The sequence below is a fragment of the Arthrobacter glacialis genome, assembly GCF_002909445.1.
In the GTDB taxonomy this organism is placed as follows: domain Bacteria; phylum Actinomycetota; class Actinomycetes; order Actinomycetales; family Micrococcaceae; genus Specibacter; species Specibacter glacialis.
This window is the reverse complement of the sequence record NZ_PPXC01000005.1, coordinates 115344-343791: the sequence shown is the minus strand read 5'-3', so window position 1 is coordinate 343791 and position 228448 is coordinate 115344. Positions and strand designations below refer to the sequence as shown.

The following is a 228448-nucleotide window of genomic DNA, read 5'->3' as shown; positions in this document are numbered from 1 at the left end:
CTTGAGCACGCAAACCGTCACCGTTACGGACCCAACCCCCATTCCCCGGGCAGGGGAAATCCTCACCGACGAAGCCCTGAACTTTGTGGCCGCGCTGAACAGCCGCTTCAACCCGACACGGCAGAACTTGCTGGCGGAGCGCAGCGTCAAGCGTGCCAAGGTTGCCGAGACCGGCAAGCTCGATTTCCTGCCGGAAACTCTTGAGGTACGCCAGGGTGACTGGAAAGTAGCCCCCGCCCCGGCAGCACTCACCGACCGCCGCGTTGAGATGACGGGGCCCGCCTCACCGGCAAAAATGGCCATCAACGCCCTGAATTCCGGCGCCAAGGTGTGGCTTGCCGACCTTGAGGACGCCAGCACACCACTGTGGGCGAATGTTGTGGACGCCGTACTCAACCTGCGCGACGCCGCCCTGGGCACCCTGGAATACACCTCCGCCGAAGGCAAGGAATACCGTCTTCGCACGGACGCTCCCTTGTCAGTTGTGGTGACCCGCCCCCGCGGCTGGCACCTGGAGGAACGCCACCTTTTGGTCGACGGCGAACCCACCTCGGGTGCACTGGTGGACTTTGGCCTGCACTTCTTCCACACGGCCAAGGCACTCATCGCCAACGGCCACGGCCCGTACTACTACCTGCCGAAGATGGAAAGCTACCTCGAGGCCCGCCTGTGGAATGACATCTTTGTCTTCGCCCAGGACTACCTCGGCGTTCCCCAGGGAACCATCCGCGCCACTGTGCTGATTGAGACCATTCCGGCCGCTTTTGAGATGGACGAGATCCTCTACGAGCTGCGCGACCACGCTTCGGGCTTGAACGCCGGCCGCTGGGACTACCTCTTCAGCATCATCAAGTACTTCCGCGACGCAGGCAGCGCCTTCACCCTGCCGGACCGCGCCCAGGTGGCCATGACGGCACCGTTCATGCGCGCCTACACGGAGCTGTTGGTCAAGACCTGTCATCACCGTGGCGCCTTCGCCATGGGTGGCATGGCTGCCGTCATCCCGAACCGCCGGGAACCTGAAGTCACGGCTGCCGCCTTTGCCAAGGTCCGCAATGACAAGACCCGCGAAGCCAATGATGGTTTTGACGGTTCATGGGTGGCCCACCCGGACCTGGTACCCATCTGCCAGGAGGTGTTCGACGCCGTTCTGGGCGATCGTCCCAACCAGCTGGACAAGCAGCGCCCCGAGGTTAGCGTCACGGCAGATCAGCTTCTGGATGTTGCCTCGGCTGGCGGGGATGCCACCGAGGCAGGTCTGCGCCTGAACCTCTACGTCGCCGTCGCCTACACGGCTGTTTGGATTTCCGGCAACGGCGCAGTCGCCATCCACAACCTCATGGAAGATGCCGCAACAGCGGAAATCTCCCGCTCGCAGGTTTGGCAGCAAATCCGCAACGAAGTAACACTCTCGGACACCGGCAACACCGTGACCCGCGAACTCGTGGCGCGGATCCTCGGCGAGGAAACGGCCAAGTTGCGCGGCGAAGTTGGCGAAGAAGCGTTTGCAAAATACTACAAGCCGGCCAGCGACCTGATCGCGGACATCTGCCTCTCCGAGGACTACACAGACTTCCTGACCATCCCCGCCTACGAATTGGTGGGCTAGAAATGGCTGTCCACCTTTCACTTTCCGCCGCGGATCTGGCGCACATTGAAGATTCACTGAGCGCCACCGATGCGTTGCTGGACCGCAATTACCCGGGCGACGACGGCAGCCGCCAACCCGTGCACACCGTCTATGTGCCGGCGGACAAGTTCACTCCCACCCTTGCCGCTGATTGGGGACATGAGGCCAGGTCCCTGGCCAGCAACCACGGCGGGCTGGAGCGTCTGGGTTCCCTGTTGGGCCAGGATGACGAACTGGCCGCCGCCGTGGCCCCCCGGGTCGCAACCAAGTTGGCGGCGGAGCCCATTGAGGATCTGCGCCTGGATTTTGAGGACGGGTACGGGAATCGCGGTGATGATGCGGAGGATGCAGCCGCCATCACCGCCGCCCGCGCCGTGAACACGGCAGTTTCTCAGGGCACGGCGCCGCCGTTCATCGGCATCCGCTTCAAGTGCTTTGAAGCCCCCACCCGGGCCCGCGGCATCCGCACCCTTGACCTGTTTGTCTCCACACTGGTGGAGACCGGCGGGCTGCCCGACGGGTTGGTCCTGACGCTGCCCAAGGTCACCACGGTTGACCAGGTCCGGGCCATGGACTTTGCCGTCAGCCGCCTGGAGCAGATCCACGGCCTTGCCGCCGGCCGGCTTCGTTTTGAGGTGCAGGTGGAAACCCCTCAGCTCATCCTCGGCGCGGACGGCACCTCTCCGGTGGCACGATTGGCTCACGAGATTCCTGGCCGAATCAGCGCGCTGCACTACGGCACCTATGACTACAGCGCCTCCTTGGAGGTTTCCGCGGAGTACCAGTCGATGGAACACCCGGTTGCGGATTTCGCCAAGGAAGTCATGCAGTTGGCTGTGGCCGGAACCGGGATCCGGCTTTCCGACGGGTCAACCAATATCATCCCCATGGGCGACGGCGTCGAATCAGCGTGGGCCTTGCACGGCCGCCTGGTGCGCCGTTCCCTGGAGCGCGGCTACTACCAGGGCTGGGACTTGCACGCTGCCCAGTTGCCCAGCCGCTTCAGCGCCACCTACGCGTTTTACCGTCAGGGCCTGCCGGCGTCGGCTGCCCGTTTGCGCAACTACGTTGAACAAACCCCAGGTGCCGTCATGGACGAGCCCGCAACGGCCAAGGCGCTGGCCAATTTCGTCCTGCGCGGAGTAGTCTGCGGCGCCGTTGGTGCCGACGAAGTTGCGGCACTGACAGGACTCGACATTCCCCAGCTGACCGTCTTGGCGCACCCGCGGCTGGCACTATCCACTTCCAAGTAAGGAGTCAACGATGACTGGCAAGTATTACTCCCCACAGGGCGGCCTGCCGCCGCAAACACACCTCACCACGGAACGGGCCATCGTCAAGGAGGCCTACACGGTCATCCCCAAGGGCGTCATGACTGACATCGTGACCAGCACCCTGCCGGGCTTCAACAAGACCCGCGCGTGGATCATCGCCCGCCCCATCTCCGGGTTCTCCACCACCTTCTCCCAGCTGATCGTTGAGATCGGCGCGGGTGGCGGCGCACCCCAGGCCGAATTTGAGCCCGGTGTTGAAGGCGTTGTTTTTGTCACCAAGGGCAAGGTCAACCTGTCCCTTGACGGCGAACTGCACGCGCTGGAGGAAGGCGGCTACGCCTACCTGGCGGCCGGTTCCACCTGGGGTCTGGAAAACATCTCGGACGAGGTGGTCTCCTTCCAGTGGATCCGCAAGGCTTATGAGCGGCTCGAGGGCTACGAGGCCAAGTCCTTCGTGACCAGTGACGCTGAAGTTGAGCCCACTGCCATGCCTGATACCGACGGCGCCTGGAAGACCACTCGTTTTACGGATTCTGCCGATCTGGCCCATGACATGCAGGTGAACATTGTGACGTTCCAGCCGGGCGGGGTCATCCCGTTCCCGGAGACCCACGTCATGGAACACGGACTCTACGTGTTGGAGGGCAAGGCCATGTACCTGCTCAACAACGACTGGGTTGAGGTGGAGGCCGGCGACTTCATGTGGCTGCGCGCCTTCTGCCCGCAGGCTTGCTACGCCGGCGGCCCCGGCCAGTTCCGCTACCTGCTGTACAAGGACATGAACCGGCAGATCCGCCTCACCTAGGAAGTTTTCCGGCCAAACTCTCTCGCCACTACGACCGCGTGGGGCCGGTACGAAAAAGGCGCCCGCTTGCGCTTTTCATACCCCGTTGACGAACGGCGTGTGGAAGGTGCAGGCGGGCGCCTTTTGTCCCCGCAAATGTCTGCAGGAGGCATTGACAGTCCTGTTAGGGTCAGCGTATGGATGAAAAACTGGGGATGTTCATCAAGGATTTTGGCGCGCTGGCCCAGCTGGCGCTGGCCAGTATTGACCGGGTCGAGGGCGGCGATGAGCTGCTGCGAACGCTGTCCAGCCATCTGGGTGTTGCCCCCGTGGACCTTCCCATAGTGGTGGAGCAGGCTCCTCCCCACCGTCAGGCGGATTTGGACATCCTGCTGGAGGCCATCGCCAGCCGCGACCCAAGGGCCCGCCTTGTGGGAATTGGGGGCGGTGAACAGCGCAACCACCTGTCCCTCAGCGACATGGTCCAGCATGCCGCCATGCAGGCAGCCTTCCCGCTTTCCCCGCCGGACTACACCAACCAGCCCGTTGGCCCGGATGAGCACCGTCAAACAGTTGCCTTGGGACTGCGCCTTTTCCACTACGACGGCGTAGCTGCTGCCGTTCTCCAACGCGAGGCAAAGCCCACCTTTGGCCGCCAGTTCGCCACCGCCGAGGTCATGGCCGCGACACCTGAGACCGCAGCGAAATTCCTGGCCGAGGTACGCCGTCGGATGGAACACGAAAGCCTGTTCAAGGGCCAGATCGTTTCCCTCCAAGTCAGTGAATACGGCCCCAGTATGGGCGGAGTGACCTTTATCCGCCGCCCCGAACTGGCCCGCGCGGACGTCATCCTGCCCCTCGGTCTGCTCGCCCGCGTGGAGGACCACACCTTGGGGATAGGTCGCCAGGGACCGGCGTTGGTGGCTCACGGGCAGCATCTCAAGCGAGGCCTGCTCCTCTACGGTCCGCCGGGAACCGGCAAGACGCACACAGTGCGCTACCTGTTGAGCCAAAGTGCCGGTACCACAGTGGTGCTCCTCTCCGGCGGCGCCCTGGCCCGCATTTCGGAGGCCGCCAAATTGGCCCGCGCCCTGGCCCCGTCCATTGTGGTGTTGGAGGATTGCGACCTCATCGCCGAGGACAGGAGTTTTGGCCATGGCCCGCAACCACTGTTGTTTGAGGTCCTCGATGCCATGGATGGCCTAGACAGCGATTCCGATGTTGCCTTTGTGCTGACCACCAACCGTGTTGACATGTTGGAGCGGGCGCTGGCCCAGCGGCCCGGCCGGGTTGATTTGGCGGTGGAGATCCCGTTACCCTCCGAGCACGAACGTTTGGAGCTGTTGCAGCTGTATTCACGCATGCTGAACTTTTCCAGCCCGGCATTGGCGGCCGCTGCCGCGCAGACGGCAGGCACCACCGCCTCCCTGGCGAAGGAACTGATCCGGCGGGCAGTGGTGGCAGCCTCGTTGGCGGGTGAAGATCCCGGCGACTCCCACCTGGCCTGTGCCGTGAAGCAACTCATGGACGACGGCGCAGCGCTCACCCGAAGCTTGCTGGGCAGCGGCCCCATCTCCGGCAGCTAAGCGCCAGCGCACTGCAATCGCGGCGCCCGGTTCCGCTTTTCGCACCCCGTTGACGGGGTGCGAAAAGCGGGACCGGGCGCCTTTTGTGTCCCGCGCCACCCAAACCCTCCAAGCCCTCTTGACTACTGGCCCCACCTTGCCTAAACTTTTCATAAAGCAGAAACTAATTTCCATAGAGTGAAAATGTGGAATGACGCACACAGGGGACATGGACGTTCCTTCGGAAGGATTTACGATGACGTACACAGTGAATTGCTCCATCCTCCTCACGGAGCTGCCCTTGCTGGAGCGCGCGGCCGCAGCCAAGGCTGCCGGCTTTGACGCCGTCGAATTTTGGTGGCCGTTTGCCAGCTCTGTTCCCAGCGATGCAGAAGTCGCCGCGTTTGAGCGCTCCATCACCGAAGCCGGCGTGCAGCTGACGGGCCTGAACTTCAATGCAGGTGACATGCCGGGCGGCGACCGCGGACTGGTCTCCTGGATTGGCCGTGACGCCGAATTCAAGGACAACATCGATGTTGTTGCAGGGATCGGCGGCCGACTTGACTGCAAGGCATTCAACGCCCTGTACGGCAACCGCCAAGACGGCCAGAGCCCCGAAGCCCAGGACGAACTCGCCGTGGCAAACCTAGTGGCAGCAGCCCAGGGCATTGCAAGCATTGGCGGAACCGTCTTGCTGGAACCCGTTTCCGGAACCCCGGCTTACCCGATCAAAACAGCCGCTGATGCCTTGGCCGTCATCGCCAAGACCCAGACAGCCGGCGTCGACAACGTCAAGTTGCTGGCCGATTTCTACCACCTGTCCGTCAACGGCGACGACGTGGCCGCAGTGATTGAAAAGCATGCCAAGGATTTCGGGCACATCCAGATTGCCGACAACCCCGGCCGCGGCGCACCGGGCACGGGCGAGCTGCCCCTCGGCGAGTGGATCAGCCGCAGCCGCGCACTTGGCTACACGGGAGCCATCGGCCTGGAGTACAAGTCACCGCAGGCAGAAGCCTTCGCCTGGGCCATCCGCCAGCCCGCCTAAAACTCCCCTACACACTTACACCACCCAAAGGATTCATCATGACAAACGTTGCAGTGATCGGACTCGGAATCATGGGTCTTCCCATGGCCATCAACCTGGTTGCGGCCGGCCACACGGTCACCGGTTTCAACCGCAGCCAGGGCGCCATTGACAAGCTGGTTGCCGCAGGCGGCTTGGGCGGCGCCAGCATCGCCGACGCCGTCAAGGACGCCGACGCGATCATCACCATGGTCCCGGACTCCCCCGACGTAGAGGCAGTTGTCAGCGGCGCCGACGGCGTCTTCGCCAACGCCCGCAAAGGTGCCCTGTGGATTGACGCCAGCTCCATCCGCCCCGATGTTTCCAAGCGTCTGGCAGCCGACGCCGTCGCCGCGGGCATCCGGCCCTTGGACGCACCGGTTTCCGGTGGCGAACAGGGCGCCATTGACGGCGTACTCTCCATCATGGTCGGAGGCGAGGCAAAGGATTTCGCCGACGCCGGTGAAGTGCTCGGCGCAGTGGGCAAAACCATTGTCCATGTGGGCCCCTCCGGCTCAGGCCAGACAGTCAAGGCAGCGAACCAGCTGATCGTGGCCGTCAACATCCAGGCACTCTCCGAGGCAATCGTTTTCCTCGAGGCCTACGGCGTGGACACCAACGCCGCCCTGAAGGTCCTTGGCGGCGGACTCGCCGGATCCAAGGTCCTCGATCAGAAGGGCCAGAAAATGCTTGACCGCAACTTCGACCCCGGATTCCGACTGGCCCTCCACAACAAGGATCTGGGCATTGTCACAGCAGCCGCCCGCGAAGCCGGCGTCACCGTCCCCCTCGGCGCAGCAGTTGCACAGCTCGTCTCAGCAATGGTGGCCCAGGGCGACGGCGCCCTTGACCATTCCGGCCTCTTCAAGCAGGCCGCCGCACTCTCCGGGCGCAAATAGCCCACTCCCTCAAGCAGCACCGCCCACCAGGGCCCCACCACAGACTTTCAAGGAGTACACAATGACTAAAATGCGCAGCGTTGACGCCGCTATTCTGATCCTGGAAAAGGAAGGCGCCACAGAGGTCTTCGGACTCCCCGGCGCAGCCATCAACCCGTTCTATGCAGCCATGCGCGACCACGGAGGCATCAACCACACCCTGGCCCGCCACGTTGAGGGCGCCTCGCACATGGCTGACGGCTACTCCCGCGCAGCCAAGGACAACATTGGTGTTTGTACCGGAACCTCGGGCCCCGCAGGCACCGACATGATCACCGGTTTGTACGCCGCCTGGGCAGACTCCGTGCCGATCCTGTGCATCACCGGCCAGGCTCCTGTTGCCAAGCTGCACAAGGAAGATTTCCAGGCCGTGGACATTGAGACCATTGCCGCACCATTGACCAAGATGGCCATGACCATCAAGGAGCCCGGCCAGATCCCGGGAGCCTTCCAAAAGGCTTTCTACTTGATGCGCTCCGGCCGTCCGGGCCCGGTCCTGTTGGATCTGCCCATCGACGTTCAAATGGCTGAGATTGAATTCGACATCGACGCCTACGAGCCGATGACCCCCAGCAAGCCGGCCGCCTCGCGCAAGCAGGCCGAGAAGGCTTTGGACATCCTGTTGGCCGGCAAGCACCCGTTGATTGTTGCCGGCGGAGGTGTCATCAGCGCCGAGGCTTCAGGGCGCCTGGTGGAATTGGCTGAACTGCTCTCCATCCCCGTGATCCCCACACTGATGGGCTGGGGTTCCATTCCGGACGATCATCCCCTGATGGCCGGCATGGTTGGCCTGCAGACCTCGCACCGCTATGGCAACGCAACCTTCTTGGAGTCCGACGCCGTCATCGGCATCGGAAACCGCTGGGCCAACCGCCACACAGGTGGTCTGGACACGTACACGAAGGGCCGCAAGTTCGTTCACGTTGACATTGAGCCCACCCAGATCGGCCGCGTGTTCTCCCCGGACCTGGGCATCGTGTCCGACGCCGGCGCAGCCCTGGACGTTTTGCTGGAAGCCGCCCGCGACCGCATGGCGGCGGGTACCGTTCCGGACTACAGCCAGTGGGCCGATGAGTGCGCCACCCGCAAGGGCAGCCTGCAGCGCAAGACTCACTTCGACAACGTGCCCATGAAGCCGCAGCGTGTCTACGAGGAGATGAACACGGCCTTCGGCCAGGACACCACCTACGTTTCCACCATTGGCCTGTCCCAGATTGCCGGTGCACAGATGCTGCACGTCTTCGGCCCCCGCCGCTGGATCAACGCAGGTCAGGCCGGCCCCTTGGGCTGGACCGGACCGGCTGCACTGGGCGTTGTCCGCGGCAAGCCCGGAGCGACAGTTGTGGCCCTCTCGGGTGACTACGACTTCCAATTCATGATTGAGGAATTGGCCGTTGGCGCGCAGTTCAACCTGCCGTACATCCACGTTGTTGTGAACAACTCCTACCTGGGCTTGATCCGCCAGTCGCAGCGCGGTTTCAAGATGGATTACCACGTATCCCTGGCCTTCGAGAACATCAACTCCCCCGAGACCAACGGCTACGGCGTTGACCACATCAAGGTTGCCGAGGGCCTCGGCTGCAAGGCCATCCGCGTTGAGCGCCCCGAGGACATGGCGGCCGCTTTCGCCGAAGCCAAGAAGCTCATGGAAGAGTTCCGGGTTCCGGTTGTTGTTGAGGCCATCCTGGAGAAGGTCACCAACATCTCCATGGGCACCGAGCTGGACAACGTCACCGAGATCGAGGACATTGCCGAGTACGCCACGGATGCGCCCACAGCCATCCTGACCTTGCAGGGCTAGGACGGACTCATGCGAGTCATCCTCGCCCCTGACAAGTTCAAAGGGTCCTTGTCGGCTCCCGAGGTTGCCCAATTCCTGGCAGCTGGCTTGCGGTCCGCCCACCAAGGCTTGGACATTGAGCTGATGCCAGTGGCCGACGGCGGCGAGGGAACCATTGACGCCGTCGTCGCCGCAGGATTTACCCGGGTCAGCGCAACGGTTCAAGGCCCCACGGGCCAGGCTGTGGAAGCAGACTTCGCCATTCGTGGCAATGTTGCAGTGATTGAGATGGCGTCGGCCTCCGGGCTGGCAGTGCTGCCAGCTGGCCGGCTGTCACCGTTGGCCGCCTCCACCTTCGGCACGGGCCAACTGGTCAGTGCCGCCCTGGACCACGGCTGCACAGACATTGTGCTTGGCGTGGGCGGCAGCGCCTCCACCGACGGCGGGGCAGGAATGCTCGCAGCCCTGGGTGTTACGTTCAAGAACGCTGCCGGGCGGCATTTGCTGCCCGGCGGCGGGGCCCTCTCCGCCGTGACAAACATCGATGTCACGGGCTTGGACAAGCGTCTGGGTGGGGTCGCCTTCACCCTCGCCAGCGATGTGGACAACCCACTTCTGGGTCCGGAAGGCGCGGCAGCCATTTTTGGGCCCCAGAAGGGTGCAACCCCGGAACACGTGGTGCAGCTGGAAAACGCCTTGGAACGGTATTTCCGAATCATGGCCAATGCCCTGGGCACCGCCGCCGTGGATGCCATCGACGCCCCGGGCGCCGGCGCGGCCGGTGGCACCGGCTACGCGGCATTGGCCGTTTTGAACGCCAAACGCCGTTCCGGCATTGACGTTGTCCTTGGCCTGACAGGCTTGGCGGACAGGCTCCACGGCGCCGACCTGGTCATCACCGGCGAAGGCAGCCTCGACGAGCAGAGCCTCTTCGGCAAGGCTCCCATGGGTGTGGGATCCGCAGCCCGCGCAGCCGGAGTTCCCGTAGTTGCCGTCTGCGGACGCACCACCTTGGACACTGAGACTCTTCAAAGCGCCGGTTTTGCCCACACACACGCTCTAACCGATATTGAACCCGACACCAGTCTTTGCATGAACAACGCTGGCAGTCTACTTACCCAGATTGGTGCGCTGATTGGCGCAGAACTGGCCCGCACCGGCCACGAACAGGAGAATTCTTATGTCTAGCACCGAAGATAACACCACGCACGGCGCCGTCTATGACCTCGTTTTTCGCGGCCAGCGCGTGCTCACCACGGCCGGCATTGTGCCGCGTGAAGTGGGTGTCCGCGACGGCGTCGTCATCGCCTTGGAGCCCTTCGGCAACAATCTCCAGGGCCTTGAAGTCATTGAACTGGCAGATGATGAAACCCTGATTCCGGGACTTGTTGACAGCCACGTGCACATCAACGAACCCGGCCGCACGGATTGGGAGGGGTTTGCCTCCGCCACCCGTGCCGCTGCCGCCGGTGGCGTGACAACCGTCATCGACATGCCCCTGAACAGCATTCCGGCCACCACCAATGTTGCAGCCCTGGAGTTGAAGCGCAGCGTCGCGCTGGACCAGGCGTTTGTGGACGTTGGATTCTGGGGTGGGGCCATCCCCGGCAACAAGGCGGATCTGCGCCCCCTGCACGACGACGGCGTGTTCGGCTTCAAGTGCTTCCTGCTGCACTCGGGTGTGGACGAGTTCCCGCCCCTCGACGCGGATGAGATGGAAGTGGACATGGCTGAGTTGAAGTCCTTCGACTCCATCATGATTGTTCACGCCGAGGATTCACGGGCCATCGACAGGGCGCCCACCGCCGAAGGCGACCACTATGACAAGTTCTTGGCATCCCGCCCCCGCGGCGCGGAGAACTTGGCCATTGCAGAGGTTATTGAACGGGCCCGCTGGACTGGGGCCCGGGCGCACATCCTGCACCTGAGCTCATCCGACGCCCTGCCCATGATTGCCAGCGCACGCCGTGACGGCGTCAGGCTGACTGTTGAGACTTGCCCGCACTACCTGACCCTCATGGCGGAAGAGATTCCCAACGGCGGCACCGCTTACAAGTGCTGCCCTCCCATCCGTGAGGCTTCCAACCGGGAGCTGCTGTGGGAGGGCCTGCAGGACGGCACCATTGATTGCATCGTCACCGACCACTCCCCCAGCACCTTGGACTTGAAAGACCTGGAAAACGGCGACTTTGCCGTGGCATGGGGCGGCGTGTCCTCGCTGCAACTTGGTTTGTCGCTGATCTGGTCCGAGGCACGCCACCGCGGCATCGCCCTGGAACAGGTCATCAAATGGATGTCCACGGCCCCGGCAGAGTTGGTTGGCCTGCACAAGAAGGGCAAGCTGGCTCCGGGCTACGATGCCGACTTTGCTGTCTTTGCCGCTGACGACGCGTTCGTGGTTGACGTCTCCAAGCTCAAGCACAAGAACCCGATTACCCCTTACGACGGGCGTGCCCTCTCCGGCGTGGTTCGACGCACCTTCCTGCGCGGGCAGGAAGTTGACTTCGTGACACCCACCGGCAAATTGTTGCGCCGCGGCGAGATCACAGTGGAACGGGAGAGCCTTGTCTGAGTCCGTGCTGCTTCCGGCCTTGGGTGAAAGCGTCACCGAAGGCACTGTCATCCGGTGGTTGAAAGCCGTGGGCGAGCGCGTCTCCATCGATGAACCACTGGTAGAGGTGTCCACAGACAAGGTGGACACTGAAATCCCGTCCCCGTTTGCTGGCATCCTTGCCAGCATCCTGGTGCCGGAGGACCACATCGCTGACATTGGCGCGGTTCTGGCGGTCATTGCGGCTGAAACGGCGGCCGTCGAGCCGCCGGCAGACCGGGATTCCCTCGGCGACTTTCCGGCCAATCGGCCGCGGACGGCCTCGGCCAGGGGCCCACTGTCCCGAGGGGCCCAGAACGAGCTTGCGAGTTCTGGGAGGGACAGGGGACTGACGTCGCCTACGGAAACCCCGGCTCCGCCGGTTGTCGAGCCTGTCGAGACCAAGGCACCGCCGGTCGCGACGCAGGTGGCGGGACGTTACTTCACGCCCCTGGTGCGCAAGCTGGCACGCGAGCTCAAGGTCGACTTGGCATCTGTGGCGGGAACTGGCATTGGCGGACGCGTTCGCGGCGACGACGTCAGGGCTGCGGCAGCGCCTGCCGTCATCGCCGCAACAACTGGCTTGCGTGGAACTGTGGTGAAGGCGCCGCGGATCCGTGCCGTGATTGCTTCGCGCATGCGCGAATCCCTGAACACGTCAACGCAGCTCACTCAGGTGCACGAGGTGGACGTGACGGGCATTGTCCGGTTGCGGGAGAAGGCCAAGGCACAATTTGCGGCAGTTCATGGCGTGAAGTTAACGTACCTGCCGTTCATTGCCCAGGCTGTTGCCGAGGCACTGAAGGTGCATCCCATGCTCAACGCAGCCTTCGATGAGGCTGCCGGCACCATCACCTATCACGACGCTGAGCACCTTGCCTTTGCCGTGGACGCGCCGAAGGGCCTGATGGTTCCGGTGGTGCGTGATGCGGGTTCATTGAACCTGGCCGGTCTGGCCGCCGGCATTGCCGATGTGGCTGCCCGCACCCGGGACGGCTCCATCAAGGCCGAGGAACTCAACGGTGGCACGTTCTCGATCACCAACATTGGTTCGGTGGGTGCACTCTTTGACACGCCCATCATCAACCAGCCCCAGGTTGGAATTTTGGGTGTCGGCTCCATCGTCAAACGCCCCATGGTGGTCACCGGCCCGGATGGTGATGACCTGCTGGCCATCCGACACATGATGTATCTCTGCTTGACCTACGACCACCGTTTGGTTGATGGTGCCGACGCGGGTCGGTTCCTGCAAACTGTGACCGGCCGCTTGGCTGCTGCCTCCTTTGAGGCAGATCTAGGCCTCGTGAACGGGCAGTAGTTGTTGATGTTTGAGGCAAACATCAACAACTACTGCCCGTTCACGAGGCGCTCGAGAGGAGGGCGGCGGCCAGCTGCGGTGCCAAGCGTTTCGCCATGATGGCGTATCCGGCGGTGTCAGGGTGAAGGGTGTCGGGAAGCCTGTTCATGGCCTCTTGTTCGGTCAGGACGGTGGCGCCGTCGATGAGGTGCAGTTTACTGTCCCCCTTGTTCCGGAGAGCCTTGACCACCTGGGCTGTGGCCGCCCGGTAGTCGCGCAAGGTCCAGCCAACAGCGTTGGGCTTGTCTTCGCGTGGCAAGGACAGCACGGCTGTGATGACAACTATGGGCACGTGCGGATGCGCGCGGCGAACAGTGCTGAGGAAACCCTGCAAGGTAACTGCGTACGTCCGCTCGGAGTACGTTGCTGCGTTGTAGCTGTTGATGCCCACGCACAGGGAGATCAGGTCAACAGGGGTTTGGGCAATGGTGTTGGCAGCCACCGGGTCCAGCTGGCATTCCCCTGCCAATCCCATATTGACCAGCTGCCAGCCATTCTCACGCGCAACCAGGGCCGGCCAGCTTTGGGTGGGGCCGTCAGCCTGCTGGCAGTGCGTGATGGAACTGCCATAGGTGAGCCAACGTGGACCGGCGTCGCTGGCAGCGGCGACGTTGTCGCCGTCGAACACAGCGTGCGCCAGAGTGAAGTCGCCATAGTGCGGCAGCCACAGCTGGATAAGTGAGTTAGGTTCCAGGCCGTCCAGGACAACAGTGTGGCTATGCGGGCCCACGGCCGGCAAACGGTGGCTGCGCTGGCCGTTGATCAGAATGTCGTACGGGGCGCAGTCCGGCGAGCCCTGGCCAGCAATGTTCAGGGTGCCGCCGCTAGTGCGCCAGCCAGCTCGGACGCCAGCCGCCATGGCAGCACGGTTGGCCAACAAATCCGTAAAGGGTGGCAGGAAACCAGTGGTATCCAGTCGCAGAAATCGTTGCTCACCATCCTCGGAAACCTCGATGCGGAACATTCCCGACCACTGCGCAGCAACTGAAACCATGTCTGAATCCTATCGAAATGTGGGCAATTCCTTGGCCACGGCTATCACAGGGATGGCCGTTACCGGCCATAAAAGAAGCGGGGTTGTTGGCGCCGGTGGCACCAACAACCCCGCTTCCTGTGCTTAAGGGACCGCTACTTGCTAGTGGCGGGCACCTCGGATGGAAATCTTGCGCACGGCCAGCACGCCGCCTAACAGGAGCAGCAGGCCGCCAACCATGCCCAGCGGCAGCAGGCCGAAGCCCGTGTTTGCCAGACCATCAGCCGCTGCGGCAGCAGTGGTTGATGACGCAGTGGTTGGCGAAGCGGAGGCACTGGAGGTCGCGGCGCCATCAACAGCAGCAATGGTCACGGCAATGCTGACTTCGGCAGCCTCGCCACCGGTGCCAGTTCCTGAGATGACCACTGTGTGCGCACCGGCAGGAACATTTGCCGGCAGCTTGGCTGTGAGGGAAACCGTTCCGTCAGCACGCACCACAGCCGTACCCAGAACCACAGGATCCGAATGCAGCGTGAACGTTGCCGTGGAGCCCGGCTTGAATTTCTTTCCATTCACCGTCAACTCACCACCGGCAGAAACCGTGTCATCACTCAATGAACCGGACGGCGCAGTCGTTGCCGGCGCAGTCGTTGCCGGAACGGTCGTAGCAGGCGCAGTCGTAGCAGGCGCAGTCGTAGCAGGCGCCGTCGTAGCAGGCGCAGTCGTAGCAGGCGCAGTCGTAGCAGGCGCAGTCGTAGCAGGCGCCGTCGTAGCAGGCGCAGTCGTAGCAGGCGCAGTCGTAGCAGGCGCAGTCGTAGCAGGCGCCGTCGTAGCAGGCGCAGTCGTAGCAGGCGCAGTCGTAGCAGGCGCAGTCGTAGCAGGCGCCGTCGTAGCAGGCGCAGTCGTAGCAGGCGCAGTCGTAGCAGGCGCAGTCGTAGCAGGCGCCGTCGTAGCAGGCGCAGTCGTAGCAGGCGCAGTCGTAGCAGGCGCAGTCGTAGCAGGCGCCGTCGTAGCAGGCGCCGTCGTAGCAGGCGCAGTCGTAGCAGGCGCAGTCGTAGCCGGGGCTGTGGTGGCCGGAGCAGTCGTAGCAGGCGCCGTCGTAGCGGGAGCAGTCGTGGCAGGAGCGGTCGTCGCCGGAGCGGTCGGTTCCGGAGCCAGCGTCAAAGCAAACGCAACACCCGTTCCCGTCTTGGCAACATCCTTGACACCGTTCTTTGCAACACCAGCCACAGAAACAGCGGCAACCTGCTTGGCAGTCACATCAGCAGCCGTCACAGTGTGCTTGAACGTCCCAACAGTGCTGGCACCAACAGCCAAGGTAGCCGCAGCACCCGTGGCACCAGACAGGGAAACACCCGTCAGGGCAACGTTTCCGTCATTCCTTGCCGTCACAGCAAAGCTCACAACATCACCCACACTGGCAAAACCACTGGCATCCTTGTTCTCAAAAACACCAGGAGCAACAGTCACAGCAACAGACGGCTTGCGGTCGACAAGGTTAACTTCATCGCCCTTGATGGTGTAGTTCTGAGTTGTTGCGCCCGTGCCTGTTACCTGCCATGTAGTCAATGGGACAAAGAATCCATCCGCCAGTTCAGCAGCGGTTACCTTGTGTTTGGGAGTGGAACAGGTGTAACCGGCCCATACATTCACGGCAGAGAATCGGCAGTTGCCGGCTCCATCCGCAGGAATAAAGGGTGTGAAGTTACCTGACACCGGCACTGAAGCAGCTGTGACATTGCTGAGGCTGTTCACCACAAACTGGTAGGGAACCAAGCTGTCAACGGCGTAGGGATTGGTTGCAAGGTTGCGGGCATTGTCAGTTGCTGAACCTTCTATAACAAGGCCCACGATGTTAGTGCTTGCGCCTCCGGTGATGGTGACAGGAACACTGCCCAATGCTGATTCTTCGCCAACCGACACTTTTGCAGTGAGGTTGAAGGTGCCTGCCTTGGCGTAGCTGGGAATGCTCACGGGAACGGTCACCTGAGCCGTCTGGCCAACAGCAACAGCGGGTACGGCAACTGAACCAAACACCCAACCAGCCTGGGGGGCGAACGTAGCCGTGCTGCCCTCAAGGACGGTGTCGCCAATGTTCTTGACGGAAATCTGTGCTTGCACAGTTGTACCGTTGGCACCGCTCATGGCCGGGGCGGTTACCTGCGCACCACAGAACGGGTTGAGCCACTCGGCGTTGAACTTGCCGAAGACGATGTTTTCACTGTCGCCTTCGTAGAGCAAGCCGAAGGTGCCGTCGCTGAGGGCTGTCACGGTGGAATAGGCCATGTAGCCGGACTTGAACTGCTTGCCGGCGCTCCAGGTGGCGCCGTCGTCGCAGGAGTAGCGGATGGTGCCGTTGGAACGGGTACTAGCATTCGCGTTGGAGAACAACAGCACCTTCGCTTGCTGCGAGCCGAGCGGGGCGTTCGGGTACATGCGGGCAATTGAGGCGTTGTTACGCGGATCCTTCAGGGCGGAGTTGTAGGTTACCGGTCCCCAAGTTTCGCCACCGTCCTTGGAGATGGCAACCTTTCGTCCGCCACCGCCAGCGTTGTCACGGGAGTTGAGCATGACATCGCCATTTGAGAGCTCCACCACCTTGTTCTCATCCATGGCACTGCCAACGTCGGCACCCTTTTTCCAGGTCTGGCCGTGGTCATCGGAGTACACACTGTAGGCCTGGATGACTTCAGTGCCTGCAGCGTTGCGAACACGGCCGGCGAACTGCTGAATCAACCGCCCCTTGCGCACGCCATACTTGAGCTGGATGCCCTCACCGGAAGAGGCGAATTGACCCACTACGCCGCCCACGTTGTTGACGGCGCCAACTGTCACACCAACGGGCTTGACCACATCGGTGACCAAGGGGCCGTCAAAGTTCGCGTATTTGGAACCCGGTGCATAGTTCTGCGGCGCGGGAAGCGTGGGAATGTTGCTCGGGTCGGTGGACCAGGTCAGGCCCTTGTCGGTGGACACGGACAGTGCCGTGCCGGTGACGTTGCGGTTACTGTCGTCAGTGCCCAGAACGCTGCCAAAGAACCCCTGATTCTTGGAGTAGACAAAGAAATTAAAGACATTTCCGGTCTCCTTGTCCACAACATAACTGGGGTCGCTGAAGCCGTACTGCAAGTTTGCGCCCGAGCCGATCTGGCCGCGGGCAATGAAAGTGGGGGCACCCCAGGTCTTGCCGCCGTCGGTGCTGCGGCGCTGGATGATGGAGTTTGGTGCCGGCGAATCTCCGCCGTTCGGGCGGCCGTCGTAGGAAGCCAGAACGACGCCGTCACCCAAGTCGGCCAGGGCCGGAATCCGGTAGAAGGGCGCAAGGGATGCACTGATGGCATTGTCGCCCCTCTTTGCCAAAAACTGCTCTGTGTAGCTGGGGGCCTCAGATGTTGCGGTGGCCGGCGCGGCTTCCTGGGCGAAGGCAGGGCCCATCATGGACGTCAGGAGTCCAGCTGCGAGCACTCCTGCCGCAGCAGCCACGTGCCTGCTCTTGGAGCGGCTTTTCCTATCGGTGAACTTCATCGATTCCTCTCGGTGGCCGGCAACGGCCGTCAAATTCGGACAAGCACGCACCCCACGAAAGGCGCCCCACAACCTAGGACATAGGATGACCTACAACACAGTAGCGTGTTATGGATCACTTAAGAAGATATCTTCCAACTGTTACGCCGACTGCGGGCAATCGTGCATTCGGTTACGGGCTGGCGTCGTTGTACTTAAACGTCTTGGGGTGGGCCTCGGAAACGATCTTCCGAAACCCACCCCAAGGTGCTAGGCAGTCTTAGTGATTGGCTGCCCTGCGTCGAGTTGCCCCGAACAGGACCAAGCCACCCAGGACAAGGGCCATGGCAAGCCCGCCCAGCAGGGCGCCATTGGCTCCTGTGTTGGCGAGGGAGTCCGACGGCGCGGAGCTTGCCGAGGTTGTTGCCGCGCCGCTGGCGGTGACATTGCTGCCACCTACCTCTACATCGATGCTGACTTCAACAGCCTGGCCGTTGGTGCCAGTTCCTGAGATGACCACGGTGTGGGCACCGGCAGGAACATTCGCCGGCACCTTGGCAGTCAAGGACACCGTGCCATCAGCACCAACCACCGCCGTTCCCAAAACCACCGGATCCGAATGCAGCGTGAACGTGGCAGTGGTGCCCGGCTTGAAGTTCTTGCCGGTAACCGTCAACGATCCACCAACAGAAACCGTGTCATCACTCAACGAACCGGACGGCGCAACAGTTGCCGGAGCCGTGGTTGCCGGAGTCGACGCAGTCGGCGTGGCCGACGGCGTTGCTGACGGGCTCATTGTCGGTGTTGCCGACGGCGTTGCTGACGGGCTCATTGTCGGTGTTGCCGACGGCGTTGCTGACGGGCTCATTGTCGGTGTTGCCGACGGCGTTGCTGACGGGCTCATTGTCGGTGTTGCCGACGGCGTTGCTGACGGGCTCATTGTCGGTGTTGCCGACGGCGTTGCTGACGGGCTCATTGTCGGTGTTGCCGACGGCGTTGCGGATGGCGTCGCTGACGGTGTGGCGGACGGCGAGGCCGTCGGTGTCGCTGACGGTGTTCCAGACGGGCTGGGAGTGGCCGACGGTGTCGGTTCCGGAGCCAGCGTCAAAGCAAACGCAACACCGGTACCCGTCTTGGCAACATCCTTGACACCATTCTTTGCAGCACCCGCCACAGAAACCGCAGCAATCTGCTTGGCAGTCACATCAGCAGCGGTCACCGTGTGCTTCAGCGTCCCCACAGTGCTGGCACCAACAGCCAAGGTAGCCCCAGCACCCGTGGTGCCAGGCAAGGAAACACCCGTCAAAGCAACGTTTCCGTCATTCCTGGCAGTCACAGCAAAGCTCACAACATCACCCACACTGGCAAAACCACTGGCATCCTTATCCTCAAGAACACCCGCAGCAACACTCACAGCCACAGACGGCTTACGGATCAAAACATCCTCTTCGCCACCGGTGACGGTGTAGTTGACGGTTGCGGCGCCGGTTCCTTCAACGCTCCACTTGGTCACAGGGACAAAGAAGCCCTTGGCAACATCGTCAGCGGTGATGACGCGCTTGGCCGAGGTGCACGTGTAGCCCCCAAGTGCCGGGACGTTGCGGAAGCGGCAGTTGGGCGTCCCGTCGATGTTGAAGCCGGCAAATTCGCCGGCAGTCGGGAAGACGGTGGTGACGGCATTGGAGGTGCTCTTGACAACAAAGTTGTACGGCAATTCCTGGCCGACCATGTACGGGTTGGCCGTCAGGTCGCGCGCTGCATCGTTGCGTGCACCCGTGATGGTGGCTGAAAGCACCGGCGCGGGTGCCGTGACAACCAAAGTCACTGTAGCTGTAACAGCACCGGATGTAGCCGTTACCGTCCGGTTGCCAGCAGGCGTGCCTGCCGGAACCGTGACGGTCTTGGTGGCCTTGCCGGCAGCGTCGGTGGTGACGCTGCCCAAGGAGGCGCCGCCGTCGAGCGTCAACACAACGGCGCTGCTGGCCGGGAAGGCTGTCAGCGAGACCGAGATGTCATTGCCAGCCTCAACCGAGCCGGGTGTAGCGGTGATTGAAGCAGCCGAGGGGATCGCGGGCAGGCCCGCGATGTTGACTTCCGCGCCGCCACCAAAGTCGTTGCTGGCGATTGAGGTCAGGCCAACCAGCTTGACGTAGCGTCCGGCCTTGTTGCCGGCAATGGTGATGCGCTGGCGTTCGAGGGCGGCCGTGAACGCACCGCTGGCGACCTTGGTGCCGAACTCCGTGGGGCTGTCCGAAACAAAGATCTCGTAGTCCTTGATACGGCCGTTGGATCCGTTCTGGCGCTGGGTGTACTCAAAACCGGAGACATGGTGGCTCTTGCCCAGGTCGATGACAACCGAGTGCGGGAATACAGCGGGCGTGCCGGTCCACCTGGTGTGCCAGTACGTTTCGGGACTGCCGTCGATCAGGGCCGCTGCCGGTCCACTGGGGGCGGGTTCACCCGTCAGTTGCTCGGAGGATACGGATTCAATGCGGAGACTGCTCTTGGCGATCTGGTTCACCATGGGAGGCTCGGCACCGCAGAGCTCGTCCCCGCAGGCCTTGACGGCTGCAGAGGACACTGAGGTTGCCGCAATCTTCTGACCGTTCTTGCCACTGACCACAAGGCCCTTGGCCGCAACATTGTTAGCAGTAACATCCGCCGCCGTGACGGTGTAGACGGAGGCGATGGTCTTGCTTTCTGCCACAGCGAGGTCAAAGCTTTCTGCACCTGCCCCTGTGACACCAGAGACCTTAACGTTGCCGTTGTTGGTGACCACCGAGGTGTAACTGACGGTGTCGCCCACGCTTGCAAAGCCGCTTGAATCAACATCCACCAGCGCACCGGCGGTGTGGGTCGCAGTCAGTGACGGCTTGCGGACCAGCAGATCAACTTCCGCACCAGTGATGGTGTAGCTCTTGGTAAGGGCCCCAGCTGTGGCCTTCCACGTGGTCAGAGGAGCAAAGAAGCCGTTTGCCAAATCCTCGGCCGTCACTGCATGCTCGGGGGTAGTGCAGGTGTAACCTTCACCAACCGGAAGAGAACCCCAGCGGCAGTTTCCGGTATTGGTGCTGCCACCCTCAGTGGTGCGGCGCAGTGGATCAAAATTACCGGCTGTGGGGAAAATTTCAGCTGCAATATTGCCGAGATTCCGGATCTGGAAGTTATAGCCAACCCTGTCCCCAACCGCATAAGGGGTGGTGGCCACATCGCGCAGCGGTGCCCTCAGCAAGCCCGTGCCGTCGAGATCGACGACGGTGTCAGTAGCGCCACCGGTAACCGCAACCTTGACAGTTGTTGTCACCTTCACCGATCCTTGGCTTACATTGGCGTTAAAGGTGGCTTCCCGGACTTTAGCGAAACTGGGAATGCCAACAGGAACCTTGACCACCGCGGAAGCCCCGGGAGCCACATCGGGCACAGCAACTGTGCCAAGAGTCCACCCGGCGTTAGTTGCGTATTTGCCACTTGCGCCTGGCGCAGGAACCGTAATGGAAGCAACGGCGCCGGAGAGAGTTTCGGTGCCATTGTTTGTCACTGTCAGTGATGCATCAACGGTAGAACCGTTGGCGCCCGAGGTGTTGGCGGCGGTGAGCGCCGCAGTCATGGTGCCAATGCAATCAACACCCAGCCAATCGGCGTCGAACTTGCCAAAGGTGATGGCGTTGCTGTTGCCCTCGTAGAGCAGGCCGAACTTGCCGTCACTGAGCGCAGTCACGGTGGAGTAGGCCATGTAGCCGTCCTTGAACTGCTTGCCGGCACTCCATGTTGCACCATCGTCGCAGGAGTAGCGGATGGTGCCGTTGGTACGGGAGGTGGCATTGGCGTTGGAGAACAGCAGGATCTTCGCCTCTGCCGAACCCTGAGTCGCATTCGGGTACATGCGCGCAATGGAAGCGTTGTTGACCGGGTCGCGCAAAACGGTGTTGATGGTTACCGGACCGTACGTCTCGCCGCCGTCCTTGGAGATGGCCACCTTGCGGCCGCCGTTGCCGCCACTGCTGGCGCGGGAGTTCAGCATAACGTCGCCGTTGGAGAGTTCAACGGTCTTGTTTTCATCCATGCCGGTACCTACAAAGGCGCCGCGCTTCCACGTCTTGCCGTGGTCATCGGAGTAGACGCTGTATGAACGCATGTCAGTACCGCCGGCAGGCTGCTTAACCTTGCCAGTGAACTGCTGGATCAGGCGGCCCTTGTTGGGGCCGTACTGCAGCTGAATGCCCTCGCCTGAGGCGGCGAACAAGCCAGCCACGCCGCCAATGTTAGTCGCATCTCCGACGGGCTTGGCCACGTCGGTGACCAGGGGGCCGTCGAACTCGGCGTACTTGGAGCCCGCAGCATAGTTTGGAGCCACCGGCAGGGTGGGCATGTTGCCCGGGTCCATGGACCAGGTCAAACCCTTGTCCGTGGAAACGGCAACGGCAGCACTGACCACCTGGCGGTCGGCGTCGTCAGCGCCAAAGGTGCTTCCGTGGAAACCTTGGTCCTTGGAGTATACGAAGAACGCAAAAACGCTGCCGGTGATCTTGTCCACCACATAGCTGGGGTCACTAAAGCCGTAGCGCAGGTTTCCGCCCGTGCCAACCTGGCCGCGGGCAACAAAGGTGGGGGCACCCCAGGTCTGCCCGCCGTCGGTGCTGCGGCGCTGGATGATGGAGTTGGGGGAAGGCGAGTCGCCGCCGTCGGGACGGCCATCGTAGGAGGCCAAAACCACGCCGCCGCCCAAGTCGGCCAGGGCCGGGATGCGGTACCAGGCCTGGTTCGGGACAGTGGCCATGTCGCCGGGCGTGGCCAGGACCTGTTCGGCATAGGAGCCGACTGCTGCAGCAGCTTGCGGGGCCGTAGCCAGCGCGAAAGCCGGGCCCATCATGGATGCAAACAACCCGGCGGCCAACACCCCCGCGGTAGCTGCCTTGTGCCCGCGCGCGAAGCGGAGCACCGTATCGGTGGATTTCATCGATTCCTCTCAAGTGGCCAAGCTGGCCATCAAAAAATTGCATGCACTGCATCAACATCCCTTGACCCCAGGACCTCGGACATAGGATGACCTACCCCACACTAGCGTGTTATCCATAACTAATGGGATATGTGTCACATCAATGCACCACTGTTACCGCCTGAGATTGTGAGGGGAGGCTATTGGCCCCCTGACTGGCTGGTCAGTGGACAGATCACGCCGCTTACCGACTGCAAAGCGTCATTGTCTGTCCAGTCACACGAGGAATGGGACGCAACGGGACGCGCTGCCAGCCAAATTGCCTGCCCAGCCGCGTTAATCAGTTGAGGGGTGCACCCGCCAACGGCGGATCCACCCCTCAACTGCACCTGTTCGCGCCCCTGCGCCGAAGTGGCGCGGGGGCGGGGTCAGGAGCCTCCTACGGCGTTACGTGGAAGTTGCCAAATGACAGGAACACCCCGTTCCGGTCCGAAACCACCAGGGCATCCTTGCCATTCTTGGTTCCCTCCGGAACCGTGAAGGTGACGGCCCCCTGGGCATCAGCCAGGAACCAGCCAATGCGGGCACCGTGCTGGTTCATGTGCACGTAGGCCCACTCATTGGCGGGGACATTCTTGATGGTGACGGTGTCGCCGACAGTGTACTTGCCGGTGTTCATGCCAAGGTCAACGGGAGGCTGGCCCTTCAGCTGCACGCGCTCGGCGGACGGCTCAAAGTCAGGCATCGCCGGGAGCACGGGCAGCTCTACTGCCTGCACGACGACGTCCTGTGCCGCATCCTTGGCGCCGTTGACTGCTGCGAGCGCAACGGTACGCTCCGCCACGGCACCTGCGGCAATTTCCCCCGTCGTCAGTTCACGGGTTTCCGTGAAGGTGGCTGACGCGCCAATGGCCAAGGTGCCGCGTTCGGCGCCGAGCCCGGCAACCCCTGTCAGGGTGACGTTGCCTGAGTTGGTGGCGGTGAGGGTGGTGGTGACGGTGTCGCCGGCGCCGGCCAGGCCGTTGCCGTCGGTGTCGTTCCACACGGCGGCCACGGTGGCCGACAGTTCGGGGTTGCGCAGCAGCAGGTCAACTTCGCTGCCCGTGATGGTGAACGTCTTGCTGTCCAGGCCCGTGCTGGTGACGGACCAGGTGGTCAGGGGAACGAAGAAGCCATGGGCCAGTTCATCGGCTGTCACAGCGTGGCGGGGCGTCCCACAGGTGTAGTTGGCCCACATGGCCAGGTTGTTCCAGCGGCAGTTACCGCCGGCCGGGGGCAGGAACGGGTCAAAGTTGCCCGCAACAGGGGCCACATTGGAGGTGACATTGCTGAGGCTGGTGACGGCGAACTGGTACGGGAGCTTTTCGCCAACCGTGTAGGGCGTGGCGGCAAGGTCGCGGGTCTCGTCCGTGCGCGAGCCGACGACGCCCAGGCCCAGCGTGGGTGCGGCACCGCCGGTGACGGTCACGGGAACCACTGCACTGAATTCGCTGGTGCCATAGCTGGCCTTGGCCGTGACGTTGTAGTTTCCTGCCTTGGCACTGGCCGGGATGGTCACCGGGACGGTGACGGTGACCGAGGATCCCGCGGCGACGTCGGCGAACGCCGAGCTGCCAAAGGTCCAGGCGTTCTGCGCTGCGAAGCTGGCCTTGGCTCCGGTAATGGTCTTCTCGCTGCCGTTCACCAGGGTCAGTTCGGCCTGCACGGTTGCGCCGTTGGCGCCCGTGACGGCCTTGGCGGTGAGCTCGACGCCGCACTCGATGCCGAGCCATTCGGCGTTGAACCTGCCGAACGTCATGGTGTTGTTGTCGCCCTCGTAGAAGACACCAAAGGTGCCGTCGCCCAGTGCTGCGACTGTTGAGTAGCTCATGGCGCCGGCCTTGAACTGCTGGCCTGCGCTCCAGGTGGCGCCGTCGTCGCAGGAGTAGCGGATGGTGCCGTTCTGGCGGCCCGAGGTGCTGTTGGCGTTGGAGAACAACAGCATCTTGGCCTCGTCGGATCCCTGCGCGGCCTGCGGATACATGCGCGAAATGGACGCGTTGTTGACGGGGTCACTCAGGCGGGTGTCCACGGTAACCGGGCCGTATGTTGCGCCACCGTCCTTGGAAATGGCGATCTTTCGCCCGCCGTTTCCGCCGCTGCTGGCGCGGGAGTTCATCATGACGTCGCCGTTGGAGAGCTCGACCGTCTTGTTTTCATCCATGCCGGTGCCCGTGAACGCGCCGCGCTGCCAGGTCTTGCCGTGGTCATCGGAGAAGACACTGTAGGCCTGGTAGGGGGTTGAACCATCGGCCTTTTTGACCTTGCCGGTGAACTGCTGGACCAGGCGGCCCTTGTGGGCACCGTACTTGAGCTGGATGCCCGCTCCTGAGGCGGCAAAGACGCCGGCAACCCCCTCAACGTTGTTCTGCGCACCCACCGTGGTGCCCGCAGGCTTGACCACGTCGGTGATCAGCGGACCGTCAAAGCCGGCAAATGCGGAGCCGGGCGCGTAGTTGGCGGGAGGAAGCACGGGCATGTTGGCCGGGTCCATGGACCAGCTCAGGCCCTTGTCCCTGGAAACAGCGACGGCGGCGCTGGTGATGTTGCGGTCCGCGTCGTTATTCCCATAACCGCCGGCCTGGAAGCTGACATCCTTGGAGTACACGAAGAAATTGAAGACATCCCCGGTTTCCTCATCAACCACAAGGCTGGGGTCGCTGAAGCCGTAGACGAGCTTGCCCGCGCCGGGCATCTGACCGCGGGCCACGTAAGTGGGTGCACCCCACGTCTTGCCATTGTCGGTGCTGCGGCGCTGGATGATGGAGTTCGGCTGGGGCGAGTCGCCGCCATAGGGCCGCCCATCGTAGGAAGCCAGGACGACGCCGTCGCCCAAGTGGGCCAGAGCAGGGATACGGTAGTTGGCGCCGAGCACCGGGTCAATGGCGTTGTCGCCATTTTTTGCCAGAACCTGCTCGGCGTAACTGCCTGGGGCAGTGGGGGGAACTGATTCCCCGGCTGCCACGGCAGGGGTGATCATGCTGGTCAGCAGCGTGGCGGCAAGCGCTCCGGCGGCGATGGCTACCTGGGGCTTCTTCCATCGGCGGTGGGTGTCGGTGGATTTCATGTTGTCCTTTCATAGCGGCCGTCATTGGCCGCATAGCTTTCGCCATGACACGAACGGTCCCCGCCTGAAATGTGACTCATCAGACATGGAACATCCCACAACCCTAGCGTGAGCCCAATCACAGGGCAACCACTAAAAGTCCTCTACACACGGATAGGTTCAGAAACCGCCGAGGCCCAGATGCGACGTGCGCCACGCAAATTCTGGAGTTCGCAAACACTTGCGTAGAATGGAGAGGCAAGCTCGCGGAGCGCTTCGAATCACCGGTTTTCAGGTCTTGACCTCCTGACCCAAAAGACGGCGTAAGACGGCAATCCGTGGCCACCCCTTTTTCACATCAGGAGTCCCCGGATGCCCCGGATCGTTGTCGATGTCATGCTCAAACCCGAAATCCTTGACCCGCAGGGAAAGGCCATTGTTGGCGCTCTTCCCCGCTTGGGCTTCACAGCATTTTCCGCTGTGCGCCAGGGCAAGCGCTTTGAACTTTTTGTTGACGGCGAGGTGACAGAAGAAATCCTGGCGCAGGCCCGTAATGCCGCGGAGACCATGCTTTCCAACCCTGTCATCGAAGACGTGGTCAACGTTGAAGTAGTGGCGGACTAGCCATGACTGAAACCCCCTTGATTGGCGGGGCCACTCTGGCCCCCGTCGATTCCCGTTTGGCAGGGGCACGGATCGGCGTTGTCACGTTCCCCGGAACACTGGATGACCGCGACGCCGCCCGTGCAGTGCGCGCCTCAGGCGCCACCCCCGTGTCCCTGTGGCATGCCGACACCACCCTTGGTGACGTTGATGCTGTGGTCATCCCCGGCGGATTCTCCTACGGCGACTACCTGCGCGCCGGCGCCATCGCCCGTTTTGCGCCGTTGATGGGCCAGATCGTTGATGCCGCCAACTCGTCTGCCAAGCTGCCTGTTTTGGGTATTTGCAACGGTTTCCAGATCCTCACCGAGGCGCACCTTTTGCCCGGCTCGATGATCAAGAACGATCACTTGAAGTTCCTGTGCCGCGACCAGGTCCTGCGCGTGGAGAACAACTCCACCGCATGGACCAACGCCTACGCAGCAGGCGCCGAAATCACCATCCCGTTGAAAAACCAGGATGGCCAGTACATTGCTGATGAGAAGACCCTTGACGCCCTCGAGGCTGAGGGCCGGGTGGCCTTCCGCTACGTTGGCACCAACCCGAACGGTTCGCGCCGCGACATTGCCGGCATCTCCAACGCCGCAGGCAACGTGGTGGGCCTCATGCCGCACCCCGAGCACGCCATCGAAAACGGCTACGGCCCCGGCCACACCGGCACCGACGGATTGGGATTCTTCACCTCTGTCCTGAACACGCTTCTGGGAGGCAAATAAATGTCTGAGACCTCGACTACCGAGTCAGCCAAGAAGTTCAATATCGACACCGTTGCCAACGCAGCCGTGACCCCCGATGTTGAACTGCCCTGGGCCGAGCTGGGCCTGAAGCAAAACGAGTTCGACGACGTCGTGAAGGTTCTGGGCCGCCGCCCCACCGGCGCCGAGCTGGCCATGTACTCCGTCATGTGGAGCGAGCACTGCTCCTACAAGTCCTCCAAGAACCACCTGCGCCAGTTTGGCGAAAAGGTCACCGAGGAAATGAAGAAGGACATGCTGGTGGGCATCGGCGAGAACGCCGGCGTCACCAACTTGGGCGACGGCTGGGCCGTGACGTTCAAGATCGAGTCCCACAATTCGCCGTCGTTCGTTGAGCCCTACCAAGGTGCCGCAACAGGCATCGGCGGCATTGTCCGTGACATCATCTCCATGGGCGCGCGCCCGGTGGCCGTGATGGATCCGCTGCGTTTCGGCGCCATCGACCACCCGGACACCGCCCGGGTCATGCATGGTGCCGTTGCCGGCATTGGCGGCTATGGCAACTCGCTGGGCCTGCCGAACATTGGCGGCGAAATGGTGTTCGACGCCATTTACCAAGGCAACCCGTTGGTTAACGCCCTGGCCGTTGGCGTCATGCGCCACGAGGACATCCGCCTGGCCAACGCGTCCGGCAAGGGCAACAAGGTTGTTCTGTTCGGTGCGCGCACCGGCGGCGACGGCATTGGCGGCGCTTCGGTGCTGGCTTCGGAGTCCTTCGATGACACCAAGCCCTCCAAGCGCCCCGCAGTGCAGGTGGGCGATCCCTTCGCCGAGAAGATCCTGATCGAGTGCTGCCTGGAACTGTTCAAGGGCTCCTTGGTTGAAGGTATCCAGGACCTCGGCGCCGCAGGTATTTCCTGCGCCACGAGCGAGCTGGCCTCCAATGGCGACGGCGGCATGGAAGTTGAACTGACTTCCGTCCTGTTGCGCGACCCCACCCTGACCCCGGGCGAGATCCTCATGTCCGAATCGCAGGAACGCATGATGGCCGTTGTTACGCCTGAGAACATGGCGGCGTTTGAAGCTGTCATGGAAAAGTGGGCCGTGGAGTACTCCTGGCTCGGCGAAGTGACCGGCACCGGCCGCTTGATCATCAAGTGGGAAGGCGAAGTCATTGTTGACGTCGACCCGCGCACCGTGGCACACGACGGCCCAGTTTACGACCGCCCGTACGCCCGCCCGGAATGGCAGGACGCCCTCCAGGCCGACTCCTTCACTGGTTCCGTCCAGGATGCTGGCCGCCCGGCAACCGCCGATGAGTTGCAGGCAGCAGTGCTGGAACTCATTGCGTCCCCGAACATGTGCTCAAAGGACTGGATCACCAACCAGTACGACCGCTACGTGGGTGGCAACACCTCCATGGCGTTCCCGGACGACGCCGGTGTGATCCGCGTGGACGAAGAAACAGGCTTGGGCGTTGCCCTGGCCACCGACGCCAACGGCCGCTACACCTACCTTGACCCGTACAACGGTGCCCAGTTGGCATTGGCTGAGGCCTACAGGAATGTGGCCACCTCCGGCGCCGTGCCCATGGCCGTCAGCGACTGCCTGAACTTCGGCTCCCCCGAGGATCCCGATGTCATGTGGCAGCTGGCCGAAGCCATCCGCGGCCTGTCCGACGCCTGCATGGTGCTGGGCATCCCGGTCACCGGTGGCAACGTCTCGCTGTACAACCAGACGGGCACCACGCCCATCCACCCCTCCCCTGTTGTTGCGGTTTTGGGCAAGTTCGACGACGTGGCACGCCGCACGCCGTCGGGCTGGAAGGAAGATGGCCAGGCCATCTACCTGCTGGGCACCACGGCTGATGAGATGGATGGTTCCGAGTGGGCCAACATGCGCGGCCACCTGGGCGGCCTCCCGCCGAAGGTTGACCTGCAACGCGAGCGTGAATTGGGCGAAATCCTGATCAATGCTTCCCGCGACGGCATGATCGACTCCGCACACGATCTCTCCGAGGGTGGCCTTGCAGCCGGCCTGGTGGAGTCGGCACTGCGCTTCAACACCGGTGCCCGCGTGGCCCTGGATGAGGTTGCCCAGCGCGACGGCGTTGACACCTTCACTCTGCTGTTCTCCGAAACACAGGGCCGGGCCATTGTGTCCGTTCCCCGTAGCGAAGAGGTTCGCTTCAACGACATGTGCACGGCCCGGAACTTCCCGGTTGCCCGCATTGGTGTTGTTGACGCAGCCGGCGGCGCCTTGGATCTGCAGGGCTTGTTCAGCACCCCGCTGGACGAGCTCCGCGAAGCACATGAGGGCACGTTGCCGAAGTACTTCGGCTAGCACCCACATCGAGACGAACCCCGGTCACCTCTTCATTGAGCTGGCCGGGGTTCTTCTCGTTGACATGTTGGGACTCAAGCCTGACGAGGGGCGTGAATCGTACATTAGTATTAGAACGGCCCGCTGTGGGTTCACTCACCACTGCTCAGGAGCCCCATGAGAACCCGTCGCTTGTCGTTGCCCCGATTTTCCGCATTGGCGGTGGCGGGCGCCGTCGTGCTCGCAGCCCTCGTGCCATTGCCGGCCCAGGCTGCGCCGTCAACCTATGAATTAACCAAAACCATCTCTGTCGGATCCGATCCAACGAGTGTGGCGGTGGACGCAACCCGGAACAAGACTTACGTTGCCAACACCACCAGCAACACGGTGTCTGTGATCGACACTGTCACCGGAACGGTGGTTTCTTCTTTTCCCGCGCTCCTGCCTCCCTCGGGTCAACCAGTTGCGATTGCCTTGAACACAGTCACGAACAGCTTGTACCTCGCCAACCCGAATGGCAACACCGTAGTGGAGTTCAATGCGGCAACCGGTCTAGCGACTGGATCCTTCCAGGTCGATTCTTTCCCTTACGCCATGGCAGTGAATGAGACAACGAACAAAACCTATATCGCCAATACCGGCGGTTCGATCTCGGTGATTGACGGTGGAACGCGCACGGTGGCAATCCTCCCCACGGGCCCGGGAACAACACCCAGCGCGGTTGCAGTGAATGAAACCACGAACACCATCTACGCGGTCGACTACAACAGCAGCCGTCTATTTGAAATAAACGGCGTCACGAACGCGATCAAGGCCGGCGTGCCGGTTGGGATGACCCCGTTTGGGGTTGCCGTCAACGAGACCACGAACATGGTTTACACCACCAGCCTCGGACAAGACACGGTTACTGTGTTCGACGGCGCGAACCGCACGGTAGTTGGTTCGATTGCAGTGGGCCTGGACCCGTTCGAAGTCCAGGTGGATGAAGGCAGGAATACCGTCTTCGTCGCGAACTCAACCGGCAATTCCGTGTCGGTGGTCGACGGCGCCACGAACACGGTGGCGAGCACAGTCGCCTTGGGCTCGAACACTCGTTCCATTGCGTTGAACACGGCCACCAACACTGTCTACGCCACCCGCGCCGACAATAAGTTGGCCGTCATAATCGAGATGTCGCCGCCTGTCGTCACCACCACCTCCCTAGCCAGTGCCACAGTAGGTACGGCCTACTCGGCCACGATTGCTGCAACCGGCTCCGGTCCCATCACCTTCGCCGTGACCACAGGCAGCCTGCCCACCGGGCTGACCCTGAACACCACAACAGGCGCCATCACGGGAACACCCTCCACAGCCGGTGACGCAACCTTCACCATCACCGCCACGAATGCGGCGGGCAGCAACGCCAAGGCGTTCACCATCACGACCGTTCAGGCACCGACGATCACCACCGAAGACCTCGTCGGCGCCACGGTTGATGAGGCCTACTCAGCAACGATTGCAGCAACGGGCACCCCACCGCTGACCTTCACTGTCTCCACGGGCGAGCTGCCCGCAGGACTTTCATTGGATGCCGCAACAGGCGCCATCACTGGCACACCCACCGCAGCCGGTTCTGTCGAGTTCACCATCACCGCAACCAACGTGGCAGGCAGCAACGCCAAAGAATTCACGATCACCACCAGCCTGACACCAGCCATCACCACCGAATCGCTCGCTGGCGCAACGGTCGGCACTGCCTACTCAGCAAAGCTTGAGGCAACGGGCACCGCACCGTTGACCTTCACTGTCTCCGCAGGCGAGCTGCCCGCAGGGCTGACCCTGGATGCCGCTACAGGCACCATCGCCGGAACCTCCACGGCGGCTGGTTCGGCTGAGTTCACGATCACCGCAACGAACGTGGCTGGCAGCAACGCCAAGGAGTTCACCCTCGTGACGAGCCCGACACCAGCCATCACCATCCCGACACCAGCCGCCACAGTCAAGCCCTCCCCGGCAGCACCGCTGGCGAAGACCGGAATTGACGCCCTGCCGTGGCTGGCCGGATCAGGCATCGTTTTGTTGGCCGGAGCCATGCTCATCCTGCTGACAACCGCCCGCCGACGCCGCTCAGCATAGCGGAACTGCCGGCCTCCGCACAGCAACAATCCTGAACGGGCAGTAGTTGTTGATGTTTTTCAAAAACATCAACAACTACTGCCCGTTCAGCGGGGAGGACGTTTCTCGATCCTGGGCCCACGCGCCCGAGGAACCCAAAACCCCGGTCATCTCACGAGAGATGACCGGGGTTTCATATTCTGGATAGTCGGTGTGTTGCGCCGATTAGGCGTGGGAAGAGTTCCGGCGTCGGCTGACGACCGACAGGGCACCGGCCAGCAGGACTGCTAGGCCACCGAGCAGAAACGGGGTGGTTCCTGCACCTGTCGTGGCCAGGTTATTGCCAGCCTGGTGGCTGACGCTCTGGTTTCCAGCCATGGTGGTGCTGGCTGTGGATGCGCCAGTTGCCGATGCCGTGCCAACAGCTGCGGCAACCGTCAACTCGGCGCTGGTTTCAGCTGTTTCACCATTCGCATCGGTGCCGGTAATGATCAGCGTATGCACACCGGCGGGAACGGCGGTTGGCAGCTTCGCCGTCAATGTGACGACGCCGTTGGGGGCCACCACCGCGGTTCCCAAGACAACAGGGTCCGAATGCAAGGTAAATGTAGCAGTAGTGCCCGGCTTAAAGTTGCTTCCTGTCATCGTCAACTCACCTCCGGCAACCGCCGAGGTGCCACTCAATGAAACGGTGGGCTCACCGACCACCGGGGCCGAAGGAGCGGAAGTCGGCGCGACCGTCGCTGTGAAAGTGGGAGCCACCGTAGGGCCAACAGTCGGGGTGGCGGTGGGAGCCACAGTCGGCGCGACAGTGGGATCAACAGTGGGATCAACCGTCGGGGCGGCGGTCACGGCAAACGTCACCACCACCGGCGCCTTTGAGACGGCACCTGTTGCAGCCACCGTGACAGTGCCAGCGGGGCAGCTTGCCGCGATGCTGACGTTGGCCGCGAAAACCCCGGCCGCGTTGGCCTTGACGGTGGCCGGAACTGCCACGCAACCACCGGCAAAGCTGATTTCCTCACCGCCGGCAAAACCCGAACCAGTGATCAATGCCGCAGAACCGGCTGCAACTGCAACCGCCGGGCCTGTCGCCGCTGGCGCGAACGCCTGGGTGAATGGCGCAACGTCAACTGCCTTGGCCAGTGCCGCGTACCCGGCAACGCTCAGGTGGATCTTGTCGCCGCTCTCGTAGACGGGAAGGATGCGCTCGGGATCGGCCGGGTCGGCGACCGCCGCGGAGAAGTCCACCACGGCGTCGAACTCTCCGCTGGTCATGATCCAGTTGTTGGTGGTGGTGCGCACCATTTCGCGGGCTGCGGTGAAGGAGGCCACACCCTTGGTGGGTGTCATGGTGGCGCCGTACACCTTCAATCCTGCGGCACGCGCCTGCGCGATGATGTTGCGGTACCCCGCGATCAGGCGATCGCTGTTGGCGCCGTCGGGAATGTCATTGATGCCTTCAAAAAGGAACACGGATGTCACGCCAGGAACGGCGGCCACGTCGTAGGCGAACCGCGTGGTGGCGGCCATGCCTCGGTTCTTGGCACCGCCAGCCTCAAAGGTCACCCGGTTGGAGCTGATGCCTGCATTGACCATGGCGATGGACGAATCACGGGCGTTGATCTTGTCGGCGAGCTGCGCCGGCCAGTTGTTAAATCCGTTGGTGCTGGACCCCCAACCGTCGGTGATGGAGTCCCCCAAGGCAACCGTGGAACCCTTCGCCGTTGCGGAAATGACGTCAATGCCCTTGAGGAAGAAATACTGCGAGGCTCCCTGGGTGAAGCTGGCGTTGGCGGTGTCCGCAGCGTGGTTGCCGTCAGCAATGCCGTTGGAGACGATTCCGAGGTTGTGATAGGTGGATACCGGAATGGTCCCGGAAACAAAAACGCTGACCAACAGGTTGGTGTCGGTCTTCACCGGCACGTTCAACGCGTCGCTGACAACCTCCCCACCGGCGGGGATGGTGACTGTGGTGGCACCGCCAAACTTGAACGCGGACGGGGCTGCCGTGGCTGTGAGCCCGGTGCCCTGATAGCCAACAGTTGCCGAGCCGACCACCAGTGGTGCCGTGCCAAAACGGTTGGACAAAGTGATCCGCTGCGCGTTGCCGGCCAAGTTGGGCCGGACCACCATGCGGATGGTCTTGTCCGTCAGCGACGGGCCACCATCGGTTAAGGCTGTTCCCCATGCCGTGACACGGGTGATGCTGTTCTTTGCCAGCGCCCAGCGTTGAGTGGCGGCAGCTCCTGCCACATTTGAAACCACATCAAGCGCCGCCGCATCGGCAACATCTGCGGCCCGCCCCGAAGCAACATTGACCAGTGTGTAGCCGTCCGCCCCGGCGGTCATCCGCCAGCGCTGACTGGGCATTTCGGCACAGTTTTCCTGTGTCAGTGCGGCTCCGGCAGTTGCTGCATCCTGCAGGCACAATCCGCTGTTGTTGCTGCTGAGCTTGTACACACCGGGGGCAGTCTGCGCCACCCACCACGACTGGCCGGCAGTTCCCCGCGGGGCATCCTCAACAATCTTGGCTCCGGTAGAGATGGAGACGCCGTTGACGTGGAGGTTCTTTACGGTTGAAACGTTGGTCAGGGAATAGGCGCCGGGTGCAACAGCCGTGGGCAAGGCTGCCGCCTGAACCGATTGAGCACCCACAGGAAGAACCACCGCCCCGGCAAGCGCTAGGGCCGAAACGGCCACGGCAATGGTTAGTTTGCGCATCAAATACTCCTCAAGAAGGAAGACGGATCCGCGCGGCCCCAGAACTAGGGCATGTGACTTACCTCACCGAACGGCTAGTCCATGTTATCCATGCCAAACGTGGATGTCCTATGTCCGATGAATTGTTACGCCCCACTAGCCCGCGAGGTGAAGAGCCTCTAGAAGCCGCCCACCAGTCCACGGGCAGCCTGCAGGTAGGATCGGGTGACGCCCGCCTGGGTCAGCTTGGTCACCGGGGAGCCCAAGGCGTAGATGAGTCCAGCCGGCTTGCTGAAGGCCAACAGCCTAAAGTAGACGCCGCCGTCGAAGGTCTTCATGGCAATAAAGGCCTCCTCACCCAGCGCCGGATGCCCCGGCAAGGTGCCGTAGCCAAAGCCGGCCATCTGAATGTCAGACCCATCGGGGCCTTGGACGGTGCACGGTTCCATGGCCCACACCACCTCGCACGGCACCGGGAGGCGAAGGTTTCCCACGCCAAATCCACTCACCACCGTGGCACCCGCCACTGCGCGCGGCGGAGCGCTGACCTGCAGGCCGGACCGGCGCTGGATCTGCCAAGTCATAATCCCCTCGGTCAGCGCCACAAAGGCCTCCTGCCCGGCACCCACGGCGAGGGTCTTGTCCACATGGGCAAACCCTGCTGGCCAGTGCGCGGACTCAGCGGTCTTTTGCGCCACCAAACGAGTCAGCCCCAGATACGGGTAGTCAAGGGTGCCGCGACTAGCTTTTGACGACATATGCGCTCCACTCCAATGCAAGTTGTTGTTTCTTAGGCAGGCCCGCCACCACCAAATCGTAGGAGTCTTCCATCATCTCCAACACCATGACCGCATCTACGGCAGAGGTGTCCACAGTGTTCCAGTGTCGCTTGTTCAGGTGGTAGCCGGCGGTGATTCCCGGGTTGGCGGCGCGCAAGGCCGGCGCCAGCTCGGGGTCACATTTGAAACTGATCAGCAGCGGCGTGGCATCCAAATTGCCCAGCGCAAAAATCTTGGCTGTCCACTGCTCCCCGCCGCTGCTGGGCGCCCTGACCTTGAAGACGCTGATGTCCTCACCGAAGGGAAAGTCTTCAAAGCAGCCGGTCAATGCGAGCGCCGCAGCCCGTAGCTCCGCCGCACGCAGGCTCACTGCCCGGCACCGGCCGCGGAGGAACCGGCCGCGGAGGCACCGGCCGCGGAGGAACCGCCGCCGGACGGCAGAACGTCATAGTGAAGCATGGCGAATGGGCCGTGCTGCGCCGCGCTGCGCAACTTGATCCTGTCGGAGCCAACGGTACGCGGCAGTAGCAACGCGCCGCCGTCCAGTGTGGCGGGGGCCAGGGTGATGACGAGTTCGTCCAAGGCGTTGATGTCCAGAAACTGCCCGGCGAGGTCTCCACCGCCCACAACCCAGACGTCGAGGTCCCCGGAGGCTTCCTTGATCTCCTCAAGCGCTGCCGAAACGGGGCCGTTGACGAAGCGCACGTCAGCCCCCTCGGGCACGGGCAGGGTCCGCGAGGTGAACACGTAGGTGGGCTTGGTGCCGTAGAACTGCCGCCATTTGGCCGGTTCGGCGAGCAGGTTCTCATGCTTGAGCACCCACTCGTAAGTGGACGAGCCTTCCACAAAAACACCCATGGTGTCCATGAACGCGGCGATGTCCGGCCCTTCCTCCCCCTCAACGGCAAACAGCCAGTCAAGGGAGTGGTGCTGGTCCGCCAGATAACCATTGATCGTTGAGGCCGTGTAGTAAACAATGCGCGTCATGGTGTTAACGCTACCTGCTGCCGACTACTTCGTGGCCAGGTAATCTTCCAGCAGCACAACCTTGAGCCCGGCAGCCTTTTGAGCCTTCAAGAATGCGTCAAGGTCCGCCGGGAATTCCGGGCGGAAGTGCATGAGCACAATGTCTCCGGGGCGCAGCCCAGCACCCACCTGATAGTCCATTCCGCCGGAATTTGCCTTGGTTTCCCAATCAACCACGGCTTTCATGCCGCATTCAGCCACAGCCTGGCGGACAGAGTTCGTGTAGGGACCGCCCGGCGGGCGAAAGAACACCGGACGGCGCCCATACTGCTGTTCCGCAAAGTCCGCCATGCCACAAATTTCGGCTTTTTGCTGTTCGTAGCTCAGGTGAATGAAGGCCAGGTTGTGGCTCATGGTGTGATTCTCAATCAGATGCCCGGCCTGAGTGTATTTCTTGTAGAACTGCGGATCCCCGGCAACGAACGTGTTGGCCAGAAAAAGTGAGGCCTTGATGCTGTTTTTCTCCAACAAGGCCAGGTCCGAGTCCCGCTTCACAGCGCCGTCGTCAATGGTCAAGAAAACCACTTTTTGCTCTGTGGGAACCTTTGTCAGCACAGGAACCATGCCGTTTTCAATGGGCGGCAGCACATAGTCCGGGACGAGTCCATCCAAGGTGTCAACGCGCCCGGTTGCCGGATTGATGGTGGGGGCTGTTGTTGGCATGGGCGACGCCGGAGCTGAGGTTGGGCTTGGCGTGGCACTTTTCGCCGAGGTGCTTTGGGCAGTACCCGAAGCGGCAGTAGCTAAAGCGGCCGGATCTGAAGAGGCCGGACCCGCTGGTGTGACACTGGCTTGCCTGGAAGGCATGGTAGTCACCCACCAGACGCCTGTTGCCACGAGGGCAAGCGCCAGTACAAGAATGACAAGCGCAATCAAACGGCCCTGGTGGCGGGAATAGTCAAGGTGGCGAGGCATACAGTTCTTCCTGGGATTCGGGGCTTGCGGCTTAGAGGCCCAGCTTTGCTGACTCGATTTTGGGGCAGGTATCCATGACAACATCTAGCCCGGCAAGCAGGGCGCGCTGCGCTGCTTGCTCATCCACAACTCCCAATTGCAGCCAGACAGCCTTGGCACCAACGGCAATGGCCTCATCAACCACGGCACCAACCCTGCTGGAATTGACGAAGCAATCCACCACGTCAATGGTTCCGGGGACCAGGGAAAGCTTCGTGTAGCCCTTGGCGCCGTGAACGTCGTCGCCCTTCAGGCTCACGGGGATGATCTCCTGGCCAAGATGCTGCTGGAGAAAATGGGAAACACCCAAAGCAGCGCGCAACGGATTGTTGGACAGGCCCACCACCGCCCACCGGCCCGGAGTAGTCAGGAGCCGGCGGATCACGTCTGGGTCGTTAAGCTGAGCCATGCTTTGAGCCTAGTGGCTGCGGGGGCAGATGTGGCTGAAGGTTACGGCGGTTCGCGCACGGGGAACTAAGCGTCGGAGCGGACTTCTTCCACCTCTTCGAAGAAGTCACTGTCGTCGTCTTCTTCGATCTCATCAACATCCACATAGTCATCGCTGGTGAGTTCCTCGGCATACAGGGCCCAGAATTCATTGGGCGCCGCAGCGGGCGGATCCAGCACCTTCAGTTGCTGTTCAAAGGACTTCTTGACGGCTGAAAAGTCCTCGTCATCCTCGGGCCCCACCGTGTCCCTGTCAATGGCGCCCCAGGCAGCCACAATCTTTGGCAGTGTTTCCAGAGACGACGCTATGAGTGATTCGTCGTCCTCGCAGACGTAGCGCACCGATCCGTTGGTACGGTCCACCACCACAAACTGAAAGTCACCATCATTGCAGACAACTGCCCGGCCGGCAGCGTCATCGGCGAACGGTGGCTTGAGCCATTGCCCGTCCAGCGGCACGTCTTCCAACGCCACTGGAAACATGGTTTCCAACACCGCCCAAATCTTGGAGTCGTTCATGATTTCCTCCTGCCCTTAGTCCCGACACTAATCACAGCGATATCTTTCGTCAACGGTGACTTAGCCCGCCGGGACCACCAATGTGCTGCTTTCAAAACGCCGGTTGCGCAAAACGGGCAGGAATTCGCGGACTTCCTCTAGTCGCCGGTGCGTGACATCTGCTGTGGCAATGCCTTCGGGTTCTTCGTTGAGGAAGTCGGCCGGAATGCCCATGGGGTCCAAGATCGCGGAATGGCCGATGCAGTGATCGCTGGAGGTTCCAGCCGCGGCAACCCAGCACGTGTTTTCAATGGCGCGGGCCTTCAGCAGCGTCTCCCAATGATCAACCTTGTGCTCGCCCTTGAACCAGGCCGCCGAAACGCACAACAGCTCCGCCCCGGCCACGGCCAAGGACCTGGCCAGCTCGGGGAATCGGAGGTCATAGCAGGTCATCAGGCCCACCTTGAATCCACCAATGTCCACCACGGTGATGCCGCGGTCACTGGGCTTGATCCTTGACGATTCCTGGTAGGAGAACGCATCGTAAAGGTGCAGCTTGCGGTATGTGCCTAGGATCCCGCCGTCGTCATCCACCGCCACAACGGTGTTGTAGGGGCGCGCTTCCCCACCGGATTCATAGCCGCCGGCAATGACGGCAATGCCGGCGTCGGCGGCCATCATGGATATGCCCTGTACAAAGGTGGTCCAGTGGGCGTCAACGGCCGTGGCAAAGTCCCCGGATACCCGGCCCACGGAGAACATGGCTTCTTCCGGAAACAGGATCAGCTTGCTGCCCTCCTGTGCCGCAGCAACGCAGAGTCGGCGCATGGTGGCGAGGTTCTGTGCAACTTCGCCGCCCGGATTGAACTGCCCAACGCTGACCTTCATGACATCTCCTTCGACCAGCCAACACCATCTGCCATCAAGCCTAGTCGTGTTGGTGCCCGGCAGACCACGGGGAGTGGCAAAGCTGGGCAAAACAAAAGGCGTGTTCGACGCCGGAACTTGGGTTCCGTCCGTCGAACACGCCTTTTTGGCTGTGGCTATTAGTCCTTGATGAGGTCGTAGCGCACGATGGTCTGGTCGCGGGCCGGGCCAACACCAATGGCCGAGAGCCGGGTGCCGGACATGGCTTCAAGCGCCAGCACGTAGTTGCGTGCATTCTCGGGCAGGTCTTCAAGGGTGCGGGCCGTGGTGATGTCCTCGGTCCAGCCTGGGAAGTACTCGAAAATGGGCTTGGCGTGGTGGAACTCGGTCTGCGTCATGGGCATTTCATCGTGGCGGACACCGTCAACGTCGTAAGCGACACAAACGGGGATCTGCTCGATGCCTGTCAGCACGTCAAGCTTGGTGACAAAGTAGTCCGTGAAGCCGTTGACGCGGGAAGCGTGGCGAGCCAAGACGGCGTCGTACCAGCCACAACGACGCGGGCGGCCGGTGTTCACACCAAACTCGCCACCGGTGGTCTGCAAGTACAGGCCCATGTCATCGAAGAGTTCCGTGGGGAACGGGCCGGCACCAACACGCGTGGTGTAAGCCTTGATGATCCCCACGGCGCGGGTGATGCGGGTGGGGCCAATGCCTGAACCAACTGACGCGCCACCGGCGGTCGGGTTGGAGGAGGTCACGAACGGGTAGGTGCCGTGGTCAACGTCCAAGAACGTTGCCTGGCCGCCTTCCATGAGCACTACTTCGCCGCGATCAAGGGCCTCATTGAGCACAAACGTTGCGTCAATAACCATGGGGCGCACGCGCTCGGCGAAGGCCAGGAAGTACTCCACCACCTCGTCAACTTCCACGGCGCGGCGGTTGTAGACCTTCACCAGCAGCTCGTTCTTCTGCTTGAGGGACCCTTCCACCTTTTGGCGCAGGATCGACTCGTCAAAGAGGTCCTGAACCCGGATACCCAGGCGGGCAACCTTGTCCATGTACGCCGGGCCAATGCCGCGGCCCGTGGTGCCAATGGCGCGGCTGCCCAGGAAACGCTCAGTGACTTTGTCCAATACCTGGTGGTACGGGGCCACCAGGTGGGCGTTGGCGGAAATGCGCAGCTTGGACGTGTCCGCGCCGCGGGCCTCAAGGCCCTCGATTTCCTCAAACAACGCCTCGAGATTCACAACACAGCCATTGCCAATAATGGGTGTTGCGTTGGGGCTCAAAATTCCGGCAGGAAGGAGCTTGAGCTCATACTTCTCACCGCCTACGACCACTGTGTGCCCGGCGTTGTTTCCACCATTGGGCTTCACTACATAGTCGACCAAACCACCCAAAAGATCTGTGGCCTTGCCTTTACCTTCGTCACCCCACTGGGCGCCGACGATTACGATTGCTGGCATGGGACCCTCCCCCTTGCTCATAAGTTGAGCCGGGCACTGCAGAGGCCGGTGGTTGTTCCACCGTGCAGTGTCCGGGCACGAAAATGCCCCTTGGAAACCACCGGCCTTCCTCTGCAATTGCTGAAGAAGGCAGTCAGTCAAGGGGGTCTTACCTCCTGAGTTTACCGGAATGCTCTAGCTCACGCACATTGACCGCACTGGGTGGACGACGCCGGAGCCTCCCCGCATTGTTTTCCGCTGCGAGAACGCTATGGCACAGCAGTGCTGTTCTTGCGACACCTTAAGCGATATACTGTCTTCAGGACATTATATCCATGGCCGTTTAAGGAGAAAAGTGCTTTCCAACGACAAGAGCACGCAAGTCACCGCTGACAGTGCCGCGCTCATCGCCTCACTGAGTCGCGTGCTGGCCGAATGGACGGCGCCGGAATTTCTCACGGCAGTGGCCGCACGCGAAGGCGTGGCCCTTGATCCAGGCGCCATCACCATGATCACCATGCTTTCGCACAACGGGCCACTGCGACCTTCCCACCTGGCGACCAGCATGGTGACCGGAGCCTCGAATATCAGCAAAATTGTTGGCCGGCTTTCCAGCGCTGGCCTCGTGGAGCGAGTCGCCGACCCCGCCGATGCCAGGGCGCAACGGGTGCAGTTGAGCGCTGCCGGTCACAAAGTTGCCGCTGCGTTGGTCCGGGCCGGCAATGGTTTGGTTGACCAGCTCCTGGACGGCTGGCCGGAACCGGACCGCGCAGAGTTCACGCGCCTCCTGGCGAAATTCGAGAAATCCACCATCGTGTTGTCCGCACGGCTGGGCAACAAGCCCTAATTTTTATCCAAGCAACAACTCCCAAGGAGTTTTGATATGACAAGCACCACCACTCCCCGCACGTACATTGTCACCGGCGCAGGATCTGGAATCGGCGCCTCAACCGCTGCCCTGCTGCGTGAACGCGGCGAGACAGTTATCGGCGTTGACCTCAAGGGCGCCGAAGTTGAAGCCGACCTCAGCACAGCTGCGGGCCGTAAGTCCGCCGCCGAAAGTGCCATCGACTTGGCCGGGGGCAGCATTGACGCCGTCATCGCCTGTGCCGGTATCGCAGCACCGATCCCCTTGACAGTAAGCGTCAACTACTTCGGCGTCACCGAATTCCTCGAGTATCTGGCCCCCGTCCTGGCCAAAAGCCCGGCGCCGCGTGCCGCCGTCGTCAGCTCTGCTGCGTCCCTGCAGACCAACTCTCCTGAACTCGTCGAGGCTCTGCTGTCAGGAGACGAAGCCAAAGCCTTGGAAATCGGCGCCGCTTTGGCCGCCGAGGGCCCCCGCTCCGGATACTTGAACTACCCCTCCAGCAAGCGCGCCCTGAGCCGCTGGGTGCGCCGCGAATCCATCACCAAGCGGTGGGCCGGGGCTGGTATCCCGCTTAACGCCGTTGCCCCGGGCACAGTCATCTCGCCGATGACCGAGAAGATGCTCGCCACCGAAGAGGGCCGGAAGATGGTTGATGACAGCATGCCCATGCCGTTGAACTACCATTCGGAGGCCATCGTGCTGGCCCGGCTGCTCGCCTGGCTGACAAGCGTAGAAAACACGCACACCACCGGGCAGACCATCTACATCGACGGCGGCGTTGACGCAACACTGCGCGGGGACAACATCTGGGACTAACCACCGTCCCTCACGCGAGCTGCCGCAGTCACCAAACAAAAATGCCACCGATCCCGCAAAATGCCACCGGTATATCGGTGGCATAAAGCGGGATCGGTGGCATTTTTAGATGCCTTGAACCGAAACGCTACAGAGCGGCCTCGATCGCGGCGGTTGCCAGCGGATCGGAGTCGTTCAGGAACGTAGCAATGCGGGCTGCTTCATCGGACTCGCCGATGGCTCCCGCTGCACGACCCAACGCGTACAGCGCACGCAGGAAACCGCGGTTGCCTTCGTGGGCGTACGGCACCGGGCCGGTGCCGCGCCAGCCATTGCGGCGCAGCGAATCCAGGCCGCGGTGGTAACCGGTGCGTGCATACGCGTAGGACTCAATGGTCCGTCCCTCCGCATACGCCTCGTCAGCCAAAATGGCCCACAAAAGCGAGGACGTGGGATTGGCGGCAGCCAAATCCACTGCCTCATCCCCCGCATCCAAACGTGCCTGGACATCTTCTTCGACCGGGAGCAATGTGGGCTCCGGGCCGAGGAGGTTCTTGCGGAAATCGTCAGACATTTACTTGAACGTCTTGCCTGCGGAGCCGAGCTGCGAAGCAGCTTCAACAACGCGTGCTGCCAGGCCCTTTTCGGCCGAGGCTCCCCAGACGCGGGGATCGTAAAGCTTCTTGTTGCCGACTTCGCCATCAACCTTCAGGACGCCTGAGTAGTTGGAGAACATGTGGTCAACCACGGGGCGCGTGTACGCGTACTGGGTGTCCGTGTCGATGTTCATCTTGATGACACCGTAAGCAACAGCGTCAGCAATTTCCTGGTCGGAGGAGCCGGAACCGCCGTGGAAGACCAAGTCGAACGGGCTAGCCTTGCCAACCTTGGCGCCAACAGCTGCCTGGATTTCCTTCAGGATCTCCGGGCGCAGCTTCACGTTGCCGGCCTTGTAAACGCCGTGCACGTTGCCGAAGGTCAAGGCCGTGATGTAACGGCCGTTCTCGCCGGAGCCCAGGGCTTCAACAGTGGCCAGGCCGTCTTCAATGGTGGAGTACAGCTTGTCGTTGATGGCGTTCTCGACGCCGTCTTCCTCGCCGCCAACAGCACCAATCTCAACTTCAAGGATCATCTTGGCTGCGTGGGTGCGGGCCAGCAGTTCGCGGCCAATGCGTAGGTTCTCTTCGAGGGTCTCGGCGGAACCATCCCACATGTGGGAGTTGAAGATGGGGTCGCGGCCGGCGGCTACTTCACGCTCGGAAGCTTCCAGCAGGGGCAGCACAAAGCCATCCAGCTTGTCCTTGGGGCAGTGATCGGTGTGCAGGGCCACGTTGATCGGGTAATTCTTGGCAACTTCGCGTGCGAACGCGGCGAAGGCCAAGGAACCGGCAACCATGTCCTTGACGCTGGCGCCGGACCAGTAGGCTGCTCCACCTGTTGAAACCTGGATGATGCCGTCGGTGCCGGCGTCGGCGAAGCCCTGCAGGGTTGCATTGAGCGTCTGGGATGACGTCACGTTGACCGCCGGGTAGGCGAAGCCGCCAGCCTTGGCGCGGTCGATCATTTCGGCATACTTGTCCGGTGTTGCAATGGGCATTGAGAGCTCCTATGGGCTGAACGGTACTAAGAGGCTGACAACAGGCCAGCCTCCCGCATGGCTTCTCCCATCTTAGCGATTGCGCTCACGGTGTCGAAGAAGATGAAGTTACCGCCCAGCTTGTGGACATTTTTTGCCGTACGACGCCGGCCCGGCCCACCTAGGAGACGGGCTGGTTAAACACGTGTCGGCGCACCCAAGCGTGCATGGCGATGCCAGCCGCGGACGCTGCGTTGATGGAGCGGGTGGAACCAAATTGCTCAATGGACAGCGTGGTTTGGGCCGCCGCGTGAACTTCCTCGCTCAGCCCTGGGCCTTCCTGGCCAAACACCAAAACACAGTTCCGGGGAAGCTCGTAAGTCTCCAGCTTTTCCGAGTCCGGGAAAATATCGATGCCGATGATGGCCAGGCCCTCACCCTGCGCCCAGGCCACAAAGTCCGCAACTGTGGGGTGGTGGCGGACGTGCTGGTACCTGTCGGTGACCATGGCGCCACGCTTGTTCCACCGGCGCTTGCCAATGATGTGCACTTCCTTGGCCAGGAACGCATTGGCCGTGCGCACCACTGTGCCGATGTTCATGTCATGCTGCCAGTTTTCAATGGCCACATGGAAGTCATGGCGCCGGGTGTCCAGCTCGGCAACAATGGCTTCCATGGTCCAGTACCTGTACTGATCCAGCACGTTGCGGCGGTCTCCCCCGGCCAACAGTTCCGGATCCCAATGGTCCCCCTGCGGCAGCTCTCCTTCCCACGGCCCAACACCCACTTCGTGGTGCGGTTCAACATATTCAGGCGCCTCGGTGGACGCTGAGTTCTCGGGCGCGGGGGAAGTGGTGTCGCTGGAATTACTCACCGGTTAACTTTAGCCGCTGCGCCGCCGGCGCATTCCCCAGCCGCTGTTTCCACGGTATACGGGCGAATCTGCAAGACTGGTGCTAGAGAGATCCATCCCCCATCAGGAGGAACTATGAGCAAGGCGCAGAATCGCCAGCCCGCAGACATCGAGTGCTGGCTCACGGACATGGACGGCGTGCTGGTCCATGAAAATAAGGCAGTCCCCGGTGCAGCCGAGCTGATCCAGCGTTGGGTGGACACGTCCAAGCGCTTTTTGGTGCTGACCAACAACTCCATTTTCACCCCTCGGGATCTGGCCGCCCGGTTGAAAGCCTCGGGGCTTGAAGTTCCGGAAGAGAATCTGTGGACGTCGGCCCTGGCTACAGCCCAGTTCTTGAAGTCGCAGATGCCGCACGGGCGCGCCTTCGTCATTGGCGAGGCCGGATTGACCACGGCACTGCACGAGGCCGGCTTCATTCTCACCGACCAGAACCCGGACTATGTGGTGTTGGGTGAGACCCGCAGCTACTCGTTCGAGGCCATCACCCAGGCCATCCGCCTCATTGGCAATGGTGCGCGCTTCATCTGCACCAACCCGGACGCCACCGGCCCGTCCCGCGAGGGTCCGCTGCCCGCCACCGGCGCCGTTGCTGCTTTGATCACTAAGGCAACAGGCCGGGAACCGTACATTGTGGGCAAGCCCAACCCCATGATGTTCCGCTCCGCGATGAATAGGATTGAGGCCCACTCGGAAACCACAGCCATGATCGGTGACCGCATGGATACGGACATCATCGCGGGGATGGAGGCCGGGCTGCACACGGTGCTGGTTTTGACCGGGATCACCCAGCCCGAGCACATTGACGCGTACCCGTTCCGTCCGGACCAGGTCATGAACTCCGTGGCGGATCTCATCTCGGAGATTTAGCCCCTCCCCCACCTTGACGTGGCCGCCCATCCTCACATGGTTGCTGGGCGGCCGCGCACAGACTGATTAGGCTGCTGGCCTCAATGAAGCAATGATGGCCGTCAAGGCCTGCTTGTTGTTGTTCCATTCAGAAGCCAGGGCCTCTACTGTAAGCCTGTGCGAAACACCTGAATTGTCGTAGGCAACAAAGTATTCGCCTTCAATGGCTCCCTTGTAGCTCAGGCACGTATACCCGTAGCTGTAGCCGTACATGCCATCTCGCTCGACGGTGGCAGGTTCCTGGGTGTATGCAAAGTCCCCCACGCAGCCAAAGCCGGAGGTGCCGCGCATGTAGATGAGCTCATCCTGCGAGGCGTCCAGCTGGGCCGCAAAGCCCTGGTCAATTGCCTTGTGAATTTTCTCCTGAGTGACGGCGCCCTCCGGACGGGCTCCTGCCTCATAGACAAAAAGGGCTGATGCATCCTTTTCGGTGTTGATGGCACTGAAACGCTCTGCGGGCTTGCTGCCGTCCTCATTGATTACGGTGACGTTTTGACTGTTTTGAATCCAGCCCTCTGGATACTGGAAGTAGGCGGAAGTGGTGGTGGCCTCCACCACGTTTGCTGATTTACCTCCACTAAACATGCCAGCGATCAACACCACCACAACAATCGTGACGGCCATAACCGCCACCCCACCACCAACAAGAATCCAAGGCAGCACAGACTTCTTCTTGGGCAATGGCGGCATGCCACTAGGGGCTCCGTAGTATGGCTGCGCATAAGGGTTTGCCCCTTGCGGGAACTGGCCCGGCTGCTGCGACTGACCAGGATGGGGTTGGCCCTGCGGGTAGCTTTGACGATTGTCGGGTTGCGGATAGCCACTTTGCGCCGGTTGCCCAAGCTGCGCGTTGTTCTCAGAATTCTCGACGGGCTGGCCCGGCCACGGCGGCTGCATTGACATGGGGGTGATCTCCTTCAGTCGCACGGCCTCGACAGGCCGCGCCATGTCCCGAGCCTATGCGTCAGCGCAAGTCGACGCGATGGGGACAAGTGCCCACGCGGTCTAAGTGAGCAGCTGACTCAAAAGTGCACAAGAAATCCTGGTGGGCGTACAGCAATGTGCACGTCCACCAGGATTTTTTGGCCAACTGAGGATCAGAGCCTGCCGCCGGACGCTTCCAAATAGCACTTTCCGCAGAGTGACTCGTACCAAACGTCGGCACCATCGATGGCTACCTGCTCGCCGTCGAACACCACGTCCTGCCCCACGCGGCGGGTGTTGAAGATGGCCTTGCGGCCGCAGCGGCAGATGGTCTTGAGCTCTTCCAGAGCATGCGCAATTTCAAAAAGGCGTGCCGCTCCCGGGAAAGCACGAGTTTTGAAATCCGTGCGAATGCCATAGGCAATAACCGGCACGCCGTCCTCCACTGCAATCCTGAACAGGTCATCGACCTGCTGTGGGGTGAGGAATTGGGCCTCGTCAATGAGCAGGCACGCCACGGGTGCCACATCCACATGCTGCACGAGCGCCTCGGGGTCATCGCCAGCAGCATGGGCGGCAAATTGGGCGCGGGCGTCGTCTCCGGGCTGGAGCAGGAAGTCCACATCACGTGACATGCCGAGCCGGGACACAATCTCCCCCGCACCCTTGGTGTCAACACCAGGCTTGGCAAGCAGGACCCGTTGTCCCCGCTCCTCATAATTGAACGCCACCTGCAACAAGCCCGTGGACTTGCCCGAGTTCATGGCGCCGTAACGGAAGTAAAGCTTGGCCAACGTGGATCCTTTCAAACTTCATGTTCGATGCCGGTTCGGGTTGCCGGACGGGCTGGGTTCGGTGCCGGACCGCCACCTGCGCTGTTGCCTCACCGAAGCGTGTGGGAAGGCTTAGTCCAGGCCGAGCTCGTCCTTGCCGAAGATGAACAGGTACGGAACCCCGGCTTCGGCTTCAATGCGTTCCTTGGCGCCTGTGTCGCGGTCAACGATCACGGCGACGGCGACGATGTTGCCGCCTGCCTTGCGTACGCCTTCAACGGCTGTCAGGGCGGAGCCGCCCGTGGTGGAGGTGTCCTCGAGGACTACCACGTTGCGCCCGTCAACGCTGGGGCCTTCAACCTGGCGGCCCATGCCGTAGGACTTCTGGGCTTTGCGGACCACGAAGGCGTCAATGGCGCGGCCAGCGTCGCCAGCTGCGTGCATGAGGGCTGTGCCGACGGGGTCGGCGCCCATGGTCAGGCCGCCGGCATTTTCAAACTCGATGCCGGCGTCATCCAGCATCGCCAGCATGACGCGGCCAGCCAAACGGGAAGCCTCGTGGTGGAGGGTGATGCGGCGCAGGTCAATGTAGTAGTCGGCTTCCTTGCCCGACGACAAGATCACTTTGCCGTGAACAACGGCCAGTTCCTTGACGAGTTCGAGCAGGCGGGCACGATCGGCAGCGAGAGTCTGTGTCATGGCAACTATTCTACCGGGGGCTGTTTGGGCAAGCTGTACACGCTGGCACCGAACGCACGCTTGGGCGCAACTGGCAGCCGCCCGAAACGTCAGCCAAAATGCGTTCGCGGGCCTCAGCATTGGACCTAGGCGGATGGTGCAATTTGCCCTGTTTCGGCTATTCCGGAGCCGGATTTGTGGGCGTAAAGTCTGAGTCATGACTACACCAGCTCCCGGCCCTCACGTGCTTCGCGCCGGAGAGGGCGACGTCACCGGCGAACCCGGGTTGCTTGATCGGTACCTCCTGGAAAGTGCCGCGTCGGGCGGGCTTGTCACGATGGTCGAACACGTGCTGGCGCCGCGGGTCCTCGCCGCACCGCTGCATCGGCACAGCCGAGAGGATGAGTACACCTTTGTACTCGACGGCACGCTTGGAGTGATCGAAGACGGGGTGGAGATCACCGCGACCGTCGGCGACCTTGTGTCGAAACCGCGAGGACGCTGGCACACGTTCTGGAACGCCGGCGACGACACCCTCCGCGTGCTCGAGATCATCTCACCGGGCGGACTTGAGAAGCTTTTCCGGCGGCTCGGCGAGCCCGGTGGTGAATACGACCCTGAGACGCTCACCCCGATTGCCGCTGCGTACGGATGCGAGTTGGATTTCGAGGGGACCATGCCGCTCGTGGAGAAGCACGGGTTGGTGTTCTGAGCGGCGTCGGCGTCACTGTAATTGCGCGCACGCAACACCGCCGAAATACGCGCACGCTACGCTAGTCACATGCGCGAACTACAGGCACAGATCATTGGCGAACTTGGCGTCCAGGCGGTCATCGACCCCCAGTCGGAAATCACACGGCGGGTGACGTTCCTGAAGGATTACCTCAAGGCCACGGGCACCAAGGGTTTTGTGTTGGGCATCAGTGGCGGGCTGGATTCCACCTTGGCCGGCCGTTTGGCGCAATTGGCCGTTGAGGAGCTGGCGGCGGAGGGCATCGACGCCAATTTCATTGCCGTGCGGCTGCCGTACGGTGTTCAGCATGATGAAGCTGACGCGCAAAGAGCACTGGAATTCATCAACCCCAAGACGGCGCAGACGTTTAATATTGCCCCGGCTGTGGACGGCTTTGAGGCTGAGTTCGCCAAGACCGCCACAGAGGATGTCTCTGACTTCAATAAGGGCAACATCAAGGCCCGTTCCCGAATGATCGCCCAGTACGCCTTGGCAGGCCACGACAACCTGCTGGTCATTGGCACAGATCATGCTGCTGAATCCGTCACCGGATTTTTCACCAAATTCGGCGACGGCGGGGCGGACATCCTGCCGCTGTTCACCCTGAACAAGCGCCAGAACCGGGCCCTGCTACACGAGTTGGGCGCCCCGGAACAGTTGTACAACAAGGTCCCCACGGCCGATCTGCTGGACGGCCGCCCGGGCCGTACCGACGAAGACGAGCTGGGGATCACTTATGACGAAATCGACGACTACCTCGAGGGAAAAGACATCCCCGAGGCAGCCGCCGAGTCGATCGAGCGCCGTTTCCGCCAGTCCCGCCACAAGCGCACTACGCCTGTGACACTTCTTGACTCCTGGTGGAAATAGCTCGTAGCGCCAGCTGGCCGCTATGCGGTCAGTGAGTCAACGTAGTCTTGGTTCTCGCTGATCCACTTCTGAATGATCGGCGTGTAATCCTTGGTGTCGGTGCCGTTGAACATGGCGTTCTCCAATGAATACAGCGTCTCCGAGTCCATCTTGAAGTTCTTCAACCAACCGTCAAGAACCGGGTAGTCCGTGTCGAAGTCCAGACGGGAGTAACCGTAGATACCTTCAGCCTCCCCCAGTGCGCCCTTGGGGTCCTTCAAATCCTTCACAGGGAAGGCGTCGTAGGCCCAGTGCGGACGCCACAGGGTGACTACAATGTTTTCACCCTTGCTGGTGGCCGTTTTCAGTTCGGAGAGCATGGCCGGAGTGGATGAGGTGATGTACTCCATTTTGTCCAGGCCGTAGCCGGGGATGACTTCCTCGGTGGTGACCTTGGTCAGGCCGGCTGCGGGCTCAATGCCAATGATCTTGTTGCCAAATTTGTCTGCGTTGGCCGCAAGTTCGTCGAGGGAGCTGATGGGTGCGTCTTCGTTGACGGCAATGGTCAGCGATGCTTCGTCATTCCACTGCCCTAGTTCGGTGATCTTCTCGCCGTATTCCTCCAGCAGGTCGGCGTGGGTGACAGGCAGCCAGGTGTCCAGCGTCAGATCGTAGTCGCCGGTGGAGAGGCCAGAGAACACGGGTGCGACGTCGGCGCTTTGCAAGGTGACGTCGTAGCCCTTCTGATCCAAAATCACTTTCCACAGCTCCGAGGCCGCGATGCCTTCATCCCAGCCGTTGAAGACGGCAATGGAGACATCCTTCTTGTCACCGTTCTCCACGGTGGCCGCCTCAGCGCCCGATCCACACGCACTCAGACCTAAGGCCAGTGTTGCCGCGATGGCGGCAAACCCCATAAATTTCTTGTTCATTGTTCATTCCTTTCATTGGCAGCGCTAAACACATTGCTGCCGCGATTGGTTTGTAAAACTCTTGTGGCCGCAGTTAGGCGGCTTTGGTGCTGGAGCGGGTCTTGCTCTTGCCGAAACTGGCTGTGACCCGGTCAAGGAAGATGGCCAGAATCACGACGGCGATGCCGGCTTCGAAGCCCAGTCCCGCATCGATGCGACTCAGGCTGGCAACAACGTCTCCACCCAAGCCGCCGGCACCGACCATGCCGGCAATGACCACCATGGACAGTGAGAGCATGATGACCTGGTTGACGCCAGCCATGATGGTGGGCCGGGCCAAGGGAAGCTGGATTTGGCGCAGGATGCGTCCTGGGCTGGAACCGAAAGCATGCCCTGCTTCAACCACTTCCTTGTCCACGCCACGGATGCCCAGCTCAGTGAGGCGGACACCTGGTGCCATGGAGAAGATGATGGTGGCGACGATGCCCGGCACCACGCCAACCCGGAACATGACCAGTGCCGGGATCAGGTAAACCATGGCGGGCATGGTTTGCATGAAGTCCATAATGGGCCGCACAATCGCCGACACCCGCAGGGAGCTGGCCGCCCAAATGCCCAACGGAACACTGATGGCCACTGCCACCACGGTTGCGATGATGACCAGGGCCAAAGAATCCATAGCATTTGACCATTGGTCCACGCCAACAATCACAGCAAAGCCCACAATGGTGCCCACGCCGAGCTTCCAACCACTGGCCCACCAGGCTATGGCGGCAAAAACAACAATGACTGCCCAGTAGGGCGGTGCGGCAAGCAGCCACTCAAGCCCGTCATAGGCGCCAACCAAAATACTGCGAATTAGGGCGAAGAAGCCCTCCAGCGATGTTGTCAGCCAGTCCAGGCCAACCTCAACCCAGTCGCCCAGGGGAATCCGAAAATCGGGGGTCATTTTGCCACTCCTTCATACTGAGCCAAAGCGGCCGTCACCATTTGTTCCGGGATGGGCGCAACAGCCACCTCAACCACAGGGAATTCGCCCGTTGTTGAGGGCACATTGCCCAACGCCGCCAGCAGCGTTACCCGGGGCAGGGCACCCACCAGGCGGCCGTCGTCGTCCACCACAGGCAGCGGAATGGGACTCTCAACGGCGCGGCCAAACAAATCGTTCAGGGCGGTCTCGGGGCTGACGGGTTCAATGCCGTTGCGCACCACGGCGGCCAAGTCGGTGGCACGCTTTTCCACCTGTGCCATGACATCGCGGTCGCGGACAATCCCCTGATATTTGCGGCGCCGGTCCACCACAAAGGCCGCCGAAACCTGCAGGTCGCGCATGGTTCGCAAGGCGTTGCGGGGGCCGCCGGAAATCGTGACAACAGCCAGCGGCGGTTCCATGACGACACCGGCAGTCAGGACACGGGTCCTGTCCACGTCCTGCACAAATTGGGCCACATAGTCGTTGGCCGGATTGGTCAGGATCTCATCCGGGGTGCCAATCTGGACGATCTCGCCGTCGCGCATGACGGCGATCCGATCGCCCAGGAACATGGCCTCGTTGAGGTCGTGGGTAATGAAAACAATGGTCTTGCCAAGCTCAGCCTGCAATACCACCAGCTGTTCCTGCATTTCGCGCCGGATCAGCGGGTCAAGGGCGGAAAATGCCTCATCCATGAGCAGAATGTCAGTCTCGGCGCACAGGGCGCGGGCCAAACCCACACGCTGCTGCATGCCGCCGGAGAGCTCAGAGGGGTACTTTTCGCCCCATCCACCAAGCCCCACCATGGACAAAACCTTCTCGGCCCGGGCTGTGCGCTCTGCCTTGGCAACGCCCTGAATTTCCAACGCGTAGGCGGCGTTTTCCAGCACTGTGCGGTGCGGGAGCAGGGCAAAATGCTGGAAGACCATGGAGATCTTCTCTTGGCGGACCTTGCGCAGTTCCTTGTCACTGATGGCGGAAATGTCTGTTCCACCAACCACCACGGAACCTTGGGTGGGTGCCCACAGCCCGTTCAGAGTGCGGATCAAGGTGGATTTTCCAGAGCCGGAAAGGCCCATGACCACGAAGATCTCGCCCTTTTTGACGTCAAAACTGGCGTCGATGACGGCGGCTGTGCCCAGCGCCGTGAGTTCGGCACGCTTCTTGCCCGACTTCAGGCGTTTGATGACTTCGGCTGGCCGCTTACCGAACACCTTGTAGACGTTGCGCACGCTCAGGGCGTTTTCTGCCTCGGTGCCGTCCTGTGTTGTTGATTCTTGATGACTTGCGTTGTGTGTTGCTTCGGACACGTAGTACCCATCTACGCAGCGCTCCGCCCCGAACGGCTCAGCTTTCGCTCGTCTTCGGTGGTTTCAGCGCCGCAATTGGTGTTCTCGTGCTGCAGGCGTTGTTACGCGTCAAACTCTTCGCTTCCACGCATGCTCCGGCCGGAGCAGCAAGGAAAGACGGTTCCGCATTCAATGTGCGGAGAACGGGAAGCTATCCCTACCGCCAGTTCGAGCGCCTGAGTCTGGCTGCATCATTTTTCGCAAGTATTTTGCGAAAGTGTGAGCAGTTGCCCGCAGGCTTGTCGGTGTACTGGTTCGTCTTCAACGCTAACAAAGACACTTTCACTATCAGCGCAATAATCGCCGCTTTAGGGCACCGGACGACCCTCCATTGCTACCGTCCGCGCGCCCTGCCGGGACGAGGCAAGCGTTATGGCTTTGTGACCTTAGGCAATCAAACTGGATTGTCAGGGTATAACAAGGGTGTCTTCGCCCACTTTTGAGCACCTTTTCCACCACTTGCCGCGCACCGTGACGCGTGGCAAATGGGCCGGTACGGGCCATTTGGGCGGGTTAACTTGATAGCTTTGGTACGTGAAGATTGCTACCTGGAATGTGAACTCGTTGCGTGCCCGTGCCGACCGTGTGGAGGAGTGGCTGCGCCGCACCGATGCCGATGTGCTGGCCATCCAAGAAACCAAGTGCAAGGACGAGAACTTCCCTTGGGAGCTCTTTGAAAACAACGGCTACGAGGTGGCCCACTTTGGCTTCAGCCAGTGGAACGGCGTGGCCATCGCCTCCCGCGTGGGTTTGGCGGATGTAGAACGCACCTTTGTGAACCAGCCCGCGTTCGGCAAGGGCGGCAAGGATCCCGTCCAGGAGGCGCGGGCCATCGCCGCAACCTGCAACGGCGTTCGCATCTGGAGCCTGTACGTGCCCAATGGGCGCGCTCTGGATGACGAGCACATGCCGTACAAACTTCAGTGGCTCGATGAGCTCAAGAACCAGGCCACGGGCTGGCTCGCCGAGGACCCCAACGCCCAGATTGCGCTCATGGGTGATTGGAACATTGCACCGCAGGACGACGACGTCTGGGACATCGACTTCTTCATCGAGCAGGGCCTGACCCACGTCAGCGCACCCGAGCGGGCAGCGTTCTCAGCGTTTGAAGCGGCAGGTTTTGCCGACGTCGTCCGTCCCTCAAATCCGGGTCCGGGCGTCTACACCTACTGGGACTACACACAGCTGCGCTTCCCCAAGCGCGAGGGCATGCGCATTGACTTTGTGCTGGCCTCCCCTGCACTGGCGGCCCGTGTCACGGCGGCTGAAATTGACCGCGAAGAACGCAAGGGCAAGGGCGCCTCGGACCACGCCCCGGTCATTGTGGAGCTGGACTAAACCATGGCGGCGGGCTTGTACTTGGGCGGGGTGCAGCTCCCCTTTGTCTCCAGCCTGCGCGTTTATTTGCCGCGCGAGGCGTACACCAGCGCCGAGTTCGCCTACCTGCAGGACCATTTGGATGCCGAACAAAACGCTGTCAGCGTTGATGCCGCCGAATTGGCCGATTCCTTGGGCCGGGTCAGCCGGTCCGGTCCCAATCCGCTTCCGACGACGGCCGGGGAGCGGGTGCGCGTCCTGACCTTGGGTGAGGGCGAGCCGTTGCTTTACGCACCCAATCAGGTGGTTGCAAGATCTATTGCGGGCGCCGCAGAGTTGCTCAGTGGCACCATGTCCCAACTGGCTACACTGCTGCTCTCCCAAGATGAGTGGGCGGAAAGGCTCGGTGCTGCCACGGCCGCTCCGCTGCTGGAATTGCCGTTGCAAACCCGCACCTCCACCTGGGGAGTACCTTTTAGTTGGTTCGTGCTGGTCTACGCCAATGACCGCATGGAAGTGGTGGAATCCAACGGGCGGATCCTGACTGTTCGAGCCCAGGTGCCGCTCACGGTAGCCACCGCCCGGGCGCAACGGACTCTGCGGATGCTGGCCGCCATGGCGCCGGATCTGGAGCTTTTCGGCGAGCTCGACGAGCTTAACACCTGGCTGTCCGGTTTCAATGAGGCGGGCATGGTGGAATTGGACTACGGACCTCTGGCCAACCGTCTTCACCCCGACGATTCCCCCGCGGATGTGCACATGGGCCTGCAATGCCTGGCCGACGGCGATTTCACGGCCGCCGCTGCTGCGTACCGCAGACTAAGCAACCGTTGGATGCCCATCAGGCAGCTGGCCCGAGCCAACTAGTCCCCAGCCCCTCCCTAACTTCGCTTCGCTCAGCCAGGGGCCCTCGGGGTTGTGGGCCCACCCAACCCCTCCCTGGCTTCGCTCAGCCAGGGGCCCTCGGCGTTGTGGGCCCCTCCACGTCCTGCCTGGCTGCTGGCGCTGCGCATAAGCCACGGCAGAATCTCAGGCTGGAGGCGCGGTGGAGTCGCGTTGGATCAACTTAAACGGCATGTTTTCCTCATGAATGGCACCGGGCTTTCCGTCCAGCTCAGCCAGCAGCATTTGTGCGGCCAGCAACCCGTGCTGCACGGGTTGCTGTGCCATGGTGGAAAGCCCCGCAGGGGCGGAGAAATCGTGGTCGTCAATGCCAATCACGGAGAGGTCTTCCGGAATGCGGATTCCACGTCGCTTGGCCTCAAACATCAGTCCCAGCGCCATCTCATCGGAGCCGCAAAAAATGGCTGTGGGTCGTTCCCCGGGCAGCTCAAACAATCGCGCGGCCGCAGCGGCACCCTCACCGACGGTGAAGTCCCCGGCAACATTCCATTCGGGGCGGAATTGCAGCCCAGCCCGGCGCAAGGTTGCTTCGAAAGCCTCCGAGCGCAGGGTGGGGACCACGAAATTCTTCTCGTCGTTGATCCCCCCACTTAGGTGCGCTATCTTCCTGTGTCCCAAGTCAATCAAGTGTTGGGTGGCTGCGGAGGCTGCCGCCGCGTCATCTATGTGAACGCCGTGGCAGCCCTCCACCGGACCCCCCACCGAAATCATTGGCACGTGGGTGAGTTTGAGCTCGCCAAGTTCTGCTGATGAAAGCCCCAGGCACAGCACCACCAGGGCGTCGATCTGCTTGCGCACCATCTGCTCTGTGAAGCGGCGCTGCTGGCCGTGCCGGTAGCCGCCCAGGCTGAAAAGCAGCAGGTTGTAGCCATGTTCACGCAGTTCCTGGTCAATTCCCTCCAGTGCATGCGCAAAGTACCACCGGTCGATGAACGGGACCAGCACTCCCACAGTTCTTGTCCGCCCCGTGGCCAATCTCGTGGCCGACGGCGACGGCACGTAACCCATTTCCTGAGCCACGGCCAGGACCCGCGCGCGGGTCGCAGGGTTGACCTTCGGCAGGCCCCTCAGTGCTCGGGAGACTGTGGCGGTGGAGACTTTCGCGCGTGCTGCAACGTCGTCAATGCTGACTCTCATGCCTGGCTCCCTTCACTCATCCCCAGCCGGTGCCGTCGGGCACTCGGCAATAGTGCCCGACGTCGGACATGCGCTACTGCGGTCGTCTGCCCCTCCGTGCAGGCAGCTTCCGGCGAAGCCGGATCATGCCCCACAGTCCCAAACAAACCAGCAACAATCCTAGCGCCCACATGAGTGCCGGCTCCCCCGTGATCTCCAGCCAGACCGTCACAGCAAAGAGCACAACCGCCCAAAACCCGAGAAAGCCGATGATGATGTCAAAGTCTTCGGCACTCTTTTGCTTGCTGGTGGGGATGTGCAGGCCTTCGCGCTTCTCCGGCTGCTTCGACTGCTTGCCTGTGGTGCCTTCCATGGCCTACTTCACCGCCCCTGCGGTCAGTCCTGCCACGATCTTGCGCTGGAATATCAGCACCAGGATCACCAGCGGAATGGTGACCACGGTGCCCGCCGCCATGACTGCCGTATACGGTTCCTGGTGGGGCTCGGCTCCGGCAAAGCGAGCGATGGCAACAGTGACCGTTTGGGTGGCGTCATTGGAGAGGATGCTGGCAATCAAGTACTCGTTCCAGGCCGCAATGAAGGCCAGGATCGCGGTGGTGAACACTGCCGGAGCCGCCAGCGGCATGATGATCCGCCGGAATGCCTGGCCCTGGGTGCATCCGTCGATGCGGGCAGCTTCCTCCAGCTCCCAGGGCATTTCCCGGAAGAAGGACGTCAGCGTGTAGACGGTCAGCGGCAGCACAAACGAGATGTTCGGAATGATCAGAGCCTGGTAGGTGCCGATCCAGCCAATGTTGCCAAACAGCTGGAACAGCGGGGTGACGATCGCAACGCCCGGGAACATGGATGCCCCGAGGATAACGCCCAGCACCAAGTACTTGCCCCGGAAAGTCAGCCGGGCCAGCGCGTACGCGGTGAACACACCAAAGATCAACGCCACAATGGTGGTGACACCGGCAATGAACAGCGAGTTCAACAGCGCCCGGTCCAGGTGGTTGCCCATCTCAGAGGAGAACGCCGTCTTGAAGTTGTCCAAGGTCACGTGCGTAAAGAACGGTGCCGAGTCGTAGGTGTAGCCAACTTCGCGGAAGGCCGTGACAATCATCCAGTAAACAGGCAGCAGACACCAGATGACGATGACGGCGGCACTGATGTACGTGCGGGCGCTTGCCCAGGTTTCCCGGCGTCGGGCCACCGACTTGGCAGCAGCGGTGTGGGACGCCACGGTTGAGGTTGTGGTGCTCATTTCATTTTCCCCTTTGCCCCGCCGCTGGCGGACTCAACAGCGTTGGCTCCGAGGAACCGCACAAAGATGAACGCCACGATGAAGATGATCAAGAAGGTGATGGTGGACAGAGCCGCGGCCGCATTGAAGCCGACACGAATCTGCTGGACCACCAGGATGGACAAGGTGGTGGTGCCATTGGCGCCGTTGGTCATGATGGCTGGCAGGTCGTACATGCGCAGGGCATCCAGGGTGCGGAACAAGATGGCCACCATGAGCGCCGGCTTGACCAGGGGCAAGGTGATGAGCCGGAACCGCTGCCATGCGGAGGCGCCGTCCACCTTGGCCGCCTCATACACCTCGGCGGGAATCATTTGGAGCCCGGCCAGGATGAGCAGCGCCATGAACGGTGTGGTCTTCCAGACATCGGCAATGATGATGGCCGCCTGTGCGGGGCCCTGACTGCCGGTCCACAGGATGTCAGTTTGGAACACGCTGTTGGCAATGCCGTCGAAGGCGAAAATGAAGAACCACAGCTTGGCGGTGACGGCGGTGGGAATGGCCCACGGCACCAGCACCGCTGCCCGCAGCACGGTACGGCCCCGGAAGGCGCGGGCCATGATGACTGCCATCCAAAAACCCAGGACGGTCTCGAAGAAGACTGTGACAACGGTGAAGAAGAAGGTGACACCCGTGGCGCTCCAGAATTGGGCGCCCAATGTTCCGGGCGGGCAGCTGGCAGGGCCCGTGGGCGTCTCACACTGTTGGAACAGCCAGTGAATGTAGTTGGCAAAGCCGGCGAACCCGCCGGCTACAAAACTCCCCGTCACCGGGTCAAGACCCTCGTCCTGCTGGAAGGACATATAGACGGCGTTGAGCACCGGGTACAAGATGACGATGGCTAGCACGATCAGGGTGGGTGCAACCAGCAGCGACGCTGCACGCCCCTGAGTCTTTTCCTTGCGGTCTTGGCCGACTTCCTTGTTCGCACCACCCTTGCGGGCTGTCTTTCGACCGGGGATCGCCCCCGGCTCAAGCTGTGTAGACATGCTACTTTCCTTTCACCACGACTCTGTGTGTGGCATCACGCGAGCGGTGATGCGAAGACTGGCACTGCGGCGTTCCCGGCGTGTTTGACCACTGCCGGGAACGCCGCCCGTGCGCTATTGACGGGTTACTTTGACCCCGCAGCGGCGATGGCCGCCTGCATGTCCGTCATAGCCTGATCAACACTCTTTGTCCCACTGATGGCGGCGAAACTGTTTTGCTGGATTGCCAAGGTCACGGCCGGGTAAAACGGCGTGACGGGCCGCGGCACAGCGTTCTGGATGGAGGTCAGCAGCACCGGCAGGTACGGAAGCTTTGCAACGAGCTCCGCATCGGTGTAAAGACTTTCCATCACCGGCGCCAGGGATCCCTGGGTCGCGTAGAACTTTTGTGTTTCTTCAGTGATCATGAAGGCCGTGAAGTCCTTGGCTGTGGCCTTGTATTTCGAGTCAACACTGATGGCCAGGCTGTGGCCACCCAATGTGGATGCGCCGGGGCCGTCCTTGCCGGGCAGCGGGGCAATCCCGAAGGTGTCCTTAACCGTGGATGATCCCTCCGACTTCGCTAGGTTGTACACGTACGGCCAGTTGCGCAGGAACATCAATTTCCCTTCCTCGAAGGAGATCCTGCCCTGCTCTTCCTGGTACGTCACCGCCTGCTTGGGGATGTTCCCGTCCTTGTACGCCTGCACCAGATTGGTCATCCCGGCCTTTGCCTCGGCGGTGTCCACCGTGGCCTTGCCGTCCTTGTCAACGATGGTGCCACCGGCGGTGTTGATGGCCTCGGCAACATTCACCGTCAGGCCCTCATACTGGGCAAACTGCCCGGCGTAGCAATCGATGCCCTTCTCCTTGGCGATGGGGCACATGGCCAACATTTCCTCCCACGTGGTGGGAGGGGTCGCAACCAGGTCCTTGCGGTAGTAAAGGATGCCGCCGTCGGAAGTCTGCGGCGCGGCGTACAGGGTGTCCTTGTAGGTTGCCGCCTCCACTGTTGCCGGCAAGAAGCCGGTGGTGTCGATCGCCATCTTGTCCTTGAGCGGCTGCAGCCAGCCCTTGGCGGCGAACTCTGCAGTCCACACCACGTCAACGCTGGCAACGTCATAGTCGCCGTTCTTGGCCTGGAAGCGCTGGACCAGGTCATCGTGCTGCTGGTCGGCCTTGTCAGTCTGCTCCTTGAAGGTGACAGTCTCGTTGGGGTGGGCCGCGTTCCACTTATCCACCAGCGGCCGGATCACCTCGGAGTTGTCCTTACCCTGAACGTAGGTGATGGGCCCGCGGGCGTCCAGGTTTTCCGACGCCGCACCGCCACCGCCGCCTTCTGTGCCGCCGCCCGTCCCGCCGCTACAGGCGGACAGGGCCATGGCGAGTGTCGCGGCAACAGCCAGCGGCATGTACATCCTTGAAATCTTGGTTCCCATGCTCATTCTCCTAAAGTGAAAATCCCGAGTTACAGCGCGCTGTTCATGTCGCTGATTGGGGTGGTGTAGCTCACACTAGTAAGATGTGATGCAATAGTGCAAGCGCTTACATCATTTCGTTACCGTTTTGTTTCAGGAGGAAACCATGACATCTTTTCAGCAGACAACGGCCACCCCATGGTGGGCCAGTGCCGTGATTTACCAGATTTACCCGCGCTCATTTGCCGATGGCAACGGTGATGGCATGGGCGATCTTCCAGGTGTTTCCGGCAAATTGGAGTATCTGGCCGAGCTGGGGGTGGACGCAGTTTGGTTGTCACCGTTCTACCTCTCACCCCAGGCCGACGCCGGTTATGACGTGGCAGATTACCGCCAGGTTGACCCCTTGTTTGGCGACCTTTCCGACTTTGACGAAATGCTGGCCAAGGCCCACAAGCTTGGCCTGCGCGTCATCGTGGACTTGGTCCCAAACCACACCTCCGACGAGCATGAGTGGTTCCAGGAAGCCCTGAACTCCCCCGAAGGATCGGCAGCCCGCAACCGTTACATCTTCCGCGATGGCAAGGGCGTTGACGGTAACGAGCCGCCGAATAATTGGCGGTCCATCTTTGGCGGCCCGGCTTGGACCCGTGTAGCGGAGGATGGCGCCCCGGGACACTGGTACCTGCACCTTTTCGACACCAAGCAACCCGATTTGAACTGGGATAACACTCAAGTCCATGCCGAAATGGAGTCCGTGCTCAGGTTCTGGCTGGACCGGGGCGTGGACGGTTTCCGTGTGGATGTGGCGCACGGGATGGTGAAGGCGCCCGGCCTTCCCGACTGGGACGGACTCTCGGCCATGGTCTCCGGCGACGAGGTCACTACAGACACGCCCCAACCCCCGGCCCGCCAGGAAAAGCCTGCCCTGGACCCGCCGTCGCCGTTCTTTGACCAGGACGGTGTCCATGAGATTTACCGGGCTTGGAACCGTGTCCTGAAGGAGTACGACGGCGACCGCATGTTGGTTGCCGAAGCTTGGGTTGAGCAGCCGGAAAGGTTGGCCTTGTACGTCCGCCCGGACGAGATGCAGCAGGCCTTTAACTTTGAGTTTCTGCTGGCTGGGTGGGATGCCGAACGCATCGCCTCGGCCGTGGAGGACTCCTTGGCGGCCAACGCGAGCGTCGGCGCACCGACCACCTGGGTGCTGTCCAACCATGACACTGTCCGCCACCCTTCCCGCTTTGGCCTGAAGGACCCAACAACGTTTCCCAAGGGGATCAGCGCCGCGGACGAACAACCGGATGACGCTCTGGGGCTGGCTCGCGCCCGCGCGGCAACTCTGTTGATGCTTGCTTTGCCGGGCTCCGCTTACCTGTACCAGGGCGAGGAACTTGGCTTGCCCGAGCACACAGCCTTGGATGCCTCTGTGCGCCAGGATCCGTCCTTCTTCCGCACCAACGGGGTTGAACGTGGCCGTGACGGCTGCCGGGTCCCGCTGCCATGGAAGGCAGGCGAACTGGGGTACGGATTTAGTTCCGCCGCCACCTCACAGGAGCCGTCCACGCAGCCCTGGCTGCCGCAGCCAGAGTCCTTTGCCAGCTATGCCGCGGATGTGGAAGCCGGTGTAACCGGGTCCACCCTGGAGATGTACCGCGACGCCTTGAAACTGCGGTCAGAACATCGGCTGGGCCAAGGCACGCACACTTGGGCGCCTGAACACGATCCCGCGTCAGGCATTGTTGCTTTTAGTAACGGCGCAATAACTGCCATGGGCAACGTCAGCGTTGTTCCGGTTGAGCTGCCGGCGGGGGCCCAAGTGGTGATGTCCAGCGGAGTGGAAGCTGTTGCCAACACAATGTTGGCGCCAAACTCGGCCGTGTGGGTGACCCGGTAAAAAATGCGGCGAGCCCGGGGCCATCAGCCCCGAGCTCGCCGCAATTACAAGTAGCTCTGTGCTTACTTGTCGTGCTTAAAGATGCCGGCAATTTTTGCGCCAAGACCCTTGGCGTGCTCCACGGCGTCCCCGGCGAATTCCTTCACATTCTCCGCAGCATCTTCCGTGAATTCCTTCACGTTCTCTACTGTTTCGCCCGCGAATTCCTTAATGTTCTCGCCCGCATCGCCGGCAAATTCCTTCGCCTTTTCGGTGGCGTCCGCGGCAACGTCCTTAACCTTCCCGGCTGCATCGCCAGCAAAATGCTTGGCTGCGTCGACAGCCGAATTCTCGGAATTGTTCTCAGACATGCTTTTCTCCCCTGCAGTTGACGTGCTCCCCCAAGTACTCTTGCACCTGGGGGTGGTGATGAAAGTTACCCTAGCGGACTCTTTCGGCTTTAGTGAACCGTGACCGGGCCGCACTGCCGATGCTCAGCACTACGGGGACCTCGAACCCCAATAACTCATCCAAGGCCACCACGAGCTCCGCTATTTCATGGGCCAGAAGATGCGGGGATACTCCCTGCCGCGGCAGGACACGCACCTTCAGTGCTGTTTGTTGGCGGAAGTCATAACTCGTCACGGAAACACCAAACACATCTGTACGCTCCAACAACGCGCTCTTGAGCGCCTGCTCAGCCACGGCGCAACTGAGCCGGACAGCCCCGGCGGCCCCGTCGTCGTCCGCGGTGCCGGAAATGTCCAGCAGGGTGTTGGCGCGGCCGTTTCCTTGGCTGGAAATCCACGAAATCATGACAATGACTATCACCAGCAACAGCGCGGCCACACCAAACCAAACCCAGCTTTGGGAGGTCAGGATCAGCCGCGAATGCTCCGCGTAGTCACGCAGCCACGCCACCTGGTTGTGCGCATAGTTTTGCCACCACGTGGCAGCTGAGGGAACTGCCACCAGCACGATCAGGCCGGCTCCGGCTGCCAGCAGGATCAGGCCGATGAGGCTCAGCAGAAATCTATTGAGTCCGCGGGGTGTGCCGTTCATACTCCAATCACCCCGCTCGATGCCAATTTCACAGTCACTGCCGGTCGAGGGTCCAGCTCCATGTCAGCCAGCTGGGACTCAACTGCCGCCTGAATCTTTTGCTCCGACAAACGGATCCCCGATGTGGGCCGGACGTTGACCTGCACGAGGCGCGCCGAGACTACCACCATGACTTGTTCGCGGGTAACACCTGCCGCCACGCGGGCACACTTGGCCAGGGCGGAGGCTATGACCTCGTCATCGACCACAATGGCCACCCGCGGGTTGTCAATGACGTGCCGTGGCCGCCGTCCCGGAAGCAGCCCGTTGCCCAAGAAAATCAAGCCCACCAAGGCCATCAGGAATCCTGCTGCGCCGAGCAGGATCTGCGGGTAGGGCCCCGGCAGATCGGCAATCCAGGTGAGGGCGTCGAGGGGATGCACCAGCCAGGCTGGCTGACCCAGCGCAGCCAAAACAGACTCCAACAAGGCGTAAATGGCCGCCAATGCGACCAGAATTGCTGCCACCACGGACCAACCCGAGCGCGGCGAGTGGGTTTCCCTGCGAAGCACCCGCGTCATGAAATCGCTCATGAAACCCTCCCGTCATCGCGCGTCAAGAGGGCGGAGATGCGTACGTCCACCCGGCTCACCTGGGATCCGGTCAGATACTCGACTTGGGCCAGGATGCGCGCCTTGGCAGCCGTGGCCCGGGCCAAGACGCTGCCACCGCTCCTAGCCACCCGGTCGGGGTTGCGCAACACCTCGTGAAGAGCCGGGGCACCCATGGGTGCGGAAATGGCGAGAGCCAGCGCCCCGGCGTCGTCGGAGAAACTCACCCGCACCTGCGCGGGCGGCACGGCAAGGGCTTCAGCAGCAGCAACCTTGGCCACTGATGTCAGGGCCTGGGTGCTGACGCGATTGTGCCCGGCCAGCCCAGCCGTCCCCGGGGCCTCGGCAGGGCGCTGCGCATTTTCACTCACGACGACGAACGGCGGCCGGTGAGGGCATCGAGGACACCGCGCCAATCAAGTTTTCCGCCGGCCGCGCGGCCCACAATGGCGCCAATGGCTATGAACAGTGCCGCGACCACGAACCCCCAAAACCCGAAGGCGAAAGCCATGAACGCCAAAAATGCACCAAATGCCGCGCACACTATGCTCAGACTCATGCCGATTCTCCTGCTTCTTTTGAAAGATGTACGCCAGGTTCCGTGGCCTCAGTGCTTGAGGGTTTAACGGCAGCGCCCAGGCGTTCGGTAAGCCGGGTGCGTGCGGCTGGCTTTTCCGCCTCAGCCGTGGGGATGTAAACATCTGTGATTTCAATGTTCACCTCGATGACGCTGCGTCCCACCAAGTCCTCCACCGCTGCATAAACGGCGCTGCGGACTGAATTGGCCAGGCTTTGCAGGGGGTAGCCGTACTCGGCCATCAAGATGATGTCCACTGCCACCTGGGATTCGCCCACCTCTACCCGCACGCCTTGAGTCAGGTCCGTGGCGCCCACCACCTCGCGAATGGCACCGATGGACCGTGAAGTCCCCGAGCCAAGGGCATGGACTCCCGCAACACCGCGAGCAGCAATACCAACGACTTTGGCCACAGCTGTTTCGGCAATGACAGTGCGCCCCTGGGTTTCCTCGGCGCTGGTGGTGGTTGGAATCTGTGACGACTGGTTGTGCAAGTCCATGAACGGGCCCTTTCTGTTTCCTTTACGGTAAGCCTATGCACCGAAAAGTTGAGGGGCAACGCCGCGAAGGATCGCAAACATCTACAAAAGAGATCTGTTTCCCGGGCAATCTTTTATTTATGGAGCAATGAATGGGGCCGGGCGTCTTCTTCAAAAGCTGACACCAATATGGCTCTGTGATCACAATCATGCGTTCAGAGGTGCTCGGCCGGGTTCCTTGTTAAACTAGAAAGACCCCGATTTCTCGGGGTCTTACTGGTGGCTCCGACCGGCGTCGATCCGGTGACCTTTCGATTTTCAGTCGAACGCTCTACCAACTGAGCTACAGAGCCTTGGTGATCTGAAAATCCTCGTCACCAGATTCCCTTGAACTAGCCAAGACAACCTAAGCGACCCTGACGGGACTCGAACCCGCGACCTCCGCCGTGACAGGGCGGCGCGCTAACCAACTGCGCTACAGGGCCATACTCGATACTGCTTTTTGTTTCCTTCACCCTCTCGAGTGATTTTCACGAGTTATAGCGTACCAGCTTTTTTCTCAGCCGATTACCACTCACTCGCAAGTACCCCCAACGGGATTCGAACCCGTGCCGCCGCCGTGAAAGGGCGGTGTCCTAGGCCGCTAGACGATGGGGGCCTAAGTCTGCTTCTTTTCCGCTGCGTTGTTTCCAGCGCTTCGGTCCGAAGTGGACTCCAAAAACTATAGGGGCATTTTGCCCAGAACGCAAAACGAGCGTCTGGGGCCCCTTTTCAAGGCCAAGCTCACTAGGCTGAAAGCATGCATGAGAATCCCCTGGCCGGCATCCCCCACTTTGGCTCCTTTGCCATGACTGAGACGGAATTTGATGCCGCGGTTCAGGCCGCCATCGTCCGGATCCCGGCAGCGCTGCGGGCCCAGATGGACAACGTGGTGATTTTCATTTCCGAGGACTATACCCCCGGACTTGGTGAGCATCCGGACACCGTGCTGCTGGGGCTCTATGAGGGCGTACCGCTGACAGAACGTGGCGACGGGCTGGAATCGGGTTCGCTGCCGGATCGGATCACCATCTTCCGCCAGCCCATCCTGGAGATTTGCACGAGTGCCGAGGACGTCATCCACGAGGTCATGGTGACTGTTACCCATGAAATCGCCCATCACTTCGGCATCGGTGACGAGCGCTTGCATGAACTTGGCTGGGGCTAAATCACAACCTTGTAGTTCTTGATGCTGGTGTTACTGGTGTTGCCAAAGCGTTTAGAGTGGCCGTAGTGTCAGATCTGTTGTGCCAATCCACCCGCGAAATTCCGCGAAAACTGGCCCAGCTCGGTGAGCTTTTCAATAGCCCCCACTTTCCGCTCCACAGTAAGGCAACTGGATGAGAATGCGCTTTCTAATTCGTGGCACCACGGCCTTGAGCTGCGCCGCCCTGGCTTCCACGGCCTTCATCGCCCCGTCATTTGCCTCCCCCGCCGCCATCTCAGCCAACACCATCTCAGCCAGCACGGCGGCGCTCCTTGGCACGGCATTGCAACCCTTCAGTCCTGCCATTCCCAGCCCGGACGACATAGCAAAAGCCAAGGAATCCGAGGCTGCCACGGCCACTGCATCGGCCAAGCTGGAGGCAATTCTCAGCTCCGCCAATGACCGCCTGCAGGCATCCACACTGGTAGCCATGGGCGCCAACAACACCTATACGGATGCCCTGGTGATCCTTGAAGAGCGCACAGCTGATGCCGAAACGGCCACGGCAAAGGCCGCCGAAGCCACCAGCGCTCACAAGAACGCCAAGGCCCAACTGGCACAGCTCGCCGGCAGCCTCTACAAGAGCGGCGGATTGGATTTGGGAGTTCAGACCATCCTGGCCAGCTCAGATGCCGATGACACCCTGTACCAGGCCTCAACCCTCCTGGCCCTGAGCGCCAATCGCGCGCACACTTTTGCTGCAGCCCAGGCCGCAGCAGCCACCTCCACGGCCTTGAACGCCCAAGCCGAGGCAGCTAGCAAGGCAGCGCAGGACGCCACGGCAGCCGCTGAATCCTCCCGCACGCAGGCGCAGGGAGCTGCTGACGCCCAGGCCGCCGTCGTGGCTGAGAATCAAAGCCAACGCGAGGTCTTGTTGCAAAGGCTGGCGACGCTGCACAACACCACCTCGGCACTTGAAGGCGCCCGCGTGGACGCGCTGGCCCGCAAGGCGCAGGAGGAGGCGCTGAAGGCCCAAATTGATGCCTCCACCAACGCCCCCGCTCCTGAGCGGCCGCCAGCTGTGGCGCCCAAGCCGTCAGTACCCAATCCATCAGTGCCCAACCCGCCTGCACCTCAGCCACCCGCACCAAACCCGCCTGCACCGAAACCTCCGGCACCCACCACTCCCCCGCCCGTGGCGCCGCCGGTCAAGCCACCGGTGGTTCCACCCGTGGAGACGCCGAAGCCAACCCCGCCGCCGTCGGGCTCCTACACCCAGGTCATGGTGAATTACGCCATGTCCAAGGTTGGCGGGCCGTACCAGTGGGGTGGCAACGGTCCCACCGCGTTTGACTGCTCCGGACTGGTTCAGCAGGCGTTTGCTTCCGCCGGAATCTCAGTGCCGCGTCAAGGCACCGACCAGTTCTGGGCTGCCCCGCAGCGCGTGCCGCTTTCACAAATGCGGTACGGGGACCTGCTGGTTTTCAATGACAATGGGGCAGGCCAGTTCACCCACATCGCCATCTACATTGGCAACAACCAGGTGGTCCAGGCACTGAACCCCAATCAACCTATCCAGGTCACCCCCTTGTCGTGGATGTCAACCATGAGCCTCTTCCCCTACGCAGCCAGGTACTAAATCTGCTTTGAAACACGAAGGGCCCCGGCGCAGTCAATGCGCTGGGGCCCTTGTTGTGATGGTCGCTGAGCTAGGCCTGCAGGAGTGGGCCAAACGCCGAGCGGTCGTCCTGGCGCGGATCTTCACGGTCCCGGACCACCATGATGGGCCCCTTGGCGTGGTGGCGGACGCCGTCGGTGGTGGAGCCGAGCATCATGCCGGCAAAGCCACCGCGGCCCCTGGTGCCCAAGACCACCAATTCCGAGGTCTCCGAGGCCTTCACCAGCTCCTCCACGGCCGACCCTTCAATGAGCGCAACCTCAATGGGCAGCTTGGGGAAATGGCTGCGGATCCACTTCTCACCGGCGTCGAGCTGCTGCTGAATCTCGGTAAACAGCGCTTCACGGTCCACCGGCGCTGGCATCCAGGCGAGTGAGCCCGTGTATGGCTTGACGGCGCAAATGATGCGCAGTGTGGCGCCGGAGCGTTCGGCTTGTTCGGCAGCGAGCAGAACGGCGTAGCGTGCATGCGCGGACCCGTCCACGCCCACAGTGACAACGTTTTCAATCACGGGGGCGGGCTTGTCGCTCGGGGCACCTTCGCCCAAGCGACGTGCACAGCTTAGGGGCACGGTGACTGTGGGGCACTTCGCGTGGGCCGGCAGTGCGGAGCTGACGCTGCCAAGGAGACGGCCAATGAAGCCACCGCGGCCCCGTGAGCCAAACACCAGCAATTGCGCCGATTCGCTCAACTCCAGCAGAACCCCTGCAGCGTCACCGTTTTCAACCCGGGCATCCATGGCCACGTCCAAGTGCGCCACTTTCGCGGCAGCCTCGCGAAGGACAGCCTCCGCGCCTTGGCGGATGACGTCGTCGTCCACGGTGGCGTAACCGCCATCTAGCCCCGAGGCGGCGAATATGGGGACTGTGTAGGCGGTAACAAGGTGCAGCGGGAGGTTGCGGAGCTTGGCTTGGCGGGCGGCCCAAATCAACGCGCAATTGCTTTGATCCGAACCGTCGATTCCCACCACGATCCCTGTGGGGGCCGGGATGGATTCAGGTGTTGCGTCCTGCGGTGATTGCTCTGGGGTGCTCATGCTGCGCCTCCTTGTTCAGCTTGCTGCAAGGGGTGAGAACGCCATGACGCCTCCCCTTCGCGGCCTGTACCTGTGACTATTGCTGTTTAGGCCTAGCGCGTCAAGTTATCCCCGCCGGGCCGCGTGACATGGCGCGTAATCTGCGGCCATACCCCGGGACTGCCCACTTGTGGAAGAGTGAGAGCAATATCACCTTTTGAGAGTGGGCATCCATGCTGCAGCTTCTTGGGACGGCCGTGACACGCGGGCAAAACGGCAACCTTGCCGCCCCACCAGGGAACTGGGCCAACGCCAGTACCGCCTGCGCCGGCCTTCCGGCTCCGCTGGCGGTACTGGATGTTCAGGCACTTTCCTTCAATGCCGGTTCCCTGCTGCGCCGGGCTGCGGGCAAGCCCATCCGCGTTGCCAGCAAATCCATCCGCTCCAAGGAAGTGCTGCGTGCGGTGCTCGCACAGGATGGCTTTTCCGGCATTCTGGGATTCACACTGCCCGAGGCCTTGTGGCTGGCAGCGGACCCCTCAGATGTTTTTGACGATGTGGTGGTTGCTTACCCCACAGCGGATGGGCAAGCCTTGCGTGCTCTGGCTGTGGACCCGGTGGCCTGCGAGCGCATCACCTTGATGGTTGATTCCACCGAGCACCTTGCGTGGATGGCGGCCACGCTGGCCGATGTCACCCCGGCAGCTCCCATCCGGCTCTGCCTGGACCTTGACGTGTCGTGGCGGCCCAGCGTGCAAGGACGGTCATTGGGGCATATTGGTGTGCGCCGATCGCCGGTGCGCACCGGCGCGGAGGCCATTGCTCTGACCCTGCACATCAACTCGCATCAGCGCGGCGGCGTCAAGCTCTTCACGCTGGTGGGCCTCATGGGCTATGAAGCCCAGATTGCGGGTCTGCAGGACACTGCGCACACTGGCAACAAGGCCGCAGATCTGGCCAAGTCGCAGATTTTGCGGCAGATTCAGCGGTCCTCGATGGCAGAAATCATCCACCGCCGCGGCAACATTGTGGCGGCCGTGCGCAATGTGACCGATCTTGAGTTCGTCAACGGCGGCGGCACCGGCAGCTTGGAGCTGACAACTGCGGATTCTTCGGTAACGGAACTGGCGGCAGGTTCGGGCTTGTTTGGGCCCACACTTTTTGATGGCTACTCCCGCTTTGAGCCTGCCCATGCCGTGGGGTTTGCGGCTCCCGTGGTCAGGCGTCCGGCCCCCGACATGGTCACGGTTCTGGGCGGTGGTTGGATTGCTTCCGGCCCGCCCGGGGCTGACAGATCACCCGTTCCCGTCCACCCGCCGGGCCTGTCCCTGCTGGGCGCCGAGGGGGCCGGCGAGGTGCAGACTCCCTTGCGGGGTGCTGCCGCCGCCCAACTGCGCCTTGGCGACAACGTTTGGTTCCGCCATGCCAAGTCCGGCGAGGTCTGCGAGCACGTGGATGCGTTGGAGATGCTCGACGGCGGCAACAGGGTGGGCACGGCGCTCACCTACCGTGGTGAAGGAAAGGCTTTTGTATGAGTGAGTGGCGCAATTGGGCGCGGGACCAGCGCTGCACGCCCAGCTCTGTTGAGCGGCCCAGCACTGTTGCCGACGTTTCGGCATTGGTGATGGCAGCCGCAGAGTCCGGCACCACCATCAAGGCGGTGGGCGCAGGGCACAGTTTTACCGACATTGCCCTGAGCAGCGGGGTGCAACTGCGTCTGGACGGCATCAGCGGGCTGCTCAGGGTGGACAGGGCCGCCAAATTGGCCACTGTGGCGGGAGGTACTCGCCTGCATGAAATTCCGTCCCTCCTGAAGCCCTACGGCCTGGCCATGGAGAATCTTGGCGACATTGACAGGCAGTCCATTGCCGGCGCCATCTCCACGGGCACTCATGGCACGGGGTTGAGGTTTGGCGGCATTGCCACCCAGGTGCGCGCGCTGACCCTGGTGAGTGGATCCGGCGAGGTGTTGCATTGTTCTGAATCTGAGAATGCCGAAATATTTTCGGTGGCCCGGGTGGGCCTGGGCGCCCTGGGCATCATCACCTCGGTGACGCTGCAATGCGTGGATGCCTTCATGCTGCACGCGGTGGAGCGGCCTGAACCGCTTGCGGGTGTTTTGGAATCCTTGTCCGAACGCCAGCTCACGTCCGATCATTTTGAGTTTTATTGGTTCCCGCACACGCAGATGGCGTTGACCAAGACCAATACCCGGCACCCGCCAGGTGCCCTGCCCCAGGGCGCGGCACCCTTGTCCGCCAGGGCCCGCCTGGTGGATGACATCCTGGTCTCCAACACATTGTTCTCCGCCCTGTGCAATGTCACCGGCAAGGTGCCCTCGACCATCCCGAAAGTCAATGGCATGGCCTCGAAGTTGACGGGTAACAGGGAGTTTGGCGGCGCCTCCCACTCGGTGTTCGCCACGCAGAGAACCGTGCGGTTTAGGGAAATGGAGTACGCATTTGCGCTGGAGACCATTCCCGCCGTGCTGGGCGAACTCGATGCCATGATTGCGCGCAAGGGCCTGAACATTTCTTTTCCCGTGGAGGTGCGCAGCGCAGCCGCTGACAACATTGCCCTCTCCACGGCTTACGACCGGGCAAGCGGGTACGTTGCCATCCACCAGCACATCAAAACGGCACCCTATGAGTACTTCAAGGCGGCGGAAGAAATCTTCACAGCACACGGCGGGAGGCCCCATTGGGGCAAGTGGCATTTTCTCCAATCGAAAGACTTGGACAGGCTCTATCCAGACCTTGAAAAGTTCTGTAGGGTTCGAGATGTTCTCGATCACAAGCGGGTGTTCAGTAACGCCTATTTAGACCGGGTTCTGCTCTAATTCCCATCGCAACACCAACACGGCCGTGGCTCTTGGCCGTGCCCTGTAAGTTCTCCTACCGTTCGAGGAGGCATTTGCTATGAAGGCTGCGTCTTTTGCTGCCACACCGCACTTCACCAGTGCTGCGCTTGATCTTGCTGACGCCCCCGTGCACGGCTCTGCCGAAAACACCTCCACCATTGTGATTGGATCCGGGTTCTCAGCCCTGGCGGTGGCAGCCGAACTCAACAGGCAGGGTGTCAAGGCCATTGTGGTGGAAACCTTCTCCCCGCTGAAACAGCACTCACCGCCGGCGACCACAACGGGCGGCATCAGCTTGGCCGCGTTGAATGAGCGCAGCGAAATCTTGCGGCTCCTGGAGAACTACGCCCGCCGCCACGAGCTGGACATCCGCCCTTCAACCCAGGCCCTGTCCCTGACCCGCAACCACGGATCCGTTCGGGCTAACCCGCACTGGACAGTCCACACGGCCACGGGAACGTTGAGCGCCCACAACATCGTCTTTACCCGCGGCGCCTTGAACCAGCTGCGGCGCGTCCTGCACGGCCTGGGTGTCACAAAAGCAACCGAGCTGCGCACCGGGATGCATGCCCTGGGGTTGTATTTAGTGGGTGTGGGCGATCTGGTCATCCCCTCCACACAGGAGATCCTGCACCAAGCCAAGCGCGCCGGCGCATCCATCTCGTCCCGGGTGGCTGTCCGGGAGACGGGCCTGGCACTGGCCTAGTGCGGCGGCCCGCAGGGGCGGGTCCCCACCCAGCACCCCAGCGGCCCCGCAGCGGCTACTCTTCGCTGGACAAACGGCGTCGTGCAACAACCACCATGGCCACCACCACAACGATCAAGGCACCAATCAAGGCAAAGACACTCCACGGCACGGAGGAATTGTCCTGAACCGGCGCAGGGGCGGCTTCGGTAGGAGCTTGGACGGACTGGAGCGGTCCGGCACCCACGGCCTGGCCAGCTGTTGCGGCGGTGGCGGCGAAGCTGAATTCGCCCTCAATGGGATGCGAATCCGAGGAGACCAGACGCCACTTGACGGTGTACTTTCCGGCCGGGGCCCCGGGGCGGACAGCCTGAGTGGCCACCGTGTCCAGCACCGCAACATCACCCTCTGCCCAGTTGCGGCCGGTCTCGTCAAGAAGCAAAACCTGGGAACCAATGACGGCAGGGCTGTTGTTCATGGTGATTTGGATTTTGTCAGGAACGCTCGCCACCGTGGACCCGTCGGCAGGGTTCGTCCCCGTGACGGCGTCGTGCGCCAAAGCAGCTGTGGATGACCCCAATACGATCAACAATGCAGCCAGGACGGCCGCGAAAGTGCGTCTCAACCGAGTTTGGGGTGTCATATTCGTCTCAATCGGCCGAAGACGTACGGGACTCTTCACAGCGTGGGTTCCTTTGTTCGATGGAGCGCTCGATCCTCACGGTATCCCAAAAACATGAGAGTTTCCTGCGGAAGTCAGGCGTTTGCTGCCGCCGCACAGGGAATAGGGTGATCACGCCGTGCGGGGAAATGCTGGAAAAGCCCACCCTGCTCCACTATGCTGCGCCCGCTCGTTACCAGCTAGTATTTCCTCGAATAACTTAATTTCATTTCACTTCGCCCGGAGGGCTCTTACATGGCTAGCAAAACGGACGTCCGGCTGTCCGCTGTTGACAAATATTTCATGATCACGGCCCGTGGCTCCAACTACTCGCGAGAGATCCGCGGCGGTTTCGCCACGTTCTTCGCGATGAGCTACATTGTGGTGCTCAACCCGCTGATCCTGGGCGGCGCTGATTCCACTGGCGGCGAGCTGGGCCTGGAACGCGTTGCAGCTGTCACGGCATTTGTGGCCGGTATTTTGACCATCATCATGGGCGCCTGGGCAAAGCACCCCTTCGCCCTTGCTGCCGGCCTTGGCGTCAACGCGTTTGTTGCCGTCACCGTGGCAACCCACCCCGGACTGACTTGGCCGGACATGATGGGCTTGGTGGTCCTCTCCGGCATCACCATGTTTATTCTGGTGCTCACAGGGTTCCGAACTGCCGTGTTCAAGGCGGTCCCCGAGGGGCTCAAAACTGCCATTGTGGTGGGCATTGGCATGTTCATTGCCCTCATTGGTTTGGTCAATGCAGGCTTTGTCCGCCGCATCCCGGACGTTGCGGGCACCACCGTTCCCGTTGGTCTCGGTTTTGACGGCAAGCTCATGGGCTGGCCCACGCTGGTGTTTGTTGTTGGCTTGGTGCTGACTATCGGCTTGGTGGTCCGCAAGGTCAAGGGCGCCATCTTGATTGGCATCGTAGTTTCCACGATCTTGGCCAACATCCTGGAAATGACGCTTCATATTGGTCCCTCCTTTGACGGCACCACGTCCAACCCGCAGGGCTGGTCCCTGGTTTCGCCGCAGCTCTCCCAGTGGTCAATGCCTGATTTGTCCCTGCTGGGCCAGGTGAACCTCTTTGGTGCGTTCAGCAAGTTGGGCGCCCTGGCTGCTGTTCTGCTGGCGTTTGTGATCCTGCTCAGCATCTTCTTCGATGCCATGGGCACCATGGTGGGCCTTGCTGCCGAGGCCGGCTCCGTGGACAAGGACGGCAACATCCCCAACGTTGACCGCGTGCTGTTGGTCGACGCTTTTGGCGCCATTGCCGGTGGCGGCGCATCAGCGTCCTCCAACCAGATCTACGTGGAATCCGGCGCCGGCATTGGTGAAGGCGCCCGAACAGGGCTGGCCTCGGTGGTGACTGGTTTGCTGCTGATCATGGCCATGTTTGTCACCCCGCTGATCAAGCTGGTTCCCTTTGAGGCTGTTGCCCCCGCACTAGTTGTGGTTGGTTTCATGATGGTCTCCCAGGTGGGCAAGATCGACTGGTCCGACTGGGGCATTGGCATTCCCGCCTTCCTGACGTTCACCCTGATGCCGTTCACCTACTCCATCGCCAACGGCCTGGGCGCCGGTTTCATCGCGTTCGTGCTGATCCGTTTGTTCCAGGGCCGCGCCAAGGAAATCCACCCCTTGATGTGGGCCGTTGCCGGAGCCTTCCTGCTGTTCTTCGGCATCGGCACAGTGGAAGCACTGTTCGGGATCAAGTAGCCCCCTTCTCCAACTGACCCGCAGAAAACGCCGAAAATTCACGATTTTGATGAGTTTTACGGCGTTTTCTGCGGGTCAGTTCTGTTTTCTGTGGGGCCGAATCTGCCATGCCAGACGCCGCGGGCCCCGCTGGACTGGCGCCGGGCGCGCCCGTGCTGTTCGCTGGGAGCATGGACTTTTCTGCTCTCACCATTGACACGCCAGCAACCCCTTGGACGGGAAGGAACGACGGCGATTCCCCCGCCCACCGCCGCTGGTGGCAAGCGGTGGGAACCACAGGCCGGTCTTCTCTGGACGCCACACTTCCCGGGCCGGCTGCCTTGCTGGGCTTTTGTTCCGATGCCGGCGTGCTGCGCAACCACGGCCGCACTGGTGCCGCCACGGGCCCTGCCTCCATCCGCGCTGCGCTGGGTTCCCTGGCGTTCCACGGCACCCGCAGCGTCAGCGATGTGGGCGACGTGGTGGTTTCCGGCGACGCCCTCGAGCAGGGCCAATCCAAGGTCGGTTCAGCTCTCACTCGCCTGCTCGACGCCGGATACCTCACCCTGGTGCTGGGCGGCGGCCACGAAACAGCCTATGCCAGCTATTTGGGGGTGGCCGGTACTGCGGCCGTGGCCAATGGCGCCCGTTTGGGCGTGCTGAACCTTGACGCCCACTTTGATCTACGCCAAGCGCCGGCTCCCAGTTCGGGCACGCCGTTCCTGCAGATGGCCCACGCCGAGGCCGCCGCCGGGCGGGAACTCAATTACGCCGTCGTGGGCATCAGCGAACCCAACAACACGCGCACCCTTTTTGATACGGCCCACAGCCTGGACGTGAAGTACCTGCTGGATGAGGATTGCTCCGGCGAGCGCACGGCAGCCTTTGTGTCCTCGTTCCTGGAGACCGTGGACATTGTGTACCTGACCATCGATCTGGACGTACTGCCGGCAGCCGTGGCTCCCGGCGTGAGCGCCCCGGCAGCCTACGGCGTGCCGCTACCGGTGATCGCAGCCGTGTGCCGTCAGGTGGCCGCCAGCGGGAAACTGTTCCACTGTGATGTGGCGGAGCTGAACCCGGAGTTCGACATCGACAACCGGACAGCCAAAGTGGCTGCCCGGCTGATCGACACCCTGCTGCGCTAAAGCCCCAAACAAACTGACCCGCAGTAGTGCCCACCCGCTCTCCGGTCTCGTGCCTCGCCCGGGCCCGTCGCGTGCGTGGGGCCGCAGAAAACGCCGAAAATCGCGGGTTCTACTGGTCGTTGGTGGGCCGCTTCGCCGCGCCAGGGGCACCTGAAAATTCTGCCGTGGCTTATGCGCAGCCGTGGAAAGGAGTGTGGCGCATATACCCCATTCTGGGCACACCAGCTTTGGCTATGCGTCGAGCCAGAAGCCAGTGCGGCGCAGCTGTGACACTGACGCAATGCCCGGTATCAGTAGTGCGCATGCCCAAAGTGGCCCTGGCTCTCAGGCTGGCGCATAAGCTGCCTACACCACACAGATGGCCGCCAGCAGACTCTTAAAGTGCTAAGGGCAGCTCGGATACGAGGTCACCCGCACCCAAGCTGCCCAACTCACCCTGTTTACCTATTAGTTGTTCAAGTCAGTGGACCTCGGCCGCCACTTCGTCGGTTTCGTGGCCGCCCTGGAACTGCGTCTTGTAGAGCTCGTAGTACGCACCCTTGCGGGCCAGCAGTTCGGCGTGGTTGCCGTGTTCCACAATGTCGCCGTTCTCCATGACGAGGATGGTGTGGGCATCCCTGATGGTGGAGAGCCGGTGCGCAATGACAAACGATGTCCTGTCCGTGCGCAACGCCGCCATGGCGTGCTGAACCAGCAGCTCGGTGCGGGTGTCCACGGACGAGGTGGCCTCATCCAGGATGAGCAGCGACGGCTGGGCAATGAACGCCCTGGCAATGGTGATCAGCTGCCGCTCACCAGCGGAGACGGTGCCGCCGTCAGCATCAACAACCGTGTCATAGCCTTGGGGCAGCTGACGCACAAACCTGTCCACCATGGTGGCCTCGGCTGCGGCGATGATCTCCTCATCAGTGGCGTCCAGGCGGCCGTAGCGGATGTTCTCCTTGATGGTTCCTTCAAAGAGCCACGCATCCTGGAGCACCATACCCACCTGGGAGCGCACCTGCTCGCGGGACAGCTCGCGGGTGTCCACGCCGTCGATCATGATTCGCCCACCCGTGAGCTCGTAGAAGCGCATGACCAGATTGACCAGCGTTGTCTTGCCGGCGCCCGTGGGCCCCACAATGGCAACTGTCTGTCCCGGCTCCACGGTGAAGGAAACATCGCGGATCAGGGGTGTCTCCGGGGAGTAGCTGAAGGAGACGTTCTCAAAACGCACATGCCCGTCAGTTTGCTCCGGCAACAGATCAGAGTCCTGTTCGGCGTCCTGCTCGTCGGCGTCGAGGATTTCAAAGGTGCGCTCTGCGGAGGCCACACCGGACTGGATCATGTTGGCAATGCCGGCAATCTCACCGATGGGCTGGGAGAACTCGCGTGAGTACTGGATGAACGCCGTGGCATCACCTAAGGTCATCTGCCCCGTGGCGACCCGCACGCCGCCAACGACGGCGACCAGCACGTAGGAGATGTAGGCGACAAACTGCATGGCCGGCATGATCATGCCGGAGACGAACTGTGCACCAAAGGACGCCTTGAAGAGGCGTTCGTTGCGTTCGTCGAACTCTGCCAGCATCTCCTCGTCACGGCCGTAGGCCCTGACCAGTTCAAGGCCGGAGAAGGTCTCCTCAACATGGCCGTTAACCGCGCCGGTTTGCTTCCACTGAGCGGCGAAGAGTTTCTGCGACTTGGAGCCAATCACGCCGGCAATGACAGCCGAGAGAGGGAGCGCGATGAGGGCAATCAGGCCCAGCTGCCAGGAAACAATGAACATCATGACACCGATGCCAACCACCGTCAGAACCGACTGCACCAGCTGTGAGAACGCCTGCTGCAACGCCGATTGAATGTTGTCCACATCATTTGTCACCCGGGACATCAGGTCCCCGCGCTGGCGGGTGTCAAAGTACCCCAGCGGCAGCTTGTTGAGCTTGCCTTGAATATCCTCGCGGAGCTTGTAGACAACGCGCATGACCAGCGCATTGAGCAGGAAACCCTGCAACCACATGAAGACCGAGGCCACCGAGTACAGGGCCAGCACTATGACTATGAGCCGGCTCAGCTCCACGAAATCAATGCCGGCGCCGGGCACAACGTTGGCCTTGGCCAGCATGTCCGCAAATTGGCCGTTGCCGGCAGCGCGCTGGGCTTCCACCAGGGTTTCCAGTGGAACACCAGCGGGAAGCTGCGAGCCGATCACGCCGTTGAAAATGACGTCCATGGCCGCGCCAAGGATCTTCGGGGCGATGACAGTGAGAACCACCGACGCGGCAACAAACACCAGGACCACGGCGAACATGGTCCGTTCGGGGCGCAACAGGCCAACAAGCCTTTTGGCCGCCGGCCAAAAGTTCTCTGCCTTCTTGGCGGGAGTCCCACCGAACATGTCCCCGTCAGATTCAGAAGGCTTGTACTCGGGGTAAAGCTCCTCTTCCTCGACTGTGTCTGGCGCAGCAGTCTCCACAGGCACCTGGTTCTTGTCTTTGCGCGCCATTATGCAACACCTTCAATGCTCAGCTGGGACTCAACAATCTCGCGGTAGGTCTCATTGCGTTCCAGGAGTTCGTCGTGGCTGCCAGCACCCACCACCTCACCGTTGTCCAGCACAATGATGTGATCGGCCTCCCTGATGGTGGAGACTCGTTGGGCCACGATAATGACGGTGGCTCCACTGGTGGCCTGGTGCAGGGACTCTCGCAAACGCTGGTCAGTGGCGACATCCAGTGCCGAGAACGAATCGTCAAACAAGAAGATTCGCGGCTGTGCCGCCAAGGCTCGCGCAATGCACAGGCGCTGGCGCTGGCCGCCGGAAACGTTGGTGCCGCCTTGGGCAATCGGTGCACTCAGTTGTTTGGGCTTCTCTTCGACAAAATCCTTCGCCTGGGCAACCCGCAGGGCTTCCCACAGCTCGGTATCGTTGGCGTCGGGCCGGCCAAACTTCAGGTTGGAGGCAATCGTGCCGGAGAACAGGTACGGCTTCTGCGGCACCAACCCCACCAGCTGGGCCATCTGGGGCCGGGTGAAATCGCTGACACTCACCCCGCCAATGCTCACGCTCCCGCTCTGCGGCTCGAACAGGCGCGGTATCAGATTCAACAGCGTCGACTTGCCCGACCCTGTGGAGCCCACAATCGCCGTCGTCTGTCCCTGCCTTGCCGTGAAGCTCACGTTGTTCAGCACGGGACGCTCGGCCCCCGGGTAGCCAAATGAGACGCCGGAAAATTCGACGCCGTGACTTGCAGGCGCCGGGGCACCCTTGGGAACTCTCATGCTGGGTTCTGCGGAGAGGACCTCGTCCAGGCGTTCGGCCGAGATGGCGGCGCGCGGAATCATCATCACCATGAACACGCCCATCATGACAGCCACCAGGATTTGCAGCAGGTATTGCAAAAACGCCGTGAGGGAGCCAATTTGCATCTGGCCCGAGTCCACGCGCTGCCCACCGAACCACAGCACAGCGGCGGTGGCCAGGTGCAGGATCATCATGATCACGGGAAACATGAGCACAAAGAGGTTTCCCACCTTGACCGAAACACGGGTCAGGGACAGGTTGGCGTCACGGTAGCGCTGGGCTTCAAACTTTTCCCGTACGAACGCCCGGATCACCCGAATGCCGACGATCTGTTCGCGCAGGACTCCATTGACAGTGTCGATCCTGTCCTGCATTTCCCGGAACAATGGCAGCAGTTTCACCACGAGAAAGCCAACCACCAGGAACAACAACGGAACTGAAACCCACACGAGCCAGGACAGTCCAACATCTTCACGCAGCGCCATGATGATGCCGCCAATGCTCATGATGGGCGTGGAGACCATGAAGTTCAGGGTCATCAGGATCAGCATTTGCACTTGCTGGACATCATTGGTGTTGCGGGTGATCAGCGTTGCGGTGCCGAAACGGCTCACATCCAGCGCGCCCAGGGCGTTGACCCGGTGGTAAACCTCCCGGCGCAGATCGCGGCCAATGGCCATGGCCGTGCGGGCGCCGAAGTAGATGCCGCCAATCGCGGTAATGACCTGAACAAAGCAGACCACCACCATGGTGACGCCTGTGGACCAGATGAAATCGGTGTCGCCCTTGGCCACGCCCTGGTCTATGATCTGGGCGTTGAGACTGGGCAAGTACAGCGCCGCTATGGTGGAAATCAGTTGCAGTACAAGCACGGCAGCTATCCACGCCCAATAGGGTTTGGCGTGGCGCAGGGACAGTTGGAGCAGTTTCACGAGAAGCATCCCATTCGAATATACGTTTGAATAGTGGGGTACCCAACATTAAACACGCCCCACCCAGCTATGGCAAGAGTGAAAAACTGTTCCCCAACGCTACGTCCGGAGCCGTGTTTTCAAAGGTGTTTTCGCGCCGCAGAGCACCTTACACGGCGTAGTCGTACTGCCGCATGAAGCGGCCCCGGGCACCGAGAACGGTTGCTGCGTTGTTGGCCCATGAGGCATCGCGCAGCAGAGCCCGGCCAATGAAGACGGCATCCGCGGAGCCGTTGCTCAGCAGCTCGCTGGCCGTGGCGGGATCAGTAATGCGTCCGACGGCGGCCACCAACGTTCCGCTCGCGGCCTTCAGCAACGCCGCATTGCGGGTTTGGTAGTCCTCCCGGTGCGGAATGCTGGCCGGCACCAGGGCTCCCGAGGACGCGTCGATCAGGTCGGCACCATGGTCGGTGGCCCAGCGCGAAAGAACTATGGAATCCTCCACGGTCCAGGCAGCCCTGCCGTCTTCCGGATCCTCGGCCACCCAGTCGGTGGTGGAGATGCGCAAGAAAATCGGCTTGTCGGCGGGCCAGACGGCCCGCACGGCGTCGAGCACCTCAAGGACAATGCGGGCGCGGTTTTCCAGGCTGCCGCCGTAGTTGTCGGTGCGGGTGTTACTCAACGGGGAGAGGAAGGAATGGAGCAAGTAGCCGTGGGCTGCGTGGATTTCCACCACTTCGTAGCCAGCCTCCAGCGCCCGCTGCGCCGAGTCCGCCCAGGCAGCAACAACAGTTGCAATGTCCGCCACGGTCATGGCAGCAGGTTCCGGATATCCCGGGAATGCAATGCCGCTGGGGCCAACCACGGGCCAGCCGCCCTCAGCAGCGGGGACGGGACCGCCGCCGAGCCAGGGGCGCTCCATCGAGGCCTTGCGTCCGGCGTGGGCCAGCTGAATCCCGGGCACTGCTCCGGCGTCGGCGATGGCTGCGGCCAGGCGGCGGTGGGCGGGGATCTGGGCGTCGTCCCACAGTCCCAGATCGTAAGGGGAAATGCGGCCTTCAGGTAGCACGCCTGTCGCTTCCACCACTGCCAAGCCCACACCTCCGGCGGCACGTGCAGCGTAGTGAGCCAGGTGGAAATCATTCGGAGCACCGACGCCAGAGCCGTCCGAAAGTGCGGAGTACGTGCACATTGGGGACATCCAGACGCGGTTTGGGATGGTGGTTCCACGGACGGTCAGGGGCTCGAACAATTCAGTCATGCGGGGATCTCCCAAAGTTGGCGCATCATTTTCTTAGTACGAGCCTCATCGTAGTATGATGAATCTCGTACAAGCAAACGGCTCGCAAAGGAGCGCAATACAGCATGGGTCCAGCACGCAGCCTTGAGCACCCAACCCCGGAGCAGATGAGCTTGGATTCGATCCTCTCCGCCCTGGCCGATCCTGTCCGACGCACGATTGTGGCGCAATTGGCCGGTGGCCACGACGACCAGGCGTGCATCGCCTTCGCGCTGCCCGTGAGCAAATCGACGTCCACCCACCACTTCCGCGTACTGCGCGAAGCCGGCATCATTTCCCAGCAATATCGCGGAACATCCATTTTGAACGGCCTGCGCACCGAAGAACTGAACCTGCGCTTCCCGGGATTGCTCGACGCCGTGCTCGCGGCAAACTAGTCCCCGCCACCCGAACGGGGAGTAGTTGTTGATGTCAGCGTCCAACATCAACAACTACTGCCCGTTCGCGAGGCACGAGCGGTGGGAGCAGGTGGGGACTAGTTCAGCGGGCCGGTTGCCGTTTCGGCGGCCGCACGGATGGCGCCGGAGCCCACCAGGCGGTCGGCTTCCTCCAACTCCGGGGACAGGAAGCGGTCGCTGCCCGGGCCCGGCACGGTTGCCCGAAGCACCTCAAGGACAGCCGCACCGGCCGGACCGGGGACAAGTTCGCCGTCGGACAGGGAAGTACGCATGTCAATGGCGCGGGTGGCCGTGACGAGCTCAATGGCAAGCACACGACGCAGATTCTCCACGGAACGGCGGAGCTTCCTGGCGGCATGCCACCCCATGGAAACATGGTCCTCCTGCATGGCGGAGCTGGGGATGGAGTCCACTGACGCGGGAACGGCCAGCCGCTTGGAGTCCGAGACCAGCCCGGCCTGGGTGTACTGGGCGATCATGAGGCCCGAGTCGACGCCGGGATCGCCGGCCAGGAAGGCGGGCAGGCCGTGGGACCGGGCAGGGTCAAGCATCCTGTCGGTGCGGCGCTCGGCAATGGAGGCGACGTCGGCGGAGACGATGGCGAGGAAGTCCAGGACGTACGCCACCGGGGCCCCGTGGAAGTTGCCGTTGGAGGACACGCGGCCGTCGGGCAGCACCACCGGGTTATCGATCGAGGCGGCAAGTTCGCGGGTGGCGACCATCAGCGCGTGGTCAACGGTGTCGCGCGCAGCACCGGCCACCTGGGGTGCGCAGCGCAGCGAGTAAGCGTCCTGCACTCGGGTGTCGCCCTCACGGTGCGAGGCCACAATGGGTGAATTGGCCAGCACGCGCAGCATGTTCTCTGCACTGGCGGCCTGGCCGGGATGCGGGCGCAATTCCATGTGCAGCTCGGGCACGAATACCTGATCGGTGCCCAGCAGGCCTTCGACGCTGAGCGCGGCGGTGATGTCCGCCGTCGTCAGTAGAAGGCGCAGATCGGCGATGGCCATGAGCAGCATGCCCAGCATGCCGTCGGTGCCGTTGACCAGGGCCAGGCCCTCCTTTTCGGCAAGTTCAATGGGCGTGATGCCGGCGTCGGCGAACAAGTCCGGCACGGGGCGGACTACACCGTCCGGGCCGGCAGCCTCGCCCTCGCCCATGAGCACCAGCGCGCAATGGGACAGCGGGGCAAGATCGCCCGAGCAACCGAGCGAGCCAAATTCGCGAACTACCGGCGTGATGCCAGCGTTGAGCACGTCCACCATGGTCTGCACGACGACGGGGCGCACACCTGTGCGGCCGCTGGCCAAAGTCTTGGCACGCAGGAACATCAGCGCGCGCACCACCTCACGCTCCACGGCCGGCCCCATCCCGGCGGAGTGGCTGCGGATGAGTGATTTTTGCAGCTGGGTGCGCATGTCGGCGGGGATGTGGCGGTTGGCCAGGGCACCAAAGCCGGTGGAGATGCCGTAGGCGGGGGTTTCGGAATTGGCCAGCTTGTCGATGTGGGCCCTGACCTGTGCGACGCCGGCCAGCGCCTCCGCACTGATGGTCACCTTGGCGTTGTGACGGGCCACGGCGATGACGTCCTCGGGGGTGACCCCGGAGGAGGAAAGAACTACATTTTCGGGGAGAACAGCATTGTTCATGGTGGATCCTTTGCGCGACGGGAATGAGCTTAGTTGCCACTATTCCCTGTTATGGCGCGGAAGTCTGCCCCTTCTTGCGTGCACTGTCCGGCATTCCAGACGCGCCAATTTCCCGGGCATTCCCGGCATGACTCCTCACACCTGTGGGCTCGCAATGGACCACTGAAGCCTCCGTGACGCAGTAACGGTCATCCGCTGTTGATATATCAGCAGCGGATGACCGTTTCGGCGTCATTTGCTCCGGCAGGCGAATCGCACAACCATTCTTGCGGCCCCGTGCCGGATTTACCGCTCGTTGCGCCCATAAATCCTAGTGGATAGCTCCGCAGCCACCCTGGAGACCCGCTCAGCGAGTGCCGGCCACTGCGCGGCGGGCACTTTTTCCTCGAGGAATGTCACGGCAACGGCCGCCACGGGCCAGCCTGTGTGGTCCGTTACGGCCGCGGCCACGGAGGCGAAACCATCGGTAACTTCGCCGCTCTCCGTTGAGTAGCCGCGCAGCCGCACCTGATCGAGGTGCGCCGAGAGAGTTGAGTACTTGCCGATGGGGTCCGGCACCTCGGTGCGGGAGCTGAACGCGGCCGCATTGGGGTACAGGGCCCGGACCTGGGATTTGGGCAGGGCGGCCAGAATGGCGCGGCCACTGGCTGTCAGGTGGCTGGGCAGCCGCACGCCAACATCCGTCACCAGGGAGGGCCGGTGTTTGGCACGCTCTTCGACAATGTAGAGAACATCGCGTCCATGCAGCACTGCAAGGTGGGCGCTTTCACCAATCTTGTCCACCAGCGACGCCAGCAAGGGCCGGCCCAAACGTGACAGGGGTTCCTGGCGTGAGTAGGCGCTGCTGAGCTCAAAAGCCGCAACTCCCAGTCCGTAGCGCTGTTCCTCGTGCAGGTGCATGACAAAGCCGCTCTGCTCCATGACGCCCAGCAGGTGATAAACACTTGAGCGCGGCAAATCGAGGGTGGTTGCAATGGTGGATGCTGCCAACGGCCCTCGCTTGGAGGACAGCAATTTCAGGATGCGCAGGGTGTTCTCTGCGGCAGGTACTTTGGATGGCGTCCGTGCAGTGGTTGTCATGGCTTCCTAGTTGTACACCGAAATCGCCAGCAGTCTTTTCTCAATATAGAATATTGCAGTCTGAAATCCCAGATTCTTGGGCAAATTTGGGCACTTTCAGCATAAAACCACCCCATAAAGTGACGCCAGCCACCACTGCCCACCCCTTTAGTGGCGCAGGACTCCCCTGCTACGGCTGCCCACTGTGTTAGAAAGCTCACGCATGAACACCAATGGTTCCGTCCTCAAACGTGGCTTGAACGCCCGCCACATCCGTTTCATGGCGTTGGGTTCGGCCATCGGCACGGGCTTGTTCTACGGGTCCTCCAGTGCCATTCAAAAGGCCGGTCCCGCAGTTCTTTTGGCGTATATCATTGCCGGCGCGGCCGTCTTCATGGTGATGCGCGCCCTCGGGGAATTGGCCGTTCGCCATCCCGTTTCCGGTTCCTTCGGCCAATACGCCAGCCGGTACTTGGGCCCGTTGGCCGGGTTCATCACGGGCTGGACGTACGTTTTTGAGATGGCCATTGTGGCCATTGCCGACGTGACAGCGTTCAGTATCTACATGGGCTTCTGGTTCAACGACGTCCCGCGCTGGATCTGGGTCCTGGCCATCATCTTCTTCCTGGCAGCCATCAATCTGCTCAGTGTGAAGGTCTTCGGCGAACTGGAGTTTTGGTTCTCCCTCATCAAGGTCTCGGCAATTATTGCCATGATCGCAGGAGGTGTAGCCATCATCGTGTTTGGCTTCCACATGGAGGGCGCCCAAACTGTTGCTGGTTTGAATAACCTTGTGGACCACGGCGGATTTATGCCCAACGGCTGGGTGGGCCTGTTGGCAGCGTTCGCCGTGGTGATGTTTGCCTTTGGCGGCATCGAAACCATTGGCGTGACGGCCGGCGAGGCTGCAGACCCGGCCAAATCCATACCGGCAGCCGTCAACACTGTGCCTGTGCGCATTTTGCTGTTCTACGTACTGACGCTGGGCGTGCTCATGATGCTGATCCCGTGGGATGAAATCACCGGGGACACCAGCCCCTTCGTGCAAATCTTTGACTCGCTGGGCATTCCCCTGGCGGCACATATCCTCAACGCTGTTGTCATCACGGCAGCCCTTTCCGCCATCAACAGCGACATTTTTGGCTCCGGCCGGGTCCTTTACGGCCTGTCCCAGCAAGGCCACGCACCCGCCGTCTTCGGTAAGATCTCCCGGTCCGGCGTCCCTTGGATGACAGTGGTCCTCATGACGTGCGTATTGCTGGTGGGTGTGGTTCTCAACGCCACCATCCCCGAGGACGTCTTCTTGCTCATCGCCTCAATTGCCACCTTCGCCACGGTGTGGGTGTGGCTCATGATCCTGGCCTCACACGTGGCCATGAAACGCGAAATTGCCCGCAAGGACTTGGCGCCGTCCAACTTCCCTGTCCCCCTCTGGCCGCTGGCTTCGATGGTCACTGGTGCGTTCATGGTGGGTGTGATTGTGCTTTTGGGCATCTACCCGGACACCCGCGTTGCCCTCTACGTTGGCGGCATCTGGCTGGTTCTGCTGGCCATCGCCAACAAACTGTGGGTGCGCGGGCCGGGCCGCGAACGTGCGGTGCTGGTTGACGAATCGTCCCCCGTGGAGCGGACGACGGCGGCACCCGCCCGCCGCTGACACCCTCCCCAACCGTCTACTCGTCGGTCAGGACCACTGCGCTGCGGCCGAACTGGCGCACCTTGGCGTCGTCCCACAGCTGTGCCGGCATGGCCCCGCCCAGCAGGACCCGGGCCAGCCCGGCGCCGTCGCCCAGGGGCGCGTCGCTTCCGGCAATGATGATGTTTCCTGAACGGCGGCCCTTGAGCATGGGCGGATCGGCAATGATCGCTGTGTAGGTGAAGGCCGCGGCGATGGTGGCAGCCTCGCGGCGGGCAGTCACCAGGGCAGGGGAGTCGCCACAATTGACAACATATACGCCACCGGGAATAAGCACCTTACGGGCGGTTGCGGTGAACTCCGCCGTGGTCAGGGCATGCGGTGTCTTGGCACCGGAAAACACGTCTCGAATGATCAAATCGCGACTGGCTTCGGCGAGTGTTTCCGTGACCTCACGGGCCTCGCCCACCCGGATTTTAAGCAGAGGGGCACGCGGCAGCTCAAACCAGTCGCGGACATAGTTGGCCAATTTGCCATCAATTTCCACCACCACGTTGCGGGATTGCGGGTAGGCGGCCACCAAGAAGCGCGGCATGGAACACGCGGCGCCACCAAGGTTCAGGGTCTTCAGCTTCTCCCCCGCCGCCCACCTGTCCTGCACCAGGGCCATGATCCAGCGCATGTACTCAAAATCCAGGCGGAGCGGATCTGCCAGGTCCACATGCGAGCTTTGCACCCCGTTGAGCATGAGCAACCAGCCGTTGGGGTTGTCGCCGTCGGGGATCAGCTCTGCAGTGCCGGTATCGGTGGCGAAGGTTCCGGCCACGGGCCCCAAGACGCCCGCTTCCGGCTCAACCGGGACATTCTTGGGCGTGCGCTGGCGCCCCATCAGTGGGCCATCATGTGGTGGACGGCGGAAGCAGGCAGCGAGATAGTCACGCCTTCCAGAGTAGTCCAGCCCTAGCGCACCACCGCGATCGCTAACCCATCCCAGCCCTTGGAGCCTGCTGTTTGAATGGCAGTGGCGTCGAGCAAATCGCTGGAACCCATGAATTCCAGTGACGCCCGGATGGCCGCAGCATCGGGGTCACCCCCGGGTTCAAGGATGGCACCCTCCCAGGTCACGTTGTCCAGGACGATCACGGCGCCGGGGCGGGTCAGCTTGAGCGCCCATTTCAGGTATGCCACGTTGTTGCCCTTGTCCGCATCGATGAACACAAAGTCGTAGGGTTTCCCACCCAGCAACGTGGGCAGCGTGTCCAGCGCGGCACCTACCCGAATGTCAACCATGGCACCAAACCCTGCACGGTCGATGTTCTTTTGCGCCACCAACGCGTGCTCGGGGAGGTATTCACAGGTGGTGAGGTGGCCATCGCTGGGCAGGGCACGTGCCAGCCAAATGGTGCTAAACCCGGCCAGCGTGCCAATTTCCCGCACCCGTTTGGCCCCTAGAATGCGGGCCAGCAGCATCAACAGCTTCCCGGCATTGGGCGCCACCTCGATCCGCGGCATCCCGGCCGCGTCGATACTGCCAATGACAGCGTCCAGCTCCGGCCCGCCGTGCACCAGCGTGGCAGACAAATACTCTTCTACCTTGATCCAGCCCGGGCTGCTGCGATGCTCAACCATGCCCCCAGCGTAGAACTCTTTTTCCAGCGGCAACAGGGGGCGAAGGCTACAGCGGCCGGCGGGCTCAACCCTCCAGTGCGTCCAGAAGCAGCGCGTTGCCGGCGTCGGCGTCGAGCGCCACAGCCCGGCCAAGCTCCACCGCGGCTGCCGCATAGGCGGGTGAGCCAAGAACCGTGGAGACCGCCGAGGCGATCCGCCCGGGCGATGCACGGCGCGGCACAGCGATGCCAGCCCCGCGGGCCGTCACCCGAACGGCGTTGTCCGCCTGATCGCGGCCATGGTGCAGCACCACGAGCGGCAGCCCGGCAGCGAGCGCCTTGATGACCGTGCCGTGGCCGCCGTGGGTGACCACCACGTTGGCGTGTCGCATGACTTCGGCGTGGGGTGCTGCGGCAAGCACCGAAACGTTGGCGGGCGCCCTGAGGTCTTCCACCTTGATGGCAGGCCCCGTGGTCACCACGCCCCGCACGGGAAGGGTGCCCAGCGCGTCAATGATCCGCTGCAGGCACGCCTGGTGGTTTTGGAAGGTGGAGGACATGGCAACTAGCACCAGCGGGCCTTCTCCAGGTGGTTCGGTCCAGCTCACGTCGGCAGCCCAGGCCGGGTCATCCAGAACCGGCCCCACATAGCGGGCGTTTTCCGGCAGTTCGCCCGGAAAGTCAAACGCCGGGGAGGTCAGAATAAGCTGGAGGTTGGCATGCTGTACTTGGTTCAACGTGGTCGCGATCGGGTCGAGCCGGTATTGGGTGCGGAGAGCGTTGACTGGCGCGAGTGCGTACCTGTCGAAGAGCCAGTTGACGCCGCTGCGCGCCACCTGATCACGCAGCCGGCCGAGCGGTCCATGCGCCGGCGCCAGTCCGGCACCGCCCGGCGGCATCCCCTTCGCCGGCAACCCGTAGGTGTTGGGGAGCAGCACATTGAAGGGGACCCGCTTCGCTTCAGCGGCAATCATGGCGCCGAAGGCGAAGAATGAGGTTAGCACCAGGCCGGGCTGAATCCGCTCGATGGCCGCCCCCACCTCACGTGCCTGGTCCGGCGCCGGCCCCGTGATCATGTGCTCCACAGTGTTCCGGGCAAGGCTCATGGGGGATTGCCGTTCCCAGTCGCGCAGCTCACCCGTGGGCGCCACTGACCACGGCAGGAAGGCCGCACCGGTGCCCCTCGTCTGCCCTCCCATGGATTCATCGGCGAGGACAGTGACGTGGTGGCCCCGGTCCACGAGCCTCCGCGCAACGCCAAGTTCCGGTGGAACAGTGCCGCCGCCGTCGGTCAGCGCAAACAGGTACTTGCGCGTTGTGATGGCCCGGGCGCCACCTTGGATGCTGTGGTTCGGCTCCAGGCCAGTCATGGTGCAATGCTACGCCCGGCCATGACCCCCGTCATGTGCCATTTCAGGGTGCCTTTGAAGCACGACGCCGGTTACTCACCCATGGTGTCCAGCGCGCCTTCCAGCCGGGCAACTTTTCCGCTGAGCTCACCGGTGTGGCCAGGGCGGATGTCCGCCTTCAGCACCAGGGAAACACGTGAACCGTACTGGCCCACTGCCTCGGTTGCGCGTTTCACCACATCCATGACTTCATCCCATTCACCCTCTATTTCGGTGAACATGGAGCTGGTGTGGTTGGGCAGCCCCGATTCCCGGACAACCTTCACAGCTGCCGCCACTGCCGTGTGGACTGAGGCGTCGCCGCCGGTTCCTGCGGGGGCGTCTGTGGGTGTGCCGCTGGGCGCCACTGAAAATGCAACGATCATGGGAATCTCCTGTTTAGCCTTTTTGCGTGCTTGTTCCGCTTCCATTATGGGCACTCCTGCCCATTGGCTGCTGCCGCTGTGTGCGGATAAGGTTTCCGGTATGCTTTCCTCTCTCCTTGCCCTTCCGCTGGCACCAGCCCCGGACCCATACGACTACTCCTACAACAGCGACCCCACCATGGATTCAGCTGCAACCCTGGGGATTTTTGCCTTGTTCATGGGCATCTATGCCGTCATTTTCTTAGTCATCTGGTTGGCCAGCGGCTTCGCCTGGGCAGGCTTGTTCGGCAAGGCAGGGCAGCCAAAATGGGCCGCCTTTGTGCCCTTTTACAACACCTGGATCATGGTCAAGATTGCGGGGCGGCCGGAATCAAACTTTTGGTTGCAGTTCATTCCCTACGCTGGCATCTACTGGACCGTTCTCACGCTCAATGACCTGGCCAAGTCCTTCGGCAAGGATGTGGCCTACACGGTTGGCTTGATCTTTGTCCCAGTGGTCTTTGCCGCCATCCTCTCCTACGGGGACGCGAAATACCTGGGCCCGGCTTACCGGACGCCCGAGCAGAAGTACTATGAGCAGCAGTACGGCCAGCAACAGTACGCCCCCACACAGTACGGAGGCGCCACCTTCGGACAGCATTACGGCCAGCCGGATCCCGCCGCACAGCAGTACCCCGGTGCGCAGCAGTACCCCGCACAGCCCCCGTACGGCTCAGGGCCAACCCAACAGTCGTAGCAGGGCAGCGGCGGCGGCGCCAGCAATGACGACCACCAAAAAGGGCGCCTTGAGCCAGAGCACAACGGCTGCCGCCACCAAGGCGCCCACCCGGGCGTCAAGAACCACATTTGTGCCGCTGGCAGCCACATTGACCACCGTCAGAGAGGCCAACAGCCCAATGGTCAAGGTTCCTGCAATGTGCGACATCCTCGGACTGTCCAGCACCTTCGCCGGAACCAGGTAACCCACAAGTTTTGTGGCGTACGCCAGCACCACTGAAACCAGCAGCCAAAACCACAAGCTCATGATTTTTCCCCGTCCCCGGCATCGTCCGCGTGACTGGCGTTGCCTGTGTGTCCCGTGTGGCTGGCGTTGCCCCTGTGGCCCGAGTGGAGCGCGTAGGGGTCAATGTCCGGTTCCATCCCATCACTGTCATGGCCGGGATCGGGGGCGGGCCGGAACCAACCGATGAGGCCGGCCGTCACAGCTGCCACCAAAATGGGCACGCCGGCTGGAACAAAGGGAATGGCCAGCAGTGTCGCCAGGGCGCACACGATGGCAATGGCTGCTGGCTGGAACGCCTTGATGCGCGGCCAAAGGAGGGCCAGGAACGCTGCCACGGCAGCGCCGTCGAGCCCCCATTGTTTAGGGTCGCCCAGTGCGCCGCCAATGTAGGCACCCACAGCCGTCATGATGTTCCACAGCACAAAAATCCCCACGCCGGCCACCCAGAAGCCGCGTTTTTGCTCCTCCGGGTCCGTCTGGCCTGTTGCTGTAGCGGTGGATTCGTCAATCGTGACGTGGGCTGCCGCAAAACGCCGCCACCCCGCGGGGCGCAACAGGGAATTGATCTGCATACCGTAGATGCCATTGCGAATGCCCAGCAGCGCAGAAGCGCTCATGGCAGCCACGCCGGAGCCGCCACCAGCCACCACGCCGATGAAGGCGAATTGGGAGCCGCCACTGAACAGCAGCAGGCTCAGCACCACCGTTTGCCAGAAGGACAGCCCTGAAGCCACCGAAAGCGCCCCGAAAGACACCCCGTAGAGTCCCGTGGCGATGGCTATCGAGGCGCCAATCTTGGCCGCCGGTGAATCAAAAAGCCTCATGCGCGGCGCACGCTCCACGCCCAGGCGATGAGTGGCAGCTGCAGCGGCAGGCGCACGGAATGGATGCGGCGGGCCTCGCTGCTCCCGTCCGGGCCAAAGGCCCGGCGCAGCGCCGAAACGTGGCCCGCGGTGAACCCGGCAAACATGAGCGCTGTTGCGGTGGCGGATGCCTTGCGGGTTGCGGGCAGCAGGAGACCCACAGCGGCCAGGGCCTCCGGGGCTGCCGAGACCAGCACCCACTGGTGGCGCGTCATGATGCCCAGTTCACCGGCCTTGTCCGTGCAGAGAACGGGCGGAACTACGGGGTAGTAGAACTTGGGATTGCGGACGTGGTTCACCGCACTGGCACCCAAGAGGGCGGCCAAGGCCCATGCGCTGACGTTACTTGCCTTCATTGGCCCATGGTTTCACGCTGTATGGCCAAGTCCGGGTTTGCGTCCACACGGCGGACAATGGGAATGGCATTCGTGGCCAGGCTCAGCTGCTCCGTGCCGTGCAGGGCATCGGCTGCGCGCACCAGGGTCAGGTGGGAGAACGCCTGCGGGAAGTTCCCGGCCATCCTGTCCTGCCCAAGATCGTATTCCTCGCTGAGCAGCCCCAGCTCATTGGCCAGACCCACCAGGGTATCCATCAACTCCACGGCCTCGCGGCGGCGCCCCGAATGGGCGTATTGCTCCACCAACCAGAACGAACAAGCCAGGAACGGGTGCTCCCCCGGCTCCAGCCCATCCACTCCGGAGTCGGTTCGGTAACGCAGAATCAGCCCCTTCTCCCCCACCAGTTCCTCCTCCATGGCGGCCACTGTGCCGAGCATTTCCGGGGAATCGTAGGCCACGAACCCCACTTGCGGAATAACCAGCAAGGACGCATCAGTTGTGGTCCCGCCATACGTCTGGGTGAAGGTATTGAGCTCCTTGTTGAAGCCGTAGGCCAAGATCTCGGCACGCAGCAATTCCCGCGTGGCCTCCCAGCTTTCCACCGACCCCGACAACCCGTGGTCGCGAACAGCACGAACGGCGCAGTCAAAAGCCGCCCACATCATGACGCGCGAATGGGTGAAATGCATCAAATCCCCCCGCATTTCCCAAATGCCGTGGTCCTTGTCAGCCAAGTGATTCTCAATGAAGCCCAGCATGGCTTGTTGCAGCGGCCAAGAGAAGTGATCCTCATGCCCGCCAGCGAGCCGCAGCTTTTCCAACGCCACCAGCACCTCACCAACAACATCGGCCTGGTATTGGCCCACGGCGCCGTTGCCAATCCGGACAGGCAGGGCCCCCTCGTAACCCGGCAGGTGGCTCAGCTCGCCTTCGGCCAGGTCCCGCTCCCCGGAGAGCCCGTACATGATTTGCAGGTCTTCCGGGTTGCCTGCCACGGCGCGCAACAGCCAGTCACGCCACTTGAGCGCCTCATCGGCGTAGCCGTGCGTCAGCATCGCCTCCAGCGTCAACGCCGCATCGCGCAGCCAGCAGAACCTGTAGTCCCAGTTCCGTGCGCCGCCAAAGTCCTCCGGCAAAGATGTGGTGGGAGCGGCAACAATCCCACCGGTGTCCTCATGCGTCAGCGCCCGCAGCACCAGCAGGGAACGCTCCACAATGGCGGCGTACTTGCCGTCCTGGTTGTAACGGGACGCCCAGTCTTCCCAATAGGCGCATGTCTGATTTAGTGCATGATCTGTGTCGATCGCCTTCGGGATAGGCCGATGCGAGGGATACCAGTGCAGTTCCTGCTCCACCCGCTCCCCCGCCCGCACAGTGAAAAGCCCGCTGTGTTGATGGCCGACGGCGTGGGGCAGCTCATCCCCGCGCATCACCAGGGCGTCCGGCCCGGCCACGGCAACAATGACTTCCCTGCCGTCGTCCTCGGTCACGCGTCGCACCCAGGGCAGCACCTGGCCGTAGCCCGGACGAACCGTGATTTCCTCGTTGAACTGGACTTCGCCGCTCAAACCATCAACGCGGCGCACAATGGAGGCCCTGCGGTCACCCACGGGCATGAAATCGGTGACGCGCGCGGTGCCCGTGGGGGTACGCCACAGCGTCTCAAGGACAAACGTCCGCCCCAGGTAGGACCTGTATTCCACAGCCGCTTCGGGGTGCGCGGGCGCCAAATGCCACCGGCCATGGTCCGCGGTTCCCAGCAACGCGGTAAAAACAGCCGGAGAGTCAAAGCGCGGGAAACAGAGCCAATCGATGCTCCCATCCCGGCCAATGAGGGCGCCTGTGTGTAGATCGGACAGCAGTGCATAGTCTTCAATTCGCGATGCCATGACTCCATGCAATCACATTGCGTCAAGATCCAGCTGTGTATTTTGCCTCGCGGGGTAATTCTCCAACAGCGCTCGAATTTCTGCTGGCCTGTTGCTTGTCACCTGGGCCACGTGCGCGTCAAGGCACAGTTGCAGGTCCTCGGCGCTGTCCACTGTCCACACGCGCAAGGTGCGCCCGGCGGCAAGCCACCTCGCGGCGTTTTCCGGATTGGCACGCAGGTACTCGACGCCGGGTCCGGCGAGCTGGGCAACGCCGTCGTCAACCAGCTTTTCCGCCTCAGCCATGGTCCGGCGTATGAAAAAAGCCATGGTGTGGCCAACTATGGGGCCTACCTCCAGTTCCTCACGGACGTCTTCAACGTCCACCTCTTCCAGGAGCTGGCACAGCTGCCCGGCACTGACTTGCCGGGCCAAATACGTCATCGCATCGGGGTGAAAACTCATGAACGAGACGTTGATGAATCCGGCATTGGAGGACTTCTGGTCCCACCCGTGTAGTCGCAGCGCCTGAAGTGTGGCGTCAATCAATTCTGGATTAAAGGTGGCGCCGTACTTGAATTCGAGGGCCAATCCCACGGGCCGCCCCGCCCCGGCAAGGATCGTAAGGAGTTCGGGCAGAGTCAGCAATTGTGTGGCCACAGTGCCAAAGGCTGACGGGATCTCTGCCCCGTGCCAGCTGCTGAAATCAAGAGCCCGCAGCTGCGCCAGCGTCAGCTCCGCGACCTTGCCCGTCCCGTTGGAGGTCCGGTCCACGTCCTCGTCATGCAACAACACCAAGGCACCGTCGGCACTGAGGCGAAGGTCGCACTCAACCCCGTCGGCGCCGTCGGCCAGTGCCTGTAAATAGGCGGCACGCGTGTGCTCGGCGTAGTGGGAACTAGAGCCGCGGTGGGCGTAGATCTGAACCGTCATGGCACCACGCTACGCTTACTGCATGGCGCAAACACAACAGCTGGGTACAGCAACTTCTGCCACTGCACGCAATCGCGACGCGGAAAAGGCCGCTGCCCTGCGGCGCATGAAGCGCATCGCCCTGGGGTTGTTGCTGTTCATGGCGGTTGTTTTTTTCTTCGCCTTTGCCTTCCAACACCAATATCCGTGGCTGACTTACGTTCGCGCGGCCGCCGAGGGTGGCATGGTGGGCGCGCTGGCCGACTGGTTTGCCGTCACCGCACTGTTCAAGTACCCCATGGGGATCAAAATCCCGCACACCGCCATCATCCCCAACCGCAAGGACGAGATTGGCGCATCCCTGGGCGACTTTGTGGAAACCAATTTCCTCTCCGAAGCTGTCGTCTCGGAGAAATTGGCCAACACCGAGATCGCGCAAAAGGTGGGAACCTGGCTGGCTAAGCCGGAAAGCGCCCAACGCGTGGCCACCGAAGGTTCGGCCGCCATCCGCGGCGCCATGGCAGTTCTCAAGGACGACGACGTCCAGGACATCATCGAGGCGATGGTGCGCAAGCACGTGCTTGAGCCGCCGTGGGGCCCGCCCATTGGCAAACTGGCCGAGCGGATCTTTGCCGACGGCCACCATCATGCCCTGGTGGATCTCCTGGTTGACCGTTCCACCACGTGGATCCGGGCCAATCACACCACCATCAGTGGGCTGGTTGCCGAAAGGTCCCCCAGCTGGGTCCCACAGTTTGTGGACGGACTGGTGGGGGACAAAATCTACACCGAAATCTACAAGTTCGCCCGCGCAGTGCAGGACGACCCCCGGCACGAGGTACGCCTGAAACTGGATGAATACCTCAAGGAACTGGCCCAGGAATTGCAGCATGACCCGGCCATGATTGCCAAGGCCGAGTCCCTGAAGAACCAGGTTTTGGGCGACCCGGAGGTCCGGGAATTGGCAGGGCGCACCTGGGCCACCATCAAGTCGGCGCTGACCGACGCAGTGGAAGACCCCAACTCCGAGTTGCGCCTCAAATTCACCGCGGCGGTGCAGGACTTTGGCAGCAAACTGGTTAACGATCCCGAGCTGGCTGCAAAGGCCAACAAGTGGATAGCCGACGCTGCCGCCTACCTGGTGGGCACCTACAAGCACGAGATCACCTCCCTGATCACCGACACCGTTGGGCGTTGGGATGCAGTGGAGACGAGCGAGAAGATCGAACTGCAAGTGGGCAAGGACCTGCAGTTCATCCGCATCAACGGCACTGTGGTGGGGTCCCTGGCCGGCCTGGCGATCTTCACCGTGGCAACCCTGGTGTTCGGCTAGCGGCAGCACGAGCAAGCGCCGGCCTGGAGCAAAGATGGGGCTGGCGGCGCGGTGCGGGCACCAGCCCCATCTTTGCTCCAGGCTGCTCTAGCTCTTGAACTCCTTTGGCGGCTTCGGGCCCTTGATTTTCAGTGCCTTCGGGGGTTTGGGCGGCTTGCGGGCGGCATCAAGTTCGGCCAAGAGTTCCGGCGGAATCATCATGGGCGGCGGGCCAAAGGCGCGCTGGGCGGAGGCAATCACGGCCCGACCCATCATGTAGTTGCCCACTCCACCAACTACTGCGCCAACACCAAACGGCAGCGCCTTGCCCACCACGGACGCGCTGCCCTTGACAGCCATCTTCCGCAGGAACCGCTTCTGCATCGGCCCGATGATGCTCTTCACTGCCGCCAGGGGCACGCTCTTCGTGACCGTTTTACCCCACGTTTGCATGGGCGTCCTCCCGTTGCCCAGTGCGTGGCCGGTCAACCCCTGGAGCATGGCAATGCCTTCATCGCCCAAAATAATGGCCATGACGGTGACTTGTGCGGCTTCCGGGTCCTGCAGCCGAACCCCATGAAGCTCCGCGACAGACTGGGCGTACAAGGCCGTCGCCTCAAGAAAGACCACGGTGGCGGCGGCAGAGATGGACAGGGCCGCAACTGTGCCTACCCCCGGGATGATGGCCGTGGCGCCAATGGCCGCGCCACCGGTTCCCACGCCGGAGAGAAAATCGCGCTCCAGCCGTTGGCTCAGCTCGAAGGCAGTGGCGTATGGATGACGCTTGCGAAGCCGGCGCAAGTTCGCCAGAACCAGCGGGCGCTGCACCTCCACCGCTTTGAGCAGCATGCTGTGAACTGCCGGTTTGGGGCGGCCCCGCTCATCAAAAGCCGCACCCGCCGCGATTTCCAACGCCGGGTTGTGCCGTTCTGCCGACTGGGCAAAGCCCGGTCCGGGCATCAAACCACCGTGATTGCTGTCTTTACGTGCCATCGAATCCCCTGCCGTGTGTTTGCCTCAAGGGTAGTCGCCCAAACTGGCAATGGCCCAGACGTTCACTCTGGGGAAACTAGATGCCCGCCGTGAACACTCGACCCTGCTGGGACGTTAGGCTGTGAGCGCTGCGGGAGTTCCGGCGTCGTGCTGGGCATTGGCCCCAAACAGCCTGGTCCGCAGGGCCAGGAACAGCAGCACCATGCCGGTGCTCAGGAAGATGTGGCCCAATCCGGCGATCCCGGGGATTGCGGCGGAGACCTCGGTGACGCCGTCCACCTGAAGGATGCCGTGGACCACCATGATGCTGGCGGTCAGGACCAGACCCGCGTTGTACGTCCAAAAGAACCAGTTAAAGAGCATTGAATCGGACAGGGTGAACAGCTTTTCCAGGATCAGCACAATCAACAGGACAATGAATCCCAAGGTCAGCAGGTGGGTGTGGACAATGGAGAGCTGGGTGGTTCCCGCAAAATCCTTGCCCTTGGTGAATTCACGGTAAAACAGCCCCGAGAGCACGCCAATGACCATGTAACCGAATGCCGAATAGAAGAGCTTCTTCATGCTGTACCCCTTTTGTTGGTGGGCCCACTGCGGGCCTTTACTCCAGCCTAGGAAGGCACACGGCAACTGCCATCAACCATTTGGTTGAATGTTGCTCAGCGCCGGGGCACTATGTGTGCGGCACGAACGAGCCGGGCACATGGCCGGTGAGAAAAGCTGAGACATCGCTCATCTCCACAGCACTGATGGTGTGTCCCAGACCGCGGTAGGCGGAGTCGCTGAGATCCGTGTTTGCCGCGAGCCAGCCAGCCGTGAAGGCCGTGGCGTCCCGGTTGATGACCAGGTCAGCGCGGTCGTGGGCCCAGTAGAAGGGGATCCGGGTGGTCAGCGGTTCCATGGCGGCGAGCAGTTCATTCTTCAACACAAACCCGGACAGGCCCACACCTGCGGTAAACATCTTCGGGCGCAGCCGCATCAAGGTGGTGGCCATGGCCATGCCCTGCGAGAAGCCCAGGACTGATACGGAACTGAATTTGTGCTTGGCCATCATCGTGTCCAGCCAGCTCAAGACGGCAGTGGCGGCACCCACCACCTCCGCGAAGTCATTGCTCAGAAAGTAGTCAAGGAGGAACCAGCCGTAGTCGCCGGAAACGTCCAGCGGAGCCCGGGGTGCTGCACACGTAAAACTGCGTGGCAGCTGGCTAAACAACTCGCCCATGCGAGTCTCGTCGGAGCCATAGCCGTGCAGCATCAGCAACAGCGGCGTGCCGGCCCGCTCATGCACCGGGCGGGACCACAAAACCGTATCCATGGCCTAAGACTACTGATCGCCGCGGCGCTGCCACTGCATGATGTCCGCATGACTGCGCTTTGGCGGCTTGGCGGCGGGTTGCGAACCGCCATCAAGCCGCCAAAGCGCAGTCGAGCCGGAAAAGCGTGGAGTCGAGCCGACCAGCCACACCGCCAAACACCCGAATTTCTGTGTTTATGTGGGAAACATGTTGACAATCAAAGATAAACGCAGATAAAGTCATGTGAAACAACACCGTGACGCTCGTCACGCGCACTAAGAAGAGCTATGAAAGGAATCGCATGTTTGCGGAGGAACGGCACCAGAAAATCGCCGAACTCGTCAGCGCCCAGGGCCGGGTTGGTGTCAATGAGCTGGCTGAACTGTTCGCCATCACGCAGGAAACAGTGCGCCGCGACCTGGCTGCGCTTGAGGAATCAGAGTTGCTGCGCCGCGTTCATGGCGGCGCCGTGGCCTTGGACCGCCTCACCCGAACGGAGCTGAGCCTGACTGAACGGCAAAGCCAGCGCCTGGACGAAAAGCAGCGCATAGCCACCGCCGCCATGGCCCTGATCCCCCATGCACCCACGGCCTCGGTTCTGTTGGACTCCGGCACCACCACCGCTGCCCTCGCCGAGCGGCTGAGTGCCTGGGCGCCCGCCAAGGCAGGGGATGAACTGCTTGTCATCACCAACTCCCTGCCCACCGCCGCCTCCTTGAGCACCAACACCCACCTCCTGCTGGACATTGTGGGCGGACGCGTCAGGGGCCTGACCAGCGCAGTTGTCGGTGCCCGTGCCACAGAGCAGCTGGGTGCACTGCGCCCCGACATCGCCTTCATCGGCGCCAACGGCATCCACGCCGACTTTGGCCTGAGCACCCCCGATCCCGTTGAGGCGGCCACCAAAACGGCCATGGTCAGGGCGGCCCGCCAAGTGGTGGTCCTGGCCGACGCCTCCAAGCTCGGCACCGAAACCCTTGTTCGCTTCGCAACCCTTGAGGAGATCGACACCTTGATCACCACCTCCGAACCGTGCCCGGAACTGGCCTCAGCCCTCGCCTCAGCCGGCGTTGATGTGGTGATCGCATGATCCTCACCCTGACGCCCAACCCGAGCCTTGACCGCACCATTGAGCTGGCTGCCCCACTGGAACGAGGGGAGGTTCAACGCGCACACTCCGCCTCGCAGCACCCGGGCGGCAAGGGCGTGAACATTGTCCGGGCCCTGTCTGCGTCCGGCATCGAGGCACTGGCCCTGCTGCCGGGAGATCCGGACGACGCCGTTGTCCGCGCCTTGTCCGTGGAAGCCATCGGGCACCTCACCTTGCCCATCGGCGCGGCACTGCGCAGCAATGTGGCCATCACCGAGCCTGACGGCACCACCACCAAAGTCAACGAGCCCGGCCCCACACTTACACCGGAGCATGTTGCGGCGTTGCTGGAACTCACTGTTGAAAAGTCCGACGGCGCCTCCTGGCTTGTGCTTGCCGGCTCGCTCCCGCCGGGGGTGCCCAGCGATTTTTACGCCACCGTCATTGACGCGGTGCGTGCGGCGCACGGAACCACCGCCCCAAGGATTGCCGTTGACTCCTCAGGTGCACCTTTGCGCGAATGCCTGCGCAGCTCCCCGGACTTGATCAAACCCAATGGTGAGGAACTGGCCGAGCTGGCAGGCACCGGCAATGGACCCGAGCTGGAATCCGATCCTGCACTGGCAGCGGACACAGCATCCTCACTTATCAGTCAGGGAGTTGGCGCAGTCCTGGCCACCCTTGGCTCCAAGGGTGCCGTTTTGGTCACTAAAGAAGGCAGCTGGCATGGGCGCGGCCCCGCCATCGAAGCAAAAAGTACAGTCGGCGCAGGCGATAGTGCCCTGGCCGGATATCTGCTGAGCACCTTGCGCGGAGACTCCGCCCAAGCCTGCCTGCAGCAAGCAGTGGCCCATGGGGCGGCCGCAGCTTCTCTCCCCGGAACCATGGTTCCGGCCCTTGCACAAACCAACCCCGCCGCCGTCACCGTGACGGCTCTGGCCTCAGCCGAAGAGATCTGACATGACAACTCTCATCACTACCGATTTGGTGCTCCTTGACGCCAATCTGGGCACGGACACCACCGACGTTATCCGCCACCTCGCCGAACTCATTGCTACTTCTGGCCGGGCCTCCGGCGTTGAAGGTTTGTTCGCCGACGCCCTGGCCCGCGAACAAAAAACTGCCACGGGTGTTCCCGGCGGCATAGCCATCCCGCATTGCCGATCCGAGGCAGTCCTGGAACCCACCCTCGCCATGGCACGCCTGAACCCCGCAGTCGACTTCGGCGCCAAAGACGGCCCGGCCGACATCATCTTCTTTATTGCAGCTCCCGCAGGTGCAGACAACGAGCACCTGAAACTGCTCTCCAAGCTGGCCCGCTCACTCATCAAAAAGGACTTCACAGCAGCCCTGCGTGCAGCGGAAACCCCGGCCGAAATCGTAGCCCTCGTCGCGGAAGCGCTGGCCGACAAGCCAAAGGCAGCGGCAACAACCGCACCGGCGGCAGGCGCGACTGCGGCTGCCGCCCCCGGCGAAACCGGCAATGAGGACCCGGGAGCGGCTTCGGGCGTCCGCGAAGCGGGCGGGGTTTCCATTGCCGGTGAAGCCGGGGCGGCCCCGCAGGCTGCACCGCGCCCGTTGCGGCTCGTTGCCGTGACGGCGTGCCCCACAGGCATTGCCCACACGTACATGGCAGCCGATTCCTTGGTGTTGGCCGCCCAGGAGGCCGGCGTTGACCTGCAGGTTGAAACGCAGGGCTCGGGCGCGGTGACCCCGTTGGATCCGGCGATCATTGCCGCAGCGGATGCCGTGATCTTTGCCGTGGATGTGGATGTTCGCGGCAAGGAGCGCTTTGCCGGCAAACCAGTGATCAACGCTCCTGTGAAGCGCGGCATTGATGAACCGGCCAAGATGATTCAGGAGGCACTTGCGGCCGCCACGAATCCAAACGCGCACAAGGTGCCGCACTTTGGCGCCGAGGAATCAGCCGAACAAAAGGCTGGCGCCGCCAATGAGCACCTTGGCACCAAGATCAAGAAGGTCTTGCTCACGGGTGTCAGCTACATGATCCCGTTTGTGGCCGGTGGCGGTCTGCTGATCGCTCTGGGCTTCCTCTTGGGCGGCTACGACATCACAGATGTTGCCCAGGACGTTGTCCTGCAGAACAGCCTGTTCAACCTGCCCGACGGCGGACTGCTCACGTACCTGGGTGCTGTCGCCTTCATAATCGGAAAGCTTTCCATGAGCTTCCTGGTCCCCGCATTGGCCGGCTACATTGCCTTCGGCATTGCCGACAGGCCCGGCATTGCGCCCGGCTTCACGGCAGGTGCGATTGCCGTGTTCATGGACGCAGGCTTCCTCGGTGGTCTGGTGGGCGGCATCCTGGCCGGTCTTGCCGCGTACTGGATCGGCAGTTGGAGCGTTCCGCGCTGGCTGCGCGGCCTCATGCCGGTCGTCATCATCCCGCTGCTCGGCTCCATCATCGCCTCCGGCGCCATGCTCCTGTTCCTCGGCGCACCCATTGCTGCGCTCACTGTGGCACTGAACAGCTGGCTGACCGGCATGACCGGGGCGTCCGCTGTGGTTTTGGGCATCATCTTGGGACTCATGATGTGTTTCGATTTGGGCGGCCCCGTCAACAAGGTTGCATACTCCTTTGCCGTGGCCGGTTTGGGCGCGGGCACCCTTGCCAGCCAGGCCCCGTGGGAAATCATGGCAACAGTCATGGCTGCCGGAATGGTTCCCCCACTGGCCATGGCACTGGCCACCACCATCGACAAAAAGCGTTTCTCCCTGGCCGAGCGTGAAAATGGCAAGGCCGCATGGCTGCTGGGCGCATCGTTCATCTCCGAAGGCGCCATCCCGTTCGCAGCGGCCGATCCCCTGCGCGTCATCCCTGCAGCAATGCTCGGCGGCGCCGTCACAGGTGCCATGACCATGGCATTCCATGTGACCTCGCAGGCGCCCCACGGCGGATTCTTCGTGTTCTTCGCGATCGGCAACTTGGGCATGTTTGCCTTGTCCATCGCGGTGGGAACTGTGATCTCGGCATTGGCAGTGGTCGCGCTCAAACGCTGGGCCGTCCGCAAGCCCGTTGATAGTGTTGCCACAACGCAACTCGTCGGCCAGTCCAGCTAGGAGCCGGCATTGACTTTCAAAGGAAGCCTTATGCAAAGCTATGTTGGCGTCGGCGTCACCCCGGGGCGCGTGGTAGGCCCGGTACGGATCATGCCCCCTGCCTTGAGCGCACCTCCCGCCGGCGAGAAGTTGGATAGTTCGACGTCGGCCGAGGCTGCCGCTGCCAAGCTCAAGGAGGCGGGTGCAAGCGTCAAGGCGACCTTGCTGGAGCGGGCCGGCCGGGCCACCGGCGACAGCAAGGCAGTGCTGGACGCCACGGCTTTGATGGCCACGGATCCCATGCTGATCAAGGCGGCCATCAAGCTCATCAACACGGGGCTTTCCGCCGAACGCGCCATCTGGGATGCCGGGGACACTGTTGCGGCCATGCTGATCAGCCTGGGCGGTTACATGGCGGAGCGGTCCCACGACGTCCTCGATGTCCGCTCCCGCATTGTTGCCGCCTTGCGCGGGGTGCCTGCCCCGGAAATCCCGGATTCGCCGGTTCCCTTCATCCTGGTTGCACACGATCTGGCCCCGGCAGACACGGCAACACTTGACCCCGCAAAGGTCATCGCCTTGGTCACAGCCGGTGGTGGGCCGCAGTCGCACACAGCCATCATCGCCCGCAGCCTGGGCCTGCCGGCCGTGGTTGCCGCCCGTGGCGTCACGGAGCTGACGGACGGCGAGTTTGTCTTTGTGGACGGCGCAGCCGGGAGCATCTCAACCCATCCCGGGCAGAACGATGTCGCGGCAGCCCAAAAGTGGACAGAGCAGGCCACCTTGCTGAGCGTCTTTGACGGTTCGGGCCAGCTGGCCGACGGCACCGCGCTGGCGTTGCTGGCCAATGTGGGCGGCGCCAAGGACGCGCAAGCTGCAGCCGCCGCCAATGCCCAGGGCGTGGGTCTTTTGCGCACGGAGTTCTGCTTCCTGGGCCACGACACCGAACCCGGCCATGACGAACAAGTTGCCGCCTACAAGGGTGTTTTCGACGCGTTCCCCGGCGCGAAGGTTGTGGTCCGAACCCTCGATGCCGGGGCTGACAAGCCCCTGCCGTTCCTCACCGATTCCACCGAGCCCAACCCGGCTCTGGGTGTTCGCGGTTACCGGACGGACAGCACCACCCCCGGTGTTCTGGCCCGCCAGTTGGCGGCCATTGCCGACGCCGCAAAGCAATCCGCGGCAGTGGTGTGGGTTATGGCCCCCATGATCTCCACGCCCGCCGAAGCCGCCGACTTTGCGGCCATGTGCGCCACGGCCGGGCTGCAAACACCCGGCGTCATGGTGGAGGTCCCGTCGGCTGCGCTCACCGCACGCCATCTGCTGGACCGGGTTGAATTTGCCAGCCTTGGCACCAACGACCTCACCCAGTACGCCATGGCCGCCGACAGGCAGCTGGGTCCGCTGGCAGCCCTGAATGACCCGTGGCAGCCAGCAGTCCTTGCGTTGGTGCAGGCAACTGTCAACGGCGCCATCGCCCAAGCCAAGCACTCGGCGGCGTTGGCTACCGAGGATTCCGCACCCAAGCCCGTGGGAGTGTGTGGTGAGGCAGCAGCTGACCCGGCACTCGCCGTCGTACTGGCAGGGCTGGGCGTCAGCAGCCTGTCCATGACGGCACGCGCCATCCCGGCTGTCAGCGCAGTCCTGCGCACCGTCACCCTGGCGCAGGCACGCCAACTGGCGGAGCAGGCCGTGGCCGCGGCATCCGCGGCCGAGGCTCGCGAACTGGTCAGGGCCGCACTTCCCGCCCTGGCCGAGCTGGGCCTCTAAGCCCCCACATTTCACACACGTATTGGAGATAGAAATGATTGAACGAACAGCCACCATTGCGAGCACCGTGGGATTGCATGCCCGCCCGGCCTCGATCTTCGCCGAAGCCGCCGGCGATCTGGGTTTTGAGGTGACCATTTCCCGTGCCGGTGAGGCTGCCGAGGACGCTGTGGATGCAGACAGCATGCTGGCACTGATGAGCCTGGGCGTGGAGCACGGGGAAGTTGTTGTGCTGCGTACCGAGAACGATTCCGCCGGCGATTCATTGGAGACGCTGGTGCGCATTTTGGAGACCAACCACGACGCCTAAAACCCTGCACCAAAACCCCGTGTCGAGGCCCGCTAACAGTCTTGGACACGGGGTTTTTACGTGGTTGACAGGAACCCTTCCAAGGGCGCAAAATGCCCCATCTGCTAGAATTTAAGGTCTGCCCGTAGCGATGCAGCAGAAAGTCGCAAGCAAACAGCCTCCTTAAGGGGATCAGCAAATGCCCATAGACCGAAGCATGATTCAACCGGAAAAAGGTGTTAAGGACACCGCAGATCGATCGCAAGCTCGGCTCAAGAAGCCCCGCCTGCCAAAACTTAAGAAACGCCGCCTGGCCGTTGCTGATGTAAATATCGTCAACAAGCCCATGCTCAAAAAAGCCCTCGGCGGCACCGTCGTCGGAAACACCATGGAATGGTACGACGTAGGTGTCTTCGGATACCTGATCGGCACCATGGGACCGGTATTTTTGCCGGAATCAGACCCGGATGTCCGGACCTTGTTCCTCTTGGGCACCTTTGCCGCCACCTTCCTGGCCCGCCCCCTCGGCGGTGTGGTCTTTGGCTGGCTCGGTGACAAGATTGGTCGGCAGAAGGTACTCGCCACCACACTGATAGTCATGGCCGCCTCGACGTTCGCCGTCGGGCTACTGCCCGGATACGCACAAATCGGCATGTGGGCCGCCGCGCTGCTGGTCCTCCTGAAACTGGTCCAAGGCTTTTCTACCGGCGGCGAGTACGCAGGCGCCACCACCTTTGTCAGCGAGTACGCCCCAGACAAGCGACGCGGCTACTTTGCCAGCATTTTGGACCTCGGCAGCTACATGGGATTCGCCATGGGTGCCGCGCTGGTCTCGGTGCTTCAGCTGACCCTTGGCCAGGAAGCCATGGAACAGTGGGGCTGGCGACTGCCATTCCTGATTGCCGGTCCACTGGGTCTCATTGCCGTGTACTTCCGCCTGAAAATCGAGGAATCCCCGCAGTTCCAGGCAACCTTGGACGCCAATGAGGAGCAGTCAAAATCCGCCGCGGCCAGCGACGAAGCCACCTCAAGTGGACCTGTCCACCTGGTCAAGGTTTACTGGCGCCAAGTCCTGCTGGCCATGATCCTGGTGGCAGCAGCCAACACCGCGGGCTACGCCCTCACGTCCTACATGCCAACGTATTTGACTGATTCCATGGGTTATGACGAGTTGCACGGGACCATACTCACCATCCCCATCTTGGTCGCCATGGCCTTGTGCATACCGCTGACAGGTCGCCTCTCCGATAAAATCGGTCGGCGTCCGGTCTTGTGGGTCGGCGCCATCAGTACAGTGGTGCTGGCCACCCCGGCCTTCATCCTGATCAGCCTTGGCCCGATCTGGTCCACCATGCTCGGGCTGGCGCTAATCGCCTTCCCCGTCACCTTCTACGTCTCCAACCTGGCCTCGGCACTGCCGGCGTTGTTCCCGACCTCGAGCCGCTACGGCGGCATGGGGATCTCTTACAACTTTGCTGTGGCGATCTTTGGCGGGACCGCACCCTTCATCATGAAGGGACTAATCACCCTCACCGGCAACACCATGATGCCCGCGTACTACCTGATGTTAACCTCCGCCATTGGCGCGGTGGGCATTTACTTCCTGCGGGAATCTGCCCAGAAGCCGCTGCCCGGTTCCATGCCGAGCGTGGCCACAGTGGAGGAGGCACAGGAGCTGGTGGCTACTCAGGATGACAACCCGTTGCTGGACATGGACCACATGCCTTTTGACGACTCCTATGAGCCGGCGACGCCCGGTGCAGGCATCCCCGTCACGGTGGGCAGGCCGGAGTAGGCAAGTGTCATTGCGCTGGCAGCCGTGGCGGTCGTTTGACCGCTGAGCCGGCCGGCATCGGCCGCCGCGGGAATCTCCACAAAAATGGTGACTTTCCCGTGGCGGTTGTGGCCGCGCGCACCGCGGGCAGGCACCCGCACGGGCCTGTACAGGTGCCCAAACGGATCTTGCACCCGGGCCCGCTCCACCAGGCTCTTGCTGGTCAGGCGCCCGTCGATGTCTTGCAGAGACACAGGGTGGGTTTCCTGCCCATCCAGCACGCAGTTCCATTGAACCGGTTCCATGGCATGTTCCAGGTACAGGGTTTCAAACATGCACGCCAGCAGAGTTTCCCTGCCCGCCGGGTAGAACCGGCGCAGCGGGTACTCACCAGGATTGTGCCGCTGGGCCTTTAGCCAGGCCTGGCGCAGCCAGGAGAAGTCCACCGGCCCCAATGCCGTTGTTAGGGAAAGCTGCCTGTCTGCGTCCTGCAGGAGCCGGAACCCGGAGCCGTCGCGGCCCACAATGCAAATTGCTTGGCCCACATACTCGAAGTCATTCAACAGTGCAGCGGACGTCGGGTACAGCGTGAATTCCCCAGCATCGTCAACGGCAACATAGCCCCGGTGCTGCCCCGCCTGCGGCAAGCCCCCAGAGCCCTCCGGCACCAACTTTTCGCCAACTTCCATGCTGCGCTCACTTCCCTCAAGAATCGGCGGCAGTCTTTCTGACCACCCTGCCCCTTCTTCAATGAGATCACCGCAAGCGCACGCTGAAGCAGTTCTTGACGCGATCCATACGGCGCACAGGCCCTTCTTAACGCGATGTTGACCCAGGGCCGCTTCCCAGCAAGTGACCCGCAGTAGTGGTCGAAAAACACCGCAAAAACTTGTTTTTTCGACCACTACTGCGGGTCAGTTCAGGGGGCGGGCGCAGGGATCAGCGCCCGCGATTGCCGGCCGCTGCTGCGAGCCTGTCTGGCACCAGGCGGCTCAACGCCACCAGCGTGGCGTACCGCTTGGACGGGATGGACACGCTCTTGCCTGCGGCGTTGTCGGCCAGCCCTTCGCGGACCACCCGCTCGGGGTCGAGCCACAGCCATGACGGCACCGCGTCCATGCTGGCGCCCATGCGTTGGTGAAATTCGGTGTGCACAAAGCCTGGGCACAGGGCTGTCACCGCCACCCCTTTGGGCCCGTAACGCAGATTGGCAAAGCGGCTGAAACTCGTCAGCCACGCCTTGGCAGCACCGTAGGTGCCGCGCGGAATGAACGCCGAAACGCTTGAGACATTGATGATGCGGCCGTGGCCGCGCGCCAACATGCCCGGCAATGCTGCATGGGTCAGCTGCATGGGGGTTCGGGCTAGAAGACGCAGGTGGGCCGTTTCTTCCTCGACACTGTTGTTTTCAAAGGCCTTGACCAGGCTGAACCCAGCGTTGTTAACCAGCACCGAAACGCCTCGGGCAGGGTCCGCGAGCCGGGCGCTGACGGAGGCAACGCCGTCGTCAGTGAGCAGGTCCGCCGGCAGGACCTCAACGTGAACGCCAAAGTCGGCCCGCAATCGCACGGCCTTGGCTTCAAGTCGGGTGACATCGCGCGCAACCAACACCAGATCATGCTGGGTGCGGCCCAGTTGTTGGGCAAACTCGGCACCCAGCCCCGAGGTGGCTCCCGTAATCAGGGCAGTGGGGCGTTCCACCTAGGCGTCCTGCGCGAGGTCAATGTACTGCGTGTACGGTTCCGGATGCTTGTCCAAAAACCGCAGTACATAGGGGCAATGCGGAATGATGCGCTTGCCGGATGCCACCACGTCGTCGAGGGCGTATCTGGCAAGGATCTTTGCCAGGCCGCGGCCCTCAAAGCCAGGCTGCGCCACTGTGTGGATGAGGTCTATATGACCGGGCAAATCCTTAAAGGAAAGAATCACTGCCAGTTCATCGGCTGCGAACAGTTCGTAACGGTGCCGGGAATCATTGCGCGTCATCCGCACAGTGGCGTCAAAGGGATCGGACTCTTGGGCTGCGAACTCACTCATAAAGTGAGCTTGGCACACTGAGCAGAAGCTGGCAACAGTGTGCCGGGCAGGCTTTTAGGCGCCTGCGCCGCCCTGCCACAAAGCGGTGAACGGCGCGCCGGATGTGACGCGGTTTTTGATGCCCTCGGTAACAAACACCTTGGCGGTGCGGGCTGCCTCCAACGGTGTGGCCCCCTTGGCCAGTTCAGCCGTCACGGCCGCTGCCAGCGAGCAGCCAGCCCCTGATACGGCAACCTCGCCCACCTTCGGGGCGCTGAGCACCTCAAGGGTTTCACCGTCAAAGAAAACGTCGACGGCGTCTGCTCCCTCAAGGCGCACGCCGCCCTTGGCGAGCACTGCTGCCCCGCTGATCTGGTGGATCTTGCGCGCTGCCGCCTTCAAGTCCTCCAAGTTCTTGATCTGCAGGCCGGAGAGTGACTCCGCCTCGAAGTGGTTGGGGGTGACAAAGGTGGCCAGCGGCAGGATCTGGGACTTCAAAGCCTGGTCGGTGTCCAGGGCGTGGCCGGGCTCCTGCCCCTTGCAGATCAGTACCGGGTCAAGGACAACGTGCTTGAACGCCGCCGCCTTCAGGGCTGTCTCAACGGTGGTGATGGTGGCGGGGCTGCCCAGCATGCCAATTTTGACTGTTTCCAACACGGTGGGTGCGCCGGAGGCGGAACCATAGGCCGCCGTCGTGGCTTCCAATTGATCGGCAATCACCTGCTGGTCAACGGGCACGAAACGGTGGTTCCAGTTGTCCTTGGGGTCAAAGGACACAATGCAGGTCAGGTTGACGATGCCGAAGACGCCCAGCTCCTGGAACGTTTTCAGGTCAGCTTGGGCGCCGGCACCGCCTGTCGCTTCGGATCCGGCGATGGTCAGGGCAAGTGCGGGGGCAGTTGTTGTCATGTAACTATCTTGCCATCTTGGCAGGCACTGTTCATGTGCGTCCGCTCGCTGTAGATTCAGCCACGTCAAGTGATATTTCCCCTCACGCAGCAGGAGTTTTTCTTGGATGCCGATTCAACTGCAGTAGTTTTTATTGAATTCCAAAATGACTTCACCTCTGAAGGCGGTGTTTTGCACGGAGCCGTCATGGACTCCATGCACGCCAACGGCACCTTGGACAACGCCGAGAAAGTTCTGGCAGCAGCCCGCGCGGCCGGGGCGACTGTTATTCACTCCCCCATCAGCTTCACCCCCGGGTACAACGAGATTGCCAAACACCCCTATGGGATTCTCAAGGGCGTGGTGGATGCCACCGCATTCGTCAAGGGTGCGTGGGGCGCAGAAATCACGGACAGGTTTGCCCCCGTGGAATCTGACATTGTCATTGAGGGCAAGCGCGGTTTGGATGCGTTTGGAAGCACCAATCTTGACTTCATTTTGCGGGCCAAGGGCATCAAGACTGTGGCGCTGGCAGGATTCCTGACCAATTGCTGCGTTGAATCCACCATGCTCACAGCCTATGAGCGCGGCTACAACGTGGTGACATTGACAGATGCTGTGGCCGCCACAAGCGTTGAAGAGGGGGAATCTGCTGTCAAGTTTGACTACCCCATGTTCTCGACGCCCACCACCTCAGCGGAGTTCATTGCCGCCCTGGAGTCTGCGCGGGGGCTGGAGGAGTCCTCGCGAGGCTACACAGGCGTCTCCTGAGGCCGGACGGGGCGGCACAACAAAAATGCCGCCGTTTGACGGATTTGCCATAGTTCAAACTGTGGCAAATCCGGTAAACGGCGGCATTCTCACTAAAGATCGGTGGGCCCTGCGGGGCTCGAACCCGCGACCCACGGATTAAAAGTCCGATGCTCTACCAACTGAGCTAAAGGCCCGACCTAAAGGCAACCACCCAAAGATGAATCCATCCATGGAGAAGTTGTCCGCACAATAGACTACCGCACAGCACACGTCAGAATGCAATTGAAGGCCGAATCCCGGTGTCCGCGTCGCTGCACCCGTACCTCCCACCAGCCGATTCCACAGATTTGGCGCCCGCGGGCCGGTTCTCTCGACCACACCGGGCAGCGGGAGTAGTGTTCGTGTCATGAATGATCGACCAGCCAACAACACGCCCCGCCCGCACAAGCCGGTACCATTTTCCCCTGCCGACTTTGAGCAGTTCGCTGGGGGCATCGATCCGGCACGCGTGTCTGAAGCCGCGCATCTTGCCGCCAGGGCCTTGGTGCACAGCGGACGGGCCAGCAATGACCCGGAAGTCACCAAGCGGCTTGTAAAGCTCGCGGACAAACAAGGCCTTGAAGCCATTGCCGAGATGTGGGCTGCGAGTCCTGCCCGTTCCCTCCCCGGTGCCCTGTGGCGCCTGTACGCCCTCCGCGCCGCCACATTGCAAGACCCCGAGGGCATCAGCGTGTTCTTCCGGGCCGGCCAGCAAAAGGCCCAGGTGGCCAACGCCGTGGCCGGTGTGGCCGAGCCGCCCGGCGCCGAGGAAATCACCACCATGGCCAATGCGATTCTGTCAGGTGCGTTCGACGGCGACTTTGACGTTGCGCTGGAGCGTTCAGCCGCCTTTTGCCGGGTGGTTGCGTTGGGCCAGGCCACCATGGCCGTTGAACGTGAGGCTGCCCACGGGGAACATGCTGCGGCTCTCACCAGGAAGGCACACCAATTGGTACGCACGGCTGAGGATTTGGAGGGTGCCGCCAAGTCCTGGCGCAAGGGCGAACTGGACTAGAAAAAGGCCCCTCAGTTGACACTTTGGGCTGGACGTAGAAGACTGAAAGCGGTGTCGAACCGTGGAACCCCCGGGCTCCATTTTATAGCCGCCTAGAGCGGCCCAGTGCCGAGAGGCGCTCCCGGTTCGACACCACTTTTATGCCCTAAATATTCGGGTTTCCAGGAATCCGCTTTCGACAAAGGCCTCATAGTGAAGTTTCGACTTTTTCCCCAGGAGACCGCAGGGCTGCAAGCGCTGGTGAGCATGTCAGAACACATTCTGAGCGCCACCCACACCCTGGCGGAACTACTCGGAGCTGACCGGGCGGACTTCCCAGCCCTCACAGAATCGCTTCGGCAGGAGGAGTCCGCCTCCACTGCCAACTTCGCCACCTTGCTCACCGCCATGCGGACCAGTTTCATCAATCCGCTGCCCCGCGAAGATTTGTATTCCTTGGGCCAGGTGCTCAATGAGACCAGCGAAATCCTCACGGGTGCTGCCGAAGTTATCGAGCTGTACGTCCTGGACCGGATTCCGGCCCGAGTCAGCGACCAGCTTGAGATCCTCTCCCAGCAGGCGGAACTCACGGCCACCGCCATGCGCTCCCTGAACGATCTGGACGGCTTGGAGGACTACTGGCTGGAGGTCCTCCGGCTGGCCAAACGGGCAGACCACACCCACCGGGTGCTGGTGTCCGAGCTGCTGAAGGACCATAGCCCCACCACCTTTGCCAAGTACAAAACCCTCGCCGACCAGTTCGCGTCCGCGAGCCGGCAGATGCGCGCAGTTGCCACTCAAGTGGGCAGCATTATCGTCAAGGAATCGTGACCTTGATAGCGTTCCTGCTCGGTGCCGTCATTGTCACTGCGGCGCTTTTCGCGTTCCTGAACGGTTTCCGCGATGCCTCATCCGCCGTCGCCCTGTCCGTGCGGACCCGGGCCCTGACGCCATCCGTCGCCCTGTTTCTTGCGAGCTTTTTCAACTGCGTGGGCGCGTTGCTCAGCGTGATGCTCACGGCTGCCTTCGCCGACAGGCTGTTCACAGTGCCGCCGGGCCGGGTCGGGTTGCTTTTGCTGCTGGCGGCGCTCATTGGCGCCTGCCTGTGGGGCCTGTACTTGTGGTGGCGAGGCTTCCCGTCCTCCTCCACACATGCCCTCATCAGCGCACTGGTGGGAGCGTCGCTGGGGTCCGCCATCACCGGCCACGCCCCGCTCGACGGCATCAACACCACCATGCTGACCCTGGTGCTCCTGCCGCTGCTCATCTCCCCCGTGGTGGCGTTCGTGCTGGGTTTTGCCGCCGTCTACCCAACATCGTGGGCTGCCAAGAACACCGCACCCAACCGGGTCAACCGACGCACACGCCAGCTCCAGTCAGTGGCCGGTGCCGCGGTGGCCTTTGGCCATGGCCTCCAGGACGGCCAGCGCACGACGACGGTCCTGCTGTTTGCGTTGGTTGCCGCCGGTTCCATTGGGGTCGGGGAGGTGCCCCTGTGGGTTCCCATCTTCACTGCTGTCCTGCTGGCTGCTGGGACGCTGTGCGGCGGCTGGCGGATTTCCTACACACTGGGACACCGGCTGGTCCGAATCGATCCCATGCGAGGCTTTGTGGCCCAAATGATTGGTGCGGGACTGTTGTTTGTGGGTGCCATTGGCCTGCACATGCCACTGTCCACTACCCACACAGTCACGGGAGCCATTGCAGGCGCCGGGGCCAACCAGCGCTTTGCAACCACCAATAAACAGGTGCTGCGCAAGATCATCCGTGCCTGGCTGGCCACACCCATTGCATGCTTGGCGTTGGGTGCGTTGTTCTTCCTGGCACTCTCCCCCCTGGCCTAGTTCAGGGGCCGGGAACGTGCTGCAGACGGTGAAGGTTTGCTGCAAAGCCCGCCAAGCAGCTTTAATTGTTTTCTCCTGGTAAACAAATCGCCGTTTTTTGCTCGGCTTCAGTGCATTTGCCCATACTTCGACCAGACATTCTGGGACTATGGACAACGGACACAGGAAAAACCGGACTTAGGCTGAGTCGTCCCCGTGATGCCACTCACGAAAACCCGCGTCAGCGTCGCCGCCAACGGGTACCCCAAAAGGAAGTTTTGCCAATGCAAGCCGAGCAGCAGTTATCAAAGACCCTCAAACCCCGCCACCTATCCATGATTGCCATAGCCGGCGTCATCGGCGCCGGGCTATTTGTAGGATCAGGCGCCGCCATCCAGCAGGCAGGACCTGGGATTCTGGTGGCCTACGCGGCGGCCGGCCTTGTAGTCATTCTGGTCATGCGGATGCTGGGGGAAATGGCCGCTGCCCATCCCGAAACCGGTTCCTTTTCCACCTATGCTGACAAGGCTCTGGGGCGATGGGCCGGATTCAGCATCGGCTGGCTGTACGCCTGGTTCTGGATCATTGTGCTCGGTGTGGAAGCCACCGCCGGTGCCGCCATCATGCACCGTTGGGTGCCCGGCGTTGACCAGTGGCAGTGGGCGCTGGTCCTGATGGTGCTCCTGACGCTGACCAACGTGGCCTCCGTGAAGTCCTACGGGGAATTTGAATTCTGGTTTGCCTCCGTCAAGGTTGCCGCCATCATCGTCTTCCTCTTGCTGGGCGTCACTGCCATCCTGGGATTCCTGCCCGGCGTTGACGCGCCAGGCCTGGCGAACCTCACCGGCAACGGCGGCTTCTTCCCGAATGGTCCAGGTGCCGTGCTGGCGGGCGTCCTGGTGGTGGTGTTTTCCTTCTTTGGTGCTGAAATTGCCACGATTGCCGCCGGAGAGTCCGAGAACCCCGTGGATGCTGTGAAGAAGGCCGTGAAGTCCACTGTGTGGCGCATCCTGGTCTTCTACATTGGTTCCGTTGCCATTGTTGTGACGCTGCTGCCGTGGAATGATGCGTCGGTTGCCAAGAGCCCCTACGTTGCAGTCATTGAACTGTTTGGAATCCCCGGCGCCGGCACCATCATGGACGTGGTGGTTCTGACCTCCGTGCTGTCCTGCCTGAACTCGGGCCTGTACACGGCCAGCCGGATGCTTTTCTCGCTGTCGACGCGCGGCGATGCTCCCAAGTCCTGGCGCAAGATCTCCAAGCGCGGAGTCCCTGTCAGTGCCGTTCTGGCCTCCACCGTGGTGGGCTTCGTGACCGTGGGCCTGAACTACCTGTCCCCGGATAAGGTGTTCCTATTCATGGTCAACACCTCCGGCGCCATCGCCTTGTTCGTGTGGCTCGTGATAGCCACGTCCCAGTTGATTTTGCGACGCCGGATGGGCGCCGCGGCCAGGGAGCTCGAGTTGAAGATGTGGTTCTTCCCCTACCTGACCTGGCTTTCCATCGCTGCCATCATGGCCTTGATCGTTGGCATGATCATAGTTCCGCAAACACGGGAGGCGTTGCTGTTATCTGTCGCCCTAGCAGCCTTGGTGGTGGCCATCGGCGTCTTCCGCTACCGCAAGGGCGGTGTCAAGCGGCCCGGCGCTGAGGTGCTCGAGGCCGAGCCCGGCGACAAAGTTTCATCCCGCCCCTAGCAGTTGGCCCGCATCTTCCCCTCGAGTGTGCAGGTAACGCGCCCAAAATCAATTTTGAGAGCATTATGTGCGCACTCACGAACGATTCAGGGTGGCTTACCCGAAGCGGCCGGAAACGTAGTCTTCGGTTGACTTCTCGCCCGGGTTGTTGAAGATGGTGGCGGTGTCCGCGTATTCGATCAGCTTTCCGGGCTTGCCGGTGCCGGCAATGTTGAAGAAGGCCGTTTTGTCGGAGACGCGGGCAGCCTGCTGCATATTGTGTGTCACGATGACCACCGTGTACTCATCCTTGAGCTCGTTGATGAGGTCCTCAATGGCCAGTGTGGAGATGGGGTCAAGGGCGGAGCAGGGCTCATCCATCAGAATTACATCCGGTGACACGGCAATGGCGCGGGCGATGCACAGGCGCTGCTGCTGGCCGCCTGAGAGGCCGGAGCCGGGCTTGTCCAGGCGGTCCTTGACCTCATTCCACAGGTTGGCACCCTGCAGGGACTTCTCCACGAGGGAATCGGCGTCGGACTTGGAAATGCGGCGGCTGTTCAGCTTTACACCGGCCAGGACGTTGTCGCGGATGCTCATGGTGGGGAACGGGTTGGGCCGCTGGAACACCATGCCGATCTGGCTGCGCACGGTCACGGGGTCAACGCCGTCGCCGTAGAGGTTGTCGCCGTCCAGGAGCACCTTGCCCTCAACGCGAGCGCCGGGGATGACCTCGTGCATGCGGTTCAGGGTGCGCAGGAACGTGGACTTGCCACAACCGGACGGACCAATGAACGCTGTGACGGACTTGGCTTCAATGGTGATGCTGACATCTTCCACGGCCCGGAAATCACCGTAGTAAACATTCAAATCACTGACATCAATACGCTTAGACATAGCTAGGGTTCCTTCTAAGAAAAAGTTAGCGGCCGGTTTTCGGCGCAAAGAGGCGGGCCACCAGGCGGGCTCCGAGGTTCAGCAGCATGACAAGAATGATCAACAGCAGCGCCGCAGCCCAGGCACGCTGAGTGGACGGGTCCGCGTTGGACGGCGAGGTGGGTGTCATGATCTGCGTGTAAATGAACGTGGGCAGCGAGGCCATCCACCCGGAGAACACATTCATGTTGATGGTGGTGGCAAATCCTGCCGTCACCAGAAGCGGGGCGGTTTCGCCAATGACACGGGCAATGGCCAAGGTGACACCTGAAGCGATACCCGAGATCGCCGTCGGAATGACCACCTTGAGGATGGTGCGCCACTTGCGCACACCCAGCGCGTAGGCGGCCTCGCGCAGCTCGTTCGGCACAATCTTGAGCATTTCCTCGCTGGAGCGCACCACCACCGGGATCATGAGTACCGAAAGTGCCACGGCGGCCACGAATCCGGTCTTGGTGCCCGGCCCCAGGATCATGGCAAAGAACGCTGCTGCGAACAGGCCCGCCACAATCGAGGGGATGCCTGTCATGACATCCACCAGGAAGGTGATGACCTTGGAGAACGTGTTGCCTGCGCTGTATTCAACCAGGTAGATGGCTGTCAGCAGGCCCACGGGAACGGAGATCAGGGTTGCCCACAAGGTGATCATGACCGAGCCCATGAGTGCGTGGTAGACACCGCCCACCACGGGTGTGCCGTCCTTCACGGAGGCGTTGTCCACGGCGCCCGTCACGCCGTTCATGGAAGTGCTCAGGAAACCGGGGGTTAGCAGTCCGGGCACACCGTTGACAAGAACAGTCCAAATGACTGAGATCAGCGGCAGGAGCGCAACCAGGAAAGCGCCGTAGACCAAAGAGGTGGCGAACTTGTCGGTGGCTTTGCGGCGGCCTTCGACGACGCCGGCGGCCGTCACGTTGCCAATAACGAACAACACGGCGGAGAGAACGGCCCAACCAAAGACGTGGAAGCCAATCAGCGACATCAAGGCAGCAGCAATGACCACTGCGCTGAGGGCGATGACGTAGGGGGTGTACTTGGGGAGGCGGCCGCGGGTCAGGGCGGAGCGCTTACGTTCAGTCATGAGCGTGGCCATTAGTTAGCTCCCGAGAATTCTTTGTGGCGGTTGATGATCCAGCGGGCCACCATGTTTACTGCCAGGGTGATGAGGAAGAGCACCAGGCCTGCTGCGATGAGTTCGTGCATGCGCAGGCCGAAGGCTTCGGGAAAGTCCAGTGCGATCTCGGCGGCAATGGTTTGGTTGCCGGAGCGGATCAGGGAGGCGATCAGGGGTCCTGAGGAAAGGACAAGGGCTACAGCCATGGTTTCACCCAGAGCACGGCCAAGGCCCAGCATGACGGCGCTGATTATGCCGCCGCGGGCAAAGGGTAGAACAGCCATGCGGATCATTTCCCACCGGGTGGCGCCCAACGCCAACGCCGCTTCTTGGTGCAGCATGGGTGCCTGCAGGAAAATCTCCCGGGTAAGTGAGGCAATGATGGGCAGGACCATGACGGCGAGGACAATGCCGGCCGTCAAAATGGTCTTGCCAGTGCTTGAAGCAGGTCCTGCAAAAAGGGGAATCCAGCCCATGTTCTCAGCGAGCCACTGGTACGGCACCTTCAGCTGTGAAGCGAGGAAGCTTGCACCCCAGGCGCCGTAGACAACTGAGGGGATGGCAGCTAGCAGGTCCACCACATATCCCAGGCCACGGGCCAGCTTGCGCGGGGCGTAGTGGGAGATGAACAGGGCCACGGCAATGCCAATGGGTGTGGCAATGAGCAGGGCAATGGTGGCGGCGATGAGCGTGCCGATGACGATGGGGAAGATGTAGGTGAAGAAGCCTTCCCCGCCCGTGATGTCGGCAGCGGGTGCGCTGAAGGTTGGCAACGCCTGGACAACCAGGAACAGGGCCACAGCGAAGAGGACAGCCACAATCAGGGCACCGGCACCCAGTGCCGCACCGGAGAAGACTTTATCTCCGGTGCGGCCTGTTCCGGCTCGACGTGCGAGCTTGGTGGTGGACAATCTAATACCTTTTTGTTTGAGCTTTACTTGGCGACGCTGATGGAGTCGACCGAAGCCTTCGCCTTGGTGGCGAGCGCGGCTGAGAGCGGTGCGCTCTTGGCTGCGTCGGCTGCCTGCTTCTGGCCCTCATCGCTGAGCACGAAGGTGCCGAAGGACTTGACCAGGTCAACGGTTGCGGCGTCCGGGTAGTGCGCGCAGAACACACCGTAGGAGACCAGAACTGCCGGGTAGGCGCCAGCCACAGTGGTGGTGCGGTCCAGCTTCAAGGAAAGATCGTTGGCGGAGCGGCCTTCGACCACCGTTGCGGCGTCAACGGCAATGGCTGCTGCCTCGGCGGTGACGGGGACAAACGTGTCGCCAACCTTCAGCTCAACCTTGCCCAGGGCGTCGGTGACTGCTGAGTCATCGGCGTAGGTGATGGCGCCGGCGGTTTCGGTGGTTGTCTTGACGACGCCGGAGGTGCCCTTGGCATTTTCGCCCGGCAGTGCGGTGGGCCAGTCGCCTGACTTCGCGTCTGTCCAGACAGTCTTGGCGGCTGCGGCCAGGTAATCCGTGAAGTTTTCCGTGGTGCCGGAGTTGTCCGAGCGGTGCACGGGGGTGATGGCCAGGTCCGGCAGCGTAGCGTCCGGGTTGGCTGCCTTGATGGCTGCGTCGTTCCAGTTCTTGATGTCGCCGCGGAAGATCTTGGCGATGGTGTCGGCGTCGAGCTTCAAAGCCTTGACACCCTCAACGTTGAACGCAACGGTGATCGGTGAGATGTACCAGGGGACGTTGATGGCGCCGTCGGGCCCGCACTTTTCCTGGGCGGAGACCAGCTCTTCGTCCTTGAGGTACGCATCCGAGCCGGCGAACTGTACGGCGCCTGCAATGAGGGCCTTGCGTCCCGCGCCGGAGCCTTCGGGAGAGTACTGGACCTTGGCGCCGGAGTTGGCGGATTCGAAGCCGGCCTTCCACGCGTCCATGGCTGCTGAGATGGAGCTGGCGCCGGTGCCGGTCAGTGTGCCGGTGACGGTGGGTCCCGCGCTTGCTCCAGTGGTTGCGCCGTTGCCGGTTTCCACCACGTTGTCAGTTCCGCAGGCTGTCAGTGCCAATGCACCGACGGTGAGTACTGCTGCCACGCGGCCAATGTGAAGTGCCTTCACGCGATCTACCTCTTCGTTGGGTTGCTTTCGATTTCTTACTCTTTGACGTTAAGCAACCGAGGTAACGCAACACCCCCACCTAGGTGAACGGAAGGTTAACGCTGCGGGGATTCTTGGTTTTGCTGTACGACGCCGGTCACATCAGTAACCGTTGTTCGTTGGGCGTTGCGCTGTCGCCGGGCGCAAAAGCCGTGGGCCAGCGCAAGCCCATCGGGTGTTTGGCCCGGTGAAGCATAGACTTGGCACCATGCCCGAGTCAGCCCCGGCAAAGCACACAAAGCCGGCAGCAACAGTACGTTTCCTGAAACGTCGCGCCCGTTTAGGGTTGCGCCGCAGCTACGGTTCAGTGGTCCAGGCCCTGATGATGACCGTCTGCGCAGTGGGCGCCTACTACTTCTCCGAACTGGTTTTGGGGCACCAAGGCCCCTTGTTTGCTGCCACCAGCGCCATTATTGCCCTTGGCTTTACCAGGGATCCGCGTCTTCGCCGGGTACTGGAGGTGGGAATGGGCTGCACCCTTGGCATTGCGGTGGGTGACGTCCTGGTGCATTGGCTGGGTCCTGGCATTTGGCAGGCGGCACTGGTGCTTTTTCTGTCCATCCTGCTGGCACGGTTCTTGGACACTGGCGCCATCTTCACCACCCAACTGGCGCTCCAGTCCCTGCTGGTAGTTTTGCTGCCCATGCCGGCAGGTGGGCCATTCACCCGCAGCATTGACGCCATCGTGGGTGGTTGTTTCGCCCTGGCGGCAACGTTCCTGCTGCCCCGGGATCCGCGGCGGGAGCCCAAGGAGGACCTCAAGGAAGTCCTCGGCGAGTTGTCGCTTGTGTTGCGTGAATGCGCTTCCGCCCTTTCCTACAACGATTCCACCACGGCCTGGCACGCCCTGGTGAGGGCCCGCAGCCAACAACCACGCATCGATGCCATGCGCCAAGGCTTGCGCGGCTCTGTGGAAATTGCCAGATTGTCGCCCATGTACAGGCGCCATTTCCAGGAAGTGGAGGGGATGGCCAAGTTGATGGTCCGGGTTGACTATGCCATGCGTTCCAGTCGGGTCTTTGCCCGTCGGCTGGCCAGCACCATCAACAATGCGGCACTGTCCGAGGCCGGCAGCGTTCACCTTGGAGAAATCATGAGCGAATGCGCATCAGCCGTGGATGAGCTCGCTGCAGCGGTTTCTGACACTACGTCCCGGGCCACCCTCAGTCATGCCCGCGATTCGCTCGCCGACATTGCCATGAGGCTGCACCCGAACAAGCTGGAAATCTCACGGATGGAGGGCGAAGCCCTTGTGCTGCTCTTGCGTCCACTGGTGGTGGATCTTCTGGAGGCGGCCCAGATGGATCCTTCCGAAGCCCGGGATTTGCTGCCCGAACTTTAGTTTTCTGCGCGAACTTATCCACAGCGCCTTGGGCACCAGCAGCATCATGTCAGTGCCCGGCGCTAGGGTTGAGTCATGGCAACAAAGAGCGCAAAGACCAACTCAGGGCAAAACTTCCGTTGCGGCGAATGTGGCTGGACGGCCGTCAAATGGGTGGGCCGCTGCGGCGAATGCCAGGCTTGGGGCACGCTGGAGGAAATCGGCATGGTCGTCATCAGGACCACCGCCGCCACCACAGTTGTCCGGCCTGCCCAGCTGATCTCCGAGGTGGATGCCTCCAAGGCAGCCCACAATCTCACGGGTGTGCCGGAGCTGGACCGCGTCCTGGGCGGCGGCATGGTGCCAGGTGCCGTGATCCTGCTGGCGGGGGAACCCGGCGTCGGAAAATCAACGCTGCTGCTGGATGTTGCGGCAAAGTTTGCCCGCAATGAGCATGGCCGCGAACCCAAAAAGGTCCTGTACCTGACGGGTGAGGAATCTGCCGCCCAGGTGAAATTGCGGGCCGAACGCATTGGCGCCGTGGCGGATACCTTGTATTTGGGTGCCGAAACCGATCTTGGCACGGCGCTTGGCCAGGTGGAGGCCGTGCAGCCCGCCCTGTTGATTGTGGATTCGGTACAGACTTTCAGCAGCGCCATGGTTGACGGCAGTGCCGGCGGGGTGTCGCAGGTGCGCGAGGTTGCGGCGTCGCTCATTGCAGCAGCCAAACGCCTGAACATGACAACTCTGCTGGTGGGCCACGTGACCAAGGACGGCTCCATTGCCGGGCCCCGCCTGCTGGAGCACCTGGTGGATGTTGTGTGCCAGTTCGACGGCGAACGCCACTCCCGTCTGCGTCTGCTGCGTGCGGTCAAGAACCGTTACGGCCAAACCGATGAGGTGGGCTGTTTTGACCTCACCGACAACGGCATTGAAGGCCTGGCCGATCCCAGCGGCTTGTTTACCTCCCGCACCTCCCAGCCCGTTTCCGGCACCTGCATCACGGTGACCATGGAGGGCCGCCGGCCGTTGCTGGCTGAGGTGCAGGCACTACTGACCCCGGCACTGGGTTCCTCGCCCCGCCGCACGGTTTCCGGCCTGGATTCGACCCGCATTGGCATGTTGCTTGCCGTGCTGCAGCAAAGGGCCGGACTGCGCTTGGATGCTGACGACAGCTACGTGGCAACAGTGGGCGGCGCCAAGCTCTCCGAACCGGCCATGGATCTGGCCGTGGCCTTGTCCATTGTGTCCGCTAAAACCAACAAGCCGGTCCACGGCAAGATGGTGGCGTTTGGCGAGGTGGGTCTGGCCGGGGAGGTCCGCCCCGTGCCGGGCATCAATCAGCGCATCCAGGAGGCCAGCCGGTTGGGTTACACCCACGCCCTGGTCCCGTTGAGCTCAACGGGACCCGGCCCCATTCCGCCGGACTTCACAGTGAAGGAAATCGAGCACATCGCAGAGGCGACGGAACTGTTGCTCCACGGCTAAAGCGAGCTCCGCCGACGCCGTCTGTTGTCCCGAAATTGCGCGAAAACGGCACATTTCCACGACTGGCTGGCTAAAAGGCCAATCCAGCCGGAAAACACGGCTACTTCCCACTATTATGGGCATTGTGACTTGCGCGGATTCCCGTGCTCGAAAAGAAGGAACCGCCCATGCTCCGCAGCCCCGAAGAGGCTTTGAAAGCCACTCTTGCCCGTGTCGCGCCGGGAACGCCGTTGCGTGATGGACTGGAACGAATTCTTCGAGGCCGCACGGGCGCACTGATTGTGCTCGGCTCGGACAAAACCATTGACAGCCTGTGCTCCGGCGGCTTTGAGATCGGCATTGACTTTGCCCCCACAAGTCTGCGTGAACTGGCCAAAATGGACGGCGCTATTGTGTGCGACAAGGACGTCACCAAAATTATTCGGGCAGCCGTCCAGCTGGTGCCGGACCCGAGCATTGAAACCCAGGAATCTGGAACCCGCCACCGAACCGCGGAGCGGGTGGCCATTCAAACCGGTGTACCTGTTGTTTCGGTCAGCCAGTCCATGCAGATCATTGCCTTGTACGTGGACGGGCTGCGCTACGTTTTGGAGGGTTCAGAAAAGGTCCTGGCCCGCGCCAACCAGGCCCTGGCCACCCTGGAACGCTACCGCGCGCGCCTGGACCAGGTGACAAGTTCACTCTCCGCCCTGGAGATCGAGGCCATGGTCACTGTCCGCGATGTTGCCGTCACCTTGCAGCGCCATGAGATGGTGCGCCGAATCTCGGAAGAAATCGCCCAATACGTGCTGGAACTCGGCGTGGACGGGCGCCTGCTCTCCTTGCAACTGGAGGAACTCTCCACCACCCGCGGCTCCGGAGCTGACATGGTGATTCGCGACTACACGGTCCCGGAGACAACGGATGTGGATGCTGCTGTAGCGGCGCTTCAAGAGATCGATCAAGCGGATTTGATCAACCTGAACCTCATTGCCAACATTGTTGGCCTGACCACCGGGGGCAACGATTCCCTGGACATCATGATCCAGCCGCGCGGATACCGCTTGGTGTCGGGCTTGAAGGCCGTGCCCGGTGCAGTGGCCGGGCGCCTGGTTGACCACTTTGGCGGGCTGCAGAACTTGATGGCAGCCACCATTGATGAGCTCATGGTTGTGGATGGCATCGGTGAACTGCGTGCACGCAACGTGCGCGAGGGCCTGTCGCGTATTGCCGAAGCCAGCCTGCTGGACCGTTTCCTGTAACCCCGCGTCCCCGGCCACCAAGGCAGCCGCCCCTATTGCAGCGTGAACGTCACCGGTTCACTGGACCATTTGCCAAGTTTTGCCACAAACGCATAGGTGCCGCCTGAGCGCCCCGGTTCAACGGCAACCTTGGCGCAGCCGGGGGCGCTGCGCTTCACCTTCCAGACAAAATTGGCGGTCTCGGAAGCTCCCGGTGCCAAATTTTTCACCAAGTCAGTTGCGCCCAGCTGGCAGTGCATCGAATTAAAGATGACGTCTTCGCCACTGGTGATCTGGAATTCCATCTGGCTGGTGCCCACGTTGATGTCGCACGGGGACTTTCCTGAGTTGGTCACACGCAGCGTCAGGACGGGGAATTCCTCGGGACCGTAAGCCGGCTTGTCCACAGTGGCGGTTACCTTGATCCCGGCTTCATCACACACGGCTGCCGGCGGCGTGCCCGGTTTCACTGCCGGTTTGGCTTTCGCTGAGCTGGTGCTGGCCGGTTCGGCATTGCTGGTTGGCGCAGAGCCGCTACTCAATAGTCCTGAGATGAAAATTCCGCCGGCTATCAGCCCCGCGATGATCAACAGGATCAGCACACCCGCCACTTGGCGGCGCCTGCGGTACACCTTGTCCGAAACTGGCTGCCTGCTGGCAGGCACGGGTGCGGGGCCCCTGCCGCCTGTTGAATTCCCTTGCTCACCCACCTATCCAGAGTATCGAAGGGCCGGCCGCCTTGGCGCCAACCACGCCGCCAGCCAGCATGTGAACCACGCCGCGTGACTTAGAGTTGAACTGCCGCTTTGGGCGAAGCCAGCTGCGCAGCGAAGGGAGATGTGGTGCATCAGGAAATCACGCGATGGTTCGGGCAACAGGCCAGGGATCTGCCGTGGCGCAGGGGCTGCTCGGCGTGGGGCATCCTGGTCAGCGAAATCATGCTCCAACAAACGCCGGTGGTCCGTGTGCAGCCCGTCTGGGAGGAGTGGATGGAGCGCTGGCCCACCCCTGCGGATTTTGCCGCCGCTCCGGCCGCCGATGTCCTGCGGGCTTGGGGGCGGCTGGGATACCCCCGCCGGGCCTTGCGCCTGCATGCCGCCGCTGCGCGGATTCTTGAGGAGCACGACGGCGCAGTCCCGGACACTTACCCGGAACTTCTGGCTCTTCCCGGCGTGGGGACGTACACAGCGGCGGCCGTTGCCGCTTTTGCGTTTGGCCGGCGCACAACAGTTGTGGACACCAACATTCGCCGTGTTCATGCCCGGCTGGTCATTGGCCAGGCGCTCCCCGCCCCGGCCCTCACAGCCGCTGAAACAGCCCTGGCCACGGACCTGCTACCGGAAGATGCTGACGAATCGGTGCTGTGGAATGCGGCCGTGATGGAACTTGGTGCTGTCATCTGCACGGCACGCAGCCCAAAGTGCGATCTGTGCCCCGTACTGGATAAGTGCGCATGGATTGCAGCCGGCCAGCCGGAGCCCACATACATTCCCAAGGGCCAGCCGTGGGCCGGGACCGACAGGCAGGTGCGCGGTGCGGTCATGGCCGTGTTGCGTGCCGCCAGCTCCCCCGTTCACGCCGATCTGTTCTGGGACTCCGTGGCCGCACAAGTCCACGCCGAAACGGCCCCCGCGCTGCGCAAGCTGCACGACCTCAACACCCACGCCCCGCAGCTTGAGCGCGCCCTGGCTGGCCTGCTCTCCGACGGACTGGCCCAACTCTCCGAAACCGGCTACCACCTCCCCCACTGATCGAGCCTGTCGAGATCAAGGTCTCGACAGGCTCGACCACCGAACCGACAAGCTTGACCACCGGCAGCGGCGGGACCGGTGTTTCCGGAGGCGACGTCAGGGAGGCCGGAGGCCGCCCGCGGCCGAGGGCCGGAAAGTCGCCGAGGAAATGCCGGTTCCGCCGCCGAAGCGTAGCCGGGGACTTAGATCTCGCCGAAGCCGGCCTCGACTTCCCGGCGCACCAGGTCCACGGCGCGCTTGGCGTCGGGCCCGGTGGCGGAGATGTTCAGCTCGGCGCCTTGGCCCGCGCCCAGAGTCATCAGCATCATGACGGATTGTCCGTCCACACCGTTGATCTCTATCTCCACGTCCATGGCACCGAGTTCCCCGGCCAACACGGCAGCTGGGCGGGCGTGCAGGCCCATCGGGTTGATCAACGTGACAACTGCCGTCACGGCGCCGGCTTCCCCGGCGTCAGCCGTCGATGGGAGCGCGGTAGCGGTGCCGCCAGCAGGGGATGCTGCCACGGGATTAAGCGCCGTCTCGGCTGCCTTGCACACAACATCCAGGGCTGCCCCTGACTGCGCCGCAACGGCTGCAGCGATGGAGCCCTCCACCAGTGGCGCGTTGGCCAACAGAACAGTATCCGGGTTGCCCATGAACTCTAGGGCGGACTCTGCGGTCATGACGGCCGAACCCAAGTCGGTGAGAACCACAGCACCGGCGCCCGTGTCAGCCAGACCCAAGGCTGTCATGACCTTGTCCAGGGACGTCCCAATGCCGCCGTCGTCCATTCCGCCGGCGGGGATCAACACCACATCGGGGGCCATTTGAGCGGCCAGCTCCACCACCCCGGCCGCCAGTTGGACGCTGTGGGAGACGATCACCAGGCCGACGCTCATGCGCCAGCCCCCGCAGCATTGGCTGCAGCGCGCAGGATCAGCGCGGAGGAGGCCGCACCCGGATCGCGGTGGCCCATGGCACGCTCCCCCAAGTAGCTGGCCCGGCCCTTGCGCGCAATCAAGGGATCGGTGCTCACGGCTCCAGACTCGGCGGCGGTTGCTGCAGCATCCAGCACAGCGGCCGGTCCAGCCCCTGCCGCGGCTGCGGCCACCGCGGCATCGACTGCCGGAGTCCAGGCGTCGATCATGGTTTTGTCGCCTACCTCGGCTTTGCCACGGGCCACCACGCCGTCTCGGGCTGCGCCCAGGGCGGCACCGAGCATGGCCGCATCCAGTTCCGCAGCATCGCCAACGGTTGTGGCCGCACGCAAGAACGCCGTGCCGTATAGGGGCCCGGCGGCGCCGCCCACCTTGGACATCAAGGTCATGGCAGCCAGCTTGAAGGCTGCTCCCGGAGTTGCTGGCGCCTGCGCATCCAAGGCCTCGAGGACGGCGCTGAAGCCGCGGTCAAGGTTCTCCCCGTGATCGCCGTCGCCAATGACCCTGTCCAGCTCAATCAGGGCCATGCGGTTTTCCGCGACAACGGCTGCGCTGCGGCGCAACCAGTCAATGGCCCAGTCAACAGTGAGAAAAGTTGAGTCCGCCATTTACATCCCCCAGCGAAGAGCAGGTGTGTTGACGGGAGCGTCCCACAGGGCAGTCATTTCATCATCCAGGCGCAGAACTGAAATGGAGCAGCCCTGCATTTCCAGTGCCGTGATGTAGTTGCCCACCAGCGAACGTTCCACCACCAGCCCGGCATCTGCGAGAACCTTGGCGGCGCGCCTGTAAACGATGTACAGCTCGCTGGCGGGTGTGCCTCCCATGCCGTTGACAAACAAAAGCACCTTGTCCCCCGCCACCGGTGCCAGGTCGGTCAGAATGGGTTGGAGCAGCCTGTCGGTGATGCCATCGGCGTTCTCCATGGGAATCTTGTGGCGGCCAGGCTCGCCGTGGATGCCAATACCAATCTCAATCTCGTCCTCGGCCAGCGCAAAGCTGGGCACGCCCGCGTGCGGGACAGTGCAGGCAGAGAGGGCCACGCCCATGCTGCGCACGTTGTCGTTGACGCGCTGGCCAATCGCGGCAACTGAATCCAGGTCATCACCGCGTTCGGCGGCGGCGCCGGCAATCTTTTCCACCAGCACGGTGCCGCCCACGCCGCGGCGCCCGGCCGTGTACAGCGAATCTTCCACGGCAACGTCGTCGTTCACCAACACGGTGCGGACTTCAACGCCTTCAGCCTGGGCCATTTCGGCCGCCGTTTCGAAGTTGAGGACATCGCCCGTGTAGTTCTTTACGATGTGGACTACACCGGCACCTGAGTCCGCTGCCAGGGTGGCGGGAATGATGGCATCCGGTGTGGGGGAGGTAAACATGGCCCCGGGCACTGCCGCATCCAGCATTCCGTAGCCAACATATCCTGCGTGCAAGGGCTCATGGCCGCTGCCGCCGCCGGATATCAAGCCGACCTTGCCAGCTTTGGCTGCCTGTTTACGCGTGACAAACAAGGGGTCGGGGTGCACAGTGACGTGGGCAGCGTGCGCCAGCCCAAATCCTTCCACCGATTCGTTGACTACAGTCTTGGGATCATTGATGAGCTTTTTCACGGCCAAACCCTCCGAAATCACGCAGCGAATATTGCAGACGCGCGGATAATTCGCATGCCTTGCCTTGAACCCTACCCGGGGAGATTGCCTGTTGCTAGGGGCTGCACCGGGCACGGAAACTGTTTCGGCCAGGCAGCCGCGGGCTCCTAGAGGTGGCGGATCATCCGCGTGTTGCCCAACGTGTTGGGTTTGACCCTGGCCAGGTCAAGGAATTCGGCAACACCCTCATCGGCGGAGCGCAGCAGCTCTGAGTAAACTGCCGGATCTATCGCACCCTGATCGGCCATGACTTCAAAGCCGTGCCGGATGAAGAAATCAACTTCAAAGGTTAGGCAGAATACTCGGCTGACCCCCAGAGCCCGGGCCCGCTCCAGGAGCTGCTCCACCAGCGTGCGGCCAATCCCTTTGCCGCGCCAGGCGTCGGCGCTGGCGAGCGTCCGGATTTCGGCGAGGTCTTCCCACATGACGTGCAGGGCACCGCAGCCAACCGTCTCGCCGTCGATCTCCGCTATGAGGAATTCCTGGATGCCTTCAAAGTAGGTGACGGACTCCTTGGAGATCAAGATTCGCTTCTCGGCCAGCGGCGCCACCAGGTCCTTGATGGCGTGGACGTCTGAGGTGCGTGCGGGGCGAATAGTTAGAGCTGAAGTCACTGGATTAGTCTATGACCCTTGGCGGCGCTCCTGTGACGGGCACCCTTGAGCCCCACTCGGCCCGCCGTGCAAAAAATAAAGGGCGCACAAGCTGTGCAGCTTGTGCGCCCTTTATTGTGTTTCGCTATGCGGAGGCTGTGATGGCGTCCGGGATGTGCGGCTTGGCCGTGCCCACAAACGTGAACTTGGCGTCGTCGCCCTCGCCCTCAACTCCAACGGTGACAATGTCCCCGTCCTTGAGTTCGCCGAAGAGGATCTTCTCCGAGAGGTGGTCCTCGATCTCGCGCTGGATGGTGCGGCGCAGCGGCCGTGCACCCATGGCGGGGTCGTAGCCCTTGGTGGCGAGCAGGATCTTGGCTGCGGGTGTGAGCACAATGCCCATGCCCTTGTCAGCCAGACGGGCCTCCAGGCGTGCCACCATCAGGTCAACGATCTCGATGATCTCGTCCTGGGTGAGCTGCGGGAACACCACAACGTCATCCACACGGTTCAAGAACTCGGGGCGGAAGTGCTGCTTGAGCTCTTGGGTGACCCGTGCCCGCATCCGGTTGTAGCCGGTCTGCGTGTCCGAACCCTGCTGGAAGCCAGTGGCGATCGACTTGGAAATATCGCGCGTCCCCAAGTTGGTGGTCATGATGATGATGGTGTTCTTGAAGTCCACCACACGGCCCTGACTGTCGGTGAGACGGCCATCTTCCAGGATCTGCAACAAGGAGTTGAACAGGTCGGCGTGCGCCTTTTCAACCTCATCGAAGAGCACCACGGAGAACGGGCGACGGCGGACCTTCTCGGTCAGCTGCCCACCTTCCTCGTAGCCAACATAGCCAGGAGGTGCACCGAACAAACGGGAAACGGTGTGCTTTTCCGAGTACTCGGACATGTCCAAGGTGATGAGTGCGTCTTCGTCACCGAAGAGGAACTCGGCAAGAGCCTTGGCCAGCTCAGTCTTACCAACACCCGTGGGGCCGGCAAAGATGAATGAGCCGCCGGGGCGCTTGGGATCCTTCAACCCTGATCGGGTGCGTCGGATGGCCTGCGAGATGGACTTGATGGCCTCATTCTGACCAACCACACGCTTGTGCAGCTCGTCTTCCATCTTGAGCAGACGCGTGGACTCGGCCTCGGTCAGCTTGAAGACGGGGATGCCTGTGGAGTTGGCAAGCACCTCGGCGATGAGTTCTTCATCCACCTCGGAGATTTCATCCAAGCCACCGGTCTTCCAGAGGCGCTCCTTGTCAGCGCGGGCAACAATGAGCTTCTGCTCGTCGTCGCGCAGCGCAGCGGCACCCTCAAAGTCCTGGGCGTCAATGGCGTCTTCCTTGCGCTTCTTGACCACGGCAATTTCAACATCCATGGCCTTGAGCTCGGGCGGCGCCGTCATGCGGCGAATGCGCAGACGCGCACCTGCCTCATCGATCAAGTCAATGGCCTTGTCAGGCAGGAACCTGTCACTGATGTACCGGTCCGCCAATGTGGCAGCAGCGCTCAGGGCACCATCGGTGATGGAGACACGGTGGTGCGCCTCGTAGCGGTCACGCAGGCCCTTGAGGATCTCAATGGTCAGCGGAACTGTGGGTTCCTGCACCTGGATGGGCTGGAAACGTCGTTCCAGGGCCGCATCCTTTTCAATGTGCTTGCGGTACTCATCGAGCGTTGTGGCACCAATGGTCTGCAGTTCCCCGCGAGCCAGCATGGGCTTGAGGATGGATGCAGCATCAATGGCACCTTCGGCCGCACCGGCACCAACAAGTGTGTGGATCTCATCGATGAACAAGATGATGTCACCACGGGTGCGGATTTCCTTGAGGACCTTCTTCAGGCGCTCCTCAAAGTCACCGCGGTAGCGTGAACCGGCAACCAGCGAACCAAGGTCAAGGGTGTACAGCTGCTTGTCCTTGATGGTCTCGGGCACGTCGCCGCGCACAATGGCCTGCGCCAGACCTTCCACAACAGCTGTCTTGCCCACGCCCGGCTCACCAATGAGCACAGGGTTGTTCTTGGTGCGGCGGGAGAGGATCTGCATGACGCGTTCCATCTCATGCTCGCGCCCAATAACAGGGTCGAGTTTGTTTTCCCGGGCTGCCTGGGTCAGGTTGCGGCCAAACTGGTCCAGAACCACGGAGCCGGCGGGCTGACCTTCAGGCTGGCCGCCACCGCTGGCTGCAGGCTCTTTACCCTGGTAGCCGGAGAGCAGCTGGATGACCTGCTGGCGCACACGGGCCAGGTCGGCACCGAGCTTGACCAGCACCTGCGCTGCGACGCCTTCACCTTCACGGATTAGCCCCAGCAGGATGTGCTCGGTGCCAATGTAGTTGTGGCCCAATTGCAGGGCCTCACGCAGCGAAAGTTCCAGGACTTTCTTGGCGCGCGGGGTGAAGGGAATGTGCCCGCTGGGAGCTTGCTGCCCCTGGCCAATAATCTCTTGGACCTGTTCCCGGACACCATCAAGGGAGATGTTCAAGGACTCTAAGGCCTTTGCGGCAACACCTTCACCCTCGTGGATGAGGCCGAGCAGAATATGCTCCGTGCCGATGTAATTGTGGTTGAGCATGCGGGCCTCTTCTTGGGCCAGCACAACAACACGTCGGGCTCGATCAGTAAATCGCTCAAACATTTCGCCACACTCCTTTTACTGCGTACTTTGATGCTACGCAGTACCCGGCCACTATGGGGCCGTGTTCGCCACAGGGGAAATAGCAAGTTGGTGTACTTTGCTTCGATTGTGTGTTTAAAGTGCGACGGCGAGATCACCGTGTGTGGTGATCTCGCCGTCGTTCATGGCTGGGTGGGGCTAGCTGCGGGTGCGCCGGCGGCTATATTGCATGAATAGCAATCCGCCCGCCAACAGCAGCGCTCCGCCCAAGGCGAACACCATGGAGGTGGCGCCGGTGCTGGCCAGAGGCTTGCCCAGCTTCACCGTTACGGTGTTTGACGCCACCGGCGGCAGTGGATTGGCAGTCTTGGCCAAAAGCGCCGTGGTGGTTGCCGTGTTGACCACCTTGCCGGCCTTCACATCAGCTTCGGTAGTGACATATTTGGCACTCACCGTTGCGGACTGACCCGGCGCCAGAACCCCAACGCCCAGTTTGTCCACACCGATGCGGGCGTCCGTAACAGTGGCGTTTGTCAGCGTCACGTTACCGGTGTTGCTCACAAGGAAACTGAACTCCAGGGTCTGTCCTGCCTTCTCGAAGGTCTTCTGCTTGGCCGACTTGAGAACTGTCATGGCCGGTTTTTGCACAGCAGGAGTGGTGAGCGTGTTGGAAGGAACTGCCACGATCGGCTCCGTGCCTCGCGGCGGCGTGCCTGTGGTGGAAGCAGTGTTCACAATGGCGCCGGAATCAAGGTCATCCTGCGTCACCGTGTACTTGGCCTGTGCCGTCCCACTCTGGCCCGGGGCAAGACTGGAAGGCGTCACCTCAAGGTTTTCCGCGCCAATGCGGGGATCGGCCACGGTAACCCCTGACATGGTGACGTTGCCAGTGTTGGTGACAGTGAAGCTGTACTCCAGCGCCTGTCCCACCTCGGCAAAGTCGCTCGCATTTGCACTCTTTTGAACGGTCAGCGCCGGCTCGGCGGTGCCCGGCAAATTGACGGTGTCAGGCGTGGACTCCACCGGCGGATTGCCCAGCGGCGGGACGCCCGTGGCCGTGGCAGTGTTGACCACGTCCCCGGCATCAACATCTGCCTGGGTCACCTTGTGGGTGGCCTGGAAGATTGCCTGCTCCGTGGGAGCCAGCGTAATGCCCGACGGCGCCGCAACAGCCTTCCCGCCAAAGGTGAGGGTCCCGGCGTCGACCTTTTCATCGGCAACCGTGACATTGGCAATCGTTGTGTTGCCCGTGTTCGTGACAACAAACTGGTAGGTGATGTTCTCGCCAACCTTGGGCAGCGCGGTGACAGTTGCGGACTTCTTGATGTTCAGGGCTGATGCCTGCACGGCGGGAAGGGCCACCTCGTTGGAGGGAACCTTCAACGGCTCGCCTCCGGCTGGGGCAGATCCGGCCACCGTGGCGATGTTCTTGACGACACCGGCATCCACATCAGCTTGTGTCACCACATACTCCACAGTGGCTGTCCCGGAGGCCCCCGGAGCCAGGCTTGCCGGAGTGACGGCGATGCTCGGTACGCCGACGCGGGGGTCGGTGACAGTCAGCTGGGACAAGGTCACATTTCCGGTGTTGGTGACCCTGAAGGTGTAGTTGATCTTCTCGCCGGCTGCAGCGAACTTCTCCTTGTCAGCGCTCTTGACGAACGTCATTGCAGGATTGGCCGGAGCCGTTACCACAATCTCGTTGGAGGGCATGGGAGCAATCGGAAGCTCTGCGCCGGGCTGCTTTCCCACCACGGAGGCAATGTTGCTGATCCGGCCGGCGTCTACATCGGCCTGCTTGACCGTGTAGTTGGCAGTAGCCGTTCCGGTCTGGCCCGGTGCCAGCGTGGCCGGGGTTACCGCCACGGAGCCCACACCAATGCGGGCATCCGCCACTGCCACATCGTTCATGGTGACGTTGCCGTTGTTGGTGACGGTGAAGGTGTAGTCAAGGACGTCGCCGGCTGCAGCAAACGCGCTCTGCTTGAGCGACTTGACCACCTGCAAGGAGGGATTCTGATCCGCAGGAATGGTGACGGTGTTGGAGGAGACAGGACCAACGGCCTGGCCCTTGGGTCCGGTTCCTGAGCCGGTTGCCGTGTTGACGATCTTGCCTGCATCCAGGTCTGCCTGGGTGACGGTGTGGCTGATGCTCAGCTGTCCGGTCCCGCCGGGCTGCAGTGTTGCCGGGTTCAGGGCCACGTTCGCGGCACCGATGCGGGGGTCGTTGAGGACAATCTCCGAAACATCCACATTTCCGTTATTGCGCACATCCAGCACGTAGCTGATCCGCTGCCCAACGGTGGCGTACTCTGTGGTGACACTGGATTTGCCCAGCGTCAGGGATGGCGTCTGGACGGCTGGAACCGTGACCACGTTGGAGGAGATGGTCGGCAGTGCCGGACTGCCGACGGGCGGGGTGCCCGACACGGTGGCGGTGTTGATCACTGCGCCGTTGTTAAGGTCCGCCTGGGTGACGGTGTAGACAGCCGTTGCCGTGCCCACCTGGCCCGGGGCAAGGGTCGACGGCGTGACCGCCAGGGTTGTGGCGCCGATTCGAGGATCGGACACCGAAACCCCGGTGAGTGGCACGTTTCCGCTGTTAGTCACGGTGAAGGTGTAGTTGAGTGTGTCACCGACAGCATCAAAATCGCCTTCGGCCGCAGCCTTAACAAGTGTCAACGCGGGATTCTGGCGGGGAATGACCACTTCATTGGAGGAAACAGGCTGGATCGGCGTTGCAGTGGCCGGCGGGGTGGCCGTGGCCGTGGCAACATTGCTGATCGAGCCCGCGAGAACGTCCGCCTGCGTCACCGTATAGTCCACGAAGGCGGTCCCACTTTGCCCGGGTGCCAGCGAGACGGGGACCACGGCAAGAGCCGTAGCGCCTGCGCGCGGATCGCTAACGGTGGCACTTGTCAGTGTGGTGTTTCCGGTGTTCCGCACGGTGAAGGTGTAGCGAATCACCTCACCCAGACTGCCGAACATGGTCCTGTCTGCGCTCTTGGCGACGGTCAGGGCCGAAGTACGGGCCGGGGTTGTCACATTTTTAGTGGATGGGGTTGAGCTCACGGCAGCGCCGGTGGGCGGGGTGCCCGCAGCCGTGGCCGTGTTGGACAGGAGGCCCGCATCAATGTCGGCCTGGGTGACTTGGTAGCTGGCCGTGGCCGTGCCGGTGGCACCTGCGGCAAGGATTGCCGGTGTGACGGGCAGCGGCGTTGCCGAGACTTTGGCATCGTTGACAACAACGTTGCTCAACGCCACGTCACCGGTGTTGGTGACGGAGAAGCTGTAGCTGACGGTTTCCCCAACGGCGGCAACACTGTTCGTGTTGGCCGATTTCACCACACTGATGGAAGGGCAGTCCGCGACGGGAATGAGGTAGTCCTCAACTTCACCGTCCAGGGCTGAGCCTGTGGGGTCCGCAATGTCACTTGGCGCCGTGGCGATCCTGAACCGCGCCCCCACACCGGCAGTCGTGCCGGAAATGGGCGCGTGTGCCCAGCTGAAGGTCACCTGCTCATTGGCAACCATGGCCGCGGCAGACTTCTCGCCGGCCTCGAATGCGCCGTTGTTGTTCCAGTCCATCCAGGCCGAAGCCGGCATGCCATTGGCATTTTTCGCGATGGCCGTGACACTGTAGGTATTTTCGCAGCGTTTCAAGGCCGGGAAACCACTGCCGGCAAGGCCTGTGAGCTGGGTTCCGCCCTCATCACCGGCGCCGGCCGGAGTCTTTTCATCCGTCACCCAGTTGACCCACGCGGCGTCGCGTGTTGCGGCTTCCCCGTCCGGGGCAACACTGCCCAGGTAGGGTGTGGCGCCGCCATTGAACAGCACACCCGGGGCGCCCGCTTGCCCGGTGGCAATGCGTGCCTGGTTGATGCTTCCCTGTGGGGTCCAGGAAAGCAGGTGGGAGGCATCGCCGAAGCTTGTTGGTGCGTCACCGCGTTCCACCGGGAGCATGAGGCCCAACATGACGTTCTGAAGTCCGGAGGAGTTGATGGCGACAGTCACCTCGGTGGGTGCACTGGGCTGACCGTTACCCAGGCGCGGCCCCATGGAAACACCGATGGGAGCCACACCTGCAGCGCTGCCGATGTCTGTGATCCAGTTGCCCATGGTCTGCGTGCCAAAACCACCATTGACACCCAAACCGAAGTTGTTTTGGCGCCACATGACGGCACCTGCGCGCGTCGTGTTGTCAATGTTCTGCCACGGCGCACCATTGGTAGTGAACCGGATTTGTTCGCTCGGCCCGGCGCTTTCGCCGTCGGCTGCAATGACATCAACAGGAACGGGCCGGCCGTTGAATACGGCCGACATGGTGACTTTAAAGGTGGCCTGGGAATTTGCCGCGTTTGGCGTCAGAACCGACCACTGATTGCCCGTGTTGTACCCGTTTCGCCGGATCTCCGAATAAGTTCCGTCCTGCGGGGTTGCCCGGACGCTCCGGCTGGCCGAGGCAGTGACTTCTGAGAGCGTTGCCGTGACGGTGTAGCCAGGCAGCGGATTCACGGTGAGCGTGGTTCCATTGTTGACCTGCTGGCCATTCGTCAGGCCCGTGGCGCTGGTCCAGTCAAACCAGTAGATGGATCCTGCGTACCGGCCCACGCCGCTGGCGTAGTCGGCCTGCGCGGGGGTGCTTGTGGCGAGCTGCACGCCAGCGGTAATTCCTGCGACGGCCAGCACAAACGCCAACATCATGGCAATTCCCTGGCGGAGCGTGCGACGGGTTCTCCTTCCCGGATACTCATACGTTGACCGGGAGAAAACAGGTGTCATCACGGAAAGGAACCTAACTGCCGCTGCGAAGGGGGATCTCCGGAATTGCCGGGGAACAATTAGGAATTTGTAGCACTACGAACGCACAGAAAAGCCCCAATAGTACAAAAAGTACCAACTTGGAGAGCGTTTTTCAAATCCTCCCGGTCCAGACAATCGCCACATTTGCTGGCGCCGAAAGCTTAAACGACGACGGCGAGCTCACCACAGGTGGTGAGCTCGCCGTCGTACAGGGGTCCCCAGCGCCCCAAGAAACTACTGTGGGCCCACGCCCGCGAGGGCCCCGCACCGAGCTTGCGAGGTGTGGGAGCGGGTGGGGATCATGCCTTTGCCGCGTTGTAGGCGTCACGAATTTCGGCCTGAATGCGGCCGCGCTCGTGAACGTCATAGCCGTTTTCACGTGCCCAGGCGCGGATCTCAGCTACGTCACTGCCCCCCTTGGGGGCAGCGGCGGCCGGTCCGCGGCCGCGAACTGCCCGGCCACCGGCGCGGCGGCCGGCACCAATGTATTTGCTCAGCGCATCGCGCAAAGCCTGGGCGTTATCGGCGGACAGATCAATCTCATAATTGATCCCATCCAGTCCGAAGATGACATTCTCATCTGCCGGGCTCTGATCGATATCGTCTACAAGCGTGATATGAATTTTCTGTGCCATGGGGAGTAATCGCCTCACATAGTTTGATGAATACTTCATTATCAATTATGGTGCGAAAATTAACTCGAGTCAAAGAATTAGTTAAAAATGCTTGATTTAAGCCCCGGGCTCGCGTTTGGAATCGGCATCCCGTTCAGCCTGCGCCAACGCGTCACGCTCGGAGCGATCCGCGTTGAATATTGCCTTCATGGCGAAGTAAAAAAGAGCTCCAACGCCTAAAGAAGGCAGGATAACCGCAACATATTCCATAACCGGCCGGCTCCTACTCTGGTTTCATCAAGGGGAAAAGAATGGCTTCACGGATTCCCACACCCGTGAAGAGCATAACGAGGCGGTCCACACCTAAACCGAGGCCACCCATGGGTGGTGCGCCGTATTCAAGTGCGCGCAGAAAGTCTTCATCCAATTGCATTGCCTCGGGATCTCCCGCTGCTGCGGCCAGCGACTGGGCGGCCAGGCGCTCACGCTGAATGACAGGGTCAACAAGTTCCGAAAACGCCGTTCCTGTTTCCTTGCCGTCAATGACCAGGTCCCACGCCTCAATCAAATTGGGCTTGTCGCGGTGCTGGCGCGCCAACGGCTGGGCCGACGGCGGGTAGTCGCAAACAAAGGTGGGCTGAATAAGCGTTGGCTCAACAATTTCACCAAACAGCTCGGTAACGAGCTTCTGCGCATCCCAGGCCGCATCAATCTTTATCTCACGATCAGCGGCAATGGCACGCAATTGATCGGCGGTTGTGTCAGGGGTAATTTCCTGGCCCACGGCAGTGGAAAGGCCCTCGTAAACGGGGAGCCAGGGCCATTCGCCGTCGAGGTTAATCTCACCGCGCGCACTTTGGATCACGCGTGTTCCCGTGGCATCTGCCGCAGCCAGAATAATGCGCTGCATGGTCTTGGCCATGGTGAATTGATCACCGTAAGCTTCGTAGGCCTCCAGCATGGTGAATTCCGGGCTGTGCGTTGAATCAACGCCTTCATTGCGGAAAATACGCCCCACTTCAAATACCTTGTCCATGCCGCCCACCACTGCACGCTTGAGGTACAACTCAATAGCAATACGCAATGTCATGGGCTGGTCAAAGGCATTCAAATGCGTATGGAAAGGACGCGCCGAGGCGCCACCATGAATCAACTGCAAAATGGGTGTTTCAAGTTCGATGTAATCTTCGCCATGAAGAGTGTCCCGGATTGCTTTGACAATCGCTGAGCGCATCTTGACCTGCTGGCGGGCCGTGTCGCGAACAATCAAATCAACGTAGCGTTGACGGACGCGCATTTCCTCGGACAATTCCGCGTGCAATACCGGAAGGGGGCGCAGGGCCTTGGAGGCCATCTGCCATTCTTCGGCCATGATGGAAAGTTCGCCGCGGCGGGAGCTGATGACTTCACCCTTGACAAACACATGGTCGCCCAAGTCAACCAGCGCTTTCCAGTCAGCCAGTGACATCTCGCCAACATTGGCCAGGGAAAGCATGACCTGCAGGCGGGTGCCGGCGCCGGACTGCAAGGTGGCGAAGCAAAGTTTTCCTGTGTTGCGCACAAACACCACGCGGCCCGTGACACCCACAATGTCACCGGTGCTGGAGTCGGCTTCCAGCTCGGGGTACTTCTCGCGGATTTCCTCCAACGTATGGGTCCGTGCCACCCCTACCGGGTATGCCTCTTCGCCTCGTTCAAGCAATTTGGCACGCTTGTCCAAACGAACGAGCATTTGCTCAGAGACGTCACTGGGTTCAGGGGAAGGGTTATTTTCTGCGCTCACGAGATACCAGTTTAGTGGTTGATTCTGGGTGAATCCTCCGTGCCATATGAATGACGGCCGGATTGCACCCAAGATCACCCCCGGGCGCTGGCATCCGTGGAGCCGCGGACCACCAGAGTGCCGTTGAGCGTGAGCTGTGCAACGGCTACTTCTTCACCCTCCATGAGTCGGCGCAATTGCTTCCCGGCCATCCGCCCCATCTCCATCGCGGGCAAGTGAACAGTCGTCAGCCCCGGATTGGATGTTGCCGAATAAGGCAGGTCATCAAAGCCCGTAACCGCCAGCTCAGCCGGCACGCGAATCCCCACAACACGGGCTTCCTGCAAGACCCCGTAGGCGTGGGTGTCAGTGGCACAGACCACGGCAGTCACACCCTTGGCGGCCCACTCGGGCCAGTCTTGCGCAAAGGCAAGCGCTGCAGCACCAACGTCGATGGTGCTGGTGGCCGTTGCCACAACATCAACGCCGAGCCCCGAGGCGTGCCGGCAAAAGGCTTCGCGCCGGACGCGGAACGTTTCCGTTCCAGTGGCGCTGTCCAGATAGGCAACGTTGCGGTGCCCTTGTTCGCCAAGATGGTCGGCCAGCATGCGGGATCCGCTGGCCACGTCAAAATTAACCGACGGCGCCGCGCTTTCAATCCCCGCCGTATCCAGAAGCACCATGGGACCTGTCGAGCGAAGCTCCGCAAGGAACCGTGCACTGGGCGCCTCAACCAGAAGCCCCGCGGGGCGCAATGCCAGCAGGTTTTTGACGTCCTCCGGCTCCGGCGTCTGCCCGGCCTCTGTTACGGAGAGCAGCAGCTGGTATTCGTCCCCGACGGCATCACGAATGCCAGCAATGACCTTGGCGTAGAAGGGATTGGACACATCCGGGGCAACCAGGATGACAATGTTGCTGCGCCCCTTGGCCAAGGAACTGCCCAGGCCGTCCACAACATAGCCCAGCTCATCAACGGCAGCGGCAACCTTGGCAATGTTTTCCTTAGACACCCGACCGGCCGTCTTGCCGCTGGTCACGAGCGATACCGTGGCGGCTGAGACGCCGGCCCGGGTGGCGACCATGGCTGCCGTGACTCGGGTGGAGGCAGCGCTGCGGGATGGGGGTGTCGTTGCCGGTTGCATGGAATGATCGTATAGCCGCCAAACGCACTTTGCCGTAAGCGCAACGCGTTAAGCGCTTGACGTGAATCACGTTAAGCGCTTGACGTTGATCTGATTTGAATGTCACACTTACTCTTGCGCACAGCTCCGGGCTTTTCCGGAACGGTCCCCAACGACGTGGAGAAAAAGTGAACACGGAAGTACAAACCGCCCTGTCAGCCACAGAGCCCCGCAAGATCATCTTGGACTGCGATCCCGGCCATGATGACGCCGTCGCCCTGCTGCTTGCTCACGGCAATCCCAACATTGAGCTGCTGGCCGTGACCACAGTGGTGGGCAACCAGACCCTGGAAAAGGTCACCCGCAACGCCTTGAGCGTTGGCACCATTGCAGGCATTACGGGCGTCCCGTTCGCCGCAGGATGCGACCGCCCCCTGGTGCGGACCATCGAAACCGCGCCGGACATTCACGGCGAGAGCGGCATGGACGGCCCCGCCCAGCCCGAGTCCACGATCGAACTTGACCCCCGCCACGCCGTCGACCTCATCATTGAGCTCATCATGGCCCACGAGCCCGGCACCATCACCCTGGTCCCCACGGCCGGGTTGACCAACATCGCCATGGCCGCCCGCAAGGAGCCGCGCATTGTGGAACGTGTGAAGGAAGTTGTCCTCATGGGCGGCGGCTACCACGTGGGCAACTGGAGCCCCGTGGCCGAATTCAACATCATCATCGACCCCGAGGCCGCCCACATCGTGTTCAATGCGGGCTGGCCCGTGGTCATGGTGGGCCTTGATTTGACCCACCAGGCACTGGCAACCCCGGAAGTATGCGCGGCCATTGAGGCTGTTGGCACCAAGCCGGCCAAGTTCGTCATGGAACTCATGGAGTTCTTCACGAAGACGTACAAGGACGCCCAGGGCTTCGACTACCCGCCCGTCCACGACCCGTGCGCCGTCGCCTACGTCATTGACCCCACTGTCATGACCACCCAAAAGGTGCCCGTGGACATTGAGCTCACCGGCACACTGACGCTCGGCATGACGGTGGCCGACTTCCGCGCTCCCGCCCCGGCGGACTGCAAGACCTCCGTTGCCGTGACGCTGGACCACGAGAAGTTCTGGAACATGGTCACCGACGCACTCGTTCGCATTGGCGAGGTTGACGTATGAGCACCGCGGCAACAAAGGTCCTGAGCAAGCCCGGCAACATCACCGCCTTGATGGTTGCACTGCTGACGGCCTGTGTGGCGTTCCAGCTCAACGCCTCCATGCTCAGCCCCGCACTGGTCACCATGGGCGAGGAACTGAACGCCAGCCAGGCAGCCATTGGCCTGTCCCAAACCTGGTTCTTCACCGCGGCGGCCGTCTTTTCACTGTTCCTGCCGCGCCTGAGTGACATCATCGGGCGCAAGAAGGTCCTCATCGGCATGATGGTCATGATGGGCGTCGGTTCCATCATTTCCGCCATGGCCCCGGACATCACCTGGCTTTTCATTGGCCGCATCATCCAGGGCGTCAGCGGCCCCACCGTTCCGTTGTGCCTGATCATGCTGCGCTCCGCAGTCAAGGACCCGAAGAAGTATGGCGCCCTCATGGGCCTCGTGACGGCCGTCAACGGCGGCATCGCCGGCATTGACTCCTTTGTGGGCGGCTACTTTGCCGAGCACTTTGGCTTCCGCAGCATCTTCTGGCTCATGGTTGTCATCGCCGCGATTGCCGTGGTCTTGATTGCTCTCCTGGCCGGCGAATCCAAGCCCGGCGAGGGCACCAAGATGGACTGGCTGGGCGTGTTCTTCATTGTGGTGGCCGTTGGCGCCCTGTTGACTGCCCTGAATGAGGCAAGCAAGCTCATTGGCGGGGTAACCACGCTCCCGCTCGTCACCTCGTTGGCACTGGCCGTGGTCTCCGTACTGTCGTTCATGGCCTTCTGGAAAGTTGAAAAGGTGTCCACACACCCCATGGTTGAGACGGTGCACCTGCGCCAGCGCTCCACCTGGGCCCCGCTGCTGACAACCACCCTGACAATGACTGGCATCTTTGCCGTCATCAACGGCATTGTTCCGGCGTTTGTGCAGGCCGCAGACCCCGGCTTCGGCATTGGCGCAACACAGATGAGCCTGCTCATCTTGACCCCGTACGCCCTGTTGGGCTGGCTTTTTGGTCCCATCACGGGACGCCTGGCGCCGGTCATTGGCTACACCAAGATGCTGCGGATCGGGCTGCTGGGCAGCATTGTGGCCTTGGCCATTATCGGCTTCCTTGGCTTGAACAGCCTGCCGATGATGATCGTTGGCACAGTCTTGCTCGGCATCATGTACGCCGGTACCGTAAACATCATGCTCAACGGCCTTGGTGTGGTGCTCTCCCCCGAAGGAAACCCCGGATTCCTGCCCGGCATGAACGCCGGCGCCTTCAACTTGGGTGCGGGCCTCAGCTTCCTGATCCTGCCGGCCGTTCTGGTGGCGACAACCTCACTGGGCGGCCACGGCTCCTACCTGACAGTGGTCATTGTTTCCCTGGCCATCACGGCCGCAGCATTTGCCGCGTCGCTGCTGGTGCCCAAGCCCGTTGATGCCGAGGTTGCCGCATGACCTCGGCGCGAATTGTTGTGGCCGGTTCACTGAACGCCGACCTGACCATCTACTGCGAAAGGCTCCCCTCCCCCGGGGAGACCCTGCACGGCAGCGGCTTTGCCGTGAACCCCGGCGGCAAGAGCGCCAACCAGGCTGTCTCCGCGGCCAAGCTGGGCGGCAACGTCACCCTGCTGGGCGCTGTGGGTGAGGACCCAAATGGCGACATGCTGGTGGCTTCCACGGCGGGTGCCGGTGTTGACGTCAGCCATGTTCGACGCGTTGCGGAGCCCACGGGTGTTGCCGTCATCTCCGTGGAGGACAGCGGCGAGAACTCCATCATCATTAACGCGGGCGCCAACGGCACCCTTTCCCCCGCCGACATGTCCCCGGCCGTGTTTGTGGGGGCTGGCGTAGTCTGCCTGTGCCTGGAGGTCTCCCTGGACACCGTCCAGGCCGCGGCGCAGGCCGGGCACGACGCCGGAGCAACAGTCCTGCTGAACCTCTCCCCCTACGCTCCGGTCACCGAGGGGCTGGCGCGGCTGACAGACGTCCTGCTCGTCAACGCCCATGAGGCCTCGCAGTTCCTGGACGGCTTCCACCTGCCGGCCCCGGACGCCCCGGTCGGTGCGTGGGCTGGAGCAGTGGAGAAGTTCGCCAGCCGCGGGCTGAACAAGGTGCTGGTGACTTTGGGTGCAGCGGGCTCGGTGGTGTTGGATTCCACCAATGCGGCCCAGCCGGTGGCCCGCATTGCGCCAACACGCGTTGACGCCGTCGACACCACTGGTGCCGGCGACGCCTTCACCGGCGGTGTTGCTGCCCGCTTGGCCGCTGGCGACACCTTGGTTGATGCGGCGCACTACGCGTCCGTGGCTGCAGCCCTGGCCGCCACCAAGAAGGGTACGCAAACCGCGTACCCCACAGTGGCTGAAGTGGCCGCCCGCCTCTAGTCCCCACGCCAGAAACGCCTGCCGAACGTACAGTAGTTGTTGATGTTTAACGGAAACATCAACAACTACTGTACGTTCGGCAGGCGACAGCTGCAGTTAACCGAGGGGCATGTTGTCGATGAGCCGGACCGGGCCCACCTTGGCCGCGATGAGCGCCAACGCCTGGCCCGTGAACGGGGTGTCCTGGCAGTTCTCCGCACGCACGGCCAACGTCACCGGGTCCACCACTTCCAGGTAGTCCAGTTCCACACCCGGGGCGCTATTCACCAAGTCCTGGACGGAGGCGATGTCCAGCGGCTCGCGGGCGTCGGCACGCCGTTGCAGCAGCCGCAGCGCACGGGAGAGGACCAGCGCGGATTCGCGTTCCTGCGTGGACAGGAAACGGTTCCGGCTGGACAGTGCCAGCCCGTCGGCGTCGCGCACGGTGGGCACGCCCACGATGTCCACGGGGAAGTTCAAATCGGCGACCATCTTGCGCACCAGGGCCAGCTGCTGGGCATCCTTCTGGCCAAAATACGCCCTGTAGGCACTACGTCCGTCGGCTGCCGGTGCCGCCAAACCCGTTTCCGGCCGGCCCAGGTGCAGCAATTTCGCCACAACCGTCAAGGCGCCGTCAAAATGGCCGGGCCGGGAGGCACCCTCATACAGCTCGCCCATGGTTCCGGCGGTCACCCGAATAAGGGGCTCCCCGTGGGGGTACATCTCCTCCACCGGTGGCGCAAACATGAAGTCCACAGCTGCCTGATCCAGCAATTCAAGATCAGCCTGTGTGGTTCGCGGATATCTGGCCAAGTCCGTGGCGTCGCCAAATTGCAGCGGATTCACAAACACGGTGGCAATCACCACGTCGTTTTCGGCCGCCGCAGTTGTGGCCAGTTCCGCGTGGCCGGAGTGCAGCGCGCCCATGGTGGGAACCAGGCCGAGTGTGCCGCCTTTGCCAGCCGTGCGCTGGGCCAAAAGTGCCGCCGCGGCTGCCTTGAGCTCGGCAATGGAAGTACAAAGTGTGGTGCTCATGAAAATCGCTTTCGAAATCGAGGGGGTCAGCTGAGGACGCCGGGTTCGCCGTCGTCGGAATTCAACGCGGCCTGAACACCAAGATACTCCTCTGCCGAGAGCAGCCTGCGCTTGGCAGCCCGGGCAGCCGTGGCGGAGGACATGGCCAGGTAGGCGTCCAGGACATCAGTGGATGCCGTGTCCAGGGCGTGCTCGCGAAGGGCCGCCGAATGCGCGGCAACGGTGCCAACGTCGCCGCGGGCAACGGGACCCGTCAGCGCCGACTCACCGCTGGTCAACGCGTTTTCCAGGGCCGCACGCAGCAGCGGGCCCAGCACCTGGTTGGGGGCCTCCACGCCAATGTCAGCCAAAATTTGGGCGGCCTGGGCCACCAGGGTGACCATGTGGTTTGCCGAATGCGCCAACGCCGCGTGGTACAGGACCCTGTCCGCCTCCGCAATGACCACCGGCTCGGCCCCCATCTCCACCACCAAGGCCTGGGCAATGGGGAGCATGGCGGGATCCGCCGTGACACCGAAACAGCAATCGCCCAGGCGCGCCAAATCCAGGGTCATGCCCGTGAAAGTCATGGCCGGATGCAGTGCCAGCGCAATGCCGCCGGCGTCCTTGACAGGCGCCAGGACACCCGTGCCAAAGCGGCCGGAGGTATGTGCCACCAGCTGGCCCACCTGCCAGGCGCCCATGGCGCCGAGCCCGCTGACAAGCTCCGGCAAGGCATCATCCGGGACCGCCAGCAGCACCAGTTCGGCCCGCTCCACAATGTCTTGGATCTCCAGCACGGGCACGCCCGGAAGCAACAGCTCGGCACGCTCCTTGGAGGCCTCGGAGACTGCCGAAACCCCAATCACGGCGTGCCCGGCAGCGCGGAGGGCATGCCCCAGGACGGCCCCAACTTTGCCGGCGCCAATGATTCCGATGCCTAGCCGGCCGGGCTTAATCGCCACGTTGTTGCTCCTTCGAAAGATCCAGTTGAGATGATGCCGCAGTGTCCGACGGCGCCAGCCACCGTTCGCTGTTGTGGATGCGCCGGGCAGTGGCTGCGCGGGCAGCTTGTTCATCGAACAGCGCCCGGCCTGCCGCCAAGGCCATATGGTGCACCACGGGCCGGATGGGGCCAACCGTGGAGTGCAATTCAAAGTTCACCAAACCAAGCGCAGCCATGAGCGGCCCCTGCGCAAGGACCAGGGACTGTGTGCGCTCGTGCGGGACCACTTGGAGCCTGCGGAAGAATCTCCCATGCCGGCACAGCAGGGCTGTGTCGGTGGCCCGGAACGCGTTGTACCGCCAGGCGAGGGGGTCGATCCACCGCGCCGACCGCGGCGAGTGCACAAAGCCTTGGGCGTTGCCCGGGCCCTGCAGGCCTGCGGCAAACACCTCGAAGGGGTTCTCGACACCGGGGTTGGGGAACACCAAACCCAGGACAGCCATGACCTCATCAAGCGTTCCTACCGGCAGCATGACGGTGCGGGAGCCGCCCTCGCTGACGTCGGAACCGTAACCGGCAACGTTGACGTGCACCCGGTACCAGCCGAAGGGGCGCCAGATGGGGCCTTGACTGATTCCCACCGCCTGCACCCGGCCGGGCGGGATGGTTTGCGCACGGGTTTCCAGCATGCCGTAGTGCAGCCGCACCCCGTCAGGGGAAACCGCCACCCGGAAGTTGAAATCGCCGGTGATGGTTTTCCAATACTGGGCGCCAATGCCAATGAAGATGGGGATGGCGGCCACCAGAATGCCGGGATGGCCGGTCCATTCGAGCGCAACGATGCTTGCGACCACCACGATGAGGGCAAAAACTGTTGTGCTGGAGAAAATTGCCGCCCCAAAGATCCGGGCGGGCTTCAGGGCCAGGATGTGGGTTTCCGGCGCTTCCTGTATGTGCTGCGGCGCTTGCGGGTCAATGACCACGCCCGCCGCCCTGGCAAGAATGGCCGCCCGCAACCGCTTGGCCTCGGCAAGCTTGAGGAAGGAGAGCTTCATGGCAGACTTGCCGCCGTCGGCCACTTCAAACTTCAGCTCAGCCAGCCCAAAGGCCCGCGCCACCAGCGGCTGCACCACATCGATGGCCTGGACCCGGTCAATCCGGGCACGCCGTTGCTGGCGGAAGATCACCCCGGAATTGATATGAACGTGCTCATCGGTCACTTGGTAGCGGGTGAAGCGCCATTGCAGGAAAAAGCTCACACCGAAAATGACGACGGCGGCGCCCACCACCGCCAGCACAAGCACTGCCGGCGCTCCCCCAGGCCCCGGTCCGGAATTGCCCAGGCTGCTGGAAAACAAGGTCTCCAGCGAGTTGCGCCCGAAGATAAAAAGCACTGCCACCACGGCTACCCAGCCGCGCACCAGGGGCGAGACGGGGTGTACACGGTGCCAGGATTCGGGGGCATCGGTGGTGAAGGGTTGCTCGCTCACAAGTTGATTGCTCACAAGCCGGCCAGTTTCGCCTCACCGCGGGCCGAGAGCTGTTCCCGCAGCCGTGCAGCCTCGCCCGCCGGCAGGCCGTTGATCAAGGCGTTGGTGCCCGGTGAGGCGGTATGGAGGTGGATGGTGCTCAGGCCAAGCATTCGTTCCAACGGCCCCATGGTGACATCCACGTATTGCATGCGCCCGTACGGGACCACCATGACGCGGTGGAACATGATGCCGCTGCGGATCAGCAGGTCATCATTGCGCTCGGCGTAGCCAATGGCCCGCACCTGGCGCGGTATCAGGATCATTTCCCAGACGATGGAAATTGCAATTACTGCTGGCAGGCCCCACCCCAACCATGCCGGGTACCCACCCCACACGTCTGTGAGGCGCAGGATCAGCGGCACGGAGGTGAGGGCTAGGAGGATCAGCCCAACAATTCCCCGCTCAATGAATCGTGCTGTAACAAGTTTTTCGGATACTCGCAGGAATTTCACGTCGGCCGGGTCAATGGCGCTGCTGTGTTGCTCAGGCAAACTCTTCCTCCCCGCGCCCCTCACGCTTGGTACGCGGCTTCACAGGTGGCTCGGTGTCTTCCGGGGGAAGCTTGCAAAAACGCTCCACAATAACGCCAACGACAACCATCACCAGGGCCCCGGCCATGAGAGCAACCATTTGCCAAATCACACCAAGGTCAATGCGCATGGAGATGGTGGGCAGCTGGTCCATCAAAATGCCCGTGTGCCAGCCGAACAGTACGGCACCGGCATAGGCGCAGGCCTGTGCCAGCACCACTGTCCGGGCCGCCATGAGCGGGTCAAGGGCTTTCTCCCTGTTCCCATCACGCCAGCGGCGCACCTTCAGGCCAAGGATCAGGCACACAACCACTATCAGGCCCATGGTGATCATTGAGCTCAGTGGCAGCACGGGCAGCGGCAGGCTGGCACGGGAGGTGAGTTCCGTGGCCACGAAACCAAGAACTGCCAGAACAATACTGATGGCCACTAGCCATGCAGGCCTGATGGTCCGCATTGTGCTTCTCATGGTTGCCTCACCGATTCGCTTTGGAACTTATCATTTAACCGTACTGGCTTTTTGTCCGTTTGGACTTCTTGCGCACGCCAATTCTTGGCCGTGCCACTGGCGCTTCCTAGGAACCCTGTTCCATGGGTGCGTTGAGAACATGGGCAATGCCTGCCATGTCCGGGGCGTCCGCGGCCAGCTGCGCCACCAACTGCCCCACCAGCGTTGCGCCCGGATCCATGAGCGACCACGGATAAAGCACAAACGCCCGCCCGGCTGCGCGCGGATGCGGAAGGGTCAATACTGGGTCATCGCTTGTTTGATCGCCGTACAAAATGATGTCCACATCGAGGGTGCGGGCGCCCCAGCGCACTTCACGGGTCCTGTGGTGGGCCAGCTCCACGGCTTGGCAGTGAGCCAGCAGCTCGTAGGGCCCCAAAGTGGTGTCAACGGCTATGACCATGTTCAGGAAATCCGGTTGCCCGCCGGGTCCACCCACGGCCTTGGTGGTGACAATCGGAGATACGTTGTGCAGGCGCATTTCTGGGCGGTCCACCAGATCTCCGACGGCGCTCTGAAGTGTTCCTGCACGCTCACCCAGGTTGCTCCCCAGCGCCAAAATGGCGCGGGTTAGCGGGCGGGCATGGCTCATCACCGGCTCCCGTGGGCGTCTTGGAGCTGCTCACGGGTGCGGAAAACTGTAATGCTGACATCACCAAAAGGAACCTGGATGGGTGCCTTGGGCTTGTGAATGGTCACTTCCACGGCGTCGACCAGTGCAAAGTCGGCCAGAATCTTTTCAGCGGTTCGAACGCTCAGCGTTTCAATCAAGTCAAAGGCTTCGCCGGTAACCATGGCAACGATTGTCTCCGCCACGGCGCCGTAGTCAGCTGTCTTCGCCAAATCGTCCGTCTCGGCCGCGGCCGAGACGTCCAGGTGCAGAACAACGTCAGTAATGAACGGCTGCCCGTCACGTTTTTCATGCTCAAACACGCCGTGGTAGCCAATGGCCGTCACACTTGTCAAGGTGATGGTGTCGGAACGGTTCACTGCGAACCCGCGTCCGTGAGCTGGGTAGCTTCCAGCCGCGCTGCACGGCTGCGCTTGCCAGCCAGGAGCCTTGCGGCGACCTTGGCAGCGTCTAGGCTCGCGCCGACGTCGTGCACCCGGACACCCCAAATGCCCTGCGCAGCCGCCAGCGCGGTGGTGGCGGAGGTGGCGTCGTCGCGCTCCTTGGGCGCCGCAGCCTTGCCGGCACTCGTCAGCAGTGAGCCCAGGAAGCGCTTCCGGGACGTGCCCAGCAAAACTTTGTTGCCCATGGCGGTAACAACGTCCAGATTGGCCAGCAGTTCCCAGTTCTGTTCGGCGTTCTTGGAGAAGCCGATTCCCGGGTCAAGAATGATGTTTTCCGGCGTGACACCTGCCGCATAGAACTTTTCGCGAACCGCGCTCAATTCCTGCACAACCTCGGCAACAACATCTGCGTACTGGGTCAACGAGTCCATGGAGCGCGAATCACCGCGGCTGTGCATCAACACATACGGCACTTGGCGTTGGGCAATCAAGGCGATCATGTCCGGGTGGACGCGGGCGCCGGAGACGTCGTTGATCAGCCCGGCACCGGCATCCAATGCCAAGGCAGCCGTGGTGGCGTGGCGGGTGTCAACGCTCACCAAGGCACCGGCCTTGGCCAGTGTTGAGATAACCGGCAGGATTCGGCGCTGTTCCTCAAGCTCGTCGACCTCCTGTGCGCCCGGGCGCGTGGACTCGCCACCGACGTCGATGATGTCGGCGCCGCCGTAGAACATGCGCAGGCCGTGGGCAATGGCAGTCTCGGTGGAGTTGTACTCACCGCCGTCGCTGAAGGAGTCCGGGGTGCAGTTCAAGATCCCCATGACCACCGCGCGGTGCTTGGGCAAGGCGGCAAAGCTCGCGACTGATTTACGTGCCCGAAGAACGGGCAGGGGGGATGTGGCAGGGCCCGTTCCGGGCCCTGCTGCGAGGGAATCCATGGTGTGTGAGGCTACCTTCCGAGAATCAGGCTCATGGCTTCGGCCCGGGTTGCGGGCTCGTGAAGCGAACCGCGAACAGCACTGGTGACTGTCTTGGCTCCTGGTTTACGCACGCCACGCATGGACATGCACATGTGTTCACATTCAATGACCACTATGGCGCCGCGTGGTTTGAGGTGTTCAACCAGCGCGTCGGCAATTTGGGTGGTGAGACGTTCTTGAACTTGCGGCCGTTTGGCGTAAATATCCACCAGCCGGGCCAGCTTGCTCAGGCCTGTCACGCGGCCGTCATCTCCGGGGATGTAGCCCACGTGGGCGCTGCCGTGGAACGGCACCAGGTGATGTTCACAGGTGGAATAGAACGGGATGTCCTTCACCAGCACCATTTCCTGGTGGGCAATGTCAAAGGTGGTGCCCAGGATCTCGGCAGCATCGCTATGGAGCCCGGAGAACACTTCCGCATACGCCTTGGCCACACGCTTGGGGGTGTCGATCAGACCGCTGCGCTCCGGGTCTTCGCCAATGGCCAGCAGGATTTCCCGGACAGCAGCCTCAATGCGCGGCAAATCCACTGGATTATTAATCCCCGCCAGGGCGGCGCCAGCGGCGCCGCCCTGGGTGGAATCTACGTCGTCGTCGTAATCAGTCACGGATGTGATCCTATCGCCGATTACGGCTGCTCCGGCAGCGAGGGTGTCTCACCCTTGCCCAAATCGATGCCCGGGGTTGAATTCGGGGCGTCGATTGCACCGTCAAGGTGGGCGCTGGCGAGCTGGTCCTGCGGGGATATGCTCTCCGGAGCCGGTGCACCTGCGGCCAGGGCCTCGCGGCGCTCCTTGTCGGTGGTGACGGGAGGCAGCGTGGAGACCGGACGGGTTTCCTTGGACAGCCAGACCTGGCGCGGGGCGGGCTTGCGCAGATCGATAAAGATCTCCGCAATTTCGGCCTGGTTCAGGGTCTCGCGCTCCAGCAGCTCAAGGGCCAGCCGGTCCAGGATGTCCCGGTTGGCAATCAGGGCCTCATAGGCATCGTCATGAGCCTGGTCGATGAGCTTGCGAATTTCCTCGTCAACCATTGAGGCAACAGCTTCGGAGTAGTCCCGGTCGTGCCCGGCGCTGGCGCCAAGGAACGGCTCGCCCCCGGCGGCACCGAGCTTGACGGCGCCGATGCGCTCGCTCATGCCGTACTGGGTCACCATGGCCCGGGCTGTGCCGGTGGCCTTTTCAATGTCATTCGAGGCGCCTGTGGACGGATCGTGGAACACGATTTCCTCAGCAACGCGGCCACCCATGGCGTAGGCCATCTGGTCCAGCAGTTCGTTGCGGGTGATCGAGTACTTGTCATCCTCGGGCACAACCATGGTGTAACCCAGGGCGCGGCCGCGGGGCAGGATGGTGATCTTGGTGACTGGTGCCGTGTTGTGCATGGCTGCCGCCACCAGTGCGTGTCCGCCCTCGTGGTACGCGGTGATTTTGCGTTCCAGTTCCTTCATGACACGGGTACGCTTTTGCGGGCCCGCCATGACACGGTCGATGGACTCATCCAAGGCACGGTCATCAATGAGCTGAGCGTTGGAGCGGGCAGTCAACAAGGCTGCCTCGTTGAGGACGTTGGCAAGGTCTGCGCCGGTGTAACCGGGCGTCTTCTTGGCGACAGCGTTCAGGTCAACCCCGGGCGCCATCGGCTTGCCCTTGGCGTGAACCTTCAAGATCTGTTCACGGCCCAAACGGTCCGGGGCATCAACGGGAATCTGGCGGTCAAAACGGCCCGGTCGCAGCAATGCGGGGTCCAGGACGTCGGGACGGTTGGTGGCGGCAATCAGGATGACGTTGGTTTTGACGTCAAAGCCGTCCATTTCCACGAGCAACTGGTTGAGGGTTTGCTCGCGCTCGTCGTTGCCGCCGCCAATGCCGGCACCACGGTGACGGCCAACGGCGTCGATCTCGTCAACAAAAATGATGGCCGGGGAGTTGGCCTTGGCCTGCTCGAAGAGGTCACGGACACGGGAAGCACCCACACCCACAAACATTTCTACGAAGTCAGAACCGGAGATGGAGTAGAACGGCACGCCAGCCTCGCCGGCAACGGCGCGGGCCAGCAGCGTCTTGCCCGTTCCGGGAGGGCCGTACAGCAGCACGCCCTTGGGGATCTTGGCACCAACGGCCGTGAACTTGGCGGGGTTCTGCAGGAAGTCCTTGATTTCGTGGAGTTCTTCCACGGCCTCGTCCGCACCGGCAACGTCGCTGAACGTGACCTGCGGGTGGTCCTTGGTGAGCAGCTTGGCCTTGGACTTGCCAAATTGCATGACCTTGGAGCCGCCGCCTTGCATGCGGGAGAACAAGAACCAGAAGATCAACCCAATGAGGATGAAGGGGATCAGCAGGGACAGCATGCTTGACCAGAAGTTGTTCGACGCCGGCTGGTCATCAAACTTGCCCAGCTTGGCGTCGTCAATGGCATCCACCATGGTGGTCGCCCGGTAGCTGCCGTAGTAGAACTGGACGTTCTTGCCGGCCTTTTGACCGTCAGCCGTTGTGTAGTCATCCTTGAGGATCATGTCCACACGGCCCTCGGACCCAAAGACCTTGGCCGAGGCAACTTTGTCAGTTGAGAGCAGGTCCAGGCCCTCGGAAGTGCCGATGCGGCTGGTTCCCGTACCGGTCAACGTGAGAAGGCCTGCTCCGATGAGCACGACCACCACAACGATCCAGACAAATGGACCTTTGAAGAGTTTCTTGACTTTCATGTGTTCGAGGCTACGCCTCGTCCCTCCCGCTCAACCAATTCGTACCTATACGGGGTGCGCCGACACATCCCCAAGTAATAGCTTTACACCGTTCGCATTGCTACACGCACGGGAATGGCATTTAGTTCCCTGAGGGCATAACGATTTCGGCCAAAATGACGAAACCGGCGCCCGGTGCGCCCGTCCCCCACTTTCGCACCCGTCCCCGCAGCGTCCCATGCACCCGGCGCGCCCGTCCCCGCTTTTCGCGCCCGTTCGGACGGGCGCGAAAAGCGGGGACGGGCGCGGCGGAGGTGGTACGGATGAAAAATGCCGCCGTTCCCGCTTTTTGCCACCGGTATATCGGCGGCAAAAAGCGGGAACGGCGGCAGAAATCAGTGACGGGCGATTTACTCGTAAACGTGCGGCGCCAGGGTGCCGATGAAGTCCAGGTTGCGGTACCGCTCGGCGAAGTCCAGGCCGTAGCCCACAACGAATTCGTTGGGGATCTCGTAGCCAACGTACTTGACGTCGATTTCAACCTTGGCGGCTGCGGGCTTGCGCAGCAGGGTGCAGATTTCTACCGAGGCGGGGCCGCGGGACATCAGGTTGGCGCGCAGCCAAGACAGGGTCAGGCCCGAGTCGATGATGTCCTCGACGATCAGGACGTGCTTGCCCATGAGGTCGGTTTCGAGGTCCTTGAGGATCCGCACAACGCCCGAGGACTGGGTGCCGGAGCCGTAGGAGGAAACTGCCATCCAGTCCATGGTGACGTGGCTGTGAAGCGCACGGGAAAGGTCAGCCATGATCATGACTGCACCCTTGAGCACACCGACAAGGAGGACGTCGCGGCCCTGGTAGTCAGCATCAATCTGCGCGGCCAGTTCGGCTACACGCGTTTGGATTTGTTCCTTGGTATAAAGAACATGCTTAAGATCGGCTTGGACGTCTTGTGAATCCACCCAGGGCTCCTGATTGTGAAGGTCGTGGTACTGGTTTAGGTACTGTTTGGCGCCTACGTGCTGCGTCTAAGAACAAGCTTCCCATAGCCGGGGCCGTCGTGGGGAACACTCTGATTGCGCGAGATCCGCCAAGCACTGACTTTTCCGGCCAGCTGCACCGGACCTGCCGAGCCTTTTCTGGCCAGCAGGTATTCGGCGGCACCTAGGCGTTCAAGGCTTGGTTGGACTCCGCCAAGTTCGACGACGGCCAGCGCCAACACTCGCATCCTCAGGGCCGGGGCCAGTCCCCTGAGCGCGTCCTCGGCCAGCTCAATCTCTGCTGCGGGGCTGCTTTCGCCGCCGTTTGGCGCCGTGTTTGCTGCCCGGCGGAGCACCAATTTGTTGTATTCGGCTGCTGCGAGATCATCGAGGAAGTCGGCGTCGTGGCCCAGGATGCTTGCCGAGCGTGCCAGTGATTCGGCAATGCCCGGGCCAAGCTCTGCGCTGAGATACGGAATGACGTTTCGTCTGACGCGCACCCGCAAATAAGCAGGATCGTGGTTTGCGGGGTCGTGCCATGGAGTGAGTTCCAAGGCGTCACATATGGCCAAAATCTCATCCCGCCGCAGTCCCAGGAAGGGGCGCAGATACCTGCCACGGCGTTCACGCATGCCGGCTAGGGATCGTGTTCCCGAGCCCCTGGCGAGGCCGAGCAGCACGGACTCTGCCTGGTCATCCAGGGTGTGGCCCAACAGGACATTCTGGGCTCCCAGTTCTTGGGCCGTCGCCTCAAGCGCCTCAAAGCGGGCCGCGCGGGCTGCAGCTTCTGGACCCACGCCGTCGTGGTTGAGGTCAACGGTCCGCACCACAACCGGGTCCAGGCCCAGGGCCCGCAACTGGCCCGCGGTGGTCTGGGCAACCTGTGCGCTGCCTTCTTGCATCTGATGGTCAACCACCACGGCGCCCACACGTACCTCACCCCGTTTGGCGAAGAAGGCGCATACGGCGGCCAGGGCAAGGGAGTCGGGCCCGCCACTGCAGCCCACAAGGATCAGCGGCGGGTTTTCCACCACAAGGTTCTTGCCTGTGGTTTTAAGGCCCAAAAGCTCGCCCACCGCGGCACGCGCCTTGCCCACTGTGGGGTCGAGACGGCGGCGGGCCTTGACGTGTGGCTGTTCGGGTACTGCTGACATTTAGAGGCCCATCCGTTCAACCCAAAGGCGTGCATTGTGAATTTCCGCTTCAGTGGGCAGGTTTTTCTCCTGCGACCAGACATTGTTGAATCCGTCCATGCCCACCACGGCGACCACGTCGCGAACAAACTTTGCACCGTCACTGTATTGGCGCATTTTGGCGTCCAGGCCCAGGAGGTTCCGAATGAACTTTTCAATGACCCCACGGTCCTTGCCCCGGCTGTTGAAGCGTTGGCGGATGGTGCGCACAGTGGGAACAATGCGCTGGTCCACGCCGTCCATGACCACATTTGCGTGGCCTTCAAGCAGGCTCATGACAGCCGTCAAGTGGGACAAGGCTGCTTTTTGATCCGGGTTTTGGAGTAGGTCGAGCATGCCGCCGCGGCTCGGGCCCTGTCCTGCTGCGTCTTTGGCGATTTTCTCGGCTTGGCCAGGCTTGTTGCCCATTTGCTTGGCTGCCTGCAGAAGGCGCTCGCCAAAGTTATCCGAATCGCCCACCAACAGGGTGCCCAGCTTTTCAATTTCCCCCATCATGTGGTGGCGCAACCACGGTGCTGCAGCGAATTGCACGCGGTGGGTTTGTTCATGCAGGCAGACCCAGAGTCGGAAATCGGCAGGATCCACCTTCAGTTCACGCTCAACCGTGATGATGTTGGGGGCAACCAGCAGCAAGCGCCCGCCGGCGGCCTGCTGGTGCCCGTTGTTTGACGCTGCCAGAGCTGCAAAGGGATCGTACTGGCCCAAAACCTTGCTGGAGAGAAATGCGAGCGCCCCGCCCAGCTGGGCCCCCGTAACGGTGGCGCCGAATGTGGCAGAAGAGCTCCCCTGAACCGGGCGACCACCGGACTCCTTTGCGGCAAGGGCTTGTTTGGCTGCCAGGGCGCGCAGAACGGGGTCCATCATGACGGCAAAACTCTGGGTGTTTGCCTTGGCCCAGGATGCCCTGTCCACCACCAAGACCTCTGAATCGCGCAGGTCTCTGGCCGCTTCCAGGCGGCTGATCTCATGGACGTGGGGTACCGAGCGCTCGGCCATGAGGCGCAAATTCTCCACGGCTGCGGAGATTTCCGAGCCCCTAAGCGCCGGCCCGGCAGGAGCCAAATTTGCTGCCGTCTTGGCGGCAAGCTCCCAATTGACCATGCTGGGGGACGTGGAAGGGGTGGCTGCGGCATTGCTCTGCTGGCTCATGCATACCATCAGATCACAGAACGCTGACAGCTTGCCGCTGGCTCACAGCTGCGGCACAGGATAGGACTAGAAACAGCTTAGAATTTTCCACCACACTTGAAATTGGGGATTGCTTCCCACAGCCTTTAGGTGACTGGCATTTACTGTAGGAACCACCAACCGCGGGCCGATTGCAAGCCTGCCTTCACGAGAGACATGCATCCATGACTGAGACGCCGCGGAACACCTTCACAGATCTTCCGCCCCTGACTCTCCCTGACGGCAGCCCCATTCGCGCCCTGGTGGTTGATGACGAGGCCAGCCTGACGGAGCTGATCAGCATGGGATTGCGCATGACCGGTTAGGAGGTGGCTACGGCCAGCGATGGCGCCGAGGCTGTGCGAGTTGCCAGGACTTTCCGCCCCGACGTGCTGGTGCTCGATGTCATGATGCCCGGAATGGACGGCATTGAGGCGTCGGGTAAGATCCGGGAATTTTCCCCCAAAATCCCCGCCTTGTTCCGCCCCTCGGACACCTTCAAGAAGTTCTACGACTCTGCCTATCGGGAGCTCTACACCCAGGTGTACACGGAGGGAACCGCCTCGTCGCTTTTGGCAACCATTACCGAGTCCATTCCGGCAAGTGAGGACTTAACTGAGGAGGAGATTGCGGAGAAATCCAAGACTCTGAGGACATTCCTAAACCAGCGTGCCGAGGCCCTGGAGAAGGCCCTCGCCAACTAGGACGGGCTACCTAGCTGCGTGCCAGCACTGCCGCGGCGGCATCGACCACGGGCCTGGCGGCTGCGGCTCCGTCGGTGAAGCCATTGCCGATGATGCAGAACGCCAGCAGTCGCCCCTGGGAGTTGATGACGTAGCCAGTCAACGCTGTGACCACATTCAAGGAACCTGTTTTGGCCCGCACCAACCCGGCACCGTCGAGCTGGGGCCCCGCCACAAACCGGTGGGCCAGGGAACCGCTGAGTCCTGCAATGGGAAGGCCGGGCAGTGCCTGGCCAATGTCCGATGCCGGGTCGGCAAGCATCAAAGCCAGCAATTGAGTCAGCTTTGCGGAACTGATCAGGTTGCCTGTGGCCAGGCCGGAGTTATCTGTTGTGACAACGCCGTCCATGGGCAGGCCCAGCTCGGCAACCGCTTGGCGAACAGCAGCCACGGCGCCCGTATTGCTGGCTTCCTGACCAAGTTTCACGGCCACCATGCGGCCCACAACTTCGGCAACATAGTTGTCCGACTCAGCCAGCATGTACTGGGTCTGCTGGGCCACGGTGGCCGATTCCACCGCGGCAAGGACTGTACCGGGTGCCCCTGCGGGTGCTCCATTGGCCGCTGCTGGCGCCTTGCTTCTGGAAAGTGTCCCCGTGGTGGCAATACCGGCACCTTCCAGGGCCGCCGCAAATGCTTCCGCCACAGCCACAGCGGAATCCTGGGGGCGCGGTCCGCTCAAAACTTCAGGGGCAAGGCGGCCCGCATTCAATGCCATGGGAAAAATGGGTGCGATTTCCCCGGCATCAACGTCGCCGTCGGCCCATTTGGAGTTCAGCGCGGGGCCCGTGAACAAGGTGTCGTCAATACTGAGGGTGATCGGGCCGTTGACCCCTGCAGCTGCGAGCGCCGCGGCTGTTTTCTTAGCCAAGGTGGCAATCCCGGCATGGCCCATCACGGCGTCCGTTGCGCTGTCACCGGCACCGAGCATGGCGTCCCCGCCGGCCAGCAAAACCAGCTCATTGGCGGCGGACCCAGCCACAACCTGGGTGCTGAAGCGCGTCTCGGTGCCCAGGGTTCTCAGCGCGGCTCCGGCAGTGAGCAGCTTCAGGTTCGAGGCCGGCACCCTGGCCGTCTCGCCGTCCTGGGAAAACAGCTCTTTGCCCGTGGCGGTGTCGGTGACGAACATGGCGAAGGTGCCATCGCCGTCGAACGTCAACGCCTGGGTCAAATCCGCGGAAAGTTTGGCAGCATCCGGCAAGGGGGCCTCAGCATTTAGCGGGGCCACGGCTGAGATTCCGCTGATCACAGTGGGCGGCAATTGGGCGCCCGGCACAACGGCCACGGCAGCCGGATCCTTGGGCAGAAACGCGGGGGCCAGATGCAAGCCAACGGGGACGCTGACGGCAGCCAATGCACAGATGAGCAAGCCGCTCGTCACAACTTTTGACGTGCGTCCCATAGAGCAGGTAGTTCCTTCGAAGCTGGTGGTCCCGGCGCGCAAATGGGCGGGTCAAGTGAGCGATCCGACCCTGTTGGTCCTGGGTGGGTTTTTAGCGCAACAAATGCGCCTATATCCTCATACTAGACGGAAATTCTCCGCGCGGCCTTGTCAGGCCTCGCACACCCCCATCATGAGGAGCATAACGATGAAGCACGATGTCACCATCGAGATCCCCCGCGGATCACGCGTCAAGTACGAAGTTGACCACGAGACTGGCCGCGTCCGCTTGGACCGTGTGCTGTTCACCTCGATGCAGTACCCCACCCACTACGGGTTCTTCGACAACACCCTGGGCGAAGACGGCGATCCCCTGGACGCGCTCGTCATGCTGCAGGACTTTGACCTGCACCCGGGCGTTGTGGTGGATGCCCGCCCCATCGCCGTATTCAACATGACCGACGACGGCGGCGGCGACGCCAAGGTTCTGTGTGTTGTTGACGACAAGCGCTTCGACCACATCCAGGAACTCTCCGATGTTGACGAATTCCTGGTCAAGGAGATCGAGCACTTCTTCATGCGTTACAAGGATCTGGAGCCGGGCAAGTGGGTCAAGGCTGAGGGCTGGGCCGACCGCGCAGCCGCCGAGGCTGAATTGGAAGCTTCCATCAAGCGCTTTGCGGACACCAAGCACTAGTCCCCAGCTCCTCCCTCCACTCGCACGCTCGCGAGGGAACCCTCGGATCTGTGGGCCCACCCAGCACCACCCTCCGTCTGATTCGGCGAGGGCGCGGTGAGAGGTTGAAGGCGGCGTTCCCTTTTCGGGGAGCGCCGCTTTTTTTGGTGCAGGCACTTCGGCTCGCCCGCACTGCATAGCTGCGGGTAGTTGTGCCCATCGCCGCCAAGGACCAGCTCTGTCTAAACTGGTCATGGCCACCCAATGGCCGCCCGCACACGCCGCACTGATCCCACAATGTTCGGCCCTACACTTCTAAGGATGGTCATGGACGGTTTTATCGGCGCCGACATCGCGGACCTCCGGGACTTTGCCAAGGCCATGGACAAGGCCTCATATGTACTGACGCAGCAGGCCCAAGCTCTGTCCTCAGTTGTCAACCAAAACCGCGGCTGGCAGGGCCCCGATGCTGAGCGGTTCCGCCAAACCTGGAATTCATCCCACCGCCCCACACTGGCTTCCAACGCCCGGAACTTGCAGCAGGTCTCAGACCAGCTGCGCAAGAACGCCGACGAGCAGGAAACCGCCAGCTCCGTGGCCAGCATTGCCGGTGGCACAGGCGGCGATGGCCCGGCGTTGTCCGTCCTGAAGGATGTGTACGACGTCGGTATGGGCGGCAAGGGAGCCATCACACCCCTGCTGAACGCTTGGAAGCTCCACAAGCTCGGCGCTGAGGACTGGGCCAAGACCAAAGAACTGCTGACCAATTGGGATGATTCCGGCCGGTGGCTCAAGGGCGGCCTCGACCAACTAAAAAATGGCGGCAAGCTCAGCGACGTCCTGAGCGACCTCAAGGCGGGAATCCCCTATAGCCAGGCCTTTGACGACGCCAGCAAATTCTCCAAGGGCTTGCGCATAGCTGGCGGACTGACGGGGCCGCTCAGCATTGCCGGCGGCATCCACGACATGATTTCCCCCGAGCATGACGGCTGGCGAGGGGGAGGCGACCGGGTTGCGGGCGGCCTCTCCGTGGTGGGCGGCGTGGGCAGCATTATGTTGATGACGGCCGGGGGCGCTGCCCTGTTGGGCCCCATCGGCGCACCCATAGTGGTCGCCGCCGGCGTGATTGCAGGGGCTTGGGCCTTGGGCAACCTGGTGGTGGACAACTGGGACAGCATCACCAACTTCGCCAAGAACCCCGGCCAATACATCAGTGACGGCGCCAAAGAGGTCACAAACTTTGCCAAGGACGTAGGCAGTAAAGTGGTGAACGGCGTAGGTGACGCAGCCAAATCGACTGGCAAATTCTTGAAGGGAATTTTCGGATGAGCACAAATACTATCCAGTGGACTGAACGCGATGTGGAGTCCGCAGCCCAAGTGCTTGCCATGGCCAGTGCCGAAGGCACGCCGCTGCCCACGCTGACCGATGAGGAAGTGGTGGCGCTGGACGGTGTGCAGCGCGAGCAGGCTGTGCCCACGCCGTGGCTCTCCGCCCAAACCGCTGATCGAAACGCCCTGTGCGGCGTTGCCCTGAGGGGCTTGCTGGCCAAGGAACTGGCCTACCCCGTGATTTTTGAAGGCGAGACCGAACCGACACGCCTTCACACCACACCCGAGATCACGGGCACGCTGGCCCTGCGCCGCACCTCGCGCCAGGTTGCTTCGCTGGAGCGAACAGTGTCCACCGGCAAGCGTTGGCTTTTTGCCTACACCCACGACGGCGGCACCCTCCTGGAGGAAGTGGACGAGAGCGGCCTCCACGGGTTCACGGTAGTCACCGTGGATCAGATCCCCGCCCGCCTCGCCGCCTTTGCCGACCCTCAGGGCGCGGCAGCCAAGGATTCCCAAGCCACGAACTACACGGAAGCAGAGTTTGAAACCGCCGGTTCGCAGCAGCTGTCCCAAACACTGGCGGCCAGCAACTTGGCGGTCTTTGAAACCAATGCTGACGCGTTGCGAACACTCACCATCTACACGGGCCCCGAGTCTGTGCACATCCTCACCCCGCATGCCGTGAACGGCTCGTTGACGTTGACATTGCAGGAAGTCTCTGCACCCTCCCTCACCAACGTTCTGGCGGGCATGCTGTCACCCAAATAGCCACCCACTGTGGCGGTGTGCACCGTCAGGTGCCCCCCACGCCGTTCTTCCTACGAGGTATTCATGGCCACGAAACCCAAATTTGACGGGCCCACCCGCCTGATCGATCCCCTCACCGGACGCCCAGTGCGGCAGTTCACCATGACTGGGAACTACTACGTCCGCGCCACTGCCACCAGGCATTTCTGGGGCAGGGTCCTGGACGGGGCAGTGTTCCTGGCCGCGTTCGGAATCCTGTCGTTGCTGGTGATCCCGGTGCGAAAAGCCATGGAAAACAGTCCGTCGCTGTGGGAGCTGGCGTACAGCAACGGCTTCTTCATCGGGCTAATCGCACTGTTCTGGTTCCCCGCGCTTTATGTGTACGGCATGATTTGGGGCAAATGGGGCCTCTTTGGCGACCGTGCGGCCCGCATGCGCAGTGTGCGGATCACCGACGGGTCCCTGTCCGGGCCGTGGCTCGGCGGCTGGCGAGTCATCCTGTGGTCGTTCCTGCCGCTGTACGCGGTTTTCATGATTGCCAGCTTGTTCGACGGCGGCGTGGAACACACCCCCGGATACGTCCCGCTGGACTTGGACTCCGGTGTGGCGAAAGGTCATGCCCCGGTTCCCGACCCCGCGATTGTTGCGAAGGAGCAAGCCGAAGCCCAGGCCGAGGCTCAGACACGCGCCCAGATGCCGCACCTGTACGGAAAGGCCCCGGATGCACGGTCGTAGTTTTTGGGTCCGTCGGGCCGAGCAGCGGCTGGGACCCGAGCTGGGCCAGTTGCGCCATGTGGCCGCATCGAGGCGGATCCACTGGGCCTGGCTGGTGCCATGCATTGCCATTGGCTTTGTTTACGGAGTCATCGGGCAGTTCATCAGCAGCCCGCGCTCCACGGACCGGACCCCCGACAGGTTTGAGGACATTCCGCTGTTCATGGTGGTGTCCCTGCTGACGGGACTGGTGCTCTGGTCCCTGACGCTCGCCTTCTCCTTCCGGACACTTCTGGTGTTCGACGCCGGAATTGTCACCTCATTTGCCCAAAAGGCCACGACGCGGATCTTTTACTGGAATCAGGTCAACCCGGAATCCATCAAGGCTGTGACAAGCCAGGATGGTTCCGGCCCCACCCACTTGCTGGTGGCCAAGAAGCTGACAAAACTCAGTGTTCGCGGAAAATACGCCGTTGTCTTTCAGGCCGTGCCCGCCAAAGTGGAGCCGGCCACAAACAGCAGCACAGAACCCCCGCAGGCCGGTTTCTGGACGTTTGAAACGACAGACGAGCCAAGCCCACTTGTTCTGGCCCTCCAGCAGGCCATGGTGGAAGCACGAATTCCGGGCGCTGAGCGGATCGCAGTGCAGGCGTTGCCGCCCGTTGTGCTTGCGGGCAGGACCATACTGGACTGACCCCGCGGTCAGTGTGCAGATAATGCCCTCAAAATCGATTTTAAGCGCAATATCTGCACACTCGAGGTGTCAGACCAGGCTGCGCAGGACGGCGGCAGCACCGTCGTCGTAAACGGATGCGGTGATCTCATCGGCGGCAGCCTTCACCTCATCGTCCGCCTGGCCCATGGCCACGCCCCGGTTGGCCCAGCGCAGCATTTCAATGTCATTGGAGCCATCGCCCACGGCCACCGTCAGGGCGTTCTCTATGCCCAGGGAAGCCCTGACAGCCTCCAATGCTGATGCCTTGTTGACGCCGTCTGCAGCAATGTCCAGCCACGCGCTCCAGCCAATGGCGTAGGTGACCCCGTGCAGGCCGGCAGCCGCAATGGCGTCGGCGAACTCCGCAGTGGAGGCCTCGGCGCTGTTGACAACCACCCGCACCGCCTTGGCCTCCAGCAGGTGGTGGAAATCCACGCCGCGCGCCTCAATGCCGAAGCTGTTGTCCTGAAAACGGGATGTGGACAGGAAGTTCCCTTCAGCGTCCTCGAGGGCGAACTTGGCGCCGGGGATGCTGTCGCGCAGGGCAGTCAGCGCGGGGGCAGGATCGAACGTCACGCGGTCAATGATCTCGTAGCCGTCAACCAGGGACGGATCCAGCCGGATGGTCACACCGCCGTTGGAGCACACTCCGTAACCGTGGCGGAGCCCGATGGCCTCCACAATGGGAAGCAGCGCGCCCAGGGAACGGCCCGTGGCGATGATGACGTGGTGCCCGGCGTCAACCACTGCCGCGGCTGCGGTGCGGACGCCCTCGGTCATGATGCCATCGTGGTCCACCAGGGTGCCGTCAACATCCAGGGCTATCAGGTACTTTGTTGTTTCATTTGTCCGGTCATCGATGCCGGGAATTACATTATTTACTGTCATAGTCATGTCTCCAGTCAAGCAGATTGGGCTGGTACTGCCACATATTTTGGCTGTTAAAACCATGAACGCCGGGCAAATACTCACAGCTGTGTGCACAGTGTGAGTATTTACCCGGCGTTCACGAAACGCCTAGGGAATTACAGGACGGGAAAGACTTCCAGGCCGCCCATGTACTTGCGCAGGGCAACCGGGACGTTGACTGAACCGTCGGCATTCTGGTGGTGCTCCAGGATGGCCACAATCCAGCGGGTCGTGGCCAGGGTGCCGTTCAGGGTGGCAACTGCGCGGGTGCCACCCTTGCCGCCGTCGTCAGCCACCAGGCGCTCACGGATGTTCAGGCGGCGGGCCTGGTAGGTGGTGCAGTTGGAGGTGGAGGTCAGCTCACGGTAGGCATCCTGGGTGGGCACCCAGGCCTCGCAGTCGAACTTGCGGGCGGCGGAACCGCCAAGGTCGCCAGCTGCCGTGTCGATCACACGGTAAGGCAGCTCAACCTTGGCCAGCATTTCCTCTTCCCAGGCCAGCAGGCGCTGGTGCTCCTCAGCGGCCTTTTCAACCGTGGTGTAAACAAACATTTCCACCTTGTTGAACTGGTGCACGCGGATGATGCCGCGGGTGTCCTTGCCGTGCGAACCGGCCTCGCGGCGGTAGCAGGAGGACCAGCCGGCGTAGCGGACGGGTTCGTCAACGTTGATGATTTCGTTGCCGTGGTAGCCGGCCAGCGCGACCTCTGAGGTGCCCACTAGGTACAGGTTATCCTCGGCCAGACGGTAAATTTCGGCGTCGTGCTCCACGTCAAAACCGGTGCCGGCCATGGTCTCGGGCAGCACAAGCGTGGGGGTGATCATGGGTGTGAAGCCGGCTTCGATGGCCTGGTCCATGGCCAACTGCAGCAGCGCCATTTCCAAGCGGGCACCAACACCCCTGAGGAAGTAGAAACGTGAACCGGACACCTTGGCGCCGCGCTCCATGTCGATGGCGCCAATGAGTTCACCAATTTCCAGGTGGTCGCGTGGCTTGAAGTCGGGGAATTCCCGGGGTGTGCCAACGGTCTTGACCACCACGTAGTCGTCCTCGCCGCCTTCCGGGACACCCTCGGAGACCAGGTTGGCCATGCTGCGCACCAGGGCGTCCTGTTCAGCACTGGCTGCATCGGCTGCTGCCGAGGCCGCCTTGACGGCTGCGGCGAGTTCCTTCACCTCTGCCAGCAGGGCCTGCTTTTCCTCACCCTTGGCTTGGGCCACCTTTTTGCCGAAGGCATTTTGTTCGGCGCGCAAAGCCTCAAAAGAGGTGATCGCAGACTTTCGTGCAGCGTCGGCGGCTATGACGGAGTCCACCACAGACGGTTCGGCACCGCGCGCACGCTGGCTGGCACGGTATTTTTCGGGATTTTCGCTGAGGTCTCGTACATCGATCACACCCTAAGCCTATCCAATCAATGCAACTTGACGGGCTATGGTTAGAGAATCATGCCAACTGAACTTCTTGCAGTCATTATTGTGGTCATTACTGTGCTCGCCGTTGCCATCAGCTGGCTGGGTGTGCGCAAGCTCGCCCAGAAGCACACGCGCAGCGCCGTGGCTGATTCACCGCACAAAATTCACTTGGCAAAGCAGCAAGTAGTTTTCATTTACAACCCCACCAAAAACGGGACCGACGACGCAAAAACGCTCATCACCCGTTCCGTGTCCAAAGCTGGCTGGCCAGCCCCCCTCTTCTTTGAAACCAGTGCTGCGGACCCGGGCTTCACCATGGCCGCGGCCGCGCTGGAGGCGAAGGCCGATGTGGTTATTGTGGGCGGCGGCGACGGGACTGTGCGGGCTGTGGCACAAACGCTGCGGCACACCGAAGTTCCTTTGGCCATCATCCCCCTGGGCACCGGAAATTTGCTGGCCCGCAATCTGAGTCTGGATGTCACAGACATTGCCAGCAGCGTCCAGACCGCCTTGTTTGGGCACCAGCGCCACATTGATGCCGGGCTGATGGAGATTGAGGACAATGTCACCGGCGCGGTTGGCAAGCATTCCTTCATGGTCATTGCCGGCCTTGGCATGGACGCCGACGTCATGAATGACACCAATTCCAAGTTGAAGGAACATGTTGGCTGGCTGGCCTACAGCGAGGCAGGATTGCGGCACATGGCGGGTCCGCGCAAGAAGGTAAGCATCGAATTGGATGATGAACCCGCCCAGCAGCGCAAAATCCGTTCAGTACTGTTTGCCAATTGCGGGCTGCTCCCGGGTGGCATCGATTTTGTGCCCGGCGCCCTGATTGACGACGGCGTACTGGACGTTGTGGTGATCAGCCCCCGGAGCGCTTTGGGCTGGCTGGCCATGGCCGGAAAAGTGGTGTTCCGACACAAGAACAACCTGCCCGTCATTGACTTTTACCGCTCACAGAACCTGACCATCCGCACTGTCATGCCGGTGGAGACCCAGATCGACGGCGACCCGTCAGGCCCCGCAACATGCGTCCAGGTCAGCGTGGAGCCCAAGGCTGTGCTGGTGCGTGTGCCAGCACCCAACAACCCCGCCTAAGAGCTGTCGGCGCCACAGCTCCATGTGGAAGAGGCTTCGTGCGGAAGAGCCAGTGACACCGCAGCGGCACGGAGTCAGTCAGTTTCCGGGCGCTGCGACTGTTCCTTGATGAGGCGTTGCTCTTCGTCAAAGCGCAACTCGTTGGCGTCGTCACTTTCGTCCCCGACCGATGTGTCACGGCCTTCCTTGGCACCAGGATTGACAATGGTGCCTTCTTGGCTGCTGCTCCTGCCTACATGCGGATCCATGGTGACTCGCCTCTTCCCTGCTGGCATCAACTTTCCCTCTTCAGACAAATGGTCATGAAGATACCCCAAAGCATAGGCTTGCCGATGCCGCAGCGAAAGAGATGTGTGCGCGCCAATATCGGCAAGCTCATGGCCGCAGGAGGGCTGCGGCCCCGGCTACCGTCCCCTACACCAGGAGCGATTCAACCCACGTGGAAGCCTCGGCAAAGGCAACATCGGAATTGTAGGCCCGGATCAGCGGCGGCTGCCCGTCCGCCCGCGGATATGAGCCCAGGAAGCGCATGTCCGGGCTGACCCGGTGCAGGCCGCGCAGAGCTTCAGCCACGCGGGCGTCACGGATGTGCCCCTCCATGTCAACACTGAAAATGTAGTGACCCAGGTACTGCCCCGTGGGCCTTGATTCAATGCGGCTCAGGTTCACCCCACGGCTGGCAAACTGTTCCAGGATGGCCATCAAGGCGCCGGGGTGGTCTTCCGGCAAAGGAATTGCCAGCGTTGTCTTGTCAGCCCCCGTGGGAACAGGCAGTGAGCCCGGCTTGGCCACCAGCACAAAGCGCGTAACAGCCCCAGCGTTATCCTCAATGCCTGCGGCCAGAATGTTCAGGCCAGTTTGTTCCGCCACCAGCGGTGCACAGACGGCGGCCTGGAAGGCGGATGTGCCTGCCACCAGCTCGTGGGCGGCGGCCGCCGTCGAATTCGCCGGAACATGGGTGGCCAGTGGAAGCTTTGCGGCAAACCATTCCCTGGTCTGCGCCCACGCGTGCGGGTGTGTGCCCACGGCTGTGACATCCGCCAGCGTGACTCCAGTCCGTGCCACCAGCACAAAACTCACGGGCACCACCACCTCATGGATGATCCGCAGCTCAACACCGTTGGCGATGGCATCCAACGTTGCCGGAACGCCACCTTCAATGGAGTTCTCAATGGGCAGCATTGCGGCAAAAGCCTCGCCGTTGCGCACTTTGTTCAGGGCCGCGGCAGCCGTGTTGGAGGGAATCCGCGCCAAAGCGGCCGCACCGGGAACCTTGAGCAGGGCCGACTCGGTGAAAGTCCCTTCGGGCCCAAGGAACGTCAGGGGCAGCACGGAATCAGTGGGCACGGAAGTCATGGGGCACCTGTTCGTTGAAGCGGAAGTAATTTAGAGGACGCGGGGAGTTTCACCGTTGGAGGAAATCATGGGCTTGTCCGATTCAAACCAGGCACCCATGCCACCCATCACGTTAAACGCACTGTAGCCGTTTTCGGTCAGCCAGTTGGTGGCCCGGAACGAACGGCCGCCCGTGCGGCAGATGACGAACAGATCCGTGTCCGGGTCAAGCTCGTCCAAACGGGCCGGCAACTGCTCCAGCGGAATGTGCAGCGCGCCCTCAACGTGGCCCGCTTCCCACTCGTAATCTTCACGGACATCCAAAATCACTGCGCCCGCAGCCAACTCGGCCACCGTGACGCTCATGATGTCTGACATGTATTTTCTCCTTGCAAGTAAAGACAAATCCGGCTTAAGCCTACTGCCCGTGGGGCCACGCGCGAGCGAAGCGAGGGATGGGGAGGGCGGGAGGCGCTAACGCCCGAGGGGCCAACCAGCCGTATACGCTGCAGCCCTCCAGAAGCCTAAAATGTGACGTTCAGCAAGACTAGTGTCAAAATTGGACTTGTGAGTTCACAAAACAGCCCCGCCGATCCGGCACTGGCACCCCAAAAACCCCGCGATACATCCTTCTTCGGACAGCCAAAAATGCTGCTGAACCTCTTCAGTGTGGAGCTGTGGGAGAGGTTCTCCTTCTACGGCATGCAAGGCATCCTGGCGTACTACATGTACTACTCCGTGACCCAAGGTGGGCTCGGTATTGACGAAGGCACCGCCCTGGGCATTGTTGGCACCTACGGCGGTGGCGTGTACCTCTCCACCATTCTTGGCGCCTGGGTTGCCGACCGCCTCATGGGCTCTGAGAAGGTGCTCTTCTACAGCGCCATCATGATCATGGCCGGGCACTTGTCCCTAGCCCTGCTGCCGGGAGCTGTTGGCCTGACCGTTGGTCTGATCCTGATTGGGGTGGGCTCCGGTGGATTGAAAGCCAACGCCACCTCACTGGTTGGCACCTTGTACGCCAAGGACGACGACCGTCGCGACGCCGGTTTCTCCATCTTCTACATGGGCATCAACATTGGTGGGCTTATTGGCCCGCTCGTCACCGGCTGGTTGCAGGTCACCTGGGGCTTCCATGTGGGCTTCGCCGCAGCAGCAGTTGGTATGGCCTTTGGTCTGCTCCAGTACGGCCTGACCCGTAAGAACCTTCCCCAGTCGGCGCACGAAGTCCCCAACCCGCTGCCGAAGTCGCAATACGGCAAGTTCATCGCCCTGGCCGCTGCAGCCATCATTATCATTGTTGTGGCCGTGGCCTTGAAGCTCATTACCGCCGAGAACCTCAAGTGGATCATCGTGGCAGTTGTCATCGTGGCGACTATCGCCTACTTTGCACTCATTTTGGCCAACAAGACCGTAACGGCTGTGGAACGCAGCCGCGTTTACTCGTTCATGCCGTTGTTCCTGGCCAGCGCCGTCTTCTGGTCATTGTTCCAGCAGCAGTTCACAGTGATTGCCCTCTACTCTGACAAGCGCCTTGACCGCAACATTCTGGGTTGGGAGGTGCCCGCCAGCTGGGTCGCCTCCATCAACCCGGTGTTCATCATCATTCTGGCCGGCGTGTTTGCAGCCGTCTGGACCAAGTGGGGCCCGCGTCAGCCCGGCACACCCGTGAAGTTCTCTGTCGCGTTGGTCGTGATGGGTTTGGCCTATCTGTCATTCATCCCGTTCGCCGGCATGGCCGCTGTTCCCATGATGGCCATTGTTTTCATCCTGCTGCTCTTCACAGTTGCTGAACTCATGCTCTCGCCCGTGGGCCTCTCACTGGCCACGAAGCTTGCCCCTGCCGCCTTCCAGACACAGATGGTTGCCTTGTTCTTCCTGTCCATCTCGCTCGGAACCGCCATGTCAGGTGTGCTCGCCCAGTGGTACGACCCCGCCAACGAGACCCCGTACTTCATGGTCATCGGCTTGGTCTCCATTGGATTTGGTGTCCTGTTGTTCCTGGTCAAGAAGCCCATCAAGAAGCTGATGGCTGGCGTCATGTAGGTCTTTTCTTAAAGTACGACGGCGGCACCTTTCCCATCGCAGTTGTGTTGGGAAAGGTGCCGCCGTCAGTTAAGGACCCTAGTGAGTTGTTGCCAACCAGGTGTAGCCCTCAGCTGCTGGGCTGTAGGAGTCAAAACCCATCATGGCCAGGCCGAAGAGAACAAAGCCGTAGAGCGCACCATAGATCAGTAGCGCCAAGTAGTTGGTAATCAGCCCGGTGATGGAAAATGACCTGCCTTGAGGGCTTTCCTTCTTGAGACCAATGTGGCCCAAAACGATGCCAACTATCTGCGGGACCATAAAAAACCCGAATCCTGCCACGAGCGAGACCAAGCCAATGATCATGCTGGCCAGGCTCATGCCGCGCGGGCCACTGGTCTTGTCCGCATAGCCCGGACCGCCCTGATAATACGTTGGGCCACCATAGTGCTGGGCGTAGGGCTGCTGCCCATACGGTTGCTGGGCGTAAGGCTGCTGGGCGTAGGGCTGCTGCCCATACGGTTGCTGGGCGTAAGGCTGCTGGGCAAAGGGTGCCTGCTGCCCATACTGCCCGCCTGCCGGTGGTCCATACTGGGGCGCCGGCGGGTTTTGGAACTGCTGGTTCTGGCCCAAGAAACTATCCGGCACGGCAGGCGCCGCGTAGGGCGGCGTGGGGCTGCCGGGCTGGCCAGGCTTTGGCTGCGGCTGCTCTGGCTGGTTCGACATTGCTGACTCCTACTGGAATTGCTGTCCCGTGAAGGCACGCAAGGGGGAAAGTTAAAGTTGACTCCCATAATAGTCCGGTCTCCTGAGACAGCCGGGTGAGTCTTCGCTCAGATAGTTCATACTCTGGGCAGCACGTGCCAATCCGGCGCCGGCTCTGTCATGCTGTGAATATGGCTAGCCGCGCGGGCACTACTGCCCTTCCCCAGGACCTTGTTGATCTTTCTGCTTTGCTGGATGCATATTACGATCTGACTCCAGATCTTAGCGATCCGGCGCAACGGGTGGCTTTTGGCACCTCGGGGCACCGCGGCACCTCATTGAAGGCTTCCTTCAACGAGGGCCACATTGCCGCCATCACCCAAGCCATTGTGGAGTACCGCAACGGTCAGGGAATCACCGGCCCGTTGTTCATGGGCAAGGACACGCATGCCCTGAGCGATCCGGCACAAAACACGGCCTTGGAAGTTCTGGCGGGCAACGGCGTCGAGGTTCTCATTGACGCCCGCCATGGTTACACGCCCACCCCGGCCGTTTCGCATGCCATCCTGAGCTACAACTCGGGCCGCACAGAGGGACTGGCGGACGGAATTGTGGTGACTCCTTCCCACAACCCGCCCGGCGACGGCGGTTTCAAATACAACCCTCCCCACGGCGGGCCCGCCGATTCCGATGCCACCGGCTGGATTGCCAACCGGGCCAACGAACTGCTGGAAAACGGCTTGCGAGGCGTGAAGCGGGTCGTGCTTTCAGACGCCATGGCGGCCTCCACCACCGGCAAGTTCGACTTCCTCTCCAGCTACGTTGACGACCTGCCCTCCGTCCTTGACATTGACGCGATCCGGGCCGCAGGCGTGCGCATTGGGGCGGACCCCATGGGTGGGGCTTCGGTGGATTACTGGGGCGAGATCGGCGAACGCCACAATCTGGACCTCACAGTTGTCAACCCCACCGTGGACCCCCAGTGGGCCTTCATGTCACTGGACTGGGATGAGAAGATCCGCATGGATTGCTCCTCCCCCTCAGCCATGGCGTCGCTCATTAACAAGCTGGCCGCTGGAGCCCCCTTTGACATTGCCACCGGGAACGACGCCGACGCCGACCGCCACGGCATCGTCACCCCGGATGCCGGGCTGATGAACCCCAACCACTACTTGGCTGTGGCCATCCAGTACCTCTACACGCACCGTTCACAGTGGCCCGCAACAGCCAGCGTGGGAAAGACCTTGGTCTCCTCCTCCATCATTGACAGGGTCGCCGCCGATCTTGGCCGCCAGCTCGTTGAAGTTCCCGTGGGTTTCAAATGGTTTGTGCCGGGCCTGCTCTCCGGCGAGGGCGTGTTTGGCGGGGAGGAATCCGCAGGCGCCTCCTTCGTCAAGAAGGACGGTTCCGTCTGGACCACCGACAAGGACGGCATCCTGTTGGCACTGCTGGCCTCGGAAATCACGGCCGTCACCGGAAAATCACCCTCGCAGCACTATGGTGAGCTAACAGCCCGCTTTGGGGCGCCGTCGTACGCCCGCATTGACGCCGCAGCCACCCGTGAACAGAAGGCGGCACTGGGCAAGCTCTCTGCCGCCGACGTCTCCGCCACCATGCTGGCCGGGGAGCCAATCACGGCCAAACTGACGGAAGCCCCCGGCAACGGCGCCGCCATTGGCGGCTTGAAGGTCACCACCGAGAACGCCTGGTTCGCGGCACGCCCCTCCGGCACGGAAGACGTGTACAAGATTTACGCCGAATCCTTCAAGGGCGCAGACCACCTGGCCCAAGTCCAAGCCGAGGCCAAGGCCCTGGTCGACGGCGTCATCTCCTAACGCGGCGGCAGCTGGGCCACTTCCGCCATCCCTCGCGAGCAGTAAGATTTTCCGCCCGCTCCGGGGCCTCCGGCTTCAGTGTCGGCTGCGAATTTGGGCTATGCGCTGTGTTGCCGACTTCGCGATCGCATAGCCCAAGTCCACTTTGGGCATGCGCAAGTTTGGACCCCGCGCCTAGCGCAGCTGTCAGAGAGGCGCCATGCTGGCCTTGACAGCTGCGCATAAACAAAGTCGCATGGGTTTATGCGCAGACACAGGTATTCGCGCAGCGCATATGCAAATTGAGGGCCGGGCGGCGGAGCCGGTGTTTCCGTAGGCGACGTAAAGGAGACGCCAAAGGCCGCCCGCGGCCGACGCGTCGGATAGTCGCCGAGGGAATTCCGGTCCGCAGCACGCACCGGCGCACGCACCCGGTTAGTGGTGGGCGCCTAGTTCGTGTTCGGCGTGGGTGACGGGTTCCAGCTGGAAGGTGGAGTGCTCAATGCTGACGTCAAAGTGGCTGGCCACGCAGCTTTGCAGGGCGTCGAGCATGAGCGGGACGTGGCCGTCGTGGAAACATTCCTCGTCCACCACCACATGGGCGGAGAGGATGGGCAGGCCAGTGGCGATTTGGCTGGCGTGGAGGTCGTGGACGCCGCGAACATGATCGAGCGCCAGTATGTGCGCGCGGACCTCATCCAGGTCAAGTCCTGAAGGAGTCGATTCCAGCAGCACACCAATGGTTTCCAGCAGCAGCCTCACGGTGCGCGGCAGGATCATGGCGCCAATGAGCATGGCCACCACGGCGTCGGCCTGCATCCAGCCGGTCAGCGAGATGACGATGGCTGCCACAATGACTGCCACCGAGCCCAGGGCGTCGTTGACAACCTCCAGAAACGCTGCCCGCATGTTGAAGTTCTTGCCGCGCCCGCCCATCAGGACAAACATCGAGATGATGTTTCCCAGCAGGCCTATTGCGCCGAAGATGATCATCTCATTGGAGGCAATCTCGGTGGGGTTGAAGAGGCGCTGGACGCCTTCCACCAAAACAATGAGGCCGACGGCGAGAAGCACCGCTGCCTGCGCTGTTGCCGCGAGTACTTCCGCCCGCGCAAAACCCCACGTCCGCTTGCTGGTTGCCGGGCGGGTCATCAAGCGGGCGGCCAGCAAGGCCATGGCAAGCCCGCCGGCATCCGTGAGGACATGCGCGGAATCAAACAGCAACGCCAGGGATCCGGTGAGCAGGGAGCCGATGACCTGAAAGACAAACACGGCCAGCGTGATTGCCAAGGCAACGGCAATGCGTCCTTGGTGGCTCTCGCCCGGGGCCCCGGCGTGGGAATGGGAGTGATCGTGACCAGACATAACTCAATAGTACATCGATGGCTGAATTCATCAACTAATGTATGATATTGAGAATGAAGCCCATTAGCAACGCAGCAGTGCTGGCCAGGTTTGGCTACGCCCTCTCCGACCCCACCCGGGCCGAAATCTTGATGAATCTAGCCAAGACACCCCAGTATCCGGCCGACCTGGCCACCGAACTGGGCGTTTCACGCCAAAGCATCTCCAACCACCTTTCCTGCCTGCGAGACTGCGGACTGGCCGTTGCCATCGCCGAGGGGCGCCGGGCCAGGTATGAACTGGCCCACCCGGACCTGGCCCACGCACTTAACGACCTTCTCGGCGTCGTACTCCTGACCAGCGAAGGCCACGTCCCCCACCCCTAGTTCGTCCGGCCGGTGGGCACAGGCGCCCCGAACCACCCGTAAATCTCCGTGTGCCGATATTCTTATCGGCAGGCTGTGCACTGGCACGGCATTGACTGGAGGCACGTTGATGAATTTGTTGGGCACTAAGTGGCGCGTTCACGGGGACGGCAAAACTATTGCACCGGGGCAGGTTGTCGGCCCCGACGAGCGGCTGAGCTGGCCCCGGACCATTGGTATTGGCCTGCAGCACGTGGTGGCCATGTTTGGTGCCACGTTCCTAGTGCCCCTGATCACCGGCATGCCACCGGCCACAACCCTGTTCTTCTCCGGTATTGGCACCTTGTTCTTCCTGGTCCTCACGCGGGGACGGGTCCCCAGCTATTTGGGTTCCAGCTTCGCCTTCATCGCGCCCATCATGGCCTCACAGCAGCAATTTGGTGTCTCTGGTGCACTGGGCGGCGTGGTGGTTGCCGGTGTGACACTCGCAGTTCTGGGCTTGATCGTGCAAAAGTTTGGCGCGTCCTGGATCAACAGGCTCATGCCGGCACCCGTCACGGGCACCATCGTGGCGTTGATCGGCCTGAACCTGGCACCTTCCGCGCGCGGCAACTTTGAAAAGGCCCCCATCACGGCCCTTGTCACTCTGCTGGTCATCATCTTGGTCAGCGTGCTGTTCCGAGGAATTCTGGGCCGCCTTGCCATCCTGGTGGGCGTGGTGGTTGGCTACTTGGTGGCGGTGCTGCGCAACGAGGTGGACTTCTCCAAAATCGATGCGGCCGGCTGGATCGGATTGCCGCACTTCCAGACCCCCACCTTCCACTTTGCCGTTCTGGGCCTCTTCATCCCCGTGGTGCTGGTCCTGGTGGCGGAAAATATTGGCCACGTGAAGTCGGTGGCGCTGATGACTGGGGAGGATCTTGACCCCTACGCGGGCCGGGCCATCATTGCCGACGGCGTGGCCACCACCTTGGCAGGGTTTGGCGGCGGTTCCGGCACCACCACTTACGCCGAAAACATTGGCGTCATGGCTGCCACGAAGGTTTACTCAACGGCTGCCTACTGGGTGGCAGGCGTTGCGGCCTTGCTGCTGAGTTTCTCCCCCAAGTTTGGCGAGCTCATTGCCACCGTCCCGGCGGGTGTTCTTGGCGGTGCAGCAACCCTGCTCTACGGCATGATTGGCGTGCTGGGTGTGCGCATCTGGGTGCAGAACAAGGTTAACTTCGCCAACAACATCAACCTCACCACGGCAGCAGTCGCGCTCATCATTGGCGTTGCCAACTTCACCTGGAATGCCGGAAGCCTGACGTTCGAGGGCATCGCCCTGGGCACCGCGGCGGCACTCATTGTCTACCACGGCATGAGTGCGCTGGCGAAGTGGCGCGGCACTGCCACGGACCCTCTCGCCGCCGAGCTGGAGCCGGCAGCCCCGAAGCCGGACAAGGGTCACTAGCCCGGCAGCCCTTCCCAGCGCAGTGACTGTAGATTATGCGTAAGACTCTCCATGAGTCTTACGCATAATCTTTGTGATGCGGCATTGCCGGGCGTAAAACGTGCTCAGATGCCGTTGAGCGCCTCGGAGGTGGCCCTCGTGGTGAAAAGTGCGGCGTCGGCCAGGGCAGCCTCCGGGGAACCCGCCACATCCGTCGCACTGACGGCTGAGACCACCCCGTGTTCGGCCAGCTGCTGGGGTGTCACGGTGATTCGTCCGGCAACTACGACGACGGGAATCCCCCGTGCGTGCGCGGCGTCGGCAACTCCCAGCGGACCCTTGCCGGAGAGGGACTGCACATCAAGTGAGCCTTCGCCGGTGATGACCAAGTCAGCGTCAGCCAGGGCCGCGTCAAGATTGATCATGGTGGCCACCAGGTCAAAGCCGCGCTCGATGGTGGCGCTGGCGTAGGCCACAAACATGGAGGGGAAGCCGCCGGCAGCGCCCGCCCCCGCCACATCTATGTCAATCCCGGTGTCCGCCGCCACCACGGCGGCCAGCTTGCGCAGCCCGGCATCGAGGTGGTCCACTGCCTGCGCGTCGGCGCCCTTTTGCTGCGCAAATACATGAGCCGCACCGTTGGGGCCGTACAACGGGTTGTCCACATCCACTGCCATTCGCAGTTTCACGCTGGCCAGCCTCGGGTCGAGTTCCGAGGCATCCACGGCAACAACATCACCCAAGGATCCGCCGCCCAAAGGCACCAAATTGCCATTGGCATCGGATAGTTTCAGGCCCAGCGCACGCAAGGCGCCCGTTCCGGCGTCGGTCATGGCGGACCCGCCCAGGCCAATAATAATTTCGGTGGCACCGGCCTCCAGCGCCGCGGAGATCAGTTGCCCGCACCCGTAGGAATGGGCGCGCAGGGAGTTCTCCACCGTGGGTTCGCTGAGCAGGTAGCCGCTGGCCTGTGCCGTTTCAATGACGGCCACCGACGTGCCGGGATGGAATGCCCAGGCCGCACCAACCGGCTTCAGGATGGGACCCACCACAGCATTGAGTCGCTCGGCATAGCCTGCAGCCACCGCGGCATCCACCGTGCCTTCACCGCCGTCGGCAATGGGAAGTGTGGTCACCACCGCGTCGGGGTAAACCCGCAGCGCCCCTTCAGCCATGGCCGATGCGGCTTCGGGAGCCGTGAGGGTCCCCTTGAACTTGTCCGGGGCAATGAGAATACGCATGTCTCCATCCTGCCACCGGTCACTGACAAGGCTGAATAGTTACGCCCAGTAACCTCGCTGGCGCATCACCTCGGCCAGCAAATCAGCCCTGTCGGTCATGATGCCGTCCACGCCGAGGTCAAAAAGCTGGTGCATCTCAAGAGGTTCGTCAATGGTCCAGACGTGCACCTTGAGCCCCAGTCCGTGGGCCCGACGAACCGACGCCGCCGTGACCAGATCATGTCGCCCGAGCCTGCGGGGTATCTGCAGGACATCCACCTGACGCATCAGCAAGCGCACCAAGGGAGCGGGCAGCCACGGACTCAGGCAGAAATAGGCCACCAGGTGCCATTTGCCCGGGGAGCTCGCCACGGGGCGGCTCAGCCGGGACAACACGGCACGACGGCGTTTTCCGGAGAAAGAAGCTACACACACCCGGTCGTGCAGGCCCCGTTCCTCGATGAGCTCCGCCAGCGGCACCACCGAGCCCTGGTCCTTGACGTCAATATTGAACCGTGCCGTTGGCAGTGCCGCAAAAAACTCGGCCAGGGTGGCGATGGGTTCCCGGCCGCCAATGCGCGCCTTGCTCACCACCGAGTACGGAAGTTGGGAAATGACGCCGTGCTGGTCCGTGACCCGGTCCAGGGTTGAATCGTGGAACACCACGGTGACGCCGTCGGCCGTGGTGTTGATGTCCGTCTCAACATAGCTGTACCCCAGATCCAGGGCTGCCCTAAAAGCCGTGAGGGTGTTCTCCAAACCACCCTGGGAGAACCCCCTGTGCGCAATGGCCACAGGGTGTGCGGCGTCCAGATAGGGTTTTGCAGCTGTGGTACGTGACACGACGGCGCTCTACGCCAGGCGCAGGGCGGCGAGCCGGGACTCGATGACTTGGGCAACGCCGTCGTCCTCGAAGCGGGGAGCCACCAGCGCAGTGGCTGCGAGCGCCTGCGGGTGCCCACTGGCCATGGCGTAGCCGGCGCCTGCCCAGCCAAGCATTTCAATGTCATTGGGCATGTCACCGAAAGCCACCACATCGGCGGCGTCAATGCCCAGGGACGCAGCGTAGTGGGCCAGCGTCACAGCCTTGTTGACACCTACGGGGCCCATTTCCAACAGCGCCAGCTCCGGCGCCGAGTGGGTGACCTCAATGAGGGCTCCCATGCCGGGCGCTACCAGCTCCAGGAATTCGTCGGCGTTGCCGGTGTGCAGTACGGCCAGCATCTTCACGATGCCGCCGTCGGCAATGTCCGCGGTCAGCACGGCGGGGACAACGTTCAGGCTGCCGGCCGGGATCCGGTTGCCCAGAAAACCGTCCTCGACGTGCAGCCCGGTGAGGGACTCCAGCGCAAAGCGCGCATCGGGAGCCAGTGCTGTAACAATGTCCCTGACCTGTGCCACCGTGTCCCAGCTGATCACATGGGAGTTGAGCACTCTTTCAGTGCCGAGGTGGTAGGTCACTGCCCCGTTGGAGCAGATGACGGTTCCCGTGTGGCCAATTTGTTCGCGGATGGGGTCCAACCAGCGCGGCGGCCGTCCTGTCACAAAAACAATCTCAATGCCCGCCTCGGCGGCAGCCGCGAAGGCTTCCACCGTGCGGGTGCTGATGGTGCCGTCGTGGCCAAGAATGGTTCCGTCAATGTCACTGGCAATTAAACGCATACCCAAGGCTATCCAACTTCGGCCCCGGCGGTGCCCGGGCGGCGCCGAAACGCTCGTATTAAGCCCTGCCGCCCTGCTGCGCCCGCCCAACTGAGCACCACGGCGCCACCTCTTCTGGCTTGGGTCACTTCTGCAATTCGTCGCGACTGGGCGGATTGGCGCCGGCCCGGGAGACGGTGATGGCGGCCGCACGGGCAGCATAGCCGATCATCTCGGCCAGGGTGGCCGTGCTGATCCCCCTCAGGTCGCCGCGACGCTGGGCACCGTCCAATTCCCTGTCCACCAGCGTGGACAGCAAGGCGGCCATGAACGAATCTCCGGCACCCACGGTGTCAACCACCTGCACATCGGGCACGGGGCAGGCAGCCTCGCCCGCAGCACACACCGCCCACGGGCCATCTCCACCCTGGGTGAGGACTACGATGGCAGGGCCTTGCGTGCCACCGATGGCCAGCCACGCTCGGGCTGATTCCTTGGGGTCAACACCTGGGTAGAGCCAGGCAAGGTCCTCATCCGAGGCTTTGACCACATCGGCCATGCGGACGAACTTTTCTGCCTGCACGCGCGCATAGTCCACGTCAGTGATGATGCTGGGCCGGCAATTGGGGTCGAAGGCAATAGTGGCCAGCGGGTGCAGGGCAGTGACGGCGGCCAGAACTTGCTTGGCACCCGGGGACAACATGGTGGCAATGGAGCCCGTGTGCAGCAAGGTGGTGGCACCAAGCATGAAATTCGGGGCACCGTCAGTGCTGGTCAATTCCGGCAGGGACCAGTCCAACGCGAACTCGTAGCTGGCAGCCCCTGCATCATCAAGAACTGCCCGGGCCACGGAGGTGGGCTGGGCATCGGGAGCCAAGGGAACCATCACGGAGTTGGTGCGTAAATACCCACCCACCATGTCCCCATAGGCGTCGTGACCATACCGGCCAAGAAACTGCACCGGATGCCCCAGTCGCGCCAACCCCACAGCAACATTCATGGGGCTGCCCCCCACATGTGGCACCGGATCCTTGCCGGGGCGTACAACTTCATCAATCAGAGCTTCACCAATAACAGTCAACATGGCACTAGCCTAGGCGCCACTTCGCTGCGGCCGAAGCGTGAACATGGCCCCTGCCCCTCCCCACACCTGGCTGCGTCATATTCACAACAACCCTACTCAGATGTGACATGGGACTCCTATACTTCAAATAGTGATCGATAACATCGCGTGGGAAGCCTGATTTCAAGCGCTTACCCTCGCCATACAGCAGGCCCATCGACCAGTCATGAGATCCATAACTCCAAGCAACCAGGCACCTCTGTCCAGGGCTCCCCACAGGCAGAAGTCAACCGCACGTCATGTGCGAGCAAAGCACACGAGAGGTAGCACCTGCATGAAAAGTACTTGGCGCACGATAGCGATGGTGGCGGCAATAGGCATGCCGCTAGCCGGCATCTCAGCAATGTCCCCGGCCACGGCAGCCCCTGAGGAGCCAGCCATTAACCCGGCACCCGTGGTTGTCCCGTCCTTGCACGAGTGGACCGGCGGCAAGGGCACGGTGGAGATTACCTCGTCCAGCCGCATTGTTGTCCCGTCAACACTGAATCAAGTAGCTGAGGAGTTCTCTGATGATCTGGCCGAAATGACAGGGCTGGACCTGGCCGTCGTCACAGGGGCCAGCAAGCCCGGTGACATCTCCCTGGTCCTGGATGTGGCGGATAAGTACGCAGCCGGTGGCGAACGGTATGACGCCGAAGGTTATAAGCTCGACGTCACCGCCGCGGGCGTGAAGGTCACAGCCCCGACCGAGACGGGCGCCTATTACGGTACACGCAGCATTTTGCAGGTCATGACCCAGTCCGATGGCCGCAACAAGTTGCCTGTGGGCTCCTCTGTTGACTGGCCCGACTATGAAGCCCGCGGTTTCATCTTGGATGTTGGCCGCCGCTTCTTCACAGCGGATTTTGTCAATGACTACATCAAGATGATGAGCTACTACAAGCTCAACCGCTTCCAGATTCACCTCAACGACAATGAGATCTTTGCCGGGGCTGACAAGGACTGGCGCAACCTCCAACAGGGCTTCCGGCTCAAGTCGGAAAACCCGCTGTACGCAGGCTTGGCCTCCGCGGACGGCTCCTATGACCGCGCCGACTGGGACGGCTTCGAGGCCACGGCGGGCAGTCGCGGCGTGCAGATCATCCCTGAAATCGATGTTCCCGCCCACGCGGCCGCCATTATTAAATGGCGCCCGGACATCGGCCTGAACAACGGCAAGTCAGACCACCTTGACCTGAGCAAGCCGGAAACCACGGCTGCTGTCAAGGGGATCTTTGACGAGTTCATGCCCTGGTTCCAGGGCGCTGAGGTGAACTTCGGTGCGGATGAGTACCCGGGCAACAAGCTTCAGTACCGGGACTTCTACAACGCCATGGCGGCGCACATCCGGGCCAAGGGCAAGCAGCCCGGAGCCTGGGGCAGCTTCACCGAAATGAGCAAGGGGACCGGATTCTCCGGCGTGGAGGGTTTCGACAAAGACGTCATCATCAATTCCTGGAACAACGGCTGGTACGGACTGGATGCCGCTGCCTCGGACGGCATGAAGTTCATCAACACCAATGACGGCACCTTGTACGTGGTTCCCTTTGCCGACTACTACCACGGCAGTGGTTTGAACAATCAATGGCTGTACACCAATTGGCTGCCCAACACTGCAGGCAACGAAACAGTGGAACCTGAGCAGGTCATGGGTGCCATGTTCGCGGTGTGGAACGACCTTGTCAACGAGGACTACAGCCAGCAGGACGTCCATGGTCTGATCGAGCGCTCCTTCCCCGTTGTTGCCCAGAAGACCTGGACGGCTAAGACCCCCGCATTGCCCTACGCAAGCTTCAATAGTGCCCTCGACAAGATTGGCATGGGCCCTTCCCTTGGCACAGTGAAGGACACCACCCCGGCTGCCGGGGCCAGCAACCTCGCGTCCGGCAAGCCCGTGGCGGCTTCCTCCACCAAGGCCGGATACCCGGCGTCGAACGTCACTGACGGCGAGCAAAATACCCGCTGGGAGTCTGCCGATGACGCCAACACGTCACTGACCATTGACTTGGGCAGTGTGCAGAAGGTTGGTGGCGTCAACGCTGAATGGGCCGCCAACGCCCCTGCCGGCTACGCCGTGGAAACGTCCAAGGACGGTTTGTTCTGGGACCGCGTCACCACCCATGAGGTGGCGGGGGCGGGCAATGACCGCGTCCTCTTCCCCACCACCGAGGCTCGTTTTGTTCGCTTGGCTGGCCTAACTCCTGCAGGTGACAAGGCGGCCCGCGCAGCATCCGGGACCGTGGGCGCGTGGAGCGTGGGAGTTGAGGGAATCACCAACGTTGCCATCGGCGCCAAAGCCACCGCATCTGGCAATGAAGCCCCCACCCTGCCTGCAGACCAGGCCTTCGACGGCAACCTTGCCACCCGCTGGTCAGCCAACTACAACGGCGTGCGGTGGATCGCCGGCGACCTGGGCAAGGTGCAGCCCATCAACGAGGTCACCATCGCCTGGGAAGGCGCCTCCGCGAAGGACTACACAGTCTCGACCTCCTTGGACGGTGTCACCTGGACCGTAGCTGCCACGAAGACGGCCATGCCCGCGAGCAAGCGCACGGACGTAGTGCCGTTTGACACTGTCAACGCCCGTCACGTCAAGGTGGAGATCCAGTCCTCAACCCTGGGCATCTACCTCTCCGCCTACGAGATCGAGGTTCGCAACACGCAGGTCACCGCCCTGGGTGTTGCCGGTTCCTTGGCCGGCACACCCAATGCTGAGGGTACGTTCGACGCCGAACCCACAGTAACGCTGGCGGCTACCGGCGCCGGCGCCCAAGGCGCTTCGCTGGAGTACCGGATTGGCCAGGGCCCCTGGACCTTTTACAGCGCACCATTCAAAGTGGCCGGCTACCAGCTGACAACTGTTGAGTACCGTGCCAACAGCGGCGCGGAAACTTTTGCCGGCTACGTTGCCCTGGACCTGGATACACCCGGCGCTTCACCGTCACCCACCCCGGGGCCCACGGAAACCACGGCTCCTGCCACCACTGGCGCCACAACACCGGCCACAACGGCTCCGGCAACGTCGGGGCCGGGCACGGCAGCAACCAGCACGGCCGCGCCCACCATGCCAGCAACAGCCCCGGCCGCAGCGGACGGCGAGCTGGCCAGCACAGGTGCCAGCATCACGGCAGTTGTCTTCGCCGGGATGCTGCTGATGGGGGCCGGCGCACTGACCCTGGCGCGCCGTCGCTCATCACGCGGGCGCTACCAAGGCTAGGCGACTAGACCAGCATCAGAAGGCAGCTGTGGCGGTTGGGAGGAAGGTTCCCAACCGCCACAGCTTTTGTGCAGTGGCTCAGCCCGGAAATATACGCGGCGGCGAACCGTTCAAGCTATGCTCAGGGATGGTATTTGACGTGCAATAAACAAGAATGGGATCGGCAGACAGGTATGAGCATTTCGGCGTCGAGACCGCACAGTATTCGCGATGTGGCTTCAATTGCCGGCGTGTCACCCCAGACCGTGTCCCGGGTACTCAACAGCCACCACAGCGTGAAGCCCGCCACCCGGGAGCGTGTCCAGGAAGCCATCGATCAGCTCGGCTACCATCGCAACTACGCTGCACGCAGCCTCTCCACCGGCCGGACCCAAATCATTGGCCTTGTCATGTTCAACACCGATTCATACGCCCGCTCGATTGTGGTCAGCAGTATTGAACTGGCAGCCGCAGCGCTGGACCACTCGGTGATCACCTCCCCCATCAGCGCCATGGATGACCAAACCATTGAGGCGGCCGTGCAGAGCTTGGTGGACCGCGGCGCCGACGGCATCATTCTGGCCGTCCCCATGATCGACTCAAGCCCGGTAGTGTCCAAGATTGGCAACACCACCCCCATCGTCACCTTGGATGGGTCGCGCACCGAATCCAGCGAGCTGCTGGTTATAGACCAGGCACTGGTTGCCGAACTCGCAACACAGCATTTGCTGGACCTAGGGCACCAGACGGTGTGGCATTTGGCTGGCCCGCAAAACTGGATTGAAGCCATCGACCGCAGCCAGGGTTGGCGCTCCACCCTGGAGCGGGCCGGCAAGAGCGTCCCGCCTGAACTTAAGGGCGACTGGTCACCGGAGTCGGGCTATGCCAATGGGCTCATTGCGGCCCAAACCCCCGGCCTGACGGCCATTTTTGTCTCCAGCGACGAGATGGCCTTCGGTGTGATCCGCGCCATGCACGAGAGCGGCCGCCGCATCCCGGAGGATGTATCAATTGTCAGCGTGGACAATATTCCACTGGCAGAGTTCAGCTCCCCGTCGCTGACCACTGTGGCGCAGCCCTTCAAGAAGATTGGCCAGCTGGCTGTCCAACGGTTGCGGCACCGCCTGGCGAACTCCCAAGAACCCTTCCCGCCTTTTGCGTTGCTCCCGGAGCTGATCATTCGCAGCAGCACGGCCGCGCCACCGTCCAAGTAGCCGCACGCGGGCACTGGTGTCCACCAGCCCTTAAACCAATTTTTGCTTCATCTGCGGTGCTGCGACTGGCCTTGTCACCGCCGGGGCGTTTAGGCTCGAGACCATGGGTAGTAATTGGGATCGACTCGATGAATCGCTGCGGCCGGCCGTCAGCGCATCGGTGGCCGACTATGAGCGGACGCGGCCGGCATTGGAAAAGGTCACGGCTGAGATGGAAAGGCTTGTCCGTGACGTTTTAGCGGAGGCCGAAGACAAGCCGCTGTTTGTCACGAGCCGGACCAAATCCGTGGAATCGTTCCGCGAAAAGGCGTCCCGCATGGTGGCGGAGCCAGACACCGCCCCCACCTTGCAGTTCCCCGATCCGCTGCGGAACCTCACGGACATGATCGGCGTTCGCGTCATCACCACGCTTCCCGGGGAGAACGCCCAGGCGGCCAACCTGATCAAACGGCGCCGGAACATCTTTGACTGCCGCGGAGATACCGAGAAGGACATTGGCTCCATTGAGTCGGGCACTTACGGCTACTCCAGCCGGCACTTGATCCTGCGCACCATCCAAAATGATGTGGTGCGGGCCTACCAGGAGCTCCTTGACCCGGAAAACAAGCCCAATGGCAGCTACTTCTTCGAATGCCAGATCCGCACCATCTTTGCCCACGCGTGGAGCGAAATTGAACATGACATTCGCTTCAAGTCCCAGGACCCCCGCGCCTGGAGCCCGTACTTTGACAGGCAGTTCACCGCAACAGCTGCCATGTTGGAGACTGTTGAGTCAGCCTTTTCCGAACTCCATGACAGGTACGAAACCGTCACCAGCTACTGGGACGTTGACGGCGAGGGTAAGGTTTCGCTGACGCCCAACCGAATCAAGGCCGTCTGGCAGACCCTGTTGCCCCATGTTGACAGGAAGGCCGACGACGACTGGGGCTGGGCTGCCGAGCTGGTGGCCGCCCACGGCCTAAGCAAAACAGTGGACCTGGCTGCCCTGTTGCAGCCGCAGATCATCTCCAACGTCCGCAAGGCCCTGGACCACCGGTACTCGCCCGGCCCCGACAGGCTGCTCGATGATTTGCTCCTGTGGCAGTTTGGTGAAAGCCACATTGATCTAACCGCCGAGGAGTCTGGCACCGACCAGACCCCGCGCCGCGACAGCCTGGTACGCCGCCATCAACAAATGCAGCGCTACCGCAAGGCGCAAGGCTTCTAGGCGGGTTCCAGTGCGGTCCGCTTAAAAAAGTTCTGCGCTGGGCAACTTCCGTTGTCCAGCGCAGAACTTTTGTGAACTTGGCTTTAGGAGCCAGTTAGCACATGCGAAACCCGAATACGTTACACGGGATGAACCACATGCCATAGGTTGTGGCTACGTTTTCCGTCTGCACTGAGCTGACGGGGGCGGTGTCATTGGAGGTAGCCGTGTCTGCCTGGGCAGGGGACAACCCGGGAGCCAAGATAAGGCCTGCAGCGAGTACTGCGGCGACACCCACTGATGCAAAGGGAGATTTCATGAAAGAGCCTTTCAACTGAGTGTTATCGATCACCATTACATGGCTACTTTCCAGCATAGATGCCCCGGAAGGACAGGTATACACTCGGGACGGCCACAAACCCCTGTCCTTTTGGACAGTCTTTTTGCGTGCTCTCCGAAAGGTGCTGTCAGCTTTGCTACGCAACAACGCCTGTGCGAAGCGCCGTGATGACAAGCTGCAGACGGTCGCGGGCTTGGAACTTTCGACCCAAACGGACCAAGTGATACTTGACCGTGGACTCAGAAAGAAAGAGCGAGGCTGCAATTTCGCTGTTGCTGCGGCCTTCACAGAGCAACTTCAGCACGTCCTCTTCACGGTCTGAGAGCTCAACAAGCGACTCCGTGCGCGTGGCGGGCCGGCTCCTTCGAACATCTGCAACCAAGAGGTGGGTGACGGCAGGGTCAATGGGGCAGTCCCCCGCGTGAACCTCCCGGACGGCTGCCACAATGCGTTCCGGCTCGGCGTCCTTCACCACATAGCCGCTTGCCCCTGCGATGAGGGCCGCCTTGAGGTACACATCGGAAATATGACCGGTGACGACCAGTATCCGGATTTCGGGAATTTCCGCCACGATTTGGCGAATGGCCGCAATACCGTCCATGACGGGCATCTGGATATCGATGAGCATCACGTCCGGATGAAATTCGTGCGCCAGACGGACGGCATCAGCGCCGTTCTCGCCTTCTTCCAGGACCACCAAATCTGGAGCCTGGGATAGGTACGTCCGCAGCGCACCCCGGACAAATTTTTCGTCATCGACGATGACCACATTAATGGCCTCGGATGCTTCAACAATCACACTCATGCTGTCAGTCTACGTAACTTGGCTCATGCCGCAGGGCATCCAGTGCACTCTTGGCTTGACAAGACCGGGAGGTCGCCGGTCTTGGGCGATATTCCCAAGGATCAGCGGGTGAGCGATGGGAATGAGCCGGAAGGCCAGATGCCTCCGGACTTGGATCGCCCGTGTTGTGACGTGGCTACTGCTCCAAGCATGTTCAATGTGTTCATGACATTCTCCTAAAAATAAGGCGGGGCGTGTGCAACGCCTTCTAAAGGTGCCCGGAATTTATTGTTGTCTCCCGAACTCTTTCGACGTTACGCAAGGCGCACTTTAACTTTCAATGCCTCAAGGTCGGGTCTGCCCGAACGGACAGCCGAAAATGGGCTGTTCCGGCAAGGACTAGCCATTTGGCTTACTGTATGAAGGTTCCAGCGGCGTGCTGCTAGTGAAGCAGCTGCCGGCCCTTGATGGGGAGAACGGTGCGAACGCTCCACCACCCGTTTACCGGGCCAGCGTCGAGGGTTCCGCCGAGCCGTGAGGCGCGCTCCCGCAAGCCAATGAGACCCGTCCCCGAGATGGGCAGGCGCGGCTTGCCCGGCGTCATGCGGTTGCGAACAAGCAACTCAATGACGTCATCCTGCACGTCCACGGAAATATCGCATTCGCTGCTGCCGCCGGTGTGCTTGACCACGTTGGTGGCGCTTTCCTGCAGTATTCGCAGCACAGTGGATCGCAGCCCATTGGGTATCCGATCCAACTCCCCGGATGTCGTAACCCGGGTGGGGAAACCTAGGCTGTTGAGCTGTTTTTGGGATTCGGCGACGCTCTTCGCCAGGTCGATCGTGGCCGAACTGAGTGAGACGCTGGTTTCCGCCCCTGCCATCGCGGGAGCATCGTCGGCGCGCATGGTTTGTAGGAGCCGGCGAAGATCATCCAGGGAGCTTCTGGCCATGACACCAATCTCAGTCAGTGCATGATGCTGGGAGTCAGAGTCACTAGAGATCTTGCCAAGATTGGCTTGCACGGCAATCATTGTCAGCCCGTGGGTGACAACGTCATGAAGTTCCCTGGCCAGTTCCGTACGCTGCTCCAGGGCAGCTTTTGCGGCCGTTTCCTTCGCAGCCCTTTGGGCCTGCTCAGTTTGGATGGATTTTTCCCTCAACAACTTTACCGCCAGCCCCGGCGCTACGAGCAGCAAGGTGGCGGGGAGGTAGGCCCACAGGTTTGCCGGACCCAGCAGCGAAACGCCAAGTGTCCAAGCAAATTGCCACACGATGAAGCCACCAACAATGATTGCCAAGCCGCGGACGGAAACTCGATACGCGGCAACGGCGAGCGCTCCGAAGGCCAAGAGCAGTGCACCCCCGGGCTGGACTTGCGGGTACATGCTTGCCAGCAGCGCCAAAAAGGCGAAGGGGGTCAGCTGGGGCCTAAAGGCCAGCGAAATCCACAGCACCCAATACGCAACCGTGCCGGCAAGCCCCAACAAAGGAAAGTCCCCGGGGCTGTCAGACAGGAAAAAGAGCCGCAGGTCATCGAAAGCTGACACCGTGACAAAAAGAGCCAGGAGAAAACTGGCCCAGAATGGCAGGGGTGAAATGCCGATCTTGAAGAGGCCGCCATGGACAATGCCCTGCCACGCCCTACCCGTCCGCACACGCATCTTAGAACTGCCGTCTGGACGGTATCACGGCTGCTGCGTCCGGCTGCGGGGCGGGGTCAACGTACATGTCGCCATAGTATCCGCTGGGAACCCAAATGCGGCGCAACGGGCACTGGGCAAGGAAGTGCAGAGCGCCGCGGCTGCACCCCATCAGCGCAGCAGGAACCCCATGCCCAGCTCGTCGTCGGCGTCGAGGGTGAATTTGCCCTCCCCCACGGGGAACGCCCGCCCGCTGACCTCCACCACCAGGCCACCGCGTGGCCCAGCAACCCTGTCCACCACGCGGGCGGCAAAGCGCGAATCAATAATGGAGTAGTGCTCCAGCAATTCACCATCGGGCAATTGGCCCGCGTCGCTGAGCAATGCCACCCGGGCTGCCGTGCCAGACCCACTGGGTGATCTATCCACCTGGCCGTCGGCAAAAACGTTGACATTGCGCTGCCGCAGCCCGGCCCCGGAATGCGCCATGGGCTCATGGAAAATGGTGCCAAACACTCCCTCAATGCGTGAATCTGCCTGCTCGTCGAGGATGGCATGGTTGGCCAGCCCCGCGCGTACTTGGTGACCGGCAGCAACCACCTTGGCCAGGTTCGACGGCGTAACCTCAAGGCCCGCTGCGGCGGCAGGCAGGGAGGCGTACAGGGCGCCGCTCCAGGCGAGGTCCACACGCAGGTGCCCAAAGTCAGGTGTTTTGATCTCAACGTCCCGAGCCACCACGTAGGAGGGGACGTTGTGGAATGCTACCTGGGCCACTTTGCCGCCAACCATGCTCACACGAGCCGTGACGCGCCCCGAGGGGACGTCAATGACAACGTCCGTCTCGCCGTCGTCCGGGGCCCTGACAAGGCCACTGCGGACGGCCCAGGCGCCCAACGCCATGGTTCCGTGGCCGCAGGCGGTTGAGAATCCTTCGCGGTGCCAGAACAAGGCACCGAAATGGGCGCCTGCGTCATTGGGCGGCACCACAAATCCGCCGTACATTTCGGCATGTCCTCGGGGTTCGTTGACAAGTAATTGGCGGAGTTTGTTGGCATCGCCCGCCATGGCATTTTCGCGCCGTTCCGCGGCAGTGTTACCCGGGATGAGGAAGGGCAGCGTGGGCACAATCCTGAAGGGCTCCCCGGCCGCGTGATAGTCAAAGGTTTCTATTTCCCACAATGCCGCTTTCACGTCTTGGATCTCCTTTGAGCTGGCAACCCTTGGCTTTGGCCGGTTTTAGGCTTCTGCCGTCAATATGGCACGGCACATTTGGGCTGTCAATGATTGGTTGTCCACGCGGTGTTGCCGATGCGCCGGCTGGCAGGCGAGCATGGGCAGCCCTGCATGGGTAGCTCGCCCCATCGACGGCGTTGAGCGGGGTGGGATAGATTCGTGGTAATCGCTCAACCGGAACTTCCCGGCCACAGTGAAACAACTGCGGCACCGCCGCAAATTTCTAGCAAAGGATGTGCATCATGGCCGGAATGATTGGTAATGACCCCCAGGATATGGCGGAACTGGTTTCCAAGCTGTCAACTGCCGTTGATCAGATCACCCAGGCAATGTCCACCTTGGACGGCAAGGCCCAGTCGGTTCGCTGGGAAGGCCCCGACGCCACCCGTTTCAAGGGCACCCAGTGGCCCGCCTCCAAGAAGCAGCTGGCCCGGGTTATCGCCGAGCTGAACGACGTCAAGTCAATTGTGGCCAAGCAGAAGCAGCAGCAGCTCGACGCTTCCAAGTAGGTCTTGTTCCCGCCCTGTGGCTGGACAGCAACTAGCCCGCAGTAGTGGCTGAAAAACACCGCAAAAACGTGTTTATTCGACCACTACTGCGGGCTAGTTGTTTAAAGGCTATGAGCGGCGGCCCCGCTTTTGGGAAATGGCTGGGGAATGCATACAAAAACCCTAAAAGTTCATTTATGACATGGCTTGGGCGTGGGCTTCCTGTTCAAGGCGTCGTCAATATTAGGATTCTTGCTATTGGGTACGACTGGCGCACAAGGCCCCATTCGCTTCTGAATTGTTGGACTGCGTGGTCCGTCACCTCCAGAGATCTCAATCAAGAAAAGCATATCGGGGGGCAGTTCGGCGTGGGTCGGAAATTATTTGGGGAAATTTCACCGTTGACATATGCAATCGCTGTCAACCGGCAGATCATATTGCGCAAGATTCAAAACTTCCAAGCCGGGACCAAGTTCGCCACCAAGAAGGAGTACGGGGACCTGCCCGTCAGTGTTTACAAACACAACTCGCTGATTCGCCGCAAACTCGGCACAGTCGATTTGGCACTGCAGGAAAACAAGGCCATCAGTTTGGGCCTCGCAGCTCCGCATATTGACGGAGTGCTGATTGCTCCCGGCGAGACGTTCTCATTTTGGCAGCTGGTGGGGCGTTGCTCAGCCAAAAAGGGCTACCGTGTTGGTCTGACCATCAACCACAGCGGACCGGATTCCGGCATAGGTGGTGGTTTGTGCCAGTTCACAAACTTGCTGCATTGGATGGTGCTGCACAGCCCCTTGGACATTGTGGAACACCACCACCACGGTGAAATTGACTTGTTCCCTGACTTCAATCGGCAGATTCCCTTTGGTACGGGAACATCCATTGTGTACAACTACTTGGATTACCGGGTCAAGAATAATACCGACAATACTTTTCAGCTCCGCATTTGCGTGACTGAGGAGCATCTGCGCGGCGAATTGCGTGCAGCGCAGTCACTGCCGGTGAAATATCATGTCAAAGAGCAGGACGCCTATTTCCAAGAGGAAGCCGACGGCGAGGTGTACCGGCGCAACAAAGTGTACCGAAGCACCCGAGACAAGCGGACCGGCAATGAAACCGCGTACGAGCTTGTGGTTGAAAACAATGCCAAAGTCCTCTACGACCGCACGCTCATCAACACCCCGATTCGCGCGCTCGACGAAACCGAATCTGTCAGCACATAGTGAGTTTGCCTGGAAGCAACTAGCGGCGGCCCCGCTTTTGGGCCCTGGCCTTGCCGCCTGCCCGGCCCCCGCCGCGCAGGTTGGGGGCCGACTTGCTCTTGGCGACGTTGGTGCGCGCAGGAGTTTTGGTTGTTTTTGCGCCCTTTTTGGGCGCGGCATCCTGTTTTGCCTGAACCGATGGTTGGCGGGAGCTGTTGGCGCTGCGGCCGCGCACCACGCCAATGAATTCCTGGATGACTGCTTCGTCTTCTTCCGGCAGAGGGTGGAACGAATCGATCCAGGCCAGCCCAACGCTGGTCTCTTCAACGCCATGGACCAGCCTTGAGCGCAGGTTTTTGCGGCTGAAGTGGCGGGCTACGGACATCGGCAGGATCAGGATTCCCAACCCGGCCTCAACCAGGTCAAGGGCCTCTTCTAGGGAGGCTATCGGCGGCAGCGGCTTGCGCGTGCCGGCTGCAATTTCGCTGGAAATATCGCGCCACTGCGGGAAATCGTCCGGGTCCGCGAGTAGGTACTCATCAGCCAGGTCGGCAACGTCCAATTCCTCAAACGCGGAAATGGCATGGTCCTTGGGCGCCACCACAACATTGAGCTCGCTGTAGAGCGGAATGACATGGAGCCCGGTCTTGTCCACGGGCAGGCGCACGAACGCCATATCCACTTCGCCGGCGCGCACGGCGTCGAGTTGGTGGGTTTCTTGAACCGGCTGCGCTACCAGGGGCACGTCGGGCATGCGCTCCTGCCAGCGGTGGATCCACTTTCCAGGAGTCACACCCGGGACAAAGGTCACTGTAAGTTCGCGGGATTCAGACACCTATTTACCCTAGCGCACCGCGCACCCACCGGTACCCTTAGAGGTATGAGCATTAAACCTTCCCCCCAAGCCATGAAATCCGCCACGGCGGCCAAGAAGCTGGGCATCCACCTGCCCGCCGCCCCTGCGGAATTCCAAGAGAACGCGCTGAGCCGGGAGGAATTCAAGGTTTTGCAGGAGAACCCCCCGGAATGGTTGGCCGAACTGCGCCGCAATGGTCCGCACCCGCGTGCCGTCATGGCCCAGAAACTGAACATTTCCATTGGCGGCCTGAGCCGTTCCAGCATCACCGATGCCCTCACGACGGCGGAGATCACTGCCCTGCTGCAGGCTCCCCCTGCGTGGCTGGTTGAGGAACGTGCCGTGCATGCCAAGGCGCGCGCCGAGGCCCAGTTGGCGAAAGAGCGCGAAGCCGCCCGCCGCCCCCAGAGCTAGGCCCGCCTTTACAACTGACCCGCAGAAAACGGCGAAAAACACGGTAAAACCGTGAATTTTCGCCGTTTTCTGCGGGTCAGTTGTTTAAGGGTTGTAGGTCTGGCTGGCCCGGCTGAGGACCTGGCCCTTGAAGAAGGCCGGGTTGCGCAGGTACATGAAGAACATCAGCACAGCACCCAACAGGATCACGCCGGCGCCAAGGATGAAGACCAGACCCAGTCCGGCAATGTTTGAGCCGGAACCGTAGTCAGGGTCCATGGAGTCGTAGGCCGTCTTGAAGAACATGACCAGCAGGATGACTCCACCCACCAAGGGTGCCAGGAACTTGAAGAAGAAGTTCCGCGCCCCACGGAAGGCCTCTGCCCGGAAGTACCAAACACACGCCAAGGCGGTAATGCCGTAGTAGAAGCAGATCATCATGCCCAAGGCGGTGATGGTGTCCCACAGTGCATTCTCTGAAAGTGTGCGGGTAATCACGTAGAACGCCGCGGCAGCAATGGCAGCCGCGATGGTGGCATAGCTGGGTGACTTGTGCGTGGGGCTGATCTTGCTGAAACTCTTGGGCAGTGCCTGGTAGTGGCCCATGGAGAGCAGAGTCCGCGCCGGTGACACGAACGTTGACTGCAAGGACGCCGCCGAGGAACTCAGGATGGCCAGCGACATCAAAATCGCGAACGGACCCATGACAGGCCCTGCCAGTACCGCAAAGATACTGCCCTGGTTGTCAGGGTTTCCGGCACCCAAACCCTCGGTCCCAATGCCGGCAAACGCCAGTGTGGCGAGGGAAACTGTCATGTAGATGACCATGATGACAATGACTGTTGCCGTAGCTGCCCGGCCCGGTGTCTTTTTCGGGTTCTTGGTTTCCTCGTTCATGGTCAGGGTGACATCCCAGCCCCAGAAAATGAAGATGGACAGCGACACACCGGCAGCAAATTGTGAGAACGACTCCACTGCGAAGGGGTTGAACCAGTCGGCCGTAATGGCAGTGGCATCAAAAGCCGTGCCGTTGGCCACGTGGGCGAAGGCGGCTATGGCGAACCAGCCCAGTACGAGCAGCTGGAACGCGACCAAAACGTATTGGAACGTCTTGGTGGTCTCCATCCCGCGGTAGGAAATCCAGCAGGCACCGGCAATGAACACCAAGGTGGTGACGATGTTCAACGGCAGCACGGTTGTCAGGTCGGCCAGCGAATCATTGGAAAAGATCTGCGCCAGCATCAAGTAGAAGAAGTCCACCGCGACGGCCGCCAGGTTGGAAAGCACAATGATGGTGGCGGCGATCAAGCCCCAACCACCCATCCAGCCTATCCACGGACCAAACGCTCGCGATGCCCAGGTGAAGGAGGTGCCGGCGTCGGGCATGGCATTGTTCAGTTCCCTGTAGCCCAGGGCTACCAGCAGCATGGGGATGAAGCCCACCAGGAAAATGGCCGGCAGGTGTACGCCCACCTCGGACACCGTGGGGCCCAGCGCCGCTGTGAGCGTATACGCCGGGGCGATGCAGGAAATGCCGATGACGACGGCGCCAATCAGGCCCACCGACCCAGCCTTCAGGCCCTTTTCGCTCAATCCGTGATCGCCGGGGGCGTTTCTGACAGTTTCTTTGGCACTCATGCCGTCACCTCATCGCTTGTGAATTCAAAGTCGCGCGGGACCACAATCATGGGCACCGGCAAGGCGCGCAAAATCCGGTTGGCCGTGGCGCCGAGAAAGATGGATTTTGTCTGGGCCAGGCGGCTGGAACCGATCATCAGCAGTTCCCCGTCCTGCCAGTCCAGACGGTCGACGGCGTCCTCAATGGTTCGCCCACTGCCAACCACGACGTCGATCTCGACTTTGTCTAAGGCGCTGACGTCGAGTGCCTGGCTGGCTTCGGCAACGCCGCGCAGGTGCTCCATGGCGTCCTCGACGGTGGTGCCGGCGTCGTCGTTGCCGAGAGCCACCAGCGAGACCAGGCGCAGTGGCAGGCAGCGTCGCCTGGCCATGGCGATGCTGGCAGCCAACACCTGGCCGGCGCCTTCCCGGGTGCCCAGTGCACAAGTCAGCCGCGTAATGGGCTCCGTGCGGCTGTATCCCGACGGCGCAAGGACCACCGGAACCGTTGAGGCGTGCAGCAGTGCACCTGCCACCGAGCCGACGCTGAAGCGCTTGAACAACCCGGTGGCGCTGGCACCAATCACCAAAAGTGACGCCCCCAGGTCGTCGGCTGCAGCAATCAACGCCTCGGCCTCCGACTCGCCGCGCCGGATGTGGGCGCTTGAGGGGACGTCCGCGGGGATCAGGGCCAGGCCCTCGTCGATCCACTGCGACACCTGCGCAGCCAGGATGCTCTCAAATCCTGCCACCGGCGGATACACCCCGTTGTAGGGCGAATCCTCCGGCATGACCATCACCAGATCCAGGGAAGCACCCTGCCGGCGAGCCAAGGCCACAGCCAAGTTAACGGCATCGCCGCCACGTGCATTGGCCGTATATCCAACTACGTACCGCATAGGGTCCTCCTAAAGGACGTTAGTGTCATGAACTGCTCAAGTGAATCCGCCAAAAGCTGTGGGCAGCCCCGGCTAATCCGTGGGCCGTCGGCCAGACCGCGGAGCCGACATTTTTTGTAGGCGACGTGAAGGAGACGCCAAAGGCCGCCCGCGGCCGACGCGTCGGATAGTCCCCAGGCGCTCCCACTGCTCGCAAGCTCGCAGCGGGGCCCTCGCGCCCGTGGGCCCCGCCGGAAAATGCCGGGCCGGGGGGGGGGGGGGGGCTGGCACGGCAGGGCTGGTGGCTATTCCAGGTCTGCGATCAGCTTTTTGGCGGTGAACTGGCCCATGCGGACTGCGCCGTCTACGTGCTGGTAGCCTTCGGCGGCGAGGTCGGAGCAGGACCAGTGGATGGGACCAACGGGGGTGAGCTGGTCCGGGCCATAGCGGTGCAGTCCGCCCAGGTCGTAGCTGGAGGCGTAGGCGCCTCGCGTCCACTCCTCGGAGCCCCAGTCGGATTCGTAGTAGACAACGGGCTCGGCGGCTGCGTCGCCGAGGAATTCGGCCAGGGATGCCGTGATTTCTTTTTTGCGCTGTTCGGCGGTGAGGGTGAACGCGTAGTCGGCCTTTTCATCGGAGACAAAACCGACCAGTGTGCCGCGGGGGTCCTCGTGGTTGGTGTTGTCGTACACCTCTTGGACCAGTGAGGAGGCGCTGAAGCCGGTGCCTGAGAGGCCGTCTTCACGCCAGAACGGGGTGTCGTAGACGGCGTGGACCTTGATGACCAGACCCAGAGACTGGTGCTGGTGCATCTGGTGCTGGCGGCGCGGCAGTGGGGGGTCAAAGGAGACGCGGCTGTAAAGGTTCGGCGGAACGGCCATGACCACACGCTTAGCGGTGACGGTGGCGCCGTCGGAAACAACAGTGACGCGGTACTCGCCGTCAACCTCGCTCCAGCGCACGGTACGGGCGGCGGAATTGAGGATGACGTCCGCCCCCAGACCGGCCGCCATTTTCAGCGAAACTCCCTGCATGCCACCCACCACGCGCTTGTCGAGGATGAAGTTGTCGTCCACCAGGTTGGAGAAGGAGCCTGCCGAGGCGGCCATGAACACTGCCTGCAGTGCGGAGAAGGCATGTGCGGGCTTGGTGAGCATGCCGCCGGCGATGAACAGGCCGATGTTGTTGCAGGCTTCCTCGTCGCTGGATTGGGTGCGCAGCCAGTGGTGGAAGGAGATGGTGTCCAGTGCACGGGCCTGCGGGTGGTCCCACGGCTTTTCCGGGTCCATGAGTGCGGACAGGGAGTCGAGGGTGTCGATGAGCTGATTCATGGCCGCTTCGGTTTCGGCCGATACGGGGAACATCTCGCCGGTGTAGCGGGTGCGGGTGCCGTCGGGGGCCACGTAGACGCTGTCGCCGTCGCGGTAGCGCGAGTACGTGTCCAGGCCCAGTTCATTGAGCAGGCCAATCAGCGCCGTCTGGTCGGGCGAGACCCACTGGCCGCCAATTTCCAGCCACGCGCCGTCAATGGTGTTGGACCAGGTGCGGCCACCCACCCTGTCACGGGCCTCGAGAACGGCGACACTCAGGCCGGCCTTCCTCAGCTCATGGGCCGCCGTCAATCCTGACGGTCCGGCACCAATGATGACCACATCGCGCTCAATAGTCACTGGGTTTACTTCCGCTGCCATGTTTCCCTCTCCTGCGAAGCCGTCGGTGATGCGCTTCACTAAATGAATGATGTTCATTTAGAATAGACTGTAACGGACGTCACCACCTGAGGTAAAGGGCTGGGCTGAAAAATTTAGGCCCCGGTGGCGCCAAGGAGGAGAGTGGGGCAAATGGAGCCAGCGCAACGAGCAGTTCAGGAACGACGCCGGGCAGGTCGCCCATCGCAGGCAGTGCTCAGTTCCGCACGGATCACCAAGGCGGCGCTCAAGCTGGTTAGCCACTCCGGCTACAAGGGCCTGACCATGGCCGCCCTGGCTAAGTCTCTCAATGTGGCACCGTCGGCCCTGTACAACCATGTGCACTCCAAGCAGGATGTGCTGCTGCTGGTGGAGGACCACTTGATGGGCCGGGTGGACGTTTCCGCCTTCACGGACCGGCCATGGGTGGAGGCCGTAAGTATTTGGGCGCACTCCTACCGGAATGTTTTTGCCGCGCACCTGCCCCTGATCCCCGTTATTGCGCTGCTGCCGGTGACCAACGCACCCAAAACCATCACCATGTACGAGGCTGTCACCAACGGCTTCTTGGCGGCCGGCTGGCCTCCCTCAGCCATCATCGACGCCATCGTGGCCCTTGAATCCTTCATCTACGGCTCGGCCTATGACGCCAACGCGCCGGGAAATATTTTCGACACCGGGACCATGGCACCGGCGGTACCCAACTTCAGCGCCGCCGTCGCCCGCCGGGGACTGAAGTCCGCAGAAACTGCCGGCGCAACTGCTCGCAATGACGCCGATGCCGCTTTTGAACTGGGGCTTGCGGCAATGGTTGCGGGTCTTGCAGCAACCTTGACGTAACGGCCAAGCTCGTAACGGACAAGCTCTTAACGGACAAGGGCCCGGCCCGCCGCATCAGCGGCAGACCGGACCCTTGCCCAGTGTTCGTGGTGCAGTTCGGTTCAGTGCAGTTCGGTACTACTTAGCGAACCAGCCCGCTGCCCCAGTACTCGAAGCTGTCCTTGGAGATCTCGGGGCGTGCGGCCCTTCTGCTGCCATCTTCGAAGAACCCGGACTTGCTGGTGGCCAGGGTCATCACGGCATGCGCCGCGGCGTCACCGAGCTCGTTCAGCGCCGCCGTGCTCAGATTGTTCACATCGTCACAGGCTTGGTGATAGCACGCGTCATAGGGAGCGCCGGCAGTTCCGCCATAGATGGTGGCCTCCTCGGCTGTCTTGAGGTCTTCGGCCCCACTAAAGAGTCCACCGGCAGGAATTCCTGCGGCAATGAACGGTCCATAGTCGGATCGGCCGTCAAAAGTCGTCGGGGCACTTGCCAGGCCCTGCGTTGCGAAGTAGTCGTTGAAGACTGATTCGATCTGGGCTGACCCGGGAGGGCCTGCCACGCCATCGGTGGAACCATCGCCGTCATAGACGAATCGCACGTAGTTGGTTGAACCGAGCATGTCGAAATTCAGATTCGCGTAAATGGTTGACAACTGCTCGTCAGTGAGGCTGTCCACGTAGTGTGTGGAACCCAGCAAGCCGGACTCCTCAGCACCCCAGAAGGCGAAACGGACTTGCTGGCGTGGCTTGATTTTCAAGTTCTGCATCTGGATGGCAGTCTCGAGAATCACGCTCGTGCCGCTGCCGTTGTCGTTGATTCCGGCACCCTCGAGCACTGAATCCAGATGAGCGCCCACCACCACTGTTTTGGCGGGGTCGCCCTTGGGGGAATCGGCGATGATGTTGGTGGTGGTGCGGGTTTCATTGATAATCTCGGTGCTGACAGCAACGCTTGTTGCCCCCGCCACGGTGGCGTTGTACAGCGCCACTCCGTCCGCGTAGCTGATGCCAACCACGGGTATGGCTGCCGGGTCTCCAAGTGTGCCGGTCAGAAGGTCCGTCCGGCCGGGGTTGCCCTCGTTGAAGAGCACTGCCGCGTCGTATCCGGCAGCAACCGCGTTGGCCACCTTGACGGCGAAGGTGCAGGTGCCGCGCTGGATGAGCGCCACCTGGGGCACGGTTGCAGAAGCGGGGACAAAGTCCGCCACGGCACACCCGGAGGCTGAACTGGGTTCCGGGGTTGCCGGAACCACCACGTTGAGGGTGACAACCAGCGTGCCGGTCACTGCTCCACTGCCCGAGTACTGCATGGATTCCGTCTCGTAGGGGATCGACGACGGCGAGACCTGGCTAAGGGTGGTCGGGGTGACTTCCTGATAGAAAGGAAACTCAAAAGCCTGCTCGGTGACCTTGTAGCCGGCCTTCTTCAACTCCTTCTTGACGTAGTCGGCCGAAGCAGCATAGCCGGCCGTCCCCGAGGCTCGCGTTCCGCCATTGTTGTTGGCAATTCGCTGCAACACGCGTTCGTGTGCCAGGATTCCGCTCACCGTTACCGACTTGCGCAATTTGTTGGTGTTGACGTCATCCACGGCAGACGCGGCCGTTACTGGAACCAACATGGCCGCAACGACCACCCCGGCTACCAGCAGTGCTCTTGTTCTCATGACTTCTCCTTTGATTTGCTCCCAAAATAGGAGCCATTCCACCCTGATGAGGTTTCCTCATGCCGCACGATCCCGGAAGTGCCGTTATCAATTCGTGACCTTAAAGGTCTGAGAATCGCCGCAAAACTGTCCAAATGGCTAAGTCTGCACCGTGCAGGACTTCGGTGATGCCCTGTCGTCCGACGCCGGGCACTAGCCACGGCCGGAATGGAACCCTAGGCTGAATCCCAGAGAAGCCACTTGAGTTCACAGGAGAAAATTATGGGAATCAGCATCAGCAACCTCGCCCTTCGGATAGTCTCCGGGGCATTCATTCTCAATACCGGGATTGGCAAGCTCAACCTCACCCCGGAGCAGGCAGCCGGCTTGAAAAGTTCGGCACAACGGGTCATCCCCCAGGTGGGGTCCTTGGAAGCTGAAAAATTCGGGCACTACTTAAGCTTCTATGAAATCGCTCTGGGTGCATTTGTATTGACACCCCTAGTTCCGAGCCGGCTGGCAGGCTTGGCTCTGGGCGCATTTTCGGCGGGCCTGGTGGCGACGTATTTGAAGACTCCGGGCCTGACCGAGCCGGACAGCATCCGCCCAACCCCGGCCGGAACCGCCATGGCCAAGGATTTTTGGCTGGCTGGCATTGCCGTTGCCCTGATTTTTCACCGCAAACGTCCCGCACGGATCGGCTAAGCGCAAGGGCACCGGAAACGCGGGCAGGGCTGAGCGGCTCGGCGCTGGCGACACGCCCCTGTGCTGGAAAACCGGCCGCCCTGGCCCAACACTTTGACCCGGTGCTGTGTCCCGTTTGGGCCACGTTCGGGCGCTGTAAGCTCACTGCAGGGCCAACATCAGCTGCCTGCCCGACCGCCCTGCTACGGAGGACACTGCCATGCCCCGCACACCCGGCGCCCATGCTTCGGCACCCTTGACTCCACGCATGGCAGCCATTGCGGAACGGGCCGACGTGGTGCCCCACCGTGGACGGCTGGCATTGCTCAACAGCGCTGACGCCACGGACGCCCTCACGCCGCGCGAAGCCATGGTGAGCGACCTGCTGGCCGTGCGGAACGTTTTGGATACATACGCCATCGAGTATTTGCTGGTGCGCGGCAACGATCAGCGACCGGTGCTGGCCATCGACGCATCCATGCGGGACGCCTTGGCGCGGGCCTTGGCCGCATCCTTCGCCAACGAGCCTTTCTACGCCCGCAGCGTTGACACCAGCAAGTCCACCCTCCTGCTCGCTGAGGGAGCTCTGGGACGCTCCGCAAAAACACGGATCTTTAGACTTTTTAGGCCGCGGCTCGAACCGCGCGGCGGGTTGTACTATGGCGCAGCGTGGGGAGTCCAGATAGAACTGTGGGCGTTCTCCCCCACCCGCATAGAACTGCCCCAGGAGAACTCGATATCCCGGCGTAGCCTTGATCCGCGCGAGGCCCGGCGCAGCACCGTGGAACTTTATGGGCAGAGCTGGCCAACCATTGAGAACATGTTCATTGACCACGTTTTTGACGTCCGCTTTGAGATAGACATGGTGTTTTCCTGGGTCGATGGCAGCGACCCCGCCTATCAGTCCGCCCGCCGCGCGTTGGAAGCAACAGCTCTCCTGGGTGAAGGCGATGACCACGAATCCAGGTTCCGCCATGTTGACGAGCTCAAATACGCCTTGCGTTCTGTGCATATGTTTGCCCCATGGATCAGGCGCATCTTCATTGCCACCGACTCCCCCGCCCCGGAGTGGCTGGCCGCCCATCCCAAAGTGACACTTGTCCGCAGCCAGGAGCACTTTGCCGATCCTACGGTGCTGCCAACGCACAATTCCATGGCAGTGGAATCCCAGCTCCACCATATAGACGGGCTGAGCGAACACTTCTTATATTCCAATGACGACATGTTCTTTGGCCGCCCCCTGTCACCCGAGCTGTTCTTCACGGCAGGCGGGATTACCCGCTTCATGCTCTCCCCCAACCGCATCGGGCTTGGCGAAAGCGACGCCGAAAGGAGCGGTTTCGAGAACTCCGCCCGGGTGAATCGCCGCCTTCTGTGGGACCGCTTTGGCACCTTCACCACCCACCATCTTGAGCACAGTGCGGCACCATTGCGCCGCTCGGTGCTTGCTGAGCTGGAGCAGGAGTTTGCTGGGGAGTTTGCCGCCACCGCCGCGAGCACCTTCCGAGCAGCAGAAAATATTTCGGTCACAAATTCCCTGTACCACTATTACGCCCTGCTGACAGGTCGCGCCGTCATGCAGTCCGACGGCGAGGGCATCTACGTTGACACCGCCAGCAAGGCAGGCTTGTTCTCACTTGGCCACGTCTTGGCGAGGCGCCGGGCCGATTTCCTCTGTCTCAACGACGGCAGCTCCGGTGATGCAACGCCAGCCGAACGCCGCGAACTGGTCACCGACTTTTTGGACAAGTACTTTCCTTTTAAGGCCCCTTGGGAAAAGTAGTGCAAAAACTGGACAGTTGCCAGGCTAGGACCCAGCGAGCCCCAATGCCGCCAGAATCAGTTGCTCGGAGGTCTCCGCGGCGGGGCCTGTTGATTCTTTAACCGCTGCCAGATTGCTGGCCGAGACAGCATCCACCACCTCGCTTCTGTGGATGCTGACTTCTCGTGGCGCGTCAATGCCTATGCGCACCCCTTCGCCGCGGCCGCCGTCGAGTATTGTCAGAGTTATATTTCCGCCGATGACGATCTTCTCGCCAATCTTGCGTGTCAATACCAGCATGCAGTTCCTTCCATGGATGTGCAGATGGGGTAATTACTAAAGTTCACTTGATGTTGCCGGGCGTCCATCTACCCAACCAACCGGCACCTTGAGTGCGTTGACGCTCTCAGGGGTCGCCGTGTCAGTTGCCCCAAGAACTGCCAACGCATCAGGGACCGAATACCGGCACGCCCGCCGAACCCAGGACTGGGTATCGTCGGGCTTGTGGGCCGCATCCACCACCAACCAAAGCTGCTTGGGCCGCAACGACGCCAGCATTGATAGGTTGGAGGATCCGCGCTGTCCAAAGCTAAATGCTATCAACAGTGGCTTCCCGTCCCCCAAAGCCATGGCCTGCGCCTTCTTCACCTCAATACTGTCAAGGAAGACGTGGCTGAGACCGTTGGACCGGTAATCGCCGGCGGTCAGCAGTTCTGCCCCGTTCTGAAGATGACTGAGCATGCTCCACGCAGTATTCAGTGGCTGGTCGCGCAACCCCACCAGCACAATCAAGTCCCCGGGCATGGTTGAGGGCCGTGGAATGGCCATTTCCCCGTGGCCAGGAGCCACCCCCTGAGAGTCTGTGTCTGGTCCGTGCGCCTCGTCCGCGGCAATTTTTCGCAGGACCACGTCAAAATCTGGTTTGATCTCCATGACCCCGTCGGACCCGGATGGCCGGGCGTCGTCGGCCCTGTCAGCCTCGGCCAACAAATCGCTCAGGCTGCGCCTCGGGATGGCACCACGGCGGGTGGGTGCAGCGCTGCGGAGTCCTCTCTTTTCACCGGACGCTGTGTGTGATGCAGGGTCCGTGTCCACCTCGACCACCACTTCAAAGGAAGTCGTGGCACCGATGCCGAACAGCCCTCCCGTCTGGATCCGTTCGGCACGAACGATGCGGGCAGCCGCCCCATATTTTTCAAAGAGCTGCCAGCGCAGACTCTCCAGGCTGTGGCCCCTAAGCTGAAATTGAGTGGGCACTGCGTACTACTCCTACTGTTTCGATGATGGGGTTCCCGGCTGTCGCCTCCGTATAGGAAAGCACCGGCAGTCCCTTGACGCGCCCGGATACGAGCCGCCAAATGGCTGGGCGCAGCGCAGGGGCACAAACTAGAACGGGGCTGCGTCCTGACGCTTCAGCGTCCGCGAACAAGTCCGTGACGGAGGTCAGGAACCCTTCCACGCGGCTTGGGTCAACCACAATTTGGGTGCCTAGTTCGGAGGGGCGAAGACCTTCCAAGAGTGATTGCTCCAGTGTCGGATCGATCATCAACACCGTCAAAGCACCGTTTTCAAGGTACTTGTCCGCCACCACGGGGCCAAGCGCTGTCCGGCCAGCCTCGACAAGGCCTTCGGCATCAGTGCTCTTCTTGGCCTGCAGTGACAAGGACTCGTAAATTCTGGGGAGATCGTTGATCGGCACCTGCTCCGAGAGCAGCCCCTGCAGCACGCTTTGCACCTCGCCCAGGGACATGAGCCCGGGGATCAGCTCCTCAACAGTGGACGGTGAGGTCTCCTTGACTCCCTCCGTCAGCACCCGGACATCCTCGCGGCTCAGCAGCCTGGCGGCATTCGCCGTGACCACCGAGGACAGGTGCGTGACCAGCACCGAAACCCTGTCCACCACTGTGGCTCCGGCCATTTCCGCGCTGTGCCGCATCTCCGCCGGCACCCATTTTCCGGCCAGCCCAAAGACCGGCTCCACAGTGGGTGTGCCCGGCAAAGAGGACAGGTTCTCCCCCAATGCCAGGACCCGTCCGGCAGGCGCCGTGCCACGCCCCGCCTCCACACCGGCGATGCGGATGACATAGGTGGACAGCGGCAGTTCAACGTGGTCCCTGGTGCGAACCGGCGGAACCACGATGCCCAGCTCCATGGCCACCTTGTGCCGGAGTGCACGAATGCGTGCCAGCAGGTCATCGGCGGAGCCGTTGACCAGGTCCACCAAGTCGGTGGCGAGCTGGATTTCCAGGGGCTGGACACGCATTTGTTCAATGATGTCCTCGGTGGTTTCGGCCCGCTGGGCTGATGGCATGGCATCCAGGGCGGCCGTCTTGGCCGCGGCTGTTTCGGCGGCCTTGACCCGCTGCCCCATAAACAGCAGCAGGGCGCCAACACCCAGGAACAAGAACACGGGCATGCCGGGAATGACTGCCATGATGATGGCCGCGATGCCAGCCACCATCAGGGCCGGGCGCGACTGGGTCAGCTGCACGGCCGCCGTCGTGCCCAAATCGGAGGAGGCATTGGAGCGGGTGACAATCATGCCTGTTGCAACGGCCATGAGCAGTGCCGGAATTTGCGAGACCAGCCCGTCGCCCATGGACAGCAGCGAGTAGGTGTGGACGGCGTCGGCAAGGTCCATGCCGCGCTGAATCATGCCGATGGCAATGCCGCCAATGAGGTTGATGATAATGATGATGATGCCCACAATGGCGTCGCCCTTGACGAACTTGGAGGCACCGTCCATGGCGCCGTAGAAGTCGGCCTCGGCGGACACCTCCACACGGCGTTCCTTCGCCTCGGCGTCGGTGATGAGCCCCGAGTTCAAATCGGCGTCAATGGCCATCTGCTTGCCTGGCATGGCGTCAAGGGTGAAGCGGGCCCCAACCTCTGCAACCCGCTCGGCACCCTTGGTGACCACCACAAACTGGATGACAACAAGGATCAGGAAGATCACGGCACCGATGATCAGGTTTCCCCCCACAGTCACCTCACCGAAAGCCTGAATGACTTGACCGGCATGCGCCTGGCCCAGCACCAAACGGGTGGAGGCCACGTTCAGCCCCAGCCGGAACAACGTGGCCACCAGCAGCAGTGACGGGAACACGGAGAAGTCCAGCGGCTTCTTCACAAACATGGTGTTCATGAGCACCAACAGAGCAAACACGATGTTGATGATGATCAGGATGTCCAGCAACAGTGTTGGGATGGGCACTACAAGGAGCAGCACAATGCCGACCACGCCCATGGGGATGGCCAATGCGGACACATTGCGGTTCACGGAGAATTCCTTAGCTTGACGAGGTGTTGGAGTTGATGGGGTGCTGGCATTCAGGCGGGGCCAGACCGGCCGGGATGCTCGACCCGGCCGGCAGGATCTGGTGTGTCCCGGAAGCACTGCCGCGTTTCTTCAGTGCCATGACAAAGGCAAGGACCGCGGCAACCTGGTTGTAGAGCTCCACGGGAATTTCAGCCCCCAAGTCACAGGAACCGTGCAGGGCTCTGGTCAGCGGAATGTCTCTAACCATGGGCACCTTTTTCGCCTCGGCCTCGGCACGGATGCGCTGGGCCACCCTGTCCGCCCCCTTCGCCACCACCCGGGGAGCCGATTTCCCAGGTTCGTAGCGCAGAGCCACTGCCACGTGGGTTGGGTTGACGAGTACCACGTCAGCTGTTGCCACGGCGCTCATCATCCGGCTGCGTGCCATAGACAGTTGCCGTTGGCGTCTGGCCGACTTCACGAGCGGGTCGCCGTCGGTGCTTTTGTGCTCATCCTTGACCTCTTTTTTGGTCATCCGGGTCCTTTTCCGGTTGCGCTTGGAGACCACAAAGACGTCAGCCACGGCCAGCAGCATCCCGGCTGCCACGGCATATTGGATCAGTTGCACCAGCCCCTGCCCGGCTGTGGCCAGCAGTTCGGAAATCGGCAGCGACCCGGCTCCCAGCAGGGTGGCGCTCAGGCCCTGGACAACAATATACAAAACCAGGCCGACAACGGCAGTCTTCAGCAGCGACTTGGCACCATTCCAGAGCGCCTGGGTGCCCAAAACTGTCTTGAGGCCTTTGAGCAGGTTGAACTGTTCGTATTTGGGTTTGAACTGCTTGAAGCGCACCCCGCCCTGCAACACGGCTGCCGCCAGCACGGCCACCACAACCACAGCGAACAGGAGCCCCAGAATGCCTGCCAGTGAGAAAAGGCCGTCTTCCATGGCCTGGAGCGCAGCCGGCACCTCGGGATTGGCCGCGACTGCCGTGACAGTGAACATCTGGTCTGCCAGGGCGTCCGTGGCACGAGTTATGACGTTGGGGATCATGATGACTGCTGCCCCGACACCCACCCAGGCAGTGAGGTCCTGGGAACGGGAGAGTTGGCCTTTCTGGCGTACTTCCCGCATGCGTTTGTCGGTAGCTTGCTCGGTTCTTTCACCGGTGGGCTCATCCGCCACGGCTGATCACCCCCGTCAACGCGGTCATCGCTGTGGTCACCAGGGACGCCACAACAGGCCCCAACGCGAGCAGGAGCATCCCGCCCAGCGACAGGGTGAGCATGATCTTCAGCGGGAAGCCCAACGCGAAGGCGTTCAGTGCCGGAGCCACACGCGTCAGGAGCCCCAGTCCGGCATCGGCAAGGAACAAGATGACCAGCAGAGGCCCGGCTATTTGCACGGCCGCCACAAACATTTGGGTCACGGCGCCCGCCATGGCTTCCACCGGATGGGTCAGGTCAAGGCCGCCGCCCAGTGGGATGGCATCAAAGGACCTGGCCAGCCCGCCAATGATGAGCTGGTACCCGTCGGAGGCGAAGAGCAGTGCCAGGGTTGTCATCTGGAACAGCCGGGTGAACTGGGCGCCGTTGACCATGGACTGGGGGTCGAACGCCTGGGCCATGGAAAAGCCGCCAAACAAGTCAATGAGCGAACCTGCCGACTGGACGGCGGCAAACACTAAGAAGACCAGGAACCCCAGGGCGGCACCCGTCACGACTTCCAGCATGACGGAGCCAATGAACGCCCCAGTCTCACTGACCTGGCGGTCAATACTGATGCGGCTGGTCATGGCCAGTCCCAAACCCAGCGCCAGCATGCCCTTGATGCGCAACGGGATGGCGTTGTAGGAAAAGGGCGGCGCAATGACAATGAAGGCGGTAACCCGCACCACCGCCAACAGGGCTGCCTCCAGCCATCCAAGGTCCAAGGGGATGTTCATTGTTTGGCTGTCTACCCGGCCAGCAATGCGGGGATCTTGTCAAAAAGCTGGTGCGTAAATGTGACAATTTCGGTGATCATCCAGTGCCCGCAAATGACAAGGGCTATCATCACGGCCACGGCTTTGGGCACAAAGGACAGGGTTGCTTCCTGGATCTGGGTGATGGATTGCAGCAAGGACACGGCAAAGCCCACCACGAGTGCTGTAAGCAGGATCGGGGCACACAATTTTGCCGCCACCCAGAGGGCCTGGACGGCAATGTTCAAGACTTCTGCGGAATTCACGGACCACCTGAATAACTTTGAATGAGGGAGGTAATGATGAGTCCCCAACCGTCCACCAGGATGAACAACAGGATCTTGAACGGTAGCGAGATCATGACGGGCGGGAGCATCATCATGCCCATCGACATCAGTGCCGAGGACACCACCAGGTCAATGATCAGGAAGGGGATGAAGATGACAAAGCCGATGATGAAGGCTGCGCGCAGCTCCGAAATCATAAAGGCGGGGATCAGCGTCAGCATGGGCACGGCGTCGGGCGATTCCGGGTTTTCCCTGTTCGCGGCCCGGGTCATCAGGGCAATGTCCGCCTCACGCGTGTGCGGCAGCATGAACTCGCGCAGCGGCGCCCCGGCCAGCTCAAACGCCTTGTTGACGTCCACAGTGCCGTTCAAAAATGGCTGGACGGCGGTGGAGTTGATGTCGATGAGGGTGGGGGACATGATGAACAGGGACAGGAACAGGGCCAAACCAGCCAGCACTTGGTTCGGCGGTATGGTGGGCAGGCCTATCGCGTTGCGAGTCATGGCCAGCACCACAAAGATCTTGGTGAACGAGGTCATCATCAGCAACAGTGCCGGAGCCACCGACAGCAAGGTGACAGCGAGCAAAGTGACAATGGAGGAGCTCGGCGTGCCACCTAGGCCGTTGACGCTCAGGTTCACTCCGCCGGCACCCGTGCCCGGGCTGCTCGGATCTGTGGGCGGTGTTGGTTCCAGCGGGTCGGTGGGGGCCATCACCGCGATGGCGTGCGCAGGCGCAGCGTTGAGCATGATGAGCAGGTACAGCACGGCCAGCAGCAGGACGCCCACGACGGCGGCCTGCACCCAACTGCGCGGGTGCACGAACGCCCTGCTCACAGATTCAAGCCTTTTCTTACCGCGGCGCCCGCCTGTGTCCACGTACTGCGGGCAAAGATTGTCCCGTGCAAGGGGCCAGCTTCCGGAGCCGATAGGCGCAGCCGGCGTGCGGCAACGTCGCGGCGCAGTGCGGGCTCACCGGCGGCCTTGAGCACTTCCTCAAAGGCGGGGTCACCCACAAGGTCTAGGTCGACACGGTCGGCTTCGGGGTCGGGCATGGGAGCATCGGAGGTGTGCAGGACGTTGATGGCGTGTTCGGTGACGCCGAGCAGAAAGCGCTGCCCGGCAGATTCAATAACAACCACCGAGGCTTTCTGGCCCACATTGCGCCGGCCAACCACCTCAACCACTGCCTGCCCGCCTTGACGTCCGCCCCGGGAGAAACGCTTTTGCGCCATCCACAAGAGGACCATGACTACTGTGAGGGCAAGTCCCACCCGTAGTACCAGGAGGAACGCGTCCACCTAACCAACCGTCTCTGCCGTGTCAAGGATCTTAGTGATGCGCACGGCATAGTCCTGGTCCACCACAACAACTTCTCCATGGGCAATGAGGCGGCCATTGAGCAGCACGTCGGCGGGCGAACCTGCCGAACGGTCCAGGTCCACAACATTGCCCGGCTCGAGTCCAAGGACGTTGGCCACGCTCATGCGGGTGCGTCCAATGACCACCGACAATGCCATTTCAACGTCATGGATGCGCCCCAGTTTTGCGGCGCTCAACTCGCCCCCGCCGTTGCCGGCTGAATTGCGGATCTTGATGGCCAACCAGGCAAACGGGTCTTGGCCTGCGCCGCCGTCGAGCACCTGGAAAACGGCCGCACCGGAGTCCGCAAAGAGGGCTGCCGAATCATGCTCCGAGACCTCGCCCAGAACGCCCGAACCAAGTTCGGCAGTGGCCGCCTCAAAGGCCGGGCGCAAGACGTCGGCCAGCGAGAACGGGCCCGCACCTCCGGCCACACGCAAGGAGTCCGCGGCACGGGATGACAGCACCAGGGCAAGCTCGGCCGACTGCGGACCCACATAATCCACTGCCACACCCATAGTTCCGGCAGGCACCGCACCGGCGGGCTGCAGGCTTGCCGACAGAGGCGACGGGGAGGGCAGCAACGTGACCAGAGCGGAGGCCGCGGCCTGTGTTGCCAAGGTGGTACTCATGAATTTGTCTCCTCAGTTGTAACAATTTGCCCAGCCTTGCGGGACCCATGGGTCACGCCCAGGGCGCTGGCAATCGGCTTGCCCCCCACTGTCAGGTCAAACGGCCTGGTGGTGGGGTGGGGAAGCGTCAAGACATCTCCCACTGCCAAATTCAGGATGGTTTGGGGGGTGACGGGCACCGGGGCCAAGGCCAGGGCCACCTCAACCGGTACTTCCCCCATTTGGGCGCGGAGCTGGGCCGGCGCCGCAGCTGCATCACTGAGCGGGTTGCTGTTGCCCAGCTGCTGCACCAGAACCTCGGCCGGGAGCGCAATGGTGGCACGCCAGCTGTGCTCCCCCACCCGGACGGTGAACCCGGCAACAACCATCAAGGTGTTGGTGGCGGCCGCCTGGGCGAACTGGGAATTAAAGTGAATGCCGTGGACGGCGGGCGCCTGCACCAGCAGCGATCCGAAGGAGTACCGCAGGTCCTCGAGCGCGTCCTCCATGAGGCGTTTCACCAAGGCATGCTCAATTTGGGTGAACTTGCGATCGGGGATCGTTGCCGTGGAGGCCCCACCGAGCATGCGTGTGACCCAGAAGAGCGCCGCCTCGGACGGGAATTGGATGACACCGCGGGACTCTTGGCCGTCCAATGCAAACAACACCATGGCCGTCGATGCGGGCAGGGAGGCTGCGTACTCGTCATACGTTGCCATTGTCACCTGCTCGGTGACGACGGCGGAACCGGCCCTGATTTTGGTGGTGAGTTGCGTCCCCCACTGCCTGGCGAACGTTTCAAAGGCCAACTCCAGGACGCGGCTGTGCTCGCGGGCCAATGTTGTGGGGCGCCGAAAATCGTATGCCTCAACCACCTTGTTGGCCCGGGAAGCGGGCAGCTGTGAAACAGGTGAGAGTGCGGGCATATCTGTCACTATCGGCAGGTGCGGTGCGTTCGTTAGGAAGAAGCCGCCCTGGCTTTTAATACCTCGGGAATCAGGGCCCGTACCTGCTCGGGCTGGTTGGAGAGCACCACAATGTCCACACGGCGGTTCAGTTCGCGCAGGGGTTCGGTGGAATTGTCATTGACGGAGCGGGAGGAACCGTAGCCGATGGCCCCAATCCTGTCCCCGGCAAGCCCTTGGTTCTCGACCAGGTGCCTGACCACTCCCACTGCCCGCTCGGCTGACAGCTCCCAGACGGAGGGATAGTTGGTGATGGCATTGGCTGCATGCCCTTCCACGGAAACCTCCAACCCGGAGGCCTTCAACACGGGAGCAATTGTGTCAAGCACGTCCGCCGCCCTGGCTGACAATTGGGGGCTGTCCGGCTGGAAGAACGACTGCGATCCAACAAGTTTCACGCTCAGGCCGCGCTGGTCAATCTGAAACTGGACATTCTCGGACAGCCCTTTGTTCCCCAGCCGCAGACTCATGGCCTCTTTCAGCGCACTGAGCTTATCCACCTCCGTCTTGGCAAGGTCCAGGGGAGTCTTCGCCAAGGTTCCCTCCTTGCCAACATCCGCAGGCGGGACCACAATCCCGGAGGCGGTGTCGACCTTTCCGACGGACACCTGGCCAAAGCCCGTGGCCAGGGAGTCCCGAAGTTTTACGTATTTGTCCTCGTCAACGGTGGACATGGCATACAAGACGATGAACATGCACATCAGCACCGTGACCATGTCCATATAGGAAGCCATCCAGCGCTCGTCCGGGTGGCTCTCCTCAGGTTTTCCGCGACGCTTGCGCCCGGACTTCCCACGCCGACTCATGCCGCTTTTTTGGCTTGCGCGTCAGTGCGGCCTGCCTTCTTGTCGCGTTGCTGGCGGTACGCGGGCACCATGGCGCTCAAACGTTCACGCAGCAGTGTGGGCTGGGAGCCAGCCTGCACGGCCAGGACACCTTCCATGACCAGCGTCATGCGGTCCACCTCAAGTTCGGAGAGGCGCCCCAGGCGCGTGCCAATGGGCAGCCAGATGAAGTTCGCGGACAACAAGCCCCACAGCGTGGCCACAAAAGCGGCCGCAATCATGTGTCCGAGCTCCTCGGGCTGGGAGAGGTTTTCCAGTACATGGGTCAAGGACACAACTGTGCCGATGATCCCCACGGTGGGGGCGTATCCGCCCAAGGTCATGAAGAATTTCGACGCTGTGTGGTCGCTCTTGATTTTGGCCTCGACGGCGTCGTCGAGCAGTTCGCGCAGATCCTCACCGTCAGTGCCGTCTGCAATGTTTTGCAGGGCATTGCGCAGGAACGGATCTTTTGTTTCGGCGGCGGCCGCTTCAAGGGACAAGAGTCCCTCGCGGCGGGCCTTGTCGGCCAGGGCCACAACCTCGTCAATGCTCTCCCCCGGATTGGGGGGCTTTCCAAGAAACGCCCGCGGCAGGGACTTCACGGCGTGCACAACGTCTTTCATCGTTGAACCGGCAACACCAACGGCAACCGTTCCGACCAGGACAAGCAGCATGGGGGCTGGCAGCGTGATGCTCGAAACGCTAGCGCCTTCGAGGGTGATCATACCGAACAGCGCACCGAAGGCTATGAGCAGGCCTGCAATTGTTGCGGGATCCATCGCTTTACTATCCTTAACTGGAGGGGTTTTCCGAAGGGTGGATAACGCTCAGCTTGGGCGGAGAGTGCTGCTGTTCAACGTCGTCGGAGTAGTCGTAGGCCATCGAGATGATGCGGGCCCGGAACCGGGCAATCTTTTCAATAATGTCTGACATGGATTCAGTGACAATGTAATTTGCCCCGTCAGCCATGACCACAGTCGTGTCGGGTGATTCAAAGATGCGCTCAATAAGATCCGGATTCAACGCAAATTGCCTGCCATCCAGACGCGTGACAACTATCAAATGCTCATCCTTTGAGTTGCGAAGACGCCAGCCGCCCCCCTTTGGTACTGTCGGCTGTCCCGCCGCATTGGTTAGCTGCGGGACAGCTTTGGTGTTGACCCCGTGCCGCTATTAGCGTTTGAGCTGGGTCAATTCCTGCAGCACTTCATCGGAGGTGGTGATGATTCGGGCGTTGGACTGGAATCCTCGCTGAGCCACAATCAAATTGGTGAACTCCTGGGACAGATCCACATTTGACATCTCCACATACCCGCTGGTCAGGGCACCCAAACCGTTGGTGCCTGCCGCGCCAACGGTGGCTGCGCCCGAGGAGGCCGTTTCCCGGTAGCTGGATGATCCTGCCTTTTCCAGGCCACCGGCATTGGTGAAGTTGGCTAGGGCAATGCGCCCGATCACCACGTTTTCGCCGTTGCTGAAGGTTCCTGTCAGAGTGCCATCGGCGCCCATACTGAAGGAATCCAAGGTGCCGGCCGCGTTGCCGTTTGCCTCCGTGACGGCCACGGTGGACAATCCCGCAAAGCCGGTGACCCCGGACAAGTCCACAGAAATGCCGCCAACGGTCAGGGCACTGCCGGGGGCGGCGGCACCGTTGGCGAACGTCAAGGCTGTTGCCCCCGCGGCACCATTGGCGTCGGCTCCCGTAACATCCCAGCCGGTTCCCGTGCGGGTGAAGGTCAGCGTCACGTTGCGGGGCGTGCCGTTGGCGTCGAAGACCTTCATGTCACGGGTCAGTTCGGTGTTGAGCGCTGCGTCCTCGGGAAGGTTGCCGCCCATGGTTGCGCCGGTGGTGGCTTCGGCAGGGGCAACCATCGCCTTGGAGATGACAATGTTGTTCAACCCGGCACCGGCGTTGACCTGCCCGTTGACGGCCGACCAGCCCTGCAGCAGGGCACCGTCGGGTGATACCAGGCGGCCTTGGGAATCAAAGTCGAATGCCCCGGCCCGAGCGTACAGCTGCTCCCCGCCCTTGGAGGTGATGAAGAAGCCGTCACCGGAGATCATCATGTCCGAAGACCTGCCGGTGGCTTGGGCCGAGCCCTGAGAGAAGTTCGTGGAAACACCTGCCACCTGAACACCCAAACCCACTTGGGCGGGGTTGGTTCCGCCTGCACCGGCCTGGGCTGCCGCACCGGCGCGGGCCACCTGTGAAAGCGTGTCCTGAAACTGGACTGTGGAGGACTTGAACCCGGCCGTGTTGACGTTGGCAATGTTGTTGCCGGTGACGTCAAGCATGGTCTGGTGGGCGCGAAGCCCGGAAATGCCTGAATACAGGGAACGAAGCATGCTTATGATGCCTTTCTGTGCTGGTTGGGTGGGGGCTAGTTGACGCTGGTGTCCGGCCCGGGCTCGGGCGGTGGTTTGGTTTCCGGGGGCGCATCATTGGCGGCAGGAACTGTGGTGACACCGGAGATCACATCCAGGGGAACAGACTTGTCCCCCACGGTGACTTGCGGGACGCCGCCGGCAAAGGAAACGGAGGTGGCAACGCCGCTGTGCTTGGTACCGTCGGCGTCCTCCCAGGAAACCTGCTGGCCAATGAGGGCAGCCGCGGAAGTGCGCATTTGCAACGCGAAGTTCTCCGTCGCTGTCGAGTCCATGTTGGTCAGTTTCTCCATGGTGGCCAGCTGGGTGGTCTGGCTGATCATTTGGTTGGTGTCCATGGGGGAAGAGGGGTCCTGGTGGCGTAGTTGGGCCACCAGCAAATTCATGAACACTTCTGAGTCCATGACCTGCTTGGGCGCGCGATTGCCTGCGATGCCGTTAATTCCGTTGACGGATGCCGGCGGCGGGGAACCGGCGGTGGAGTTCACCGCGGCGATGGAGTCCTTGCTCATGGTGGGTGCCTTTCTAAACCGTGATGTCCAGTGAATTGTTTGCAGCGGATGGAATATCCGACGGCGCCAGCCTGCGCTGCGCTGGCGGGTCCTGATCGCCGGGCCGCGCCACGGCGCTCCAGGGGTTCCCTGGCCCTTGGGGGCTCCGCTGGCCGGCGCCGTGGTCGGGACTGCCATTGCCGTTGCCTGACCCCATGCTCAGGGAGGCCGTCATGCCGCCAGCGGCCAGGTCGCGCCGGAGATCCGCCAGAATGTTGCGCAGCCCTTCGCGCCCGGCGTCGCTTGGGCTCATCATCTCGATGCGGATCCCGTCGGCGGCCAGATGTGCGCGCACTGTGACTGGACCCAGCGCATCGGGGACCACATTGATGGTCATGACGTGTTCACCCAGGGGTGCTGCGGCCAAGGCAAACAGCGGGCGGGCCAGTTGTTCGCTCAATAGAGGAGTGCCTGCTGGCACAAGCTGCTGCGTGCCGCCGGGTGCCATGGACGCCGGCACTGGCGGTTGGGCTGGCAGCGGGATCGCCGGGGGAACTATTGCGGATGTTGCAGAAGATGCCGGAGCGGACGGCGCGGGCGCAACTGCCCCGTCAACCAGCTGCCGACCTGGCTCCGTTGTTGCCACCGGGGACCGGCCTTCAAGGTGTGGTGCGGCAATGGCACTGTTGAACCTTGCCGGCAGGCTGTCCGCCGACGACTTTGGTGCAACTGCCGCCATAGGCTGGGGCGTTGCACCGGGCGCCCTGACGCCACCGGGAACAGCCGCGGACTCTGCGTCCGCGTTTCCAGGTTGTCCGCCAACGGCTGCGGCGGGGGTGCCACCGCTTTGGGGCACGGCCGCACCCGGCTCGGTTTGCGATGGACCCGCAACCGACGCTGCACCGCTGACAGGGCGCTTGACGGCTAGCGTTCCGGTGCCGGCCGCAGCTACCGGAACCAGTACCAAACCGTCGGCCGCAGCGGTCAGGGACACCCCGTCGGATGCCGCGGGCGCGGGCGACTGGGGAGCGGCCACGAGGGCCGCCTCGAGCTGCTGTTGGGTCGCGGGGATCTGGGCGGCCGCCCAGAATTGGGTCATTGCGGCGTCCAGCAGGGGTGTGCGCTCCGGGCCGGCTTGTGCAAGGGGGCCGGCAGGGTCCGGCAGGGCGGCATCGGCGGCTTCCGCCGGCTCGGCGGTGGCGCTGGGGTCTTCGGGTTCTTCCGTCGACAGCCCGTCGACGGGGCTGGCCGCCGCCTCGCCCAAAGCCGCACCCAACGCCGTACCGAAAGCAGTGCCCGGGCGCGTGCCGAACGTCAACGCTGTTGCCGCCGGCGCCATTGCTGCGCGCGTCGTCGGGCTGGCCGAAAGGGACGAGAACAGGGTTGCTGGCATCTTCATGCGTTCTCCAACCTAGCGTCAGCCGTGGCACCAAGCTTGGGTGTGCCGTGTTCCTGTGTGCGGGATGACGCCAGTTCGTCGAGGAAGAGTTGTTCCTCGCGAAGGATGAGGTGATGCTGCTCAACCCGGTGCCGCTCGGCCAGGTTCTCCAAGGAAGCCGCGGATTTTTTGGCAGCGAGCAGCTCCGCCTGAGCCTGCGCGGCAAGCTGCGTCGTGGAGTCAGTCAAGGCGTGCAGTTCCAACAGCATGCTGCGCGCGGACGACCGGGCCGCGGCACTGGCCCGCAGGGCAGCTGCCGATCCGGGATCCGACGGGGTGTCCGCCAGTATGCCACGTACCCGGCCCACTCGGCCCTCGTGTTCCTTGCGTCGGGAATTGGCCCGTGCCAACGCCGCCGCGGCTTGTTCTTCCTGGGCCTGGCGGAATCGCAAGAGCCCGGCCAGGCGGAATGACTTGCCCATCTATGCTCCCAAAATGTTGTTGGTCAAGGCGTTGAGTTCCGCCCACGACTGCCGTGCAGGAACTTGCTGGTCCATGCCTTGTTGCAGAAAGTTGTTGATCGCCGGCCCGTGCCGCACTGCCGCGTCGACCAGGGGGTTGCTGCCGGACTGGTACGCGCCCACGTCTATCAAGTCCTGGGCCGCGGCCCTGGCCGCCAACACCTTGCGCAAGGTCCCGGCGTCGCGCTTCTGCTCCCGGGTGCACACCTTGGAGGCCAACCGGGAGATGGATCCCAGCACGTCGATGGCTGGGAAATGTCCCGCCACGGCCAGTTTTCGCTCCAGCACCACATGCCCGTCGAGGATGGATCGGACGGCGTCGGCGATGGGTTCGTTGTGATCGTCCCCGTCCACCAGCACCGTGTACAGCCCGGTAACTGAACCAATCTTGTCGGTGCCCGCCCGTTCCAGCAGCCGGGCCAGAATTGAAAAGGTCGACGGCGGGTACCCGCGGGTGGCTGGCGGCTCACCCACCGACAAGCCAATTTCACGCTGCGCCATGGCAACGCGCGTCAGTGAATCCATCATGAGCATGGCGTCCACGCCACGTTCCCGGAACGACTCGGCGATCCGGGTGGCGGTGAATGCGGCACGAAGGCGCAGCAGGGCCGGTTCGTCGCTCGTGGCCACAACAACTATTGAACGGGCCAGGCCCGCCGGCCCCAGATCGTCCTCCAGGAATTCGCGCACCTCACGCCCGCGCTCCCCCACCAGGGCAATGACAGAGACGTCCGCCTCGGTGCCGCGGGCAATCATTGACAAGAGGGATGACTTGCCAACGCCGGAACCAGCAAAAAGGCCCAGCCGCTGCCCGCGGCCAAGGGTGGTCAGGGTGTCCAGAACCCGCACGCCCGTCTGCAGCGGTGTCGCTATCCGGGCCCGGTCCATGGAATTTGGCGACTTGTTCTCCAGCGGAACCCCGCGCACGCCTCTCAGCGGCCCCAAGCCGTCAATGGGGCGTCCCAGCCCGTCAATGACCCTGCCCAGCAGGCCGTCGCCGGTGGGAACCAGCAGGGGTTCCAGCTTGGCACGGACGGGGTCGCCCTCCCCCAGCCCGGCCATGGGCCCGAGGGGCATGATTTTGATGCTGCCGGCGCTGACCGCCACCACCTCGGCATCGATGGGCGTGCGCCCGCCGATCGTCACCATGTCACCCACGGCGCAGCGCAGGCCTTGCACCTGGACGGCCAAGCCAACGACGCCCGTTACTACTCCTACACGTTCCGGGGCCGCCGCGCGGGTGGCCAGGGAAAGTTTCCGAGCCCCGGGCATGAGGGTGCCTTTCATGAGGCATCCAGCACAGCGTGTATCGGCAGGGCTTGTTCCGGCAGGGAACCGCCGGCCAGGACCGCCCTGACCCGGTCAACGGCGGTGCCGAGACGGGCGTCAACAAAACCGTGCGGATACTCCGCCACGGCGTCGCCGCGGTTGAGGGCGGGATCCCCCACCAGTGTCAGGGTTTCCGGGAGCATCCCGCTGTCACCGCCCAGGACTGCCAGATCTGCCGGATTCATGCGAATGGCCACGGGAACGTCAGCTTCGCCAGTCCCTTGCGCCCGCGCCAACGCTGCCCGGGCGGAGGTTTCCCCGTCACGAAGTTCATGTCCCAGTAAGGCTTCGGCCAGCTCCAGGGCGCAGCTGAACAAGGCTTGCTCGGAGTCGGCCAGGACAGGAACAGTGCGCTCCACAAGGGCAGCACCGGCCACCCTCACGGCCGCCACCTCGGCGGCATGCCGGGCTTCGAGTGCACTCACTCGCCCGGCGTGTTCAGCGTCGTGGCGGGCGCGGGCGGCAGCCGTTTCCTGGCCCGCCAACTGCAACCCCGCGGCATACCCTGCCGCATGGCCCTGCGTGAATCCGCGGGTCTTCGCATCCGCGTGGGCCTGGGACTGTGTGGGGGTGGCGACCACAGGGAATACTGCCGGGCGCGCCGCGGAGTTCGCAGGCGCGCTGTTCCTAATAGACAATGTCATCGTCGTCCCCGCGGCGGATGGTTATCTCGCCGACGGCTTCCAGCTCGCGGATGATCCGCACAATGTCGGCCCGCGCCTGTTCCACCTCGGAGGTGCGCACAGGCCCCAGTGCCTCCAGCTCAAATTCAAGGAGTTCACGGTTGCGTTCGGAGATGTTGGCCCGGATGGTGTCCAGGACGGGTGTGGGTGCACCCTTCATGGCCAGGGCCAGGGTGTTGGCGTCGAGGCCACGCAGCACCAGCTGCACGTCCTGGTTGTCCAGCTTCACCAGGTCCGCGAACGTCAGCATGCGTGAACGCACTTCTTCCGCCAGTTCCGGATCGCGCAGCGCCAGCTCTTCCAAGAGGGCCCGTTCCGTGGCGACGTCTGAGCGGTTGATGATGTCCACCAGCGGCTGGACGCCGCCTATCACTGCCATCTGTTCACGGGGAGCCACCACGGCCAGTGCACGCTGCCTCATGGTTGCGGCAACAATTCCAACAGCTTCAGGCGTTGCAGCCCCCATGGTGCCGATGGCTTGTGCCACGTCGGCACGCAGGTCCCCCGGCAAGCCGGCTAGGGTCGCGGATGCCTTGTCCGGGCGCAGGTGGGCCATGACCAGCGCAATGGTTGCCGGCAGTTCGTCTTCCAACAGGGACAACAGTTGTCCGGGCTCGGCGTCATCGAGAAACTCGAAAGGCCGCCCGGCCATGGTGGAGGCCAGCCTGTCCATGACGCCTGCAGCCTTTTCGCTGCCGAAGGAGGCAGCCAGCAGGCCTGCCGCGAAATCCCGGCCACCCTGGGCCGCATGCCTGCCCCGCACCGCCATGCCATGGAACTCATCAATAACGGCGTCGGCAATATCGGGCTGGACCCGGCGCATTTTTACAATTTCCGCGGCAATCGATTCAGCTTCTGCATCACTGAGGTGCGACATGACGGCAGCCGCCGCAGCTTGGGAAAACTGCATGAGCAGGGCCGCAGCCTTTTGCGTCCCTGTCAGGGCTGTCCCGGCCATCAGGAGCCCGCCCGCTCATCCATGAGCGAGCGAAGCAGGCTTGCGGTTTTCTTGGGATCCGCCCCGGCCATGGCTTCAAGGGAGGCACGTTTGGTGTCCGTGTCTGTGCTTTCGGCAACCGGCAGGGCAGCCCGGGCCGGGATGACGGCCATGGCAGTGGTGTCCGGCGCGGGCTCGGCCGTCACCTTACTCATGGTGAGCATGGGTGGAGCCTGCTCCCCGAGATCCACCAGTTCACGCACCTGTCGGCGGTTCTTGCGTGCGTACAGCACGGCAGCAACCAACACCGCCAGCAGCAGCAATGCACCCATCATGATGTTGCGCCAGTTTTGCGCTGTGGCAGCCGACCCGGCCTCAGCCTTGGCCGCGTCAATGGCCGCTTTGGCGGCGTCGGCTTGGGCGGTCGAAAACGGCACCACGCGCATACTGACAGTATCCCCGCGTCCGGGAACGATGCCCGCTGCTACAGAAACCATCTCGGTCAGTGTTGCCGCATCAATTTTGGCCGCTGCTGCCGTGTCAACGGCTACGGCCAATGACTGGCGTTGCAGCGCACCAGCCGGAATGAGCGTGTTTTCGGTGACCTTGTCAACGGCGTTGTTCTTGGTGGTCTTCTCGGATTCGGACGAGCTTCCCGTGGTGCCGGCACCATTGGGGACGGCGATGTTGTCCGGCCCCAAGACGCCGGTGCCGGTTGATGTTCCACCAGTGGTTTTCTCCGTCGTGGATGATTCATTCAGGGCCGGGGCCCCGTCAGGGGCGGTAAAGGCTTCCTTCACCCTGTCGGTTGAGGCCTTGTCCATGGTGGCCGTCAGGGAGACAGTGGCATTGCCCGCACCCACAACCTTGTCCAGCATGGACTGGACTGCTGACGTGACGCGTTGTTCATAAGCCTGGGTTTGTTTGTCGCCGCTGCCGGTGGTGCCCGTGCCCGCAGCAGAAAGGACGGCGCCGCTGGAGTCAACCACTGAAACGTTGACGGGCTTCAGCCCCTCAACGGCGGAGGACGTCAGGTGCACAATGGCGTTGACCTGTTCATCGGAGAGGCTGACCCCGGGGGTTGTCTCAACGAAAACTGACGCCGTGGGGTCTTCCTTCGTTGAGGTAAACACTGTTTTTTCCGGCACGGCCAGCTTGACGGAGGCCGTTGTTACCCCGTTCATGGCCATGATGGTTTGGGCCAGTTCACCCTCCATGGCACGTTTGTATGTGACATTTTGCTGGAACTCGGAGGAGGTGACGCCCATGCTGTCCAGCAGGGAGTACCCAGCCGCGGTTGTCGCAGGCAGCCCCGCCGAGGCAGCCTTGAGCCGTTCATCGTAAACGTTGGCGTCCGGCACCAAAATGGTGGAGCCGCCGTTGACCAACTGGTAGGGGATGTTGTCCGTTTTCAGCTGCGTGACGATGGCATTCGCGTCTGCCGGGGCCAAGGCGGAGAACAGCGGGGAGTAGCTCGGCTTGGACAGCCATGCGGCAAGTGCCACGCCGCCCAGAACCAGCACCGCAATGCCGATGATGACCAGCGTCTTTTGGGCCATGGTGAAACCCCTGGCGACTCCTGAAAAGCGACCAGCCAAGGAAGATACGAATGGCGGCATCAGGCCTGCATCCTCATGATCTCGTTGAACGCATCAACGCCCTTAATGCGCAGCGTTGAGACCAGCTCCAGGGTGACAGCGGACCGGGTGGAGGCGATGGTTGCCTGGTGGATGTCATCAAGGCTGCCTGTTGCTGCCTTGACAGCCAGGGCGCCCGAAGTGGACTGCAGCCCCTGCAGATTAACCAGCGCGTCGCCCAGTGAAGCGCCAAATGCGCCCCCGCCGCTGCCTTCGGCGATGGCTGGCAGATAGCTGGTGCCGGCGCTTGCCTGTACACCTTCGATTCCCGAAATACTCATGGGCTACTTTCCAATCTGCAATCCGGATTCGTACATGGCCTTGGCCCTGTCCACCACTGCAGCATTGGACTGATAGCCGCGCTGGGCCATGATGAGCTGGCCCATTTGGGAGGCAAGGTCAATGTCGGGGTATCTGACATAGCCGGCCTCGTCGGCCAGGGGATGGTCGGGCTCGTGCACCATGCGCCCTTCGGCGTCGCCGTAGGCGGCTCCAGCAACGTACACACCGGAGTCCCCTTCACCGGCCTGGGCGATGACGTAGCGGGCACGGAACGCATCGTCGCCGGTGGCTGTGACGGTGTTGACGTTTGCCAAATTGTCCGAGACAGCATCAAGCCATTTGCGGTGCAGTGTCAGGCCCGTGGAGGCGATGCCGATTGCGTCGCTCACTATTGGGACTTCAGCGCTGTGCGCATGCCGTTGAATTCACTGTTGACCGCCTGCGCGGCAAACTGGTACCGCAGCACCGTCTCAATATTTGAGAGCGTTTCGGTGTCAAGGTTGACGTTGTTGCCGTTGAGCTGGGTGGGTTCCAGGGAGCGTTCGGTGGTGGCACGCACGTCACCGTCCCGGCGGCTCACGGATTCTGCCAGCGCTTCTTCAAATTTCACCCGCTGGGCTGTGTAGCCGGGGGTGTTGACGTTGGCAATATTGTCGGCGATGGCGCGTTGGCGCAGGGACAAGCCGTTCAGGGCGCTTGTGAGCGCCACTGTGACCACAGAATCAAGCACTGTGCTCTTCCTTGACGAGATCCGGCGGCCGTTCCATGGCCAAATGGTCGAGCGATCCATGCTCAACACTGACTATCGGACACCGTGACCGTGCGGTAAGAGAGTTTCACAACAATTTTCTGCCCCTGCGCCCGGTAGCTGCTGCTAGCCCATGACATCCAGATAGACGGCCTGCGTCGTTTGGCGGACGGGAGCCAGGGTGGCCAGTTCGGCCGAAGCCGCTGCAAGCGACTCGCGCAGCTTGGTGATGGTCAGGTTCTGGGCGCGGGCCAACGTGGCGGCCCGCGCCCGCAGGGATTCGGGCATGGGGGCCAGATCATAGGGCGGGTTCCAGTTTGGTGCTGCGGGATCCTCCAGCAGGAGCTGCGTTTCGAGCTCGTCCAATACACGAGTCCACAGGTCCGTGAGCTCTGTAAGTTCCTTCAACTCCGCGAGCTCTGCGAGTTCGGCAGCCGTTGACTCTTCGACGTAAACGTCAGACTCATCGGCGGTCTCGAGCATGGGCCAGATCATGAGCTGTAGCCGCCGCCCTGGGCCGCCGGAATGGCGCCTGTGGGGAGGGCAGCCGCCTCATGCCAGGCGAGCCGGAGCGGCTCAAGCAGGGCAATGCATTCCTGGGTGAGCAGGCGGTCACGCTGAATGTTGGCCTGCAGCAGCGTGGACCCGGCATAGTTGTAAACACCCAGCAGCTGGTCGGCGCCGTCCCACAGTTCCGGCTTCAGGGAACCCGAGAGCTCGCTGATGATGTCCTGGGCGTGGAGCAGGTTTTCACTGGCCGTTTCCCAGTCCTCGGCATTTTGCGCGGTTTCGGCCCGGGCAAGGTCCAGCAGGAGCCTGTCGAAGAGCATGGTCAGGAGCCGGGCCGGCGGCGCCGAGAGGATGGCATCACGCTGGTAGGCGTTGAGCGCCTTGGTGCGGTTGGGTGTTGTCATCATTTCTTGCTGTTCGCTGCGTCCATGGAACCGATTTGGGCTGTCAACCAACTTTGTTGCGACTGCATTTTGCTCATTTGCACCTCGAGGGATGTATAGACGGCTTGCAGGGATGAGCGGCGGTTGGCCAGCCGTAGATCCCAGTCAACAATTTGGGCATTGAGGTCATTGATGATGCTTTCCTGCCCCTTGACCCGTTGCGTGAGGGCGCCGTCGATCGGGTCGGAGATTGCCTTGGCCGTATCAGCAACACGCGAAGCAATGGTTTGGAGCATCTTCTCTGTGGCAACGGGGTCTTTGGCGTAGGCGGCAGCAAAGACGTCCGCGTCAAAGGCCAGGTCACCGTTCTTGGTGGTGTTGATGCCAATGGTTGCCGGGGACAGGCCGTCCACCGGCGCGGTGGCGGCAGTAAACAGCTTTGTCTTGGCATCGGACACTGTCCGCTCCCCGGTAAACAGGCCGCCCTTGGCGCTGGCCGTGCCACCCGTCCCCGCCCCGGCGGTGACCGTCGACTGGGTGAAGATGGAGCCGAGAATGACGTTGACGGCGCTGGCCAGCTCCTTCGCCGCTGCCGTGACCTTGCCGGCATCGCGGGCGACGGTGACGGCAACCGGGTCCGCGGAAAGCTTGTTGACGGTGATGTCAATGCCGGGGGCAATGGCTGCAAAGGTGTTGCTGGCCGAGGTGATGGACTGCTCGGCGGCTGTGCCGGCCCAGAGTGTCACTTGGGCGTCTTGGCCGGTGCGCAGGGTGGCCGAGCCGGCAACCCCTGCCAGGTTCACTGCAGTTCCGGCCCCAACCTCGGCGATGGTTCCCTGGTGGGCGGTAAAGGCATTTGCGGCGCCCGTGTCCTTGGCCGTCAGCTGGAGCCTGAATTGGGGGTCACCGTTGGCGTCCACGCCGGAGGCGACCTTCACGGCGGAGATTCCGGCGGCGGAGTGGTTGATGGCGTAGGCCATCTCGTCGAGAGAGCCGGTTTCGGCGGTGACCTCGGTTTTTGTGCCGTCGGCCTTGACGAAGGTCATGACGGCCGGCGTTGTGGGCCATTCCTTCATGGGGGCACTCACCATTGAGTGCGCCTGGGCCAGCTTGTTCACGGTCAGATCCAGGCTCGTGGCCTGGGCTCCGGATCCAAGTTTCGCAGTGATGGCGTCAGAGGACGATGTGGCCTGGTACATGTCCAGGCCACCAGCCTTGGCCAGGGCGGCTGCCTGCGTGGTCAGGGCAGCGAATTTGGTATTCAGCGCCTGCATGGCCGTCACCAGGGCGGTGTCGGTGACAACCTTGCCCTTCATGAGTGTCTGCGGGCGAGCCTCGGCAGCAATCAGCGCATTGATGATGTCCGTGGTTTTCAGCCCGGACGTCAGTCCGTCGATTCCCATGCCCATGAGGCGGTTCCTTTTCGCTGTGCAAAAGTGGTGCGTGCGTGATACTCGGGTTTTCGGCAATGGCCGCGGGAGCGAAATTCGCTCCCGCGGCCACCGAAGGGGTGCCGGCTGTCAAGCCAGCGGGCTACTCGATTTAGCCGAGGAGCTTCAGGACGCCCTGGTTGGCCTGGTTGGCTTGGGCCAACATGGCCGTTCCTGCCTGGGACAGGATGTTGGAGCGCGTGAAGCTGACCATTTCCGAAGCCATGTCCACATCGGTGATGCGTGACGCGGCGGCGGTCAGGTTTTCCTTGCCAACGTTGAGGTTGTTGACAGCCGACTCCAGGCGGTTCTGCACGGCACCGAGGTCGGCGCGGGCTTCGGAAACCGTCTTGATCTGCTCGTCGATCTTGTTCAGGGATGCCTGGGCCAGGGTGGAAGTAGAGAAGTCCAAGCCACCTGTCACGGTGGCACCCGAGGCACCGCCAGCCAGACCGGTTCCGGGGGTGCCGTTCGTGCCGTTCGTGAGTGTGCCACCGTCCTTGGCGGTAACCACGATGCCGGTTCCGGCACCGTTGGCGTTCTTCTCCACGCTCACCGTGAAGTTGGCCGAGAAAGCGGCGTCCTTGCCAAGTGCCGTGGCATAGTCCTCAACACTGGTGAACGTACCAGCAACGCCAAGGTCGGCGGTCGTGACTGTGGTTGCGACCCCACCCTTGGTCGTGGTGAAGGACGCTGCGCCAGCCACCAGGGTAACGTCGGCAATCGCGAACTTCGTGCCGGTGGTCGACAGGTCGCCGCCGTTGAGTGCGTTCGCAATGGCCTTGACGTTCGCGTTGGCGAGGTTGACGGTAATCTGGTCGTTCGCTGTGCCATCCGCCCCAACCTGGAACTTCAAGGCCGACTCCGTGCCATTCAGCAGTGACTTGCCGTTGAACTTTGTGGCCTCGGACATGCGGGTCAGTTCGTCAGTAAGCTGATCCGTTTCCTTCTTGATGGCGTCGCGTGAGTCCGAGTTGTTGGAATCGCTACTGCCCTGGACAGCCAGATCACGCATGCGCTGCAACATGGAGTGCACCTGGGTCAGGGCGCCTTCGGCTGTCTGGACAACGGAGATGCCGTCCTGGGCGTTGCGGGCGGCAACCGTGTAACCGTTGACCTGTGACTTCAGGCCCTCGGAGATGGCCATGCCGGCTGCGTCATCTGACGCACGGTTGATGCGCAGGCCGCTGGAGAGCTTCTCCATCGACTTGCCCAGTGCATTCTGGGTGGTGCTGAGGTTGCGGTAAGCGTTGTTAGCCGCGATGTTTGTGTTGACTTGCATGCCCATGAGTAAATCCTCCGTGAGTTTTGGGTTCTGTCGAAGCCGCCCATCCATGGGCAGCTAACCCACACTGTCGGCAGTTCGTGGCACGCCGTAAGCAACATCACCGCCGCCGTTTCACTCCTCAGTGTCGCTACCCTGTCTCACTACCGACGGCCGGGACCCCCGGCCTGTGGGGCATGTCGGCCATCGCCAGCCGTGCGCGCGTAGCGCCGCCGTAGCTGCGTGTGCCCAACTCGGCTAGGTAGTCCTCGCGGCGGGAGGCAGCGATCCGGGAGTGGGCGGGGGAGTCCGCCGTCGCGGTTGCCAAGTAGTGCCGTTCCAGCCCGTCCCGCAGCAGCCGCATCCCTTCGGTGCGCTGCTGGGACACGGCGGAATGGCTTGAGCCCAGCTCGGCGGCCAGTTCCTTGACGCTGCGATCCTGGTAGTAAACCTGTTCCACCACGTAGCGCATCTTGGCAGGCAGCGCGGAGACTGCGTGAGTCAGGAATTCCTCGTGCTCGGCCTGCACTAGCGCATCCTCGGGGCTTTGAGAGGTGTCGGCCACCATCTCGGAAATGATGTCCGTCAACGGCGTGATGGTGCGAGTGGCATCCAGGCGCGAAGCCTCCACCACGGCCCGCTCCACGCCCATGGCAGCGGCCAATTCATCCACCGTAGGCACACGGTTGAGCGCATTGGTCAGCGTCTCCTTGACGGCCGCCAGTTCACCCATTCTGGTGCGGGCACCCCGGGTGGCCCAATCATCGCGCCGGAGTTCGTCCGCAAAGGCACCCTTGATGCGGCGCCGGGCGTAGGCGCCAAAAGGGACACCGAGCCCTTCGTCGAAGGATTCGGCGCAGTGGATGAGAGCAGTGGCCCCCACTTGAGTCAGGTCTTCCCGGCTCAGGTGGTCTGCGCGCATGCAGATCTCCGCCACCAGGTACCCAACCAGTGGCAAATTTTGCACGACCAAGTCGTCGCGCTCAACGCGATTCAATTGTTTGCCCCCCTAGGCAATTCATAAGAGTGCAGCGACGGCACACCCCCAGAAATCAGCGGCCGTCGACAGCGCACATATGCAAGTAACTGTACGACACGATCAGCCCCCGAAATCGGCCCCACTGGGCCTGAAGGTGGATTTCAGGTTAAAACTGTCTAACCAGACAGGCTTAATTGCCGATAGTCTCGTATTGAAACCAAAACTGGGCCGATGAAAGGACTTATTCCATGGGTCCCGAGGAACTAACAACTTTATTGTGGCGTGAACGGGAACTGCTCGAACTCCTAGTTTTCAAGCTGGAGGAAGAGCACCTGATCCTCACGTCGGGCAAGACCCGGTGGCTGGACAACGCCACCCGCGAAGTCAGCCATGTTGTGAACCGGCTTCGCGCCGCCACGCTGGAGCGCACGGCCGTTGCCGCGGAGGTGGCCCTGAAGTGGGGCTTGACGGACGACGCCGGTTTGCTGGATCTGGCCGACGGCGCCCCTGCCGGGCCGTGGCAGGAAATCCTGAGCGACCACCACAGCGCCATGATGACAACTGTGGAGCAAATCCGTGGCTTGCGGGACACCAATCTGCAATTCTTGCGTGCCGGGTTGCGGTCAGCCCAGGACACAGCAGCCAACCTGACCACCGAGGCTGGTACATACGACCACCGTGGACACACCAGCCAGGACGCCGTTGCGCGGATCCTGGACCAAAGTGTCTAGATCCTAGTTGAGGAATACGTGAGTACTTTTAGTGGATTGAACACGGCCTTGTCCGGGCTCAATGCGGCAAGGACAGGTTTGAACACCACCGGCCAGAACCTGACCAACGTCAATACGGCAGGCTACACACGCCAGCGCGCTGAATTCGCGGCGCTGGGCACACCCGCCCGCGGCGCCCTCAACGATCTGGGCATCAAGGTGGGCCAGGGAGTCGGCGTCAGCGGCATCTCCCGCTTGGGCGATGCCTTCCTGGACGCGCGCGTACGCACCAGTTTCTCGGTCGCCGGCTACACCGGGGCCCGGGCCGATGCGTTAAACAGCATCGAGAAGACGCTCAACGAGCCGGGCCCCAACGGCATCTCCAGCCAGTTGCAGGGATTTTGGACCTCATGGCAGGGCGTCGCCAACACTCCCGGCGATGCCGCCTCCTCGGCCGTGCTGCTGGAGAAATCCGCAACTCTTCTCCAGAGCATCGCCTCCGGATACAAGGCCCTTGACGGCCAATGGTCCCAGACCAGATCCAACGCAAACACAGTTGTCCAGGACATCAATGGCACTGCCGCCCAACTCGCGTCGCTGAACAAGTCCATCCGTACGGCCGCAGCCTCGGGCACGCCCAGCAATGAACTCATTGACCAGCGCGATGCACTCACGGCCAAGATCGCCAATCTGACAGGCGGCACGGTGCGGGATCTGCCCGACGGTACGAATGAAATCCTGTTGGGCGGGAACGTGTTGTTGTCCGGCAGCACCGCCAACGAGTTGAAGCTTTCAGGCGCCACCAAGATGGCCGACGGCGGTACCGTCCAGCTGGAGTGGGCGCACCGCCCGGGTTCCGCCGTGGACCTCGACGGCGGCAAGCTGGCTGGCCTGTTGTCCGTCCTCAAGCCCGCTGAGGCGGCCGGCAGCGGGGGCATGATCGCCCAGACGGCGGCGTCCTACAACACCATGGCCGCGAAGCTGGCCAGTACAGTCAACCCGATTTATCAGGGCGGGGTGGCGCCCGACAAGACCACGGGGAAAGACTTCTTCGAGTTCAAGGCAGGGGTTCCGGCGGCACTGGGTCTCACGGTGGTGCCCAAGGATGCCGGCAGCATTCAAGTCGGCGCTCCCGGCGCTGGCGGCAAAGACGGCTCAATTGCCGCGGACATCTCGCAGCTGGGCACCGGCAAGGATTCCCCCGATGCAGTGTGGTCGGACACAGTGGTGCGCCTCGGCGTCGAGATCCAGACAGGGCTCCAGCAGGCGGTCCTGGCGGATGTTTCACTGACGAACGCCGTAGCCAGCCAGCAGTCCAACGCATCCGTGGACATTGACGAGGAAAATGTGAACTTGCTGGCGTACCAGCATGCCTATCAGGCCGCGGCACGAGTCATGACAGCCATCGACGAGGCACTTGATGTGCTCATCAACCAGACCGGAAGGGTGGGCCGCTAGCATGTTGGGCAGAGTCACCATGCAAACCACATCCACCGCGGCACAGCGCGGGATGCAGGCCAACGCGGCACGGCTGGCGGAGGCACAGCTGCGGGCCAATACGCTTCAAAAGAATGTCCGTCTCTCCGATGATCCCGCCGCGGCAGCCGACTCCCTTGCTGTGCGCGCAGCGCAGGCCCAGTCGGCCCAGCACGGCCGCAACATTGACAATGGCAACGGCTGGCTCACCACGGCCAACTCGGCCCTGGACACCTCTGTGGCGTTGCTGCAGCGTGTGCAGCAGCTCACCCTCCAGGGCGCCAATGGAGCCGCGTCCCCACAGGCCAAGGAGGCGATCGCCGTGGAGCTTGATTCCATCCGGGCCGACCTGCTAGTCCAGGCGAACACGAAGTACCTGGGCCGGACCATTTTTGCCGGGAACTCCGATGCGGGAAGCGCCTTCGTTGACGGCACCCCGCCCACATTTACCGGAGCGCCCGGCAGCACCGTCCAGCGGCGCATCAGTGGCGAGGCAAGCATTCGGGTCGATGCCGACGGTGCCGCCATCTTTGGTACCGCCGCAAATTCGGTGTTCGAGCTGATCTCCAAAGTTTCCGCCGATCTGCGCTCAGGAGCTGACGTCTCCGCGTCCATAGGCCCCGTCAACGTAGCCCTCGAGAAGGTGATTGGACAGCGCTCCGAGGTAGGCGCCAGGCATGCCGAACTGCTCCGGGCCAAGGACATCAACGTCAGCTCTCAGGTTGACTTGGAATCCCAGCGTGCCAGCGTTGAAGACCTTGATTTGGGCAAGGCAATCCTTGACCTGAAGACGCAGGAGCTGGCCTACCAGGCATCCCTGAGTGTCACGGCGAAGGTGCTGTCAACCACCCTGATGGACTTCCTGCGATGAGCCCGGCCGTCACGAACCTGGAACAGCTGCGTTTCCTGAGCCCGCCGCCGGGCCTGGAACCGAGCACCGATTTCACGCTGACCCAAATTGCCGACACGCCGGGCCTGTTTTCCCTGACCTCCCTACACGGTGCTGCGAGGCTTTTTGTGCTGGATCCGGCCGTGTATATTTCGGCATACACACCGCGGCTGCCGGCGGCGGAGCTCGCCGCCATCGGCGCGAGCCAGGAGTCATCCTTGGTCCTGGTGGTAGTCAATCCAGGAGTCACGAGCACTGTGAACCTGTCAGCACCCATTGTGGTCAACCCCGACAATGGCGTTTGTGCTCAAATCATTTTGGAAGGCACCGACTGGCCGCTGCGCCACCCCCTGTCTCCGGCCTAAAGAATTTGTGTGGCAGATATTGGAGCAAATCGACCCAAATTCGGGCTAATCGGTCCAATATCTGCCACACAGGTGGGATGGGCGAAACTGCAGGTCCGGCTAGTTCAGGTAGCCGTTCGGGTTGAGGACGTACTTCGTGGCAGCACCGGCGTCGAACTCGGCGTAGCCGCGCGGTGCATCCATGAGGGGAATCGCCTTGGCGTTGACGTTCTTGGCAATGGAGACCTTGTCATGCAGGATCGCCATCATCAGGCCGCGGTTGTACTTCATAACCGGGCACTGCCCCGTTGTGAAGGACAGTGATTTGGCCCAGCCGGTGCCAAGGCTCAGGCTCAGCGCCCCCTTTTGTGCCGCGGCGTCAATGCCGCCGGGATCGCCTGTGACGTACAGGCCGGGAATACCCATTGAGCCACCGGCTGCCGTGATGTCCATGAGCGAGTTCAGCACGGTTGCTGGCGCCTCACCGGCCCCATGTCCATGACCTTTCGCTTCGAAGCCCACAGCATCGACTGCGCAGTCCACCTCGGGAACGCCTAGCAGCTGCTCAATCTGGCTGCCTGGATCTCCCTGCGAAAGATCAATGGTTTCACAACCAAAGGTCCGTGCCTGCGCCAGCCGGCTGGCGTTCATGTCACCGACAATCACCACAGCTGCCCCCAACAAATGCGCGCTGGTGGCAGCTGCCAAACCAACGGGGCCGGCACCGGCAATGTAAACAGTGGAGCCCACTGTGACACCGGCAGTGACGGCACCATGGAAACCTGTGGGGAAGATGTCCGAGAGCATTGTCAGATCCAGCATCTTTTCCAACGCCTGGTCCCGGTCCGGGAACTTCAACAAATTCCAGTCGGCATAAGGGACCAGAACATACTCAGCCTGGCCACCAACCCAACCACCCATGTCAACATAGCCGTAGGCGCTGCCTGGCCTGTCGGGGTTCACATTCAGGCAAATGCCGGTCTTGCGTTCCTTGCAATTGCGGCAGCGGCCGCAGGAAATGTTGAAGGGAACCGAGCAGATGTCCCCCACCTTGATAAATTCAACATCCGGCCCCACCTCAATCACTTCACCAGTGATTTCATGGCCCAACACCAGATCCGAGGGAGCAGTGGTGCGTCCGCGCACCATGTGCTGGTCGGATCCACAAATATTGGTGGCTACTGTGCGCAGGATGACGCCATGGGGCACTTTGCGCCCCACATTGGCCGGGTTGACGCCCGGCCCGTCCTTGAGTTCAAACGTTGGATAGGCGACGTCAATGACCTCAACCACTCCCGGTCCCTTGTAGGCAACGGCTTTGTTTCCTGACATGGATATGTTTCCTTCCTAGTTAGTTCAGAAGGTCCCTAGTGAAACCTTCTAGTGCAACAAGAAAACAACCCCATGTAGCCACCAGCGCAGACGCCAGGCACAAAAAGTGCCGGTGCTTGAGGGCGGACTATGGGGTTCCAGTCAGTCTATGGGCGGATCACCAAATATGTAAGGGTCGTTTCTCAAGGGCAGCATCCCGCGGCGGCTGCCTTAGATGGCTCGCGGCAAGCCCTTGACGTAGGCTGCCTGGCCGCCGTGCTGCACGCAGTCGTCAGCAATGCTGATGAGGCGCACACCCAGCGTGACGGGCGGGTTCCACCGACTATCCACCACCCTGTCAAGGTCGGCATCCTCCAAGGTGCCAATAAAGTCCAGACTCTGCGCAAGCACTGCCTGGTGATATTGACGCAGGAGGTCCGTGGAGTCGAGGTGCACGGCATCGACCTGCTGTGTTGAATGGCCATACCCGGTGCTGTCGTGTTCCAAGTCAAAGGCGAATCGCTGGGCATAGGCGCCGCGGTGCCAGACTGATTCCACACCTGCCACCTGCGCCATTTGTTCATCCTGGCTGCGGCACAGGTGCCAAATGAGCCAGGCGATGGAATTCCCGCTCCCGGCCGGGCGCCAGTTCGCTTTGTCCACCTCCAGCCCGGTGAGGACACCGGAAACAATGGTGTCGATGCGGCTGTAGGCGTCTGCCAGTAACTCCGAGGATCTCATGCTGGCCATGCTTCCACCGCAGGCGCCGCTTGGGAACCCCATCGGGCCCAAAATTCCCCGCATCACTGAGCCCACAACAACTCAACTAGCCCGCGGAAAACGCCGAAAATACGCGATTTCGTGCCATTTTTCGGCGTTGGGCCCGGGCGCCCGAGGGTTCCCTGGCCGAGGAACGAGGCTGGGGAGGGCGTGGGGAGGGTCAGGTCAGAATGCTACGTCAGGATCATCACGTCCAGGGTGCGCGGGCCATGGACGCCCTCAACGCGTTCAAGTTCAATGTCGCTCGTGGCGCTAGGCCCGCTGATCCAGGTCTGCGGGCGGCTTGCCTCCAGGCGTGCAATGGCCTCGGGCAGCACCTCCACAATGTCCGCGGCATGGAGCAGGCAGATGTGCCTGTCCGGGACCAGCGAGATGATCCGCCGGCCCTGATCGTCGCTGCCGTCCAGCATGATGGTGCCGGTCTCCGAAACTGCCGTCGCAGCACCCGTGACCACAGCGTCAACTGCGTCCAACTCGGCCACGGTGAGGCGGCGCTCCGGCGAGTCAACATGCACAGCCGGCGCCCCGGCGTCGTCCTTCAGTGCCGAAAGCCACTCCTGGGGCAGCCCGTGCGGAACCACAATGGAGGAGGTGCCAGCCAGCAGTTCGGCCAGCTTGGCGGGCACGTCTGCTGCCGGGGTGAGAAAAACGTTGGCCTTGTAGTCCACCAGCCTGTCCACCAGCTGTTCCAGCCGTTGCGCGTCGCTCATGGTGGAGCTGCGGCGGTACGCCCGGGGCACCACAGGGGTCTCCGGGGCGTCACGCAGCGCCGATTTGATCCGGTTCATGATGTCCTCGCGGGCGCTCATGCCTGCTCCCCTTCGTTTATTGTGGTGCCGGGCACGACGGCGGCACCGGGCTTGTGCTCCTTGTCCCACCATTGGCGGAACGATTGGCTGGGCGGGGCTGGAATGTTCCTGCTTTGGGTCCAGCCGCCGGCGATGCCGGGCAGTTTTTTGATGACCTTGTCCCGGCCCGCCACCAGCTTGCCCAGAGGCAGGCCCTTTTCCAGCAGATTCAGGTGCGATCCGCTGGAGAACGCCCACTGCGCCCCCTTCATCATGAGGTCCATCTGGGTGGGGACCTTGAGCTTGGCGCGTTTGGAATCCACGTCCTCGCCGCGCAGGTGGACAAGAATTTCGGGGATGTTGATCTTCACGGGGCAGGCATCGAAACATGCACC

Annotated in this window: 213 protein-coding genes, 4 tRNA genes and 1 pseudogene (2 of these 218 only partly in view); 77 read left to right on the top strand and 141 right to left on the bottom strand. The window is 62.1% G+C overall.

Annotated elements, in window-relative coordinates:
• From CVS27_RS08945 to CVS27_RS08895, 11 genes are all read left to right on the top strand, one after another.
• Positions 1-5 carry the end of an NAD-dependent malic enzyme gene (locus tag CVS27_RS08945; protein ID WP_103465373.1) on the top strand. The gene continues 1402 nt to the left of window position 1, outside the view, so 5 of the gene's 1407 nt are visible here — the last part of the coding sequence; the start codon falls outside the window, past its left edge; it ends in the stop codon at positions 3-5.
• Positions 2-1609: a malate synthase A gene (aceB, locus tag CVS27_RS08940; protein ID WP_103465372.1), complete on the top strand. Its 1608-nt coding sequence runs from the start codon at positions 2-4 to the stop codon at positions 1607-1609. Before CVS27_RS08945 ends, aceB begins: the two co-directional genes overlap by 4 nt.
• A gap of 2 nt (positions 1610-1611) precedes the next feature.
• A complete protein-coding gene (locus tag CVS27_RS08935) occupies positions 1612-2883 on the top strand; it encodes a DUF6986 family protein (RefSeq protein ID WP_103465371.1) in 1272 nt (423 codons plus the stop codon).
• Between the two features lie 10 nt (positions 2884-2893).
• Positions 2894-3709 carry a bifunctional allantoicase/(S)-ureidoglycine aminohydrolase gene (locus CVS27_RS08930; protein ID WP_103465370.1) on the top strand — a complete coding sequence of 272 codons (816 nt, stop codon included), beginning with the start codon at positions 2894-2896 and terminating at the stop codon, positions 3707-3709.
• A gap of 176 nt (positions 3710-3885) precedes the next feature.
• Complete coding sequence (locus CVS27_RS08925; protein ID WP_103465369.1) at positions 3886-5274, top strand: ATP-binding protein; 1389 nt, start codon at positions 3886-3888, stop codon at positions 5272-5274.
• A gap of 235 nt (positions 5275-5509) precedes the next feature.
• Complete coding sequence (locus CVS27_RS08920; protein ID WP_103465368.1) at positions 5510-6301, top strand: hydroxypyruvate isomerase family protein; 792 nt, start codon at positions 5510-5512, stop codon at positions 6299-6301.
• 38 nt (positions 6302-6339) lie between these two features.
• Positions 6340-7218: a 2-hydroxy-3-oxopropionate reductase gene (locus tag CVS27_RS08915; RefSeq protein WP_103465367.1), complete on the top strand. Its 879-nt coding sequence runs from the start codon at positions 6340-6342 to the stop codon at positions 7216-7218.
• A 61-nt stretch (positions 7219-7279) separates the two neighbouring features.
• Complete coding sequence (gcl, locus tag CVS27_RS08910; RefSeq protein WP_103465366.1) at positions 7280-9058, top strand: glyoxylate carboligase; 1779 nt, start codon at positions 7280-7282, stop codon at positions 9056-9058.
• Positions 9059-9067: 9 nt separating this feature from the next.
• Positions 9068-10225, top strand: a complete 1158-nt coding sequence (locus CVS27_RS08905) for a glycerate kinase (protein ID WP_103465365.1) — start codon at positions 9068-9070, stop codon at positions 10223-10225.
• Entirely contained in the window at positions 10218-11609 is a 1392-nt protein-coding gene (gene allB / locus CVS27_RS08900; RefSeq protein WP_103465364.1) for an allantoinase AllB, read from the top strand. Before CVS27_RS08905 ends, allB begins: the two co-directional genes overlap by 8 nt.
• Positions 11602-12945: a 2-oxo acid dehydrogenase subunit E2 gene (locus CVS27_RS08895; protein WP_103465363.1), complete on the top strand. Its 1344-nt coding sequence runs from the start codon at positions 11602-11604 to the stop codon at positions 12943-12945. The genes allB and CVS27_RS08895 overlap by 8 nt, the downstream gene beginning before the upstream one ends.
• A 40-nt stretch (positions 12946-12985) precedes the next feature.
• Here the strand turns inward: CVS27_RS08895 and CVS27_RS08890 are convergent, their stop codons facing one another.
• The 4 genes from CVS27_RS08890 to CVS27_RS08875 all read right to left on the bottom strand — a co-directional run bounded on the left by CVS27_RS08890 (position 12986) and on the right by CVS27_RS08875 (position 25503).
• A complete protein-coding gene (locus CVS27_RS08890) occupies positions 12986-13978 on the bottom strand; it encodes a GDSL-type esterase/lipase family protein (protein WP_103465362.1) in 993 nt (330 codons plus the stop codon).
• Positions 13979-14119: 141 nt separating this feature from the next.
• A complete protein-coding gene (locus tag CVS27_RS08885) occupies positions 14120-17482 on the bottom strand; it encodes a sialidase family protein (RefSeq protein WP_103465361.1) in 3363 nt (1120 codons plus the stop codon).
• Between the two features lie 259 nt (positions 17483-17741).
• Complete coding sequence (locus tag CVS27_RS08880) at positions 17742-22418, bottom strand: discoidin domain-containing protein (protein WP_103465360.1); 4677 nt, start codon at positions 22416-22418, stop codon at positions 17742-17744.
• A 418-nt stretch (positions 22419-22836) separates the two neighbouring features.
• Entirely contained in the window at positions 22837-25503 is a 2667-nt protein-coding gene (locus tag CVS27_RS08875) for an exo-alpha-sialidase (RefSeq protein WP_103465359.1), read from the bottom strand.
• Positions 25504-25854: 351 nt separating this feature from the next.
• On the opposite strand from CVS27_RS08875, the gene purS reads away from it, so the two are divergent.
• The 4 genes from purS to CVS27_RS08855 all read left to right on the top strand — a co-directional run bounded on the left by purS (position 25855) and on the right by CVS27_RS08855 (position 31277).
• Entirely contained in the window at positions 25855-26106 is a 252-nt protein-coding gene (gene purS / locus CVS27_RS08870) for a phosphoribosylformylglycinamidine synthase subunit PurS (RefSeq protein ID WP_103465358.1), read from the top strand.
• Positions 26107-26108: 2 nt separating this feature from the next.
• Entirely contained in the window at positions 26109-26861 is a 753-nt protein-coding gene (gene purQ, locus CVS27_RS08865) for a phosphoribosylformylglycinamidine synthase subunit PurQ (RefSeq protein ID WP_103465357.1), read from the top strand.
• Positions 26862-29183 carry a phosphoribosylformylglycinamidine synthase subunit PurL gene (gene purL / locus CVS27_RS08860; protein WP_103465356.1) on the top strand — a complete coding sequence of 774 codons (2322 nt, stop codon included), beginning with the start codon at positions 26862-26864 and terminating at the stop codon, positions 29181-29183.
• Positions 29184-29339: 156 nt separating this feature from the next.
• Positions 29340-31277: a YncE family protein gene (locus tag CVS27_RS08855; protein WP_103465355.1), complete on the top strand. Its 1938-nt coding sequence runs from the start codon at positions 29340-29342 to the stop codon at positions 31275-31277.
• A gap of 204 nt (positions 31278-31481) precedes the next feature.
• Here CVS27_RS08855 and CVS27_RS08850 read toward each other — a convergent pair whose 3' ends face one another.
• The 9 genes from CVS27_RS08850 to CVS27_RS08810 form a co-directional block, all read right to left on the bottom strand.
• A complete protein-coding gene (locus CVS27_RS08850) occupies positions 31482-33980 on the bottom strand; it encodes a GDSL-type esterase/lipase family protein (protein ID WP_103465354.1) in 2499 nt (832 codons plus the stop codon).
• 158 nt (positions 33981-34138) lie between these two features.
• A complete protein-coding gene (locus CVS27_RS08845) occupies positions 34139-34717 on the bottom strand; it encodes a DUF1990 domain-containing protein (protein ID WP_103465353.1) in 579 nt (192 codons plus the stop codon).
• Positions 34701-35108 carry an MmcQ/YjbR family DNA-binding protein gene (locus CVS27_RS08840; protein ID WP_306418486.1) on the bottom strand — a complete coding sequence of 136 codons (408 nt, stop codon included), beginning with the start codon at positions 35106-35108 and terminating at the stop codon, positions 34701-34703. The genes CVS27_RS08845 and CVS27_RS08840 overlap by 17 nt, the downstream gene beginning before the upstream one ends.
• Entirely contained in the window at positions 35105-35725 is a 621-nt protein-coding gene (locus CVS27_RS08835; protein WP_103465352.1) for a dihydrofolate reductase family protein, read from the bottom strand. The genes CVS27_RS08840 and CVS27_RS08835 overlap by 4 nt, the downstream gene beginning before the upstream one ends.
• Positions 35726-35749: 24 nt before the next feature.
• On the bottom strand, positions 35750-36427 hold the full coding sequence (locus CVS27_RS08830; RefSeq protein ID WP_243400103.1) for a polysaccharide deacetylase family protein: 678 nt from the start codon (positions 36425-36427) through the stop codon (positions 35750-35752).
• Between the two features lie 283 nt (positions 36428-36710).
• Complete coding sequence (locus CVS27_RS08825) at positions 36711-37127, bottom strand: CoA-binding protein (RefSeq protein WP_103465350.1); 417 nt, start codon at positions 37125-37127, stop codon at positions 36711-36713.
• A gap of 65 nt (positions 37128-37192) precedes the next feature.
• Complete coding sequence (locus tag CVS27_RS08820) at positions 37193-37684, bottom strand: SUKH-4 family immunity protein (RefSeq protein WP_103465349.1); 492 nt, start codon at positions 37682-37684, stop codon at positions 37193-37195.
• 60 nt (positions 37685-37744) lie between these two features.
• Positions 37745-38551, bottom strand: a complete 807-nt coding sequence (locus CVS27_RS08815; RefSeq protein WP_103465348.1) for a carbon-nitrogen hydrolase family protein — start codon at positions 38549-38551, stop codon at positions 37745-37747.
• 158 nt (positions 38552-38709) lie between these two features.
• Positions 38710-39999: an adenylosuccinate synthase gene (locus CVS27_RS08810; RefSeq protein WP_103465347.1), complete on the bottom strand. Its 1290-nt coding sequence runs from the start codon at positions 39997-39999 to the stop codon at positions 38710-38712.
• A gap of 334 nt (positions 40000-40333) precedes the next feature.
• Here CVS27_RS08810 and CVS27_RS08805 point away from each other — a divergent pair, with 334 nt between their 5' ends.
• Positions 40334-40825 carry a MarR family winged helix-turn-helix transcriptional regulator gene (locus tag CVS27_RS08805; protein WP_165788096.1) on the top strand — a complete coding sequence of 164 codons (492 nt, stop codon included), beginning with the start codon at positions 40334-40336 and terminating at the stop codon, positions 40823-40825.
• A 36-nt stretch (positions 40826-40861) separates the two neighbouring features.
• Positions 40862-41662: an SDR family oxidoreductase gene (locus CVS27_RS08800; RefSeq protein WP_103465345.1), complete on the top strand. Its 801-nt coding sequence runs from the start codon at positions 40862-40864 to the stop codon at positions 41660-41662.
• Positions 41663-41789: 127 nt separating this feature from the next.
• Here CVS27_RS08800 and CVS27_RS08795 read toward each other — a convergent pair whose 3' ends face one another.
• The 3 genes from CVS27_RS08795 to CVS27_RS08785 form a co-directional block, all read right to left on the bottom strand.
• Positions 41790-42215, bottom strand: coding sequence for a DUF3151 domain-containing protein (locus CVS27_RS08795; RefSeq protein ID WP_103465344.1), 426 nt, complete (start codon positions 42213-42215; stop codon positions 41790-41792).
• The gene (gene fbaA / locus CVS27_RS08790) at positions 42216-43238 is read right to left on the bottom strand and encodes a class II fructose-bisphosphate aldolase (RefSeq protein WP_103465343.1); all 1023 of its coding nucleotides are present in this window, start codon (positions 43236-43238) and stop codon (positions 42216-42218) included.
• Between the two features lie 160 nt (positions 43239-43398).
• A complete protein-coding gene (locus CVS27_RS08785; protein ID WP_207767488.1) occupies positions 43399-44004 on the bottom strand; it encodes a TrmH family RNA methyltransferase in 606 nt (201 codons plus the stop codon).
• Positions 44005-44205: 201 nt separating this feature from the next.
• On the opposite strand from CVS27_RS08785, the gene CVS27_RS08780 reads away from it, so the two are divergent.
• On the top strand, positions 44206-45000 hold the full coding sequence (locus CVS27_RS08780; protein WP_103465341.1) for an HAD-IIA family hydrolase: 795 nt from the start codon (positions 44206-44208) through the stop codon (positions 44998-45000).
• Between the two features lie 66 nt (positions 45001-45066).
• Here the strand turns inward: CVS27_RS08780 and CVS27_RS08775 are convergent, their stop codons facing one another.
• From CVS27_RS08775 to pyrE, 3 genes are all read right to left on the bottom strand, one after another.
• Positions 45067-45987, bottom strand: a complete 921-nt coding sequence (locus CVS27_RS08775; RefSeq protein WP_133162904.1) for a polyadenylate binding domain-containing protein — start codon at positions 45985-45987, stop codon at positions 45067-45069.
• Between the two features lie 149 nt (positions 45988-46136).
• Positions 46137-46757 (bottom strand): thymidine kinase, encoded by a 621-nt coding sequence (locus CVS27_RS08770; protein WP_103465405.1) that lies wholly within the window; start codon positions 46755-46757, stop codon positions 46137-46139.
• A gap of 111 nt (positions 46758-46868) precedes the next feature.
• Positions 46869-47435 carry an orotate phosphoribosyltransferase gene (pyrE, locus tag CVS27_RS08765; protein ID WP_103465339.1) on the bottom strand — a complete coding sequence of 189 codons (567 nt, stop codon included), beginning with the start codon at positions 47433-47435 and terminating at the stop codon, positions 46869-46871.
• Between the two features lie 196 nt (positions 47436-47631).
• Between pyrE and CVS27_RS08760 the strand changes: the two genes are divergently transcribed.
• Together CVS27_RS08760 and nadE are read left to right on the top strand one after the other, a co-directional pair.
• Positions 47632-48126, top strand: a complete 495-nt coding sequence (locus CVS27_RS08760) for a cupin domain-containing protein (protein ID WP_207767481.1) — start codon at positions 47632-47634, stop codon at positions 48124-48126.
• Positions 48127-48195: 69 nt separating this feature from the next.
• On the top strand, positions 48196-49017 hold the full coding sequence (gene nadE, locus CVS27_RS08755; protein ID WP_103465338.1) for an NAD(+) synthase: 822 nt from the start codon (positions 48196-48198) through the stop codon (positions 49015-49017).
• 20 nt (positions 49018-49037) lie between these two features.
• Here the strand turns inward: nadE and CVS27_RS08750 are convergent, their stop codons facing one another.
• The 3 genes from CVS27_RS08750 to CVS27_RS08740 form a co-directional block, all read right to left on the bottom strand.
• Positions 49038-49928: a glycine betaine ABC transporter substrate-binding protein gene (locus tag CVS27_RS08750; RefSeq protein ID WP_103465337.1), complete on the bottom strand. Its 891-nt coding sequence runs from the start codon at positions 49926-49928 to the stop codon at positions 49038-49040.
• A 73-nt stretch (positions 49929-50001) separates the two neighbouring features.
• The gene (locus CVS27_RS08745) at positions 50002-50856 is read right to left on the bottom strand and encodes an ABC transporter permease (RefSeq protein WP_103465336.1); all 855 of its coding nucleotides are present in this window, start codon (positions 50854-50856) and stop codon (positions 50002-50004) included.
• Positions 50853-52118: a quaternary amine ABC transporter ATP-binding protein gene (locus CVS27_RS08740; protein ID WP_243400107.1), complete on the bottom strand. Its 1266-nt coding sequence runs from the start codon at positions 52116-52118 to the stop codon at positions 50853-50855. Before CVS27_RS08740 ends, CVS27_RS08745 begins: the two co-directional genes overlap by 4 nt.
• Positions 52119-52276: 158 nt before the next feature.
• On the opposite strand from CVS27_RS08740, the gene CVS27_RS20510 reads away from it, so the two are divergent.
• The 3 genes from CVS27_RS20510 (at position 52277) to CVS27_RS08730 (ending at position 54413) form a co-directional block, all read left to right on the top strand.
• Positions 52277-52672, top strand: coding sequence for a hypothetical protein (locus tag CVS27_RS20510; RefSeq protein WP_133162903.1), 396 nt, complete (start codon positions 52277-52279; stop codon positions 52670-52672).
• A 91-nt stretch (positions 52673-52763) separates the two neighbouring features.
• Positions 52764-53567 (top strand): exodeoxyribonuclease III, encoded by an 804-nt coding sequence (locus CVS27_RS08735; RefSeq protein WP_103465335.1) that lies wholly within the window; start codon positions 52764-52766, stop codon positions 53565-53567.
• Between the two features lie 3 nt (positions 53568-53570).
• Complete coding sequence (locus CVS27_RS08730; RefSeq protein ID WP_103465334.1) at positions 53571-54413, top strand: DUF8083 family protein; 843 nt, start codon at positions 53571-53573, stop codon at positions 54411-54413.
• A gap of 162 nt (positions 54414-54575) precedes the next feature.
• Here CVS27_RS08730 and CVS27_RS08725 read toward each other — a convergent pair whose 3' ends face one another.
• The 5 genes from CVS27_RS08725 to CVS27_RS08705 all read right to left on the bottom strand — a co-directional run bounded on the left by CVS27_RS08725 (position 54576) and on the right by CVS27_RS08705 (position 59278).
• Entirely contained in the window at positions 54576-55586 is a 1011-nt protein-coding gene (locus tag CVS27_RS08725; protein WP_103465333.1) for a LacI family DNA-binding transcriptional regulator, read from the bottom strand.
• A 73-nt stretch (positions 55587-55659) separates the two neighbouring features.
• Entirely contained in the window at positions 55660-55938 is a 279-nt protein-coding gene (locus CVS27_RS08720; RefSeq protein ID WP_243399746.1) for a hypothetical protein, read from the bottom strand.
• 3 nt (positions 55939-55941) lie between these two features.
• Complete coding sequence (locus tag CVS27_RS08715; RefSeq protein ID WP_103465332.1) at positions 55942-56832, bottom strand: carbohydrate ABC transporter permease; 891 nt, start codon at positions 56830-56832, stop codon at positions 55942-55944.
• Positions 56829-57860 (bottom strand): carbohydrate ABC transporter permease, encoded by a 1032-nt coding sequence (locus CVS27_RS08710; RefSeq protein WP_103465331.1) that lies wholly within the window; start codon positions 57858-57860, stop codon positions 56829-56831. Before CVS27_RS08710 ends, CVS27_RS08715 begins: the two co-directional genes overlap by 4 nt.
• Before the next feature lie 125 nt (positions 57861-57985).
• Entirely contained in the window at positions 57986-59278 is a 1293-nt protein-coding gene (locus CVS27_RS08705; protein WP_243399747.1) for an ABC transporter substrate-binding protein, read from the bottom strand.
• 145 nt (positions 59279-59423) lie between these two features.
• Here CVS27_RS08705 and CVS27_RS08700 point away from each other — a divergent pair, with 145 nt between their 5' ends.
• Positions 59424-61154, top strand: a complete 1731-nt coding sequence (locus CVS27_RS08700; protein WP_243400102.1) for a glycoside hydrolase family 13 protein — start codon at positions 59424-59426, stop codon at positions 61152-61154.
• A 62-nt stretch (positions 61155-61216) separates the two neighbouring features.
• Here the strand turns inward: CVS27_RS08700 and CVS27_RS08695 are convergent, their stop codons facing one another.
• From CVS27_RS08695 to CVS27_RS08655, 9 genes are all read right to left on the bottom strand, one after another.
• Positions 61217-61504: a hypothetical protein gene (locus CVS27_RS08695; RefSeq protein ID WP_103465329.1), complete on the bottom strand. Its 288-nt coding sequence runs from the start codon at positions 61502-61504 to the stop codon at positions 61217-61219.
• Positions 61505-61574: 70 nt separating this feature from the next.
• Positions 61575-62195, bottom strand: a complete 621-nt coding sequence (locus CVS27_RS08690) for a hypothetical protein (RefSeq protein WP_103465328.1) — start codon at positions 62193-62195, stop codon at positions 61575-61577.
• Positions 62192-62767 (bottom strand): Asp23/Gls24 family envelope stress response protein, encoded by a 576-nt coding sequence (locus tag CVS27_RS08685; protein WP_103465327.1) that lies wholly within the window; start codon positions 62765-62767, stop codon positions 62192-62194. The genes CVS27_RS08690 and CVS27_RS08685 overlap by 4 nt, the downstream gene beginning before the upstream one ends.
• Positions 62764-63156, bottom strand: coding sequence for a hypothetical protein (locus CVS27_RS08680; RefSeq protein ID WP_207767480.1), 393 nt, complete (start codon positions 63154-63156; stop codon positions 62764-62766). The genes CVS27_RS08685 and CVS27_RS08680 overlap by 4 nt, the downstream gene beginning before the upstream one ends.
• The gene (locus tag CVS27_RS08675; RefSeq protein ID WP_103465326.1) at positions 63153-63344 is read right to left on the bottom strand and encodes a hypothetical protein; all 192 of its coding nucleotides are present in this window, start codon (positions 63342-63344) and stop codon (positions 63153-63155) included. The genes CVS27_RS08680 and CVS27_RS08675 overlap by 4 nt, the downstream gene beginning before the upstream one ends.
• Positions 63341-63862 (bottom strand): Asp23/Gls24 family envelope stress response protein, encoded by a 522-nt coding sequence (locus CVS27_RS08670; RefSeq protein WP_103465325.1) that lies wholly within the window; start codon positions 63860-63862, stop codon positions 63341-63343. The genes CVS27_RS08675 and CVS27_RS08670 overlap by 4 nt, the downstream gene beginning before the upstream one ends.
• Before the next feature lie 256 nt (positions 63863-64118).
• Positions 64119-64194: transfer RNA gene (locus CVS27_RS08665), tRNA-Phe, on the bottom strand.
• Positions 64195-64252: 58 nt separating this feature from the next.
• Positions 64253-64326, bottom strand: a tRNA-Asp gene (locus CVS27_RS08660).
• 100 nt (positions 64327-64426) lie between these two features.
• Positions 64427-64499: transfer RNA gene (locus CVS27_RS08655), tRNA-Glu, on the bottom strand.
• Positions 64500-64640: 141 nt separating this feature from the next.
• Here CVS27_RS08655 and CVS27_RS08650 point away from each other — a divergent pair.
• Positions 64641-65048 carry a metallopeptidase family protein gene (locus CVS27_RS08650; RefSeq protein WP_103465324.1) on the top strand — a complete coding sequence of 136 codons (408 nt, stop codon included), beginning with the start codon at positions 64641-64643 and terminating at the stop codon, positions 65046-65048.
• A gap of 172 nt (positions 65049-65220) precedes the next feature.
• Positions 65221-66666, top strand: coding sequence for a C40 family peptidase (locus tag CVS27_RS08645; RefSeq protein ID WP_243400101.1), 1446 nt, complete (start codon positions 65221-65223; stop codon positions 66664-66666).
• 70 nt (positions 66667-66736) lie between these two features.
• Here the strand turns inward: CVS27_RS08645 and CVS27_RS08640 are convergent, their stop codons facing one another.
• On the bottom strand, positions 66737-67741 hold the full coding sequence (locus CVS27_RS08640) for a universal stress protein (protein WP_103465322.1): 1005 nt from the start codon (positions 67739-67741) through the stop codon (positions 66737-66739).
• A gap of 212 nt (positions 67742-67953) precedes the next feature.
• Here CVS27_RS08640 and CVS27_RS08635 point away from each other — a divergent pair, with 212 nt between their 5' ends.
• The 3 genes from CVS27_RS08635 (at position 67954) to CVS27_RS08625 (ending at position 71286) form a co-directional block, all read left to right on the top strand.
• Positions 67954-69255 (top strand): type III PLP-dependent enzyme domain-containing protein, encoded by a 1302-nt coding sequence (locus CVS27_RS08635; RefSeq protein WP_103465321.1) that lies wholly within the window; start codon positions 67954-67956, stop codon positions 69253-69255.
• The gene (locus tag CVS27_RS08630; protein ID WP_103465320.1) at positions 69252-70559 is read left to right on the top strand and encodes a D-arabinono-1,4-lactone oxidase; all 1308 of its coding nucleotides are present in this window, start codon (positions 69252-69254) and stop codon (positions 70557-70559) included. The genes CVS27_RS08635 and CVS27_RS08630 overlap by 4 nt, the downstream gene beginning before the upstream one ends.
• A gap of 79 nt (positions 70560-70638) precedes the next feature.
• Positions 70639-71286 carry an NAD(P)/FAD-dependent oxidoreductase gene (locus CVS27_RS08625; protein ID WP_103465319.1) on the top strand — a complete coding sequence of 216 codons (648 nt, stop codon included), beginning with the start codon at positions 70639-70641 and terminating at the stop codon, positions 71284-71286.
• Positions 71287-71341: 55 nt separating this feature from the next.
• Here CVS27_RS08625 and CVS27_RS08620 read toward each other — a convergent pair whose 3' ends face one another.
• A complete protein-coding gene (locus CVS27_RS08620) occupies positions 71342-71908 on the bottom strand; it encodes a copper resistance CopC family protein (RefSeq protein WP_103465318.1) in 567 nt (188 codons plus the stop codon).
• 273 nt (positions 71909-72181) lie between these two features.
• On the opposite strand from CVS27_RS08620, the gene CVS27_RS08615 reads away from it, so the two are divergent.
• Entirely contained in the window at positions 72182-73636 is a 1455-nt protein-coding gene (locus CVS27_RS08615) for an NCS2 family permease (protein ID WP_103465317.1), read from the top strand.
• 170 nt (positions 73637-73806) lie between these two features.
• A complete protein-coding gene (hutG, locus tag CVS27_RS08610; protein ID WP_103465399.1) occupies positions 73807-74760 on the top strand; it encodes a formimidoylglutamase in 954 nt (317 codons plus the stop codon).
• Between the two features lie 460 nt (positions 74761-75220).
• On the opposite strand, the gene CVS27_RS08605 is transcribed toward hutG, so the two are convergent.
• The 3 genes from CVS27_RS08605 to CVS27_RS08595 form a co-directional block, all read right to left on the bottom strand.
• Complete coding sequence (locus CVS27_RS08605; RefSeq protein ID WP_103465316.1) at positions 75221-77248, bottom strand: ABC transporter ATP-binding protein; 2028 nt, start codon at positions 77246-77248, stop codon at positions 75221-75223.
• The gene (locus tag CVS27_RS08600; protein WP_103465315.1) at positions 77248-78978 is read right to left on the bottom strand and encodes an ABC transporter ATP-binding protein; all 1731 of its coding nucleotides are present in this window, start codon (positions 78976-78978) and stop codon (positions 77248-77250) included. The genes CVS27_RS08605 and CVS27_RS08600 overlap by 1 nt, the downstream gene beginning before the upstream one ends.
• Positions 78979-79126: 148 nt before the next feature.
• On the bottom strand, positions 79127-80218 hold the full coding sequence (locus tag CVS27_RS08595) for an NADH:flavin oxidoreductase/NADH oxidase (RefSeq protein ID WP_103465314.1): 1092 nt from the start codon (positions 80216-80218) through the stop codon (positions 79127-79129).
• A 104-nt stretch (positions 80219-80322) separates the two neighbouring features.
• Here CVS27_RS08595 and CVS27_RS08590 point away from each other — a divergent pair, with 104 nt between their 5' ends.
• The gene (locus CVS27_RS08590; RefSeq protein ID WP_103465313.1) at positions 80323-80634 is read left to right on the top strand and encodes an ArsR/SmtB family transcription factor; all 312 of its coding nucleotides are present in this window, start codon (positions 80323-80325) and stop codon (positions 80632-80634) included.
• 98 nt (positions 80635-80732) lie between these two features.
• On the opposite strand, the gene hutH is transcribed toward CVS27_RS08590, so the two are convergent.
• Entirely contained in the window at positions 80733-82304 is a 1572-nt protein-coding gene (hutH, locus tag CVS27_RS08585) for a histidine ammonia-lyase (protein ID WP_103465312.1), read from the bottom strand.
• 285 nt (positions 82305-82589) lie between these two features.
• On the bottom strand, positions 82590-83384 hold the full coding sequence (locus CVS27_RS08580; RefSeq protein WP_103465311.1) for an IclR family transcriptional regulator: 795 nt from the start codon (positions 83382-83384) through the stop codon (positions 82590-82592).
• Between the two features lie 202 nt (positions 83385-83586).
• On the opposite strand from CVS27_RS08580, the gene CVS27_RS08575 reads away from it, so the two are divergent.
• On the top strand, positions 83587-85020 hold the full coding sequence (locus CVS27_RS08575) for an amino acid permease (protein ID WP_103465310.1): 1434 nt from the start codon (positions 83587-83589) through the stop codon (positions 85018-85020).
• 16 nt (positions 85021-85036) lie between these two features.
• Here the strand turns inward: CVS27_RS08575 and CVS27_RS08570 are convergent, their stop codons facing one another.
• From CVS27_RS08570 to CVS27_RS08555, 4 genes are all read right to left on the bottom strand, one after another.
• A complete protein-coding gene (locus CVS27_RS08570) occupies positions 85037-85888 on the bottom strand; it encodes a spermidine synthase (RefSeq protein ID WP_103465309.1) in 852 nt (283 codons plus the stop codon).
• Positions 85889-85959: 71 nt separating this feature from the next.
• The gene (locus CVS27_RS08565; RefSeq protein ID WP_103465398.1) at positions 85960-86628 is read right to left on the bottom strand and encodes an O-methyltransferase; all 669 of its coding nucleotides are present in this window, start codon (positions 86626-86628) and stop codon (positions 85960-85962) included.
• A 64-nt stretch (positions 86629-86692) separates the two neighbouring features.
• A complete protein-coding gene (locus tag CVS27_RS08560) occupies positions 86693-87976 on the bottom strand; it encodes a glycosyltransferase (RefSeq protein ID WP_103465308.1) in 1284 nt (427 codons plus the stop codon).
• A gap of 71 nt (positions 87977-88047) precedes the next feature.
• Positions 88048-88380, bottom strand: coding sequence for a thiamine-binding protein (locus CVS27_RS08555; RefSeq protein WP_103465397.1), 333 nt, complete (start codon positions 88378-88380; stop codon positions 88048-88050).
• A gap of 100 nt (positions 88381-88480) precedes the next feature.
• On the opposite strand from CVS27_RS08555, the gene CVS27_RS08550 reads away from it, so the two are divergent.
• A complete protein-coding gene (locus CVS27_RS08550) occupies positions 88481-89116 on the top strand; it encodes a DUF5684 domain-containing protein (RefSeq protein WP_133159078.1) in 636 nt (211 codons plus the stop codon).
• Here the strand turns inward: CVS27_RS08550 and CVS27_RS08545 are convergent.
• The 5 genes from CVS27_RS08545 to CVS27_RS08525 are packed head-to-tail and all read right to left on the bottom strand — an operon-like array spanning position 89093 to position 93385.
• The gene (locus tag CVS27_RS08545; RefSeq protein ID WP_103465306.1) at positions 89093-89404 is read right to left on the bottom strand and encodes an AzlD domain-containing protein; all 312 of its coding nucleotides are present in this window, start codon (positions 89402-89404) and stop codon (positions 89093-89095) included. The two genes, CVS27_RS08550 and CVS27_RS08545, sit on opposite strands and share 24 nt — an antisense overlap.
• Positions 89401-90207, bottom strand: a complete 807-nt coding sequence (locus CVS27_RS08540; protein ID WP_103465305.1) for an AzlC family ABC transporter permease — start codon at positions 90205-90207, stop codon at positions 89401-89403. The genes CVS27_RS08545 and CVS27_RS08540 overlap by 4 nt, the downstream gene beginning before the upstream one ends.
• Positions 90204-90602: a DoxX family protein gene (locus CVS27_RS08535; protein WP_103465304.1), complete on the bottom strand. Its 399-nt coding sequence runs from the start codon at positions 90600-90602 to the stop codon at positions 90204-90206. Before CVS27_RS08535 ends, CVS27_RS08540 begins: the two co-directional genes overlap by 4 nt.
• Complete coding sequence (locus CVS27_RS08530; RefSeq protein ID WP_103465303.1) at positions 90599-92473, bottom strand: glycoside hydrolase family 15 protein; 1875 nt, start codon at positions 92471-92473, stop codon at positions 90599-90601. Before CVS27_RS08530 ends, CVS27_RS08535 begins: the two co-directional genes overlap by 4 nt.
• A gap of 12 nt (positions 92474-92485) precedes the next feature.
• Positions 92486-93385 carry a glycerophosphodiester phosphodiesterase gene (locus CVS27_RS08525; protein ID WP_103465302.1) on the bottom strand — a complete coding sequence of 300 codons (900 nt, stop codon included), beginning with the start codon at positions 93383-93385 and terminating at the stop codon, positions 92486-92488.
• Between the two features lie 22 nt (positions 93386-93407).
• Between CVS27_RS08525 and CVS27_RS08520 the strand changes: the two genes are divergently transcribed.
• A complete protein-coding gene (locus CVS27_RS08520) occupies positions 93408-94697 on the top strand; it encodes a DUF445 domain-containing protein (RefSeq protein ID WP_243400100.1) in 1290 nt (429 codons plus the stop codon).
• Between the two features lie 87 nt (positions 94698-94784).
• On the opposite strand, the gene CVS27_RS08515 is transcribed toward CVS27_RS08520, so the two are convergent.
• From CVS27_RS08515 to CVS27_RS08505, 3 genes are all read right to left on the bottom strand, one after another.
• Positions 94785-95669 (bottom strand): hypothetical protein, encoded by an 885-nt coding sequence (locus CVS27_RS08515; protein WP_207767479.1) that lies wholly within the window; start codon positions 95667-95669, stop codon positions 94785-94787.
• A 114-nt stretch (positions 95670-95783) separates the two neighbouring features.
• Entirely contained in the window at positions 95784-96233 is a 450-nt protein-coding gene (locus tag CVS27_RS08510) for a DUF2871 domain-containing protein (RefSeq protein ID WP_103465300.1), read from the bottom strand.
• Between the two features lie 109 nt (positions 96234-96342).
• On the bottom strand, positions 96343-96984 hold the full coding sequence (locus tag CVS27_RS08505) for an alpha/beta hydrolase (RefSeq protein ID WP_103465299.1): 642 nt from the start codon (positions 96982-96984) through the stop codon (positions 96343-96345).
• Between the two features lie 281 nt (positions 96985-97265).
• Here CVS27_RS08505 and CVS27_RS08500 point away from each other — a divergent pair, with 281 nt between their 5' ends.
• The 6 genes from CVS27_RS08500 to CVS27_RS08475 all read left to right on the top strand — a co-directional run bounded on the left by CVS27_RS08500 (position 97266) and on the right by CVS27_RS08475 (position 104965).
• The gene (locus CVS27_RS08500; protein ID WP_103465298.1) at positions 97266-98054 is read left to right on the top strand and encodes a DeoR/GlpR family DNA-binding transcription regulator; all 789 of its coding nucleotides are present in this window, start codon (positions 97266-97268) and stop codon (positions 98052-98054) included.
• Positions 98051-99013 (top strand): 1-phosphofructokinase family hexose kinase, encoded by a 963-nt coding sequence (locus tag CVS27_RS08495; protein WP_103465297.1) that lies wholly within the window; start codon positions 98051-98053, stop codon positions 99011-99013. The genes CVS27_RS08500 and CVS27_RS08495 overlap by 4 nt, the downstream gene beginning before the upstream one ends.
• A 1-nt stretch (position 99014) precedes the next feature.
• Positions 99015-101132, top strand: a complete 2118-nt coding sequence (locus CVS27_RS08490) for a PTS fructose transporter subunit IIABC (RefSeq protein WP_103465296.1) — start codon at positions 99015-99017, stop codon at positions 101130-101132.
• A 30-nt stretch (positions 101133-101162) separates the two neighbouring features.
• Positions 101163-102881, top strand: coding sequence for a putative PEP-binding protein (locus CVS27_RS08485; protein ID WP_103465295.1), 1719 nt, complete (start codon positions 101163-101165; stop codon positions 102879-102881).
• Between the two features lie 34 nt (positions 102882-102915).
• Positions 102916-103191, top strand: a complete 276-nt coding sequence (locus CVS27_RS08480) for an HPr family phosphocarrier protein (RefSeq protein WP_103465294.1) — start codon at positions 102916-102918, stop codon at positions 103189-103191.
• A gap of 178 nt (positions 103192-103369) precedes the next feature.
• Positions 103370-104965, top strand: a complete 1596-nt coding sequence (locus CVS27_RS08475) for an MFS transporter (protein ID WP_103465293.1) — start codon at positions 103370-103372, stop codon at positions 104963-104965.
• Here the strand turns inward: CVS27_RS08475 and CVS27_RS08470 are convergent.
• From CVS27_RS08470 to CVS27_RS08455, 4 genes are all read right to left on the bottom strand, one after another.
• Entirely contained in the window at positions 104908-105633 is a 726-nt protein-coding gene (locus CVS27_RS08470) for a hypothetical protein (RefSeq protein WP_103465292.1), read from the bottom strand. The genes CVS27_RS08475 and CVS27_RS08470 overlap by 58 nt on opposite strands.
• Before the next feature lie 250 nt (positions 105634-105883).
• The gene (locus CVS27_RS08465) at positions 105884-106645 is read right to left on the bottom strand and encodes an SDR family NAD(P)-dependent oxidoreductase (RefSeq protein ID WP_103465291.1); all 762 of its coding nucleotides are present in this window, start codon (positions 106643-106645) and stop codon (positions 105884-105886) included.
• Entirely contained in the window at positions 106646-106981 is a 336-nt protein-coding gene (locus CVS27_RS08460; RefSeq protein ID WP_103465290.1) for a GNAT family N-acetyltransferase, read from the bottom strand.
• A 54-nt stretch (positions 106982-107035) separates the two neighbouring features.
• Positions 107036-107869 carry a hydroxymethylpyrimidine/phosphomethylpyrimidine kinase gene (locus CVS27_RS08455; protein ID WP_103465289.1) on the bottom strand — a complete coding sequence of 278 codons (834 nt, stop codon included), beginning with the start codon at positions 107867-107869 and terminating at the stop codon, positions 107036-107038.
• Positions 107870-107971: 102 nt separating this feature from the next.
• Here CVS27_RS08455 and CVS27_RS08450 point away from each other — a divergent pair, with 102 nt between their 5' ends.
• Entirely contained in the window at positions 107972-108619 is a 648-nt protein-coding gene (locus tag CVS27_RS08450) for a cysteine hydrolase family protein (RefSeq protein WP_103465288.1), read from the top strand.
• A gap of 103 nt (positions 108620-108722) precedes the next feature.
• On the opposite strand, the gene CVS27_RS08445 is transcribed toward CVS27_RS08450, so the two are convergent.
• Positions 108723-108795 (bottom strand) — tRNA-Lys (locus CVS27_RS08445).
• Between the two features lie 212 nt (positions 108796-109007).
• On the opposite strand from CVS27_RS08445, the gene CVS27_RS08440 reads away from it, so the two are divergent.
• The 4 genes from CVS27_RS08440 to CVS27_RS08425 all read left to right on the top strand — a co-directional run bounded on the left by CVS27_RS08440 (position 109008) and on the right by CVS27_RS08425 (position 113154).
• Positions 109008-109655, top strand: coding sequence for a hypothetical protein (locus CVS27_RS08440; RefSeq protein WP_103465287.1), 648 nt, complete (start codon positions 109008-109010; stop codon positions 109653-109655).
• Between the two features lie 246 nt (positions 109656-109901).
• Positions 109902-110465 carry a DUF47 domain-containing protein gene (locus CVS27_RS08435; RefSeq protein WP_243399752.1) on the top strand — a complete coding sequence of 188 codons (564 nt, stop codon included), beginning with the start codon at positions 109902-109904 and terminating at the stop codon, positions 110463-110465.
• Positions 110462-111478, top strand: a complete 1017-nt coding sequence (locus CVS27_RS08430) for an inorganic phosphate transporter (protein WP_306418485.1) — start codon at positions 110462-110464, stop codon at positions 111476-111478. The genes CVS27_RS08435 and CVS27_RS08430 overlap by 4 nt, the downstream gene beginning before the upstream one ends.
• Before the next feature lie 263 nt (positions 111479-111741).
• Positions 111742-113154: an amino acid permease gene (locus CVS27_RS08425; RefSeq protein ID WP_103465285.1), complete on the top strand. Its 1413-nt coding sequence runs from the start codon at positions 111742-111744 to the stop codon at positions 113152-113154.
• 96 nt (positions 113155-113250) lie between these two features.
• Here the strand turns inward: CVS27_RS08425 and pstB are convergent, their stop codons facing one another.
• The 4 genes from pstB to pstS are packed head-to-tail and all read right to left on the bottom strand — an operon-like array spanning position 113251 to position 117236.
• Positions 113251-114030: a phosphate ABC transporter ATP-binding protein PstB gene (gene pstB / locus CVS27_RS08420; RefSeq protein ID WP_103465284.1), complete on the bottom strand. Its 780-nt coding sequence runs from the start codon at positions 114028-114030 to the stop codon at positions 113251-113253.
• Between the two features lie 25 nt (positions 114031-114055).
• Positions 114056-115150, bottom strand: a complete 1095-nt coding sequence (pstA, locus tag CVS27_RS08415) for a phosphate ABC transporter permease PstA (RefSeq protein WP_243399754.1) — start codon at positions 115148-115150, stop codon at positions 114056-114058.
• Positions 115151-115161: 11 nt separating this feature from the next.
• Positions 115162-116094 carry a phosphate ABC transporter permease subunit PstC gene (gene pstC, locus CVS27_RS08410; RefSeq protein ID WP_103465282.1) on the bottom strand — a complete coding sequence of 311 codons (933 nt, stop codon included), beginning with the start codon at positions 116092-116094 and terminating at the stop codon, positions 115162-115164.
• Between the two features lie 23 nt (positions 116095-116117).
• Positions 116118-117236, bottom strand: coding sequence for a phosphate ABC transporter substrate-binding protein PstS (gene pstS / locus CVS27_RS08405; protein WP_103465281.1), 1119 nt, complete (start codon positions 117234-117236; stop codon positions 116118-116120).
• A gap of 247 nt (positions 117237-117483) precedes the next feature.
• On the opposite strand from pstS, the gene CVS27_RS08400 reads away from it, so the two are divergent.
• The 3 genes from CVS27_RS08400 (at position 117484) to disA (ending at position 121325) form a co-directional block, all read left to right on the top strand.
• Positions 117484-118617 (top strand): FUSC family protein, encoded by a 1134-nt coding sequence (locus CVS27_RS08400; RefSeq protein WP_103465280.1) that lies wholly within the window; start codon positions 117484-117486, stop codon positions 118615-118617.
• Between the two features lie 75 nt (positions 118618-118692).
• Positions 118693-120084: a DNA repair protein RadA gene (gene radA / locus CVS27_RS08395; protein ID WP_103465279.1), complete on the top strand. Its 1392-nt coding sequence runs from the start codon at positions 118693-118695 to the stop codon at positions 120082-120084.
• Between the two features lie 167 nt (positions 120085-120251).
• The gene (gene disA, locus CVS27_RS08390; RefSeq protein ID WP_103465278.1) at positions 120252-121325 is read left to right on the top strand and encodes a DNA integrity scanning diadenylate cyclase DisA; all 1074 of its coding nucleotides are present in this window, start codon (positions 120252-120254) and stop codon (positions 121323-121325) included.
• Positions 121326-121357: 32 nt separating this feature from the next.
• Here the strand turns inward: disA and CVS27_RS08385 are convergent, their stop codons facing one another.
• Positions 121358-122014 (bottom strand): hypothetical protein, encoded by a 657-nt coding sequence (locus CVS27_RS08385; RefSeq protein ID WP_103465277.1) that lies wholly within the window; start codon positions 122012-122014, stop codon positions 121358-121360.
• Between the two features lie 129 nt (positions 122015-122143).
• Between CVS27_RS08385 and CVS27_RS08380 the strand changes: the two genes are divergently transcribed.
• Positions 122144-123055: an iron-sulfur binding domain-containing protein gene (locus CVS27_RS08380; RefSeq protein WP_370739486.1), complete on the top strand. Its 912-nt coding sequence runs from the start codon at positions 122144-122146 to the stop codon at positions 123053-123055.
• Positions 123056-123237: 182 nt separating this feature from the next.
• Here CVS27_RS08380 and dhaM read toward each other — a convergent pair whose 3' ends face one another.
• The 10 genes from dhaM to CVS27_RS08335 all read right to left on the bottom strand — a co-directional run bounded on the left by dhaM (position 123238) and on the right by CVS27_RS08335 (position 137152).
• Positions 123238-123936 carry a dihydroxyacetone kinase phosphoryl donor subunit DhaM gene (gene dhaM / locus CVS27_RS08375; RefSeq protein ID WP_103465275.1) on the bottom strand — a complete coding sequence of 233 codons (699 nt, stop codon included), beginning with the start codon at positions 123934-123936 and terminating at the stop codon, positions 123238-123240.
• Positions 123933-124583: a dihydroxyacetone kinase subunit DhaL gene (dhaL, locus tag CVS27_RS08370; protein WP_103465274.1), complete on the bottom strand. Its 651-nt coding sequence runs from the start codon at positions 124581-124583 to the stop codon at positions 123933-123935. The genes dhaM and dhaL overlap by 4 nt, the downstream gene beginning before the upstream one ends.
• Positions 124584-125585, bottom strand: a complete 1002-nt coding sequence (gene dhaK / locus CVS27_RS08365; protein ID WP_103465395.1) for a dihydroxyacetone kinase subunit DhaK — start codon at positions 125583-125585, stop codon at positions 124584-124586.
• A gap of 146 nt (positions 125586-125731) precedes the next feature.
• Positions 125732-126238 carry an amino-acid N-acetyltransferase gene (locus CVS27_RS08360; RefSeq protein WP_103465273.1) on the bottom strand — a complete coding sequence of 169 codons (507 nt, stop codon included), beginning with the start codon at positions 126236-126238 and terminating at the stop codon, positions 125732-125734.
• Between the two features lie 124 nt (positions 126239-126362).
• Positions 126363-128852 (bottom strand): ATP-dependent Clp protease ATP-binding subunit, encoded by a 2490-nt coding sequence (locus tag CVS27_RS08355; RefSeq protein WP_103465272.1) that lies wholly within the window; start codon positions 128850-128852, stop codon positions 126363-126365.
• Positions 128853-129029: 177 nt separating this feature from the next.
• Positions 129030-133535: a CshA/CshB family fibrillar adhesin-related protein gene (locus tag CVS27_RS08350; RefSeq protein WP_165788279.1), complete on the bottom strand. Its 4506-nt coding sequence runs from the start codon at positions 133533-133535 to the stop codon at positions 129030-129032.
• Positions 133536-133933: 398 nt separating this feature from the next.
• Positions 133934-134269, bottom strand: a complete 336-nt coding sequence (locus CVS27_RS08345) for a histone-like nucleoid-structuring protein Lsr2 (protein ID WP_103465270.1) — start codon at positions 134267-134269, stop codon at positions 133934-133936.
• Between the two features lie 96 nt (positions 134270-134365).
• Positions 134366-134518: a hypothetical protein gene (locus tag CVS27_RS20765; protein WP_165788098.1), complete on the bottom strand. Its 153-nt coding sequence runs from the start codon at positions 134516-134518 to the stop codon at positions 134366-134368.
• A gap of 13 nt (positions 134519-134531) precedes the next feature.
• On the bottom strand, positions 134532-135980 hold the full coding sequence (gene lysS / locus CVS27_RS08340) for a lysine--tRNA ligase (RefSeq protein ID WP_103465269.1): 1449 nt from the start codon (positions 135978-135980) through the stop codon (positions 134532-134534).
• Between the two features lie 125 nt (positions 135981-136105).
• Entirely contained in the window at positions 136106-137152 is a 1047-nt protein-coding gene (locus tag CVS27_RS08335) for a LacI family DNA-binding transcriptional regulator (protein ID WP_243399757.1), read from the bottom strand.
• Between the two features lie 167 nt (positions 137153-137319).
• On the opposite strand from CVS27_RS08335, the gene uriH reads away from it, so the two are divergent.
• The 3 genes from uriH to CVS27_RS08320 are packed head-to-tail and all read left to right on the top strand — an operon-like array spanning position 137320 to position 140653.
• Complete coding sequence (uriH, locus tag CVS27_RS08330; RefSeq protein ID WP_103465267.1) at positions 137320-138303, top strand: uridine-preferring nucleoside hydrolase UriH; 984 nt, start codon at positions 137320-137322, stop codon at positions 138301-138303.
• Positions 138300-139724: a uridine transporter UriT gene (gene uriT, locus CVS27_RS08325; protein ID WP_103465266.1), complete on the top strand. Its 1425-nt coding sequence runs from the start codon at positions 138300-138302 to the stop codon at positions 139722-139724. Before uriH ends, uriT begins: the two co-directional genes overlap by 4 nt.
• Positions 139721-140653: a ribokinase gene (locus tag CVS27_RS08320; RefSeq protein ID WP_103465265.1), complete on the top strand. Its 933-nt coding sequence runs from the start codon at positions 139721-139723 to the stop codon at positions 140651-140653. The genes uriT and CVS27_RS08320 overlap by 4 nt, the downstream gene beginning before the upstream one ends.
• A gap of 96 nt (positions 140654-140749) precedes the next feature.
• Here CVS27_RS08320 and panC read toward each other — a convergent pair whose 3' ends face one another.
• From panC to CVS27_RS08255, 13 genes are all read right to left on the bottom strand, one after another.
• On the bottom strand, positions 140750-141667 hold the full coding sequence (gene panC / locus CVS27_RS08315) for a pantoate--beta-alanine ligase (RefSeq protein WP_103465264.1): 918 nt from the start codon (positions 141665-141667) through the stop codon (positions 140750-140752).
• A 26-nt stretch (positions 141668-141693) separates the two neighbouring features.
• Positions 141694-142611 (bottom strand): Rossmann-like and DUF2520 domain-containing protein, encoded by a 918-nt coding sequence (locus tag CVS27_RS08310; protein ID WP_165788273.1) that lies wholly within the window; start codon positions 142609-142611, stop codon positions 141694-141696.
• On the bottom strand, positions 142601-144082 hold the full coding sequence (locus CVS27_RS08305) for a PH domain-containing protein (protein ID WP_243400098.1): 1482 nt from the start codon (positions 144080-144082) through the stop codon (positions 142601-142603). Before CVS27_RS08305 ends, CVS27_RS08310 begins: the two co-directional genes overlap by 11 nt.
• An 11-nt stretch (positions 144083-144093) precedes the next feature.
• The gene (locus tag CVS27_RS08300; RefSeq protein ID WP_103465261.1) at positions 144094-144615 is read right to left on the bottom strand and encodes a PH domain-containing protein; all 522 of its coding nucleotides are present in this window, start codon (positions 144613-144615) and stop codon (positions 144094-144096) included.
• Entirely contained in the window at positions 144608-145123 is a 516-nt protein-coding gene (locus CVS27_RS08295; RefSeq protein ID WP_243400097.1) for a DUF3180 domain-containing protein, read from the bottom strand. Before CVS27_RS08295 ends, CVS27_RS08300 begins: the two co-directional genes overlap by 8 nt.
• Positions 145124-145229: 106 nt before the next feature.
• Positions 145230-145754 carry a 2-amino-4-hydroxy-6-hydroxymethyldihydropteridine diphosphokinase gene (folK, locus tag CVS27_RS08290; RefSeq protein WP_103465259.1) on the bottom strand — a complete coding sequence of 175 codons (525 nt, stop codon included), beginning with the start codon at positions 145752-145754 and terminating at the stop codon, positions 145230-145232.
• A complete protein-coding gene (gene folB / locus CVS27_RS08285) occupies positions 145754-146152 on the bottom strand; it encodes a dihydroneopterin aldolase (RefSeq protein ID WP_103465258.1) in 399 nt (132 codons plus the stop codon). Before folB ends, folK begins: the two co-directional genes overlap by 1 nt.
• Positions 146149-147114: a dihydropteroate synthase gene (gene folP / locus CVS27_RS08280; RefSeq protein ID WP_103465257.1), complete on the bottom strand. Its 966-nt coding sequence runs from the start codon at positions 147112-147114 to the stop codon at positions 146149-146151. Before folP ends, folB begins: the two co-directional genes overlap by 4 nt.
• Before the next feature lie 11 nt (positions 147115-147125).
• On the bottom strand, positions 147126-147764 hold the full coding sequence (gene folE, locus CVS27_RS08275) for a GTP cyclohydrolase I FolE (RefSeq protein WP_207767478.1): 639 nt from the start codon (positions 147762-147764) through the stop codon (positions 147126-147128).
• Positions 147765-147784: 20 nt separating this feature from the next.
• Positions 147785-149860, bottom strand: coding sequence for an ATP-dependent zinc metalloprotease FtsH (gene ftsH, locus CVS27_RS08270; RefSeq protein WP_103465256.1), 2076 nt, complete (start codon positions 149858-149860; stop codon positions 147785-147787).
• A 389-nt stretch (positions 149861-150249) separates the two neighbouring features.
• Complete coding sequence (hpt, locus tag CVS27_RS08265; RefSeq protein WP_103465255.1) at positions 150250-150801, bottom strand: hypoxanthine phosphoribosyltransferase; 552 nt, start codon at positions 150799-150801, stop codon at positions 150250-150252.
• A gap of 53 nt (positions 150802-150854) precedes the next feature.
• A complete protein-coding gene (tilS, locus tag CVS27_RS08260) occupies positions 150855-151973 on the bottom strand; it encodes a tRNA lysidine(34) synthetase TilS (protein WP_103465254.1) in 1119 nt (372 codons plus the stop codon).
• The gene (locus CVS27_RS08255; RefSeq protein ID WP_103465253.1) at positions 151974-153170 is read right to left on the bottom strand and encodes an Rv3626c family coenzyme F420 biosynthesis-associated protein; all 1197 of its coding nucleotides are present in this window, start codon (positions 153168-153170) and stop codon (positions 151974-151976) included. It lies immediately after the preceding gene.
• 194 nt (positions 153171-153364) lie between these two features.
• Between CVS27_RS08255 and CVS27_RS21240 the strand changes: the two are divergent.
• Positions 153365-153661, top strand: a pseudogene (locus CVS27_RS21240) (response regulator); the annotation flags it as partial.
• A 232-nt stretch (positions 153662-153893) separates the two neighbouring features.
• Here the strand turns inward: CVS27_RS21240 and dacB are convergent.
• Positions 153894-155324, bottom strand: a complete 1431-nt coding sequence (gene dacB, locus CVS27_RS08245) for a D-alanyl-D-alanine carboxypeptidase/D-alanyl-D-alanine endopeptidase (RefSeq protein WP_103465252.1) — start codon at positions 155322-155324, stop codon at positions 153894-153896.
• 187 nt (positions 155325-155511) lie between these two features.
• On the opposite strand from dacB, the gene CVS27_RS08240 reads away from it, so the two are divergent.
• The 5 genes from CVS27_RS08240 (at position 155512) to CVS27_RS08220 (ending at position 159468) form a co-directional block, all read left to right on the top strand.
• Entirely contained in the window at positions 155512-156000 is a 489-nt protein-coding gene (locus CVS27_RS08240) for an inorganic diphosphatase (RefSeq protein WP_103465251.1), read from the top strand.
• A gap of 306 nt (positions 156001-156306) precedes the next feature.
• The gene (locus CVS27_RS08235; protein ID WP_103465250.1) at positions 156307-157308 is read left to right on the top strand and encodes a WXG100 family type VII secretion target; all 1002 of its coding nucleotides are present in this window, start codon (positions 156307-156309) and stop codon (positions 157306-157308) included.
• Positions 157305-158081, top strand: coding sequence for a hypothetical protein (locus CVS27_RS08230; protein WP_103465249.1), 777 nt, complete (start codon positions 157305-157307; stop codon positions 158079-158081). The genes CVS27_RS08235 and CVS27_RS08230 overlap by 4 nt, the downstream gene beginning before the upstream one ends.
• Before the next feature lie 63 nt (positions 158082-158144).
• Positions 158145-158795 (top strand): hypothetical protein, encoded by a 651-nt coding sequence (locus CVS27_RS08225; RefSeq protein WP_103465248.1) that lies wholly within the window; start codon positions 158145-158147, stop codon positions 158793-158795.
• The gene (locus CVS27_RS08220; protein ID WP_103465247.1) at positions 158782-159468 is read left to right on the top strand and encodes a hypothetical protein; all 687 of its coding nucleotides are present in this window, start codon (positions 158782-158784) and stop codon (positions 159466-159468) included. The genes CVS27_RS08225 and CVS27_RS08220 overlap by 14 nt, the downstream gene beginning before the upstream one ends.
• Positions 159469-159537: 69 nt before the next feature.
• On the opposite strand, the gene CVS27_RS08215 is transcribed toward CVS27_RS08220, so the two are convergent.
• Positions 159538-160383 (bottom strand): HAD family hydrolase, encoded by an 846-nt coding sequence (locus tag CVS27_RS08215; protein ID WP_103465246.1) that lies wholly within the window; start codon positions 160381-160383, stop codon positions 159538-159540.
• 131 nt (positions 160384-160514) lie between these two features.
• Positions 160515-161792 (bottom strand): serine--tRNA ligase, encoded by a 1278-nt coding sequence (serS, locus tag CVS27_RS08210; RefSeq protein WP_103465245.1) that lies wholly within the window; start codon positions 161790-161792, stop codon positions 160515-160517.
• Positions 161793-161843: 51 nt separating this feature from the next.
• On the opposite strand from serS, the gene CVS27_RS08205 reads away from it, so the two are divergent.
• Positions 161844-162911, top strand: a complete 1068-nt coding sequence (locus CVS27_RS08205; RefSeq protein WP_103465244.1) for a diacylglycerol/lipid kinase family protein — start codon at positions 161844-161846, stop codon at positions 162909-162911.
• A 74-nt stretch (positions 162912-162985) separates the two neighbouring features.
• Here CVS27_RS08205 and CVS27_RS20760 read toward each other — a convergent pair whose 3' ends face one another.
• The 3 genes from CVS27_RS20760 to CVS27_RS08195 form a co-directional block, all read right to left on the bottom strand.
• Positions 162986-163159, bottom strand: coding sequence for a hypothetical protein (locus CVS27_RS20760; protein WP_165788099.1), 174 nt, complete (start codon positions 163157-163159; stop codon positions 162986-162988).
• Positions 163160-163325: 166 nt separating this feature from the next.
• Positions 163326-164267, bottom strand: a complete 942-nt coding sequence (gene pheA / locus CVS27_RS08200) for a prephenate dehydratase (RefSeq protein ID WP_103465243.1) — start codon at positions 164265-164267, stop codon at positions 163326-163328.
• Positions 164268-164297: 30 nt separating this feature from the next.
• On the bottom strand, positions 164298-164624 hold the full coding sequence (locus CVS27_RS08195) for a rhodanese-like domain-containing protein (RefSeq protein WP_103465242.1): 327 nt from the start codon (positions 164622-164624) through the stop codon (positions 164298-164300).
• Between the two features lie 189 nt (positions 164625-164813).
• Between CVS27_RS08195 and CVS27_RS08190 the strand changes: the two genes are divergently transcribed.
• Entirely contained in the window at positions 164814-166292 is a 1479-nt protein-coding gene (locus CVS27_RS08190) for a peptide MFS transporter (protein WP_279325107.1), read from the top strand.
• 78 nt (positions 166293-166370) lie between these two features.
• Here CVS27_RS08190 and CVS27_RS08185 read toward each other — a convergent pair whose 3' ends face one another.
• A complete protein-coding gene (locus CVS27_RS08185; protein WP_103465241.1) occupies positions 166371-166997 on the bottom strand; it encodes a DUF4190 domain-containing protein in 627 nt (208 codons plus the stop codon).
• 170 nt (positions 166998-167167) lie between these two features.
• On the opposite strand from CVS27_RS08185, the gene pgm reads away from it, so the two are divergent.
• Positions 167168-168811, top strand: a complete 1644-nt coding sequence (pgm, locus tag CVS27_RS08180; protein ID WP_103465240.1) for a phosphoglucomutase (alpha-D-glucose-1,6-bisphosphate-dependent) — start codon at positions 167168-167170, stop codon at positions 168809-168811.
• Positions 168812-169225: 414 nt separating this feature from the next.
• Here pgm and CVS27_RS08175 read toward each other — a convergent pair whose 3' ends face one another.
• Positions 169226-170155 carry a cation diffusion facilitator family transporter gene (locus tag CVS27_RS08175; RefSeq protein ID WP_103465239.1) on the bottom strand — a complete coding sequence of 310 codons (930 nt, stop codon included), beginning with the start codon at positions 170153-170155 and terminating at the stop codon, positions 169226-169228.
• 53 nt (positions 170156-170208) lie between these two features.
• Here CVS27_RS08175 and CVS27_RS08170 point away from each other — a divergent pair, with 53 nt between their 5' ends.
• Together CVS27_RS08170 and CVS27_RS08165 are read left to right on the top strand one after the other, a co-directional pair.
• Complete coding sequence (locus CVS27_RS08170; protein WP_103465238.1) at positions 170209-170520, top strand: ArsR/SmtB family transcription factor; 312 nt, start codon at positions 170209-170211, stop codon at positions 170518-170520.
• A gap of 109 nt (positions 170521-170629) precedes the next feature.
• Positions 170630-171952, top strand: a complete 1323-nt coding sequence (locus tag CVS27_RS08165) for a uracil-xanthine permease family protein (RefSeq protein WP_103465237.1) — start codon at positions 170630-170632, stop codon at positions 171950-171952.
• A 104-nt stretch (positions 171953-172056) separates the two neighbouring features.
• Here the strand turns inward: CVS27_RS08165 and CVS27_RS08160 are convergent, their stop codons facing one another.
• The 4 genes from CVS27_RS08160 to CVS27_RS08145 all read right to left on the bottom strand — a co-directional run bounded on the left by CVS27_RS08160 (position 172057) and on the right by CVS27_RS08145 (position 175876).
• Positions 172057-173172, bottom strand: a complete 1116-nt coding sequence (locus CVS27_RS08160) for a glycerate kinase (protein WP_103465236.1) — start codon at positions 173170-173172, stop codon at positions 172057-172059.
• A gap of 39 nt (positions 173173-173211) precedes the next feature.
• Positions 173212-173994, bottom strand: a complete 783-nt coding sequence (locus CVS27_RS08155; protein ID WP_243400096.1) for a glycerophosphodiester phosphodiesterase family protein — start codon at positions 173992-173994, stop codon at positions 173212-173214.
• Positions 173995-174003: 9 nt separating this feature from the next.
• The gene (locus CVS27_RS08150) at positions 174004-174813 is read right to left on the bottom strand and encodes an HAD family hydrolase (RefSeq protein WP_103465235.1); all 810 of its coding nucleotides are present in this window, start codon (positions 174811-174813) and stop codon (positions 174004-174006) included.
• 124 nt (positions 174814-174937) lie between these two features.
• Positions 174938-175876 (bottom strand): carbohydrate kinase family protein, encoded by a 939-nt coding sequence (locus tag CVS27_RS08145; protein ID WP_103465234.1) that lies wholly within the window; start codon positions 175874-175876, stop codon positions 174938-174940.
• Between the two features lie 313 nt (positions 175877-176189).
• Between CVS27_RS08145 and CVS27_RS08140 the strand changes: the two genes are divergently transcribed.
• From CVS27_RS08140 to CVS27_RS08130, 3 genes are all read left to right on the top strand, one after another.
• Positions 176190-179111: a glycoside hydrolase family 20 protein gene (locus CVS27_RS08140; protein WP_165788278.1), complete on the top strand. Its 2922-nt coding sequence runs from the start codon at positions 176190-176192 to the stop codon at positions 179109-179111.
• 212 nt (positions 179112-179323) lie between these two features.
• Complete coding sequence (locus CVS27_RS08135) at positions 179324-180304, top strand: LacI family DNA-binding transcriptional regulator (RefSeq protein WP_207767477.1); 981 nt, start codon at positions 179324-179326, stop codon at positions 180302-180304.
• A 103-nt stretch (positions 180305-180407) separates the two neighbouring features.
• Entirely contained in the window at positions 180408-181511 is a 1104-nt protein-coding gene (locus CVS27_RS08130) for a GTP pyrophosphokinase (protein WP_103465231.1), read from the top strand.
• Positions 181512-181966: 455 nt separating this feature from the next.
• On the opposite strand, the gene CVS27_RS08120 is transcribed toward CVS27_RS08130, so the two are convergent.
• The 3 genes from CVS27_RS08120 to CVS27_RS08110 form a co-directional block, all read right to left on the bottom strand.
• The gene (locus CVS27_RS08120) at positions 181967-182635 is read right to left on the bottom strand and encodes a response regulator (protein WP_103465229.1); all 669 of its coding nucleotides are present in this window, start codon (positions 182633-182635) and stop codon (positions 181967-181969) included.
• 421 nt (positions 182636-183056) lie between these two features.
• Entirely contained in the window at positions 183057-184277 is a 1221-nt protein-coding gene (locus CVS27_RS08115; protein WP_103465228.1) for a sensor histidine kinase, read from the bottom strand.
• Positions 184278-184427: 150 nt separating this feature from the next.
• The gene (locus tag CVS27_RS08110; RefSeq protein WP_243399761.1) at positions 184428-185447 is read right to left on the bottom strand and encodes a proline racemase family protein; all 1020 of its coding nucleotides are present in this window, start codon (positions 185445-185447) and stop codon (positions 184428-184430) included.
• Between the two features lie 284 nt (positions 185448-185731).
• On the opposite strand from CVS27_RS08110, the gene CVS27_RS08105 reads away from it, so the two are divergent.
• Both CVS27_RS08105 and CVS27_RS08100 read left to right on the top strand, forming a co-directional pair.
• Positions 185732-185998, top strand: coding sequence for a hypothetical protein (locus CVS27_RS08105; protein ID WP_103465227.1), 267 nt, complete (start codon positions 185732-185734; stop codon positions 185996-185998).
• 44 nt (positions 185999-186042) lie between these two features.
• Positions 186043-187200 carry a VanW family protein gene (locus tag CVS27_RS08100; RefSeq protein WP_243400095.1) on the top strand — a complete coding sequence of 386 codons (1158 nt, stop codon included), beginning with the start codon at positions 186043-186045 and terminating at the stop codon, positions 187198-187200.
• A gap of 19 nt (positions 187201-187219) precedes the next feature.
• Here CVS27_RS08100 and CVS27_RS08095 read toward each other — a convergent pair whose 3' ends face one another.
• The gene (locus CVS27_RS08095; protein WP_103465225.1) at positions 187220-188014 is read right to left on the bottom strand and encodes a substrate-binding domain-containing protein; all 795 of its coding nucleotides are present in this window, start codon (positions 188012-188014) and stop codon (positions 187220-187222) included.
• 72 nt (positions 188015-188086) lie between these two features.
• On the opposite strand from CVS27_RS08095, the gene CVS27_RS08090 reads away from it, so the two are divergent.
• Entirely contained in the window at positions 188087-188449 is a 363-nt protein-coding gene (locus CVS27_RS08090; RefSeq protein WP_207767485.1) for a DUF5997 family protein, read from the top strand.
• An 84-nt stretch (positions 188450-188533) separates the two neighbouring features.
• On the opposite strand, the gene CVS27_RS08085 is transcribed toward CVS27_RS08090, so the two are convergent.
• From CVS27_RS08085 to CVS27_RS08075, 3 genes are all read right to left on the bottom strand, one after another.
• The gene (locus CVS27_RS08085; protein ID WP_103465223.1) at positions 188534-190066 is read right to left on the bottom strand and encodes an APC family permease; all 1533 of its coding nucleotides are present in this window, start codon (positions 190064-190066) and stop codon (positions 188534-188536) included.
• Positions 190063-190944 (bottom strand): universal stress protein, encoded by an 882-nt coding sequence (locus CVS27_RS08080; protein WP_103465222.1) that lies wholly within the window; start codon positions 190942-190944, stop codon positions 190063-190065. Before CVS27_RS08080 ends, CVS27_RS08085 begins: the two co-directional genes overlap by 4 nt.
• Before the next feature lie 284 nt (positions 190945-191228).
• Positions 191229-192614: a flavin monoamine oxidase family protein gene (locus CVS27_RS08075; RefSeq protein WP_103465390.1), complete on the bottom strand. Its 1386-nt coding sequence runs from the start codon at positions 192612-192614 to the stop codon at positions 191229-191231.
• A 150-nt stretch (positions 192615-192764) separates the two neighbouring features.
• Here CVS27_RS08075 and CVS27_RS08070 point away from each other — a divergent pair, with 150 nt between their 5' ends.
• Positions 192765-193451 carry a TetR/AcrR family transcriptional regulator gene (locus tag CVS27_RS08070; protein WP_103465221.1) on the top strand — a complete coding sequence of 229 codons (687 nt, stop codon included), beginning with the start codon at positions 192765-192767 and terminating at the stop codon, positions 193449-193451.
• 121 nt (positions 193452-193572) lie between these two features.
• On the opposite strand, the gene CVS27_RS08065 is transcribed toward CVS27_RS08070, so the two are convergent.
• Positions 193573-195099 carry a M20/M25/M40 family metallo-hydrolase gene (locus tag CVS27_RS08065; protein ID WP_103465220.1) on the bottom strand — a complete coding sequence of 509 codons (1527 nt, stop codon included), beginning with the start codon at positions 195097-195099 and terminating at the stop codon, positions 193573-193575.
• 261 nt (positions 195100-195360) lie between these two features.
• Between CVS27_RS08065 and CVS27_RS08060 the strand changes: the two genes are divergently transcribed.
• Positions 195361-195783 carry a hypothetical protein gene (locus CVS27_RS08060; protein ID WP_103465219.1) on the top strand — a complete coding sequence of 141 codons (423 nt, stop codon included), beginning with the start codon at positions 195361-195363 and terminating at the stop codon, positions 195781-195783.
• Between the two features lie 199 nt (positions 195784-195982).
• Positions 195983-197545 (top strand): stealth family protein, encoded by a 1563-nt coding sequence (locus CVS27_RS08055; protein ID WP_207767475.1) that lies wholly within the window; start codon positions 195983-195985, stop codon positions 197543-197545.
• Between the two features lie 24 nt (positions 197546-197569).
• On the opposite strand, the gene CVS27_RS08050 is transcribed toward CVS27_RS08055, so the two are convergent.
• The 29 genes from CVS27_RS08050 to CVS27_RS07910 all read right to left on the bottom strand — a co-directional run bounded on the left by CVS27_RS08050 (position 197570) and on the right by CVS27_RS07910 (position 221773).
• Positions 197570-197824: a carbon storage regulator gene (locus tag CVS27_RS08050; RefSeq protein WP_103465218.1), complete on the bottom strand. Its 255-nt coding sequence runs from the start codon at positions 197822-197824 to the stop codon at positions 197570-197572.
• Positions 197825-197860: 36 nt separating this feature from the next.
• Positions 197861-198781 carry a hypothetical protein gene (locus tag CVS27_RS08045; protein ID WP_103465217.1) on the bottom strand — a complete coding sequence of 307 codons (921 nt, stop codon included), beginning with the start codon at positions 198779-198781 and terminating at the stop codon, positions 197861-197863.
• On the bottom strand, positions 198759-200771 hold the full coding sequence (locus tag CVS27_RS08040) for a flagellar biosynthesis protein FlhA (protein ID WP_243400105.1): 2013 nt from the start codon (positions 200769-200771) through the stop codon (positions 198759-198761). The genes CVS27_RS08045 and CVS27_RS08040 overlap by 23 nt, the downstream gene beginning before the upstream one ends.
• Before the next feature lie 43 nt (positions 200772-200814).
• Complete coding sequence (locus CVS27_RS08035) at positions 200815-201969, bottom strand: EscU/YscU/HrcU family type III secretion system export apparatus switch protein (protein WP_103465215.1); 1155 nt, start codon at positions 201967-201969, stop codon at positions 200815-200817.
• Positions 201959-202729, bottom strand: coding sequence for a flagellar biosynthetic protein FliR (locus CVS27_RS08030; RefSeq protein ID WP_103465214.1), 771 nt, complete (start codon positions 202727-202729; stop codon positions 201959-201961). Before CVS27_RS08030 ends, CVS27_RS08035 begins: the two co-directional genes overlap by 11 nt.
• Positions 202730-202740: 11 nt before the next feature.
• Positions 202741-203013 carry a flagellar biosynthesis protein FliQ gene (fliQ, locus tag CVS27_RS08025; protein ID WP_103465213.1) on the bottom strand — a complete coding sequence of 91 codons (273 nt, stop codon included), beginning with the start codon at positions 203011-203013 and terminating at the stop codon, positions 202741-202743.
• Positions 203010-203783 carry a flagellar type III secretion system pore protein FliP gene (fliP, locus tag CVS27_RS08020; protein ID WP_103465388.1) on the bottom strand — a complete coding sequence of 258 codons (774 nt, stop codon included), beginning with the start codon at positions 203781-203783 and terminating at the stop codon, positions 203010-203012. The genes fliQ and fliP overlap by 4 nt, the downstream gene beginning before the upstream one ends.
• An 83-nt stretch (positions 203784-203866) precedes the next feature.
• A complete protein-coding gene (locus CVS27_RS08015) occupies positions 203867-204334 on the bottom strand; it encodes a FliO/MopB family protein (protein ID WP_103465212.1) in 468 nt (155 codons plus the stop codon).
• On the bottom strand, positions 204335-205027 hold the full coding sequence (gene fliN, locus CVS27_RS08010) for a flagellar motor switch protein FliN (RefSeq protein ID WP_103465211.1): 693 nt from the start codon (positions 205025-205027) through the stop codon (positions 204335-204337).
• Positions 205024-205932 carry a flagellar motor switch protein FliM gene (locus CVS27_RS08005; RefSeq protein WP_103465210.1) on the bottom strand — a complete coding sequence of 303 codons (909 nt, stop codon included), beginning with the start codon at positions 205930-205932 and terminating at the stop codon, positions 205024-205026. The genes fliN and CVS27_RS08005 overlap by 4 nt, the downstream gene beginning before the upstream one ends.
• Before the next feature lie 32 nt (positions 205933-205964).
• Entirely contained in the window at positions 205965-206777 is an 813-nt protein-coding gene (locus tag CVS27_RS08000; protein ID WP_103465209.1) for an OmpA/MotB family protein, read from the bottom strand.
• Positions 206774-207577 carry a motility protein A gene (locus CVS27_RS07995; protein WP_103465208.1) on the bottom strand — a complete coding sequence of 268 codons (804 nt, stop codon included), beginning with the start codon at positions 207575-207577 and terminating at the stop codon, positions 206774-206776. The genes CVS27_RS08000 and CVS27_RS07995 overlap by 4 nt, the downstream gene beginning before the upstream one ends.
• A gap of 13 nt (positions 207578-207590) precedes the next feature.
• On the bottom strand, positions 207591-207860 hold the full coding sequence (locus tag CVS27_RS07990) for a flagellar FlbD family protein (protein ID WP_103465207.1): 270 nt from the start codon (positions 207858-207860) through the stop codon (positions 207591-207593).
• Positions 207861-207971: 111 nt separating this feature from the next.
• Entirely contained in the window at positions 207972-209144 is a 1173-nt protein-coding gene (locus tag CVS27_RS07985) for a flagellar hook protein FlgE (protein ID WP_103465206.1), read from the bottom strand.
• Between the two features lie 35 nt (positions 209145-209179).
• Positions 209180-209695: a flagellar hook assembly protein FlgD gene (locus tag CVS27_RS07980; RefSeq protein ID WP_103465205.1), complete on the bottom strand. Its 516-nt coding sequence runs from the start codon at positions 209693-209695 to the stop codon at positions 209180-209182.
• A gap of 13 nt (positions 209696-209708) precedes the next feature.
• Complete coding sequence (locus CVS27_RS07975) at positions 209709-211073, bottom strand: flagellar hook-length control protein FliK (RefSeq protein WP_103465204.1); 1365 nt, start codon at positions 211071-211073, stop codon at positions 209709-209711.
• A complete protein-coding gene (locus tag CVS27_RS07970; RefSeq protein WP_103465203.1) occupies positions 211070-211534 on the bottom strand; it encodes a flagellar FliJ family protein in 465 nt (154 codons plus the stop codon). The genes CVS27_RS07975 and CVS27_RS07970 overlap by 4 nt, the downstream gene beginning before the upstream one ends.
• Positions 211535-212860, bottom strand: coding sequence for a FliI/YscN family ATPase (locus CVS27_RS07965; protein ID WP_103465202.1), 1326 nt, complete (start codon positions 212858-212860; stop codon positions 211535-211537).
• Complete coding sequence (locus tag CVS27_RS07960) at positions 212857-213546, bottom strand: FliH/SctL family protein (RefSeq protein WP_103465201.1); 690 nt, start codon at positions 213544-213546, stop codon at positions 212857-212859. The genes CVS27_RS07965 and CVS27_RS07960 overlap by 4 nt, the downstream gene beginning before the upstream one ends.
• Positions 213530-214543 (bottom strand): flagellar motor switch protein FliG, encoded by a 1014-nt coding sequence (gene fliG / locus CVS27_RS07955; protein WP_103465200.1) that lies wholly within the window; start codon positions 214541-214543, stop codon positions 213530-213532. Before fliG ends, CVS27_RS07960 begins: the two co-directional genes overlap by 17 nt.
• Positions 214543-216081, bottom strand: a complete 1539-nt coding sequence (gene fliF, locus CVS27_RS07950) for a flagellar basal-body MS-ring/collar protein FliF (protein WP_243399764.1) — start codon at positions 216079-216081, stop codon at positions 214543-214545. The genes fliG and fliF overlap by 1 nt, the downstream gene beginning before the upstream one ends.
• Before the next feature lie 59 nt (positions 216082-216140).
• Positions 216141-216440: a flagellar hook-basal body complex protein FliE gene (fliE, locus tag CVS27_RS07945; RefSeq protein ID WP_103465198.1), complete on the bottom strand. Its 300-nt coding sequence runs from the start codon at positions 216438-216440 to the stop codon at positions 216141-216143.
• Positions 216441-216443: 3 nt separating this feature from the next.
• Positions 216444-216833, bottom strand: coding sequence for a flagellar basal body rod protein FlgC (locus CVS27_RS07940; RefSeq protein ID WP_103465197.1), 390 nt, complete (start codon positions 216831-216833; stop codon positions 216444-216446).
• Positions 216830-217171 carry a flagellar basal body rod protein FlgB gene (gene flgB / locus CVS27_RS07935; protein ID WP_103465196.1) on the bottom strand — a complete coding sequence of 114 codons (342 nt, stop codon included), beginning with the start codon at positions 217169-217171 and terminating at the stop codon, positions 216830-216832. The genes CVS27_RS07940 and flgB overlap by 4 nt, the downstream gene beginning before the upstream one ends.
• Before the next feature lie 144 nt (positions 217172-217315).
• On the bottom strand, positions 217316-217672 hold the full coding sequence (locus CVS27_RS07930; protein WP_133162901.1) for a hypothetical protein: 357 nt from the start codon (positions 217670-217672) through the stop codon (positions 217316-217318).
• An 8-nt stretch (positions 217673-217680) separates the two neighbouring features.
• Complete coding sequence (gene fliS / locus CVS27_RS07925; protein WP_243400093.1) at positions 217681-218103, bottom strand: flagellar export chaperone FliS; 423 nt, start codon at positions 218101-218103, stop codon at positions 217681-217683.
• Positions 218103-219491: a flagellar filament capping protein FliD gene (fliD, locus tag CVS27_RS07920; RefSeq protein WP_103465193.1), complete on the bottom strand. Its 1389-nt coding sequence runs from the start codon at positions 219489-219491 to the stop codon at positions 218103-218105. Before fliD ends, fliS begins: the two co-directional genes overlap by 1 nt.
• A 133-nt stretch (positions 219492-219624) precedes the next feature.
• Positions 219625-220800, bottom strand: a complete 1176-nt coding sequence (locus tag CVS27_RS07915) for a flagellin N-terminal helical domain-containing protein (protein WP_103465192.1) — start codon at positions 220798-220800, stop codon at positions 219625-219627.
• A gap of 127 nt (positions 220801-220927) precedes the next feature.
• Positions 220928-221773 (bottom strand): sigma-70 family RNA polymerase sigma factor, encoded by an 846-nt coding sequence (locus CVS27_RS07910; RefSeq protein WP_103465191.1) that lies wholly within the window; start codon positions 221771-221773, stop codon positions 220928-220930.
• Positions 221774-222003: 230 nt separating this feature from the next.
• On the opposite strand from CVS27_RS07910, the gene CVS27_RS07905 reads away from it, so the two are divergent.
• From CVS27_RS07905 to CVS27_RS07890, 4 genes are read left to right on the top strand one after another with little or no spacing between them, the layout of a single operon-like run.
• On the top strand, positions 222004-222486 hold the full coding sequence (locus CVS27_RS07905) for a flagellar protein FlgN (protein WP_103465190.1): 483 nt from the start codon (positions 222004-222006) through the stop codon (positions 222484-222486).
• Between the two features lie 18 nt (positions 222487-222504).
• A complete protein-coding gene (flgK, locus tag CVS27_RS07900; protein ID WP_103465189.1) occupies positions 222505-223923 on the top strand; it encodes a flagellar hook-associated protein FlgK in 1419 nt (472 codons plus the stop codon).
• Positions 223924-223942: 19 nt separating this feature from the next.
• Positions 223943-224812, top strand: a complete 870-nt coding sequence (locus CVS27_RS07895) for a flagellin N-terminal helical domain-containing protein (protein WP_243399767.1) — start codon at positions 223943-223945, stop codon at positions 224810-224812.
• A complete protein-coding gene (locus CVS27_RS07890) occupies positions 224809-225195 on the top strand; it encodes a flagellar assembly protein FliW (protein WP_103465187.1) in 387 nt (128 codons plus the stop codon). The genes CVS27_RS07895 and CVS27_RS07890 overlap by 4 nt, the downstream gene beginning before the upstream one ends.
• A 99-nt stretch (positions 225196-225294) precedes the next feature.
• On the opposite strand, the gene fdhA is transcribed toward CVS27_RS07890, so the two are convergent.
• The 4 genes from fdhA to CVS27_RS07870 all read right to left on the bottom strand — a co-directional run.
• Positions 225295-226506 (bottom strand): formaldehyde dehydrogenase, glutathione-independent, encoded by a 1212-nt coding sequence (fdhA, locus tag CVS27_RS07885; RefSeq protein WP_103465186.1) that lies wholly within the window; start codon positions 226504-226506, stop codon positions 225295-225297.
• A gap of 210 nt (positions 226507-226716) precedes the next feature.
• Entirely contained in the window at positions 226717-227235 is a 519-nt protein-coding gene (locus CVS27_RS07880) for a mycothiol transferase (protein WP_306418484.1), read from the bottom strand.
• 203 nt (positions 227236-227438) lie between these two features.
• The gene (locus CVS27_RS07875; RefSeq protein ID WP_103465185.1) at positions 227439-228074 is read right to left on the bottom strand and encodes a LutC/YkgG family protein; all 636 of its coding nucleotides are present in this window, start codon (positions 228072-228074) and stop codon (positions 227439-227441) included.
• Positions 228071-228448 carry the 3' end of a LutB/LldF family L-lactate oxidation iron-sulfur protein gene (locus CVS27_RS07870; protein ID WP_103465184.1) on the bottom strand. It continues 1149 nt past the right edge of the window, so 378 of the gene's 1527 nt are visible here — the last part of the coding sequence; its start codon lies off the right edge, out of view; its stop codon occupies positions 228071-228073. Before CVS27_RS07870 ends, CVS27_RS07875 begins: the two co-directional genes overlap by 4 nt.

What these genes read in the sequence shown, in the direction of transcription:
- CVS27_RS08400 (WP_103465280.1), top strand. Translation starts at nt 117,484, where the DNA reads ATGCCCGAGTCAGCCCCGGCAAAGCACACAAAGCCGGCAGCAACAGTA.
- CVS27_RS08885 (WP_103465361.1), bottom strand. Translation starts at nt 17,482, where the DNA reads ATGAAGTTCACCGATAGGAAAAGCCGCTCCAAGAGCAGGCACGTGGCT.
- CVS27_RS08800 (WP_103465345.1), top strand. Translation starts at nt 40,862, where the DNA reads ATGACAAGCACCACCACTCCCCGCACGTACATTGTCACCGGCGCAGGA.
- CVS27_RS08065 (WP_103465220.1), bottom strand. Translation starts at nt 195,099, where the DNA reads ATGAGAACAAGAGCACTGCTGGTAGCCGGGGTGGTCGTTGCGGCCATG.
- CVS27_RS07985 (WP_103465206.1), bottom strand. Translation starts at nt 209,144, where the DNA reads ATGCTTCGTTCCCTGTATTCAGGCATTTCCGGGCTTCGCGCCCACCAG.
- CVS27_RS08220 (WP_103465247.1), top strand. Translation starts at nt 158,782, where the DNA reads ATGCACGGTCGTAGTTTTTGGGTCCGTCGGGCCGAGCAGCGGCTGGGA.
- CVS27_RS08090 (WP_207767485.1), top strand. Translation starts at nt 188,087, where the DNA reads ATGAAATCCGCCACGGCGGCCAAGAAGCTGGGCATCCACCTGCCCGCC.
- pyrE (WP_103465339.1), bottom strand. Translation starts at nt 47,435, where the DNA reads ATGACACAGACTCTCGCTGCCGATCGTGCCCGCCTGCTCGAACTCGTC.
- CVS27_RS08775 (WP_133162904.1), bottom strand. Translation starts at nt 45,987, where the DNA reads ATGGCGCGGCCTGTCGAGGCCGTGCGACTGAAGGAGATCACCCCCATG.
- CVS27_RS08695 (WP_103465329.1), bottom strand. Translation starts at nt 61,504, where the DNA reads ATGTCTGAGAACAATTCCGAGAATTCGGCTGTCGACGCAGCCAAGCAT.
- CVS27_RS08720 (WP_243399746.1), bottom strand. Translation starts at nt 55,938, where the DNA reads ATGGAAGGCACCACAGGCAAGCAGTCGAAGCAGCCGGAGAAGCGCGAA.
- CVS27_RS08710 (WP_103465331.1), bottom strand. Translation starts at nt 57,860, where the DNA reads ATGTCTACACAGCTTGAGCCGGGGGCGATCCCCGGTCGAAAGACAGCC.
- CVS27_RS08635 (WP_103465321.1), top strand. Translation starts at nt 67,954, where the DNA reads ATGCTGCAGCTTCTTGGGACGGCCGTGACACGCGGGCAAAACGGCAAC.
- CVS27_RS08850 (WP_103465354.1), bottom strand. Translation starts at nt 33,980, where the DNA reads ATGCGCAAACTAACCATTGCCGTGGCCGTTTCGGCCCTAGCGCTTGCC.
- CVS27_RS08105 (WP_103465227.1), top strand. Translation starts at nt 185,732, where the DNA reads ATGGCCGGAATGATTGGTAATGACCCCCAGGATATGGCGGAACTGGTT.
- CVS27_RS08050 (WP_103465218.1), bottom strand. Translation starts at nt 197,824, where the DNA reads ATGCTGGTATTGACACGCAAGATTGGCGAGAAGATCGTCATCGGCGGA.
- CVS27_RS08750 (WP_103465337.1), bottom strand. Translation starts at nt 49,928, where the DNA reads ATGAACAAGAAATTTATGGGGTTTGCCGCCATCGCGGCAACACTGGCC.
- pgm (WP_103465240.1), top strand. Translation starts at nt 167,168, where the DNA reads ATGGCTAGCCGCGCGGGCACTACTGCCCTTCCCCAGGACCTTGTTGAT.
- radA (WP_103465279.1), top strand. Translation starts at nt 118,693, where the DNA reads ATGGCAACAAAGAGCGCAAAGACCAACTCAGGGCAAAACTTCCGTTGC.
- CVS27_RS08820 (WP_103465349.1), bottom strand. Translation starts at nt 37,684, where the DNA reads ATGAACGACTCCAAGATTTGGGCGGTGTTGGAAACCATGTTTCCAGTG.
- CVS27_RS08345 (WP_103465270.1), bottom strand. Translation starts at nt 134,269, where the DNA reads ATGGCACAGAAAATTCATATCACGCTTGTAGACGATATCGATCAGAGC.
- CVS27_RS08335 (WP_243399757.1), bottom strand. Translation starts at nt 137,152, where the DNA reads ATGCAACCGGCAACGACACCCCCATCCCGCAGCGCTGCCTCCACCCGA.
- CVS27_RS08500 (WP_103465298.1), top strand. Translation starts at nt 97,266, where the DNA reads ATGTTTGCGGAGGAACGGCACCAGAAAATCGCCGAACTCGTCAGCGCC.
- fliP (WP_103465388.1), bottom strand. Translation starts at nt 203,783, where the DNA reads ATGCTCAACGCTGCGCCTGCGCACGCCATCGCGGTGATGGCCCCCACC.
- CVS27_RS08435 (WP_243399752.1), top strand. Translation starts at nt 109,902, where the DNA reads ATGTCAGAACACATTCTGAGCGCCACCCACACCCTGGCGGAACTACTC.
- CVS27_RS08705 (WP_243399747.1), bottom strand. Translation starts at nt 59,278, where the DNA reads ATGGGAACCAAGATTTCAAGGATGTACATGCCGCTGGCTGTTGCCGCG.
- CVS27_RS08685 (WP_103465327.1), bottom strand. Translation starts at nt 62,767, where the DNA reads ATGAGCGATTTCATGACGCGGGTGCTTCGCAGGGAAACCCACTCGCCG.
- CVS27_RS08725 (WP_103465333.1), bottom strand. Translation starts at nt 55,586, where the DNA reads ATGAGAGTCAGCATTGACGACGTTGCAGCACGCGCGAAAGTCTCCACC.
- CVS27_RS08030 (WP_103465214.1), bottom strand. Translation starts at nt 202,729, where the DNA reads ATGAACATCCCCTTGGACCTTGGATGGCTGGAGGCAGCCCTGTTGGCG.
- CVS27_RS08580 (WP_103465311.1), bottom strand. Translation starts at nt 83,384, where the DNA reads ATGACAACCACTGCACGGACGCCATCCAAAGTACCTGCCGCAGAGAAC.
- CVS27_RS07915 (WP_103465192.1), bottom strand. Translation starts at nt 220,800, where the DNA reads ATGGGCATGCAAGTCAACACAAACATCGCGGCTAACAACGCTTACCGC.
- CVS27_RS08455 (WP_103465289.1), bottom strand. Translation starts at nt 107,869, where the DNA reads ATGACAACAACTGCCCCCGCACTTGCCCTGACCATCGCCGGATCCGAA.
- CVS27_RS08890 (WP_103465362.1), bottom strand. Translation starts at nt 13,978, where the DNA reads ATGGTTTCAGTTGCTGCGCAGTGGTCGGGAATGTTCCGCATCGAGGTT.
- CVS27_RS08170 (WP_103465238.1), top strand. Translation starts at nt 170,209, where the DNA reads ATGAAGCCCATTAGCAACGCAGCAGTGCTGGCCAGGTTTGGCTACGCC.
- CVS27_RS08115 (WP_103465228.1), bottom strand. Translation starts at nt 184,277, where the DNA reads ATGCGTGTGCGGACGGGTAGGGCGTGGCAGGGCATTGTCCATGGCGGC.
- CVS27_RS08080 (WP_103465222.1), bottom strand. Translation starts at nt 190,944, where the DNA reads ATGCGGTACGTAGTTGGATATACGGCCAATGCACGTGGCGGCGATGCC.
- CVS27_RS08240 (WP_103465251.1), top strand. Translation starts at nt 155,512, where the DNA reads ATGAAGCACGATGTCACCATCGAGATCCCCCGCGGATCACGCGTCAAG.
- purS (WP_103465358.1), top strand. Translation starts at nt 25,855, where the DNA reads ATGCCCCGGATCGTTGTCGATGTCATGCTCAAACCCGAAATCCTTGAC.
- CVS27_RS08835 (WP_103465352.1), bottom strand. Translation starts at nt 35,725, where the DNA reads ATGACGCGCATTGTTTACTACACGGCCTCAACGATCAATGGTTATCTG.
- CVS27_RS07895 (WP_243399767.1), top strand. Translation starts at nt 223,943, where the DNA reads ATGCAAACCACATCCACCGCGGCACAGCGCGGGATGCAGGCCAACGCG.
- CVS27_RS08570 (WP_103465309.1), bottom strand. Translation starts at nt 85,888, where the DNA reads ATGGGGCGCCAGCGCACGCCCAAGAATGTCCCGGTTGAGCCGGAAGCG.
- dhaL (WP_103465274.1), bottom strand. Translation starts at nt 124,583, where the DNA reads ATGGCGGACTCAACTTTTCTCACTGTTGACTGGGCCATTGACTGGTTG.
- CVS27_RS08495 (WP_103465297.1), top strand. Translation starts at nt 98,051, where the DNA reads ATGATCCTCACCCTGACGCCCAACCCGAGCCTTGACCGCACCATTGAG.
- CVS27_RS08140 (WP_165788278.1), top strand. Translation starts at nt 176,190, where the DNA reads ATGAAAAGTACTTGGCGCACGATAGCGATGGTGGCGGCAATAGGCATG.
- CVS27_RS08620 (WP_103465318.1), bottom strand. Translation starts at nt 71,908, where the DNA reads ATGACACCCCAAACTCGGTTGAGACGCACTTTCGCGGCCGTCCTGGCT.
- CVS27_RS08715 (WP_103465332.1), bottom strand. Translation starts at nt 56,832, where the DNA reads ATGAGCACCACAACCTCAACCGTGGCGTCCCACACCGCTGCTGCCAAG.
- CVS27_RS07880 (WP_306418484.1), bottom strand. Translation starts at nt 227,235, where the DNA reads ATGGCCAGCATGAGATCCTCGGAGTTACTGGCAGACGCCTACAGCCGC.
- CVS27_RS08480 (WP_103465294.1), top strand. Translation starts at nt 102,916, where the DNA reads ATGATTGAACGAACAGCCACCATTGCGAGCACCGTGGGATTGCATGCC.
- CVS27_RS08505 (WP_103465299.1), bottom strand. Translation starts at nt 96,984, where the DNA reads ATGGATACGGTTTTGTGGTCCCGCCCGGTGCATGAGCGGGCCGGCACG.
- pstA (WP_243399754.1), bottom strand. Translation starts at nt 115,150, where the DNA reads ATGACTGAACGTAAGCGCTCCGCCCTGACCCGCGGCCGCCTCCCCAAG.
- CVS27_RS08225 (WP_103465248.1), top strand. Translation starts at nt 158,145, where the DNA reads ATGGCCACGAAACCCAAATTTGACGGGCCCACCCGCCTGATCGATCCC.
- CVS27_RS08595 (WP_103465314.1), bottom strand. Translation starts at nt 80,218, where the DNA reads ATGACTGAATTGTTCGAGCCCCTGACCGTCCGTGGAACCACCATCCCA.
- CVS27_RS08630 (WP_103465320.1), top strand. Translation starts at nt 69,252, where the DNA reads ATGAGTGAGTGGCGCAATTGGGCGCGGGACCAGCGCTGCACGCCCAGC.
- dacB (WP_103465252.1), bottom strand. Translation starts at nt 155,324, where the DNA reads ATGGGACGCACGTCAAAAGTTGTGACGAGCGGCTTGCTCATCTGTGCA.
- pstB (WP_103465284.1), bottom strand. Translation starts at nt 114,030, where the DNA reads ATGTCTAAGCGTATTGATGTCAGTGATTTGAATGTTTACTACGGTGAT.
- CVS27_RS08690 (WP_103465328.1), bottom strand. Translation starts at nt 62,195, where the DNA reads ATGAACGGCACACCCCGCGGACTCAATAGATTTCTGCTGAGCCTCATC.
- panC (WP_103465264.1), bottom strand. Translation starts at nt 141,667, where the DNA reads ATGAGCACCACACTTTGTACTTCCATTGCCGAGCTCAAGGCAGCCGCG.
- CVS27_RS08640 (WP_103465322.1), bottom strand. Translation starts at nt 67,741, where the DNA reads ATGAGCACCCCAGAGCAATCACCGCAGGACGCAACACCTGAATCCATC.
- CVS27_RS08675 (WP_103465326.1), bottom strand. Translation starts at nt 63,344, where the DNA reads ATGAGTCTGAGCATAGTGTGCGCGGCATTTGGTGCATTTTTGGCGTTC.
- fliG (WP_103465200.1), bottom strand. Translation starts at nt 214,543, where the DNA reads ATGGCCGGGACAGCCCTGACAGGGACGCAAAAGGCTGCGGCCCTGCTC.
- CVS27_RS08000 (WP_103465209.1), bottom strand. Translation starts at nt 206,777, where the DNA reads ATGAGTCGGCGTGGGAAGTCCGGGCGCAAGCGTCGCGGAAAACCTGAG.
- CVS27_RS07980 (WP_103465205.1), bottom strand. Translation starts at nt 209,695, where the DNA reads ATGAGCAAGGACTCCATCGCCGCGGTGAACTCCACCGCCGGTTCCCCG.
- CVS27_RS08575 (WP_103465310.1), top strand. Translation starts at nt 83,587, where the DNA reads ATGAACACCAATGGTTCCGTCCTCAAACGTGGCTTGAACGCCCGCCAC.
- CVS27_RS08795 (WP_103465344.1), bottom strand. Translation starts at nt 42,215, where the DNA reads ATGTCTGACGATTTCCGCAAGAACCTCCTCGGCCCGGAGCCCACATTG.
- CVS27_RS08815 (WP_103465348.1), bottom strand. Translation starts at nt 38,551, where the DNA reads ATGAAGGTCAGCGTTGGGCAGTTCAATCCGGGCGGCGAAGTTGCACAG.
- CVS27_RS08215 (WP_103465246.1), bottom strand. Translation starts at nt 160,383, where the DNA reads ATGACTATGACAGTAAATAATGTAATTCCCGGCATCGATGACCGGACA.
- CVS27_RS08490 (WP_103465296.1), top strand. Translation starts at nt 99,015, where the DNA reads ATGACAACTCTCATCACTACCGATTTGGTGCTCCTTGACGCCAATCTG.
- CVS27_RS08920 (WP_103465368.1), top strand. Translation starts at nt 5,510, where the DNA reads ATGACGTACACAGTGAATTGCTCCATCCTCCTCACGGAGCTGCCCTTG.
- pheA (WP_103465243.1), bottom strand. Translation starts at nt 164,267, where the DNA reads ATGACTTCCGTGCCCACTGATTCCGTGCTGCCCCTGACGTTCCTTGGG.
- fliE (WP_103465198.1), bottom strand. Translation starts at nt 216,440, where the DNA reads ATGAGTATTTCGGGAATCGAAGGTGTACAGGCAAGCGCCGGCACCAGC.
- CVS27_RS08535 (WP_103465304.1), bottom strand. Translation starts at nt 90,602, where the DNA reads ATGAAGGCAAGTAACGTCAGCGCATGGGCCTTGGCCGCCCTCTTGGGT.
- CVS27_RS08475 (WP_103465293.1), top strand. Translation starts at nt 103,370, where the DNA reads ATGCCCATAGACCGAAGCATGATTCAACCGGAAAAAGGTGTTAAGGAC.
- CVS27_RS07970 (WP_103465203.1), bottom strand. Translation starts at nt 211,534, where the DNA reads ATGGGCAAGTCATTCCGCCTGGCCGGGCTCTTGCGATTCCGCCAGGCC.
- CVS27_RS07875 (WP_103465185.1), bottom strand. Translation starts at nt 228,074, where the DNA reads ATGAGCGCCCGCGAGGACATCATGAACCGGATCAAATCGGCGCTGCGT.
- tilS (WP_103465254.1), bottom strand. Translation starts at nt 151,973, where the DNA reads ATGTCAGCAGTACCCGAACAGCCACACGTCAAGGCCCGCCGCCGTCTC.
- CVS27_RS08615 (WP_103465317.1), top strand. Translation starts at nt 72,182, where the DNA reads ATGGCTAGCAAAACGGACGTCCGGCTGTCCGCTGTTGACAAATATTTC.
- CVS27_RS08255 (WP_103465253.1), bottom strand. Translation starts at nt 153,170, where the DNA reads ATGGTATGCATGAGCCAGCAGAGCAATGCCGCAGCCACCCCTTCCACG.
- CVS27_RS08830 (WP_243400103.1), bottom strand. Translation starts at nt 36,427, where the DNA reads ATGCCAACAACAGCCCCCACCATCAATCCGGCAACCGGGCGCGTTGAC.
- CVS27_RS08565 (WP_103465398.1), bottom strand. Translation starts at nt 86,628, where the DNA reads ATGGTTGAGCATCGCAGCAGCCCGGGCTGGATCAAGGTAGAAGAGTAT.
- CVS27_RS08545 (WP_103465306.1), bottom strand. Translation starts at nt 89,404, where the DNA reads ATGAGCTTGTGGTTTTGGCTGCTGGTTTCAGTGGTGCTGGCGTACGCC.
- CVS27_RS20760 (WP_165788099.1), bottom strand. Translation starts at nt 163,159, where the DNA reads ATGGATCCGCATGTAGGCAGGAGCAGCAGCCAAGAAGGCACCATTGTC.
- CVS27_RS08905 (WP_103465365.1), top strand. Translation starts at nt 9,068, where the DNA reads ATGCGAGTCATCCTCGCCCCTGACAAGTTCAAAGGGTCCTTGTCGGCT.
- CVS27_RS08915 (WP_103465367.1), top strand. Translation starts at nt 6,340, where the DNA reads ATGACAAACGTTGCAGTGATCGGACTCGGAATCATGGGTCTTCCCATG.
- uriT (WP_103465266.1), top strand. Translation starts at nt 138,300, where the DNA reads ATGAGCACCGCGGCAACAAAGGTCCTGAGCAAGCCCGGCAACATCACC.
- CVS27_RS08075 (WP_103465390.1), bottom strand. Translation starts at nt 192,614, where the DNA reads ATGGCAGCGGAAGTAAACCCAGTGACTATTGAGCGCGATGTGGTCATC.
- CVS27_RS08550 (WP_133159078.1), top strand. Translation starts at nt 88,481, where the DNA reads ATGCTTTCCTCTCTCCTTGCCCTTCCGCTGGCACCAGCCCCGGACCCA.
- fliN (WP_103465211.1), bottom strand. Translation starts at nt 205,027, where the DNA reads ATGAGTACCACCTTGGCAACACAGGCCGCGGCCTCCGCTCTGGTCACG.
- allB (WP_103465364.1), top strand. Translation starts at nt 10,218, where the DNA reads ATGTCTAGCACCGAAGATAACACCACGCACGGCGCCGTCTATGACCTC.
- CVS27_RS08745 (WP_103465336.1), bottom strand. Translation starts at nt 50,856, where the DNA reads ATGACCCCCGATTTTCGGATTCCCCTGGGCGACTGGGTTGAGGTTGGC.
- CVS27_RS08350 (WP_165788279.1), bottom strand. Translation starts at nt 133,535, where the DNA reads ATGATGTTGGCGTTTGTGCTGGCCGTCGCAGGAATTACCGCTGGCGTG.
- fbaA (WP_103465343.1), bottom strand. Translation starts at nt 43,238, where the DNA reads ATGCCCATTGCAACACCGGACAAGTATGCCGAAATGATCGACCGCGCC.
- fdhA (WP_103465186.1), bottom strand. Translation starts at nt 226,506, where the DNA reads ATGTCAGGAAACAAAGCCGTTGCCTACAAGGGACCGGGAGTGGTTGAG.
- hutG (WP_103465399.1), top strand. Translation starts at nt 73,807, where the DNA reads ATGGACTTTTCTGCTCTCACCATTGACACGCCAGCAACCCCTTGGACG.
- hutH (WP_103465312.1), bottom strand. Translation starts at nt 82,304, where the DNA reads ATGAACAATGCTGTTCTCCCCGAAAATGTAGTTCTTTCCTCCTCCGGG.
- CVS27_RS08510 (WP_103465300.1), bottom strand. Translation starts at nt 96,233, where the DNA reads ATGAAGAAGCTCTTCTATTCGGCATTCGGTTACATGGTCATTGGCGTG.
- CVS27_RS08165 (WP_103465237.1), top strand. Translation starts at nt 170,630, where the DNA reads ATGAATTTGTTGGGCACTAAGTGGCGCGTTCACGGGGACGGCAAAACT.
- CVS27_RS08555 (WP_103465397.1), bottom strand. Translation starts at nt 88,380, where the DNA reads ATGATCGTTGCATTTTCAGTGGCGCCCAGCGGCACACCCACAGACGCC.
- CVS27_RS08295 (WP_243400097.1), bottom strand. Translation starts at nt 145,123, where the DNA reads ATGAGAAGCACAATGCGGACCATCAGGCCTGCATGGCTAGTGGCCATC.
- CVS27_RS08625 (WP_103465319.1), top strand. Translation starts at nt 70,639, where the DNA reads ATGAAGGCTGCGTCTTTTGCTGCCACACCGCACTTCACCAGTGCTGCG.
- dhaM (WP_103465275.1), bottom strand. Translation starts at nt 123,936, where the DNA reads ATGAGCGTCGGCCTGGTGATCGTCTCCCACAGCGTCCAACTGGCGGCC.
- CVS27_RS08040 (WP_243400105.1), bottom strand. Translation starts at nt 200,771, where the DNA reads ATGGGCGTGGTCGGCATTGTGCTGCTCCTTGTAGTGCCCATCCCAACA.
- CVS27_RS07995 (WP_103465208.1), bottom strand. Translation starts at nt 207,577, where the DNA reads ATGGATCCCGCAACAATTGCAGGCCTGCTCATAGCCTTCGGTGCGCTG.
- CVS27_RS08230 (WP_103465249.1), top strand. Translation starts at nt 157,305, where the DNA reads ATGAGCACAAATACTATCCAGTGGACTGAACGCGATGTGGAGTCCGCA.
- CVS27_RS08925 (WP_103465369.1), top strand. Translation starts at nt 3,886, where the DNA reads ATGGATGAAAAACTGGGGATGTTCATCAAGGATTTTGGCGCGCTGGCC.
- CVS27_RS08560 (WP_103465308.1), bottom strand. Translation starts at nt 87,976, where the DNA reads ATGACTGGCCTGGAGCCGAACCACAGCATCCAAGGTGGCGCCCGGGCC.
- CVS27_RS08825 (WP_103465350.1), bottom strand. Translation starts at nt 37,127, where the DNA reads ATGGCTCAGCTTAACGACCCAGACGTGATCCGCCGGCTCCTGACTACT.
- folP (WP_103465257.1), bottom strand. Translation starts at nt 147,114, where the DNA reads ATGGATTCCCTCGCAGCAGGGCCCGGAACGGGCCCTGCCACATCCCCC.
- CVS27_RS08175 (WP_103465239.1), bottom strand. Translation starts at nt 170,155, where the DNA reads ATGTCTGGTCACGATCACTCCCATTCCCACGCCGGGGCCCCGGGCGAG.
- CVS27_RS08070 (WP_103465221.1), top strand. Translation starts at nt 192,765, where the DNA reads ATGGAGCCAGCGCAACGAGCAGTTCAGGAACGACGCCGGGCAGGTCGC.
- CVS27_RS08055 (WP_207767475.1), top strand. Translation starts at nt 195,983, where the DNA reads ATGCCCCGCACACCCGGCGCCCATGCTTCGGCACCCTTGACTCCACGC.
- fliF (WP_243399764.1), bottom strand. Translation starts at nt 216,081, where the DNA reads ATGGCCCAAAAGACGCTGGTCATCATCGGCATTGCGGTGCTGGTTCTG.
- CVS27_RS08205 (WP_103465244.1), top strand. Translation starts at nt 161,844, where the DNA reads ATGCCAACTGAACTTCTTGCAGTCATTATTGTGGTCATTACTGTGCTC.
- CVS27_RS07965 (WP_103465202.1), bottom strand. Translation starts at nt 212,860, where the DNA reads ATGAAAGGCACCCTCATGCCCGGGGCTCGGAAACTTTCCCTGGCCACC.
- CVS27_RS08880 (WP_103465360.1), bottom strand. Translation starts at nt 22,418, where the DNA reads ATGAAATCCACCGATACGGTGCTCCGCTTCGCGCGCGGGCACAAGGCA.
- CVS27_RS08855 (WP_103465355.1), top strand. Translation starts at nt 29,340, where the DNA reads ATGAGAACCCGTCGCTTGTCGTTGCCCCGATTTTCCGCATTGGCGGTG.
- CVS27_RS07890 (WP_103465187.1), top strand. Translation starts at nt 224,809, where the DNA reads ATGAGCCCGGCCGTCACGAACCTGGAACAGCTGCGTTTCCTGAGCCCG.
- purQ (WP_103465357.1), top strand. Translation starts at nt 26,109, where the DNA reads ATGACTGAAACCCCCTTGATTGGCGGGGCCACTCTGGCCCCCGTCGAT.
- CVS27_RS08730 (WP_103465334.1), top strand. Translation starts at nt 53,571, where the DNA reads ATGGCGGCGGGCTTGTACTTGGGCGGGGTGCAGCTCCCCTTTGTCTCC.
- CVS27_RS08150 (WP_103465235.1), bottom strand. Translation starts at nt 174,813, where the DNA reads ATGCGTTTAATTGCCAGTGACATTGACGGAACCATTCTTGGCCACGAC.
- CVS27_RS08605 (WP_103465316.1), bottom strand. Translation starts at nt 77,248, where the DNA reads ATGGCGCGCAAAGACAAGAACCAGGTGCCTGTGGAGACTGCTGCGCCA.
- CVS27_RS08780 (WP_103465341.1), top strand. Translation starts at nt 44,206, where the DNA reads ATGAGCAAGGCGCAGAATCGCCAGCCCGCAGACATCGAGTGCTGGCTC.
- ftsH (WP_103465256.1), bottom strand. Translation starts at nt 149,860, where the DNA reads ATGAAAGTCAAGAAACTCTTCAAAGGTCCATTTGTCTGGATCGTTGTG.
- CVS27_RS07975 (WP_103465204.1), bottom strand. Translation starts at nt 211,073, where the DNA reads ATGAAGATGCCAGCAACCCTGTTCTCGTCCCTTTCGGCCAGCCCGACG.
- CVS27_RS08320 (WP_103465265.1), top strand. Translation starts at nt 139,721, where the DNA reads ATGACCTCGGCGCGAATTGTTGTGGCCGGTTCACTGAACGCCGACCTG.
- CVS27_RS08440 (WP_103465287.1), top strand. Translation starts at nt 109,008, where the DNA reads ATGAATGATCGACCAGCCAACAACACGCCCCGCCCGCACAAGCCGGTA.
- CVS27_RS08235 (WP_103465250.1), top strand. Translation starts at nt 156,307, where the DNA reads ATGGACGGTTTTATCGGCGCCGACATCGCGGACCTCCGGGACTTTGCC.
- CVS27_RS08760 (WP_207767481.1), top strand. Translation starts at nt 47,632, where the DNA reads ATGACTACACCAGCTCCCGGCCCTCACGTGCTTCGCGCCGGAGAGGGC.
- CVS27_RS08525 (WP_103465302.1), bottom strand. Translation starts at nt 93,385, where the DNA reads ATGACGGTTCAGATCTACGCCCACCGCGGCTCTAGTTCCCACTACGCC.
- CVS27_RS08355 (WP_103465272.1), bottom strand. Translation starts at nt 128,852, where the DNA reads ATGTTTGAGCGATTTACTGATCGAGCCCGACGTGTTGTTGTGCTGGCC.
- CVS27_RS08935 (WP_103465371.1), top strand. Translation starts at nt 1,612, where the DNA reads ATGGCTGTCCACCTTTCACTTTCCGCCGCGGATCTGGCGCACATTGAA.
- CVS27_RS08485 (WP_103465295.1), top strand. Translation starts at nt 101,163, where the DNA reads ATGCAAAGCTATGTTGGCGTCGGCGTCACCCCGGGGCGCGTGGTAGGC.
- CVS27_RS08160 (WP_103465236.1), bottom strand. Translation starts at nt 173,172, where the DNA reads ATGCGTATTCTCATTGCCCCGGACAAGTTCAAGGGGACCCTCACGGCT.
- CVS27_RS08845 (WP_103465353.1), bottom strand. Translation starts at nt 34,717, where the DNA reads ATGTCGTCAAAAGCTAGTCGCGGCACCCTTGACTACCCGTATCTGGGG.
- CVS27_RS20765 (WP_165788098.1), bottom strand. Translation starts at nt 134,518, where the DNA reads ATGGAATATGTTGCGGTTATCCTGCCTTCTTTAGGCGTTGGAGCTCTT.
- CVS27_RS08460 (WP_103465290.1), bottom strand. Translation starts at nt 106,981, where the DNA reads ATGAGTGAGTTCGCAGCCCAAGAGTCCGATCCCTTTGACGCCACTGTG.
- CVS27_RS08590 (WP_103465313.1), top strand. Translation starts at nt 80,323, where the DNA reads ATGGGTCCAGCACGCAGCCTTGAGCACCCAACCCCGGAGCAGATGAGC.
- CVS27_RS08650 (WP_103465324.1), top strand. Translation starts at nt 64,641, where the DNA reads ATGCATGAGAATCCCCTGGCCGGCATCCCCCACTTTGGCTCCTTTGCC.
- lysS (WP_103465269.1), bottom strand. Translation starts at nt 135,980, where the DNA reads ATGCTCGTTCGTTTGGACAAGCGTGCCAAATTGCTTGAACGAGGCGAA.
- disA (WP_103465278.1), top strand. Translation starts at nt 120,252, where the DNA reads ATGCTCCGCAGCCCCGAAGAGGCTTTGAAAGCCACTCTTGCCCGTGTC.
- CVS27_RS08515 (WP_207767479.1), bottom strand. Translation starts at nt 95,669, where the DNA reads ATGGCACGTAAAGACAGCAATCACGGTGGTTTGATGCCCGGACCGGGC.
- fliS (WP_243400093.1), bottom strand. Translation starts at nt 218,103, where the DNA reads ATGACAACACCCAACCGCACCAAGGCGCTCAACGCCTACCAGCGTGAT.
- purL (WP_103465356.1), top strand. Translation starts at nt 26,862, where the DNA reads ATGTCTGAGACCTCGACTACCGAGTCAGCCAAGAAGTTCAATATCGAC.
- CVS27_RS08810 (WP_103465347.1), bottom strand. Translation starts at nt 39,999, where the DNA reads ATGCCAGCAATCGTAATCGTCGGCGCCCAGTGGGGTGACGAAGGTAAA.
- CVS27_RS07930 (WP_133162901.1), bottom strand. Translation starts at nt 217,672, where the DNA reads ATGCTCGAGACCGCCGATGAGTCTGACGTTTACGTCGAAGAGTCAACG.
- fliD (WP_103465193.1), bottom strand. Translation starts at nt 219,491, where the DNA reads ATGGGCATGGGAATCGACGGACTGACGTCCGGGCTGAAAACCACGGAC.
- CVS27_RS08085 (WP_103465223.1), bottom strand. Translation starts at nt 190,066, where the DNA reads ATGAGTGCCAAAGAAACTGTCAGAAACGCCCCCGGCGATCACGGATTG.
- nadE (WP_103465338.1), top strand. Translation starts at nt 48,196, where the DNA reads ATGCGCGAACTACAGGCACAGATCATTGGCGAACTTGGCGTCCAGGCG.
- CVS27_RS08540 (WP_103465305.1), bottom strand. Translation starts at nt 90,207, where the DNA reads ATGAGGCTTTTTGATTCACCGGCGGCCAAGATTGGCGCCTCGATAGCC.
- CVS27_RS07960 (WP_103465201.1), bottom strand. Translation starts at nt 213,546, where the DNA reads ATGACATTGTCTATTAGGAACAGCGCGCCTGCGAACTCCGCGGCGCGC.
- CVS27_RS08875 (WP_103465359.1), bottom strand. Translation starts at nt 25,503, where the DNA reads ATGAAATCCACCGACACCCACCGCCGATGGAAGAAGCCCCAGGTAGCC.
- CVS27_RS08060 (WP_103465219.1), top strand. Translation starts at nt 195,361, where the DNA reads ATGGGAATCAGCATCAGCAACCTCGCCCTTCGGATAGTCTCCGGGGCA.
- CVS27_RS08130 (WP_103465231.1), top strand. Translation starts at nt 180,408, where the DNA reads ATGGGTAGTAATTGGGATCGACTCGATGAATCGCTGCGGCCGGCCGTC.
- CVS27_RS08670 (WP_103465325.1), bottom strand. Translation starts at nt 63,862, where the DNA reads ATGGACTTGCACAACCAGTCGTCACAGATTCCAACCACCACCAGCGCC.
- CVS27_RS08520 (WP_243400100.1), top strand. Translation starts at nt 93,408, where the DNA reads ATGGCGCAAACACAACAGCTGGGTACAGCAACTTCTGCCACTGCACGC.
- CVS27_RS08120 (WP_103465229.1), bottom strand. Translation starts at nt 182,635, where the DNA reads ATGAGTGTGATTGTTGAAGCATCCGAGGCCATTAATGTGGTCATCGTC.
- folK (WP_103465259.1), bottom strand. Translation starts at nt 145,754, where the DNA reads ATGAGCCATGCCCGCCCGCTAACCCGCGCCATTTTGGCGCTGGGGAGC.
- CVS27_RS08195 (WP_103465242.1), bottom strand. Translation starts at nt 164,624, where the DNA reads ATGTCAGACATCATGAGCGTCACGGTGGCCGAGTTGGCTGCGGGCGCA.
- CVS27_RS08005 (WP_103465210.1), bottom strand. Translation starts at nt 205,932, where the DNA reads ATGCCCGCACTCTCACCTGTTTCACAGCTGCCCGCTTCCCGGGCCAAC.
- CVS27_RS08185 (WP_103465241.1), bottom strand. Translation starts at nt 166,997, where the DNA reads ATGTCGAACCAGCCAGAGCAGCCGCAGCCAAAGCCTGGCCAGCCCGGC.
- CVS27_RS08425 (WP_103465285.1), top strand. Translation starts at nt 111,742, where the DNA reads ATGCAAGCCGAGCAGCAGTTATCAAAGACCCTCAAACCCCGCCACCTA.
- CVS27_RS07905 (WP_103465190.1), top strand. Translation starts at nt 222,004, where the DNA reads ATGGGTCCCGAGGAACTAACAACTTTATTGTGGCGTGAACGGGAACTG.
- CVS27_RS08645 (WP_243400101.1), top strand. Translation starts at nt 65,221, where the DNA reads ATGAGAATGCGCTTTCTAATTCGTGGCACCACGGCCTTGAGCTGCGCC.
- gcl (WP_103465366.1), top strand. Translation starts at nt 7,280, where the DNA reads ATGACTAAAATGCGCAGCGTTGACGCCGCTATTCTGATCCTGGAAAAG.
- CVS27_RS08700 (WP_243400102.1), top strand. Translation starts at nt 59,424, where the DNA reads ATGACATCTTTTCAGCAGACAACGGCCACCCCATGGTGGGCCAGTGCC.
- CVS27_RS08470 (WP_103465292.1), bottom strand. Translation starts at nt 105,633, where the DNA reads ATGGAAGTTGGCGAAAAGTTGGTGCCGGAGGGCTCTGGGGGCTTGCCG.
- CVS27_RS08930 (WP_103465370.1), top strand. Translation starts at nt 2,894, where the DNA reads ATGACTGGCAAGTATTACTCCCCACAGGGCGGCCTGCCGCCGCAAACA.
- CVS27_RS08530 (WP_103465303.1), bottom strand. Translation starts at nt 92,473, where the DNA reads ATGGCATCGCGAATTGAAGACTATGCACTGCTGTCCGATCTACACACA.
- CVS27_RS08145 (WP_103465234.1), bottom strand. Translation starts at nt 175,876, where the DNA reads ATGTTGACTGTTATTGGTGAAGCTCTGATTGATGAAGTTGTACGCCCC.